Annotated in this window: 203 protein-coding genes, 3 tRNA genes, 1 pseudogene and 1 riboswitch (2 of these 208 only partly in view); of the genes and pseudogenes, 63 read left to right on the top strand and 144 right to left on the bottom strand. The window is 74.1% G+C overall.

What is annotated here, in order from left to right:
• Positions 1–454, top strand: partial view of a hypothetical protein gene (locus tag ACOACO_RS07375; RefSeq protein WP_420295590.1) — the 3' end only. 782 nt of this gene lie to the left of the window's left edge; only the last 454 of its 1236 coding nucleotides appear in the window; its start codon lies beyond the left edge, outside the window; it ends in the stop codon at positions 452–454.
• Positions 455–495: 41 nt separating this feature from the next.
• Here ACOACO_RS07375 and tsaD read toward each other — a convergent pair whose 3' ends face one another.
• The 8 genes and pseudogenes from tsaD to ACOACO_RS07335 form a co-directional block, all read right to left on the bottom strand.
• The gene (gene tsaD / locus ACOACO_RS07370; protein ID WP_420295589.1) at positions 496–1548 is read right to left on the bottom strand and encodes a tRNA (adenosine(37)-N6)-threonylcarbamoyltransferase complex transferase subunit TsaD; all 1053 of its coding nucleotides are present in this window, start codon (positions 1546–1548) and stop codon (positions 496–498) included.
• A 46-nt stretch (positions 1549–1594) separates the two neighbouring features.
• Complete coding sequence (locus ACOACO_RS07365) at positions 1595–2983, bottom strand: hypothetical protein (RefSeq protein ID WP_420295588.1); 1389 nt, start codon at positions 2981–2983, stop codon at positions 1595–1597.
• A gap of 84 nt (positions 2984–3067) precedes the next feature.
• Positions 3068–3583, bottom strand: a complete 516-nt coding sequence (locus tag ACOACO_RS07360; protein WP_420295587.1) for a GNAT family N-acetyltransferase — start codon at positions 3581–3583, stop codon at positions 3068–3070.
• A complete protein-coding gene (tsaB, locus tag ACOACO_RS07355) occupies positions 3580–4212 on the bottom strand; it encodes a tRNA (adenosine(37)-N6)-threonylcarbamoyltransferase complex dimerization subunit type 1 TsaB (RefSeq protein ID WP_420295586.1) in 633 nt (210 codons plus the stop codon). Before tsaB ends, ACOACO_RS07360 begins: the two co-directional genes overlap by 4 nt.
• A gap of 10 nt (positions 4213–4222) precedes the next feature.
• Positions 4223–5160 (bottom strand): annotated as a pseudogene (tsaE, locus tag ACOACO_RS07350) (tRNA (adenosine(37)-N6)-threonylcarbamoyltransferase complex ATPase subunit type 1 TsaE).
• A 37-nt stretch (positions 5161–5197) separates the two neighbouring features.
• A complete protein-coding gene (locus ACOACO_RS07345) occupies positions 5198–6325 on the bottom strand; it encodes an alpha/beta fold hydrolase (RefSeq protein ID WP_420295585.1) in 1128 nt (375 codons plus the stop codon).
• Positions 6318–7589: an alanine racemase gene (gene alr / locus ACOACO_RS07340; protein ID WP_420295584.1), complete on the bottom strand. Its 1272-nt coding sequence runs from the start codon at positions 7587–7589 to the stop codon at positions 6318–6320. The genes ACOACO_RS07345 and alr overlap by 8 nt, the downstream gene beginning before the upstream one ends.
• Before the next feature lie 8 nt (positions 7590–7597).
• The gene (locus ACOACO_RS07335) at positions 7598–9040 is read right to left on the bottom strand and encodes an NAD(P)H-hydrate dehydratase (RefSeq protein ID WP_420295583.1); all 1443 of its coding nucleotides are present in this window, start codon (positions 9038–9040) and stop codon (positions 7598–7600) included.
• Positions 9041–9106: 66 nt separating this feature from the next.
• Here ACOACO_RS07335 and ACOACO_RS07330 point away from each other — a divergent pair, with 66 nt between their 5' ends.
• Positions 9107–9946 carry an S-methyl-5'-thioadenosine phosphorylase gene (locus tag ACOACO_RS07330; protein ID WP_420295582.1) on the top strand — a complete coding sequence of 280 codons (840 nt, stop codon included), beginning with the start codon at positions 9107–9109 and terminating at the stop codon, positions 9944–9946.
• A complete protein-coding gene (locus ACOACO_RS07325; RefSeq protein WP_420295581.1) occupies positions 9946–10989 on the top strand; it encodes an NAD-dependent epimerase/dehydratase family protein in 1044 nt (347 codons plus the stop codon). The genes ACOACO_RS07330 and ACOACO_RS07325 overlap by 1 nt, the downstream gene beginning before the upstream one ends.
• 13 nt (positions 10990–11002) lie before the next feature.
• Here the strand turns inward: ACOACO_RS07325 and ACOACO_RS07320 are convergent, their stop codons facing one another.
• A complete protein-coding gene (locus tag ACOACO_RS07320; RefSeq protein ID WP_420295580.1) occupies positions 11003–12460 on the bottom strand; it encodes a hypothetical protein in 1458 nt (485 codons plus the stop codon).
• Between the two features lie 96 nt (positions 12461–12556).
• On the opposite strand from ACOACO_RS07320, the gene ACOACO_RS07315 reads away from it, so the two are divergent.
• From ACOACO_RS07315 to ACOACO_RS07295, 5 genes are read left to right on the top strand one after another with little or no spacing between them, the layout of a single operon-like run.
• A complete protein-coding gene (locus tag ACOACO_RS07315) occupies positions 12557–13246 on the top strand; it encodes a glycosyltransferase family 2 protein (RefSeq protein WP_420295579.1) in 690 nt (229 codons plus the stop codon).
• Positions 13243–13992, top strand: coding sequence for a TIGR04282 family arsenosugar biosynthesis glycosyltransferase (locus ACOACO_RS07310; RefSeq protein ID WP_420295578.1), 750 nt, complete (start codon positions 13243–13245; stop codon positions 13990–13992). Before ACOACO_RS07315 ends, ACOACO_RS07310 begins: the two co-directional genes overlap by 4 nt.
• Positions 13989–14663, top strand: coding sequence for a class I SAM-dependent methyltransferase (locus tag ACOACO_RS07305; RefSeq protein WP_420295577.1), 675 nt, complete (start codon positions 13989–13991; stop codon positions 14661–14663). The genes ACOACO_RS07310 and ACOACO_RS07305 overlap by 4 nt, the downstream gene beginning before the upstream one ends.
• Positions 14664–14674: 11 nt before the next feature.
• Positions 14675–15823, top strand: a complete 1149-nt coding sequence (locus ACOACO_RS07300; protein ID WP_420295576.1) for a molybdopterin-dependent oxidoreductase — start codon at positions 14675–14677, stop codon at positions 15821–15823.
• Positions 15820–16239 carry a hypothetical protein gene (locus ACOACO_RS07295; RefSeq protein ID WP_420295575.1) on the top strand — a complete coding sequence of 140 codons (420 nt, stop codon included), beginning with the start codon at positions 15820–15822 and terminating at the stop codon, positions 16237–16239. Before ACOACO_RS07300 ends, ACOACO_RS07295 begins: the two co-directional genes overlap by 4 nt.
• Here the strand turns inward: ACOACO_RS07295 and ACOACO_RS07290 are convergent.
• Positions 16236–16592, bottom strand: a complete 357-nt coding sequence (locus ACOACO_RS07290) for a holo-ACP synthase (protein ID WP_420295574.1) — start codon at positions 16590–16592, stop codon at positions 16236–16238. The two genes, ACOACO_RS07295 and ACOACO_RS07290, sit on opposite strands and share 4 nt — an antisense overlap.
• A gap of 11 nt (positions 16593–16603) precedes the next feature.
• Positions 16604–18448 (bottom strand): glutamine--fructose-6-phosphate transaminase (isomerizing), encoded by a 1845-nt coding sequence (glmS, locus tag ACOACO_RS07285; RefSeq protein ID WP_420295573.1) that lies wholly within the window; start codon positions 18446–18448, stop codon positions 16604–16606.
• A 99-nt stretch (positions 18449–18547) separates the two neighbouring features.
• Between glmS and coaA the strand changes: the two genes are divergently transcribed.
• Positions 18548–19531, top strand: coding sequence for a type I pantothenate kinase (coaA, locus tag ACOACO_RS07280; RefSeq protein WP_420295572.1), 984 nt, complete (start codon positions 18548–18550; stop codon positions 19529–19531).
• A 9-nt stretch (positions 19532–19540) separates the two neighbouring features.
• On the opposite strand, the gene ACOACO_RS07275 is transcribed toward coaA, so the two are convergent.
• The 6 genes from ACOACO_RS07275 to ACOACO_RS07250 all read right to left on the bottom strand — a co-directional run bounded on the left by ACOACO_RS07275 (position 19541) and on the right by ACOACO_RS07250 (position 23474).
• Complete coding sequence (locus ACOACO_RS07275) at positions 19541–19726, bottom strand: DUF5302 domain-containing protein (protein WP_420295571.1); 186 nt, start codon at positions 19724–19726, stop codon at positions 19541–19543.
• A gap of 241 nt (positions 19727–19967) precedes the next feature.
• A complete protein-coding gene (locus ACOACO_RS07270) occupies positions 19968–20096 on the bottom strand; it encodes a hypothetical protein (RefSeq protein WP_420295570.1) in 129 nt (42 codons plus the stop codon).
• A gap of 91 nt (positions 20097–20187) precedes the next feature.
• Positions 20188–20517 carry a recombinase family protein gene (locus ACOACO_RS07265; protein ID WP_420295569.1) on the bottom strand — a complete coding sequence of 110 codons (330 nt, stop codon included), beginning with the start codon at positions 20515–20517 and terminating at the stop codon, positions 20188–20190.
• A gap of 715 nt (positions 20518–21232) precedes the next feature.
• Positions 21233–21628: a nucleotidyl transferase AbiEii/AbiGii toxin family protein gene (locus tag ACOACO_RS07260; RefSeq protein WP_420295568.1), complete on the bottom strand. Its 396-nt coding sequence runs from the start codon at positions 21626–21628 to the stop codon at positions 21233–21235.
• A gap of 5 nt (positions 21629–21633) precedes the next feature.
• Positions 21634–21999 (bottom strand): transcriptional regulator, encoded by a 366-nt coding sequence (locus ACOACO_RS07255; RefSeq protein WP_420295567.1) that lies wholly within the window; start codon positions 21997–21999, stop codon positions 21634–21636.
• 254 nt (positions 22000–22253) lie between these two features.
• Positions 22254–23474 carry a hypothetical protein gene (locus ACOACO_RS07250; RefSeq protein WP_420295566.1) on the bottom strand — a complete coding sequence of 407 codons (1221 nt, stop codon included), beginning with the start codon at positions 23472–23474 and terminating at the stop codon, positions 22254–22256.
• 337 nt (positions 23475–23811) lie between these two features.
• On the opposite strand from ACOACO_RS07250, the gene ACOACO_RS07245 reads away from it, so the two are divergent.
• On the top strand, positions 23812–24423 hold the full coding sequence (locus ACOACO_RS07245; RefSeq protein WP_420295565.1) for a sigma-70 family RNA polymerase sigma factor: 612 nt from the start codon (positions 23812–23814) through the stop codon (positions 24421–24423).
• Between the two features lie 6 nt (positions 24424–24429).
• A complete protein-coding gene (locus ACOACO_RS07240) occupies positions 24430–25383 on the top strand; it encodes a hypothetical protein (protein WP_420295564.1) in 954 nt (317 codons plus the stop codon).
• A gap of 336 nt (positions 25384–25719) precedes the next feature.
• Here the strand turns inward: ACOACO_RS07240 and ACOACO_RS07235 are convergent, their stop codons facing one another.
• Both ACOACO_RS07235 and ACOACO_RS07230 read right to left on the bottom strand, forming a co-directional pair.
• The gene (locus ACOACO_RS07235) at positions 25720–26316 is read right to left on the bottom strand and encodes a M23 family metallopeptidase (protein ID WP_420295563.1); all 597 of its coding nucleotides are present in this window, start codon (positions 26314–26316) and stop codon (positions 25720–25722) included.
• 338 nt (positions 26317–26654) lie between these two features.
• The gene (locus ACOACO_RS07230) at positions 26655–27221 is read right to left on the bottom strand and encodes a TetR family transcriptional regulator (protein WP_420295562.1); all 567 of its coding nucleotides are present in this window, start codon (positions 27219–27221) and stop codon (positions 26655–26657) included.
• A 117-nt stretch (positions 27222–27338) separates the two neighbouring features.
• Here ACOACO_RS07230 and ACOACO_RS07225 point away from each other — a divergent pair, with 117 nt between their 5' ends.
• The 3 genes from ACOACO_RS07225 to ACOACO_RS07215 are packed head-to-tail and all read left to right on the top strand — an operon-like array spanning position 27339 to position 29287.
• Positions 27339–27980, top strand: a complete 642-nt coding sequence (locus ACOACO_RS07225; RefSeq protein ID WP_420295561.1) for a biotin transporter BioY — start codon at positions 27339–27341, stop codon at positions 27978–27980.
• A gap of 6 nt (positions 27981–27986) precedes the next feature.
• The gene (locus ACOACO_RS07220) at positions 27987–28676 is read left to right on the top strand and encodes an energy-coupling factor ABC transporter ATP-binding protein (protein ID WP_420295560.1); all 690 of its coding nucleotides are present in this window, start codon (positions 27987–27989) and stop codon (positions 28674–28676) included.
• Complete coding sequence (locus ACOACO_RS07215) at positions 28673–29287, top strand: energy-coupling factor transporter transmembrane component T family protein (protein ID WP_420295559.1); 615 nt, start codon at positions 28673–28675, stop codon at positions 29285–29287. The genes ACOACO_RS07220 and ACOACO_RS07215 overlap by 4 nt, the downstream gene beginning before the upstream one ends.
• Before the next feature lie 19 nt (positions 29288–29306).
• On the opposite strand, the gene ACOACO_RS07210 is transcribed toward ACOACO_RS07215, so the two are convergent.
• Positions 29307–29870, bottom strand: coding sequence for an NADPH-dependent FMN reductase (locus ACOACO_RS07210; protein ID WP_420295558.1), 564 nt, complete (start codon positions 29868–29870; stop codon positions 29307–29309).
• Between the two features lie 116 nt (positions 29871–29986).
• Between ACOACO_RS07210 and ACOACO_RS07205 the strand changes: the two genes are divergently transcribed.
• The gene (locus ACOACO_RS07205; RefSeq protein ID WP_420295557.1) at positions 29987–30619 is read left to right on the top strand and encodes a TetR/AcrR family transcriptional regulator; all 633 of its coding nucleotides are present in this window, start codon (positions 29987–29989) and stop codon (positions 30617–30619) included.
• Here ACOACO_RS07205 and ACOACO_RS07200 read toward each other — a convergent pair.
• From ACOACO_RS07200 to ACOACO_RS07185, 4 genes are all read right to left on the bottom strand, one after another.
• Complete coding sequence (locus ACOACO_RS07200; protein WP_420295556.1) at positions 30579–31169, bottom strand: NUDIX hydrolase family protein; 591 nt, start codon at positions 31167–31169, stop codon at positions 30579–30581. The two genes, ACOACO_RS07205 and ACOACO_RS07200, sit on opposite strands and share 41 nt — an antisense overlap.
• 55 nt (positions 31170–31224) lie before the next feature.
• Positions 31225–32856 carry a citramalate synthase gene (gene cimA, locus ACOACO_RS07195; protein WP_420295555.1) on the bottom strand — a complete coding sequence of 544 codons (1632 nt, stop codon included), beginning with the start codon at positions 32854–32856 and terminating at the stop codon, positions 31225–31227.
• 215 nt (positions 32857–33071) lie between these two features.
• On the bottom strand, positions 33072–34988 hold the full coding sequence (locus ACOACO_RS07190; protein WP_420295554.1) for a protein kinase domain-containing protein: 1917 nt from the start codon (positions 34986–34988) through the stop codon (positions 33072–33074).
• A gap of 10 nt (positions 34989–34998) precedes the next feature.
• Positions 34999–35490: an MmcQ/YjbR family DNA-binding protein gene (locus tag ACOACO_RS07185; protein WP_420295553.1), complete on the bottom strand. Its 492-nt coding sequence runs from the start codon at positions 35488–35490 to the stop codon at positions 34999–35001.
• Between the two features lie 103 nt (positions 35491–35593).
• On the opposite strand from ACOACO_RS07185, the gene ACOACO_RS07180 reads away from it, so the two are divergent.
• The 4 genes from ACOACO_RS07180 (at position 35594) to ACOACO_RS07165 (ending at position 38584) form a co-directional block, all read left to right on the top strand.
• On the top strand, positions 35594–36283 hold the full coding sequence (locus tag ACOACO_RS07180; protein WP_420295552.1) for an SRPBCC family protein: 690 nt from the start codon (positions 35594–35596) through the stop codon (positions 36281–36283).
• Positions 36284–36607, top strand: a complete 324-nt coding sequence (locus tag ACOACO_RS07175) for an ArsR/SmtB family transcription factor (protein WP_420295551.1) — start codon at positions 36284–36286, stop codon at positions 36605–36607.
• Positions 36608–36689: 82 nt separating this feature from the next.
• Entirely contained in the window at positions 36690–37721 is a 1032-nt protein-coding gene (locus tag ACOACO_RS07170) for an ATP-binding cassette domain-containing protein (protein ID WP_420295550.1), read from the top strand.
• Positions 37718–38584, top strand: a complete 867-nt coding sequence (locus tag ACOACO_RS07165) for an ABC transporter permease (protein ID WP_420295549.1) — start codon at positions 37718–37720, stop codon at positions 38582–38584. The genes ACOACO_RS07170 and ACOACO_RS07165 overlap by 4 nt, the downstream gene beginning before the upstream one ends.
• A 21-nt stretch (positions 38585–38605) precedes the next feature.
• Here ACOACO_RS07165 and ACOACO_RS07160 read toward each other — a convergent pair whose 3' ends face one another.
• The 3 genes from ACOACO_RS07160 to ACOACO_RS07150 all read right to left on the bottom strand — a co-directional run bounded on the left by ACOACO_RS07160 (position 38606) and on the right by ACOACO_RS07150 (position 41057).
• On the bottom strand, positions 38606–39691 hold the full coding sequence (locus tag ACOACO_RS07160; RefSeq protein ID WP_420295548.1) for a branched-chain amino acid aminotransferase: 1086 nt from the start codon (positions 39689–39691) through the stop codon (positions 38606–38608).
• A 146-nt stretch (positions 39692–39837) separates the two neighbouring features.
• Positions 39838–40920: a 3-isopropylmalate dehydrogenase gene (locus ACOACO_RS07155; protein WP_420295547.1), complete on the bottom strand. Its 1083-nt coding sequence runs from the start codon at positions 40918–40920 to the stop codon at positions 39838–39840.
• An 11-nt stretch (positions 40921–40931) separates the two neighbouring features.
• The gene (locus ACOACO_RS07150; RefSeq protein WP_277499241.1) at positions 40932–41057 is read right to left on the bottom strand and encodes a hypothetical protein; all 126 of its coding nucleotides are present in this window, start codon (positions 41055–41057) and stop codon (positions 40932–40934) included.
• A gap of 435 nt (positions 41058–41492) precedes the next feature.
• On the opposite strand from ACOACO_RS07150, the gene ACOACO_RS07145 reads away from it, so the two are divergent.
• The gene (locus tag ACOACO_RS07145; protein WP_420295546.1) at positions 41493–42059 is read left to right on the top strand and encodes an O-methyltransferase; all 567 of its coding nucleotides are present in this window, start codon (positions 41493–41495) and stop codon (positions 42057–42059) included.
• A 29-nt stretch (positions 42060–42088) separates the two neighbouring features.
• Here the strand turns inward: ACOACO_RS07145 and ACOACO_RS07140 are convergent, their stop codons facing one another.
• The 5 genes from ACOACO_RS07140 to ACOACO_RS07120 all read right to left on the bottom strand — a co-directional run bounded on the left by ACOACO_RS07140 (position 42089) and on the right by ACOACO_RS07120 (position 45535).
• Positions 42089–42799: a YczE/YyaS/YitT family protein gene (locus ACOACO_RS07140; RefSeq protein ID WP_420295545.1), complete on the bottom strand. Its 711-nt coding sequence runs from the start codon at positions 42797–42799 to the stop codon at positions 42089–42091.
• A gap of 71 nt (positions 42800–42870) precedes the next feature.
• Positions 42871–43737 carry a WXG100 family type VII secretion target gene (locus ACOACO_RS07135; RefSeq protein ID WP_420295544.1) on the bottom strand — a complete coding sequence of 289 codons (867 nt, stop codon included), beginning with the start codon at positions 43735–43737 and terminating at the stop codon, positions 42871–42873.
• The gene (locus tag ACOACO_RS07130; RefSeq protein ID WP_420295543.1) at positions 43734–44216 is read right to left on the bottom strand and encodes a type VII secretion target; all 483 of its coding nucleotides are present in this window, start codon (positions 44214–44216) and stop codon (positions 43734–43736) included. The genes ACOACO_RS07135 and ACOACO_RS07130 overlap by 4 nt, the downstream gene beginning before the upstream one ends.
• Complete coding sequence (locus ACOACO_RS07125; protein ID WP_420295542.1) at positions 44213–44647, bottom strand: hypothetical protein; 435 nt, start codon at positions 44645–44647, stop codon at positions 44213–44215. The genes ACOACO_RS07130 and ACOACO_RS07125 overlap by 4 nt, the downstream gene beginning before the upstream one ends.
• A gap of 171 nt (positions 44648–44818) precedes the next feature.
• Positions 44819–45535 carry a DsbA family oxidoreductase gene (locus ACOACO_RS07120; RefSeq protein ID WP_420295541.1) on the bottom strand — a complete coding sequence of 239 codons (717 nt, stop codon included), beginning with the start codon at positions 45533–45535 and terminating at the stop codon, positions 44819–44821.
• Between the two features lie 131 nt (positions 45536–45666).
• Between ACOACO_RS07120 and ACOACO_RS07115 the strand changes: the two genes are divergently transcribed.
• A complete protein-coding gene (locus tag ACOACO_RS07115; RefSeq protein WP_420295540.1) occupies positions 45667–46599 on the top strand; it encodes an ABC transporter ATP-binding protein in 933 nt (310 codons plus the stop codon).
• On the top strand, positions 46596–47465 hold the full coding sequence (locus ACOACO_RS07110; protein WP_420295539.1) for an ABC transporter permease: 870 nt from the start codon (positions 46596–46598) through the stop codon (positions 47463–47465). The genes ACOACO_RS07115 and ACOACO_RS07110 overlap by 4 nt, the downstream gene beginning before the upstream one ends.
• 102 nt (positions 47466–47567) lie before the next feature.
• Here ACOACO_RS07110 and ilvC read toward each other — a convergent pair whose 3' ends face one another.
• The 4 genes from ilvC to ACOACO_RS07090 all read right to left on the bottom strand — a co-directional run bounded on the left by ilvC (position 47568) and on the right by ACOACO_RS07090 (position 51993).
• Positions 47568–48593 carry a ketol-acid reductoisomerase gene (ilvC, locus tag ACOACO_RS07105; protein ID WP_420295538.1) on the bottom strand — a complete coding sequence of 342 codons (1026 nt, stop codon included), beginning with the start codon at positions 48591–48593 and terminating at the stop codon, positions 47568–47570.
• 48 nt (positions 48594–48641) lie between these two features.
• The gene (gene ilvN, locus ACOACO_RS07100) at positions 48642–49232 is read right to left on the bottom strand and encodes an acetolactate synthase small subunit (protein WP_420295537.1); all 591 of its coding nucleotides are present in this window, start codon (positions 49230–49232) and stop codon (positions 48642–48644) included.
• On the bottom strand, positions 49229–50998 hold the full coding sequence (locus ACOACO_RS07095) for an acetolactate synthase large subunit (protein ID WP_420295536.1): 1770 nt from the start codon (positions 50996–50998) through the stop codon (positions 49229–49231). The genes ilvN and ACOACO_RS07095 overlap by 4 nt, the downstream gene beginning before the upstream one ends.
• 329 nt (positions 50999–51327) lie before the next feature.
• The gene (locus ACOACO_RS07090) at positions 51328–51993 is read right to left on the bottom strand and encodes a VOC family protein (protein WP_420295535.1); all 666 of its coding nucleotides are present in this window, start codon (positions 51991–51993) and stop codon (positions 51328–51330) included.
• 249 nt (positions 51994–52242) lie between these two features.
• On the opposite strand from ACOACO_RS07090, the gene ACOACO_RS07085 reads away from it, so the two are divergent.
• Both ACOACO_RS07085 and ACOACO_RS07080 read left to right on the top strand, forming a co-directional pair.
• Entirely contained in the window at positions 52243–55431 is a 3189-nt protein-coding gene (locus tag ACOACO_RS07085) for a S8 family serine peptidase (protein ID WP_420295534.1), read from the top strand.
• Positions 55432–55620: 189 nt separating this feature from the next.
• Entirely contained in the window at positions 55621–57153 is a 1533-nt protein-coding gene (locus tag ACOACO_RS07080; RefSeq protein WP_420295533.1) for a DHA2 family efflux MFS transporter permease subunit, read from the top strand.
• Here ACOACO_RS07080 and ACOACO_RS07075 read toward each other — a convergent pair.
• Positions 57150–58241, bottom strand: a complete 1092-nt coding sequence (locus ACOACO_RS07075) for a kynureninase (RefSeq protein WP_420295532.1) — start codon at positions 58239–58241, stop codon at positions 57150–57152. The genes ACOACO_RS07080 and ACOACO_RS07075 overlap by 4 nt on opposite strands.
• 175 nt (positions 58242–58416) lie before the next feature.
• Positions 58417–60138 carry a dihydroxy-acid dehydratase gene (ilvD, locus tag ACOACO_RS07070; protein WP_420295531.1) on the bottom strand — a complete coding sequence of 574 codons (1722 nt, stop codon included), beginning with the start codon at positions 60136–60138 and terminating at the stop codon, positions 58417–58419.
• Between the two features lie 124 nt (positions 60139–60262).
• On the opposite strand from ilvD, the gene ACOACO_RS07065 reads away from it, so the two are divergent.
• From ACOACO_RS07065 to ACOACO_RS07055, 3 genes are read left to right on the top strand one after another with little or no spacing between them, the layout of a single operon-like run.
• Positions 60263–61018 carry a beta-phosphoglucomutase family hydrolase gene (locus tag ACOACO_RS07065; protein WP_420295530.1) on the top strand — a complete coding sequence of 252 codons (756 nt, stop codon included), beginning with the start codon at positions 60263–60265 and terminating at the stop codon, positions 61016–61018.
• An 8-nt stretch (positions 61019–61026) separates the two neighbouring features.
• Positions 61027–63525 (top strand): glycoside hydrolase family 65 protein, encoded by a 2499-nt coding sequence (locus tag ACOACO_RS07060; RefSeq protein WP_420295529.1) that lies wholly within the window; start codon positions 61027–61029, stop codon positions 63523–63525.
• Positions 63526–63578: 53 nt separating this feature from the next.
• Positions 63579–64391, top strand: a complete 813-nt coding sequence (locus tag ACOACO_RS07055; RefSeq protein ID WP_420295528.1) for an EamA family transporter — start codon at positions 63579–63581, stop codon at positions 64389–64391.
• Between the two features lie 47 nt (positions 64392–64438).
• On the opposite strand, the gene ACOACO_RS07050 is transcribed toward ACOACO_RS07055, so the two are convergent.
• On the bottom strand, positions 64439–66094 hold the full coding sequence (locus ACOACO_RS07050; protein ID WP_420295527.1) for an alkaline phosphatase D family protein: 1656 nt from the start codon (positions 66092–66094) through the stop codon (positions 64439–64441).
• A gap of 158 nt (positions 66095–66252) precedes the next feature.
• Here ACOACO_RS07050 and ACOACO_RS07045 point away from each other — a divergent pair, with 158 nt between their 5' ends.
• Together ACOACO_RS07045 and ACOACO_RS07040 are read left to right on the top strand one after the other, a co-directional pair.
• Entirely contained in the window at positions 66253–67233 is a 981-nt protein-coding gene (locus ACOACO_RS07045) for an alpha/beta fold hydrolase (protein WP_420295526.1), read from the top strand.
• Positions 67234–67256: 23 nt separating this feature from the next.
• Positions 67257–68414, top strand: a complete 1158-nt coding sequence (locus tag ACOACO_RS07040) for a PQQ-dependent sugar dehydrogenase (protein WP_420295525.1) — start codon at positions 67257–67259, stop codon at positions 68412–68414.
• Positions 68415–68491: 77 nt separating this feature from the next.
• Here the strand turns inward: ACOACO_RS07040 and ACOACO_RS07035 are convergent, their stop codons facing one another.
• The 9 genes from ACOACO_RS07035 to gatC form a co-directional block, all read right to left on the bottom strand.
• Complete coding sequence (locus tag ACOACO_RS07035; protein WP_420295524.1) at positions 68492–74686, bottom strand: DUF5979 domain-containing protein; 6195 nt, start codon at positions 74684–74686, stop codon at positions 68492–68494.
• 151 nt (positions 74687–74837) lie between these two features.
• Positions 74838–75722, bottom strand: coding sequence for an ECF transporter S component (locus ACOACO_RS07030; protein ID WP_420295523.1), 885 nt, complete (start codon positions 75720–75722; stop codon positions 74838–74840).
• The gene (locus ACOACO_RS07025; RefSeq protein ID WP_420295522.1) at positions 75719–77359 is read right to left on the bottom strand and encodes an ABC transporter ATP-binding protein; all 1641 of its coding nucleotides are present in this window, start codon (positions 77357–77359) and stop codon (positions 75719–75721) included. Before ACOACO_RS07025 ends, ACOACO_RS07030 begins: the two co-directional genes overlap by 4 nt.
• On the bottom strand, positions 77356–78510 hold the full coding sequence (locus tag ACOACO_RS07020; RefSeq protein WP_420295521.1) for a CbiQ family ECF transporter T component: 1155 nt from the start codon (positions 78508–78510) through the stop codon (positions 77356–77358). Before ACOACO_RS07020 ends, ACOACO_RS07025 begins: the two co-directional genes overlap by 4 nt.
• Positions 78507–79499, bottom strand: a complete 993-nt coding sequence (locus ACOACO_RS07015; RefSeq protein ID WP_420295520.1) for a hypothetical protein — start codon at positions 79497–79499, stop codon at positions 78507–78509. The genes ACOACO_RS07020 and ACOACO_RS07015 overlap by 4 nt, the downstream gene beginning before the upstream one ends.
• Positions 79496–81199 (bottom strand): hypothetical protein, encoded by a 1704-nt coding sequence (locus ACOACO_RS07010; protein WP_420295519.1) that lies wholly within the window; start codon positions 81197–81199, stop codon positions 79496–79498. The genes ACOACO_RS07015 and ACOACO_RS07010 overlap by 4 nt, the downstream gene beginning before the upstream one ends.
• Positions 81200–81284: 85 nt before the next feature.
• Positions 81285–81368, bottom strand: a riboswitch (cobalamin riboswitch).
• Positions 81369–81458: 90 nt separating this feature from the next.
• Positions 81459–82961, bottom strand: a complete 1503-nt coding sequence (gene gatB, locus ACOACO_RS07005; RefSeq protein WP_420295518.1) for an Asp-tRNA(Asn)/Glu-tRNA(Gln) amidotransferase subunit GatB — start codon at positions 82959–82961, stop codon at positions 81459–81461.
• Positions 82958–84505, bottom strand: a complete 1548-nt coding sequence (gene gatA / locus ACOACO_RS07000) for an Asp-tRNA(Asn)/Glu-tRNA(Gln) amidotransferase subunit GatA (protein WP_420295517.1) — start codon at positions 84503–84505, stop codon at positions 82958–82960. Before gatA ends, gatB begins: the two co-directional genes overlap by 4 nt.
• On the bottom strand, positions 84502–84813 hold the full coding sequence (gene gatC, locus ACOACO_RS06995) for an Asp-tRNA(Asn)/Glu-tRNA(Gln) amidotransferase subunit GatC (RefSeq protein WP_420295516.1): 312 nt from the start codon (positions 84811–84813) through the stop codon (positions 84502–84504). Before gatC ends, gatA begins: the two co-directional genes overlap by 4 nt.
• 179 nt (positions 84814–84992) lie before the next feature.
• Between gatC and ACOACO_RS06990 the strand changes: the two genes are divergently transcribed.
• Entirely contained in the window at positions 84993–85562 is a 570-nt protein-coding gene (locus tag ACOACO_RS06990) for a hypothetical protein (protein ID WP_420295515.1), read from the top strand.
• A gap of 270 nt (positions 85563–85832) precedes the next feature.
• On the opposite strand, the gene ligA is transcribed toward ACOACO_RS06990, so the two are convergent.
• Entirely contained in the window at positions 85833–88037 is a 2205-nt protein-coding gene (gene ligA, locus ACOACO_RS06985) for an NAD-dependent DNA ligase LigA (RefSeq protein WP_420295514.1), read from the bottom strand.
• Between the two features lie 155 nt (positions 88038–88192).
• On the opposite strand from ligA, the gene ACOACO_RS06980 reads away from it, so the two are divergent.
• Positions 88193–88801 carry a TetR/AcrR family transcriptional regulator gene (locus ACOACO_RS06980; RefSeq protein WP_420295513.1) on the top strand — a complete coding sequence of 203 codons (609 nt, stop codon included), beginning with the start codon at positions 88193–88195 and terminating at the stop codon, positions 88799–88801.
• A 103-nt stretch (positions 88802–88904) separates the two neighbouring features.
• Complete coding sequence (locus ACOACO_RS06975; RefSeq protein WP_420295512.1) at positions 88905–90545, top strand: MFS transporter; 1641 nt, start codon at positions 88905–88907, stop codon at positions 90543–90545.
• Between the two features lie 127 nt (positions 90546–90672).
• Here ACOACO_RS06975 and ACOACO_RS06970 read toward each other — a convergent pair whose 3' ends face one another.
• The 5 genes from ACOACO_RS06970 to ACOACO_RS06950 form a co-directional block, all read right to left on the bottom strand.
• Positions 90673–91242 carry a type 1 glutamine amidotransferase domain-containing protein gene (locus tag ACOACO_RS06970; RefSeq protein ID WP_420295511.1) on the bottom strand — a complete coding sequence of 190 codons (570 nt, stop codon included), beginning with the start codon at positions 91240–91242 and terminating at the stop codon, positions 90673–90675.
• 92 nt (positions 91243–91334) lie between these two features.
• A complete protein-coding gene (locus ACOACO_RS06965; RefSeq protein WP_420295510.1) occupies positions 91335–92330 on the bottom strand; it encodes a methionine synthase in 996 nt (331 codons plus the stop codon).
• Positions 92327–93466: a tRNA 2-thiouridine(34) synthase MnmA gene (mnmA, locus tag ACOACO_RS06960; protein WP_420296311.1), complete on the bottom strand. Its 1140-nt coding sequence runs from the start codon at positions 93464–93466 to the stop codon at positions 92327–92329. The genes ACOACO_RS06965 and mnmA overlap by 4 nt, the downstream gene beginning before the upstream one ends.
• 14 nt (positions 93467–93480) lie before the next feature.
• Entirely contained in the window at positions 93481–94680 is a 1200-nt protein-coding gene (locus ACOACO_RS06955; RefSeq protein WP_420295509.1) for a cysteine desulfurase family protein, read from the bottom strand.
• 31 nt (positions 94681–94711) lie between these two features.
• The gene (locus ACOACO_RS06950) at positions 94712–95923 is read right to left on the bottom strand and encodes a benzoate/H(+) symporter BenE family transporter (RefSeq protein WP_420295508.1); all 1212 of its coding nucleotides are present in this window, start codon (positions 95921–95923) and stop codon (positions 94712–94714) included.
• 100 nt (positions 95924–96023) lie between these two features.
• On the opposite strand from ACOACO_RS06950, the gene ACOACO_RS06945 reads away from it, so the two are divergent.
• Positions 96024–96761, top strand: a complete 738-nt coding sequence (locus ACOACO_RS06945) for a superoxide dismutase family protein (protein ID WP_420295507.1) — start codon at positions 96024–96026, stop codon at positions 96759–96761.
• Here the strand turns inward: ACOACO_RS06945 and proB are convergent.
• The 14 genes from proB to ACOACO_RS06875 all read right to left on the bottom strand — a co-directional run bounded on the left by proB (position 96758) and on the right by ACOACO_RS06875 (position 117337).
• Positions 96758–97909, bottom strand: a complete 1152-nt coding sequence (gene proB, locus ACOACO_RS06940) for a glutamate 5-kinase (RefSeq protein ID WP_420295506.1) — start codon at positions 97907–97909, stop codon at positions 96758–96760. The two genes, ACOACO_RS06945 and proB, sit on opposite strands and share 4 nt — an antisense overlap.
• Complete coding sequence (gene obgE, locus ACOACO_RS06935) at positions 97906–99474, bottom strand: GTPase ObgE (RefSeq protein WP_420295505.1); 1569 nt, start codon at positions 99472–99474, stop codon at positions 97906–97908. Before obgE ends, proB begins: the two co-directional genes overlap by 4 nt.
• Positions 99475–99603: 129 nt before the next feature.
• Positions 99604–99858 carry a 50S ribosomal protein L27 gene (gene rpmA / locus ACOACO_RS06930; RefSeq protein ID WP_420295504.1) on the bottom strand — a complete coding sequence of 85 codons (255 nt, stop codon included), beginning with the start codon at positions 99856–99858 and terminating at the stop codon, positions 99604–99606.
• A gap of 35 nt (positions 99859–99893) precedes the next feature.
• A complete protein-coding gene (gene rplU, locus ACOACO_RS06925; RefSeq protein ID WP_420296310.1) occupies positions 99894–100196 on the bottom strand; it encodes a 50S ribosomal protein L21 in 303 nt (100 codons plus the stop codon).
• A 568-nt stretch (positions 100197–100764) separates the two neighbouring features.
• A complete protein-coding gene (locus ACOACO_RS06920; protein WP_420295503.1) occupies positions 100765–102012 on the bottom strand; it encodes a DUF222 domain-containing protein in 1248 nt (415 codons plus the stop codon).
• 337 nt (positions 102013–102349) lie between these two features.
• A complete protein-coding gene (gene metX / locus ACOACO_RS06915) occupies positions 102350–103468 on the bottom strand; it encodes a homoserine O-acetyltransferase MetX (protein ID WP_420295502.1) in 1119 nt (372 codons plus the stop codon).
• A gap of 13 nt (positions 103469–103481) precedes the next feature.
• The gene (locus ACOACO_RS06910) at positions 103482–104768 is read right to left on the bottom strand and encodes an O-acetylhomoserine aminocarboxypropyltransferase/cysteine synthase family protein (RefSeq protein WP_420295501.1); all 1287 of its coding nucleotides are present in this window, start codon (positions 104766–104768) and stop codon (positions 103482–103484) included.
• 163 nt (positions 104769–104931) lie between these two features.
• Complete coding sequence (locus tag ACOACO_RS06905; RefSeq protein ID WP_420295500.1) at positions 104932–108612, bottom strand: Rne/Rng family ribonuclease; 3681 nt, start codon at positions 108610–108612, stop codon at positions 104932–104934.
• A 246-nt stretch (positions 108613–108858) separates the two neighbouring features.
• The gene (locus ACOACO_RS06900) at positions 108859–109617 is read right to left on the bottom strand and encodes a TIGR03936 family radical SAM-associated protein (RefSeq protein WP_420295499.1); all 759 of its coding nucleotides are present in this window, start codon (positions 109615–109617) and stop codon (positions 108859–108861) included.
• Positions 109610–110821 carry a winged helix DNA-binding domain-containing protein gene (locus tag ACOACO_RS06895; RefSeq protein ID WP_420295498.1) on the bottom strand — a complete coding sequence of 404 codons (1212 nt, stop codon included), beginning with the start codon at positions 110819–110821 and terminating at the stop codon, positions 109610–109612. The genes ACOACO_RS06900 and ACOACO_RS06895 overlap by 8 nt, the downstream gene beginning before the upstream one ends.
• Positions 110818–111873 carry a hypothetical protein gene (locus ACOACO_RS06890; RefSeq protein WP_420295497.1) on the bottom strand — a complete coding sequence of 352 codons (1056 nt, stop codon included), beginning with the start codon at positions 111871–111873 and terminating at the stop codon, positions 110818–110820. Before ACOACO_RS06890 ends, ACOACO_RS06895 begins: the two co-directional genes overlap by 4 nt.
• A gap of 5 nt (positions 111874–111878) precedes the next feature.
• The gene (locus ACOACO_RS06885; protein ID WP_420295496.1) at positions 111879–113105 is read right to left on the bottom strand and encodes a methyltransferase; all 1227 of its coding nucleotides are present in this window, start codon (positions 113103–113105) and stop codon (positions 111879–111881) included.
• Positions 113106–113238: 133 nt separating this feature from the next.
• The gene (locus ACOACO_RS06880) at positions 113239–114336 is read right to left on the bottom strand and encodes an NADH:flavin oxidoreductase/NADH oxidase (protein ID WP_420296309.1); all 1098 of its coding nucleotides are present in this window, start codon (positions 114334–114336) and stop codon (positions 113239–113241) included.
• Between the two features lie 121 nt (positions 114337–114457).
• A complete protein-coding gene (locus ACOACO_RS06875) occupies positions 114458–117337 on the bottom strand; it encodes an FAD-binding and (Fe-S)-binding domain-containing protein (RefSeq protein ID WP_420296308.1) in 2880 nt (959 codons plus the stop codon).
• 144 nt (positions 117338–117481) lie between these two features.
• Here ACOACO_RS06875 and ACOACO_RS06870 point away from each other — a divergent pair, with 144 nt between their 5' ends.
• A complete protein-coding gene (locus ACOACO_RS06870) occupies positions 117482–118180 on the top strand; it encodes a hypothetical protein (RefSeq protein ID WP_420295495.1) in 699 nt (232 codons plus the stop codon).
• Between the two features lie 146 nt (positions 118181–118326).
• Here ACOACO_RS06870 and ACOACO_RS06865 read toward each other — a convergent pair whose 3' ends face one another.
• Together ACOACO_RS06865 and ACOACO_RS06860 are read right to left on the bottom strand one after the other, a co-directional pair.
• On the bottom strand, positions 118327–119646 hold the full coding sequence (locus ACOACO_RS06865; protein WP_420295494.1) for a hydroxyacid-oxoacid transhydrogenase: 1320 nt from the start codon (positions 119644–119646) through the stop codon (positions 118327–118329).
• A 59-nt stretch (positions 119647–119705) separates the two neighbouring features.
• A complete protein-coding gene (locus ACOACO_RS06860) occupies positions 119706–120611 on the bottom strand; it encodes an NUDIX hydrolase (RefSeq protein ID WP_420295493.1) in 906 nt (301 codons plus the stop codon).
• A gap of 99 nt (positions 120612–120710) precedes the next feature.
• Between ACOACO_RS06860 and ACOACO_RS06855 the strand changes: the two genes are divergently transcribed.
• Positions 120711–121820, top strand: a complete 1110-nt coding sequence (locus ACOACO_RS06855) for an acyltransferase family protein (RefSeq protein WP_420295492.1) — start codon at positions 120711–120713, stop codon at positions 121818–121820.
• Here the strand turns inward: ACOACO_RS06855 and ACOACO_RS06850 are convergent.
• The 12 genes from ACOACO_RS06850 to ACOACO_RS06795 all read right to left on the bottom strand — a co-directional run bounded on the left by ACOACO_RS06850 (position 121735) and on the right by ACOACO_RS06795 (position 137011).
• Entirely contained in the window at positions 121735–122532 is a 798-nt protein-coding gene (locus tag ACOACO_RS06850; RefSeq protein WP_420295491.1) for a lysophospholipid acyltransferase family protein, read from the bottom strand. The two genes, ACOACO_RS06855 and ACOACO_RS06850, sit on opposite strands and share 86 nt — an antisense overlap.
• Positions 122533–122578: 46 nt before the next feature.
• A complete protein-coding gene (locus ACOACO_RS06845; RefSeq protein ID WP_420295490.1) occupies positions 122579–123853 on the bottom strand; it encodes a geranylgeranyl reductase family protein in 1275 nt (424 codons plus the stop codon).
• Positions 123854–123939: 86 nt separating this feature from the next.
• Positions 123940–127836: a DNA-directed RNA polymerase subunit beta' gene (locus ACOACO_RS06840; protein WP_420295489.1), complete on the bottom strand. Its 3897-nt coding sequence runs from the start codon at positions 127834–127836 to the stop codon at positions 123940–123942.
• 85 nt (positions 127837–127921) lie between these two features.
• Positions 127922–131437 (bottom strand): DNA-directed RNA polymerase subunit beta, encoded by a 3516-nt coding sequence (gene rpoB / locus ACOACO_RS06835; protein WP_420295488.1) that lies wholly within the window; start codon positions 131435–131437, stop codon positions 127922–127924.
• Between the two features lie 245 nt (positions 131438–131682).
• Positions 131683–132633, bottom strand: coding sequence for an ABC transporter ATP-binding protein (locus tag ACOACO_RS06830; RefSeq protein WP_420295487.1), 951 nt, complete (start codon positions 132631–132633; stop codon positions 131683–131685).
• Between the two features lie 226 nt (positions 132634–132859).
• Positions 132860–133246 carry a 50S ribosomal protein L7/L12 gene (rplL, locus tag ACOACO_RS06825; protein WP_420295486.1) on the bottom strand — a complete coding sequence of 129 codons (387 nt, stop codon included), beginning with the start codon at positions 133244–133246 and terminating at the stop codon, positions 132860–132862.
• A 77-nt stretch (positions 133247–133323) separates the two neighbouring features.
• Positions 133324–133950, bottom strand: a complete 627-nt coding sequence (gene rplJ, locus ACOACO_RS06820; RefSeq protein WP_420295485.1) for a 50S ribosomal protein L10 — start codon at positions 133948–133950, stop codon at positions 133324–133326.
• A gap of 369 nt (positions 133951–134319) precedes the next feature.
• Complete coding sequence (rplA, locus tag ACOACO_RS06815) at positions 134320–135033, bottom strand: 50S ribosomal protein L1 (RefSeq protein ID WP_420295484.1); 714 nt, start codon at positions 135031–135033, stop codon at positions 134320–134322.
• Positions 135034–135136: 103 nt separating this feature from the next.
• On the bottom strand, positions 135137–135565 hold the full coding sequence (rplK, locus tag ACOACO_RS06810) for a 50S ribosomal protein L11 (RefSeq protein WP_277497350.1): 429 nt from the start codon (positions 135563–135565) through the stop codon (positions 135137–135139).
• A gap of 109 nt (positions 135566–135674) precedes the next feature.
• On the bottom strand, positions 135675–136556 hold the full coding sequence (gene nusG, locus ACOACO_RS06805) for a transcription termination/antitermination protein NusG (protein ID WP_420295483.1): 882 nt from the start codon (positions 136554–136556) through the stop codon (positions 135675–135677).
• 55 nt (positions 136557–136611) lie between these two features.
• Positions 136612–136872, bottom strand: coding sequence for a preprotein translocase subunit SecE (gene secE, locus ACOACO_RS06800; RefSeq protein WP_346812509.1), 261 nt, complete (start codon positions 136870–136872; stop codon positions 136612–136614).
• Between the two features lie 66 nt (positions 136873–136938).
• Positions 136939–137011, bottom strand: a tRNA-Trp gene (locus ACOACO_RS06795).
• 184 nt (positions 137012–137195) lie between these two features.
• Between ACOACO_RS06795 and ACOACO_RS06790 the strand changes: the two genes are divergently transcribed.
• On the top strand, positions 137196–138224 hold the full coding sequence (locus ACOACO_RS06790) for an adenosine deaminase (RefSeq protein ID WP_420295482.1): 1029 nt from the start codon (positions 137196–137198) through the stop codon (positions 138222–138224).
• Here ACOACO_RS06790 and ACOACO_RS06785 read toward each other — a convergent pair.
• From ACOACO_RS06785 to ACOACO_RS06710, 16 genes are all read right to left on the bottom strand, one after another.
• Complete coding sequence (locus ACOACO_RS06785; protein WP_420295481.1) at positions 138221–139378, bottom strand: UDP-N-acetylmuramate dehydrogenase; 1158 nt, start codon at positions 139376–139378, stop codon at positions 138221–138223. The two genes, ACOACO_RS06790 and ACOACO_RS06785, sit on opposite strands and share 4 nt — an antisense overlap.
• Positions 139293–139697 (bottom strand): MaoC/PaaZ C-terminal domain-containing protein, encoded by a 405-nt coding sequence (locus tag ACOACO_RS06780; RefSeq protein WP_420295480.1) that lies wholly within the window; start codon positions 139695–139697, stop codon positions 139293–139295. The genes ACOACO_RS06785 and ACOACO_RS06780 overlap by 86 nt, the downstream gene beginning before the upstream one ends.
• The gene (locus ACOACO_RS06775) at positions 139694–140098 is read right to left on the bottom strand and encodes an FAS1-like dehydratase domain-containing protein (RefSeq protein WP_420295479.1); all 405 of its coding nucleotides are present in this window, start codon (positions 140096–140098) and stop codon (positions 139694–139696) included. Before ACOACO_RS06775 ends, ACOACO_RS06780 begins: the two co-directional genes overlap by 4 nt.
• A gap of 100 nt (positions 140099–140198) precedes the next feature.
• A complete protein-coding gene (rpmG, locus tag ACOACO_RS06770) occupies positions 140199–140369 on the bottom strand; it encodes a 50S ribosomal protein L33 (protein ID WP_277497354.1) in 171 nt (56 codons plus the stop codon).
• A gap of 51 nt (positions 140370–140420) precedes the next feature.
• Positions 140421–140494 (bottom strand) — tRNA-Met (locus ACOACO_RS06765).
• A gap of 59 nt (positions 140495–140553) precedes the next feature.
• A tRNA-Thr gene (locus ACOACO_RS06760) sits at positions 140554–140626 on the bottom strand.
• Between the two features lie 182 nt (positions 140627–140808).
• Entirely contained in the window at positions 140809–143121 is a 2313-nt protein-coding gene (locus ACOACO_RS06755) for a PQQ-dependent sugar dehydrogenase (protein WP_420295478.1), read from the bottom strand.
• Between the two features lie 154 nt (positions 143122–143275).
• A complete protein-coding gene (locus ACOACO_RS06750; protein ID WP_420295477.1) occupies positions 143276–143995 on the bottom strand; it encodes a hypothetical protein in 720 nt (239 codons plus the stop codon).
• Positions 143996–144048: 53 nt separating this feature from the next.
• Positions 144049–144957, bottom strand: coding sequence for a sugar phosphate isomerase/epimerase family protein (locus ACOACO_RS06745; RefSeq protein ID WP_420295476.1), 909 nt, complete (start codon positions 144955–144957; stop codon positions 144049–144051).
• The gene (locus ACOACO_RS06740) at positions 144954–146177 is read right to left on the bottom strand and encodes a dihydrodipicolinate synthase family protein (protein WP_420295475.1); all 1224 of its coding nucleotides are present in this window, start codon (positions 146175–146177) and stop codon (positions 144954–144956) included. Before ACOACO_RS06740 ends, ACOACO_RS06745 begins: the two co-directional genes overlap by 4 nt.
• A complete protein-coding gene (locus ACOACO_RS06735) occupies positions 146174–147322 on the bottom strand; it encodes a Gfo/Idh/MocA family protein (RefSeq protein ID WP_420295474.1) in 1149 nt (382 codons plus the stop codon). Before ACOACO_RS06735 ends, ACOACO_RS06740 begins: the two co-directional genes overlap by 4 nt.
• Before the next feature lie 31 nt (positions 147323–147353).
• A complete protein-coding gene (locus ACOACO_RS06730) occupies positions 147354–148157 on the bottom strand; it encodes an ABC transporter ATP-binding protein (protein ID WP_420295473.1) in 804 nt (267 codons plus the stop codon).
• Positions 148150–148929 carry an ABC transporter ATP-binding protein gene (locus ACOACO_RS06725; protein WP_420295472.1) on the bottom strand — a complete coding sequence of 260 codons (780 nt, stop codon included), beginning with the start codon at positions 148927–148929 and terminating at the stop codon, positions 148150–148152. The genes ACOACO_RS06730 and ACOACO_RS06725 overlap by 8 nt, the downstream gene beginning before the upstream one ends.
• Positions 148926–150143: a branched-chain amino acid ABC transporter permease gene (locus ACOACO_RS06720; protein ID WP_420295471.1), complete on the bottom strand. Its 1218-nt coding sequence runs from the start codon at positions 150141–150143 to the stop codon at positions 148926–148928. The genes ACOACO_RS06725 and ACOACO_RS06720 overlap by 4 nt, the downstream gene beginning before the upstream one ends.
• A complete protein-coding gene (locus ACOACO_RS06715) occupies positions 150127–151011 on the bottom strand; it encodes a branched-chain amino acid ABC transporter permease (RefSeq protein WP_420295470.1) in 885 nt (294 codons plus the stop codon). Before ACOACO_RS06715 ends, ACOACO_RS06720 begins: the two co-directional genes overlap by 17 nt.
• A gap of 7 nt (positions 151012–151018) precedes the next feature.
• A complete protein-coding gene (locus ACOACO_RS06710) occupies positions 151019–152212 on the bottom strand; it encodes an amino acid ABC transporter substrate-binding protein (RefSeq protein ID WP_420295469.1) in 1194 nt (397 codons plus the stop codon).
• A gap of 178 nt (positions 152213–152390) precedes the next feature.
• Here ACOACO_RS06710 and ACOACO_RS06705 point away from each other — a divergent pair, with 178 nt between their 5' ends.
• Together ACOACO_RS06705 and ACOACO_RS06700 are read left to right on the top strand one after the other, a co-directional pair.
• Positions 152391–153515 carry a LacI family DNA-binding transcriptional regulator gene (locus ACOACO_RS06705; RefSeq protein WP_420295468.1) on the top strand — a complete coding sequence of 375 codons (1125 nt, stop codon included), beginning with the start codon at positions 152391–152393 and terminating at the stop codon, positions 153513–153515.
• Positions 153512–154855 (top strand): glycerate kinase, encoded by a 1344-nt coding sequence (locus ACOACO_RS06700; protein ID WP_420295467.1) that lies wholly within the window; start codon positions 153512–153514, stop codon positions 154853–154855. The genes ACOACO_RS06705 and ACOACO_RS06700 overlap by 4 nt, the downstream gene beginning before the upstream one ends.
• A gap of 19 nt (positions 154856–154874) precedes the next feature.
• Here ACOACO_RS06700 and ACOACO_RS06695 read toward each other — a convergent pair whose 3' ends face one another.
• The 3 genes from ACOACO_RS06695 to ACOACO_RS06685 all read right to left on the bottom strand — a co-directional run bounded on the left by ACOACO_RS06695 (position 154875) and on the right by ACOACO_RS06685 (position 157526).
• Positions 154875–156278: an amidase gene (locus ACOACO_RS06695; protein WP_420295466.1), complete on the bottom strand. Its 1404-nt coding sequence runs from the start codon at positions 156276–156278 to the stop codon at positions 154875–154877.
• 70 nt (positions 156279–156348) lie between these two features.
• Positions 156349–157101: an LrgB family protein gene (locus ACOACO_RS06690; protein WP_420295465.1), complete on the bottom strand. Its 753-nt coding sequence runs from the start codon at positions 157099–157101 to the stop codon at positions 156349–156351.
• Positions 157098–157526 (bottom strand): CidA/LrgA family protein, encoded by a 429-nt coding sequence (locus ACOACO_RS06685; RefSeq protein ID WP_420295464.1) that lies wholly within the window; start codon positions 157524–157526, stop codon positions 157098–157100. Before ACOACO_RS06685 ends, ACOACO_RS06690 begins: the two co-directional genes overlap by 4 nt.
• 69 nt (positions 157527–157595) lie before the next feature.
• On the opposite strand from ACOACO_RS06685, the gene ACOACO_RS06680 reads away from it, so the two are divergent.
• Entirely contained in the window at positions 157596–157955 is a 360-nt protein-coding gene (locus tag ACOACO_RS06680; protein WP_420295463.1) for a hypothetical protein, read from the top strand.
• Positions 157956–157959: 4 nt separating this feature from the next.
• Here the strand turns inward: ACOACO_RS06680 and ACOACO_RS06675 are convergent, their stop codons facing one another.
• Both ACOACO_RS06675 and ACOACO_RS06670 read right to left on the bottom strand, forming a co-directional pair.
• Positions 157960–158598, bottom strand: coding sequence for a DNA-3-methyladenine glycosylase I (locus ACOACO_RS06675; protein ID WP_420295462.1), 639 nt, complete (start codon positions 158596–158598; stop codon positions 157960–157962).
• Positions 158595–159599 (bottom strand): pirin family protein, encoded by a 1005-nt coding sequence (locus ACOACO_RS06670; RefSeq protein WP_420295461.1) that lies wholly within the window; start codon positions 159597–159599, stop codon positions 158595–158597. Before ACOACO_RS06670 ends, ACOACO_RS06675 begins: the two co-directional genes overlap by 4 nt.
• 167 nt (positions 159600–159766) lie before the next feature.
• On the opposite strand from ACOACO_RS06670, the gene ACOACO_RS06665 reads away from it, so the two are divergent.
• Both ACOACO_RS06665 and ACOACO_RS06660 read left to right on the top strand, forming a co-directional pair.
• On the top strand, positions 159767–160891 hold the full coding sequence (locus tag ACOACO_RS06665) for a glycosyltransferase (protein ID WP_420295460.1): 1125 nt from the start codon (positions 159767–159769) through the stop codon (positions 160889–160891).
• 30 nt (positions 160892–160921) lie between these two features.
• Complete coding sequence (locus ACOACO_RS06660; RefSeq protein WP_420295459.1) at positions 160922–161617, top strand: hypothetical protein; 696 nt, start codon at positions 160922–160924, stop codon at positions 161615–161617.
• 30 nt (positions 161618–161647) lie between these two features.
• On the opposite strand, the gene ACOACO_RS06655 is transcribed toward ACOACO_RS06660, so the two are convergent.
• Both ACOACO_RS06655 and mptB read right to left on the bottom strand, forming a co-directional pair.
• Positions 161648–163285 carry a sensor histidine kinase gene (locus ACOACO_RS06655; protein ID WP_420295458.1) on the bottom strand — a complete coding sequence of 546 codons (1638 nt, stop codon included), beginning with the start codon at positions 163283–163285 and terminating at the stop codon, positions 161648–161650.
• 141 nt (positions 163286–163426) lie between these two features.
• Positions 163427–164872 carry a polyprenol phosphomannose-dependent alpha 1,6 mannosyltransferase MptB gene (gene mptB, locus ACOACO_RS06650; RefSeq protein ID WP_420295457.1) on the bottom strand — a complete coding sequence of 482 codons (1446 nt, stop codon included), beginning with the start codon at positions 164870–164872 and terminating at the stop codon, positions 163427–163429.
• Positions 164873–165026: 154 nt separating this feature from the next.
• On the opposite strand from mptB, the gene icmF reads away from it, so the two are divergent.
• The 5 genes from icmF (at position 165027) to ACOACO_RS06625 (ending at position 175048) form a co-directional block, all read left to right on the top strand.
• On the top strand, positions 165027–168302 hold the full coding sequence (icmF, locus tag ACOACO_RS06645; protein WP_420295456.1) for a fused isobutyryl-CoA mutase/GTPase IcmF: 3276 nt from the start codon (positions 165027–165029) through the stop codon (positions 168300–168302).
• 79 nt (positions 168303–168381) lie between these two features.
• On the top strand, positions 168382–168921 hold the full coding sequence (locus ACOACO_RS06640) for a hypothetical protein (RefSeq protein WP_420295455.1): 540 nt from the start codon (positions 168382–168384) through the stop codon (positions 168919–168921).
• Between the two features lie 29 nt (positions 168922–168950).
• Entirely contained in the window at positions 168951–169721 is a 771-nt protein-coding gene (locus ACOACO_RS06635; protein WP_420295454.1) for a helical backbone metal receptor, read from the top strand.
• 46 nt (positions 169722–169767) lie between these two features.
• Positions 169768–170955, top strand: coding sequence for a thiolase family protein (locus ACOACO_RS06630; RefSeq protein ID WP_420295453.1), 1188 nt, complete (start codon positions 169768–169770; stop codon positions 170953–170955).
• A 178-nt stretch (positions 170956–171133) separates the two neighbouring features.
• On the top strand, positions 171134–175048 hold the full coding sequence (locus ACOACO_RS06625) for a family 78 glycoside hydrolase catalytic domain (protein WP_420295452.1): 3915 nt from the start codon (positions 171134–171136) through the stop codon (positions 175046–175048).
• Positions 175049–175167: 119 nt separating this feature from the next.
• Here ACOACO_RS06625 and ACOACO_RS06620 read toward each other — a convergent pair whose 3' ends face one another.
• Together ACOACO_RS06620 and mftR are read right to left on the bottom strand one after the other, a co-directional pair.
• A complete protein-coding gene (locus ACOACO_RS06620; protein ID WP_420295451.1) occupies positions 175168–176562 on the bottom strand; it encodes a dihydrolipoyl dehydrogenase family protein in 1395 nt (464 codons plus the stop codon).
• Between the two features lie 222 nt (positions 176563–176784).
• Positions 176785–177381, bottom strand: a complete 597-nt coding sequence (gene mftR / locus ACOACO_RS06615) for a mycofactocin system transcriptional regulator (protein WP_420295450.1) — start codon at positions 177379–177381, stop codon at positions 176785–176787.
• A gap of 140 nt (positions 177382–177521) precedes the next feature.
• Between mftR and mftA the strand changes: the two genes are divergently transcribed.
• The 7 genes from mftA to mftF all read left to right on the top strand — a co-directional run bounded on the left by mftA (position 177522) and on the right by mftF (position 183868).
• Positions 177522–177620 (top strand): mycofactocin precursor MftA, encoded by a 99-nt coding sequence (mftA, locus tag ACOACO_RS06610; RefSeq protein WP_420295449.1) that lies wholly within the window; start codon positions 177522–177524, stop codon positions 177618–177620.
• Positions 177621–177640: 20 nt separating this feature from the next.
• A complete protein-coding gene (gene mftB / locus ACOACO_RS06605; RefSeq protein WP_420295448.1) occupies positions 177641–178000 on the top strand; it encodes a mycofactocin biosynthesis chaperone MftB in 360 nt (119 codons plus the stop codon).
• Complete coding sequence (gene mftC, locus ACOACO_RS06600; RefSeq protein ID WP_420295447.1) at positions 177997–179400, top strand: mycofactocin radical SAM maturase; 1404 nt, start codon at positions 177997–177999, stop codon at positions 179398–179400. The genes mftB and mftC overlap by 4 nt, the downstream gene beginning before the upstream one ends.
• Positions 179401–179472: 72 nt before the next feature.
• Positions 179473–180765, top strand: coding sequence for a pre-mycofactocin synthase MftD (gene mftD / locus ACOACO_RS06595; protein ID WP_420295446.1), 1293 nt, complete (start codon positions 179473–179475; stop codon positions 180763–180765).
• A gap of 105 nt (positions 180766–180870) precedes the next feature.
• Positions 180871–181632: a mycofactocin biosynthesis peptidyl-dipeptidase MftE gene (mftE, locus tag ACOACO_RS06590; RefSeq protein WP_420295445.1), complete on the top strand. Its 762-nt coding sequence runs from the start codon at positions 180871–180873 to the stop codon at positions 181630–181632.
• Entirely contained in the window at positions 181629–182381 is a 753-nt protein-coding gene (locus tag ACOACO_RS06585) for a mycofactocin-coupled SDR family oxidoreductase (protein WP_420295444.1), read from the top strand. The genes mftE and ACOACO_RS06585 overlap by 4 nt, the downstream gene beginning before the upstream one ends.
• Before the next feature lie 107 nt (positions 182382–182488).
• A complete protein-coding gene (mftF, locus tag ACOACO_RS06580; RefSeq protein WP_420295443.1) occupies positions 182489–183868 on the top strand; it encodes a mycofactocin biosynthesis glycosyltransferase MftF in 1380 nt (459 codons plus the stop codon).
• 28 nt (positions 183869–183896) lie between these two features.
• Here the strand turns inward: mftF and ACOACO_RS06575 are convergent, their stop codons facing one another.
• The 3 genes from ACOACO_RS06575 to ACOACO_RS06565 are packed head-to-tail and all read right to left on the bottom strand — an operon-like array spanning position 183897 to position 187265.
• A complete protein-coding gene (locus ACOACO_RS06575) occupies positions 183897–184667 on the bottom strand; it encodes a sulfite exporter TauE/SafE family protein (protein WP_420295442.1) in 771 nt (256 codons plus the stop codon).
• Positions 184664–185548: a Cof-type HAD-IIB family hydrolase gene (locus ACOACO_RS06570; RefSeq protein WP_420295441.1), complete on the bottom strand. Its 885-nt coding sequence runs from the start codon at positions 185546–185548 to the stop codon at positions 184664–184666. Before ACOACO_RS06570 ends, ACOACO_RS06575 begins: the two co-directional genes overlap by 4 nt.
• Before the next feature lie 58 nt (positions 185549–185606).
• Positions 185607–187265: an FAD-dependent oxidoreductase gene (locus ACOACO_RS06565; protein WP_420295440.1), complete on the bottom strand. Its 1659-nt coding sequence runs from the start codon at positions 187263–187265 to the stop codon at positions 185607–185609.
• A 162-nt stretch (positions 187266–187427) separates the two neighbouring features.
• On the opposite strand from ACOACO_RS06565, the gene ACOACO_RS06560 reads away from it, so the two are divergent.
• A complete protein-coding gene (locus tag ACOACO_RS06560; protein WP_420295439.1) occupies positions 187428–189437 on the top strand; it encodes an FAD-dependent oxidoreductase in 2010 nt (669 codons plus the stop codon).
• Positions 189438–189481: 44 nt separating this feature from the next.
• Positions 189482–190246 carry an SDR family NAD(P)-dependent oxidoreductase gene (locus ACOACO_RS06555; protein WP_420295438.1) on the top strand — a complete coding sequence of 255 codons (765 nt, stop codon included), beginning with the start codon at positions 189482–189484 and terminating at the stop codon, positions 190244–190246.
• A gap of 112 nt (positions 190247–190358) precedes the next feature.
• Here the strand turns inward: ACOACO_RS06555 and ACOACO_RS06550 are convergent, their stop codons facing one another.
• From ACOACO_RS06550 to ACOACO_RS06525, 6 genes are all read right to left on the bottom strand, one after another.
• Complete coding sequence (locus ACOACO_RS06550) at positions 190359–190922, bottom strand: carboxymuconolactone decarboxylase family protein (protein ID WP_420295437.1); 564 nt, start codon at positions 190920–190922, stop codon at positions 190359–190361.
• 75 nt (positions 190923–190997) lie between these two features.
• Positions 190998–192416, bottom strand: a complete 1419-nt coding sequence (locus ACOACO_RS06545) for an MFS transporter (RefSeq protein WP_420295436.1) — start codon at positions 192414–192416, stop codon at positions 190998–191000.
• Positions 192413–193561 (bottom strand): acetyl-CoA C-acyltransferase, encoded by a 1149-nt coding sequence (locus ACOACO_RS06540; protein WP_420295435.1) that lies wholly within the window; start codon positions 193559–193561, stop codon positions 192413–192415. Before ACOACO_RS06540 ends, ACOACO_RS06545 begins: the two co-directional genes overlap by 4 nt.
• 37 nt (positions 193562–193598) lie before the next feature.
• Positions 193599–194384: an amidohydrolase family protein gene (locus tag ACOACO_RS06535; protein ID WP_420295434.1), complete on the bottom strand. Its 786-nt coding sequence runs from the start codon at positions 194382–194384 to the stop codon at positions 193599–193601.
• Positions 194381–195559 carry an acyl-CoA dehydrogenase family protein gene (locus ACOACO_RS06530; RefSeq protein ID WP_420295433.1) on the bottom strand — a complete coding sequence of 393 codons (1179 nt, stop codon included), beginning with the start codon at positions 195557–195559 and terminating at the stop codon, positions 194381–194383. The genes ACOACO_RS06535 and ACOACO_RS06530 overlap by 4 nt, the downstream gene beginning before the upstream one ends.
• Positions 195556–196722, bottom strand: a complete 1167-nt coding sequence (locus ACOACO_RS06525) for an acyl-CoA dehydrogenase family protein (protein ID WP_420295432.1) — start codon at positions 196720–196722, stop codon at positions 195556–195558. The genes ACOACO_RS06530 and ACOACO_RS06525 overlap by 4 nt, the downstream gene beginning before the upstream one ends.
• A 140-nt stretch (positions 196723–196862) precedes the next feature.
• Here ACOACO_RS06525 and ACOACO_RS06520 point away from each other — a divergent pair, with 140 nt between their 5' ends.
• Genes ACOACO_RS06520 through ACOACO_RS06510 form a run of 3 tightly spaced genes read left to right on the top strand, consistent with a single transcriptional unit; the run spans position 196863 to position 198647 of the window.
• Entirely contained in the window at positions 196863–197642 is a 780-nt protein-coding gene (locus ACOACO_RS06520) for an SDR family NAD(P)-dependent oxidoreductase (RefSeq protein ID WP_420295431.1), read from the top strand.
• Positions 197643–197646: 4 nt separating this feature from the next.
• Positions 197647–198129, top strand: a complete 483-nt coding sequence (locus ACOACO_RS06515; protein WP_420295430.1) for a hypothetical protein — start codon at positions 197647–197649, stop codon at positions 198127–198129.
• Positions 198126–198647 carry a carboxymuconolactone decarboxylase family protein gene (locus ACOACO_RS06510; RefSeq protein WP_420295429.1) on the top strand — a complete coding sequence of 174 codons (522 nt, stop codon included), beginning with the start codon at positions 198126–198128 and terminating at the stop codon, positions 198645–198647. The genes ACOACO_RS06515 and ACOACO_RS06510 overlap by 4 nt, the downstream gene beginning before the upstream one ends.
• 79 nt (positions 198648–198726) lie before the next feature.
• Here the strand turns inward: ACOACO_RS06510 and ACOACO_RS06505 are convergent, their stop codons facing one another.
• From ACOACO_RS06505 to ACOACO_RS06430, 16 genes are all read right to left on the bottom strand, one after another.
• Positions 198727–199149, bottom strand: coding sequence for a nuclear transport factor 2 family protein (locus ACOACO_RS06505; protein WP_420295428.1), 423 nt, complete (start codon positions 199147–199149; stop codon positions 198727–198729).
• A complete protein-coding gene (locus ACOACO_RS06500; protein ID WP_420295427.1) occupies positions 199146–199589 on the bottom strand; it encodes a nuclear transport factor 2 family protein in 444 nt (147 codons plus the stop codon). Before ACOACO_RS06500 ends, ACOACO_RS06505 begins: the two co-directional genes overlap by 4 nt.
• Positions 199579–200706, bottom strand: coding sequence for an NDMA-dependent alcohol dehydrogenase (locus ACOACO_RS06495; protein ID WP_420295426.1), 1128 nt, complete (start codon positions 200704–200706; stop codon positions 199579–199581). Before ACOACO_RS06495 ends, ACOACO_RS06500 begins: the two co-directional genes overlap by 11 nt.
• Positions 200707–200954: 248 nt before the next feature.
• A complete protein-coding gene (locus ACOACO_RS06490; RefSeq protein WP_420295425.1) occupies positions 200955–202406 on the bottom strand; it encodes an aldehyde dehydrogenase in 1452 nt (483 codons plus the stop codon).
• Between the two features lie 86 nt (positions 202407–202492).
• Positions 202493–203701: a CaiB/BaiF CoA transferase family protein gene (locus tag ACOACO_RS06485; protein ID WP_420295424.1), complete on the bottom strand. Its 1209-nt coding sequence runs from the start codon at positions 203699–203701 to the stop codon at positions 202493–202495.
• 1 nt (position 203702) lies between these two features.
• Positions 203703–205184, bottom strand: a complete 1482-nt coding sequence (locus ACOACO_RS06480) for an aldehyde dehydrogenase family protein (protein WP_420295423.1) — start codon at positions 205182–205184, stop codon at positions 203703–203705.
• Positions 205181–205663, bottom strand: a complete 483-nt coding sequence (locus tag ACOACO_RS06475; RefSeq protein WP_420295422.1) for a MaoC family dehydratase — start codon at positions 205661–205663, stop codon at positions 205181–205183. Before ACOACO_RS06475 ends, ACOACO_RS06480 begins: the two co-directional genes overlap by 4 nt.
• On the bottom strand, positions 205660–206553 hold the full coding sequence (locus tag ACOACO_RS06470; protein WP_420295421.1) for an HpcH/HpaI aldolase/citrate lyase family protein: 894 nt from the start codon (positions 206551–206553) through the stop codon (positions 205660–205662). Before ACOACO_RS06470 ends, ACOACO_RS06475 begins: the two co-directional genes overlap by 4 nt.
• 11 nt (positions 206554–206564) lie before the next feature.
• The gene (locus ACOACO_RS06465; protein ID WP_420295420.1) at positions 206565–207731 is read right to left on the bottom strand and encodes an acyl-CoA dehydrogenase family protein; all 1167 of its coding nucleotides are present in this window, start codon (positions 207729–207731) and stop codon (positions 206565–206567) included.
• Positions 207732–207748: 17 nt separating this feature from the next.
• A complete protein-coding gene (locus ACOACO_RS06460; RefSeq protein WP_420295419.1) occupies positions 207749–209392 on the bottom strand; it encodes an AMP-binding protein in 1644 nt (547 codons plus the stop codon).
• A 13-nt stretch (positions 209393–209405) separates the two neighbouring features.
• A complete protein-coding gene (locus ACOACO_RS06455; RefSeq protein ID WP_420295418.1) occupies positions 209406–210461 on the bottom strand; it encodes an LLM class flavin-dependent oxidoreductase in 1056 nt (351 codons plus the stop codon).
• Positions 210462–210494: 33 nt separating this feature from the next.
• A complete protein-coding gene (locus tag ACOACO_RS06450; RefSeq protein WP_420295417.1) occupies positions 210495–211304 on the bottom strand; it encodes an SDR family NAD(P)-dependent oxidoreductase in 810 nt (269 codons plus the stop codon).
• Between the two features lie 136 nt (positions 211305–211440).
• A complete protein-coding gene (locus ACOACO_RS06445; protein ID WP_420295416.1) occupies positions 211441–211890 on the bottom strand; it encodes a nuclear transport factor 2 family protein in 450 nt (149 codons plus the stop codon).
• Positions 211877–212341, bottom strand: a complete 465-nt coding sequence (locus ACOACO_RS06440; protein ID WP_420295415.1) for a nuclear transport factor 2 family protein — start codon at positions 212339–212341, stop codon at positions 211877–211879. Before ACOACO_RS06440 ends, ACOACO_RS06445 begins: the two co-directional genes overlap by 14 nt.
• A complete protein-coding gene (locus ACOACO_RS06435; protein WP_420295414.1) occupies positions 212338–213123 on the bottom strand; it encodes an SDR family NAD(P)-dependent oxidoreductase in 786 nt (261 codons plus the stop codon). Before ACOACO_RS06435 ends, ACOACO_RS06440 begins: the two co-directional genes overlap by 4 nt.
• Positions 213120–213659: a pyridoxamine 5'-phosphate oxidase family protein gene (locus ACOACO_RS06430; RefSeq protein WP_420295413.1), complete on the bottom strand. Its 540-nt coding sequence runs from the start codon at positions 213657–213659 to the stop codon at positions 213120–213122. Before ACOACO_RS06430 ends, ACOACO_RS06435 begins: the two co-directional genes overlap by 4 nt.
• Positions 213660–213795: 136 nt before the next feature.
• Here ACOACO_RS06430 and ACOACO_RS06425 point away from each other — a divergent pair, with 136 nt between their 5' ends.
• The 3 genes from ACOACO_RS06425 to ACOACO_RS06415 are packed head-to-tail and all read left to right on the top strand — an operon-like array spanning position 213796 to position 216597.
• Positions 213796–214977 carry a thiolase family protein gene (locus ACOACO_RS06425; protein ID WP_420295412.1) on the top strand — a complete coding sequence of 394 codons (1182 nt, stop codon included), beginning with the start codon at positions 213796–213798 and terminating at the stop codon, positions 214975–214977.
• Positions 214978–215023: 46 nt separating this feature from the next.
• Entirely contained in the window at positions 215024–215788 is a 765-nt protein-coding gene (locus ACOACO_RS06420; protein WP_420295411.1) for an SDR family NAD(P)-dependent oxidoreductase, read from the top strand.
• Positions 215785–216597, top strand: coding sequence for a crotonase/enoyl-CoA hydratase family protein (locus tag ACOACO_RS06415; RefSeq protein ID WP_420295410.1), 813 nt, complete (start codon positions 215785–215787; stop codon positions 216595–216597). Before ACOACO_RS06420 ends, ACOACO_RS06415 begins: the two co-directional genes overlap by 4 nt.
• A gap of 67 nt (positions 216598–216664) precedes the next feature.
• Here ACOACO_RS06415 and ACOACO_RS06410 read toward each other — a convergent pair whose 3' ends face one another.
• A complete protein-coding gene (locus tag ACOACO_RS06410; protein WP_420295409.1) occupies positions 216665–217429 on the bottom strand; it encodes an enoyl-CoA hydratase/isomerase family protein in 765 nt (254 codons plus the stop codon).
• Between the two features lie 183 nt (positions 217430–217612).
• On the opposite strand from ACOACO_RS06410, the gene ACOACO_RS06405 reads away from it, so the two are divergent.
• The gene (locus tag ACOACO_RS06405; protein WP_420295408.1) at positions 217613–218368 is read left to right on the top strand and encodes a FadR/GntR family transcriptional regulator; all 756 of its coding nucleotides are present in this window, start codon (positions 217613–217615) and stop codon (positions 218366–218368) included.
• A gap of 122 nt (positions 218369–218490) precedes the next feature.
• Here ACOACO_RS06405 and ACOACO_RS06400 read toward each other — a convergent pair whose 3' ends face one another.
• From ACOACO_RS06400 to ACOACO_RS06375, 6 genes are all read right to left on the bottom strand, one after another.
• On the bottom strand, positions 218491–219216 hold the full coding sequence (locus tag ACOACO_RS06400) for an ABC transporter ATP-binding protein (RefSeq protein ID WP_420295407.1): 726 nt from the start codon (positions 219214–219216) through the stop codon (positions 218491–218493).
• Positions 219209–220015 carry an ABC transporter ATP-binding protein gene (locus ACOACO_RS06395; protein WP_420295406.1) on the bottom strand — a complete coding sequence of 269 codons (807 nt, stop codon included), beginning with the start codon at positions 220013–220015 and terminating at the stop codon, positions 219209–219211. Before ACOACO_RS06395 ends, ACOACO_RS06400 begins: the two co-directional genes overlap by 8 nt.
• Positions 220012–220977, bottom strand: a complete 966-nt coding sequence (locus ACOACO_RS06390; protein ID WP_420295405.1) for a branched-chain amino acid ABC transporter permease — start codon at positions 220975–220977, stop codon at positions 220012–220014. The genes ACOACO_RS06395 and ACOACO_RS06390 overlap by 4 nt, the downstream gene beginning before the upstream one ends.
• Positions 220974–221861: a branched-chain amino acid ABC transporter permease gene (locus ACOACO_RS06385; protein ID WP_420295404.1), complete on the bottom strand. Its 888-nt coding sequence runs from the start codon at positions 221859–221861 to the stop codon at positions 220974–220976. The genes ACOACO_RS06390 and ACOACO_RS06385 overlap by 4 nt, the downstream gene beginning before the upstream one ends.
• Positions 221862–221988: 127 nt before the next feature.
• Positions 221989–223188 (bottom strand): ABC transporter substrate-binding protein, encoded by a 1200-nt coding sequence (locus ACOACO_RS06380; protein WP_420295403.1) that lies wholly within the window; start codon positions 223186–223188, stop codon positions 221989–221991.
• A gap of 98 nt (positions 223189–223286) precedes the next feature.
• Positions 223287–224198: an alpha/beta hydrolase gene (locus ACOACO_RS06375; protein WP_420295402.1), complete on the bottom strand. Its 912-nt coding sequence runs from the start codon at positions 224196–224198 to the stop codon at positions 223287–223289.
• 195 nt (positions 224199–224393) lie between these two features.
• Here ACOACO_RS06375 and ACOACO_RS06370 point away from each other — a divergent pair, with 195 nt between their 5' ends.
• A complete protein-coding gene (locus tag ACOACO_RS06370) occupies positions 224394–225434 on the top strand; it encodes an LLM class flavin-dependent oxidoreductase (protein WP_420295401.1) in 1041 nt (346 codons plus the stop codon).
• Between the two features lie 45 nt (positions 225435–225479).
• Here the strand turns inward: ACOACO_RS06370 and ACOACO_RS06365 are convergent, their stop codons facing one another.
• The 5 genes in view from ACOACO_RS06365 to ACOACO_RS06345 are tightly spaced (at most 43 nt apart) and all read right to left on the bottom strand, a layout consistent with a single transcriptional unit that may run on beyond the window.
• Complete coding sequence (locus ACOACO_RS06365) at positions 225480–226685, bottom strand: CaiB/BaiF CoA transferase family protein (protein WP_420295400.1); 1206 nt, start codon at positions 226683–226685, stop codon at positions 225480–225482.
• Entirely contained in the window at positions 226678–228243 is a 1566-nt protein-coding gene (locus ACOACO_RS06360) for an AMP-binding protein (RefSeq protein WP_420295399.1), read from the bottom strand. The genes ACOACO_RS06365 and ACOACO_RS06360 overlap by 8 nt, the downstream gene beginning before the upstream one ends.
• Positions 228240–229733 (bottom strand): aldehyde dehydrogenase family protein, encoded by a 1494-nt coding sequence (locus ACOACO_RS06355; protein WP_420295398.1) that lies wholly within the window; start codon positions 229731–229733, stop codon positions 228240–228242. Before ACOACO_RS06355 ends, ACOACO_RS06360 begins: the two co-directional genes overlap by 4 nt.
• A 43-nt stretch (positions 229734–229776) precedes the next feature.
• Positions 229777–230088: an AtuA-related protein gene (locus ACOACO_RS06350; RefSeq protein WP_420295397.1), complete on the bottom strand. Its 312-nt coding sequence runs from the start codon at positions 230086–230088 to the stop codon at positions 229777–229779.
• A protein-coding gene (locus ACOACO_RS06345) for an acyclic terpene utilization AtuA family protein (RefSeq protein WP_420295396.1) crosses the window boundary here: on the bottom strand, positions 230085–230686 show its 3' end. It continues 742 nt past the right edge of the window; only the last 602 of its 1344 coding nucleotides appear in the window; its start codon lies beyond the right edge, outside the window; it ends in the stop codon at positions 230085–230087. The genes ACOACO_RS06350 and ACOACO_RS06345 overlap by 4 nt, the downstream gene beginning before the upstream one ends.

The raw sequence follows: 230686 nt of genomic DNA, 5'->3' as shown, positions 1-230686 counted from the left end.
GCAGGGCACGGCGGCCGCACCTGACGGGTCCGCCCTCGTCGTCCCGACCCCCGAGGGCTGCACGGCGGTCCTCTCCCCCGACGACGGCCGCGAGCTGTGGCGGACCTGCGAGCAGCGCGTCAGCGGGTTCAGCCCGGACGGCCGGCTCGCCGTGGTGGCGCCGGCGGACGCGATGGGCGGGGACCCCGTCGACGGCGTCGTCGACGCCCGCACGGGTGAGCCGGTCGTGACGTTGCGGGCCGGGACGGACGCCCACCAGGTCGCGCTCTCGGGCAGCGCGTGGGAGTCGCCCACCTCGCTGCTGGTGACCGTGCGGCAGAGCGACACGGAGGCGTCGGCCGCGGAGTACGCCGTCGTCCGCGTGGACCTGACCACCGGCCGGGCGGAGCTGGCCGTCCCGGCCGTGTCGTACGACGAGCGGTTCGACGTCGACCAGCGGTTCGTCCTGTACTGACGCGGCCCCGGGCCGGCAACCCCCGGGAGCAGCGGCCGCGCTCAGACCAGGACGCTGGTGACGGGCTGGGAGGAGTCGGCGGGGAGGTCGAGCGCGGAGGGCGTGCGGCCGCGGGCCACCATCTCCGAGCCGAGCGCCGCGACCATGGCGCCGTTGTCGGTGCACAGGCCCGGGCGCGGGATGCGCACGCGGACGCCGACGCGCTCGGCGCGCTCCACGACCATCGCGCGCAGGCGGGTGTTGGCGGCGACGCCGCCGCCGACGAGGAGGTCCTCGACGCCCTCCGAGGTGGCGGCGTCGAGCGCCTTGCGCACCAGCACGTCGCAGACGGCCTCCTGGAAGCTCGCGGCGACGTCGGCGACGGGCACGGTCTCCCCCGCCCGCTCGCGGGCCTCGACCCAGCGGGCCACGGCGGTCTTGAGGCCGGAGAACGAGAAGTCGAAGCGGTGCCGCTCGAGGTCGCGCCGGGCCGTGAGCCCGCGCGGGAAGTCGATGGTCACCTCGCCCGAGCCGGCCGCCCGGTCGATGTGCGGCCCACCGGGGAACGGGAGGCCGAGCAGGCGGGCGACCTTGTCGAACGCCTCCCCGGCCGCGTCGTCGATCGTGGCGCCCATCGGGTCGACACCGAGCGTCAGGTCGGTGACCCGCAGCAGGCTGGAGTGACCTCCGGAGACCAGCATCGCGATGCAGGGCTCGGGGAGCGGCCCGTGCTCGAGCTGGTCGACGGCGACGTGCGCGGCGAGGTGGTTCACGCCGTACAGGGGCTTGCCGAGGCCGAGCGCGAGGGCCTTGGCGCTGGCGACGCCGACGAGCAGCGCACCGGCGAGCCCGGGCCCGCTCGTCACGGCCACGGCGTCGAGGTCGCGCAGCCGCACGCCGGCCGTCTCGCAGGCCCGCTCGATCGTCGGCACCATCGCCTCGAGGTGCGCCCGGCTCGCGACCTCGGGCACCACGCCGCCGAAGCGGGCGTGCTCGTCCACGCTCGTGGCGACCGCGTCGGCGAGCAGGGTCGTGCCCCGCACGATGCCGACGCCGGTCTCGTCGCACGAGGTCTCGATGCCGAGGACGAGGGGTTCGTTGCTCACCGGAGCCATTGTTCCAGAGGTCGCCGGGTTCCAGAGGTCGCCGGCGGTCGCGCCGTCAGCGGAGGTCGGCCTCGACCGCGTGCGGCACCGCGATCATCAGGTGGGCCTCGGCCGAGGAGACGACGTGGGTGCCCGCGTGGTCCACGACGAAGCCGAGCCCGTGCGGGGTCGACCAGACGTAGCGCCCCAGTCCCGTCTGGCGGGAGCGGTAGCCGGCGTGCGTCTTCCACCGGTGGTGGCGGCGACCGAGGGGGCCGCTGTTGTGGGTGCCTGTCTGCTCCCGGCCCGGTGGGCCGGTGTCGTCGTACGGCGTCGGGTGGTCGAGGTCGACCGCCCGGCTGGTCGAGGTCGCGTAGGGCCAGTAGTCGCCGCCGGTGACGAGGTGGACGCGCTCCCGGAGCGACTCCGGGTGCTCGTAGGCGGTGGTGCGGATCCGGTCCGCCAGGTCGATGACGGGCCGCACGGTGACCTCCGCCCCGGCGAGCAGCCCGTGCAGGGCGGCGAGCGTGCGGGGGCCCAGCTGCTCGACCCGCGTCACGCCCGTCTCGCCGAGCAGCACGGCCTCGTGCAGGTGGACGTACAGCGTGGCCCGGGGGCGCAGGGCGCTCCAGTCCGTCGTGCGCAGCGCGTCGAGGAGGTCGGCGGGGAACGCGGTGGCGCGGGACGGCTCGCGACTGCCGGCCTGTGCCTCGGCCTGTTCTCCGGCCTCCGCCTCCGCCGCGACCAGCAGCTGCAGCAGCTCGGCGGGGCGGGCGAGGTAGCCGAGCGCGACGGCCCGCAGCTCGTCCGCGCCCGCCTCCGGGTGCTGCGGCGCGAGGACCTCCGCGGTCCGCGTGACGGTGGCGTCGACCCACGCGGCGTCGCCGGCGTCGATGCGCGCGACCAGCGTCCGCAGCCCGAGCTCGTCGCTGCGGCCCAGCCCCACGTACCGCCGCCGACGCTCCTCCTCCGCACGGGCCTCGTGGAGGTCGGGGTCGGCCTCGACGACCTTCGCCTCGGCCACCGCGATGACCCGGCCGCCGGCCTCGGTGGCGATCATGCGCGCCACCGCGGCGTCGACCACCCCGACGCGGGCGAGCGGCAGGTGGCGGGAGATCCGGGCGACCCGGCGAGCGACGTACACCTCCGCCGATCCCGAACGGAGCACCGCCCAGGTCCGCGGCAGCCGGTGCTGCAGGTCGAGCACGTCGGCCAGAGCGTTCACGGTGGCCGTCACCCCGGTGCCGCGGGCCAGGGCGATCTCGCCCAGCGCGTGGTCCTGCACCGGCGGCGTGCCCTCGCCGCCCACCGGCACGAGCGGGTTGCCGCGGCGCGGCGACGCCTCCGAGTGCACCGCCGCCCACGCGGCCAGCACCTCGAGGTCCCGCACCTCCGCGAGCCGACGATCCCGCACCGCAGCGGACGCCGCGCTGAGCAGCTCCGCGGGAGACAGGTCGTCGAACATGTGTTCGATTCTACGCCTCCGAACCGATCCCGGCAACGACTTCTCCCCAGCGTCCGAGGGGTCCGTCGCGGGCGTCCGCGCCGCCTACAGCCCCCGCTGCAGCACCAGCGCGTCGGAGCCGTCGCGGTAGTACCGCGGCCGGCGGTGGATCTCGACGAACCCGGCGCCCGCGTAGAACGCCACCGCGCCCGCGTTGCCGGCAGCGACCTCCAGCAGCAGGCGCTCGGCGCCCCGTTCGCGGGCGGCGTCCACCAGGTGGTCGAGGAGGGCGGTGGCCACGCCGGTACGGCGCGCCTCGGGCGCCACCCCGATGCGGAGCAGGTCGGCGACGTCGCCCGCGACGCCGAGGACGGCGTACCCGACGACCGCTCCCCCGCCATCCGCCCGGTCGTCCGCCCCGCAGTCCGCCCCCGGCGACTCCTCGGCCACCAGCACGGCGCGGCCCGAGGCGGGGGGCTCCGCGGCCGACACCTCCCCTGCCACGAGCTCGGCGCTCCACGCGTCGACGCCGAACAGCGCGGCCTCGAGCGCGGCGAGGCGGGCGACGTCCGAGGGGCGCGCGGCGCGCAGGACGGGCCGCGCGTGCGGGCCCGGGCTCACCGGTCGGCGGCGGCCACGGCGTCGGGGCGCCGCAGGTAGAGCGGCTCGGGGTCGAGCAGCTCGACCCGCTCGCCCGCGACGGCGCGCGCCAGCCAGCCCGCGTCGGGCTCGGTGGGCCCGACGGGCCGGGCGAACGCGTCGGGGTAGAGGCGGGCGCCCGCCCCGACGACCGGCGCGTCGGACGCGACATCGGCGGGCCGGGCCACGACCGGGCCCTCGCGGCGGGTGCCGTCGGCGTCGTACGACGCGAGGTAGACCTCCTTGCGCCGGGCGTCCGTCGCCACGAGGAACGGCTCGGTCACCGCGCCGGTGGCCACGGCCTCCAGCGCGAGCACGTCGAGGGTGCACACGCCGTACGTCGGGAGCTCCAGCACGTGCGCGAGGGTGCGGGCGGTCACCAGCCCGACCCGCAGGCCGGTGAACGGGCCGGGGCCCACGCCGACGACGATCGCGGTGAGGTCGAACCGGTCGACACCGGCCTGGGCCAGGCAGGACTCGACGAGCGGCGCCAGCTGCTCCCCGTGCTTCATGGGTCGCTCGGCGACGCCGGCGGCGAGCACGGTGTCGGTGTCCGCGTCGTAGACCGCCGCGCAGACCCGGGGCGTGGCGGTGTCGAAGGCGAGCAGCACGCGGGCGAGCCTAGACGAGCACGCCGGACCAGCGCGGGCCGACGCCGCGCACCCGCACGACACGGGGGTCGGCGGTCCCGTCCGAGGCCTCGTCGAGCGGATCCGCGGCCTCGTCGCCCTCGGCGCGCTCGATGACCACCTCGAGGCGGTCGTCGGCGAGCTGCTCGGCCAGGCCGGCGCCCCACTCCACGACCGTGACGGCCTCCTCCAGCGAGGCGTCGAGGTCGAGGTCGTCGAGCTCGGCCGCTCCCCCGAGGCGGTAGGCGTCGACGTGCACGAGGTCCGGCCCACCGACGGTCGAGGGGTGCACCCGGGCGATGACGAAGGTCGGCGACGTGACGTCGCCGCGCACGCCGAGGCCGGCGCCGAGGCCCTGGGTGAACGTCGTCTTCCCGGCTCCCAGCCCCCCGGTCAGCACGAGCAGGTCGCCCGCCCGCAGCACCGCCGCCACGCGGCGGCCGAGCGCCCGCATGGCGTCGGCGTCGGGCACGTGGTGCACGCCGCTCACGACGCACCCCCCGCGGGGCGGACGAGCTCGACGTACGGCGCCCGCCGGCCCGTCTCGACGAAGCCGTGCGCCTCCCAGAACGCCACCGACCGCGGCAGCTCGGGGCGGGCGAGGACGGCGAGAGCCCGGTCGCCCGCGTGGGCGACGACCGCCTCGACCATCCGGGAGCCGACGCCGTGCGCCTGCCAGCCGGGCAGCACGCCGAAGCGGCGCACCCACAGCAGGCCGCGCGCCGGGTCGGGGTCGAGGACCAGGGCACCGACCGCCTCGCCCGCGCCGGCCTCGGCCAGCATCCCGCCCGCGGGCCGCAGGGCCGCGGCGAGCGAGGCGGGGGTCTCGGCGAGCGCGTCCGCCGGCGGGTCGAGCGCCGGGCGGGCCGCGAACGCGGCGCGCACCACGGCGTGGACCTGCTCGGCCGCCTCGGGGCCGACGAGCCGCACGGTGAGGGTGCCCGCGACGGGGGCGACGGGGGCGACGTCAGCCACGGACCGCCGCCTCCACCAGGTCGTCGAGCGCCTCGTTCACCCGCTCGTGCCGCTCGAGGATGACCATGTGGCCCGCGTCGTCGAGCTCCAGCAGCCGCGACCCGTCGATGTGGGCGTGCAGCTTCCGGCTGTGGCCGATGGAGGTGATCTTGTCGGCGGTGCCGCAGATGATCGTCGTGGGCACGGCCTCGAGCGCGGTGACGACCGCGAACTTGTCGAGGGTGCCGAACGCCGGGAAGAACTCGGCGAGCACGTCGAAGGAGGTGCGGCTGAGCATCCGGTCCACGAAGCGCACGTAGCCCTCGGGCACCTCGCTGCCGAACGCGTAGCGCTCGGTGGCCACCAGGGCGACGGCGCGCCCGGCGCGGCGGAAGCCGTCGACGACCCGGTGGCCCCGCGCCAGCGCCGCGACGGCGCGCACGGCGACCTGGCCGCCGATGGTGCGGGGCAGCACCGGCAGCGGCAGCAGCACGCGGCTCGGGTCGAGGCCGCCCGCGGTGGTGGAGACGAGACCGACGGCCACGACGCGGTCGCCGAAGATCTCCGGGTGCTCCTCGGCCAGCGCGATGATCGTCATGCCGCCCATCGAGTGGCCGACGAGCACGACGGGGCCCTCGGGCACCACGTGGTCGAGCACCGTCCGCAGGTCGCGACCGAGCTGCTCGATCGTGGCGTTCTCCCGGCTCGACCGGCCCGAGCGCCCGTGGGAGCGCTGGTCGTAGAAGACGGTGCGCAGCTGGCCCCGGTAGGCGGCGCGCTGGAAGTGCCAGCAGTCGAGGTCGAGCGCGTAGCCGTGCACGAAGACCATCGTCGGCAGCGCCGCGTCGGCCTCCTCGGGCGAGCCGGCGTGGCGGCCCCCGGCCCCCGGTCCGCCCGGCACGGCGTCCGGCTCGTCGACCTCGACGTGGAGCGCCACCCCGTCGTCGGCCACGACCGTCACCGCCGGCGAGCGCAGCGACCCCAGGGCCACCTCGTCGCCGGCGCCGCGCCGCCCGATGACCTTGCGCCGGTGCGCCACCCCGGCCGCGGCCGCGCCGGCCAGCGCGGCACCCGTCGCGCCGGCCGCGAGCGCCCACAGGGCCCGCCGCCCGGCCCGGCCGTCGTGCGCGCCGTCAACCACGGCGCACCTCCCCGCCCGTCACGCCATCCGTCACGCCACCCGTCCCGTCACCCGTCACGCCCGGGTCAACGGCCGGGGCGCCCCGGAGGTCACCGTCGACCTCGCTGTCGACGTGCACCCGGCGCGCGCGACCACGCATCCGGGTGACGACCTCGTAGTCGATCGTGCCGCAGGCCAGCGCCCACTCCCGGGCGGTCGGCTCGCCGCCGGTGCCCGGGCCGAGCAGCACGACGGGGGTGCCGGGCGGCAGCAGCTCGCCGTCGAGGTCGACGACGAACTGGTCCATGCAGACGCGGCCGCGCACGGGCCGTCGGCGTCCCGCGACGAGGACCTCCGCGGCCTGCTCCGTGCCCACGCCGGCCGCGGCGTGGCGGGGGATGCCGTCGCCGTAGCCGAGCGGCACGAGCCCGACCGTGGTCGCGCGGTCGGCGACCCACGTGTGGCCGTAGGACACCCCGTCGCCGGGGCGCAGCGGCTTGCTGAGCACGAGGGGCGCGCGCACCGTCATCGCCGGCACCAGCGCCGGCCGCCCACCGGGCACGTCGGCCTCGGGCACGTCGGGGGCGGGGTCGATGCCGTACGACGCGATGCCGCAGCGCACGAGGTCGAACCGGGCCCCGGGGCGCAGCAGCGCCCCCGCGGAGTTGGCCAGGTGGCGCACCTCGGGCCGCAGGCCGGCGGCGTGCGCCACCTCCAGGGCGGCGCGGAAGACCTCCTCCTGCGCGGCGTTCGCCGGGTGGCCGGGCTCCTCGGAGGCGGCGAAGTGCGACCAGATCCCCGTGACGCGCAGGTCCCCGGCCTCCTCCGCCGCGCGGGCGGAGGCGACGAGCGCCCGCCAGGCGCCGGGCAGGGCGCCGCCGCGGTGCAGACCGGTGTCGACCTTGAGCTGGAGCCGGGCCGCCCGGCCGGTGGCCCGCGCGGCGCGCACGACGTCGTCGACCTCGGCGGGCGAGTACGCCGTCACGTCCACGCCGGCGGCGACCACCGGGGCCAGGTCCTCGCCCGGCATCGTCAGCCAGCACAGCAGCGGGCCCGCGTCGCCGGCCGCGCGCAGCGCCAGCGCCTCGGTCGGGGTCGCGACCCCGAGCCAGTCGGTGCCGGCCTCGCGCGCGGCGCGCGCGACCTCGACCATCCCGTGGCCGTAGCCGTCGGCCTTGACCACGGTCATCATCGCGGCGGGCGCGACCCGCTCGCGGAGCACGCGGACGTTGTGCCGCACGGCCGCGAGGTCGACGACGACCTCCGGGCGGTCCGCGGCAGACATGGGGGCGATCATCGCAGGCCGACGAGCAGGTCGCGCACCACCTCGGGGATGGCGTCGGCCACCTGCCCGGCCGTGATGGGGCCGCCCTGGCTCGCGTACGTCGCGGCCGCGCCGTGCAGCCACGCGCCGGCCGAAGCGGCGTCGTACGGCGTGAGCCCGGCCGCGAGCAACGCGCCCACCAGGCCGCCCAGCACGTCGCCGGCCCCCGCGGTCGCGAGCCACGGCGTGCCGCTCGTGACGACGCGCGCCCGGCCGTCGGGGCGGGCGACGACGGAGCGGCGGCCCTTGAGCAGCACGACGGCGTCGTAGCGCTCGGCCGCCCGGCGGGCGTGGGTGAGCTGGTCGGCCTCGACCTCGGCGCGCTCGACGCCGAGCATCGAGGCCAGCTCGCCCGCGTGCGGCGTCAGCACCGCGGGCACGGGCAGGCCCTGGTCGGGGTCGACGTGGCGCAGGGCCTCCGCGTCCACGACGACGGGCACCTCGTCGGCGAGCGCGGCGCGCAGGGCGGCGCCGGCGCGCTCGTCGCCGCCCGAGCCGACCGTCCAGGCCTGCACGCGACCGACCCCGACGACCTCGGGGTGCACGTGCCGCACGCGGTCGAGCACGGCCGGGTCCCCGACGTACCGCACCATGCCGACGAGGCCCGTCGCCGCGCCCGCGACGGCCAGGAGCCCGGCGCCCGGGTAGCGCCCGGAGCCCGCCCGCACGCCGACGACGCCGCGCACGTACTTGTGGGCGTCCGGCGCCGGCCGGGGCAGCAGCGCCGCGACGTCCGCGGCCTGCAGCGCCTCGACCTCGGCGAGCGGCAGGTGCGGGCCGAGCCCGATGTCGACGAGGTGCACCGCGCCCGCCGCGGCCGCGGCCGGGTCGACGAGGTGGGCGACCTTGTGGGTGCCGAAGGTGACCGTCAGGTCGGCCCGCACGTGGGCGGCCTCGGGCAGCCGGCCCGTGTCGACCTCGACGCCGCTCGGCACGTCGACGGCCACGACCTTCACGCCCGAGCCCTCGGGTGCCAGCAGGGCCAGGGCGCGCCGTGCCTCCGGGCGCAGGCCGGGACGCCCGCCGATGCCCACGATGCCGTCCACGACCACCTCGGGGAGCCGGAGCGGGCCGGCCGCGGCGTCTCCGGCCTCCGGGAGCCCCCGCCGTACCCGGCCGCCGGCCGCACGCAGCGCCGCGAGCCCCTCGGCGTGCACCTCGTCGGCGAGCAGCACGGCCTCGACCGCGACCCCGCGCCGGGCCAGCAGGGCTCCGGCCAGCAGCGCGTCGCCGCCGTTGTCCCCACCGCCCACCAGGAGCGCGACCCGCCGCCCGTAGGCGGAGCCCAGCAGGCCGACGACCGCGTGCGCCAGCCCCGTCGCCGCCCGCTGCATCAACGTGCCGGCGGGGAGACCCGCCGCGAGCGCCGCCTCGGCGGCCCGGACCTGCTGCTGGGTGTGCGCCGACCTCATGGGTCCCACGCTATCGACCCGGCGCGCTCGACCCCGCGCGCTGGCGGGGCCTGGCACGGTGGGGGGATGACGCAGCACCCCTCCTCCCCGACCGCCGACGTCGCGGTCATCGGCGGCACCGGCTTCTACTCGTTCCTCGACGACCCGCGCGAGGTCGCCGTCACCACGCCGTACGGCGAGCCCTCCGCCCCCGTGTCGGTCGGCACCGTGGCCGGCCGCTCGGTGGCGTTCGTGCCGCGCCACGGCCCGCACCACGAGTACCCGCCGCACCGCATCAACCACCGCGCCAACCTGTGGGCGCTGCGGTCGCTGGGCGTGCGGCAGGTGCTCGCGCCCTGCGCCGTCGGCGGGCTGCGGCCCGAGGTGGCGCCCGGCGACGTCGTCGTGCCCGACCAGCTCGTGGACCGCACGTCGGGGCGGGTGCAGAGCTACGTCGAGACCGGCGCCGTCCACCTGCCCTTCGCCGACCCGTACTGCGCGGGCGTGCGGGCCAGCGTGCTCGCCGCCGGCGAGGCGACCGGCGGCGGCGCCGAGCGCGGCATCGTCGACGGCGGCACGATGGTCGTCGTCGAGGGTCCGCGCTTCTCGACGCGCGCGGAGTCGCGCTGGTTCGCCGGCCAGGGCTGGACGCTGGTCAACATGACCGGGCACCCCGAGGCGGCGCTGGCCCGGGAGATGCGGCAGTGCTACGCCGCCATCGCCCTCGTCACCGACATGGACGCGGGCGCCGAGGGCGGCGAGGGCGTCGGCCAGGCCGAGGTGTTCGAGCGCTTCAAGGCCAACCTCGACCGGCTGCGTGGACTGCTCACCGCGACCATCGAGCGGCTCCCCGACCCCGACGGCTGCAGCTGCTCGTCGTGGGCCGACGACGTCGAGCTCACCTACGACGTGCCCGGGCCCGCCTGATGCGCGTGCTGCTCACCGGCGCCGCCGGGTTCATCGGCGGGGCGATCGCGGACGCGCTGGGCAAGGCGGGCCACGAGGTCGTCGGCGTCGACCTCATGCTGCCGCAGGCCCACGGCGCCGTCGAGGCGCCGCCGGGCGTCCACGTGCACGACGTGCGCCGGGCCGAGGGCTGGCCCGCGCTGCTCGAGGGCGTCGACGCCGTGTGCCACCAGGCGGCGGTCGTCGGGGCCGGCGTGCGGGTCGCCGACCTCCCCGACTACGCCTCCCACAACGACCTGGGCACCGCCGTGCTGCTCGCCGCGATGCACGAGGCCGGGCTCGACCGGCTCGTGCTCGCCTCGTCGATGGTCGTCTACGGCGAGGGTCGCTACACGTGCCCCGAGCACGGCGACGTGAGCCCTCCCCCGCGTCCGGTGCGGGCGCTCGAGGCCGGCGACTTCGAGGTGCCGTGCCCGGTCTGCGGCGGGCCGCTCGACTGGGCGCTCGTCGACGAGTCGGCGCCGCTGGCCCCGCGGGGGGCGTACGCCGCGAGCAAGGCCGCGCAGGAGCACTACGCCGCCTCGTGGGTGCGCCAGGCCGACGCCGCGGCGGTGGCGCTGCGCTACCACAACGTCTACGGACCGCGGATGCCGCGGGACACGCCGTACTCGGGGGTGGCGGCGATGTTCCGCTCCTCGCTGGAGCGGGACGAGGCGCCCCGCGTCTACGAGGACGGCGCGCAGGTGCGCGACTTCGTGCACGTCGCCGACGTGGCGCGGGCCAACGTCGCCGCGCTGGAGGCGGTCGCGGCCGCCGACCCCGGCCACTGGGCGGCGTACAACGTCGCCTCGGGGCACCCCGTCACGATCCGCGAGGTCGCCGAGCTCGTCGCGACCGGCACGAGCAGCGGCCGGCAGCCGGAGGTCACCGGGCAGTTCCGCCCCGGCGACGTGCGCCACGTCGTCGCCTCGCCCGAGCGGGCCGCGGCCGAGCTGGGCTTCCGGGCCCAGGTCCTGCCGGCCGACGGCCTACGCGAGTTCGCGACGGCGCCGCTGCGCACCTGAGCCGCGCCGGGCGTCACCAGCTGGTGTAGAGCAGGTGCTCCAGGACGAGCGCCAGGAGCACCTGCAGGCCCAGCGCGGGGGCGCGCCAACGCGCCGGCAGCAGGGCGAGCGACAAGGTGAGCCAGGGGATGAACGGCAGCCAGATGCGCTCGACCTCCGCCTTGCTCATGCCCGAGGCGTCGGCGGCGAGCACACACGCGAAGCCGCCGCCCGCCAGCCACAGCAGGGCCCGCAGGTCCCCACCGGGCAGGGCCTCGGCGTCGGGGGCGGCGTCGGTCGCGGCGCCGGCCGACGTGGCCCCGCCCCGCCGGGCCCGCACCGCCGCGACCACGTGGGCGCCCCAGGCGCCCGCACCGGCACCGACGGCGAGCCCCGCGCTGAGCAGGAGCGCCGCGAGGTTGCCCCACACCCAGTACGACGCGGGCCGCAGCGTCGCGATGCCCGCCCAGTAGCGCTCCACCAGCACCGGGTAGGCCTCCCACCAGGCGAACCCGGCCGCGGCGAAGACGAGCACCACGACGAGCGCCGTGGCGGCCGCGACGGGCAGCGGGCGCCACGAGCGCGCCACGACGAGCACCGCCAGGGCGACGAGCCCGATGAGCGGCATGCCGTACGACATGAGCACGCCCAGCCCCAGGAGCACGCCGGCCAGCCCCGACCAGGCCAGCCACGGCCCGGTCCGGCTCGCCCGCGCCCCCGCGGCGAGGCACGCCATGCCCCAGGCGGTGGTGACCGCGATGACGGCGTCGCCCGAGGTGGCCAGGAAGACCGCCGACGGGGTGAGCACGAGGAACGGCGCGGCCCGGCGGGCCGCCGCCCCGGCCCCGAGCACCCGCAGGGTGACGAGCACGGCGGGGGCGAGCGTGGCGGCGAGGAGCACGACCACGATCGCCGCGGCGAGGTCGCCGCCCAGGCCGAGGCGCACGAGCAGCACGAAGAAGAGCGTCATCCCGGGCGGGTGGCCCGCCACGTGGGTGGGCCACTGGCCCTCGGACTCGTCCGGAATGCGGTCGATGAAGCCGCTGAGGAAGGCCCCGACGTCGTCGACCTCCCGCGCGGTCGGGAGGTACTCGTCGTCCGCGCCCAGCTTGCGCGTCAGCCCGCTCTCGCCGTCGGTCAGCGCGAGCGCGAGCAGCCACGCCAGCCCCGCGCCGTACGCGACGAGCAGGAGGCTGCGCCAGCCCAGCCGGTCCGCGAGGCGCCCGCCCCAGGCGACGCCGGCGACGGCCAGCAGCACGGCCGGGACGGTGCCGATCCCGACGCCGGCCCGCCAGAACCCGTGCAGCGGCGGGAGGTCCCCCGAGGCCTGCGCCTTCGCCGAGCGCGCCCACACCTGCCAGTCGAACGCGGGCGGCACGACGAGGGCGGCGAGGACCAGCAGGACCGCCACCGCCAGGCCCACCCCCGCCGCCGTCGCGAGGGTCCGGGACCGGGGCACCGCGGAGGTCGGGGTCGCTCGGGGGTCCGCCATGTCGGCCACCCTAGGCAGCCACCGGTCGGGCGCGGGCCCGCGGCGCACGGTCGTGTCGGCCGGTCGTCACCCATAGGCCACCTACTGTTGGCTGGTGTGACACCCCCCACCCCTTCCGGGGGCCTCCCCGCCGGCACCTGCGACCTCGTGCTGCCCTGCCGCGACGAGGCCGCCGCGCTGCGGCACCTGCTGCCGCGCATCCCGGCCGCCTTCTCGGTCGTCGTCGTGGACAACGGCTCGCGTGACGGCACGGCCGACGTCGCCCGGTCGCTGGGGGCCCGCGTGGTCGCCGAGCCGACCCCGGGGTACGGCGCCGCGTGCCACGCCGGCCTGCTCGCCGCCACCGCCGACCTCGTGGCGTTCATGGACGGTGACGGCTCGTTCGACCCCGCCGCCCTGCTGCCGCTGGTCGAGGACGTCCGGTCCGGCCGTGCCGACATGGCGGTCGGGCGCCGCCGCCCGGTCGGCCGCGGCATCTGGCCCTGGCACGCCCGGGCCGGGAACGCGCTCGTCGTGGCCTGGCTGCGGCGCCGCATCGGCATGCAGATGCACGACATCGGGGCCGTGCGGGTGGTCGGCCGCACCGCGCTGCTCGACCTCGGCGTCGAGGACCGTCGCTTCGGCTACCCCGTCGAGCTGGTCGACCGGGCGGTCCGCGCCGGGTGGCGCATCGCCGAGCACGACGTCGCCTACCACCCGCGGGCCGAGGGCACGCGCTCCAAGGTGTCGGGCTCGGTGCGCGGCACCGCCCGCACCGCCCGCGACTTCTGGCGGGTGCTGTCGTGAGCGGCCCGCCACCCGCCCACGTGCTCGTCGTCGCCAAGGCACCCGTGCCCGGGCTGGCCAAGACGCGCCTGGGGGCCGAGGTGGGCATGGTCGAGGCCGCCACGCTGGCGACCGCGGCCCTCCTCGACACCCTCGACGCCGCGCAGCGGTACGCCGGCCCGCACCGCTGCCACGTCGCCCTCGCTGGCGACCTGGACGAGGCGGTGGACGGCGGTGGGACCCTGCGCGCGGCGCTGACCGGGTGGACGGTGCGCCCGCAGGTCGAGGGCGACTTCGACGAGCGGCTGGCCGCGGCGCACGCCGAGGTGCCCGGCCCCGTGGTGCAGGTCGGCATGGACACCCCCCAGGTCACCCCGGACCTGCTGGCCGAGGTCGTGGCCGGCCTCGCGGACCACGACGCCGTGCTCGCCCCGGCCGCCGACGGCGGCTGGTGGGCGCTGGCCCTGCGGGACCCCCGCGACGCCGTCGCCCTGCGGGGCGTGCCCATGTCGACGGCCGGCACCGGCGCCGCCACCCGGGCGGCGCTCGAGGCCGCCGGGCTGAGCGTCGGGTCGGCGCCCGAGCTGGTCGACGTCGACGAGGTCGACGACGCCCGCGCGGTGGCCGCCGCGGCGCCGTCGACCCGCTTCGCCCGCGGCTGGCGCGCGGCGATCGGGGAACCGGACCCATCCGATCGGGTCGTCGCACCGAACCACTCCTCATGGACACGACGACCCGACCAGCAGCCGGCCGGAGGTGGGCGATGAAGGAGGTCTCCTTCTCCGAGCTGTTCGCACGCGCGCTCAACGGTGTCCCCTGCACCGTGGTGGGTCTCGTCGACGACCCCGACGCTGTGCCGGAGGACCTGCCGGTGGGCGACTGGCGCCGCCCGGCGCAGAAGTCCGACCTCGCCGTGCTCGACCTGTGCGAGGGCGTGACGATGGACGTCGGCTGCGGACCGGGCCGGATGGCTGCGGCGCTCGTCGAGCGCGGCCACGACGTGCTCGCCATCGACGTGGTCGCCGAGTCCGTCCGGCTGGCGCGCGAGCGCGGCGTCGTCGCCCTGCAGCACGACGTGTTCGAGGCCCTGCCCCACGAGGGGCGGTGGACCACGGTGCTGCTGGCCGACGGCAACGTCGGCATCGGCGGCGACCCCGAGGCCCTGCTGCGCCGGGTGCGCGAGCTCGTCGAGCCGCGCGGGCGCGTGGTCGTCGACCTGGCCGGACCGGGCGTCGGCATCGCCTCGCGCTGGGCGCGGCTGCAGTGCGGCGACACCGTCAGCCGGCCGTTCCGCTGGTCGGTCGTCGGGGTCGACGCGATCGACGAGCTCGCGCGCAGCGCCGGGTTCGAGGTCCTCACCCTCCACGTCGTCGACGACCGCTGGACCGCGGTGCTCGGCGACGCCGCTCCCGCCTCCGGGGTCGGCGAGACCTCATGAGGAGGCCGGCCGTGCCCACGGAGGCCGCGTTCACCTCGCGGCTGCGGAGCGCGGCCGTCGCGGCGCGGGTCGGAGCCTGGCTCGGCGTCTGCTTCACCATCTGCTTCCTCACGGGGCTCATCAGCCACTGGGCCCAGCTGCCCCGCCCCGCGGTGCCGTTCCCGACGTCGCCGGCCTCGGGCTACCGGGTCACCCAGGGCCTCCACGTCATCACGGGCACGGCCTGCGTGCCGCTGCTGCTCGTGAAGCTGTGGACCGTGCAGCCCGGCCTGCTCCACCCCGTGCCCGCCGGCACGCGCAAGCGGCTCCTCGACGTCGCCGAGCGGGCCTCGATCGGTGTGCTGGTGGCCGCCGCGATCTTCCAGCTGGCGACCGGGCTGGCCAACGCGGCCCGCTGGTACCCCTGGCAGGACTTCTCCTTCCGCACCACCCACTTCGCGATCGGCTGGGTCGCCATCGGCGCGCTCGTGCTGCACGTCGCCGTCAAGCTGCCCGTCATCCGCACCGCGCTCGGGGCCGACGTCGAGGACACCGCGCTCGACCGCCCCACCGCCACGCGGCCGGGCGTCCTGTCGCGCCGCGGGCTGCTGCGCACCACGTGGGCGGCCACCGGCGTCGCCGTCCTGGCCACCGCGGGCAGCGCCGTGCCGTGGCTGCGGGACGTCTCGGTGCTGGGCGTCCGCTCCGGCGACGGCCCGCAGGGCGTGCCGATCAACACCTCGGCGGAGCGCGCGGGCGTGCGCGCGACGGCGAGCGACCCGGCGTACCGGCTCGAGGTGGTGCACGGCGAGCGCACCGTGCTGCTGACGCGCGCGGACCTCGTGGCCCTCCCCCAGCGCACCGAGACCCTCCCCATCGCCTGCGTGGAGGGCTGGAGCGCGTCGGGCACGTGGGGCGGGGTCCGGCTGCGCGACGTGCTCGACCTCGTCGACGCCCCGCGCAGCCCCCACGTCGTCGTGACCTCGCTGCAGGAGTCGGGGCCCTACCGGCGCACCGAGCTGCCCGGCAACTTCGCCGACGACGACCGCACGCTGCTGGCCCTCGAGCTGTCCGGCGAGCCGCTGACGCTCGACCACGGCGCCCCGACGCGCCTCATCGCGCCGAACCGGCCCGGCGTGCTGCAGACCAAGTGGGTCACGCGGCTGGAGGTCCAGGCGTGACCGCGGCCCGCGGGGCCCTGGGGGCGCTCGGCGTCGGGCTCGCGGCGTACGGCGCCTTCCTGCTGCTCACCCGCCAGGAGACGGCGCAGGTCGTCGACGTGGCGGTGTGGTTCCTCGTCGGAGTGCTGCTGCACGACTTCGTGCTGGCCCCCGTGGCGCTCGCGCTGGGGTGGGCCCTGCCGCGCGTCGTGCCGGCCGGCGCACGCGCCCCGGTCGCCGCGGCGGGGATCGTGCTGGTGGGGGTGACCCTGGCGACCGTGCCGGTGCTCGGCCGGTTCGGGGCCCTGCCGGACAACCCGACGCTGCTCGATCGCCCCTACGTCGCGGGCTGGTGCGCGCTGGCCGGTGTCGTGGTCGCCGCCGCCGTCGCGGGCGGGCTGCTGGCCCGCCGGCGCCGCGCGAGCCCCCAGCCCTAGCGCTCGAGCACGACGAACGCCGTCGCGACCCCGGCGTCGTGGCTCAGCGAGACGTGCGAGTCGCGCACGCCCAGCGCGGTGGCGCGGGCCAGCACGGTGCCCCGCAGGGCGAGGTACGGCGCCGCGCCCGCCTCGCGCAGCACCTCGGCGTCGTGCCACGCGAGGTCGCCGGGGGCGCCCAGCGCCTTGGCCAGCGCCTCCTTGGCCGCGAAGCGGGCGGCCAGCGACTCCAGCGAGCGGCCCTCGACCTCGGCGGGGGTGAAGAGCCGGGTGCGCAGGCTCGGCGTGCGCTCCAGGGAGGCGCCGAACCGGCCGACGTCGCAGACGTCGACCCCCACGGCCACGATCGGCACCGCTGCCGCGCCTACTCGACCGTGACGGACTTGGCGAGGTTGCGGGGCTGGTCGACGTCGTGGCCCTTGACGGTCGCCAGCTCGCAGGCGAAGAGCTGCAGCGGCACGGTGGCCACGAGCGGCTGGAGCAGCGTCGGCACCTTGGGCAGCCGGAACAGCACGTCGGCGTACGGCTCGATGTCCGTGTCGCCCTCCTCGGCGAAGCAGATGGTGCGGGCGCCGCGCGCCCGGACCTCCTGGATGCCGCTGATCATCTTGTCGTGCAGCTGGTCCCGGCCGCGCGACGGCACGATGCAGAGCACGGGCAGGCCCTCGTCGACCAGCGCGATGGGGCCGTGCTTGAGCTCGCCGGCGGCGAAGCCCTCCGCGTGCAGGTAGGCCAGCTCCTTGAGCTTGAGGGCCCCCTCGAGCGCGACCGGGTAGCCGGCGTGGCGGCCGAGGAAGAGCACGGAGGTGGCGTCGACGTACTCCCCCGCGAGGTCGTAGACCTCCTGGGCGCGGTCGAGCACGTCCTGGATCTGCGCGGGGATCGCCTCGAGCTGGCGCACCACCTGGTTGATCTCGTCGCCGTACCGGGTGCCCTTGACCTGGGCCAGGTAGAGGGCGAGCAGGTAGCAGGCCACGAGCTGCGTGAGGAAGCCCTTGGTGGAGGCGACGCCGATCTCGGGGCCGGCGTGGGTGTAGATGACGGCGTCGGACTCGCGCGGGATCGTCGAGCCGTTGGTGTTGCAGATCGCGAGCACCTTCGAGCGCTGCACGCGCGCGTGGCGGATCGCCTGCAGGGTGTCGGCGGTCTCGCCGGACTGGCTGATCGCGACGACGAGCGTGGAGTAGTTGAGGATCGGGTCGCGGTAGCGGAACTCGCTGGCCAGCTCGACCTCGACCGGGATGCGGCACCAGTGCTCGATGGCGTACTTCGCGACCATGCCCGCGTAGAACGACGTGCCGCACGCGATGATGATGATCTTGTCGATGTCGCGCAGCTCGTCGTCGGACAGGCGCACCTCGTCGAGCTGCAGCGTGCCCTCCGCGTTCGTGCGGCCCAGGAGCGAGTCGGCCACGGCGCGCGGCTGCTCGAAGATCTCCTTGCGCATGAACCAGTCGTGGCCGTCCTTCTCGGCGGCCGAGAGATCCCAGTCGACGTGGTACTGCCGGCCCTGCGCCGGGACCCCGTCGAAGCCGGTGACCTCCACGCCCTCCCGGGTGATGGTGACGACCTGGTCCTGGTCGAGCTCGAGCGCCTCACGGGTGTGCTCGATGAAGGCGGCGACGTCGGAGCCGAGGAAGTTCTCGCCCTCGCCGAGGCCGACGACCAGCGGCGAGTTGCGGCGCGCGGCCACGACCCGGTCGGGGTCCAGCGCGTCGACCGCGACCAGCGTGAAGGCGCCCTCGAGGCGCGAGCACACGCGCTGCATCGCGACCGTCAGGTCCTCCCCCGACGCCAGCTGCAGCTCGAGGAGGTGCGCGGCGATCTCGGTGTCGGTCTCGGAGACCAGCGAGATGCCCTCGTCCTCGAGCCGCTTCCGCAGCGCGGCGAAGTTCTCGATGATGCCGTTGTGCACCACCGCGAGCCGGCCCTCGCTGCCGAGGTGGGGGTGGGCGTTGACGTCGGTGGGGGCGCCGTGGGTGGCCCACCGGGTGTGACCGATGCCGGTCGTGGACGTCGGCAGCGGCGTCTCGTCGATGGCCTTCTCGAGGTTGGCGAGCTTGCCCGCCCGCTTGTCGACGGCCAGCGTGCCCTCGTGGACCAGCGCGATGCCCGCGGAGTCGTAGCCCCGGTACTCCATCCGCCGCAGACCCTCGATCACCACGTCCTGGGCCGAACGCTGACCGACGTACCCGACGATTCCACACATAGCGACTGAGTCTACGGCGCCTCCGGGCTTTTCCCGGGACCCGCGACTCCGGGCCCAGGTGCCGCCGCGGCGGAACGGGGTGCTGCAACAATGCCCCCCATGTCTGCCGCCGGCGACGTGGTGCACCTCGATCACCACGGACGCGAGCCCGCCTCCCCGTACGTCGAGCTCGACCGGTCCGCGTGGGCCGGCCTGGCCGACGCCACGGAGAGCCCGCTGACGTACGCCGAGATCCGCCGGCTGCGCGGCCTCGGGACCCACCTCGACCTCGACGAGGTGCAGCAGATCTACCTGCCGCTCTCGCGGCTCCTCAGCCTGTACGTCGAGTCCAACGGCCAGCTCCACCGGCGCACGGAGGACTTCCTCGGGCGCCCGCAGCCCCGCCGTACCCCGTTCGTCATCGGGGTCGCCGGGTCCGTCGCGGTCGGCAAGTCCACGACCGCCCGCGTGCTGCAGGAGCTGCTCGCCCGCTGGCCCGAGCACCCCAACGTCGCGCTCGTGACGACCGACGGGTTCCTGCACCCCAACGCCGAGCTGGAGCGGCGCGGCCTGCTCGGGCGCAAGGGCTTCCCCGAGTCCTACGACCGGCGCGCGCTGCTGCGCTTCGTGGTCGACATCAAGTCGGGGCGCGACGAGGTCGAGGCGCCGATCTACTCGCACCTGTCGTACGACGTGCGCCGCGACGAGAAGGTCGTGGTGCAGCACCCCGACATCGTCATCGTCGAGGGCCTCAACGTGCTGCAGCCCGCCGCCGTGCGCGACGACGGCCGCACGAGCCTCGCCGTCAGCGACTTCTTCGACTTCTCCGTCTACGTCGACGCGGCGACCAGCGACATCCAGCGCTGGTACGTCGAGCGGTTCCTGCGCCTGCGCGAGACCGCGTTCCAGGACCCGGCGTCGTACTTCCGCAAGTACGCCGAGCTGTCCGAGGACGAGGCCGTCGCGGAAGCGACCCGGATCTGGGACGCCATCAACGGCCCCAACCTCGTGCAGAACGTGCTGCCGACGCGGTCCCGCGCCACGCTCGTGCTCCGCAAGGACCGCGACCACTCGGTGCGGTACGTGCGGCTGCGCAAGCTCTGACCGCGGGGCTCAGGACCCGCCGCCACCCGCCTTGCGCCGGTGCATCTGCGGCGCCGCACCGCCCGCGACCTCGGGGCCGTGGGCCTTGCCGTCGTTGCCCACCGAGTCGTCGGGGTGGTCGTGCGCCTGCTTGCGCGCCAACGCCTCCCGCATCTTGGCCTTGACGTCGTCCGGGGCCTTGTTCGATCCGCTCACGGGTGCCTCCTCGGCTAGCGCGTCGGTCGGGCGGCCGCCCGACCTCCCCACCCTGTCACCCGTCCGGGCGTGCGGTCGAGGGATTTCCGGGCGCTGCTGTCGACACCTGGGCAGGTGAGCGCTGCGGGACGCGGCTGCGGCATTGTCCCTCCGGTTGAAGGACACGGCCACCGAGACCCAGCCGACGCACGCCAGCGACGACGCGGACGGCGCTGTCGCGTCGGTGGGTGATCCCACGGACTCACCCGCCGACCGCGCCGCGCAGGCCCGGCACGACCGTGACCGTGCACAGCGCCCTCGGCTCCTCGGGCGTGTGAAGATCGCGCGCGTTGACCAGGTGGGGCCGCGTGCCGACAGGGACGTCGGCCATCCAGGTCGAGGGCAATCGCGCGGGCCCTGTCGCTCCCGCTCGTGACAGGGTCTCGGCTCGTTCGAGCGCCCGGCAGGTGCCGCTCCTGGGGCTAGGACAACTTGGGGTGTCGCCCCTTCAGCCTGCCCTCCGCTCTGGCGACGGCCATGCCCTCGCGGGTGCCGGCTGCGATCAGGTCTGCTTCGAACTCGGCCACCATCACGAGCACGTTGAACAGCAGCCGGCCGATCGGGTCGGTGGGGTCGTGGACCGATCCGCCGATCGCCAACTGCACGCCGGCAACGATCAGTTCGCCGACGATGTCGCGGGCGTCCGGGATCGAGCGTGCGAGGCGGTAGGGATTGGCGACCAGCGGGGTGTGGCCTTCTCGGCAGGGTGCGAGCGCGGCGGTGAGCCCTCGACTGACATGCCGCCGGGACATTCCGCATACGGCCCCGCCACCGGGATTAGTTGCGGACGGGTTCGACGGGACGGCGCGACCCGCGCAGTGACGCCGAGCGCGCGCCGGTCGGCGGTGTCCCGTTGGAGGATCCTCATCGAAACGGCGCCGGCCGTGTCAACTGCAGGCGGTTCAGCGCAGATCCGGACCCGTGATCGTTACTTCCCCCCCGTGCGCAGTCCCCAGACGGCGAGAGCAAAGAAAGAAGCGGTGCCTGCTGCCAAGACATGCTCAGCTCCACATGCAGCCACAACTGCTGCGACGGCTTAGAGGGCCTGGGTCGAACTTCTGCCTCACTCGGTTCATCTCGCTCACCATGTTGCTCCCGCTGCGTCGCCGCCTGTCATCGGCGCCCACTTGGCACGTGGGGGCTCGATGAGGAGCCCATCCCTTGTGAGCAGAGTGCCTAGCCCCCAGGCCTGACCTATGCAGTTCCTGCTGTCCGATCAGTCGGCGTCGTTCTGGGTGTGCGTGCGCCCTTCTCGCTTCTCGATCCCGGTGCCACGCTGAACACCCGGGAAAGTGAAGTAGTTGATGAAGCCAATGCCCACGCCAGCTATAACGGGAAACTCAAGATTGGTCGATCGACTTCTGTCCGGGAAGAGCAGAGAATTTCCAAAGTAAAAGAAAACTGCCGCACCGAGGCCGAGAAAGACTGCATACAAAAGTCGGCGTCCTCGTTGTTTCTTCGACGGAGTCAACGATGTTGTCCCTTTCGCTCGTTCCGAAGTGGCGGCTCGTTGGCAGGCCGGGTGTTGGGGTCGAGGACCTCGAGACGGGCGAACCCGTCGAGACGGCGCAACGTGGTCACCTGGAACCCTTCGTCCCCCAGGCTGGCGATCACCTGGTCGACGGCAGCGCTGAACGTGGCTGGGTCGACCTGTGCGGTGAACAGGTCGACGTCCTCGGTCGGGCGGTCGGTCACCCCGTGGGCGCGGATCGCGCCAGCACCGGCCAGCGCGAAACCCGACCCGGCCGAACCGGCCGAGCCTCGCAGCGCTGCTGCGGTCACCCGCTGCTGCGTCAGCTCAAACGCAGCGCGGCCACCGCTAGGCGCTGCGGCGTCGTCGGTGGGCGGCTTGCGGGTGCTCACGGGCCCTACCGGCTCGCGGCGTGGACCGGCTCGTGGGCGTCGGTGACCGCCTGATCGCCGGCGAGCTCGGGGAAGCGGGCTTGCCACAGCTCGCGCGCACGGCGCGGGATCATCAGCCGCTCCCAGTCCTTGACGAGCAGGTCGCGGTTCAGCAGGGCCGCCTGCTCCTCGTGGCCGCCCTCGGCGATCACAGCGACGTAGACCAGACGCCGTACCGCCGGGTCGTCGAGGTCACGCCGCGGCCCACCGGGAGCCCAGAGCACCGCGTGCGGCACCTCGACCGTCCCGCCGACCGGGCCGGTCAGGTCCTCGAGGCGCGCGGGCACCTCGTAGGGACGGTGGTCGCGAAAGAACGTGCGCTGCTCCACCACGGCCACCTCCTCGTCGTCTTCTGCGAGCGCCTCATGGTGCCCGGCTCCAGTATCGATGATAGGTGGCCTCCGACCGCACGATCGCGGAGCGCCGCCCGCGACGCAGCTCTTCCCGGTGAGGGGGCGATTCCGCGGAACCGCCCCCGCACCCGCGTTGCTGCAGTCCCCGGGCGGGAGCCGTGTCAGGCGAGGATGGCGTTGTGGTCGTGGTGGAGGGCCTCCATCCGGAACACCTCGGATCGCCGGTCGGGGTGTCAGTTGGCGACCGACCACCCGCCTCCGTGACTTTCGTTTAGCTCTCCGAGTAGGGCGCCCACGGACGTGTAGTGCACGGCGGTATAGCAGGTGTCGGGACCGTAGACGGTGTCGCACGGCTCGGTATCCCCCCCGTACGCGTGAATGAGCCCGGCAGCGCGCAAAGGGTTCGAGGCCGCCGATTGGTAGAGCATGGCGCCACCGCTGTCACCGTCAGCCACCATCGGGCGGCCGTTGTTCTCGGCTACGACGACCTCACACGTGTTGGCCTCACCCGGCTCGTCAGCAGGGCACCAGGGCGTGGTCGTGCTGCCCTGGATGTATCCGAGGTGCTCTCCGGAGTTTGCTCCGTTGGATGCGACCGCAACCCCAGGAGTGCTGCCGTAGTACGGACCGCCGATCGGATCGGCGTAGGCGCTGTCTAAACCGGGAGCGCCCCGGTATTGGTAGTTCGAGAACGACAACGTCGTGTTCATGACGGCCATGTCGAAAGCTCGGACCATCGTCGTACCTCCAGCTGCGAGACCGGGGTAAAGGCCGACCAGGTCGTAGCGGCGGACGGGGCCTGTTGCGCCGAAGTCAGGGGCCGGGTAGTTGATCATTTGGTCGAAACAGTGTGCTGCCGTCAGCATCCGCAGCGCGGTGCCCGACGCCGAGTCGCGGCGGACGACGAAGCCGGACGAGCAGATGGAGTAGCCCCCTCCCCCGTCGACCTCGGTCTGAAGCAGAGCGCCGCCCTTCACAGGCGATGCGTCATAGTTTCGATTGGCTGCCGGAGAGACGCCTCCGGGGACGACCCAAACCGGAACGCCAAGGCGTTCTGCTGCCGCCACGGCGTCGATCCCGGCGTCGGGGGCGTGGGTCAGCACGACCCCGGCGCCGTCGTTGCGCGGACCAAGCGAGGTAATGCCCATGTTCTCGGCGTCAGCGAACTCAGCGATGCGCCGATTAAGAGCGTTGCGGTCATGGGTGGCTGAGTGGACCTGGACCTGCACCTCGCCCAGTAGGCTCTGGAGGGTGCGGGTCACGGTTGCGGGGACGGCGCCGTCGACCCAGAACAGGTGGATGGCCATGTCGGACTGGTTCGTCACCACTCCGGCAAACCCGGCCGGGTACGCCTCCTGTCCGTCCAAGCCGACGGCCGCCAGCGCCGTTGTCAGCAGATCGGTGCGCCGCAGGATTTCTTCGATTCCCAACCGCTGCTGCTGCTCCGTGGTCATCATGACCTCGTCGTTGCCGAACGCGGTCGAGTAGTCGTCGGCTCGGTGGACGAGGCCTTCGCTCGCCGCAGCGGTCGACTGCTCAGTCGGCTCCGGGGGTGCACCAGTGGCGCTGGCGTCGAACTCAGACCGGCGCCGATGAAAACCGTGGCCGAGACAGCGGCAAGAGCGATGCGCACCTTCATGTAGACCTCTCCGAGCGTTCGAGTAGCGCTGTAAACGTCTGACCTTCGAACTGTGTCCTGGGACGCACAACACGTCGATGTGGACTAGACGTCCGGCGCTCGTACAACCAGGGGGGTTGTCACCCGCGTCAGCGTGTCGAGAGGGGGCACCGATGAACGAAGAAGAGTTCGTTGCGTTCGTCAGGGCTAGCGGCGGGCGACTTGAGACGGTCGCGCGCGCCCTTAACGGTGGCGACGCCGCCGCGGCCGAGGACCTCGTGCAGGGGGTGCTCGAGCGGTCCTGGTTTGCCTGGCAGAAGACGGTGCCTGACCACCCGTACGCGTACGCCCGATCCGCGCTCGTTAAGGCGCACATCTCCGAGCGGCGCCGTGCGCGGTGGCGTTTGGAGGCTGTCGGGCTGGGCACGGAAGGTGCCGGCGACCCAGGGCCGCCTGGAGGTGACGAAGAGTTAAGAACTACAGATCGTCTCGTGCTCGAAGAAGCCCTTCGCCTCCTTCCCACGCGTCAGCGCCAAGCCGTGGTCCTGCGCTTCTTGGAAGACCTGCCCGTCGCTGAGGTCGCGAGCTTGCTGCGGTGCAGCACGGGTGCGGTGAAGCGCAACACCCACGAGGGTCTCGATAAGTTGAGCGACGCCTTGCGTGAGCAGTGGGGCGCCCCATCCCCATTGCCCCGGTCCAGCATCCAGTCCGAGGGCCAGCCCGGTATCCGGTCCGGCCAACAGGCCGGTATGGGGCAAACCCGACCGGAACGAGCATCGAAGTGAGGCACCGTGAACACTGACCTGGGCGACGAGCAGATTCTGAAGCGGGCGCGTGCCGCCTACGACGAGCCCCGATCGTGGAACGGGCCAATCCCCTTGCCCGCCTCCGCCCGCACCGCGGCCACAAGGCGCCGCATCCGCGCGCGGTCGTTCCGGTTCCCGGCGCCCCTAGGGGTCGCCGCGGCCTGCGCCGCGGTCGTTGCCATTGCGTTCGCTGGACCCACCCTCTTCGGTGATCGCGGCCCAGCACCCAGCGGCGCGCCCTCGAATGACGTGCCGGGCTCCACGGCGGGCGAAGTCAGCGACGAGGAGGCGGAGGTGCTCGCAGAGGTGTACGCCGCCGTCGACGCGGCGGGAGCCTCTCCCACCGACGCAGCTGTCAGCGTGGACCTTGAGTCATCCCGAATGCAGGTGTGGCTTCTAGCGGACACGCCGGTCGACCTCGAACCGGTCGTCGCCGGCAGCGCTATGCACCGCGGCCTGACGCTGGAGACCGCCGAGATGACGTTGCCCCAACGCCTCGGCGAAGGCGATGGCGAAACAGCACGCGCCGTCGAGCGGATGGAAACCTTGTACCGGGGCGCAGGAGAGCGAGCTGGGTACGTCAGCCTGCGCGCCTTCGACGGCCCCTCAATCATTACCGTCTGGCGCAGCACGCCCGATGCGGAGACCGACGCCGCCGCCGTCGCCATTGCAGACCAGGCTGGGCTCACCCTCCAGGTCCTAACGAGCCGCTGGACCGAGGACGCCCTCGCTGACTTGGGCGGCGACCTCATTGCCCAGAATGACACCTGGGAGCAGTCCGGGTTCACCGTCAGCGGCATCGAGACTCGGCCGTCGGGCGCGATCGTCCAGGTCACCGGCGACCTGGCGGCGGCGACCGATCGACTGACGGATATAGACGGCGTCATCCGGGTCGAGGAGGGCGCTATCCGGAGCGGCCCGCTCTTCATACAAGACTGAGGCGAGCACGCACATCCGACTGGGCGGGTCACTCATCGGCATCCCGGTCCACCCGCCCACGGGGCGCCATGAGCGACTACGCGCCTCCTTCCGGCTGCACGAACGAGGGGGACCCGTTCGAGCTCAAGCGTCGGGTCACTAATGGACGTCCGTCGCGTGACGGCGGTCGGAGCGCGCGAGACCTCGCGCTCGGACCGGCGTCTCATCGACGCGGTCCACCTCGACGCGTACGTGCCGCCTGCGGGCTGACGCCGCTCGCTGGCCCTCGCGGATAGGAACGACAGCACGGGGGCGCCAATGTGGCGCCCCCGTTTGGTCGTCCAAAGGGGCGAAAGGTCACGGCGTGAGGGTGCGGCCGGCGTTGTTGCGCAGCCAGGTCGAGGGGTTGATGTTGTCGGCGTAGATGGAGCCGTTGGTGGGGTGGACCTCGAAGTGCAGGTGGCAGCCGGTGCTGTTGCCGAGGGAGCCGACGTAGCCGACGATCTGCCCGGACTGGACCTGGTCGCCGTCGGCGACGTTGGCGGCGGCCATGTGGGAGTACCAGGTGGCGAGGGCGTCGGGTCCGGTCTCGATCTTGATGAAGTTCGGCCCGGCCCATCCGCTCTGTGAGGCGTCGGTGCGCACGACGCCGGCGTGGGCGGCGCAGACCGGCTCACCGCAGGGCAGGGAGAAGTCGGTGCCGGTGTGGGCGCGAGCCCAGTTGCCGCCGGAGTTGCCCCAGTTCTGCCGGTCGATCGAGACCCCGTTGGCGACCGGGTAGGTCACCTCACCGGGTGCGACGTTGAGCCCGGAGCAGGGCTGGCCGGCCTCGAGGACCTCGACGCCGGCGTCGGTCATCGGGGTGGTGAGGTCGACCGCGTCGTCCCACAGCGGGGCGTAGTGGAAGGGGTCGGCGTTGCGTTGGGTCTTGTGCGCGGCGAGCGTGGGTTCCATGGTCCCCAGGCCTCGACGCGCAGCAGGCCTCGTAGAAGTTGATCGACGACATGCGGGGTCCATCCGCTCCTCGTAGCTGCCCCCAGGCGCCGTTCGCGCGCTGCTGGAACAGCCCGCGGGAGTCCGGGCCGGCGTTGTCGCCGTAGTCGATGACCTTCAGGCTCGACTCGCCCATCGCGGTCATCACCGCGATGGCCTGGGCACGCGCCGGCACAGAGATGTCCTCACCGGCGGCGATGATCGCCGCGGCGTTGGCGAGCTGCTCGGGGTCCCATCGTCCGATCCCGCCGGCGGGGACGTTGCTGAACTCACCGCCGTGTCGCTGGCGCCTGCCCCTCCTACCGCGCGTCCACCCGCACGCGCAGGCCGTCGAGCACGATGCCGAGGCCCACGGCGAAGTCGCCGCCGGCGCGGGGGGCGTCGTCGATGGCGCCGGCGCTCGCGGCCTGGAGGTGGGTCTGCTCGTCGACGACGTGGCCAAGCACGAAGTGCAGCAGCGTGCGCGCCCCGATCTCGGCGAGCCCGTCGGCCCCGCCGGAGCGCAGCGCGGCGACGAGGGCCTCGTACGGGGCCATGGCGCCGGTGCCGAACGCGTAGGCGGTGGCCACGACCTCTCCCCCGTCGCGGTAGGCGAGCACCGCGTCGCGCACCCAGCCGCACACGGCGGCCACCTGCTCGTCCCAGGGCGCGGTGAGGTCCGGCTCGAACCGCGCCCGCAGGAGGATCTCGTCGGCCACGGCGGCGAGCAGCGCCTGCTTGCTCGGGAAGTGGTGGTAGAGCGCGCTCGGCCGCACCCCCAGCTCGGCCCCCAGGCGCCGCATCGACAGGTCGCCGAGGCCGTGGCGGTCGAGCACGTCGACGGCCCGCGCGACGACGTCGGGGCGGTGGTTCCGCACGAGCGCCACGTCTCCTCCTCGCCGGGCCCGGCAGGTGGGCCCCCGTTGACCGACCGGGACTCCGACCCTAACCTGAACGCCGTTCACCTGACCACCGGTCAGGTCAGGATCACCAGGAGCACAACCATGAGCACCTCCACCGCGAGGACCCGGTCGCGCCGCTCGACCGGCACCGACATCGCCCTCGTCGCCGGCTTCGCCGCCCTCATCGCGATCTGCGCCATCCTGCCGGCCGTCAAGCTGGCCGGCCCGGTCCCGATCACGCTGCAGACCTTCGGCGTGCTGCTCGCCGGCGCCGTCCTGGGCGCGCGCCGCGGCTTCCTGGCCGTCCTGCTGTACGTCGCGGCCGGCGCCGTCGGGCTGCCGGTCTACTCCGGCGGCGCCTCCGGCCTCGGCGTCGTCGTGGGCCCCTCGGGCGGTTACCTCCTCGGGTTCGCCCTGGCGGCCGGCCTCTGCGGGTTCATCGTCGAGCGCCTGCCCCGCCGCGCCGTCGCCGCGCCCGGCTACTTCGCCGCCGGCCTGCTCAGCAGCGCCGTGTTCATCCACACGCTCGGCATGGCCGGGCTGGTCGTCAACGCCGACCTCACCTGGGCCGCGGCCTTCGACGTCGACAAGGTCTTCTGGATCGGCGACGTGCTGAAGAACATCGCGATGGCGGTCGTCGCGTTCTCCGTGCACCGGGCCTTCCCCGACCTCCTGCCGCGGCGCCGGGACCGCGCGTCCGCCGGGCGGGACGCGTCCACGCCCGCCGCCACCCCGGCGGGCTGACACCCCTTGTGGCGCATCCAGCTCGAGGACGTCGTCGTCCGGGCCGACACCGCCGACGGCGACGTGCTGGTGCTCGACCGCACGTCGCTCGACCTCACCGAGCAGCGCATCGCGCTGGTCGGGCCCAACGGCTCGGGCAAGTCCACCCTGGCGCGGCTCCTCAACGGCCTCGTCGAGCCGTCCACCGGCCGGGTCGTGGTCGACGGGGTCGACGTCGCCGAGGACGGCGCCGCGGTACGGCGGCGCGTGGGCTTCGTCTTCACCGACCCCGCCGCGCAGCTCGTCATGCCGACGGCGATCGAGGACGTGGCGCTGTCGCTGCGGCGCACCCACCGCGACAAGGCGCGGCGGCGGGCCGCGGCCCAGGCGGTGCTGGAGCGGTTCGGGCTCGGCGACCTCGCCGACCGCAGCGTGCACGCCCTGTCGGGCGGGCAGCGCCAGCTGCTGGCCCTGGCCGGCGTGCTGGCCACCGACCCCGCCGTCCTCGTGGCCGACGAGCCGACCACCCTGCTCGACCTTCGCAACGCGCGACGGGTCGGCGACCTGCTGCTCGGGCTGACCCAGCAGCTGGTGCTGGTGACGCACGACCTCGACCTGGCGGCGCGCTGCGAGCGGGCGCTGCTCGTCGACGGCGGCCGGGTCGTCGCGGACGGTCCGGCCGCCGAGGTCGTCGGCCACTACCGGGCCACGGCGTGACCAGCCTCCCGCTGGGCGCCTACCGCCCGGGGCGCACGTGGCTGCACCGGCTGCCGGCCGGCGCCAAGCTGCTCGCCCTGCTCGTCACCGCGGTGGTCGTCACCGTGGTCCGCGGGCCGGCGAGCGCCGTCGCCTTCGTGGCCCTGGCGGTGGCGCTCGTCGCCTGGTCGGGCGCGCCCCTGCGCCGCACCCTGCGCTCGCTGCGCGGCTTCGCGCTCGTCGCAGCGGCACTGACGGCGTACCAGGTGTGGACCCGCGGGTGGGCGCCCGCCGTCGAGACGGTCGGCGACCTGCTGGGGATGATCCTGCTGGCCGGCGTGCTGACGACGACGACCGCGGTCGACGACCTCATCGACGTCGTCACCCGGGTGCTCGGGCCGCTGCGCCCCCTCGGTGTGGACCCCGCGCGGGTCGGGCTGGCCTTCTCGCTGATGATCCGGGCCCTGCCGACGACCCTCGAGATCGCCCTGCAGACCCGGGACGCGGCGAGGGCCCGGGGACTCGAGCGGAGTCCCCGGGCCCTGCTGGTCCCGATGGTCGTGCGGGTCGTCGCCGGCGCCCGGGCGACGGGCGACGCGCTGCACGCGCGCGGCCTGGGCGACGACGAGTAGCCGTCCGCCCGCTGCCGGCTCAGGCCGCGACGGTCTCGCCCTCGTGGGCCACGAGCTCGGTCAGCACGGCGAGCGCGTCGCTCACGAGCTGCTCGTCGCCGCTGAGGTCCGGCGAGGTCGGCGTGGCGGACAGCCCCTTCTCGAGGGCGACGCCGCCGGCGATGCCGACGGACTTGCGGGCCTCGTCGTGGGCCCACACACCGCCGAAGCGGCCGAAGGAGGCGCCGACGACGGCGACGGGCTTGCCCTTGAGCGCGCCGGCCGCGTAGGGGCGCGAGCCCCAGTCGATGACGTTGGCGAGCACGGCCGGCATGCGGCCGTTGTACTCGGGGGTGACGAACAGGACGCGGTCGGCGGCGGCGATCGCCTCGCGCACGCGCTCGACGGCGGCGGGGGCGCCGGCGGCGTCGACGTCGTCGTCGTAGAACGGCAGGTCGCCCAGGCCCTCGACGATCTGGACCTCGACGCCCTCGGGGGCGCGGTCGCGGAGCAGCTCGGCCAGGCGGCGGTTGACGGAGCCGGCGCGGACGCTGCCGACGAGGGCGGCGACGCGGATCGGGGTGGCGGGGGCGGTGCTGGTCATGGGTTCTCCTCCGAGAAGGTCGGGGTGGTCGTCAGTCACGACACGAAACGGACCTCGGTCCGATTCCATTCCCGGACCATAGTCCGTTTCTGGCGTGATCGTCTACCCTCGTCCCCGTGACGCCGACCTCGTCCCCCGTCCCGCTGCCCATGGCGGATGCCCCGCGCGTGCGCGCCGACGCGGCCCGCAACCGCGACGCCGTGCTGTGCGCGGCCGCGCGGCTGGTGGGCGACCTGGGCGCCGACGCGGTGACGATGGACCGGGTCGCCGCCGAGGCGTGCGTGGGCAAGGGCACGATCTTCCGGCGCTTCGGCAGCCGGGCCGGCCTCATGGCGGCCGTCCTCGACGGGGCCGAGACCGACTTCCAGGAGCGCGTCATCAGCGGCCCGCCGCCGCTCGGCCCGGGGGCGGAGCCGCTGGAGCGCCTGCTGGCCTTCGGCCCCGAGCGGCTGCGGCAGAACCTGCTGCACGGCGCCCTGCTCGAGGCGGCCGCGGCTCCCCACGGCCGCTCGCTCGCGGCGTACTCGTTCGGGGTGCTGCACGTGCGCTACCTGCTGGCCGAGATCGGCGTCACGGGCGACCTGCCGCTCCTCGCGTCGGCGCTCCTGGCGCCGCTCGAGGTCCCGGTGCTGCGCGCGCAGGTCGAGGTGCAGGGCCTCCCCGTGGAGCGCCTGGCCGCCGCGTGGACCGACCTGGCCCGCCGCGTGGTCAGGCCGGGAGCGCCCCGAGGTGGGCCAGCGCCTGCTTGACGAGCAGCCCCCGGCCGCCCTCCATGTCGGCGAGCACCTCCGGCTCGAGCGCCTCGGCCGGCGTGAGCCACGTGAGCTCGAGGGCGTCCTGGCGCGGCTGGCAGTCACCCGTCACGGGCACGACGTACACCAGCGCGACCGCGTGCTGGCGCGGGTCGTGCAGCGGGGTGACGCCGGGCAGCGGCAGGTACTCCGCCACCGTGAACGGCACCGGGTTCGCCGGCAGCTGCGGGAAGGCGGCGGGGCCGAGGTCCTTCTCCAGGTTGCGCAGCAGCGCGCGGCGCACCGACTCCCCCAGCAGCACGCGGCCCGAGACGAGGCTGCGGGTCATGCGGCCGTCGACCGAGCCGCGCAGCAGCACGCCGAGGCGCTCGACCTGCCCGAGGTGGTCGACCCGCACCGGGACGGCCTCGACGTAGAGGATCGGCACGCGCCCGCGCGACTCCGCCAGCGCCTCCTGCGACAACCACCCCGGCGCCGCCTGCGCGTCGACGCCGAAGACGCCGGACGAGGGCTCGCGCTCGGGTTCGTGGGCACCGAAGAGGGTCATGCGCTCATCCTGCCAGTCGGCCCCGGACGCCCCGCGCAGCGGCCCGCCGGCCCGCTCACGCGCCGCGCCGGTGCAGCCCGAAGGTGACGCCGTCCAGCAGCGCGCCCCACGACGCCTCGACCACGTTGGCCCCCACCCCGACCGTGACCCACGACGACTCGCCGTCGCTGGTCTCGATGAGCACGCGGGTGATCGCGTCGGTGCCGTGGCCCTGATCGAGGATGCGGACCTTGTAGTCGATGAGCTGGAACTTCGCGACCTCCGGGTAGACCTGCCCGATGGCGGCGCGCAGCGCCTGGTCGAGCGCGTTGACCGGGCCGTTGCCCTCCCCCGTCACGACGATCCGGGTGCCGCCGGCGTGCAGCTTCACGGTGGCCTCCGACAGCGCCTCGCCCCCCGAGCGGCTCTCGGTGATGACGCGCCACGACTCGACGTCGACGTACGCCGGGCGGGTGCCCGTCACCTCCTCCACGAGCATCAGCTCGAAGGAGGCGTCGGCGGCCTCGAAGGTGTGCCCGCGGGCCTCCAGCACCTTCACCCGCTCGGTGATCCGCGTGACCAGCTCCTTGCCCTCCGGGCTGTCGACCGACAGGTCGTAGCCCAGCTCGCGGCCCTTGAGCTCGACGGTGGCGCGGCCCGCCATGTCGGAGACGAGCAGGCGCATGTCGTTGCCGACGCCCGCCGGGTCCATGTGCTGGTAGAGGTCGGGGTCGACCTTGATCGCGCTGGCGTGCAGGCCGGCCTTGTGCGCGAAGGCCGACGTGCCGACGTACGGCTGCCGCGACGCGGGCGGGAAGTTGGTGACCTCCGCGACGGCGTGGGCGATGCGGGTGGCCTCGGCGAGCGAGCCCGGCGGCAGCACCGGCCGGCCGAGCTTCAGCTCCAGCGCCGCGACCACGGCGACGAGGTCGGCGTTGCCGGTGCGCTCGCCGTACCCGTTGAGGCAGCCCTGCACGTGGGTCGCCCCCGCCTCGACGGCCGCCACCGAGTTGGCGACGGCACAGCCGGTGTCGTTGTGGGCGTGGATGCCGACCCGCCCGCCCGTCGTGGCGACGACGTCGGCGACCACCTCGCCGACCCAGCGGGGCAGCATGCCGCCGTTGGTGTCGCACAGGGCGACCAGCTCGGCGCCGGCCTCGTACGCCGCGCCCAGCACGTCGAGCGCGTAGGACCGGTTGGCGCGGAACCCGTCGAAGAAGTGCTCGGCGTCGACGAAGACCTCCAGGCCCTCCCCGCGCAGGTGGGAGACGGTGTCGCGCACCATCGCCAGGTTCTCGGCCAGCGTCGTGCGCAGCGCGAGCTCGACGTGGCGGTCGTGGGACTTCGCGACGAGGCACGCGGTGCGGGCGCCGGAGTCGCGCAGCGCGGCGACCAGCGGGTCGTCGGCGGCCGCCGTGCCCGGGCGCCGGGTGGAGCCGAACGCCGCCAGCCGCGCACGGGTCAGGTCCAGCTCGGTGCGGGCCCGGCGGAAGAACTCGGTGTCCTTCGGGTTCGCGCCCGGCCACCCGCCCTCGACGTACCCCACCCCCAGCTCGTCGAGCAGCCGCGCGATCGCGAGCTTGTCCGCGACGGAGAGGTTGAGCCCCTCCTGCTGCGCGCCGTCGCGCAGGGTCGTGTCGTAGACGTGGAAGGCGCCCTGGAGGTCGAGCGGGGAGGCGCTGGGGGCGGTGCTGGGGGCGGTGGTCATGGTGCGTCCTTCGGGGGTACGGCGGGAGTGCGGCGGACCGGGGCGCGCGACACGGACGACCGGGCTGAGGGCACAAAAAAACCTCTCGGGTCAGGAGAGGTCGGCGCGCCCGGTGGTCCGGGGCGCGCTAGGTAATGACGATCGTCGGCGTGGCCACCCCGGGAGTGTGGCACGGATCGCCGGACCCGGCGAGAGCCTCCCGCCAGGTGGTCGGGTCAGCGCCCCGGCAGCACGGCGTCGAGCAGGTCGGACCACACGGCCGACGGCGAGTCCGCCGCCCACCGGGCGCCCTCCTGCTGCACGAGGGTGCCGAGGCCCGCGACCAGCGCGCCCAGCAGCAGCGCGGTGACCACCCAGGCCAGCACGACGTCGGCGACCGGACGCGCGGCGGCGGCCACCGGCCCCCGCACCCGCGAGCCGCCCGGCCCCGTCCACACCCCCACGGCGAGCACGCCGCCGGCGACGGCCAGGCCGACCGGCTGCGACGTGCCCACCGCCCACGCGACGAGGCCCGCGCAGGCGGCCAGCAGGAGCGCCCACAGCAGCAGCAGCGACGAGCCGAGCAGCGAGACCAGGGCGTGCCACGGGAACGCGACGACCGCGCGCGGGCCGTCGCTCCACCGGGCTCCCCGGCGGGCACGCCGGTCGCGGCCCGCGCTGGCCGACAGCGAGCCCGCGCGCAGCAGCCACGTGCCGACGGCCACGCCGCCGAGCGTGGGCCAGGGCGCCAGGCCCGCGCACGCCGCGACGACGCAGCCCAGCAGCACCAGCAGGACGGCGGAGCGCAGGCGCGCCCCCGCCGAGCGGCGGGGCCGGACCTCGGGCTCGACCAGCTGCTGCGGGGGGTACGGCGGACGCTGCTGGCCGGGGTGCTGGCCGGGGTGCTGGCCGGGGTGCTGGCCGGGGTGCTGGCGCGGGCCGGGGTGCAGGCCCGGGTGCGGACGCATCGGCTGCGCGAACGGCGGCCGGGAGCCGGGCGGCGGGGGCGGCGGCTGCTGGTACGGCGCGCGCTCCGCCGGCATCAGGCTCGCCGGGTCGGCGCGGGCGGGGTCGAGCGGTTCGGCCGCGGTGAGCCCGACGGTCGCGGCGTGCGGGTCGACGGCACCCCCGGGCGGCTCGTCGGGCAGCACCTTCGTGCGGGCCTCGACGGGCGGGAGCGGGCGGCCTGCGGGCGCCGACGGCGGCGCCGTCGACCCGGGCGGGGCGCTGGTCACGGGCATCGTCGACGCGGGCGCGACCGCGGTCGGGGCGGCGGGACCCACGACGGCGGGCATGCGGGAGCGCGTGGCGGACTCGAGGGCCGCGGGGTCGATCCAGGCGCGCAGCTCGGCCAGCGAGGGGCGGCGCTCCGGGTCGGGCTCGAGCGCGCGCTCGAGGGCGGCGCGGATGCCGGTCGGGAGGCCCTCGAGGTCGTGCTCGCCGCGGCGCACCCGGTCCATGACCGCCATCGCCGGGCCCCGGCCGAACGGGGCCCGGCCGAGGCCGCCGAACGCGATGGTGGCGGCGAGGGAGTGCACGTCCGCGGCGGGCGTCGCGTCCTCCCCCACGAGGATCTCGGGCGCGAGGTAGCCGGGCGTGCCGAGCAGCCAGCCGGTGTGGGTCAGCCGCGGGTCGTCGGCGACGCGGGCGAGGCCGAAGTCGATGAGGATCGGGTTGCGCCCCTCCATCAGCACGTTGGACGGCTTCACGTCGCGGTGCAGCACGCCCACCCGGTGCACGGCGTCGAGGGCGGCGCACAGCTCGCTCGCGAAGTGCGCCAGGTCGGCGGCGGGGACCGGGCCCTCCTCGCGGACGTGGTCGTGCAGGCTCAGGCCCGGCACGTAGCGGGTCGCGACGTACGGGATCTCCGCCCACGGGTCGGCGTCGAGGATCTCGGCGACGCGGCTCGAGCGGATGCGGCTCAGGGAGTTGACCTCGCGGGCCAGGCGGGCGCGGGCCTCGTCGTCCCCGACGACGTGGGGGCGCAGCACCTTCAGCGCGACGCGCTCGCCGCCGGGCTTGCGGGCAAGGTGCACGACACCCATGCCGCCCTCCCCGATGCGGGCGAGCAGGCGGTAGTCCCCCACGCGGAGACCGGGCGGGGGACGGTGGTGCTCCGGGGCGGACGGCCCCGGCCGGGGGGCCGTCGACACGGCTGCGAGGCTACCCCGCCGAGCCGGGCCGACACCTCGTCGCGGCGCGCGCCGCACCCCGGTCGGTCCCCGAGACCGGACCCCGAACCGTCCCCGAGACCGGCCCCCGCTCGTCGAGCGCCGCCAGGGCGCGGCGGGGCGCGACGAGCCGGTAGGAGGCGTCCACGAGCTCGGCCACCTCGGCCCCGTCCACGTCGGCCGCGTCGAGGTCGAGGCCCCGCCAGCCGAAGGAGGCCCAGTAGCGGGGCAGGAAGAAGCGGGGGTCCTCGTCGAGGGCGGGCAGCTCGGCGGGGTCGACCTTCACCACGACGGCGGCCGGGCGGGGCTCGCGGGTGCCGTCGGGCAGCTTCGCCTCCGACCCGAAGAGGCAGAAGATCTTGCCCACCCGGAAGGTCGGGCGCCCGTGGGAGACCACCTCCTCGGCCTGCGGGTAGGCCAGGGCGAGCGCCCGCAGCCGCGCGAGCCAGGGGTCGTCGTCGTCGAACTGGATCGGGTGGGGCACGGCGTCACCCTCCCGAGGGGGCCCGGGGCCCGTCAACGGGTGTCATCTATCAATCACTGCTGATACGTTGTGGCCGTCCCGATCCCGACCCCCGGAGGCTCCCGTGGCCCTCACCCCTGCCGACCACCTCGGCGCCGTCAGCCGCGCCGTCGCCGACGGCGAGCGCGACGGCGTCCCCGTGCGCGTCCTCACCGTCGAGCGCACCTACGACGCCGACCCCGCCGAGGTCTGGGACTGCCTGACCTCCGCCGAGCGCCTCCCGCGGTGGTTCATGCCGGTCTCCGGCGACCTGCGCCTCGGCGGCCGCTACCAGCTCGAGGGCAACGCCGGCGGCGAGGTCCTGACCTGCGACGAGCCCCGCCACCTGGCCGTGACCTGGGAGTTCGGCGGGGGCATCGGCTGGGTGGACGTCGTCCTCACCCCGACCGCGGGCGGCACCGCGCTGCGCCTCGACCACAGCGCGCCGGTCGAGAAGGAGTTCTGGGACCGGTTCGGCCCGGGCGCCACCGGTGTCGGCTGGGAGCTCGGCCTCATGGGCCTCGCCCTGCACCTGCTCCCCGGCGCCCCCGAGCGGCCCCCCGAGGCCGACCCCGCCTGGGGCGCGTCGCCCGAGGGCCGCGCCATGATGGGCGGCTCCGCGACGGCGTGGGGCGAGGCCGCGGTCGCGTACGGCGAGGAGCCCGGCCAGGCGCGTGCCGCCGCCGCGCGGACCGCCGCGTTCTACACGGGCGAGGAGCCCGCCGGCGCCGACGGCACGGACGGCACGGACGGCACGGACGGCACCGGGGACTGAGTGCACGCCTTCGACGTCCTCGGCGATCCCGTCCGACGCCGCATCCTCGAGCTGCTCCGGGAGGGCGAGCTCGCCGCCGGCGACCTCGCCCGGGTGGTCGGCGACGAGTTCGGCATCGGCCAACCGGCGGTGTCGATGCAGCTGCGCGTGCTGCGCGACGCGGGGTTCGCCGAGGTGCGCCCGGAGGGCCGGCGGCGGCTGTACGCCCTGCGCCCCGACCGGCTGCGCGAGGTCGACGCCTGGCTCGAGCAGTTCCGCGGCACGTGGGAGCAGCGCCTCGACGCCCTGGGGACCGAGCTGCGGCGGGGGCGCCGCGACCGATGAGCCCGACGCGACCGATGAGTTCGGGGCACGGCGGGGGTCGACACCGCCGTACCCCTTCGTGGACCGACCGGAAGGACCCGTCGTGACCTCCTCCACCCCGCCGGCGATCGAGGCCCGTGGCCTCGTGAAGACGTTCGGCAGCAACCGTGCGGTCGACGGCGTCGACCTGAGCGTCGCGCCCGGCACCGTCTACGGCCTGCTCGGCCCGAACGGCGCCGGCAAGACGACGACCGTCAAGCTGCTGGCCACCCTGCTGCGCCCCGACGGTGGCGAGGCCCGCGTGTTCGGCCACGACGTCGCCGCCGAGCCCGACGCGGTGCGCGGGCTCATCAGCCTCACGGGGCAGTACGCCTCGGTCGACGAGGACCTGACGGGCACCGAGAACCTGGTGCTGCTGGGCCGGCTGCTCGGCCACCCGAAGGCCCGGGCCCGCTCGCGCGCCGCGGACCTGCTCGACGCCTTCGGCCTCGCGGAGGCCGCGGGCCGGCAGGCGAAGGGCTACTCCGGCGGGATGCGGCGCCGCCTCGACATCGCCGCCAGCCTGCTGTCGACGCCGCGGCTGCTGTTCCTCGACGAGCCCACCACCGGCCTCGACCCGCGCAGCCGCAACCAGGTGTGGGACATCGTGCGGGCCGTCGTCGCGCAGGGCACCACTGTCCTGCTCACCACGCAGTACCTCGACGAGGCCGACCAGCTCGCCTCCCGCATCGCCGTCATCGACCGGGGGCGCGTCGTCGCGGAGGGCACGAAGGGCGACCTCAAGGCGTCCGTCGGGCTGGGCTCCGTGCACGTCCGGCTGCGCGACGCCGACCGGCGCGAGGAGGCCGCCACGCTGCTGGCCCCGATCCTCGGCTCCGATCCGCACCGGGAGAACGACCCCGTCGCGCTGTCGGTGCGCATCGAGCCCGGTGACGCCACCGGGGCCGCCGGCGCGGCCACCGCGGTCGCCGCCGACCGGTCCGCCGCCGCGCTGCGGGCCCTGGCGGACGCCGGGATCGTCGTCGACACCTTCTCGCTCGGCCAGCCCAGCCTCGACGAGGTCTTCCTCGCGCTCACCGACCGCCCCGCCACCACCGCCACCACCGGCACCGACTCCGAGGAGAGCGCGGCATGAGCACCGTCGACGCGACGTCCCCCACCGCTCCCGCGGGCCCGCCGGCCGGCGACGCGCCCGCCACGGCCGACATCGCGCGCATCCTGCTCGCCGAGCCGCCGCCGTCGCGGCCGACCGCCTGGTCGGCGTCGGTGACCTTCGGGTGGCGCGCGGTGCTGAAGATCAAGCACGTGCCGGAGCAGCTCTTCGACGTGACGCTGTTCCCGATCATGATGACCCTGATGTTCACGTACCTCTTCGGGGGCGCCCTGGCGGGCTCCACGACGGCGTACCTGCAGTTCTTCCTGCCCGGCATCCTCGTCTCGAGCATCGCGATGATCACGATGTACACCGGCGTCTCGCTCAACACCGACATCGGGAAGGGCGTGTTCGACCGCTTCCGCACGCTGCCCATCTGGCGGCCGGCGCCGATGGTCGGCTACCTGCTGGGCGACCTGTTCCGCTACCTGATCGCGGCCGTCGTCATCGTGACGATGGGCCTCGTGCTCGGCTTCCGGCCCGCGGGCGGGCTCCCCGGGGTCGCGGCCGGCGTCGCCGTGCTGCTGGTCTTCTGCTTCGCGTTCTCGTGGGTGTGGACGATGTTCGGCCTGCTGCTGCGCTCGGAGAAGTCGGTGATGGGCGTCAGCATGATGGTGCTGATGCCGCTGACGTTCCTGTCGAGCACGTACGTCGACCCCTCGACCATGCCGGGCTGGCTCGAGGCGTTCGTCGAGGTCAACCCGATCACCCTGGTCGTCGACTGCGTCCGCTCGCTGTGCGCGGGCACGCCCGACGCCGGTGAGCTGCTCGCCGTCGCCGCGGTGAGCGCGGGGTTCGTCGCCGTGTTCGGCCCGGTCACGATGCGGCTCTACAACCGCAAGTGACCGGGCCGGGACGCGGTCGCCTCAGAGCACCCGGTGCATCCAGCCGAACGTGTCGTCGGCGCGGCCGTACTGGATGTCGACCAGGGCCTGGCGGATCGTGGTCGTGACGGGGCCACCTTCGTCGTCACCGGTCGGCGAGGGCACCTGGCCGCCCGCCCACTTCAGCGCGCCGACGGGGGTGACGACGGCGGCCGTGCCGCAGGCGAAGACCTCGACGATGTCGCCGCTGGTGACGCCGTCGCGCCACTCGTCGATGGTGAACTTCCGCTCGTCGACCTCGTGGCCCAGCTTGCCGGCGAGCTCGATGATCGAGGAGCGCGTGATGCCCTCGAGGATCGTGCCGGTCTCCGGCGTCGAGATGCGGCCGTCGGCGTGCACGAAGTACATGTTCATGCCGCCGAGCTCCTCGACGTAGCGCCCCTCCTGGGCGTCGAGGAAGACGACCTGGTCGCAGCCGTGGGCCGAGGCCTCCTGCTGGGCGACGAGCGAGCTGGCGTAGTTGCCGCCCGTCTTCGCCGCGCCCATGCCGCCGCGCCCGGCGCGCGTGTACTCCTCCGTCAGCCACAGGCTCACGGGGCGCACACCGCCCTTGAAGTAGGCGCCGGCGGGCGAGGCGATGACCATGTAGGTCACGTGCTGCGCCGGCCGGACCCCGAGGAACTTCTCCGAGGCGAACATGAAGGGGCGCAGGTAGAGGCTCTTCTCCCCCTCCCCGTCCGGCACCCAGCGGGCGTCGGTGCGCACGAGCTCGTCGACGGTCTCGACGAAGTCCGCCGGCGGGAGCACGGGCAGCGCCAGGCGGCGCGCCGAGCGCTCCATGCGCTCCGCGTTGGCCTCGGGCCGGAACGTCCACACCGAGCCGTCGGCGTGGCGGTAGGCCTTCATGCCCTCGAAGATCTCCTGCGCGTAGTGCAGGACCGCGGTCGCCGGGTCGAGCACGAGCGGCCCGTACGGCGTCACGCGCGCGTCGTGCCACCCCTCCTCCGGCGTCCACTCGACCGTCAGCATGTGGTCGGTGAAGTGGGTGCCGAAGCCCGGCGCGGCCAGGATCTCGGCGAGCCGCGCGTCGTCGACGGGGCTCGGGTTCGGGGTGGTGCTGATCTGCATGGAGGGCACGTTAGTCGACCTGTCGGGGTGGGGGCGGGCGGGTGGCGGGGTCGGGCGGCCGGCGTCGGCCCACCGTCCCGGGAAATACGACGACGCCGGGCACGTGGCGTGCCCGGCGTCGCGACGAGGTGGTCAGGGAGCGGGGCTCACCCGGCTACGCGGGCGGCGATGGCGTCGCCCACCTCGGGGGTACGGCGGGCCTCCCCGCCAGCGCGGCCGGCGAGGTCGGCGATGACCGCGTCCTCGATGGTCCGCGCGGCGTCCGCGTGCCCGAGGTGGTCGAGCAGCAGCGCCGCGGAGAGGATCGCGGCGGTCGGGTCGGCCTTCTGCTGGCCCGCGATGTCGGGCGCGGAGCCGTGCACGGGCTCGAACATGGACGGCGTGGTGCGGTCCGGGTTCACGTTGCCGGACGCGGCCAGGCCGATGCCGCCGGTGATGGCGGCGGCGAGGTCCGTGATGATGTCGCCGAAGAGGTTGTCGGTGACGATCACGTCGAAGCGCGACGGGTCGGTCGTCATGAAGATGGTGGCGGCGTCGATGTGCAGGTAGTCGACGGTGACCTCGGGGAACTCCGCGCCGACCTCCTTCACCAGGCGGCTCCACACGGCTCCGCCGTACGTGAGGACGTTCGTCTTGTGGATGAGCGTCAGCTCCTTGCGGGGCCGGCGCTGGGCGCGGGAGAAGGCGTCGCGGACGACGCGCTCCACGCCGAAGGCCGTGGTGATCGAGACCTCGGTGGCCAGCTCGGCCGGCGTGCCGACGCGCAGCGCACCGCCGTTGCCCGTGTAGGGGCCCTCGGTGCCCTCGCGCACGACGACGAAGTCGACGTCGCCCGGGTCGGCCAGCGGCGAGGTGACGCCGGGGAAGATCCGGGACGGGCGCAGGTTCACGTAGTGGTCGAGCTCGAAGCGCAGGCGCAGCAGGAGGCCGCGCTCGAGGATGCCGGGCGGCAGGTTCGGGTCGCCGGGCTTGCCGCCGACCGCACCGAGCAGGATCGCGTCGTGGGAGCGGACCTCCTCCAGCACCGAGTCCGGGAGCACCTCACCGGTCGCGAGGTAGCGCTCCGCACCCAGGTCGTAGCGGGTGGGCTCGAACTTCACACCCGCGGGGGCGGCGACCTCGAGCACCTTGAGCGCCTCGGCCGTCACCTCCTGCCCGATGCCGTCGCCGGGGATGACGGCGAGCCGCAGCGAGCCCGAGGTCGGGCTGGTCGTGGAGGAGTCGGTCATGACCGGCGAGCCTAGTTGTCGTCGGGGCGCTCGCCGCGGGTGTCTCGGGAGTCGAGCGCGACCTGGACGGCCTCGTGGCTGTGGGGGTTGCGGGGGTCGTGGCTGGCGGGTCCCCACTCGGGATACATGTCGTACATCGCTGGCTCCTGGGGTGTCGTGTGACGAGTCGTGACAGGGGGTGACGGGCTTGCGGCGTGCCGGTCGTGCCGGCGCGACGCCCCGTGACGGGACTGTCGACCCTGGGGATGACCAGGAGTGGACCAGGCGGGGCTGCGGATCACGCGGGAGTCACCTGCGGGCCGCCACGGGGCGTCGTACCCGCACCGGTCCGGCGCTCAGGGGTGGGAGCGAGGGGCGGATGCGGGGATCCGGTGGGGCCAGGCGACGTACCAACGCCGAACACCGCGGCGAGGTGGCCTCACCTTCAGTGGGCCTCGCCGCGGCACTCGATAAGTACGATCACGCTCCGCATGGTGAACGGGACGCTACTCCCGCTCCCCGCTCCGCGCAGCAGGTCCGGTGAACTGGCTCACGATCCGAGACACCCGTCCGCAGATGGCAGACTCGGGGGCGTGAGCGCGCCCCCCGACCTGCCCGAGATCGTCTCCCGCGCGTTCGACGTCTCCCGCCGCGCCGGCTACGTGTCCTTCTGCCGCAACGAGACCGGACGGCTGCTGGCGGCGCTGGCCGCCACCCGCGGGGGCGTGATGGCGGAGTTCGGCACCGGGTGCGGCGTCGGTACGGCGTGGCTGCGCAGCGGGCTGCGCGGCGACGCGCACATCCTGACCGCCGAGCTCGACGAGCGCCTGGCCGGCGCCGCGGCGGAGATCTTCGTCGACGACCCGCAGGTGGAGGTGCTCGCCGCCGACTGGTCGACGCTCGGGGACAAGGGCCCCTTCTCGCTGCTCTTCCTCGACTCCGGCGACCCGACCTCGGTCGCCGTCGACAAGATCGCCGACCTCGTCGAGCCGGGCGGCGTCGTCGTGCTCGACGACTTCGTGCCCTGCGAGCAGTGGCCGCCGATCACCTACGGCCGCGTCGACACCCTGCGGGAGCAGTGGCTGACCGACGAGCGCTTCACGGCGGTCGAGGTCATGGTCGCGCCCGACGCCTCCGCGGTCATCGCCACCCGGCGCTGACCCACCGGCGCCGAGCCACCGACGCCGAGCTACCCGGCGCCGGCGCCCGCCTCCACGGCCGGCGGGTCCACCGGCGCGCCCGGCAGCCGGACCGTCCACCGCGGCAGCATCGCCTGCGTCAGGGGCCCGATGGCCAGGGCGTAGACGACCGTGCCGACGCCCGCGGCACCTCCGAGGGCCAGGCCGGCGAGCACCACGGTGACCTCGATGCCGGTCCGCACCGCCCGCAGCGACCAGCCCGTGCGCCGCGACAGGCCCGTCATCAGCCCGTCGCGCGGGCCGCGGCCGAGCTGCGCCCCGATGTAGAGCGCGGACGCGAAGCCGCAGAGCACGACGCCGCCGACCATCAGCCCGGCGCGGACCGCCCACCCGAGCGCACCGTCCCCGGCAGCCGCGTCCACGTCGATGACGCCGACCAGGAGCCAGATGGTCGCGTCGGCGCTGAGGCCGATGATCACGGGGTTGGCCAGCGTCGCGACGCCGGGCACCTCCCGCAGCGGCCAGAACGCCATCAGCACCACGATGCTGGCGAGCATCAGCACCTGCCCGAGCGTGAGCGGCACGTGCGTGGCGATGCCCGTGTGGAGCACGTCCCACGGCGCCGTGCCGAGCGCCCCCGCCACGAGCATGCCGAGGGAGACGCCGTAGAACGTCAGGCCCACCGTCATCTGGGCGAGGCGACGGGGCAGCCGCCCGGCGCGCAGCTGCGCGACGGGGCCGAGGTCGACGAGCGTGGTCACCGTCCCAGGGTGCGCCCTCGCGGCCCCGGGCGGCACATCCACCGGCGGGCGGGTGGACCGCACCGGCGGGCTCACACGTCGTCGTACGTCGCGCTGTGGCGCACTCCCCCCGCCAGCACCGTCTGCCTGGCGCCCGCGGGCGCGGTCACCATCCCGGGGACGGCGGCGGCCGTGCGGGCCGTCGCCCGCAGGAACGTCACGGTGCGCTCGACGTCGTCGGTGCACTGCGCGAGGCGTGCGGACAGGTCCTCGACCGAGCTGACCACGCGCCGCACGGTCGCGCCCAGCTCGTGCGCCTCGGCGCGGACGCGGAAGGCGAGCCGCGAGAGGATCGGCCCGGTGCCGATGCCCGACACCAGCACGGCCGACCACTGCATGAGCCAGGCCACGACCCCCGCGATGGTCTCGCGCACCAGCTGGCGGACCCCGGCGACGAGGGACGAGGCGAGGCGCACGGCACCGGAGACGCCCGTCGCCGCGGCGGCGCACGCGTCCACCGCCAGGCTCCGGGTCGTCGCCCAGGCGAGGTAGGCGTCCGAGCTGGCGCCCTCCCAGGCGGCCGTGGTGACCGCGACCTCCGCCCGGTACTCGTCCGCCGTCTCCGCGAGACCGGCTGCGACCGCGGACCACGTCTCGGCGAACGAGAGCACCTCGTCGGGGTTGCCGGCGACGGCGTCGAGCAGCTCGTGGAGCGGGCGGAACTTCTCCATCACCCAGCCGATGCCCGCCGCCAGGAGGCTCTGGAACGGGTTCGTCAGCAGCTCGTCGACCTCCGCGACGCCGCACAGCGTCAGCAGGCCGCCCTCGAGCCAGTCGCCGCGGCCGAGCGCCTCGCCGGCCGAGGTGAGCGTGTCGGCCACGGCGCCGCCCGTGTGCCACGTGCTGCTGTCGCCCTCGGCGACCAGGTACGGCGACCCCTCGGCCCCCTCCCCGCTCACCGCAGCGCTCCCGCCCACGCGGGCGTGCCCGCGCTCGGCAGCAGCCCCCGCCCGTCGAGGCGCGCCACCCAGTCACCGACCGCGTCCGTCGCGAGCTCGCCCAGGAGCCCCGACGCCACGTCGACGACCGCCCCGGGCGCCCACCGCGCGACGGTGGTCACCGCATCCACCCGCTCCGCCACCGCGTCCGCGGCGGCGGAGGCGACCACGTCGGTGGCCACCAGCTCGTCGGCGCAGGTCCGCACGTCGGCCGCCGCGCCCTCGAGCGCCTCGCCGGCGGCGCGGCAGGCCCGCACGCCCGCGGCCTGGAACGGGGTGAGGGCAGCCCCGACGAACCCGCACAGCGCACCGAACGCGTCGCTCGGCGCCGAGACGCTCCGCGCCGCCGCCTCGGCGGAACGCGGCCGGGCGACGAGCGCGTCGACCCGACCCGCGTGCTGGCGCAGGTCGTCGACGTCCGCGCTCAGCCGGGCGCTCACCGGAGCACCCCGTCCGCAGCACCCGCGGCCGCCGCGAACCGCGGCGCGCGCCGAGCTCCGAACACCTGCTCGGCGTGCTCGCGCACGTGCGCCGTCGTGGCGGCGTCCGGGCCGAACGCCTCCGCCGCGATCGCGGTCAGCCGCTCGGGCAGCCGGCCCCGCGCGTCGGCGACGGCGGCGAGCACGGCGCGCCGTACCGGCTCCGCGCCCGCACGGGCCACGTGCTCCTCCACGACGACGTCCACCAGGCCGCCCCCGTGGTCGAGCTCCACCACCGCACCGCTGCGGTCACGCCCGCGCACCCGCAGGCCCTCGACGGCCGCGACGTACGACTCCGCCCGGCGCACCTGCTCGTCCGCGTCGGCCAGCACGGCGGCGATCGCCGCCCGGGCCTCCTCCGCCCCCGTGGGGACGCTCTCTCCCGCGCTCATGGTTCCCCCTTCGCCTCCCGGCTCCCGCCGGTGCCGGACCCCCGTCCGGCCACCACCAGGTTCACCGAGGAGAGGGGCCGGCGGAAGCGCGCGCGACGGCGCCTGTGGACAGCCACCGGGCCGTCCACAGGACGCGGTCGACGCGCTGGCGTCAGGCCGTGGGGAGGGGGATCATGCGCCGGGGACGGCGCACCCGTCGGGCCCGCAGGCCTCGGCGTCGCCGCCCACCTGCACGAGCGTGGGGTGCGACTCGGCCCACGCCTGGCGCAGCAGCTGGTCGAAGACCTCGGTGGGCTGGGCGCCCGAGACGCCGTACCTGGCGTCGACCACGAAGAAGGGCACCCCGGTCGCGCCGTACGCCCGCGCCTGGGCGACGTCGGCGGCGACCGCCTCGGCGTACGCGTCACCGGCGAGCACCTCGTCGACGCGCGCGGCGTCGAGCCCGGCACCCACGGCGGCGGTGCGCAGGACCTCGTGGTCGCCGACGTCCTCGGCCCGCAGGAAGTACGCCGCGAGCAGCGCCTCCTTGAGCTCGCGCTGCAGCGCCGGGCCGCCGGTCTCGAGCGCGAGGTGGAGGAGGCGGTGGGCGTCGACGGTGCGGGTGTGCACGTTCTCGAACAGCCGCATCTCGAGGCCCTCCTGGGCCGCGACCTCGACGAGCTGCTCCTGCATCTGGCGCATCTCGGCCTCGCCGCGCCCGTACTTGCGGGCCAGCACCGCGGTCGTCAGCTCGTGCCCGTGCTGCGGGGCGGAGGGGTCGAGCTCGAAGGAGCGGTAGACCACCTCGACCTCGTCGGCGTGCTCGAAGCCCGCCAGGGCCTTCTCCAGCCGGCGCTTGCCGACGAAGCACCAGGGACAGACGACGTCGGACCAGATCTCGATGCGCACGCCCCCACCAACCCCGGGAGCCCCCGGCCCATTCCCCCACCCGGTCCCCCACCCACCCCGGGGTCGGGCCGGGGTCGGGCCAGGACTTCCCCCGATGTCGCCGGGGCCGCCGCACCGCGAGGCTCGGGACCATGATCGAAGTGACCGGACTGACCAAGACGTACGGCGCCCACCGCGCCGTCGACGACGTGACCTTCACGGCCCGCCCCGGGCGGGTCACCGGCTTCCTGGGGCCCAACGGCGCCGGCAAGTCCACGACCATGCGGATGATGGTCGGCCTCACGCCGCCGTCGGCCGGGAGCGCCACCGTCTGCGGGGCGCGGTTCACGGACCTGCCCAACCCGCCCCGCGAGGTCGGCGTGCTCCTCGACGCCTCCGCCCAGCACGCGGGCCGCACCGGCCGGGAGATCCTGGCGATCGCCGCGCAGACCGCCGGGCTCCCCCGCACCCGGGTCGACGAGATGCTCGACCTCGTCTCCCTCACCCCCACCGAGGCGGAGCGCCGGGTGCGCAACTACTCGCTCGGCATGCGCCAGCGCCTCGGCATCGCGGTCGCCCTCGTCGGGGACCCCGACGTGCTGGTGCTCGACGAGCCCGCCAACGGCCTCGACCCGGCCGGCATCCGCTGGATGCGCGACCTGCTGCGCGGCTTCGCCCAGCGCGGCGGGACCGTGCTGCTCTCCTCCCACCTGCTCGGCGAGATCGAGGTCGTCGCCGACGACCTGGTCGTCATCGGCCGCGGTCGCATCGTCGCGCAGGGCACGAAGGCCGAGCTGCTGGCCTCCGCCGGCACGGTCGTCGTGCCCGCGGAGCCCACCGACGGCGCCGCCCTGGTGCGCGCCCTCGGCGCCGCCGGGATCACCGTGACCCGCACGCACGACGGCGCGCTCTCCGTCGAGGCCCAGCCCCGGGAGGTGGGCCGGGTGGCGCACGCCGCCGGCGTACCGCTCGCGGGCCTGCGTGCCGCCGACGGCGCCGGTCTCGAGGAGATGTTCCTCGAGCTGACCGCCGACACCCAGCGCGAGACCCCCGCCCCGCTGCGGACGGCAGGGGCAGCGGCATGAGCGCGCTCGTCACTCCGCCGGCGGGCACGGCGGGCACGGCCGGCCCGGCCGGCCCGGTCGCCCCGGGGAGCAGCCCCGTCGCCGGTACGGCGGTCCGCACCCCCCGCCCCGACCTGCGACGCCCGTCGTTCGCCCGGCTCGTCGGTGTGGAAGCCCGCAAGACGTTCGACACCCGGGCCGGCCTCTGGCTGTGCGTCAGCGTCCTCGTGCTGGCCGTCGTGGCCAGCGTCGCCGTGGTGCTGTTCGCCCCGGACGAGGCGCTCACCTACGAGACGTTCGCGAGCGCCATCGGCATGCCGATGGCCATCGTGCTGCCCGTGCTCGCGATCCTCTCGGTGACCAGCGAGTGGAGCCAGCGCAGCGGCCTGGGCACCTTCACCATGGTGCCGGCGCGGGGCCGGGTGATCGCCGCGAAGGCGGCCGTCGCCGCGGTCGTCGGCGTGGTCTCGATGCTCGTGGCGATGGTCGTCGGGGCGCTGGGCACCGTGGTCGGCTCGGCGCTCGCCGGCACCGACCCGGTGTGGGACTCCTCGGTGAGCACCCTGGTCGGCATCGTGATCGCCAACCTGCTCGGCATGGCGATCGGGTTCATGCTGGGCGTGCTGCTGCGCAGCTCGCCGGCGGCGATCGTGGGCTACTTCGTCTACTCGTTCGTCGTGCCCACGCTGTCGATGACGCTCGCCGCGTTCCAGGACTGGTGGGCCGACCTGCAGCCCTGGCTCGACTTCAACTTCGCGCAGAGCAGCCTCTTCGAGGGCTGGCCCGGGGGCGAGGAGTGGGCCCAGATCGGGGTCTCGTCGCTGCCGTGGCTGGTGCTGCCGCTCCTCGTCGGGCTCTGGATGCTGCGCCGCTCCGAGGTGAAGTGAGCCCGACCGGGCCGCGGCAGCCGACCGGCCCCTGACGGCGAACGCCTCCGCCCCCCGCGAGGGGGACGGAGGCGTTCGTCGTGGTGCGGCCGGGGCCGGGGGTCAGCGCGCGGCCGAGCCCTCGGTGTAGTCGGCGTCGGTCTGCTGCCACGAGAAGTGCGAGCGCAACTCCTTGCCGGTCGCCTCGATCGGGTGGCCGGCCTCCTTCGCGCGCAGCTCGGTGAACTCCACGCCGCCCTTGTCCTGGTCGTCGATGAAGCGCTTGGCGAAGGTGCCGTCCTGGATGTCGGCCAGCACCGCCTGCATCCGCTCCTTCACGCTCGCGTCGACGACGCGCGGGCCCGAGACGTAGTCGCCGTACTCGGCCGTGTCGGAGACGCTCCAGCGCTGCTTGGCGATGCCGCCCTCGAACATGAGGTCGACGATCAGCTTGAGCTCGTGGAGCACCTCGAAGTAGGCGATCTCGGGCTGGTAGCCCGCCTCGGTCAGCGTCTCGAAGCCGGCCTGCACGAGGTGGGACACGCCGCCGCAGAGCACGGCCTGCTCACCGAACAGGTCGGTCTCGGTCTCCTCGGTGAAGGTCGTCTTGATGACGCCCGCGCGGGTGCCGCCGATGGCCTTGGCGTAGGACTTCGCGAGGTCCCACGCGGTGCCGCTGGCGTCCTGCTCGACCGCGATGATGTCGGGGATGCCGCGGCCCGCGACGTACTCGCGGCGCACCGTGTGGCCCGGGGCCTTCGGGGCCACGAGGACCACGTCGACGCCGGCCGGCGGGGTGATGTAGCCGAAGCGGATGTTGAAGCCGTGGCCGAAGACGAGGGTGTCGCCCTCCGCGATGTGCGGCTCGATCGACTCCGTGTAGAGGTGGCGCTGCACCTGGTCGGGCGCGAGGACGACGATGACGTCGGCCTCCTCCACGGCCTCGGCCGGGGTGAGGACGCGCAGGCCCTCCTCCTCCGCCTTCGCCCGGCTCTTCGAGCCCTCGGGCAGGCCGACGCGGACGTCGACACCCGAGTCGCGCAGGTTCAGCGCGTGGGCGTGGCCCTGGCTGCCGTAACCGATGACCGCCACGTTCTTGCCCTGGATCAGGGACAGGTCGGCGTCGTCGTCGTAGTACATCTCAGCCACGTCGGGCTTCTCCTTCGTCGTTGTCTTCTAGAGGGGGTACGGCGGTGCTCAGCCCGCGACGGCGGGTGCCGTCGGTGCGGGTGCCGTCGGTGCGGGGGGCGCGGTGGGCACGGGGACCGGCACCGGTCGCACGGTGCGCTCCGTGATGGAGCGCGACCCGCGGCCGATGGCGACCATGCCCGACTGCACGAGCTCGCGGATGCCGAAGGGCTCGAGCACCCGCAGGAAGTCCGCGATCTTGCCGGCGTTGCCGGCGATCTGGATGGTCACGGCGTCGGGGGCGACGTCGATGACCTTGGCCCGGAAGAGCTGGACGGTGTCGAGCACCTGCCCGCGCGTCTCGGAGTCGGCGCGCACCTTGACCATGACGAGCTCGCGCGCGACCGAGGCGGTCGGGTCGAGCTCGACGATCTTGATGACCTCGACCAGCTTGTTGAGCTGCTTGACGACCTGCTCCATCGGCGAGGACTCCACGTCCACGACGATCGTCATGCGCGAGACGTCCGGGTGCTCGGTCGGGCCGACCGCGAGGCTGTCGATGTTGAAGCCGCGGCGGCTGAACAGGCCCGCGATGCGGGCCAGGACGCCGGGCTTGTCCTCGACCAGCACCGACAGGGTGTGCTTGGTGCTCGTGCTCATACCAGTTCGTCCTCGTCGAAGGTGGGCGCGAGGTCGCGCGCGTACTTGATCTCGTCGTTGCTCGTGCCGGCGGCAACCATCGGCCACACCATCGCGTCGCGGTGCACCCGGAAGTCCACCACGACGGGCACGTCGTCGATCGACATGGCCTTCTCGATGACCGAGTCGACGTCGCCGGGGGTCTCGCAGGACAGGCCGACGCAGCCGTACGCCTCCGCCAGCCGCACGAAGTCGGGGATGCGCTTGGAGTGCAGGTCGGTGTTGGAGTAGCGCTCGTTGTAGAAGAGCGTCTGCCACTGCCGCACCATGCCGAGCGACTCGTTGTTGATGAGCGCCACCTTGATCGGGATGCCCTCGATCGCGCAGGTCGCCAGCTCCTGGTTGGTCATCTGGAAGCAGCCGTCGCCGTCGATCGACCACACCGTGGTGTCGGGGCGCCCGACCTTGGCCCCCATGGCGGAGGGCACCGAGAAGCCCATCGTGCCGAGGCCGCCGGAGTTGATCCACGTGCGCGGGTTCTCGTACTTCACGAAGTGCGCGGCCCACATCTGGTGCTGGCCGACGCCCGAGCAGTAGATGGCCTCCGGACCGGCGATCGCGCTCAGCCGCTCGATCACGTGCTGCGGGGCGAGCGAGCCGTCGGCGGGCGCGTCGTACCCCAGCGGGTAGCGCTTCTTCACGCCGGCGAGGAACTCGACCCAGCCCTCGTAGTCGCCCGTGTGGCCGGCGTCGGCCTGGGAGACGAGCAGCGCCGTCAGCTCGCTGATGACCTCGCGGGCGTCGCCCACGATCGGCACGTCGGCGTGGCGGTTCTTGCCGATCTCGGCCGGGTCGATGTCGGCGTGCACCACGAGCGCGTTCGGGGCGAACGAGTCGAGGTTGCCGGTGACGCGGTCGTCGAAGCGGGCGCCCAGGCTGATGATGAGGTCGCTCTTCTGCAGGCCCGCGACGGCCGCGACCGTGCCGTGCATGCCGGGCATGCCCAGGTGCTGCGGGTGGCTGTCGGGGAACGCGCCCAGCGCCATCAGGGTCGTGACGACCGGCATGCCGGTGAACTCGGCCAGGCGCAGCAGCTCGCGCGACGCGCCGGAGCGGATGACGCCGCCGCCGACGTAGAGCACCGGGCGGCGGGCCTCGAGGATGAGCTTGACGGCCTCGCGGATCTGCTTGGTGTGCGGGCGCGTGACGGGGCGGTAGCCCGGCAGGTTGATGTCGGTGGGCCAGTCGAAGGTCGTGGCGGCCTGCAGCGCCGACTTCGCGATGTCCACCAGCACGGGACCGGGGCGACCCGTCGAGGCGATGTGGAACGCCTCGGCGATCTTCACCGGGATCTCGGCGGGGTCGGTGACGAGGAAGTTGTGCTTCGTCACCGGCATCGTGATGCCGCGGATGTCCGCCTCCTGGAAGGCGTCCGTGCCGATCATCGCCGCGCCGACCTGGCCGGTCACCGCCACCATCGGCACCGAGTCCATGTGGGCGTCGGCCAGCGGCGTGACGAGGTTCGTCGCGCCCGGGCCGGAGGTGGCCATGCAGACGCCCACCCTGCCGGTCGCGGCGGCGTACCCCTGCGCGGCGTGGCCGCCCGCCTGCTCGTGGCGCACGAGGATGTGGCGGATGCGGGTGGAGTCCATCAGCGGGTCGTACGCCGGGAGGATGGCGCCGCCCGGGATGCCGAAGATCGTGTCGACCCCGGCGTTCTCCAGGGACTTCACCAGGCTCTGTGCCCCGGTCACGGACGGGCCGGTCGCCTCGGGGTGCTCAGTCATCAGCCTCGAACTTCCTCGTCAGCCCCCGCGTCGTCGCGGGAGCACTGGTGTGCTGTCGTGCGGGTCCTGCTCGCCGGCCCGGACCGGTGACCGTCCAAGTCTCCGGCACCGGTGTCGGGCCAACAAAAAACCCCTCGGCCTGACGGCAACGAGGGGATGACGCGGGAACGTGGGGCTCGGGGCCTCAGCTCACGCGTCGCGTGCGTACGAGAAGGACAGTGCGCATGCGCCCTACGGTCGCCGCCGGGGACCGACGACGTCAACCCAGTCTGCCACGCGTTCCACATGCTGGTACGTCGGTCCCACATGTCGACACGCAGCGGGCTACCTCAGCGGTCCTGCCACGTGCACACGCAGGCCTTGTTGCCCTCCGCGTCGGCGAGGACCCAGAAGGCGCGGGCCGCGGCGTCGCTGACGAGGGTGCCGCCCGCGGCCAGGGCTGCCGCGACGCGCTGCTCGGCCACGTCGTGGGGCACCGTGATGTCGAGGTGGAACCGCATCCGGCCCTCCGCCTCCCCCGGCGCGGGCGGGTCGCACTCCTGGAACCACAGGGCCGGCAGGACGTTGACCTCGTCGCGCACCTCGTCGGGCGAGCCCGGCCGGTCGGCCAGTCCCAGCACCGCCCGCCAGAACGGCTTGACGCGGGAGAGGTCGGGGGTGTCGAGGGCGATCTCCAGCTGCTGCACCGTCGTCGGCTCCGGGCGCGCGCCGAGCTCGGCCGCCAGCTCGCTGACGCGGCGGGCCAGGGCGACGTCGCGCTCGGTGACCCCGTCGGCGTCGTGGCTGCTCGTGACCACCCGCAGCGCGCCGTGCCGCAGGTCGAGGTCGGGGTGGTGGTCCACCTCGGCGGCGTGGGCGCCGACGGCCGCGACCAGGGCCAGGCCCACCGCGTAGTCGTCGAAGGTGAAGCGGGCGTGCAGGCGGCCCAGCAGGAACCGCCAGTCGGCGAGGTCGGCGGCGAGAACCTGCTCGGGCGTGAGCGTCGTCGGGGTCATGGCCCCATCCCAGCACCGGGCGCCGACGCTGACGAGCCCCCGGCCACCGTCCGGTCACGGTTCGGAGAAATCCTCTCCGGGACGCTGGGCGCCGTCGGTGCTTCGGCATACAGTGCGCGGACGCCGGAGTTCTTCCGGCCGCGGGAATTTCGGGAACGCGGCCGCCGGCGACAATCGAAAGCGAGATCTCGGGTGTTCACTACTCCTCGACGGTGGGCCGGCCTGGCCGCACTCACCCTCGGCGCGACGATGCTCTCCGTCGCGCCCAGCTCCGCCGCTCCGGGCGACCCGGGCGCCGAGCCCCTGCCGATCCCCCAGACGACCCCGCCGTCCGTCGCCCGGGCTCCCATCGCCCCCGGTGTCGACCTCGACACCGAGGCCCGGCAGAGCGTCTTCGTCCAGGTCAGCGGTGCAGGTGCCGCCGACGCCGCCGCCCAGGGGTCGGCCTCGACGGCCAGGCGCCGGGCCACCGACCGCCGCGCCCAGGTGCAGGGCACCGCCGACCGCATCGTCGCGGCGGCCCGTGCGAAGGACTCGGGCGCCGCCGAGCTCTACACGGTGGCCAACGCGGTCCCGGGTGTCGCGATCAGCGCCAACACCGCCGCGATCCGTGCCCTCGCCACCCAGCCGGGCGTCGTCAAGGTCTCGCGCATCACCGAGCGGACCCTCGACAACTCGAGCGCCGCGGGCCTCGTGCGCGCCAACCAAGTCTGGTCCTACAACGGCAACACCGGCGACGGCGTGCGCATCGGCGTCATCGACACCGGTGTCGACTACACCCACGCCACCTTCGGCGGTCCCGGCACGGTCGAGGCCTTCGAGGCCGCGCAGGCGACCTCGACGGAGGACGGCTGGCTCCAGGCGCTGCCGGCCGCCGGCCGCGCCAAGGTCGTCGGCGGCTACGACTTCGTCGGCGACGACTACAACGCCGACGACACCGCCGAGTCGTACAACCCGGTGCCCTCCCCCGACCCGAACCCGCTCGACTGCCAGGGCCACGGCTCCCACGTGGCCGGCAGCGCGGCGGGCTACGGCGTGATGCCCGACGGCTCGACGTTCGCGGGCGACTACGCCACGGTCGGCCCCAACACCCTGCGCGGTCTCAAGATCGGTCCGGGCATGGCGCCCCAGGCCGAGATCTTCGCCCTGCGCGTCTTCGGCTGCGAGGGCAGCACGGACCAGGTCATCGCGGCCCTCGACTGGTCGCTCGACCCCAACGGCGACGGTGACTTCTCCGACCGCCTCGACGTGGTCAACATGTCGCTGGGCTCCGCCTACGTGCCCTCCGACGACCCGCAGAACGAGGTCGTCGACGCCCTGACGCGCCACGGCGTGCTCACCGTCGCCTCCAACGGCAACGAGGGTGACATCACGGACGCCGGCGGCTCCCCCGGCAGCGCGACCAGCTCGCTCGCGGTCGCCAGCAGCGTGGACGCCATGCAGCGGCGCGACGCCATCCGCGTGACGGCGCCGAGCGAGGTCGCGGGCACCGCCGCCGGCCAGTTCTCGACCGCCTACCCCTTCGCCACCAGCGACCCCGTGGCCGGCACGGTCGCGACCGTGCCCGGCGCCAACGCCGACGGCTGCCAGCCGTTCAGCGCCACCGACGCCGCCCGCGTGGCCGGCAAGGTCGCGTGGCTCGAGTGGGACGACAACGACGCCACGCGTCGCTGCGGGTCCGGCGTCCGGTCAGCCAACGCCCGCGAGGCGGGCGCGATCGGGGCGATCTTCACCAGCGAGCTCGACGTCTTCGGCGCGGGCATCCTCGGCGACGCCCAGATCCCCGTCATCCAGCTGACGGGCAACGACACCGACCGGCTCCGCCCGGCCGCCGAGGCCGGCACGCTCGCGGTGCAGTTCGACGGCTCCCTGGCGCAGAGCGTGGCGACGTACGACGAGGCCATCGTCGACACGGTCTCCGGGTTCACCTCGCGCGGCGGCCACGGCACCTACAGCGGCGTGAAGCCCGACGTCGCCGCCCCCGGCGACACGATCAGCTCGGCGGCGGTCGGCAGCGGCAACGGCATCGCCACCATGTCGGGCACCTCGATGGCCGCCCCGGTCACCGCGGGCGTCGCGGCGCTCGTGCTGGCCCAGCACCCGTCGTACTCCCCGCTCGAGGTGAAGGCCGCCGTGATGAACACGGCGACCAACGACCTGTTCGAGGGTGCCAGCCGCTCGGGCGACCGCTACGGCCCGGCCCGGGTCGGCGCCGGTCGCATCGACGCGCGGTACGCGGCGGGCACCTCGACGCTGGCGTGGACCAACGGCAACGACAACCCGGTCTCGGCCACCTTCGGCATCGTCAACGCGCCGATCACCACCGAGAAGCTCACGCGCCAGAAGACGATCACCGTCCGCAACGACGCGAGCCGCGCGGTCACCTACCAGCTCGGCTACCAGGCGGCCACGACCCAGCCGGGCGTCGGCTACTCCCTGTCGGCCAGCAGCCTGACGGTGCCGGCCCGCTCGCAGCGCTCGGTGACGCTGACGATGACCGTCTACCCGCGCCGCCTGGCGCGCGTCATCGACCCGACCATGGCCACCGAGCAGCTGGGCGTGCCCCGCCAGTTCGTCACCGCCGCCTCGGGTCGCGTGACGATCAAGTCGGGCAACAACCCGGCGCTGCGGGTGCCGGTCCACGGTGTCGCCCGTCCGAACTCGACGACCACCTCCACCGTCACGAACGACCAGCTCGTGCTCGACGGCGCGGGCGTGGCCCAGGGCGGCAACGGCGTCAGCGGCCACCGCTCGATGGTGTCGGTCCTCGAGCTCGGCGCGCGCAGCGGCCAGATGCCGCTGTGCACGGGCACGCAGGTCGTCGGCTGCGTCGACCAGGGCTCCGACCGCGGCATGGACCTCCAGGCCGTGGGCGCCGGTGCCACCGACGACTACCTCTGGTTCGGCATCGACACCTGGGGTGACTGGGCGACGGTCGGGCGGGCCAACATCCCGTTCGTCGACTACGACATCGACGGTGACGGCTCGGCCGACGTGGAGACGTACCTGCAGTTCTTCACCGACACCGACGTCCTCTACTCCGTCACGGTCGACCTGCGGACGGGCGCCACGCTGGACCAGCGCCCGGTGAACTTCTACGAGGCCGACCGCGACACCAACGTGTTCGACACCGACGTGGCGCTGCTGCCGGTCTCGAAGGCCGCCCTCGGGCTGCCGACCGACGGCTCGAGCGCGCCGATCACCTACGTGGCCGGCGTGTTCGACGCCGCGACCGGCGGGCTCGCCGACACGACCCGCCCCGTGGCGTTCGACGCGGGCACCCCGGCGGTCGCCACCGCCGGTCCCGTGTTCGCCGACACCGACGGCGCGACGATCGACCTGCTCGGCGCGGGCGGCAAGGAGGCGCTCGTCCTGCACCTCCTCGGCGCCCCCGGCCAGCGCTCGGAGATCGTCCCGGTCCCGGCCTCGGCGGGCTGAGCCACCGCACGACGGCTCCACCGGCACCACCAGCACGACACCGACGGCCGTCGGTCCCCCCCGGGGGGGCCGGCGGCCGTCGCCGTGCGACCGCCCGCCAACTCGCTCGACCCCGGCGGCCCCGCGGCGTACCGTCCCGCCCGGCGCCGACCGGCCGTCCCACCCCCACACCACCGACGGAGACCTCGCATGCCCGACCCGACCACCCCGCACGCCGCAGCCGGGGCCCCCGGGGCCCCCGACGCGGCCGGGACCGACGCACCCGAGGTCAGCCCCTGGCCCGCGCTGTGGGCGATGGTCATCGGGTTCTTCATGATCCTCGTGGACACCACGATCGTCTCCGTCGCGACGCCGGCGATCATGACGGGGCTGGGCACGGACGTGAACAACGTGATCTGGGTGACGAGCGCCTACCTACTGGCGTACGCCGTGCCCCTGCTCGTCACGGGCCGGCTCGGCGACCGCCTGGGGCCCAAGCGCGTCTACCTCGTGGGGCTCACGGTCTTCACCCTCGCGTCGCTGTGGTGCGGCCTGACCTCCAGCGTCGAGGGCCTGATCCTCGCCCGGGTCCTCCAGGGCTTCGGCGCCTCGATGATGACGCCGCAGACGATGGCCGTCATCACCCGCACCTTCCCGGCGGCGAACCGCGGCGGCGCGATGGCGCTGTGGGGCGCGACCGCGGGCGTGGCGACCCTCGTCGGTCCGATCCTCGGCGGCGTGCTCGTCGACGGGCCGGGCTGGGAGTGGATCTTCTTCATCAACGTCCCCGTCGGTGTCGTCGCGTTCGCGCTCGCCTGGCGGCTCGTGCCGGACCTGCCGACCCACACCCACTCGTTCGACTGGGTGGGCGTCGCGCTCAGCGCGGTCGGCATGTTCCTGCTGGTCTTCGGCATCCAGGAGGGCGAGAAGTACGACTGGGGCACCATCACCGGCGTCCTGTCGGTGCCGTTGCTCATCGTCGCCGGCCTCGTCGTGCTCGTGGCGTTCGTGGCCTGGCAGGCGCGGATCCGCACCGAGCCCCTCGTGCCGCTCGGGCTGTTCCGCGACCGCAACTTCTCCCTCGCCAACGGCGGCATCACGCTCGTCTCCTTCGCCGTCACCGCGTTCGGCTTCCCCGTGACGCTGTGGGCGCAGGCCGTGCGCGGCTGGAGCCCCACCGAGACCGGGCTCCTGCTGGTGCCCATGGCGCTGGCCACGGGCTTCCTGGCCCCGGTGGTCGGGCGGCTCGTCGACCGGGCGCACCCGCGGAGCATCACGATCGTCGGCTTCCTCGCCTCCGCGCTGGCGCTGCTGTGGCTCAGCCGGCTCATGACGACCGACAGCCCGGTGTGGCAGGTGCTGCTGCCGCTGGCGCTCTTCGGCGTCGGCAGCGCGTTCCTGTGGGCGCCGCTCAGCGCGACGGCCACCCGCAACCTGCCGCTGTCGTCGGCCGGGGCGGGCTCGGGCGTCTACAACACGACGCGGCAGGTCGGGGCCGTCCTCGGCAGCGCCGCGGTCGCCGCGCTCATCCAGGCGCGGCTGGCGGCCAACCTGCCGGGCGCCTCGGGCTCGGTCGAGGAGGTGCGCACCGGGGGCGGGGCGATGCCCGCGGAGGTCGCCGACCGGTTCTCCGACGCGATGGCCCAGGCCGTGCTGCTGCCGGCCGGCGCCCTGTGCGTCGGCGTGCTCGTCGTGCTGTTCTTCGCCGCCCCCCGCCACGCGGGCCACGGGCAGCGCCGCTAGCCGGCCCCGGCCGCCAGCAGGGCGGAGCGGACGGCGAGCACGCCCGCGTGCGCCTCGGCGTACGACGTCGAGAGCGGCGACAGCCCCACCCGCAGGCCGTGGGGGTCGCGGTAGTCCGGCAGCACGTCCTCGCGCCACAGCCGGGCCACCACCTCGCGCATGGCGGGGTGGGTGAGCGTCACGTGGCCGCCGCGGGCGGCGGGGTCGCGGGGGCTGGCGAGCCGCACCCCGAGCGGGGCGAGGTGGGTGTCGGCGAGGTCGACGACGTACGACGTGAGGCCCGCCGCCTTGGCGCGGACCGCCGGGACGCCGGCCTCGTCGAGCAGCGCCACCGCGTCGCGCAGCGGCTGCATCGCGAGCACCGGCGGGGTGCCCGACAGGAAGCGCCGCATGCCGGGGGCCGGCTCGTGGCCCGGGCCCATCGCGAACGGGTCGGCGTGGCCCATCCAGCCGGTGATGGGCTGGCGCAGCTCGTCCTGCAGCCGGGCCGCGACGTACGCGAAGGCGGGCGCGCCGGGCCCGCCGCCGAGGTACTTGTAGGTGCACCCCACCGCCACGTCCACGTCGGCGGCGTCGAGCCCGACCTCGACGGCGCCGGCCGAGTGGCACAGGTCCGCGAGCACGAACGCGCCCGCGGCGTGGGCGGCGGCGGTGACGCCGGCGAGGTCGGCCAGGTGGCCCGACCGGTAGGCGACGTGGCTGAGCACGACCACGCCCGTGCGCGGGCCCAGCAGCGGCTCGAGCGCGGCGACCTCGACCCCGCCGTCGGTCGGCACCTCGAGCCAGCGCACCGTCAGGCCGCGCTCGGCGGCGACCCCCTCCACCACGTAGCGGTCGGTGGGGAAGTTGTCGGTGTCGACCACGACCTCGGTACGGCGCGGGTCCCGCGCCACCGCCGCGTCCACGAGGGCGCGCAGCAGCTTGTAGAGCAGCACCGTGGTCGCGTCGCCGACGACCGTCTGGCCCGGCGCCGCGCCCAGCGCGACCCGCCCGAGGTCGTCACCGAGCGTGAGCGGCAGGTCGAACCAGCCCTCGTCCCAGCCCCGGATGAGCCGCCCGCCCCACTCGGTCTCGACGAAGGACGCCATCCGCTCCACCGTCGTGCGCAGCGGACGGCCCAGCGAGTTGCCGTCGAGGTAGACCAGCGACGTGCCCGCCCCGACGAACCGCTCGCGGTACGCCGCCAGCGGGTCGGCGCGGTCCAGGTCGGCCGGGTCGAGCCCGGCCGGGTCGGGGTGCTCCGGGGCGGTCAGCGGACCCGCCTCAGAAGGTGACGGCGCCGTGCGCGGCCGACTGCACGGTGCGGGCGTACTTGCCGAGGACGCCGCGGGTGTACTTCGGGGGCAGCGGCTCCCAGCCCTCCTTGCGGCGCTCGAGCTCGTCGGCGTCGATGTCGACGTCGAGGCGGCGGTTGGCCACGTCGAGCGTGATCCGGTCCCCGTCGCGCACGAACGCGATGGGGCCGGCGTCGACCGCCTCGGGGGCGACGTGGCCGACGCACAGCCCCGTCGTACCGCCGGAGAAGCGGCCGTCGGTGAGGAGCAGCACGTCCTTGCCGAGGCCGGCGCCCTTGATGGCGCCGGTGATGGCGAGCATCTCGCGCATGCCCGGGCCGCCCTTGGGGCCCTCGTAGCGGATGACGACCACGTCGCGGGGCTTGAGCTCGCCGGCGGCGAGCGCGTCCATGGCCGCCCGCTCGCCGTCGAAGACCCGCGCGGTGCCCTCGAACACGGACTCGTCGAAGCCGGCCGACTTCACGACCGCGCCCTCGGGGGCGAGCGTGCCGTGGAGGATCGTCAGGCCGCCCGTGGCGTGGATGGGGCGGTCGAGCGTGCGGATCACGTCGTCGTCGACGGCCGGCGGGGCGATGTCGGCCAGGTTCTCCGCCATCGTGCGGCCGGTGACGGTCAGGCAGTCGCCGTGCATGAGGCCCGCGTCGAGCAGGGCCTTCATCACCATCGGGATGCCGCCCTTCTGGTCGACGTCGTACATCACGTACTTGCCGAACGGCTTGAGGTCGCCGAGGTGCGGCACCTTGTCGCCGATGCGGTTGAAGTCCTCGAGCGTCAGGTCGACCTCGGCCTCGCGGGCGATGGCCAGCAGGTGCAGCACGGCGTTGGTGGAGCCGCCGAGCGCCATGACGACGGTGATGGCGTTCTCGAACGCCTCCTTCGTCATGATCTGGCGCGCGGTGATGCCGCGGCGCAGCAGCTCGACGACGGCCTCGCCCGACTTGTGGGCGTAGCCGTCGCGGCGGCGGTCGACCGCCGGCGGGGCGGCGGAGCCGGGCAGCGACATGCCGAGGGCCTCGGCGACGGCGGCCATCGTGTTGGCGGTGTACATGCCACCGCAGGCGCCCTCACCGGGACAGATGGCGCGCTCGACCTTGTCGACCTCCTCGCGGGAGATCTTGCCGGCCAGGCAGGCGCCGACGGCCTCGAAGGCGTCGATGATCGTCACGTCGCGGCCGTCGACCTTGCCGGGCATGATCGAGCCAGCGTACAGGAAGACGCTCGAGAGGTCGAGGCGGGCCGCGGCCATGAGCATGCCGGGCAGCGACTTGTCGCAGCCCGCCAGCAGCACGGAGCCGTCGAGGCGCTCGGCCATCATCACGGTCTCGACCGAGTCGGCGATGACCTCGCGGGAGACCAGCGAGAAGTGCATGCCCTCGTGGCCCATCGAGATGCCGTCGGAGACGGAGATGGTGCCGAACTCCATCGGGAACCCGCCCGCGGCGTGCACACCGTTCTTCACGGCCTTCGCCAGGCGGTCGAGCGACAGGTTGCAGGGGGTGATCTCGTTCCACGAGGAGGCGACGCCGACCTGCGGCTTCTCCCAGTCGTCGTCACCCATGCCGACGGCGCGCAGCATGCCGCGCGCGGCGGCCCGCTCGAGGCCGTCCGTGACGTCGCGCGAGCGCGGCTTGATGTCGGGCTTGGTGTCGGGCTGGGTCTCGGACTGCGGGTCGGGGGCGCCACCGGTCATGGCCCCAGGGTAGACCCGCGACGCCCCCCGCCCACCGGCGCGCCGGGATGCGGGCGGTGACCGGTAACCCCCCGTTAACGACGTCCTCCTCACGGCCCGCACGGCGGGGCCCTAGCCTGTCCCGGTGACAACTGCGATCGACTGGTCCGAGCACCGTGCTGCCCTCTTCGACCTCGACGGCGTGATCACGCCGACGGCGGAGGTCCACATGCGCGCGTGGGAGGTCATGTTCAACGACTTCCTGGCCGGTTGGGACGGCCCGGGCGACACCTCGCCCTACACGGATCGCGACTACTTCGACCACGTCGACGGCAAGCCCCGGTACGACGGGGTGCGCGACTTCCTCGCCTCCCGCGGCATCGACCTGCCCGAGGGCAGCGAGAGCGACAGCCCGGAGGCCGAGACCGTCCACGGCCTGGGCGACCGCAAGAACGAGTCGTTCAACGAGGTGCTGGAGCGGGAGGGCGTGCGTCCCTACCCGGGCTCCGTCGCCCTGCTCGACCACCTGGCCACGCTCGACATCCGCCTCGCCGTGGTGTCGTCGTCCGCGAACGCCCCCGCCGTGCTGCGCACCGCGGGCCTGCTCGACCGCTTCGAGACCGTCGTGTCCGGCACCGTCGCCAAGGAGCTGGGCCTGCCGGGCAAGCCCGCGCCCGACACGTTCCTCCACGCGGCCGCCACGCTGGGCGCCGACGCCGCCAGCTCCGTCGTGCTCGAGGACGCCGTGTCCGGCGTGCGGGCCGGCGCGGCCGGCGCCTTCGCCGCCGTCGTCGGCGTGGACCGCGGCGCGGGCGCCGCCGTGCTGACCGAGGCCGGCGCGACCGTCGTCGTCACCGACCTGGCCGAGCTCGTGCCCGGTGTCCCCGGGGTCGACGCCTGATGGCCGCCATGCGCAAGGACGTCCCCGACGACCCGATGGACCGGGGTCGCTTCCCCGTCGACCCGTGGCGCCTCGTCGAGACCGACCACTTCCCCGGCGACCTCGGGCTGACCGAGACGCTCTTCACCGTCGCCAACGGCTACCTGGGCATGCGGGGCAACCCTGCCGAGGGCCGTGACGCCCACGCCCACGGCACCTTCATCAACGGCTTCCACGAGACGTGGCCCATCAAGCACGCCGAGGGCGCGTTCGGCTTCGCGCGCACGGGCCAGACGATCGTCAACGTGCCCGACGTGAAGGTGCTCAAGCTCTACGTCGACGACGAGCCGCTGAACCTGGGCACGGCGGACCTCGAGCAGTACGAGCGCTCGCTGGACTTCCGGGCCGGCGAGCTCACGCGGACCCTGGTGTGGCGCACCCCGTCGGGCAAGCGCGTGCGGGTGGTCTCGCGACGCATGGTCTCGATGCCCGAGCGGCACCTGTCGCTGCTGAGCCTCGAGGTGACGATGCTCGACGGCGACGCGCCCATCGTCATCTCCTCGCAGATCCTCAACCGCCAGGACGGCAAGGACGAGTACCACGTGCCGGGCGCCTCGCTCGGCGAGGGCCTCGATCCCCGCAAGTCGTCGGGGTTCGAGCACCGCGTGCTGCTGCCCCGCGCCCACTACGCCAACGAGCAGCGGATGCTCCTGGGCTACCAGTGCGCCCGGTCGAAGATGACGGTCGCCGTCGCCGCCGACCACCTCCTCACCTGCGAGGGCACCCACGAGGTGATCCGGAACGCCGAGGAGGACATGGCGAAGTACGTCGTGCGCGCCGACGCCGCCGAGGGCAGCACGATCCGGGTCGACAAGCTGGTCGCCTACCACTCGTCGAAGGGCGTGCCCGTCCGGGAGCTCTCCGACCGGTGCGACCGCACCCTGGACCGGGCGCGGCGCCTGGGCGTGGACCACTACCGCGACGAGCAGCGCGCCTGGTTCGACCGCTTCTGGGCCGGCGCCGACGTCGTCGTCGAGGGCCAGCCGGAGCTGCAGCAGGCCATCCGCTTCAACCTCTTCCAGCTCGCCCAGGCCAGCGCCCGCGCCGACCACCAGGGCGTGCCCGCCAAGGGCGTCAGCGGGTCGGGCTACGAGGGGCACTACTTCTGGGACACCGAGGTCTACGTCCTGCCGTTCCTCACCTACACCTCGCCCGACACGGCCCGCAACGCGCTGCACTTCCGCTGCCGCATGCTGCCCGCCGCGCGCGAGCGGGCCCGCGAGATGGCCCAGGCCGGCGCCCTCTTCCCGTGGCGCACCATCAACGGCGAGGAGGCGTCGGCGTACTACGCCGCCGGCACCGCCCAGGTGCACATCGACGCCGACATCTCCTACGCGCTCGCGAAGTACGTCGACGCGACCGGCGACACGGGCTTCCTCGTGCGCGACGGCATCGACATCCTCGTCGAGACCGCGCGGATGTGGGCCGACATCGGGTTCTGGCGCACCAACGGCGCCGACTCGTTCCACATCCACGGCGTGACGGGCCCGGACGAGTACACGACGGTCGTCAACAACAACCTCTTCACCAACGTCATGGCCCGCTACAACCTCGAGCGCGCCGTGCAGGCGGTGCGGGACCTCGCCCAGAGCGACCCCGCGGCGTACACGCAGGTCGTGCACCGCACGGGGCTGCGCGCCACGGAGGTCGACGAGTGGGCGCGGTGCGCGGCCGGGATGACGATCCCGTTCGACGAGACGCTCGGCATCCACCCGCAGGACGAGCACTTCCTGGACCGCGAGGTGTGGGACCTGTCCCGCACCCCGATGGAGCTGCGGCCGCTGCTGCTGCACTACCACCCGCTCGTCATCTACCGGTTCCAGGTGCTCAAGCAGGCCGACGTGGTGCTGGCGCTCTTCCTGCAGGGCGACCGCTTCACCGCGGAGGAGAAGAAGGCCGACTTCGAGTACTACGACCCCATCACCACGGGCGACTCGACGCTGTCGGCGGTCGTGCAGTCGGTGATGGCGGCCGAGGTCGGCTACCACGAGGTGGCGCTGCGCTACTTCCGCTCCGCCCTCTACGTCGACCTCGTCAACCTGCACGGCAACACCGTCGACGGCCTGCACGTCGCCTCGATGGGCGGCGTCTGGTCGGCGCTCGTGAGCGGCTTCGCCGGCATGCGCGACCACGGGCAGCGGCTGTCGTTCGACCCGCGCCTGCCGGTCGACTGGCCGTCGCTGTCGTTCCCGCTGCAGTGGCACGGCACGACCGTGCAGGTGACCGTCACGCAGGAGGACATCACCGTCGCGGTCGTCGTCGGCGACGGGGACGTGCCGTTCCGGGTGCGGGGCGAGGACCACGTCGCCCGCCCCGGCGCGCAGGTCACCGTGGCGCTGACGCACCAGGGCCCCCGCAAGGACGGCGTGCTGGGCGACCGGCCGCTCGTCGGCGGCCACCGCGCGGACGGCACCGTCATCACCGCCGGCGTGCCGACCCCGGTCGTCGGACCCGACGAGGAGTCCTGAGCACCCCGCCCCTGGGCCGTGCCGTCGGCCTCGTCCTCGTCGGCATCGCCTCGGTGCAGCTCGGGGCGGCGGTCGCGAAGGGCCTCTTCGGGGAGGTCAGCCCGACCACGATCGTGTGGCTGCGCCTGGTGACCAGCACGCTCGTGCTGCTCGCCTGGGCGCGACCGCAGGTGCGGGGCCGCTCGCGCAGCGACTGGCTCGTGGTGCTCGGGTTCGGGCTGAGCCTGGGCACGATGAACTGGGCGATCTACCAGTCGTTCGCCCGCATCCCGCTGGGAATCGCGGTGACGATCGAGTTCGTCGGGCCGCTGGCCCTCGCCCTCGTCGGCAGCCGGCGCCCGCGCGACCTCGTGTGGGTCGGCCTGGCCGCCGCCGGGGTCGTGCTGCTCGGCGCCGAGCCGGCCGACCTCGACCCGGTGGGCGTCGCCTTCGCCCTCGTCGCCGGCGTCGCGTGGGCGGCGTACATCCTGCTCAGCGCCCGCACCGGGGCGCAGTGGCCCGGTCTGCAGGGACTGGCGGTGGCGAGCCTGGTCGCGACGGTGCCGCTCACGCCGTACGTGCTGACGGCGCACGGCGGGCACCTGCTCGACACGCGGATCCTGCTCGTCGGGCTCGCCGTCGGGCTGCTGAGCTCGGTCGTGCCCTACTCGTGCGAGCTCGTGGCGCTGCGCACGCTGCCGCCCTCGGTGTTCGGGATCCTCATGAGCCTCGAGCCCGCCGCCGCCGCCGTGGCGGCCCTGGTGGTGCTCGGCGAGCTGCTCACCGCGCTGCAGGTCGCGGCGCTCGCCTGCGTCGTCGCCGCCGTCGCGGGCGCCACGGCGACCTCGCGCGGCGCGCCGCCGCACGCCGAGCCGGCCCCCGACTGAGGACCGGCCCGGCGGGCGGCGACCAGGCCACGACGGTCAGTAGCCGGTCAGTAGCCGGTCTCCTCCCGGATCGTGTCCGCCACGACCTGCTCGTCGCTCGGCAGCGCCCGGCGGGCCCGGAGGCCGGCCGCGGCCGCGAGCGGGGCGTCGGCGACCTGCTGCATGCCGCGCACCCGGTCCTCCACGACGTACGAGCGGCGGGTGAAGGCCTGCGCGTCGGGCGTGGTGACCACGGGGACGCAGCGGTGGTCGACCCGCATCGCGCCCGGCTCGATCGTGGTCGAGACGTAGCCGCGCAGGTTCGTCCAGAACCGGATGTTGGGGTTGTCCGGCATCCACGGGTGGGTGCCGGTGGGGTCGTCGTACCCGTCCCCGCCCGAGGTGATCGACGTCGTCACGAACTCCGAGCCGATCGGCGTCGTGGGCTCGTCGTAGTCGAGGTACAGGTCGCTGGCCCAGTGGGCGTGCACGTCGCCGGTGAGGACGACGGGGTTGCGCACCCGGGCGTCGACGAAGCCCTGGCTGATCCGCTGCCGCGACGCCGGGTAGCCGTCCCACGAGTCCATCGAGACGGTCGTGGCCGCCCCCGTCGCGTTGCGCCGCCCGCCGAAGAAGACCTGCTGGCCGAGCACGTCCCAGCGCGCGCCGGAGGCCCGCAGCCCGTCGAGCAGCCACCGCTCCTGCGCGAGGCCGGGCAGCGAGCGGGCGGGGTCGTCGTACCCGCCGCCGGGGGTCTTCCAGCCGTCGCCCTGCGCCTGGTCGGAGCGGTACTGGCGCGTGTCGAGCATGTGGAACGTCGCCAGGCGGCCCCACGAGACGCGGCGGAACAGCTGCATGCCCGGGCCGCGGGGCACCGACGTGCGCCGCAGCGGCATGTTCTCGTAGTAGGCGCGGTACGCCGCCGCGCGCCGCTCGGCGAACACCGCCTGCTCCGCCGGCCTCTCCGAGACCAGCGCCGCGTAGTTGTTGTCGACCTCGTGGTCGTCCCAGACCACCAGCCACGGGGCGGCGGCGTGGGCGGCCTGCAGGTCGGGGTCGGTGCGGTACTGCGCCAGGCGCTGGCGGTAGCCCGCCAGCGTGGTGGTCTCCGGGCCCGCGTGCGGGCGCAGGTGGGCGGGGTTGGCCGCGCCCTCGTACTGGTAGTCGCCCAGGTGGAGGATCAGGTCGGGCTGCTCCTCGGCGAGGTGGCGGTAGGCGGTGAACCAGCCCACCGGGAAGTTCGAGCACGACGCGAACGCCATGCGCAGCTGCCGCGGCAGCGCCCACGGCGCGGGGGCGGTGACGGCGCGGCCGACGCCGGAGACGTGGGCGGCGCCGCGCGAGCCGGTGCGGAAGCGGTACCAGTACTCCCGGCCCGGGACGAGGCCGCGCACCTCGACGTGCACGGCGTGGGCCGACTCCGGGCCGGCGCTGACCTGCCCGCGGCGCACGACGCGGCGGAACGAGGGGTCGGCCGCGACCTCCCACGCCACCTGGTAGCGGCGCGAGGGCATGCCGCCCGCGCCGTCGGCGGCGAGCGGCTCGGGCGCGAGGCGCGTCCACAGGACGAAGCCGTCGGGGGCGGGGTCGCCCGAGGCGACACCGAGGGTGAAGGGGTCGGCGCCCAGCGTGGGGGCGGCCGCCGTACGACGGGTGTCGGTCGCCGCCGCGGCGGGCGCGAGCAGCGCCGGGGCGACGGACGGGGCGAGGAGGGCGGGCGCCACGACGGCGCCGGCACCCAGAAGTGTTCTCCGAGATGAGTGCATGGCACCCGAGCCCACGCCGCCCGGGCGTCGCCCGAGGCACGACGGGGTGAACGCTGGATGAGACTCGCGCCACGGTGCGGCCACCGCGGCCGGGTCCCGTCGGGCATGATGCGGCGGTGCCTCCCACCCTCCCGGTCGACGGCCCTCCCCCGCCCGCCGACGACGCCCCCGCCGACGACAGCCCCGTCCGGCTCGCGTTCCACGACGTGACGAGCGCCGACGGCACCCGCCTGCGCGCCTGGACCAACGACCCCGACCACGTGCTGCCCGGACCGACCGTCCTGCTGTGCAACGGCCTCGGCACGAACCCCCACGCCTGGCCGGCCCTGCTCGACCCGGCCTGCCGCGTGCGCGTCGTCTCCTGGGCGCACCGGGGCGTCGGCGGCTCCGACCGTCCCGCGGACGGGTGCAGCATCGGCATCGACGCGTTCGTGGAGGACGCCCTCGCCGTCATGGACGACGCCGGGGTGGACTCGGCGCCGACCATCGGCTGGTCGATGGGCGTCAACACGCAGTTCGAGCTGGCGATCCGCCACCCCGAGCGGGTCGACGGGCTCTTCGCCGTCGCGGGCGTCCCGGGCGCAACCTTCTCGACGATGCTCGAGCTCACCCGCCTGCCCGCCCCCGTGCGCGAGCAGCTGACGGTGGGGGTGACCCGCGCCGGCCGCCTGGCCGGCCCCCTGCTCACCCGCGTCGCCCGGGCGCTGCCCATCGGCCCGACCACCATCCGGCTGCTGGGCGCCGTGGGCTTCATGGGCGACGTCGAGGACGAGGACGCCGCGGCCGTCGCGGTCCGCGAGTTCCTGACGACGCCGCTCGACTGGTACTTCCACATGGCGCTGCACACGGCCCGCCACCAGCGGGTGTCGCTGTCGCGCATCGAGGCGCCGGCGGTCTTCGTCGCCGGCTCGCACGACATCCTGGCGGGGCCGCGGGCCATGCGCTCGGCGGCCGCGCGGATGCCCGACGCGCGCTACGTCGAGCTGCCCGGGACCCACTTCGTCGGCATGGAGCACCCCGGCGAGGTCCACGACCTCCTCGTCGACTTCCTCGCCCGGCTCGGGGAGCGGCCGGGTCCGGCGCGGGCCGACGCCTGAGGGCCCGACCTACGCTGGGGGGCATGCGTCCCTCCAGCCGTGCGGCTGCGCTCGCCGTCGCCACCGCCCTGGTCACGCTCACCTCGTGCTCCGGCGAGCAGTCGGCGCAGGAGGCGGACTCCCCCGTCATCACCCCGTCCGACGGGTCGTCCGAGAGCTCGGCGCCGCCGAGCCCCAGCGGTCCCGCGACCGCAGCGGCGCCGCCCCCCGTGCCGGAGCCGACGGGTGACGTGACGACGGGCCTCGAGACGCCGTGGGACGTCGCGTTCCTGCCCGACGGCCGGGCGGTCGTGCCGGAGCGGGACACCGGGCGCGTGCTGCTGGTGGCCGCCGACGGCACCACGACCGACGCCGGCGAGTTCCCCGAGGCCGAGAGCGAGGACGAGGCCGGCCTGCTCGGCGTCGCGGTCTCGCCCGACTTCGCCCGGGACCGGTCGCTGTTCTTCTACCTGACGACCGACGCCGACAACCGCGTCGTACGACGCGTGCTCGGCCCCGATGACACGCTGGGCGCGCAGACGCCCGTGCTCACCGGGATCCCCAGCGCCAACCGCCACGACGGTGGCCGGGTGACCTTCGGCCCGGACGGGATGCTCTACGTCTCCACGGGCGACGCCGGCGAGGAGGGCCTCGCCCAGGACCCCGGCTCGCTGGCCGGGAAGATCCTCCGCGTGACCCCCGACGGCACCCCGGCGCCCGACAACCCGGACCCCGGCTCCCCCGTGCTGTCGCTGGGCCACCGCAACGTCCAGGGCCTCGCCTTCGACGACGACGGCCGGCTCTGGGCGACCGAGTTCGGCGCCGACGAGGCCGACGAGCTCAACCTCGTCGAGCCCGGCGGCAACTACGGCTGGCCCGAGGTCGAGGGCACCGGCGGCACCGACCGGGGATTCATCGACCCGCAGCTGACGTGGCCCACCGACGAGGCCTCCCCCTCCGGGCTCGCCCACACCGACGGCACGTTGTGGATGGCCGCGCTGCGGGGCCAGCGGCTGTGGCGGGTCAGCGTGGCCGACGGGCGCGCGAGCGACCCCACGGCGTACCTGACCGACGACTTCGGCCGGCTGCGGCAGGTGCGTCCCGCACCCGACGGCACGCTGTGGCTGCTCACCAACAACACCGACGGGCGCGTCACGCCCCGCGCGGGTGACGACCGCATCGTCCGTCTCGCCCTGCGCTGAGCAGGGCCGGGGAACGCAGCCGGCCCCGGCCGTCACGAGGACGACCGGGGCCGGACAGCGGTTGACCAGGCGGTCGATCAGGCGTCGGCGCCCTCGCGGCGACGCGCGAGCAGCACGCCCGCACCCGCCAGGAGCAGCGCCCCGCCCAGGAGCAGCAGCCCGCCCTGCGGACCACCGGTGTCGGGCAGCGCACCCGCAGCGCCGTCGCCGGCACCCTCCCCACCGGCACCGAGGTCGGCCGGGAAGGTGTTGACGACCGTGACGTCGGCCGCCGGCGACGCGACGACCACGCCGTCGTGGACCCCGTCGGAGTCCTCGAACGAGACCGTCGCCGTCTCCGGGGCGTCGACCTCGGTCACCGTGCACTCGGCACCGAGCGGCACGACCACCTCCCGCTCCTCCCCGTGGGCCAGGCGCAGCGTGGCGTCGGACGGGGCGAGGACCACCTCGCCGCGCGCGGTGGTGCACGCCACGGCGAAGGTGTAGGGACCCGCCGGGCCGCCGACGACCCGCTTCGCAACCGTGAGCGTGCCGGCCGCGAAGTCGTTCACGACCTCGACGTCCGCACCGTCCGGCCCGAGCACGGCGGCGTCGGCGGGACCGCCGGCGTCCACCGTCGAGGAGGTCGCGCCCCCGTCGTCGGTCTCGGCCACCCAGCACTCGGCACCGACGGGCAGGTCCTCGACCACCAGCGGCTCACCGGCCCGGACCGTGAACGGCTCCTGCGTCAGCAGCGGCGTCGCGACACCGTCCTGCGGCAGCACGCAGGTGACCTCCACGCCGAAGGCGTAGCCGTCGGCGTAGTGCGCGGCCTCACCCGTCACGACCTTGTCGACCCGCAGGTCGGCGAGGTCGAACGTGTTCGTCACCTCGAGGTCGAGCACCTGGAGGTCGTCGGGCGAGCCCGCGACCACCTCGACGCCCTCGGCGAACGAGCCGGCGCTCACCTCGTGGGCGCTCGCACCGCCCGTCTCGGTCTCCTCGGCCCAGCACCGCGTGCCCAGCGGCAGCAGCACCGGCGCGCCGGCCGCGTCCGCCAGCTCGACCCGCTCGCCGCCGCGCAGCCGCACCCGCTCCGAGTGCACGACCTGGTCGGCCTGGCCGATCGCGCAGGTGACCTCGACCTCGAAGTCCACCTCCGTCGCGTAGGCCTCCTCGGCGCCGGCGCCCGCGAGCACCTTGGCGACCGCGACGGTGCCCGCCGAGAACTCGTTGACGAACGTCGCCGTCACCGTGTTCTGCTCGGCGTTCTCGCTGATGACGACCGTCACCGGGTCCGGCGTCGTGTCCGCGCCGCCCGAGTCGGACTCGGTCACCGTGCAGGAGGCGCCCACCGGGAGGATCCCCGGCACCTCGCCCCGCAGCTCGGTGGCCGCACCGTCGCGCTCGAGCACGACGCTCACCGGGGTGATGGGGCGACCGTCGAACGTGCAGGCCACGTCGAAGACGAACGGGCCCTCGGGCAGCGAGGCGCCGGCACCGTCGAGGTGCTTGACGATGGCCAGACGACCCGCCTCGAAGGTGTTCGTCACGACGAGCTCCGGGGAGGCGGCGACGCCCGGGACGACGAGGACGCCGTCGGCCGGCGCCACCGTCGTGCTGGTCGCGCCCCCGTCGGAGCCCTCGACCGCGGTGCACGTCGAGCCGACCGGGGCCGGCACCGTCGTGCGGGAGGCCCCGACGAGCGTCACGGTGCGCGGGAAGCCCGTCGCCGTCACGCCGTCGAGCACGCACGTCACCTCGATCTCGTAGGTGCCGTCGGCGCCGAACCCGGCCGCGTCACCGGCGAGCTCCTTCACCACCGCGATCTCGCGCAGCGGGAAGCTGTTCGTCACGGTCACCGCCGTCGCGGGCGCCGGCGTGCTGCCGAGCTGCGGGACGATGTCGACGACGACCGGGTCGCCCTCCGGGTTGCTGCTGACGCCGCCCTGCGCGTCGGTCTCCCACACCTCGCAGCGCGCGCCGCCCGGGATGCCCGGCACCGAGGCCGACCCACCCGCGCGGACCGAGAGCGTGCCCTCGGCGACCGTCAGCAGCGAGCCGCCCACCGGGGTGGTGGTGCACTCGTAGGCGAAGCCGAAGGTGCGCTCGCCGACCGGCAGACCACCGGGGTTCTCGCCCAGCTCCTTGCGGACCTCGAGGGTGCCGTACGCGGTCGCCACGCCCACCTGGATGGGCTCGGTGGGCGGGAGCACGCGGCGCTGGCCGTTGGAGCGCAGCGTCGTCTCGGCGTGGCCGAACGAGTTCCAGGCGATCGTCGGGTCGGCGACCTGCGGGACGTCGATCGGGGTGGTCATCGAGAAGGCGATCATCACGCCCTCGCCCGGCTGCAGCGGGTCGTCCCAGTGCACGCGCATCTGCGCGGCCACGGCGTCGGGACCGAACGGGTCGGACCAGGTGCCCGCGGCGCAGTCACCCGTGCCCATCAGGAGGTCGTCGGTGCACACGCCCGCCTCGCTGTGCGCGTAGGTGGTCGCGAGCACGCCCTCGCCGACGAGGCGGGGGGCGGTGGCCAGCGTCGGCCGGTTCTCCCACTGGGTGCCGCGGTCGGTGCCCGAGAGCACGACGCCCTTGTCGCCCTCGACCGGGAACCGGTCGATGACGCGCATGTCGGTCGCCGCCTCGGTGCCGGCGTTGACCATCGTCATCAGGTAGTCGTAGCGGTCGCCCGGGTTCACCAGGGCCACGCACGGGTACGCCGTGTAGGTGCGGCCCTCGACGGTGCGCGACGGGCAGGACGCGGCGCCGAACGGCACCGGCTCGCCCGCGCGGTTGTCGTACCAGCCGAGCGCGTCGGTGCCCGCGACCCACTTGCGGGCCTGGAACGCCGCGCCGGCCTTGGTCGTGACGGCCGCCGTGTCGGTGCACCACGTGCCCGAGCCGAGCTCGCCCGAGGTGTCGGTGCCGGTGCCGGGCGCGCAGGCCAGGCCGGGCACGGGAGCGGACGCGCCCAGGGTGTTGGTGTGCACCTGCCCGGCGCTCACGCCGGGCGCCAGGGCGACCTGGATCTCCAGCGTGAAGCGGCTGCCCGGGCGCATGACCCAGTCACCGAAGGTCCACCGGAGACCGGAGACCCGGTCACCGTCGCGCGCGAGGGTGAAGGTGGGGGCCGGGACCGGCGCGGTGCCCGCGGGGACCGCGGTGTCGACCAGGCGGAACGGCTGGCCGCCGTCGCCGGCGAAGGACTCGTCGAACGCGAGGCCGGCCGGCATCAGGTCCTGGACCACGAGGCCCGGGAGGTCGCTGGTGCCGCTGTTGGTGACCGTGAGCCGGAACGGGGCCGGCTCGCCGGGCGCGATCGCGCTGTCCGGCGTCTTGTCGACGTCGAGCTGCGGGGAGCCCTCGGTGAACACCAGCGTGGCCTCGACGGGGTCGAGCGGGGCCAGGGTGCCGGGGGCCTGCAGCGCGGTCTCGTAGCCGGCGGTCGCCGTGTTGACGAGGGTGTCCGGGACCGGGGTGCCGGCGTCCGAGCGCAGGGTCTGGCGCGCCTGCACCTCGATGACGACGGCGCCGGTGCACGAGCCCGGGGTCGGCGTGCCCTCGCACGGCGTCAGCCGGGCCTCGCCGCTGGAGTGGCTGAACGTGGCCCGCAGGCCGACGACCTCGTCGGCCTCGATACCCGACGGCAGCGGGAACGGCCCGTTGCCACCGGTCGGCGTGCCCTCGACCCAGCCGTCGGCGGTGAGCGCGTCGATCCGCACGCGGTCGGCGCCCGCCGGGCGGGTCACGCTCTCCACGCGCACCACGTCGACGGCGTCGAAGAAGTCGGCGTCGGCGTCGGTCACCTGCAGGCGGCTGGCGCTGAGGTTGCCGGTGTTGGCCACCGTCAGGCGCAGGTCGGCGGTCTGGGCCGGCACGCCCGGGATGGGCGCGACGAGCGAGCTCGGCGCGATGCTCTTGTTGAGCGAGGCCGCGGCGTTCGCGGGAGCGGTCTCCAAGCCCGCGGAGCAGGCCGGGTCACCCTGCCAGGTCGCCGTGCCAGCGCGGAAGCAGTTGCGCAGGGCCACCCCGTCGGGCACGCCGTCGCGACGCTGCGTCACGAGCCGGACGTCCACCCGCTTCGTGGGCTGCAGCTCCCCGAGCACGCGCACCCGCACGCCCGTGGCACGGGCGAGGGTCGCGCCGTCGGCACCGGCCGCCGCGACCCAGGCGTCGTCCTGCGGGTCGAAGAGGTCGACCGCGGTGCCGAGCCCGGTCTGCGTGGTGCTCGCCGAGACCGAGGTCAGGCGCAGGACGGTGAACGGCGACTCGCCGGCCCGCGGGCGGCCGTCGGCGTCGAGCGGCGGGTCCGCCAGGACGGGCTGCACGAGCGGGACGTTGCCGTTGTTGGTCAGCCCGAAGGAGAACGGGATGGGCTGGCCCGGCGGGACCTGCGTCTGGCCGGCGCTCTTCACGCCGCTCCCCGACTCGCGGCGGGCCTCGACGGGCAGCGCCGCGCAGGCGGTGCCCGCAGCGGTGCCCGTGCCGTTGCGCGTGCCGGCCGCGGCCTCGTAGGAGGCGCAGTTGCTCACGCCCGGGGAGGTGCCGTTCGGCAGGTCCGCGGCGCTCACCTGGTCGTTGAGGCGACCGTGCAGGTCGAGGTAGGCCGTCGCGTCGATGGCGATGGACGGCTGGCCGTCGGTGCCCTCACCCGTGTAGACGACCTCGATGCCCGTCACGCGGGTCCCGGCACGCTCCACGTCGACCGCGCCGCCGGTGGTGCGGACCTCGTCGCTGACGTGGCCGTCGGCGTAGGTGACGACGAGCCGCGCGGAGGTGGCCCCGGTCGGGAAGCGCAGGCGGACGTCGGTGACGTCCAGCTTGTCGAGCTCGCTGGCCGGCGACGCCGCGGGCTCCGTGATGCGGATCTCGCGCAGCGGGAACGCCGACTTGTTCTGGACCCGGACGGTCGCCGAGACCGGCGAGCGCTCGCCGACGACGGCGTACTCCCCGTTCTGGCGCGCGAAGTCGCCGTCGGTGTCGGCGACGTAGGTCTTCGAGGCGGACAGGACGACGGTGTCGGGCAGGACGTCGTAGCCGGCGCACACGCGGGCGCCGGGCGTCAGGACGCCGGCGTCGTCGCGAGCGGCGGGCACGGCGCAGTTCTCGACCCGCAGGCGCTCCGTGGGGCGCAGCTGCGCGCCGGTGGAGCGGAGGGTGTCGCGCAGGACGACGTCGGCCTCGACGCGGCCACCGGTCGCGTCGTACGGCAGCGTGGCGCCCGCGGCGTCGGTGAAGACGACCGCGAAGCCCGTGACGTCGGCGGCGGCGACGCCGGCCGGCAGGGCCAGCGGGCCCGTCCCGGTCGTGGCGGGGCCGGCGACGAAGCCGCCCGAGGCGGCGGGGTCCTCCGGGTCGCAGGTGGAGCTCGTGCAGACGAGCAGGCGCGCGGTGTCGGCGCCGGCCGGGAAGGCGGTCACCTCCACCGTGCGCAGGTCGAAGTGCTCGAAGGTCCCCGCGGTGACGTCGGAGACGGTCAGCTCCCGCACGTCGGCCGAGCTCGAGGAGGCGTTGCGCACGCCCAGCACGATCGTCGACTCCTCACCGGTGCCGGCGACGGCCGAGCCGTCCTGCCAGCCCTTGGTGGCGACGGGACGCACCTCGCGGGGCACGGAGACGACGACCTCGGTCGAGGCGCCCACCTCCGGCGCGTTCGCGGCGACCGTGGTCGCCTCGTTGACGATCGTGGTGCCGTCGGCCAGCGACGTGCCGGCGGGCAGCCGCATGCCGATGTCGAAGGAGCGGGTCGCGCCGTCGTTGAGGCCGTGCGACCCGACGGGCTCCTGGAGCGGCTCGGTGAAGCGCACCGTGAGGCGACGCGTCGCCTCGTCGTAGGTGACCTCCCGCGCGTCCGTCGTCTGCGGCAGCGACGTGACGTCGAGGCCCTCGGGCAGCACGTCCGTCACGGTCTGGTCCACGCAGCCCGACGTCAGGCCCGAGCACCGGACCGTCAGCGTGTAGAGGAACTGCCCGCCGGGCGTGAGCGCCGCGCCGTCGAGGTTGTTCTCCTTGGAGATGCCCACCACGGCCTGCGCCGCGGCCGCCGCGGCCCGCGGCTGGGCCGGGGCCGGGTCCTGGGCCGGGTCCTCCGCCGGGTCCTCGGCCTCCCCCGCGGCCGGGTCCTGAGCCGGCTCCTGGGCCGGCTCCTGGTCGCCGCCGGGCTCGGACCCGGCCTCTCCGGTCGCGGTCGCGACCGGCTCGTCGTCCGCCTGCAGCCAGGCTGCCCCCGCGCTGCCCGTCGGTGCCACCAGCAGCACCATCGTCAGCAGCGCCAGCACGCTGCGCACTGTCATCTTCACTTCGATCCCCACTTCGGTCTCTCCGTGCCCCGCTGCAGCGGGGCACGCCTCAGGGAGGACGCGCGCGGGCCGTGGTCCTTACGCGGTTCGGCGCGACCAGTTCGAGACGCGGGTCACGTGCGGGCGGGGGTGGCCGACCGACGGGTCAGCCGGCCGGCGTGCGCACGACCTGCGCGCGGCGGGCGGCGCGCCGCAGGGTGGTCAGCACCGCCGGGCCGAGCAGCACGAGCGCGAGCGCCGTGGTGAGGGCCCGCCCGGTGTCCCAGCTCGTCGTCGAGGTGACCAGCGTGTAGACGCCGAACCGCTGCAGGTTCTCCAGCAGCGGGTCGCCGGGCACGAACGTCAGGCCCTGGCCGTCGACGCCGGGCACGCCGACGCCGAGCAGGTAGGGCCAGCCCTGGAGGTTGAGCAGCAGGCCGTAGGCGTAGGCGGCGAGCACGCCGTACACGACGAGGGCCGCGAGCTCCGCCCGACCGGTCAGCCGGCGCGGCAGGAGCCCGGCGCCGAGGCCGACCCAGCCGGCGACGAGCATCTGGTAGGGCAGCCACGGCCCCACGCCCGCGGTCAGCAGGGCCCCCGCGAACAGCGACAGCGTGCCGAGCACGAACCCGAACCCGGGCCCGAACACCCGCCCGGCCAGCACGAGCAGGAAGAACACGAGCTCGATGCCCGCCGTGCCGGCGCCGAGGCCGCGCATCACCGCGTTCACCGCCGTCAGCACCCCGAGCACCGCCAGCGCCCGGGAGTCGATGCCGCCCTCGCTGAGCTCGGCCAGCACCACGACGAGCACCACCGGCACGAGCACGAGGAAGACGAACGGCGGCTGCACCCGCGCGCCGGGATCGGCCTGCACGAGCAGCGGCCAGACGAGCATCATCAGCCCGGCCACCGACGCCACCGCCAGGACGAGCGCGGACCGGAGGCCGACGGGCACCGCCCCCACCCCGGTACGGCGGGGCCCGCCGCCGGCCTCCCCGCCCACCCGGCCGCCCACCCGGCCGCCCCCCCGGCCGCCCACCCGGCCGCTCACGGCGTCCCCCGCCCGGCGGCCGCGACGACCTCGTCGACGGTCAGCCACCGGGGCCCGGCGATCTTCGCGACCTGGGGGGCGAAGGACGGGGACTCCGCGAGGACGTCGCGGACGGGCCCGGCCGAGACGACCTCGCCCTCGGCGAGCACCACGACCCGGTCGGCGACGCGCGCGACGAACTCGACGTCGTGGGACGCGACGAGCACCGCGTGGCCCCGCCCGGCGAGGTCGCCCAGCACCGCGGCGAGCGCCTCCTTCGCCGGGTAGTCCAGGCCCCGGGTCGGCTCGTCGAGCAGCACCAGCGGCGGCTCCGCGACGAGCACGACGGCGAGCACGAGCGCGAGACGCTGGCCCTCGGAGAGGTCGCGCGGGTGCTGGGCCGGGTCGATGCCCGGCGCCAGGTCGGCGAGCAGGCGGGCGCTCGACCCCTCGGACCGCCCCGCCCCGGTGTCGGCCGCGGCGCACTCGTCGGCGACGGTCTCCAGGTAGAGCAGGTCGGCGGCGGTCTGCGGGACCAGGCCGACGCGGCGGACCCGCTCGCCCGGGGCCAGCCGGGCCGGGTCGACGGGGGCCTCGGCCCCCGTGCCGCCGACGGCGAGCGTGCCGGCGTACCGCGCCCGGCTGCCCTGCAGGGCCCACAGCAGCGTCGACTTCCCCGAGCCGTTGCGGCCCATCAGCGCGGTCACGGTGCCCACGGGCAGGGTGAGGTCCACCTCCCGCACCGCGACGTGGCGCCCGTGGGCGACGACGAGGCCGCGGGCCTCCAGGGCGGGCGCCGGCGCGGTGCCCCCCGAGGACCGGGCGGGCGGGGTGGCGGGCGGCTCGGGCAGCACCAGCGAGCGCGCGCGGCGGCGCGCCTCGCGCACGGTCAGCGGCAGCGGGTGCCAGTCGAGACGTCGGCCGAGCTCGACGATCGGGGGCGCGACGGGTGCGGTGCGCAGCACGTCCGCGGGCTCGCCGACCACCACTCCCCCGTCGCCGGTGAGCAGGCAGAGGGTGTCGGCGAAGGGCACGACGCGCTCGAGGCGGTGCTCGGCGAGCAGCACCGAGAGGCCCACGTCGTGCACCAGCCGGGTGAGGCTCGCGAGCACCTCCTCGGCCGCGGTCGGGTCGAGCGCCGAGGTCGGCTCGTCGAGCACGAGCAGGCGCGGGTGGACGGCGAGCACCGAGCCGATCGCCACCCGCTGCTGCTGACCGCCCGAGAGCGAGCGCAGGTCGCGGGCGCGCAGGTCGGCGATGCCCAGCAGGTCGAGCGTCTCCTCGACGCGGCGCCGCATGGTGGCGGGCGGCAGGCCGAGCTGCTCCATGCCGTAGGCCAGCTCCTCCTCCACCGTGTCGGTGACGAAGCCGGCGACGGGGTCCTGCCCGACGTACCCCACCAGGTGCGCGCGCTCGCGCGGGGGCAGGTGCATCACGCTCTCGCCGTCGACGAGCACGTCGCCGCGCAGCACGCCGCCGGTGAACCGCGGCACGAGGCCCGGCAGCACGCCCAGCAGCGTCGACTTGCCGACGCCCGTGCGCCCGGCGACCACCACGAGCTCGCCCTCGTCGACGCTGAGGTCGACGCCGTCGAGCACGGTGACGGGCTCCCCGTCCGGCCCCTCGTGCACCAGGTGCACGCCGCGCAGCTCGATCACGCGCCCACCTCCGCGCGGCGGACGCCCGCTCCCGCGGGGGTACGACGCGCGCCCGGCACGACCGGAGCCGGGGGCGCGGGGGCGACGAGCGCGCCGAGCCCGAGCAGCACGGAGGCGAGGGCGAGGGCGCTCAGCGCGGGGGCGGCCAGGAGGGAGGGGGTGAGCACGAGCGGCTCGGTGCGGGCCACGACGCGGATCCCGACGAGGACGGCGACCCCGGAGGCGAGCACGACGCTCTCGGGCCAGCGCCAGGGGGCGGCCCGGTACCGGGTGCGGGTGACGCGGCGCCCGGCCGCGACGGTGCCGGCGGCGCAGAGGACCACGCCGACGGCCAGCACGGGCAGCGCGAGCCACCGGGGTGCGGTGAGGTCGAGCACGCCGTAGACGCCGACGGCGACGGCGACGAGGCCGCCGAGCAGGAGGCCACCGGAGAGGAGCCGCTGGCGCGGGGTGGCGCCGCCCGCGCGGCCGTAGCCGCGCGCGTCCATCCCGGCGGCCAGGGCGAGCGAGCGGCTCAGCGCGTCCTCCAGCACCGGCACCAGCACACGGCGCACGCGGGCGTGGCGGCGGCCGCGGCCGACCGGTGCGGGGCGCAGCCGCTGCGCGGCGTGCACGCGCCGGGTGGACTCGACGAGCTGGGGCATCACGGTCGCCGCGACGACGAGCGCGGTGCCGACCTCGTAGAGCGCTGCGGGCAGCGTGGCGAGCAGCCGCTTGGGGTTCGCCAGGGCGTTGGCGGCGCCGACGCACACGACGATCGCGGCGAGGCGGGTGCCGTCGTACAGGCCGCCCAGCAGCGCCTCCTGGGTGACCGGGCCCAGCAGCTGGATGCCGGCGACCCGGTCGGGCAGCGGGATCTCCGGCAGGTCGAGCACGACGCGGGTGCCGTAGGCCCCGCCCACGAGCACGCGGAACAGCACGCGCACGACGACGATGACGACGGCCAGCAGGAGGTAGAGCCGGAAGACCCGCGCCCACGGGTGGTGCCCGCGCCGCACGGCGACCACGAGGCAGGCGACGGCGACGACCAGCCCGTGCAGCAACGGGTTCGCCGTCGACGAGGCCGCCGCGGCGAGCCCGAGCGCCCACCCCCACCACGCGAGCGGGTGCAGCTCGCGCGGGAGGCGTGCGGCGCCGGACCCGCCCCTCACAGCAACGGTTCCTGCGGTCCCCGTCGGCGGCGGAGCACGACGGCCGCGCCACCGGCGGCGGCCAGGAGCGCGAGCACCAGGACGGCGACCCACCAGGGCAGGCCGCCGGACCCGTCCACGGCGGGGTCGCTCGTGTCCGCGGTGGTGTCGGCGGTGGTGTCGGCGGTGGTGTCGGACGTGCTGCCGGTCGCGCCGTCCGCCCCGTCGGTGCCGGTGGTCTCCCCCGGCGTCGTGGCCGGGGTGGTCGCGGCCGGGGTGGTGGGCGCGGTCGTCGGGGCCGTGGTGGGGGCACCCGGCTGCTGCGGGGTCGCCGACGTGCCGGGGGCGGTGGGTACGGCGCCCGGTGCCGCCGGAGCGCCCCCTCCGGTCGAACCGCCCGAGCCGGACCCCGAGCCGCTGCCGCTGCCGCCGCCGGAGCCGCCACCCGACCCGCCGCCCGACCCGGAGGACGAGCCCCCGGAGCCGGACCCGCCCGGGTCGGCCGACCCGCTGCCCGCGGCCGTGCGCGGGGTGGCCGCGAGGCCGGGCCGGGACTGGCCACCGGTCTGCCAGACCCACGCGACGTACCCGCCGTCGGGGACCTGCAGCGAGCTCACGCCCTGGGTGGAGTACACCCACGAGCCGGAATCGCCGTCGGACCACCACAGGCTCCAGTAGTGCTCCCGGCTCCGGTCGGAGGCGCACGTCCGGGCCGCGGGGGCGCCGTTCACGTAGCAGACGAGACCGTCGTTGGCGGCCTCCTGGCGGACGCCCGCGGAGCGGAAGAGCGCGGAGGCGCGGCCGCCGCCGTCGACGCACGAGGCGGTGACGCCCCCGCCCTCGGGAAGCCGGGTGCCGTCGACGACGACGGTTACGCCGCCCGCCGACGAGCAGCCCGCGGCCGCGGCCGGTGCGCCGGGGACGCCGAGGCCGGCGAGCGAGCCGGCCGACGCGGACGCCGTCGCCACCGCGAGGGCGGTGGCGACGACGACGCGGCGGAGCAGGCTCACGGCACGACGACGAAGGAGGACGTCGCCGTGCGGTTCGCGAACTGGCCGGTGACGCCGAGGCCGAACGTGCCCGTCGTCAGCGAGCCGACGAACGAGAGCGTGGCGCGGCCCGCGGCGTCCGCGGTGCCGGCCCGGCGCGCCTGGCCCCGGTAGGTGACGGTGAACGGCTCGCCCGGCGCGAGGCCGGCGAGCTTGAGCTGCACCTCGCCGCCGCGGCGGACCGTGCGGGTGTTGGCGATCGCGAAGGTGGCGGCGTCCAGCGCCCAGACCTGGATGCGGCGCGACTCGTCGAGGGTGCCGACGTAGATGTTGCGCAGCGCGGTGCCGCGGGGCACGCGGATGGTGGCGCTGGTGCCCGTGGCGCGGACGGGGGCCTGGCCCCCGACGACGCACGCCGACTCGCCCGGCGCGAGACCGCCGACGGTCAGCCGGAGGGCCGAGCCGGCCTGCACGCGCCCGGCGGGCGAGCGGAGGCCGAGACCGGCCGTGGCGGCCGGCGCGCTGGCCAGGGCCGGCGCGGCCTGGGCGGTCGCGAGGCGGAACTGGTACTCCGAGCCCGTGGGCGTGATGCCCTCGGCGCGGCCCGCGGCGAGGGTGGCGTCGTCGTACCCGATCGCGCCGTTGTCGTCGCGCAGCGCCGAGACGCAGGTCGCGACCTCGGCAACCTGGTGCTCGCGCAGCCACTTCGCGGCGCGCTCCGGGGCGCCGCCGATGCCGAACGGGTTGCCCTCGAGGTTGCGCAGCGCCTGCAGGGCACGGCCGGCGAGGCCCGTGCTGTTCGCGTTGGCACCGATGTCCTCACCGTCGTCGAACGCGCCGTTCGCCAGCTGCGTCTCCAGCAGCCACGTGGCGGCACCGTCGACGGCGGCGTCGACGTCCTCGTCCGAGCCGTCGGTGGCCAGCAGCGCGAGCACCGAGAGGGCCGTGGCGTCGGTGCTGCCCACGTCCCCGGCACCGTCGCACGTCTGGTCGGGCTCGGCGGCGTCGGAGAAGTAGAGGCGGAAGGAGCCGTCGCCGCACTGCTGGTCCAGCAGGAACGACGTCGCCTCGTCGGCCAGCGGGCTGCCGGCGCCGACGAGCGCGTCGACGGCGTACGCCTGGCCGAACGTGTTGACGTAGTCGCCGCCGTACTCGTCGCTGGGGTCGAAGTCGTCGCTGACCCGGCCCGCGGTGGCGCCCTCGGTGGCGACGCGGCCCTCGAGCTGGGCGACGAGGTCGGTCTCGCCGTACGTCGTGGGGTCGACCCCCGCGTCGAGCAGGAAGCTCACGAGCTTGGCGGTCGAGCCGCCGCTGACGAACCCGTCGTACGCCGTGTACTCCGCCACGTGGGGCTCGAGGGCGGCGACGACCTGCGCGACGGTCTCGTCGTCGCCGGCGGCCTGGAGCGCGGAGGCGACGTCGACGGTCAGGCCGTGGTCGTCGAAGCTGAAGGTCTCGCCGGTGGAGTAGTCCTCGTAGCTGGACACGACGATGCCGTCGGTCAGCTGGTCGGCCAGCCAGGCGGCGGCCGCGGCCTGGGGCGCGGCGTCGAAGCGTGCGGTGGCCGCGGCGGCGGCCGCGGACGCGGCGGCGCTGGTGGCGGGAGCACCGGCCGGCACGGCGGTGGCCGCCGGCAGGGCGGTCGCGGTGACGCCGGCGGCGGTGACCGCGGCGAGCGCCAGGGCGCCGGCGCGACGGCCGGACGGGAGACGGAGTGACATGGGGAGTCCTTCCCGCTGCGACAGCGGCGACCCCGGGGCGTCACCGCTGCGTTCCTCGACAGCGTTGATCAGGACGCGTCGCGACGGGTGCTCCGGCTCGCCGCGCCCCTCGGGTGGAGGGGCGCGGCCCACGGTTGCGGGTCAGCGCCGGAGTTCGACCGGCTTCCCCCGAGTGCGGGCGTGGATCTGTGCCCGCCGGACGGCGAGCCCCGACACCATAACCGAGATCGGACGCACCTCCCCCGTCGCCGGCGCGGGGTCAGGACAGGCGCTCGAGCACCAGCTCGCGCACGCGCCCGGCGTCGGCCTGGCCCCGCATCTCCTTCATGACCGCGCCGATGAGCGCGCCGGCCGCGGCGACCTTGCCGTCGCGGATCTTCTGGGCCACGTCGGGGTTGGCCTCGATGGCCTTGTCCACCGCGGCGCCCAGCGCCCCGTCGTCGGAGACGATCGCCAGGCCGCGCGCGGCCACGATCTCCTCGGGGGTGCCCTCCCCGGCCACGAGGCCGTCGAAGACCTGGCGCGCGAGCTTGTCGTTGATCGTGCCGCCCTCGACGAGGGCCTGCACGGCCGCGACCTGCGCCGGGGTCACGCCCACGGCCGCGAGCTCGACGCCCGTGTCGTTGGCGCGGCGCGCCAGCTCGGCCACCCACCACTTGCGCGCGGCCTGGGGCGACGCGCCGGCGGCGATGGTCTCCTCCACCAGGCCGAACGCGCCCGCGCCGACCGTGTCGCGCATCTCGAGATCGGTGTAGCCCCACTCGGCCTGCAGCCGGGCGCGCTTGGCCGTCGGGTTCTCCGGCAGCGTGGCCCGCAGCTCCTCGACCCACTCCCGGCTGGGGGCGACGGGCACCAGGTCGGGCTCGGGGAAGTAGCGGTAGTCCTCCGCGTCCGACTTCTCGCGGCCCGACGTCGTGATGCCGGTGTCCTCGTGGAAGTGGCGCGTCTCCTGGACGACCTTGCCGCCCGCGTCGAGCACGCCCGCGTGGCGAGCGACCTCGAAGCGCACGGCGCGCTCCACCGAGCGGAACGAGTTGACGTTCTTCGTCTCGCTGCGGGTGCCGAGCACGCCGCTGCCCTTCGGCGCCAGCGAGAGGTTGACGTCGGCGCGCAGGTTGCCCTGGTCCATCCGGGCCTCGGAGACGCCGAGGGCGAGGATCAGGTCGCGCAGCTGCGCGACGTACGCGCGGGCCACCTCGGGCGCGCGGGCGCCGGCCCCGACGATCGGGCGGGTGACGATCTCGATGAGGGGGATGCCGGCGCGGTTGTAGTCGACGAGCGAGTGGTCCGCGCCGTGGATCCGGCCGGTCGCGCCACCGACGTGGGTGGACTTGCCGGTGTCCTCCTCCATGTGGGCGCGCTCGATCTCGACGCGGAACGTCGTGCCGTCGACCTCGACGTCCATGAAGCCGTCGAAGGCGATCGGCTCGTCGTACTGCGACGTCTGGAAGTTCTTCGGCATGTCCGGGTAGAAGTAGTTCTTCCGCGCGAAGCGGCACCACTCGGCGATCTCGCAGTTGAGCGCCAGCCCGATGCGGATCGCGGCCTCGACGGCCTTGCCGTTGACCGCCGGCATCGCGCCCGGCAGGCCCAGGCAGGTCGGGCAGACCTGCGTGTTGGGCTCCCCGCCGAACGTGGCCGGACAGCCGCAGAACATCTTCGTGGCGGTGTTCAGCTCGACGTGGACCTCGAGCCCCAGTGCGGGGTCGTAGCGCTCCAGCGCCTCGTCGAAGTCCACCAGCACCTCGGTGCTCGCACTCATCGGCCGACCTCCTCCAGCTCGGGCGCCTGCTCCAGCAGGGCGCCACCCCACTTCTCGCCCAGCAGCGCCTCGACCGCGGCGCCCACCCGGTAGACCCGGTCGTCGGCCAGCGCCGGCGCCAGCACCTGGAAGCCGACGGGCAGCCCGTCCTCGTCCGCCAGGCCGGCGGGCACCGAGATGCCCGGCACGCCGGCGAGGTTGGCCGGGATGGTCGCGAGGTCCCCGCGGTACATCGCCAGCGGGTCGTCGAGCTTCTCGCCCAGCGGGAACGCCGTGGTCGGCGCCGTCGGGCTGACGAGCACGTCGACCTGCTCGAAGGCCGCCGCGAAGTCGCGGCTGATGAGCGTGCGGATCTTCTGCGCCTGGCCGTAGTAGGCCTCGTAGTAGCCCGACGACAGCGCGTAGGTGCCCAGGATGATCCGGCGCTTCACCTCGTCGCCGAAGCCGGCGTCGCGAGTGGCCCGCATGACCTCCTCCGCGCTCGGCGCGGCGACGCCCGCGGGCAGCACCCGCAGGCCGTAGCGCATCGCGTCGAACTTCGCGAGGTTCGAGGAGCACTCGGCCGGGAGGATCAGGTAGTACGCCGCCATGGCGTGCACGAAGCTCGGGCAGGAGACCTCGACGACCTCGGCGCCCGCGGCGACCAGCGCCTCGACCGCCTCGTCGAAGCGGGCCATCACGCCCGGCTGCCAGCCCTCGCCGCCCAGCTCGCGCACGACGCCGACCTTGAGCCCGGCGACGTCGCCCGCCGCACCCTGCCGCGCCGCCGCGACGAGGCCGGGGACGGGCTGCGGGATGCTGGTGGAGTCGCGCGGGTCGTGGCCGCCGACGAGCTCGTGGAGCAGCGCCGAGTCGAGGACCGTGCGGGTCACCGGCCCGACCTGGTCGAGCGAGTTGGCCAGCGCCACGAGGCCGTAGCGGGAGACCCCGCCGTACGTCGGCTTCACGCCGACCGTGCCCGTGACGGCGCCCGGCTGGCGGATCGAGCCGCCCGTGTCGGTGCCGAGCGCGAGCGGCGCCTGGTAGGACGCGACCGCGGCCGCGGACCCGCCGCCCGAGCCACCGGGGATGCGCGTGAGGTCCCACGGGTTGCGCGTCGGGCCGTAGGCCGAGTGCTCCGTGGAGGAGCCCATCGCGAACTCGTCCATGTTGGTCTTGCCGAGGATCGGCAGGCCCGCCGCCTTGAGGCGCGTGACGACCGTCGCGTCGTACGGCGGCACCCACCCGTCGAGGATCTTCGAGCCGCACGTCGTGGGCAGGCCCGTCGTGGTCAAGATGTCCTTCACCGCGATCGGCACGCCGTCGAGCAGGTGCGCCGGCGTGCCGGCGGCCCGTCGCTCGTCGGAGGCGCGCGCCTGCTCCAGCGCGCCCTCGGGGTCGACGTGGAGGAAGGCGTGCACGCCCGCCTCGGCGGAGCCGTCGACGGCCGCGATGCGGTCGAGGTGGGCCTGGGTCAGCTCGACCGAGGTCGTCTCGCCCGCGGCCAGCGCGTCGGCCAGCTCCGCAGCGGTACGCCGGGTCAGGTCGCCGTTCGTGGTGCTCACTGCTCGTCCCCCAGGATGCGCGGCACGCTGAAGCGCTGCTGCTCGACGGCCGGCGCGCCGGCAAGGGCCTCGGCGGCGCTCAGGCCGGGCGTCACCACGTCCTCGCGGAACACGTTGGTCAGCGGCAGCGGGTGGGACGTCGGCGGGACGTCGTCGCCGGCCACGCCCTGGATCGAGGCCACCGATTCCAGGATCACCGACAGCTGCGGGGCCAGGTGGTCGAGCTCGGCGTCGGACAGGTCGATGCGGGCGAGGTCGGCGAGGTGCGCCACGTCCTCGCGCGTCAGCGCCGGGGGGGTGTCGGGCATGGACGCCATCCTAGGCAGCGCCGCCGACGCCGCGGCCTCAGGCCTCCGGCCCCGCCTCCGCCCCGCCCGCCCCGCCCGGCCCCGCCCGGCCCCGCCCGGCCGCGCCCGGCCGCGCCGTGCCGCGCGTGGCGACCCGCCGCGGGTTTGGCCCCACGGCCCGGGGCACATGATCGACGCCCATGAACCCCCGGACGTCAGGCCTGGCTCACCTCGCGATCGCCGCCACCCTCAGCGTCGCGCTCGCCGGGTGCGGCGAGGGGCCTGGTGGCGGCGGCACGACGGCTGAGGAGTCCACGACTACTGCCGACACCGTCGGCACCGCCGAGGACGCCTACGCCGCGTGGCGCACCTCGATCCTCGACGACGACCTCGACGCGTTCGAGCAGGCCTCCACCGACGCGGCCTGGTCCGACCTCGTCGAGGCTCCCGACAACGAGACGCACCACGCGGCGCTCGTCGACGCCGCCGGGACGGGCGACCTCGAGCTGCCCGAGGACCCCGAGGCGCAGGTCGGCCGCAAGGAGGTCCTGGGCTCCGGCGACACGGAGGGCGAGGAGCCGGCCGACACCGACTGGGACGAGTTCGCCGCCTCGATCGAGGAGGAGCTCGACGTCACCGTCGACGACATCGCCGTGTTCGTGGTGCCGTTCACCGAGGCGTACGACGGGGATGCCGCCGCTCTCTTCGTCCGGTCGACCGACGAGGGCTGGCTGTTCTTCGGGATGGAACCCGCCGAGCCCCGGTCCTAGACAGACAGCCCGACGGCCGGGACCACGAGGGACGTCACGACGGCCATCGACGCGCTCAGCACCCTGCGGGCGGACGGCCCCACGGCGGGTCGGGACGTCGCGGTCGTGGGCTTCGACGACGTCTCCCTCGCCGCCGAGGTGCCGCTTCCGCTCAGCTCGGTCCGTTCCCCCTGCACGAGATGGGCGTCAGGCGATGGCCCTGCTCCGTTCGGCCCGCGAGAGCTCGGTCGGCGCGGCGCGGTCCGCCTGGCTCCACCGACGCCGGGCCCCTCAGGCCTCCGGCCCCGCCTCCGCCTGCGCGGGCTCGTCGTCGCCGACCCCGGCGCGCCCGGCCTCCAGCAGCGCCTTGAACCCGTCCTCGTCGAGGATGCGCACGCCGAACTGCTCCGCCTTCTCGGCCTTCGTGCCGGCGTTCTCGCCGACGACGACGTAGTCGGTCTTCTTCGACACCGACCCCGCGGCCTTCCCGCCGCGCGACAGGATCGCCTCCTTGGCGGAGTCACGGCTGAAGTCCACGAGCGAGCCGGTGACGACGACGGTGAGGCCCTCCAGCGTGCGCGGCGTCGACTCGTCGCGCTCGTCGGCCGTGCGGACGCCCGCGACGGCCCACGTGTCCACGATGCGGCAGTGCCAGTCGACCGCGAACCACTCGACGACGGCCTCGGCGATGGTCGGGCCGACACCGGCCGCGGCCGCGAGCTCGGCCTCGGAGGCGGAGCGGATGGCCTCGAGCGAGCCCAGCTCGGTCGCCAGCGCGCGGGCCGCGGTGGGCCCGACGTGGCGGATCGAGAGGGCGACGAGCACGCGCCAGAGCGGCACGTCCTTGGCCTTGTCGAGGTTGTCGAGCAGGCGCCGCCCGTTGGCGTTGAGCACGCGCGGCCCGGCGCCCGCGTCGCGCTCGGCCTTCTTGGCGGCCCGGGTGAACAGCTCGGTGCGCAGCAGCTTGGCCTCGTCGAGGTCGAACACGTCGCCCTCGTTGGCGATGACGCCGGCCTGCAGCAGGGCAACCGCGGCCTCGTAGCCGAGGCCCTCGATGTCGAACGCGCCCCGGCCGGCCACGTGGAACACGCGCTCGCGCACCTGCGCGGGGCACTGCTCGTGGTTGGGGCAGCGCAGGTCCTTGTCGCCCTCCTTCTGCTGCGCCAGCGGCGTGCCGCAGGCCGGGCACTCGGTGGGCATCACCCAGGGCTCGAGACCCTCGGGGCGCAGGTCGAGCACCGGGCCGACGATCTCGGGGATCACGTCGCCCGCCTTGCGCAGGATGACGGTGTCGCCCGGGCGCACGTCCTTGCGCTGCACCTCGTGGGCGTTGTGCAGCGTCGCCAGCTCGACGGTCGACCCGGCGACGCGCGTGGGCTCCATCCGCCCGAACGGCGTGACGCGCCCGGTGCGGCCCGTGTTGACCATGATCTCGAGGAGCTTCGCGTTGACCTCCTCGGGCGGGTACTTGAACGCGATCGCCCAGCGCGGGGCCCGGCTGGTGGAGCCCAGGCGCCGCTGGAGCGCGACGTCGTCCACCTTCACGACGACGCCGTCGATCTCGTGCTCCACGGAGTGGCGGCGCTCGCCGTACCGCTCGACGTACGCCTGCACGCCCGTCAGGTCCGGCACGACCTCGGCCCGGTCGGACGTCGGGAGCCCCCACGCGCGCAGCGCCTCGTAGGCCTGCGACTGGGTGGTGGGCTCGAAGCCGCGGCGCGCGCCGATGCCGTGGCAGACCATGCCGAGCGCGCGGGTGGCGGTGACCCGGGGGTCCTTCTGGCGCAACGACCCGGCGGCGGCGTTGCGCGGGTTGGCGAAGACCTGCTTGCCGGCCTCCGTCATGGCGACGTTGAGCCGCTCGAAGGCCTCGACGGGCAGGAACACCTCGCCGCGCACCTCGAGCAGCGCCGGCACCGGGTGCTCGTCCGTGCCGGTGAGGCGGTGGGGCACGGAGTCGATGGTCTTCACGTTGGGCGTGACGTCCTCCCCCGTGCGGCCGTCGCCCCGGGTGAGCGCGCGCACGAGGCGGCCCTCCTCGTAGAGCAGGTTGATGGCGAGGCCGTCGACCTTCAGCTCGCACAGCAGGGCCGGGGCACCGACGCCGTCGCGGCCGAGCCGGGCGTACCAGGCCGCGAGCTCGTCGTGGGTGAACGCGTTGTCGAGGCTCATCATCGGCTCGAGGTGGTCGACGGCCGTGAACTCCGTCGACACCGCCCCGCCGACCCGCTGCGTCGGCGAGTCGGGCGTCCGCAGCTCGGGGTGGGCCTCCTCCAGCGCCTCCAGCTCGCGCATCCGCGCGTCGAAGTCGGCGTCCGAGAGCGTCGGGGAGTCGAGCACGTAGTAGCGCCAGCGGGCGTCGTCGACCTGCTCCGCCAGCTCGCGGTGGCGCTCGCGCGCCTCCTCCGGGGCCGGGCTCACCGCGGGCTCGGCACCGAGCCGCTCCTCGACCTCGCCGCCGACCCCGCCGTCGACCCCGGTGCTCGCATCGCTCATGGGGACATCTTGCCGGGCGGCGCCGACGGCCGCCGGAGCGAGCCGTGACGGGCGTCTCGGTGAACAGTGATGGAACGAGGTTGTTCCATCCGTCGCGGCGGGTGTACGTTCTCGACGGAACGAAACCGTTCCGTTCCATCCACCCGAAGGACCCGATGAACCTCCCCCGTCCGATGTGCCGCCCCCGCGTCGAGGGCGACCGCGAGCAGCAGATCCGTGACGCCACGGCCGCGGTGCTCGCGGAGGTGGGCTACGACCGCCTGACGATGGACGCGGTGGCGAGCCGGGCCAAGGCGTCGAAGGCGACCCTCTACCGCCGCTGGTCCACCAAGGCGCAGCTGGTCATCGACGCCCTCTGCAGCCTGAAGGCCGGGCCCGTCGCCCCGGTCGACACGGGCTCCCTGCGCGGTGACCTCGTCGCCGCGTTCGCGACCGAGGACGGCTTCGTCAACGACGAGGCCATCAGCGTGTTCGTCAGCGTCATCACCGCCCTCACGACCGACCCCGAGCTCGCGGAGGGCTTCCGCGAGCGCGTGATCGGCCCCAAGGCCGCCGTCACCCGCGAGATCTACGCCCGGGCCCAGCGCCGCGGCGAGATCCGCGCCGACCTCGACCTGGACCTGCTCGAGCCCGCCCTGCCGGGCATCGTCATCCACCGCACCGTGGTGCTGGGCGACCCGCCCACGCCCGCGGCCATCACCCGCATCATCGACGAGATCATCCTGCCGGCGGCGACGAGGCCGTCCGCAGCGACCCCGTCCTGACGCCCGGGCGTCACGCACGCCCGCTGCCCGACCGGCCCGCGCACCGCCGTACGCCGGTCACCTCTCTCCTGCCCGTCTGCGCCGCCCCACCCGAAGGAACCCCATGACCGACCTGTCCTCGGCCAGCCCTGCCCCCGCGCAGGGCGACGCCGCCCCGCCGGCCCCGGCCCGTCACCCGGGATGGGCCCTCGTGCTCATCTCGGTGGCGCAGCTGATGGTGGTGCTCGACGCCACGATCGCCAACATCGCCCTGCCCTACATCGGCGACGACCTCTCCATCGAATCGGCGAACCTGTCGTGGATCGTCACGGGCTACGCCCTGGCCTTCGGCGGCCTGCTCCTGCTCGGCGGGCGCCTCGGCGACCTGCTCGGGCGCCGGCGCGTCTTCATCATGGGCCTCGTGGTCTTCGCGGTCGCCTCGCTGCTCGGCGGCCTCGCCACGAACGAGGGCCTGCTGCTCGGCGCCCGTGGCCTGCAGGGCCTCGGCGCGGCGCTCGCCTCGCCCGCCGCCCTCGCGCTCATCACGACGGCGTTCCCGGCCGGCCCGGCGCGCAACCGGGCGTTCGCGGTGTACGCCGCGATGTCCGGCATCGGCGCCGCCTTCGGCCTGGTGCTCGGCGGCTGGCTGACCGGTCTCGACTCGATCGTCGGCCTCGACGTCCAGGGCTGGCGCCTGACGTTCCTCATCAACGTGCCGATCGGCATCGTCGCCGCGCTGCTCGCGCCCCGCTTCCTGCCCGAGTCGGCCCGCGGCGTGGGTCGTCTCGACGTGCCCGGCGCCATCACCGGCACCCTCGGCCTGCTCGGCGTGGTCTACGGCCTCACCCGGGCCGGCGAGGAGGCGCACGGCTGGGGCGACACCTGGACCATCGCCGCGCTCGCAGCCGGCGTCGCGCTCCTCGTCGCGTTCGTCGTCATCGAGGTCCGCGTGCCCGACCCGCTCATGCCGATCCGCATCTTCGCCAACCGCACCCGTGCGGCGAGCTTCGTGGCGATGATGATGGTGCCCGCGGCCATGTTCGCGATGTTCTTCTTCCTCAGCCTCTACGTGCAGAACATCGGCGGCTGGGAGCCCCTGCAGACCGGCTTCGCGTTCCTGCCGTTCTCGTTCGGCATCGTCGCCGGCGCCACCCTGTCGTCCAACCTGGTCAACCGCATCGACCCGCGCTACGTCGCCGGCGTCGGCACCATCCTGGCCGCGATCGCGCTGTTCGGCTTCTCGCGCCTGCCCTCCGACCTGGCCGCCGGCGACGTCGTCGGCGCCCTCGCCGCGGGCGATCCGGCCGTCGACATCAACTACTGGGGCACGGTCTTCCCGTTCCTCGTGCTGATGTCCTTCGGCATGGGCATGACGTTCGTGCCGCTGACGCTCACCGCGGTGCACCACGTGCGCTCCGAGGACTCGGGCATCGGCTCCGGCGTGCTCAACACCATGCAGCAGGTCGGTGGCGCGCTCGGTCTCGCGGCGCTGAGCACCGTGGCGAGCCACGTGGCGTCGAACCGCGCCGAGGTCCTCGGCCCGCAGGCCGGCCAGGCCGCCTCCGGCGCCGGGGTCCCGCCCGAGCAGGCCGGCGGCCTCGTCGAGGGCGCGACGTACCTCGGCTCCTTCGCCGACGGCGCCACCACCGCCTTCCTCGTGGGCGCGGGCGTCATCCTGCTCGGCTCGCTCGTCGTCTGGCTGTTCCTCGACGTCAAGCACACCGAGCTGGCGACCGACGGCCCGGAGGGCGTCCACGTCGGCTGAACCCCGCCGTACCCGAACGCCGACGGGGCCCGCGCCACCTTCCGTGACGCGGGCCCCGTCGGGCACTACGTGTTCCGCCGCGCGGGGGCCTGGAACGACCCGGCCGTCGAGGCCTGCGCGGCGCTGCTCAGCCGTGCTTCGCGCTGAGGGCCGACGAGATCGCGCCGACGAACGCGGGCAGGTCGCCCGGGTTCCGGCTCGTGATGAGGTCGCCGTCGACGACGACCTCCTCGTCCACCCAGTCGCCGCCGGCGTTGCGGACGTCGTCGGCGAGGCTGGGGTAGCTCGTGAGGCGGCGGCCCTCGACGAGGCCCGCCGAGACGAGCAGCCACGGACCGTGGCAGATGACCGCGGTCGGCTTGCCGGCCTCCAGGGCGGAGGTGACAAGCTGCTGCGCGGTCTCGTCGGTGCGGATCGTGTCGGCGTTGACCGTGCCGCCCGGCACGACCAGCGCGTCGATCGCGGCCACGTCGACGTCGCCGAACGCGCCGTCGACGGCGATCTTGCGGGTCTTCTCGGTGTCGCCCTCGACGGCCTGGATCTCGTGGCCGCTCTGCGAGTAGACGAGCACGGTGGCGCCCTGCGCGGAGAGCTCGTCGCGGGGCGTGACGAGCTCCGCCTCCTCGAAGTGGTCGCTCGCGATGATCGCGACGGTGCGGCCCTGCAGGCCGGTGGCGTCGGTGCCGGACTCGGTCATGGTTGCCTCCTGCTGCGCATCGGGTCCCCGGGATCGCCGGGGCTGCTCCTGTCGACCGTAGGCACGCGCGGCAAGGGCGTCGCCGTACCGCCTCAGGCGCGGTCGTCGAGCCGCCGGGCGGCGTCGACCAGGGCGCGCAGCACGCGCGGCACGTCGGCGGCCGCCGCGCCCGCGAGGCCGCAGCCCGGGGCGAGGCCGAGCCGCTCGCCCGGCGCGAGCCCCACGACGTCGAGCCAGCGCTCGGCGCGCACGGCGAGGTCCTGGTAGCCGACGACCGGGCCGGTCGGGTCGGCGACGCCGAGCACGAGCGCGGCGCCCGCCTCGTGCGCGAGCGCCAGCTGCTCGAGGTCGTCCGCCACCAGCACGTCGAGGTCGACCACGAGACCCTCCGCGCCCGCGCCGTGCACGAGCGACCACGGCGTGCCGGCGGCGCAGGCGTGCACCCACGGCTCGGCGCCCGCCTCGCGCACCGCGCCGAGCACCCAGCCCAGCACGTCGGAGGCCTCCGGGCGGTCGACGGCGCGGTGGCGCCCCCAGCCCGAGGCGGTCGGCACCCGGGCGTCGAGCACGGCGGCGAGGGCGGGCTCGTCGACCTGCACGACGAGGCGGTCGCAGCCGGGCACGCGGCGGCGCACCTCGGCGACGTGCTCGCCGACGGCCTCCGCGACCGACTGGGCGAGGTCGCGCCGGGCGCCGTGGTCGGCCAGGACCTTGTCGCCGCGCGGCCGCTCGGTGGTGGTGGCCAGAGTCCACGGCCCCGTGACCTGCACCTTGAACGCGCCGGTGCGGTCCTGCACGCGCTCCTCGAGCGCGTCGAGGTCCTGGCCCAGCAGGCTGCGGGCGCGCCGCTGGTCGCGACCCGGGGCACCCGACGTACCGGTCAGCCGCCAGCCCGCCGGCTGCAGGTCGACGTCGAGGCCGGTCTGCAGGCCCAGCGTGCGCCCGGTCATCGCCGCGCCGACGCCGCGCCCCGGCACCTCGGGGAGGTAGGGCAGGTCGGGCAGCAGGTCGAGCACCATGCGCACGGCCTCGTCGAAGTCGTGCTGCGTCTCGCCGGGGTGGGACCCGACGCCGGTCGCGAGGCTCACGCGGGCACCGCCCGCCGGGTCGTCGCGATGGTGGCCGACCCGACCACGCGGGTGCCGTCGTAGACCACGACCGCCTGGCCGGGCGCGATGCCCTCGGCCGCGTCGAGCAGCTCCACGTCGAGACCCTCCCCCTCGTCGCTGCCGTCGGTCCGGTCGGGCTCGGTCACGGTCGCGACCGCTCGGTGCTCGGCACCGTGGGCGCGCAGCTGCACGGTGCACTCGAGCGGTACGCCGGCCCGCGGCGCCGCGCCGCACCAGCGGGGCCGCACGCCGCGCAGGCCGGTGACGCGCAGCCGCTCGCGGGGACCGACGCGGACCGTGCCGGAGACCGGCTCGATGTCGAGCACGAAGCGCGGACGGCCGTCGGGGGCCGGGCGCCCCAGGCGCAGGCCGCGACGCTGGCCGATCGTGTAGCCGTAGGTGCCCCCGTGGGTGCCCAGCACCTCGCCGGTGGCGTCGTCGACGATGTCGCCGCCGTGGTTGGGCGCCCGGTCGCCGAGCTTCTCCCCGAGCCAGCCGGCGGTGTCGCCGTCGGCGACGAAGCAGATGTCGTGGCTGTCGGGCTTGTCGGCGACGAGCAGCCCGCGGGCGGCCGCCTCCCGCCGTACGTCGGGCTTGGCGGAGCCCGCGAGCGGGAACAGCGAGTGCCGCAGCTGGGACTGGTCGAGCACGCCGAGCACGTAGGACTGGTCCTTCGCCGCGTCGGCCGCCCGGTGCAGCTCGACGAGGCCGTCGGCCCCGGCGCGCAGCTCGGCGTAGTGGCCGGTCGCGACCGCGTCGAAGCCCAGGGCGAGCGCGCGGTCGAGCACCGCGGCGAACTTGATCCGCTCGTTGCAGCGCAGGCACGGGTTGGGGGTGCGGCCGGCGGCGTACTCGTCCATGAAGTCGGTGACGACGTCGGCGTGGAACTCCTCGCTCATGTCCCACACGTAGAACGGGATGCCGAGCACGTCGGCCGCCCGCCGCGCGTCGTTGCTGTCCTCGATCGTGCAGCAGCCGCGGGCCCCCGAGCGGTACGACGCGGGGTTGCGCGAGAGCGCGAGGTGCACGCCCGTCACGTCGTGGCCGGCCTCGACGGCGCGGGCGGCGGCCACGGCCGAGTCGACGCCGCCGGACATGGCGGCCACGACCCGCAGCGGCGCCGTGCCGGTCACCGGCGCACCCGGCGCGCGGCGCCGGCCCGCTCGGCGACGGGGCCGATGGCGGCGAGCACGGCGGCGACGTCGGCCTCGGTGCTGGTGTGGCCCAGGGAGAAGCGCAGGGTGCTGCGGGCGGCGAGCTCGTCCTGGCCCGCGGCCAGCAGCACGTGGCTGGGCTGGGGCACGCCCGCCGAGCAGGCCGAGCCCGTGGAGACCTCGACGCCACGGGCGTCGAGCAGCATGAGCAGGGAGTCGCCCTCGCAGCCGGGGAACCCGATGCTCGCGATGCCCGGCAGGCGGGCCGCGACGGCGCCGTTGAGCACGGCACCCGGGACGAGCTCGCGGACGCCGGCCACCAGGCCGTCGCGCAGGTGGGCGAGGCGCGTGGCGGACTCGGGCTGCTCCTTGACCGCGATCTCGAAGGCGGCGGCGAGACCGGCGACCGAGGGGACGCCCACGGTGCCGCTGCGCAGGTCGCGCTCCTGGCCGCCGCCGTGGAGCAGGGCCGTGGGGACGACGCCACGGCGGGCGACGAGCACGCCGGCGCCGTGGGGGCCGCCGACCTTGTGGCCGGTGGCGGTCAGCAGGTCGACGTCGGCCGCGGTCACGTCGACGGGCACGGCGCCGACGGCCTGCACCGCGTCGGTGTGGAACGGCACGCCGGCCTCGTGGCACAGGCGTGCGACCTCCTCGACGGGCTGGAGCACGCCGGTCTCGTTGTTGGCCCACATCACCGAGACCAGGGCGACGGACTCGGGGGTGGCGAGCGCCTCGGCCAGCGCGGCGACCTCGACGCGGCCCGCGTGGTCGACGGGCAGCAGCTCGACCTCGGCGCCCGCGTGCTGGCCCAGCCAGAGCGCGGCGTGGAGCACGGCGTGGTGCTCGACCGCGGAGACGAGCACGCGGCGGCGACGGTCGTCGGCGGCGTGCCGCGTCCAGAACATGCCCTTGACCGCCAGGTTGTCGGACTCGGTGCCGCCGGAGGTGAAGAAGACCTCGCTCGGCCGGCAGCCCAGGCTCTCGGCGACGCTCTCGCGCGACTCCTCCAGCACCCGCCGCGCGGCCCGGCCGGCGCCGTGCAGCGACGCCGGGTTGCCCGGTGCGCCGAGGTGCGCCAGCAGGGCGTCGCGGGCCTCCGGCCGCAGCGGCGTGGTGGCCGCGTGGTCGAGGTAGGTGCGCGCGTCGCTCGCGGTGAGGTCGGGTTCGGGCATGGCGCCGACCAGGGTACGCCGCACCCCGCCGCTACGCCGTGTCGCCGACCGCGCGGGGACGCTCGAGGACGGCCCGCACGACCAGGCCCGCCACCAGCGCCCAGAAGGCGCCGCCGATCCCGGCGACGCTCACCCCGCCCGCGGCGACCAGGAAGGTGACGACCGCGCTCGTGCGGCTGGCGGGGTCGGCCATCGCGGTGGCGGCGGCCGCGCCGAACGCCCCGAGCAGGGCGAGACCCGCGACCGTCTCGACCAGGCCCGACGGGGCGGCGGCGGTCAGCGTGGTCAACGCGCCGGACACGAGCGCCAGCAGGAGGTAGGCCGCCCCCGCGCTCAGCGCCGCGACCCAGCGGCGGTCCCGGTCCGGACCCGCCTCCTCCCCCGCCGCGAGCGCGGCCGACAGCGCCGCCAGGTTGATCGCGTGGCCGCCGAACGGTGCGGCCGCGACGGTGCCGACGCCGGTCACGGCCATCGACGAGCGCCAGGGCACGCCGTACCCGAAGGAGCGGAGCACCGCCGCCCCCGGCACGTTCTGGGAGGCCATCGTCACGACGTACAGCGGGAGGGCGATGCCCACGACGGCGGCCGGGGTGAGCGTCGGCGTCGTCCAGGTGAGCACCGGCAGCAGCGGGCCGTCGACGCTCGTGCCGGAGCGCGTCAGCTCGACCGCGATCACGGCGAGGCACGCCACCAGCGCCGCCGGCACCGCCCAGCGGGACGCCCACCGGGTCACGACGAGCCAGGTCGCCACCACGGGCAGCGCGAGCGCGGGGCTGGCCCCGACCGTCTCGACGGGAGCGAGCACCAGCGGCAGCAACACCCCCGCGAGCATGGCCTGCGCGACCGAGGGCGGGATCCGCTCGACAAGGCGCCCGAGCCACGGCACGAGACCGGTGAGCACGACGAGCACGCCGACGAGGGCGAAGGCGCCGACCGCGGCCGGCCAGCCGCCGTCGACCTGCCCGGTGCTGACGAGCAGCGCGGCGCCCGGGGTCGACCAGGCGAGCGTGACGGGCACCCGGTGCCACAGGGCCAGCCCGACGATCCCCAGGCCGAAGGCCACCGTCAGCGCCAGCAGGCCCGAGGCCGCGTCCTCCGGCGACCCGCCGGCCGCCCGCAGGCCGGCCAGCACGACCGCGAACGACGACGTGAAGCCCACCAGGGCCGTCACCACGCCCGCGAGCACGGGGGCCACGAGCGAGCCGTCCTGGGGACCGGGCCCGGGGGTGGGAGTACGGCGCACGCGCGCACCCTACGGGCGCGGGCGGGCGGCCCCGCACGGTGGCGCCGCGGAGGGGTACCGGAGCCGCGGCCCGACGCAGGACCCGCGACGAGGAGGAACCGTGAACCGAACGACCCCGCCCATCCCCGCCCGACCCCGGCAGCGCCGCTCCCCCCGCACCCGCGCCCTCGGCCTGTCGGCCGCCGCGGTCCTCGCCCTCGGCGCCCTCGCCGCGTGCGGCGACGAGTCCGACGACGACAACGACGACGGCACCGGCGGCACCATCCCGTCCGACACCGGCTCCACCGAGCCCGCGCAGGTGGACGGGTCCTCGGGCTCCGAGGTCTCGGAAGGGTCGGAGGGCGGCGAGCTCGTCGTGTCCCTGCAGGACCTCGAGGGCACCGAGGTGGGCACGGTGACCCTGACCGAGGAGGAGGACGGCACGCGCGTGGAGGTGGAGGTCGAGGGCCTGACGCCCGGCTTCCACGGCTTCCACGTGCACACCGTCGGCCTGTGCGAGCCCGAGAGCGCCGCGCCCGACGACCCGGCCACCCTGGGCGCGTTCCTCTCCGCCGGCGGTCACCTCGGCGTCGGCGAGAGCGACCACGGCGACCACGAGGGCGACCTGTCGTCGCTGCAGGCCCGCGAGGACGGCACGGCGACGCTCACCACCACGACCGACCGCTTCACGGTGGAGGACCTGCAGGACGAGGACGGCAGCGCCTTCATGGTGCACGCGGGCGCGGACAACTTCGCCAACGTGCCGGAGCGCTACGCGCCGGAGGGCCCGGACCAGGACACCCGCGACACCGGTGACGCCGGCGACCGCATCGCCTGCGGGGCCGTCGAGGCGGGCTAGAGCAGCACGAGGTCGTCGCGGTGGACGACCTCCCGCTCGTACTCGGCGCCCAGCTCGGCGGCCAGGTCGCCCGACGAGCGGCCCGCGAGGCGCGGGATCTCCTCCGCGTCGAAGTTCACGAGGCCGCGGGCCACGGCGGCACCGTCGGGCCCGACGAGGTCGACGGGATCGCCGGCGTGGAACGCCCCGCTCGCGCCGGTGACCCCCGCGGCCAGCAGGGAGGCGCGGCGGCCGAGCACCGCGCGTACCGCCCCGGCGTCGAGGTGCAGCGACCCCTTGGCCTCGGTGGCGTGCCGCAGCCACAGCAGCCGGGTGGGACGGCGGCGGCCGGTGGCGTGGAACAGGGTGCCGACCTCCTCGCCGGTCAGGGCCGCGGCGGCGTTCGGGGCCGAGGTGAGGACGACGGGGATGCCGGCGCCGGTCGCGATGCGGGCCGCCTCGACCTTCGTGACCATGCCGCCGGTGCCGACGCCCGCCGACCCGGTCGAGCCGATCTCGATGCCGGCGAGGTCGCCGTCGGTGCGGACGTCCGTGACGAGCGAGGTGCCCGGCAGCGCCGGGTTGCCGTCGTACAGGCCGTCGACGTCGGAGAGCAGCACCAGCAGGTCGGCGTGCACGAGGTGGGCGACGAGCGCGGCGAGGCGGTCGTTGTCGCCGAAGCGGATCTCCTGGGTGGCGACCGTGTCGTTCTCGTTGACGATCGGCAGCACGCCGAGCTCGAGCAGCTTCGCGAACGTCTGGTGGGCGTTGCGGTAGTGCGAGCGGCGGGTGACGTCGTCGACGGTGAGGAGCACCTGGCCGGTGGTGATCCCGTGCGCGGCGAGCGCGGCGGTGTACTGCGCGACGAGCAGGCCCTGGCCGACCGACGCCGCGGCCTGCTGGGCCGCGAGGCCCTTCGGCCGGCGCTTGAGGCCGAGCGGCGCGAGGCCCGCGGCGATCGCGCCGGACGAGACGAGCACGACCTCGGTGCCGGCGCGGTGCACGGCGGCGACGGCGCCGACGAGGCGGTGGAGGCGCTCGGGGTCGATGCCGCCGGCCGCGGTCGTCAGCGACGACGAGCCGACCTTCACGACGACGCGTCGGGCGCCGGTGACCTCGGTGCGGGCTCCCCCGGTACGGCGGACCTCGCCCGCTGCCCGTCCGCTCACTGCTCGTCCCGCGTGGGGTCGTCCTCGCTCCAGCCCAGGTCCTCGGGCAGGTCGGCGGGGGCCTCGACCCGGTCGGGGTCGTCCTCGCCGCCGATCTCGTAGGAGGTCGGGCCGGCGACGCGGCGGGCGACGTCGGCACGCGCCTCGCCCTCGCCCCGCTCGGGGAAGGCCTCGTCGATGGCGCGGCGGCGCGAGGCCGCGGGGCGCTCCTCGGTGAAGCGCTGGTCCTCGCCGCGGCGACCGAGCATCTCGGCGCCCGCGTCGATGCCGGGGCGGAAGTCGAAGACGACGGCGTTGTCGGGGTGGCCGATGAGGACGGTGTCGCCCTCGACGGCGCCCATCTTGACGAGCCGCTCCTCGACGCCGAGGCGGTCGAGGCGGTCGGCGAGGAAGCCGACGGCCTCGTCGTTGCTGAAGTCGGTCTGGCGCACCCAGCGTTCCGGCTTGGTGCCGCGCACCCGCCAGCCCTCGCCGGTCTGCTTGACGGTGAACTCCTCGGCGCCGTCGGCGCCCGTGGGGCGGAGCACGATGCGGGTCGCCTCGACGACGGGCTTGGCGGCGCGGGCCTCCATGACGATCCGGGCCATCGCGAAGGTCAGCTCGCGCACGCCGGCGCCGGAGGCCGCGGAGACCTGGAAGACCTGCAGGCCGCGGGCGGCGAGGTCGTCGAGCACCATGTCGGCGATGTCGGCGCCGTCGGGCACGTCGACCTTGTTGAGGGCGACGAGGCGCGGGCGGTCCTCGAGCCCGCCGTACCGGGCCAGCTCGTTCTCGATGACGTCGAGGTCGTCGACGGGGTTGCGGCCCGGCTCGATGCTGGCGGTGTCGATGACGTGCACGAGCGCGGCGCAGCGCTCGACGTGGCGCAGGAAGTCGTGGCCGAGGCCGCGACCCTCGCTGGCGCCCTCGATGAGGCCCGGCACGTCGGCGACCGTGAAGACGGTGTCGCCGGCGGTGACGACGCCGAGGTTGGGCACGAGGGTGGTGAACGGGTAGTCGGCGATCTTCGGCCGGGCCCGCGACATGGCGGCGATGAGCGAGGACTTGCCCGCGCTGGGGAACCCGACGAGGCCGACGTCGGCGACGACCTTGAGCTCGAGGGTGATGGTGAGCTCGTCGCCGGGCTCGCCGAGGAGGGCGAAGCCGGGGGCCTTGCGCTTGGCGGAGGCCAGCGCGGCGTTGCCGAGGCCGCCGCGACCGCCCTCGGCGATGACCATCTCGGTGCCGGCGCCGACGAGGTCGGCGAGCGCCTCGCCGTCCTCGCCGCGCACCACGGTGCCGTCGGGCACGGGCAGGACGAGGTCGGCTCCGTGGGAGCCGTTGCGGTGCGCACCCGCGCCGTGGCCGCCGTGCTCGGCGCGGCGGCGGGGGCTGTGGTGGTAGTCGAGCAGCGTCGTCACCGACGGGTCGACCCGCAGGATCACCGAGCCGCCCGGGCCGCCGTTGCCGCCGTCGGGGCCACCGAGCGGCTTGAACTTCTCACGGTGCACGGAGGCGACGCCGTTGCCCCCGCGGCCGGCGCTGACGAGCAGCGTGACGCGGTCGACGAACGTGGGGACGGCCATGGGGTGCTCCTGGGGTGTGGCTGCGGGTGCTGCAGGACGGCTCCTGGGGGAGCCGGGGTGGAACGCGCGAAGGGCGCCCCGAGATCGGGACGCCCTTCACGTGGTGCTGGGGGTACGACGAGCGTCAGCTCACTCGCCCGGCAGGATGTTCACGACGCGGCGACCGCGGCGCGTGCCGAACTCGACCGCACCGGGGACCAGCGCGAACAGCGTGTCGTCGCCGCCACGGCCGACGCCGTTGCCCGGGTGGAAGTGCGTGCCGCGCTGGCGGACGATGATCTCGCCGGCGTTGACGGTCTGGCCGCCGTAGCGCTTGACGCCCAGACGCTGCGAGTTGGAGTCGCGACCGTTCTTGGTGGACGCGGCGCCCTTCTTGTGAGCCATGTGTCAGTCCTTAGGTGGGTGCGAGACCGGGGGCCTCAGAGCGAGATGTCGGTGACCTTGACCTGGGTGTACTTCTGGCGGTGACCCTGGCGCTTCTTGTAGCCGGTCTTGTTCTTGTACTTCTGGATCACGATCTTCGGACCCTTCGAGGCACCGAGGACCTCGGCCGTGACCGACGCCTTGTCGAGCTTGGTGGCGGTCACCTTGTCGCCGTCGACGACGAGGACCACGGGGAGGGTGAGGGACTCGCCCACCGCGACCGTGCTCTTGTCGATCTCGATGACGTCGCCCACGGCAACCTTCTGCTGCTTGGCGCCTGCGCGCACGATCGCGTACACCGCGGTCTCCTTCATCACTTTGCTGCTGCTCCGGGCCTGGTCACACCGCACAGCGCGACCTCCGGGATGCCGGACGTCGTACGCCAGGGGCGGCGCCACGCAGAGATGGTGCACTCCGAGCACACCGAGGACCAATACTAGGGATGAGGGCGGAGGTCCGCAAAACGAGCCGCACCGGCACGCCGCTGCCCGCCCCCGTGAGGACGAGGGTACGACGCGGCCCGGCGTAGGTGACGAAGCCCGGCACCAGGTGGGCGAGGCAGAGAGCGCGATGGTTTCGAGGGGTTGCCAGGGCAACCCACCTCAACCACCGGGGGGTGGCCGCGCTCGTGTCCGGTGGTTGAGGTGGCCGCGCTGGCCCGGTGGTTGAGGTGGCCGCGCTCGTGTCCGGTGGTTGAGGTGGCCGCGCCAGCGGCCCTCGAAACCACGGCGATGGCCGGGTGTGGTTTCGAGGGGTTGCCAGAGCAACCCACCTCAACCACCGAGGGGTGGGATAGCCGCGCTGGCCCGGTGGTTGAGGTGGCCGCGCCAGCGGCCCTCGAAACCACGGTTCGGGGTTGCGGATTCATCAGTTCCGCCGGGTGAACCTGACCTTCCCCGTGCCGAGCGTCTCGGTGAGGTACGTCGGGTCGTGCGCGACGCGGTGGTGGTGCCAGCACAACAACCGGCCCCGTTCGACGGAGGTCTCTCCGCCGCGTGACCAGGGGTCGTCGTGGTGGGCCTCGCAGCGCTGGGGCGGGGCGTCACATCCTTCGGCGGTGCAGCCCTGGTCGCGCAGAATCAGTGCGATGCGCTGGGGCTTGGTGTGGAACCGGGCGGAACGGCCGAGGTCGAGCACCTCGCTCTTGGTGCCCAGCACAGCCGGCACGAGGTCTGCGCAGCAGGCGAGGCGCCGGGCCTCACCCGGGGAGATGCGGTGACCGGTGTCCAGCGAAGCCGCGGCCAGGCCGCCGGTGAGGGTGTCGAGCTGCATCGTGACGACGACGGTCGCTCCTGCGCCGGCGGCGTCGGGGAGGTCGGCGTCGCGCATCCGCTCGATCAGCTCGACGAACGCCAGGCCGCGCCGCTCCCACGATGGCCGAGCGTCGGCAGGGTCGTCGTGGAGATGGCTACGGCGGGGCGAGGCAATGGCGTCGACCATCTTGGCGAACATCGCGCCGTGCATCTCCGGCACCGTGAACCGGCCGTGCACACAGCCCTGCCCGTCCTCGCGCATCGTCAGCCGGACCTTCGCGGCCGCCTCGCGCTCCTCCTTCGCCAGCAGCTCGGCCTCCCGGGCCTCACCGATCGCGGGCGCGACGATGTCGAGGATCCGACGCCCCAGCACCCGCAGGTCCTTCGCATCGTGGTCGGCGGCGAACCCGACCAGGGCTCGTTCCGCGTCGGCGAGCACCCCGGGGTCGACCGACTCCGTCGGCCCGTCATCGAGATCGTCGAGCGCACGGACGATCACCTCGGCCTGGCCGGGTGAGACCGCGCCGGAGGAGCAGGCAGCGGTGAGGGCGTCGTACCGCTCGTGGGTGGCGACCGCGACACGGACCCTCCGGTGGGCCTCCGCGCGCGTCACCTTCGCGTTCGCGAACCACACCGCGGTCGACGGGGCGCCGGTCGCGTCCTCGGCCCGAACCGACGCGGCGTGGGCGAGCAGCCGCGACTGCAGGGCGGCGAGGCGGTTCGCCGCCCGCTCCACCTCCACCAGCGCCGCACGAGTCTCGGCCGGGCCGAGCGTCAGGAGACCGAAGTCGTAACCCTCATCGAGGTCGTCGTGCAGGCGAGCCACTACCCCGGTGATGGGGTGCAGCGCCGTCTCGGTCATGGATCCATCACACCACCGGCCACCGACACTTTCGCCCGCGAACGGGGGTTCTCCACAGAACGAGTTTGCGCAGGTCAGGCGGGTTGGCGCGCCCGGACGCCGGGGTATCCGGACGTAGTTTCGAGGGCCGCTGACGCGGCCACCTCAACCACCGGATGGCACGGCCACCTCAACCACCGGAACGAGCGCGGCCACCTCAACCACCGGATGGCACGGCCACCTCAACCACCGGATCAAGCACGGGCACGGCCACCTCAACCACCGGATGGCACGGCCACCTCGACCACCGAAACGACCGCGGACCACCTCGACCACCGGAACAAGCGTGACCCGGCCCTCACGCCTCGAGGAACTCCGCCACGAGCTCGTGGTAGCCGGGCGGGCGGAGCAGGAACGAGTCGTGGCCCCAGGGCGAGGCGATCTCCACGTGGCGCACGCGCGCGCCGGCGGCGGAGAGGTGCTCGACGATCAGCTCGGAGTGCGCGGTGCCGAAGCGCCAGTCGGAGTCGAAGCTGAGTGCCAGCACGTCCGGGTCGCCGGACGCGACGGCGGGAGCGAAGCCGGGGTCGGCGAACGGGTCGAAGCGGTCGAGCAGTCGGGTGAGCACGAGGTAGGAGCCGGCGTCGAAGCGGCGCACGAACGACTCGCCCTGGTGCTGGAGGTAGCCCTCGATGCCGTCGCGGCCGTACTTCTCCTCCAGGCCCTGCGCCGACACGTAGGTGATGTGGGCCATCATCCGCGCGACCTTCAGCCCCCGCGCCGGGACGACGCCGTGCTCGGCGTACCGGCCCTCGTGGAAGTCGGGGTCGGAGGTGATGGCCTCGCGGGCCACGGCGGAGAACCCGATGTTCTCGGCGGTCAGGCGGGCGGTGGCCGCGACGAGGACGGCGCGGCGTACCCGCCCCGGCTCGTCGCCCAGCCACTGCAGCACCTGCATGCCACCCAGCGACCCACCGATCCCGGCGTGCACGGTGCCGATGCCGAGCCCGTCGAGGAGGCGACGGTGCACGGCGACGAGGTCCTGCACCGTCAGCTCGGGGAAGTCGGGTCCGTACGGGCGGCCCGTGGCGGGGTCGGGCGACGACGGCCCGGTGGTGCCCCGGCAGCCACCGAGCAGGTTGGGGCACACGACGAAGAACCGGTCGGTGTCGACCGCCCGGCCGGGCCCGATCAGGTCGTCCCACCACCCCCGCCGCGACGGGTCGCCGTGGTGGCCCGCCGCGTGGGCGTCCCCGGTGAGGGCGTGGGCGACGAGCACGACGTTGTCGCGGGCCGGGGACAGCTCGCCGTACGTCTCGTAGGCCACCTCGACGTGCTCGAGCACCCCTCCCCCGGCGAGCACCAGGGGGTCGTCGGGGGTCGCCACGACGGCGCTGCGCGTGGTCACGCGACCGACCCCGTCGCCCCGCACGAGCGTGCGGGGCGCGGGGTCGGTGGACAGGACGGGCTCGCTCACCGGGGCGCGGGGCTCACTTGGCCTGGGCGAGCGCCTGCTCGAGGTCGGCGATGAGGTCCTCGACGTTCTCGATGCCGATGGAGAGCCGCACGAGGTCCTCCGGCACGCCGGCCGCCTCGAGCTCCTCGGTGGTGAGCTGGCTGTGGGTGGTCGTGGCGTTGTGGATCGCCAGCGACTTGGCGTCGCCGATGTTCGCCAGGTGGCTGAACAGGTCGAGCGCCTCGACGAACCGACGACCGCCGTCGCGGCCCGAGCGCAGGCCGAAGCTGACGAGCCCGCCGTACCCCTTGCCCGTGAGGATCCGGTCGGCGACCTCCTTGTTGGGGTCGCCCTCGAGGCCGGGGTAGCTGACCCACGCGACGGCCTCGTGGTCGGCCAGCCACTGCGCCACCTTCAGCGCGTTCTCGCTGTGCCGCTCGAGGCGCAGGTGCAGCGTCTCGAGGCCCTGCAGGAACAGCCACGAGTTCAGCGGCGCGACCGCGGCACCCGTGTTGCGCAGCAGCACCGTGCGGGCCCGCACGATGTAGGCCAGGTTGCCGACCGCCTCGGTCCACACCACGCCGTGGTAGGCCCCGTCGGGCTGCGTCAGGCCGGGGAACCGCTCGGCGTGCGCCGCCCAGTCGAAGTTGCCGGAGTCCACGATGATGCCGCCGACCGACGTGCCGTGGCCGCCGATGTATTTCGTCGCCGAGTGCACCGACACGTCCGCGCCGTGGTCGAAGACCCGCGCGAGGTACGGCGTCGGCGTGGTGTTGTCGACGATCAGGGGCAGCCCGTGCGCGTGCGCCGCGTCGGCCCACGCCCGGATGTCGACCACGTTGAGGCGCGGGTTGCCGATCGTCTCCGCGAAGACCAGCTTCGTGCGCTCGTCGACGGCCGCGTCGAGCGCCTGCGGGTCGCCCGGGTCCACGAACCGCACCTCGATGCCGAACTGCGGCAGCGTGTGCGCGAAGAGGGCGTAGGTGCCGCCGTACAGCGTCGACAGCGCCACGATGTTGTCGCCCGCGTACGTCAGGTTGAGCACCGAGTAGGTGATCGCCGCCGAGCCCGAGGCCGTCGCCAGCGCGCCGACGCCGCCCTCGAGCTGCGTCATCCGGTCCTCGAACACCGACTGGGTCGGGTTCATGATCCGCGTGTAGATGTTGCCCGGCTCCGCGAGCGAGAACAGGTTGGCGGCGTGCTCGGTGTCGTCGAAGACGTAGGACGTCGTCTGGTAGATCGGCACCGCGCGGGCGTTGGTGGCCGGATCGGCCTCCTCCTGCCCGGCGTGCACGGCGAGGGTCTCGGGACGGTAGGACATGGGGCGCACCTCTCGGTCGACGGCTCGAGCAATGTCCAGCAAGTTACTGCGCATTAGCCGCGTCGCCCAGGGCTTCCCGAGGTGTGGACCTGCTTGACGCCGACGGCCCCCGGGGTCTCCCCCGGGGGCCGTCGGTCGGTGCTACGTGGTGCCCTGCAGGGCGTCAGTCGGTCGTCGGTACGCCGCGCTGCCGCGTCCGCGTCACGACGGTCACGCTCGGCGCCGGCGAGACGACCGGCGTGGCCGGCTCGGCCGCCGGGTCGACCGTCAGCACGACGGCCTCCTTGGTGGCGACGACCTTCGCCGTGCGGGCCGTGCGGCGCACCGAGCGCGTCACCGGACCGGTGGACGCCGGGGCGGGCTCGGAGGCCGGCTCGGGCTCGGGCGTGGGCTCGGACGTGGGCTCGGGCGTGGGCTCGACGACGACGTCGTCGGGCTCCGCCGACTCGGCGGCGGCCACGACCTCGACGGCGCTCTCCGCGTCGTCGCGCGCCGCGGTCTCGGCCACCTGGGCGACCTCGGTGGCGTCGGCTGCAGCGTCCTCGACCGGCACGTCGTCCACCGGCGCGTCCTCGGCCGCGGGCGTGGGCCGGGCCATCGCGGCGATCTCGGCCGGCGTCGGGACCTTGGCGGGCGTCGGGCGGGACTCCCCCTGCTCGCCACCCTTGCCGCGGCCCCGACCGCGGCGACCGCCGGAGCGACGGTCGTCGTCGCCCCCGCCGTTGCCGTTGCCGCCACCGTTGCTGCCGCCGCCGTTGCCACCGTTGCCCTTGTTGGGGTCGACGGGGCGGTCGTGGATGACGACGCCGCGGCCCTGGCAGTGGGTGCAGTTCTCGCTGAACGACTCGAGCAGGCCCGTGCCGATGCGCTTGCGCGTCATCTGCACGAGACCGAGCGAGGTGACCTCGGCGACCTGGTGGCGGGTGCGGTCGCGGCTCAGGCACTCCACCATCCGGCGGAGCACGAGGTCGCGGTTGCTCTCGAGCACCATGTCGATGAAGTCGACGACGATGATGCCGCCGATGTCGCGCAGCCGGAGCTGACGCACGATCTCCTCGGCCGCCTCCAGGTTGTTCTTGGTGACGGTCTCCTCGAGGTTGCCCCCGGAGCCGGTGAACTTGCCGGTGTTGACGTCGACGACCGTCATGGCCTCGGTGCGGTCGATGACCAGCGAGCCGCCGGAGGGCAGCCACACCTTGCGGTCCAGGCCCTTGGCGATCTGCTCGTCGACGCGGAACTTCTCGAAGACGTCCTTGCTGATGTTCGCCGAGCGGTCGGGCTCGTAGCGCTCGAGGCGGTCGGCGAGGTCGGGGGCGACGTCCGCGACGTACTGCGAGACCATGGCCCAGGCGTCGTCGCCCTCGATGACGAGGCGCGAGAAGTCCTCGGTGAAGAGGTCGCGGACCACCTTGAGCGTGAGGTCGGGCTCGCCGTACAGCAGCTGCGGCGCGCCGCCCTTGCTGGAGCGGGCCTCGATGTCCTCCCAGCGGGCCTTGAGGCGCTCGACGTCGGCCGTCAGCTCCTCCTCGCTGGCGCCCTCGGCGGCGGTGCGCACGATGACGCCCGCCGTGTCGGGGACGATCTCCTTGAGCAGCGTCTTGAGGCGCGTGCGCTCGGTGTCGGGCAGCTTGCGCGAGATGCCGCTCGTGGTGCCGTCGGGCACGTAGACGAGGAAGCGGCCGGCCAGGCTGACCTGGCTGGTCAGGCGGGCGCCCTTGTGGCCGATCGGGTCCTTGGTGACCTGCACCAGCACCGTCTGGCCCGACGACAGCACCGACTCGATCTTCCGCGGCTGCCCGTCCTTGTGGCCGAGCGCCGACCAGTTCACCTCGCCGGCGTAGAGCACCGCGTTGCGGCCCTTGCCGATGTCGATGAACGCCGCCTCCATGGAGGGCAGCACGTTCTGCACGCGGCCGACGTACACGTTGCCGATGATCGAGGTCTGCGACTCGCGGGCCACGTAGTGCTCGACGAGCACCTTGTCCTCGAGCACGGCGATCTGCGTCAGGTCGCCCTTCTGGCGCACCACCATGACGCGGTCGACGGCCTCGCGGCGCGCCAGGAACTCCGCCTCGCTGACGATGGGCGCGCGGCGGCGGCCGGCCTCGCGGCCGTCGCGTCGGCGCTGCTTCTTCGCCTCGAGGCGGGTCGAGCCGGAGATCGACGTGATCTCGTCCTCGACGGACCGCGCGGAGCGCACCTTCGTGACGGTGTTCTCCGGGTCGTCGTTGCCCCCGCCCGAGGAGTCGCCGGAGCGGCGACGACGGCGGCGGCGGCGCGACGAGCCGCTGCCCGAGCCGTCGCCGTTCTCGTCGTTGCCGGCGTCGTCGCCCTCGCCCTCGGAGCCGTCGGCGTCGTCCGTGTCGTCGGTCGGGGCGTCGGTGCGCTCCTCGGTGGCACGGCCGCCGCGGCCGCGGCCACCGCGCCCGCCACGACCGCCCTGACGCTGCCCGCCCTGGGCGGGCTGGTCGCCCTCGGCCTGGTCGGACTCGGACTCCGCCTCGCCCGTCGCGGTGTCGGTCTCGGTGTCGTCGCTCGGGCCGTCGCTCGGGCCGTCGCTCGCGCCGTCGCCCTGGCCGTCGGTCTGGTCGCCGTTGCCGCCCGACTTGCGCCGGCGGCGTCCACCGCGGCGGCGGCGACGGCGGGCGCCGCCCCCCTCGCCCTGGTCGTCGGAGCCGTCGTCGGAGCGGTCCTCGGACTCGTCGTCGGAGTCCGTGTCGGTGTCCGTGTCGGAGTCCTCGTCGGAGTCCCCGGCGGAGTCCTCGGCGCCGGTCTCGCCGGCGGCGGACCCGAGGGCCTCGACGACCCCCGCGATCTCGTTCGCCTCGCTGCTCTCGGTGGCCTCGGCCTCGGCGGCCGCCTCGGCGTCCTCGAGCTCCTCGTCCTCCACCTCCACGGGCGGCTCGACGGGCGCGGGCGCCTCGGCCTTCTTGCGGGTACGGCGACGCGGGGTCGCCGTGGCGTCCGGCACCTGGAAGAGCGGCACGCCCGCGGCGCCCGGCGTACCGGCACCCTCGGTCTCCTGGGTGCCCTCGGGAGCGGCCTCCGGGGCGACCTCGGGGGTGGTCTCGGCGGCGGACCCGGCCACGCCGTCCTCAGCGGGAGCGGCGGCACGGCTGCGCGAGGCGGCCTTCTTGGCGGTGGTCTTCTTCGCCGCGGTCTTGCGGGCGGCGGTCTTGCGGGCGGCGGCCTTCTTCGCCGGCGCGGCGTCGGCCGGTGCAGCCTCGGCCGACGCGTCGACGACGAGCACCTCGGTGCCGGGGGTCGCGACGGGGACGGCCACGGGGGCGTCGACGGCGACCTCGGCCGGGGCCTGCGCCGACGCGTCGCCGGTGGCCTCGACGGCCTGCTCGGCCGGGGCGGCGGCGCGCTTGCGCGGGGTGGACTTCTTCGCGGTGCTCTTCCGCGCGGCCTTCTTTGCCGGCGCGGGCGCCTCGGTGGCCTCGGTCGCCGGGGCGGCCTCGGGCGCGACCTCGGGAGTCAGCTCGGCCTCGGCGGCGGGCGTCGGGGCGGTGACGTCGGGGGCGGGGGCCTCGGGGGCCGCGGGGGCCGCGGCCGCCTTCTTGCGGGGCGCGCGCGTGGTCTTGCGGGCGGCGGCCTTCTTCGCGGGGGCCGCCGGGGCGTCGCCGTCAGCCGGCTCGGGCGGCGCGGCGGACGCGGCCTCGGTCGCCGCGACCTCCGGGGCGTCGGCGGGCGCAGCGGGCGCAGCCTTGGCACGGGAGGTGGTCTTGCGGGGGGCACGCTTCCGAGGGGGCGCCGCCTCGGGGGCGGGGGGCGCGTCCTGCGCCGTGCCGTCGGTGGTGCTGGTCTCGTCGTTGGTCGGGTCGACCTGGTTCTCGAGCACTGTGCTCCTGTCGACCCCGGACGCCGGGCGCCCGGGGTGGTCGGGTCGCTCGCGCAACGGTGGCCCGGTGCGCGGGCGCTAAGCCTGTCGTGGGCCGCGCCGCCAGGTGGCGGTGCCGCCAGCGCGGTGTCGCGGTGCTGCCGCGGTCGCGGGCTCGTGGGCCGCTGTCACCGGCTCCGTGCCTCACGTCGCGGCGGGCTGTCCGAACACCCACGCCTCGGCGAGTATCGCACACCACCGACGTCGTCAGGCCCTGCCCACGGCGAGCGGGTCGCCCACCTCCTGAGAGGTCTCGTCGAACGGGCCCTGGGCCAGGCGGGTCAGGCGCGGCGCCTCCCCGACCTCCAGCCCGGTCAGGTTGCGCAGCCCGGTCAGCACGTCGTCGGGGCGCACCGACGGCACGCCGTGGCGCAGCAGGAGGTCGAGCTCGGCGGTGTCGCCGGCCCCGGGGGCGGTCGTGGCTCCGGCGTCGGGGGCGGCCGGCTCGACGACCGCCAGCCGCACCACCGCGGACCGGCAGTCGAACTCGCGCAGCCCCTTCTTCATCATCCGCTCGACCAGCACCTCGTCGGCGGCGAGGAACGCCTCGACCGCGGCGCGGGCGACGGCGAGGGGCGCCGTCGTACCGACCCGCCAGTGGCTGGCCTGCAGCAGGTCGGCCAGCGACCCGCCGGGCGACTCGACGACCTCGAGCACGTCGAGGCCGACGGGCAGGGCCTCGACCAGCTCGGCGTGGACGGCGGCGGGGTCGAGGCGCTCGGCGAGGGCGATCTCGAGGTACTCCGCCTCGCTGGCCGACCCCGTCGGCGCGGCGTTGGCGTAGGAGATGCGCGGGTGCGGGTTGAAGCCCGACGAGTAGGCCATCGGGATCCGCGCCCGGAACACCGCCCGCTCGAAGGCCCGGCTGAAGTCGCGGTGGCTGGTGAACCGCAGGCGGCCCCGCTTGGCGTAGCGGATCCTCAGGCGCTGGACGGGCGGGGCTTGCTGCTCGGGCTGCTCACGCACGGAGCACAGGGTACGGACAGTCGGCCTCGTCGGCGCGCATGGCCGGTGAGGGGTAGACGGTGCCGACGCGCTGACCCGCCAGCCAGGTGGTCAGCCGGGCGGCCTCGACCCGCAGCGCGGCGGCCGCCTCCGGCGGCAGGGGTACGACGGGACGCACCGCCACGGCGCCGTCCGGGTCCTGCGTCCAGCAGCCCACGACGCGACCGTCCCACCAGGCCGTGGTGCCGGCGTTGCCGTTGCGGTCGAAGAGCACCGGCTGGTGCGCGCCGAGGTGGAAGTCGCGCTCGCGCCACCCCATGACGGTCGGGTCGAGGACCGGCAGGAGCGCCGCCCAGGGCGCCACCTCGGTCCGCTCCCCCGCCAGCACCGGGTCGTCCGCCGCGACCCAGCCGGTGGCCCCGCCCTCGAGAGCGACCGGCGCCGCGGCCACGTCGGCGAGCGCGCGTCGTACCGCGCCCTTGGTGGCGCCCAGCCACCAGACGAGGTCGGCCTCGGTGCCGGGGCCGAAGGTGCGCAGCCAGCGGTCGACGAGGACGGCGTACCCCGCGGCCTCGTCGGTCGGGGCCGGCACCTCGCCCAGCCAGCGGTCCATGAGCGTCCAGCGGGGGCGGGAGAGCCGCCAGTGCTGCGTGTTGACGCCCCGCACCAGGTGGGCGGAGAGGCCGAGGTTGGTGAGGACCCGCGACGCCAGCTGACCGGCGCCCGCCTCGAGCACCTCCGGGGTGGCGAGCTCGGGCACCAGCGGGCGGAGCTCGACGGCGGTGAGGCCCTCGGGGGCCTCGGCGAGGAGGTCGAGCACGCGGGCGCGGACCCGGTCGAGCCAGGCGTGCCCGTCCGCCGCGATCCCGAGGGCGACGACCTCCTTGGCGATGCGGTTGCGCTCGGCCGCCAGCACGCGGGCGCTGGCCGACCCCCACGCCGCCGGCAGCAGGTCGCGGGGGAACACGAAGAGCGTCCGGCGCATCGCCAGCTGCTTCACCAGCGCGCGGGTGGTCTCCAGCTCGTGGTCGACGTCGGCGTTCGTGAGCCCGTCGACCCGCGCGTGCAGCGACAGGTGGACGGTGGCGGGCTCGGTGGCGTGCAGCACCGTCATGGCCCGCACGGCGGCGACGGCGTCGGGCAGGCGGTGGGCGGGCGCGATCCCGTGGCGCCGACCGGTGCGGGCCCGGCGCTCGGCGTCGTCGACGAGGGGTACGGCGCTCACCCGCGCCGCCGGGAGCGCGCCGCGGCGAGCGCCAGCCGGGCGAGCAGCACGACCACGGCGACCGCCAGCACCACGACGGCCACGCCGCCCACGAGCCAGCCCCACTGCGGGCCGTCGGCCGGTGTCGCGGACCCCGCGGAACCGGTGGGCTCCTCGCTCCCGTCGGCCCCGTCCGTCGACCCGGGAGGGGGCTCGGGGGCCGGCTCCGGGCTCGGCGCCACCGCCTCGAGCACCTCGGGCGGCAGCGCGACCCGCAGCACCGGCTGCCCGACGCCCTCGCTGGTCAGCAGGACCGCCCCGGGGTCGGCGGGGTCCACCGCGACCGCCTCGCCCTGCGGCTGGTCCGGCAGCGCGAAGCGCCCCACCGAGACCAGCCCGGGCCACGTGTAGACGACGGCGTCGCCGTAGGTGCGGACGACGAGGTGGCGCCCGTCGGGCCAGAGGGCGGCGTCGGTGGCGATGCCCACCGCGGGGCCGAGGGGCTCCATCACGTTGGGCCCGTCGGGGTCCAGCGGGGTCGGCACGCGGTAGAACGACCCGCCGAGCACCCCCTTGCTGACGACGACGAGGTCGCCGGTGGCCGGGTCGACCAGCAGCGACTCCGCGTCGCGCGGGCCGTCGGCGTAGGTGAGCGTCCAGGTCTCGGGCTCGACCTCGCGGTCACCGGTGCCGACCGGCACGCGCAGCAGCTCGACCGAGTCGCGGACGGCCATGTTGTCGCCGATGTCGGCGACCCAGACCTCCCCGGTCGGCTCGCCGTCGTCGTACGCCGGCGCGAGGGCCTCGACGTCACGGGGCTCGTCGGCCCAGGAGGTGACGCCGACCGTGTCGCCGGTGGCGGGGTCGACGACGAAGACGCGGCCGGAGTCGCCCGAGTCGTTGACCGTGACGAGCAGCCCGTCGACGACGGCCAGGCCGCTGGACTCGTTGATCCGGGTGTCGGTGAAGCGGGTGACCTCGGTGCCCTCCTCCGCCACCGGGGCGGGCGCGGTCGCGGCGCCCACCGCGAACGGCAGCGCCAGCAGCCCGACGGCCGCCGTCCGCAGGAGCACCGCCCTCACCGCCGGCCGGAGGCCTCGAGCAGCTCGGCCAGGCGCGGCCGGATGCTCCAGGTGGCGACGAGCTCGTCGTACTCCTTGCGGGCGCCGCCGCCCTTGACCGGCGAGCCGGTGCGCACGGCGCGGAGCAGGGTGTTGCGCGGCGTGTGCTGGCTCTCGACGAACTGCACGACCTCGACGCGGTAGCCCGACAGCCGCAGCAGCGAGGCCCGCAGCCCGTCGGTGAGGGTGTCGGCGAACCGCTCGCGCAGGATGCCGTGGCGGGTGAGGGCCTGGTACGGCGCGGGGGTCGGCGCCTTGCGCAGCTGTGCGGCCACGTCGTGGTGGCAGCAGGGGGCGGCGAGCACGAGGGAGGCGTCCCACTCGACCGCGCGCGCCAGGGCCTCGTCCGTGGCGGTGTCGCAGGCGTGGAGCGCCAGCACCACCTCGGGCCGCTCGGGGGGCTGGGCGGCGGCGATGGTGCCGACGACGAACTCGACCTCGTCGGCGACGCCGAGCGTGGTGGCCACACCCGAGTTGTGCTCGCGCGACTGCTCCTTGACGTCCACGCCGACGAGGTGGACGGGCAGCCCGCGCACGTGGGTGAGGAAGCGGTGGGCGGCGAAGGTCAGGTAGGCGTTGCCGCAGCCCAGGTCGACGATACGCAGCGGCTCGTCCGTGGTGGGCCGGCGCAGGTGGCCCTTCTCCAGGGCGTCGGTGACGGCCGCGTCGAGCAGGCGGCAGAACTCCTCGACCTGGCGGTACTTCGCCTGGCGGCTCGGCTTCACCCGGCCCTGCGCGTCGGCGATGCCCAGCGCACGCAGCACCGGGTCGTCGGGCGCGAGGAGGCGGTCCTTGTCGCGGTCGTGCCCGCGCTCCGCCTCGACCTCGGCCTCCCGGTCGGTCGTGTGCACGACGGCCTCGAGGCGCTTGGTGACCCGCACCTGGTGCTGCTGGGTGGTGGTGTCGACGTGCCAGTTGGCGAACGGCTCGTCCAGCAGCGCGTCGACGGCCTCCCGGGCGGCGTCCGAGCCGGCCGGGTGGTTGCTCGTGTGGGCCTGCGTCGCGTCGTACGCCGTCACCTGCAGGTGGCGCCCGGCCTTGAGGTCGACGTACCGCAGCTCGACGCGGCGCCAGCGGGGCTCGGTGCCCTTCTGGCGGCCCGACGCCACGGCGCGCACCAGCACGTCGGGGTCGAGCACGTAGGAGCGCATGCGGGCGAGGACGCGGAGCAGTGGTTCGGTCACGGCGTCACACGATCGCGGCGACGACGACCACGACGAGCAGTGCCACCAGGGCCAGGGGGATGACGAGGCGGCGGTGGCGGGGGTTCACGGGGCGAGTCTAGGTCGGACCCCGGGTCGACCCCCGATCGCCGCCTCAGCGCCAGGCGCCGCGGGTGTACTGGTCGGGGTACGGCGCGTCCCGCCACGTCAGGCCGAGCTCGTGCGCGGCGCGCTGGGGCCAGGCGGGCTCGCGCAGGGCGGCCCGGGCCAGGAGCACGACGTCGGCGTGGCCCGCGGCGAGCACCTGCTCGGCCTGGTCGGGCTCCGTGATGAGGCCGACGGCGCCGACGGGCAGGCCGCCCGCGCGCACCGCGGCGGCCAGGGGCACCTGGTAGCCGGGGCCCACCTCGATCTGCTGGCGGGCGTCGAGGCCGCCGGAGGAGACGTCGACCAGGTCCACGCCGTGCTCGGCGAGGAGGCCGGCGAGGCGCGTCGACTCCTCGGTGGTCCAGCCGCCCTCCACCCAGTCGGTGGCGGAGATGCGCACGAGCAGCGGCTTGTGGTCGGGCCAGACCGCCCGCACGGCGGCGGCGGCCTCGACCACGATGCGGGTGCGGTTCTCGAACGAGCCGCCGTAGGCGTCCTCGCGGTGGTTCGACAGCGGGCTGAGGAACTGGTGGAGCAGGTAGCCGTGGGCCGCGTGCAGCTCCACGACGTCGAAGCCGGCCTCGTCGGCGCGACGGGCGCCGTCGGCGAACGCGCGGACGACCCCGGCGACCTCGTCGGTGGTGAGGGCCGCGGGCTCCGCGAAGCCCTCGAAGGCGTCGGCGCTCGGCGCCTGCGTGACCCAGCCGCCCTGGTCGAGCGGGACGGAGCCGCGGCCCTGGCCCGACCCGTCCTGCCCGCCGCGCCACGGCGCCCAGGTCGAGGCCTTGCGGCCCGCGTGGGCGAGCTGGATGCCGATCGGGGTCGAGCCGAACGGCGACCACGTGTGGGCGAAGTCGGTGATGCGGCGCCACGCGGCGACCTGCTCGTCGTTCCAGATGCCGGCGTCCTCGGGGCTGATCCGGCCCTCGGGCACGACCGCCGCCGCCTCGGTGAGGACGAGGCCGAAGCCGCCCGTGACGCGTGCACCGAGGTGCGCCAGGTGCCAGTCGTTCGGCACGCCGTCGGTCGCCGAGTACTGGCACATCGGCGCCAGCCACACCCGGTTCGGGAACGTCACGCCGCGCAGCGTCGTCGGCGTGAACAGCAGCGGGGTGGTGTCGGTGGGCTCGGTGGGCTCGGTGGGCTCGGTGGGCTCGGTCGCGTTCGCTCGTCCGGTCACGGTGGGTGCGAACGCCGCGCGCCCGGCGGGCATTCCGCCGGGCCCCTCAGACGCGGCTGGCCAGCAGCTCGGCGAGGTGCAGCGCGGGGACGTCGGCGAGGTCGTCGAGCTGGATCTTGCAGCTCATGCCGTCGGCGAGCACGACGGTGGCGGGGTCCTTCTCCCGCGCGGCGCGCACGGCGGGCAGCAGCTGGGTCTCGGCCACGGCGACCGACACCTCGTAGTGCCCCTGCTCGACGCCGAAGTTGCCCGCGAGCCCGCAGCAGCCGCCGACGCGCGTGACGGCGGCGCCCATCGCCTTGAGCAGCCGCTCGTCGGCGTCCCAGCCGGTGATCGACGCCTGGTGGCAGTGCGGCTGCGCGACGACCGTCGTCCCGGTCAGGTCGGGCAGCGTGACGCGCCCCTCCTCGACGAGCCGCGCCAGCAGCTCGCCGAAGGTCAGCACCCCGTGGGCCACCGCGGCGGCCTCGGGCGCGTCGCTCAGCTCCTCCAGGTCGGAGCGCAGCGTCGCGGTGCACGAGGGCTCGATGCCCACGACCGGCACGCCGGAGGCGACGTACGGCGCGAGCGTGGCGGCCGTGCGCCCCGCGATCCTGCGCGCGGTGTCGAGCTGGCCGGTCGTGACCCAGGTGAGGCCGCAGCAGGCGCGCTCGTCGATGACCCGCACCCGCAGGCCGGACGCCTCGAGGAAGCGCACCGCCGCGAGCCCGCTGGCGGGCAGGAAGTGGTTGGTGAACGAGTCGGCCCAGATCCACACGTCCGGCTGGTCGTCCGCGCCCAGCCGCGCGGCGTTGCCCTGCGAGCGGGCCGAGCGCCGCAGCGTGCGGGAGGCGAACGACGGCAGGCTGCGCCGCTGGTCGACGCCGGCCACCGACCGTGCCAGGTGCGCGACGGGGCCCGCCTTGAGCGAGGTGTTGGCCAGGCCCGCGACGGGTGCGGTCAGCCGGGCCCACATCGGCAGCCGGCCGAGCACGTAGTGGCTGCGCGGGCGGCGCTTCCCGGCGTACGTCTGGTGCAGGACCTCGGACTTGTAGGTCGCCATGTCGATGCCGGTCGGGCAGTCGTTGGCGCAGCCCTTGCACGCCAGGCACAGGTCGAGCGCCTCGTGGACCGCCGGGTCCTCGACCCCGTCGACGAAGCCGCCGGACAGGGCCTCCTGGAGCACGCGGGCGCGTCCGCGGGTGGAGTCCTTCTCCTCGCGGGTGGCCGCGTACGACGGGCACATCACCCCGGTCGAGGGGCCGGTGCCCCCGACGACGCACTTGCCGACGCCGGTGCAGCGGTGCACGGCGTCGCCCATCGACCCCTCGTCGTGGGTGAAGCGCAGGAGCGGCAGCGGCTCCCGGTGGCGCGGACGGGACAGGCGCAGGTCGGCGTCCAGCGGTGCGGGGTCGGTGATGTTGCCGGGGTTGAGCACGCCCAGCGGGTCGCAGATCGCCTTGACCCGGCCGAAGAGCGCGAGGGCCTCGGCGTCGTACATCGTCGCCAGCAGCTCCGAGCGGTGCCGGCCGTCGCCGTGCTCGCCCGACAGCGACCCGCCGTACTTCGCGAGGGCGCCGGCCGCGGCCTCCATGAAGCCGCGGAACACCGCCCGGCCCTCGTCGGGCGAGCCGGCGCCGCGCACCAGCGGGAAGTCGATGCGCACGTGCACGCAGCCGTCGCCGAAGTGGCCGTAGGGCACGCCGTCGAGGTCGAACTCGCGCAGGAGCGCGTCGAAGTCGCGGAGCCAGGCGCCGAGGTGCTGCGGCGGCACGGCGGCGTCCTCCCACCCCGAGTACGCCGGCCGGCTCAGCGAGCGGCTCGCCAGCCCGGCCCCGTCCTCCCGGATGCGCCAGAGCGCGGCCGACTCGGCGGGGTCGAGCACGACGCGGCTGTCGAGGGCGCCGGAGGCGGCGACCACCTCGGCGAGCACCGCCTGCGTCTGGGCGACGGTCTCGCCGGTGACCTCGGCGAACAGCCAGCCCGCGCCGCGCGGCAGGTCGGGCACCGACTTCCCGGCCGCGCGGACCAGGTCGACGATGCGCGCGTCGAGGCCCTCGCAGGCCACGAGCGGGTGGGCGAGCAGCGCGGGCACGGCGTCGGCGGCCTCGATCATCGAGGGGTAGCCGAGCACGGCCATGGTGCGGGCGGGCGCGTCGCGCACGAGGCGCACGGTGGCCTGGGTGACGACGCCGAGCGTGCCCTCGGAGCCGGTGAGGAAGCGGTCGACGCGGCGGCCGTTCTCCGGCAGCAGGTGCTCGAGCGAGTAGCCCGACACCTGGCGGGTGAAGCGGCCGAACTGGGTGCGGATGGGGCCGAGGTGGTCGGCCGCCAGCCGGTCGAGGGCGGCGACGGAGCCTCCGGCGTCGCGGTCCGCCGTACCGGCGTCGAGGCGCAGCTCCTCCCCCGTGCCCAGCACGACGGAGAGGCCCTCGACGTTGTCGACCATGCGGCCGTAGCCCAGCGCGCGGGAGCCGCACGCGTTGTTGCCGATCATCCCGCCGATGGTGCAGCGGGTGTGGGTCGAGGGGTCCGGCCCGAAGCGCCAGCCGAGCGGGGTCGCGGCGCGCTGCAGCACGGCGTGCACCGTGCCGGGCTCGACGACCGCCGTGCCGGCCTCGTCGTCCACCGACAGCACCTTGTTGAGGTGCTTGAGGGTGTCGACCACGAGGCCGGGGCCGACGGCGTTGCCGGCGATCGACGTGCCGGCGCCGCGCATCGTCACCGGGACGCGCAGCTCGCGGGCGACGTCGACGACCGCCGCCAGCTCGTCGGCGTGCCGGGGCCGCACCACGGCCTGGGGGACGACGCGGTAGAGGGAGGCGTCGGAGGAGAACGCCGCGCGCGTCACCGTCGAGACGTCGACGTCGTCCACGCCCCGGCGCGCCAGCGCCGCCACCACGTCGGCGGTCGCGGGGACCGCCCGATCCTCGACCCGCACGTCCACCGTCACTCCCCCATTGTGCGTGTCCGGGCAGGATCACAGGCATGGGGTCCCGGCCCTCGGGCACCGGGAGCGGAGCCCCGCCCGGGCTCCTCCCCGGCGGCCCCCGCCGAGCCCGGGCACCACCCACCCCTCCCAGGAGGCACCGTGATCGACCCCGCCAAGCGCACCGCCCGCACCCTCGCCAGCGTCGCCGGAGGCGCACTGGCCGGCGCGACCCGCACCATCGCCGCCGTGCGTCCCGCCGGGAAGCCGCTGCACCCCGCCGGCACCGTCGTCGAGGGGGTGCTCACGCGGCACGGCGCCGAGGACGGCGCGGAGACGGGCGTGGACCTGCTCGACCGGTCCGGCCAGACCGCCGTCACCGCCCGCATCTCCCGCGGCGTCGGCCTGCCCAAGCCGGTCCCGGACGTCTGGGGCCTGGCGCTGCGCCTGACCCAGGAGGGCGAGACCGGCGACCTGCTCTTCGCCAGCACCGGCTGGAACGGCCCGCTGCGCCACCTGCTCGTCCCGCGCTGGGAGGGCGGCGAGCGCCCGCTGACGACGCTGCTGCCCTACCGCACCCCGACCGGTCCGGTCGTCCTCGGCGCCTGGCCGGTGCCGCCGGCCGAGGAGGACGGCGGGTCCGCGTGGACGCTGTCGTGGGCGCGCGGCATGGGCGCCTGGCACGAGTTCGGCCGCCTCGAGCTCGAGCGGGCCGTCGACGACGACATGTCGGGCAGCGACGAGCGGGTGTCCTTCGACCCCGTGGAGAACCTGGTGCCCGGGCTCGAGCAGTACCCGGTCGTCGCCCGCCTGCGCCGCCCGTCGTACCGCATCGCCCGCGCCTCGCGCGGCCAGGACTGATCCCACCAGCCCCAGGTTTCCCCGCCTAGGCGGGGAAACCTGTGCTCTACGGCCAATGCCTGGGTCGTAAAGCACATGATTCCCCGCCTAGGCGGGGAATCACTACCGGCCGCCTGAGCCCCCCGCGCTCAGGCGGCCGGTGCGCCTCACCAGTGCTCGAGCGACGCGCCGATCACGCCCGCCAGGTCCTCCGGCGTGACGTCGCGGGGGGCGGTGGCGAGCAGGCGCTGCTGGGCCCAGGCGCCCTCGACGAGCCCGTCGACGTCGCCCGCGCCGAACCCGACCGCGCCGAGCCCGTTGGGGATGCCGATGTCGCGCATGAGGGTCGCGACGACCGCGGGCAGCAGGTCGGGGCCCTCGGTCGCGGCGACGGCGCCCTGCGGGTCCAGCAGCCGGGCGGCCTTGAGGTGGCGGGTCGGGCTGGCCTCGAAGGTGAACCGGAACGCCTCGGGCGCGGTCAGCGACACCGCCATCCCGTGCGGCACGATCGGCGCCTCGTCGCCGTCGAGCACCGCGTAGCCCTCGGGCCGGTAGTCGCGGACGCGGCCCGCCACCGGGTAGGCGCAGGCGTGCGGGATGTGGACGCCCGCGTTGCCGAACCCGAGCCCGGCGAAGGTCGCGGCCATCGCCATCTGCTCGCGCACCGTGCGCGCCTCGGCGGGGTCGTCGCCCGCCCGGGCCGCGTTGACGGCGCCGCGGAACGACCCGGCGAGCATCGACAGGGCCTTCTCGCTCCAGGCGTCCGAGATCGGGTTCGACCCGCAGTAGGGCACCCGCTGCTCGGCCTGCTTGGCCGGGTAGTCGGCGTACCAGCGGGCCGTGTAGCTCTCCAGCGCGTGGCAGAGGATGTCCATGCCCGCGCTCGCCGTGACCATCGCCGGCTGCGTGAGGGTGAGGTCGGGGTCGACGACGGCCATCGTGGGCCGCAGCCGCGCGTGGCTGATGCCCGTCTTCACCTCGAGCGCCAGCACGTCGAGCACGCAGATGGTCGTGGACTCCGCGCCCGTGCCGGTCGTGGTGGGCACCGCGACGAGCGGCAGCAGCGGGTGCTCCGGGGCCTGGCCGCGCCCCACCGGCGCGTTGACGTAGTCCATGAGGTCGCCCGGGTTCGTCACCAGCAGGTTGACCGCCTTGGCGGTGTCGATCGACGAGCCGCCACCGACGGCGACGACGGCGTCGAACGGGCCCTCCGAGCGGCCGAACTCCACCGCCTCGATCATCGAGGCGTCGGTCGGCTCGACCCGGGCGCGCGCGAACACGACCACCTCGGCGCCCGTGGCGGAGGTGATCTGCTCCGCGATCCGGGCGGGGTGCCCGGTGGCCTCGACCCCGGGGTCGGTGACGAGCAGGACCCGGCGCACGCCGTACGCGCGCAGGTCGTGCCCGATCTCGGCGGACGCGCCGGACCCGAACTTGAGGCTCGGGGCGGCGTAGGTGAAGACGGTCTCGCGGGAGCTCTCGGCCATGCGCCCAACGTAGCGGGCGTCACACCCCCGGGGCGCGCGAGCGTCGTGGGCGATCCGCCCTACAGCCCCAGTGCGTAGCGCACGGTGTCGCGCACGTCGACCGCGCCCCCCAGCACGTCCTCCACCGCGTGCCAGGCCGCGGCGTCGGTGGTGCCGCCCTCGTCGAGCACCCGCGGCTCGACGGAGTCGTCGACCGCGCGGGCGGCGTAGAGCAGGTGCACGCCGTGGAAGTCCTCGGTCGCCCCGTTCGGCGCCGTGCCGACGAAGTGGGTGTCGTGCACGCCGAGCACGTTGCCGACCTCGACCTCGACGCCGGTCTCCTCCCGCACCTCGCGGGCGACCGTCACCATCGGCGGCTCGCCGTGCTCGACCCCCCCGCCCGGCAGCGCCCACTGCCCCGGGTGGGGGCCGCGGACGGAGTTGCGGGTCAGCAGCACCTCGTCAGGCGCGAGGCCCGACGGGTCCTGCGGCCCGCCGCGCCGCACCACGGCGTACGCGCCCACCCGCTGGCGTCGCTGCGGCAGCAGGTCCGCCAGCGCCTCCGACACCATCGGCACCACGGGCACCTCGCCCGCCCGCACCGCGGCCAGGGGGACCCACGCCGCCTCGACCGTCGACCCGTCGACCTCGACGACCCGCGGCTCGGGCGAGTCCGGTGGCACGCGGCCCGCGTAGACGATCCGCAGCGCGTGCGCGTCGACGCGTCGGCCCTCGCGCCAGGCGCCCGGCAGGTGGGCGGAGTAGACCCGGGCGACGTCACCGACCTCGGCCCGCAGCCCCGTCTCCTCGTGCACCTCGCGGACCACCGCGTCCCGCGGGTCCTCGCCGTGGTCGAGGCCGCCGCCGGGCAGCGTCCACAGCTCGTCCTTCGTCACGCGCGGCGCCAGGCGGCTCAGCAGCACGTGCCCGTCCCGCACGATCACCGCGTAGGCGGCGACGCGCTGGCGACGGGGAAGGGAGCTCACCACCCCAACCTAACGGGGCGCCCGACGCGACCCGGAGCACCCCCACGAGCCCTCCCACGGCGGGCGGGGCGGGTGGAACGCCCCCGTTATGTTCGAAGGATGTCCGCTCCCCGGGACCCCTGGCTCGACAACGTCAAGATGCTGCTCGTCACCTCCGTGGTGGTCGGGCACGTCCTCGCCGTCCTGACGGTGCCGGACCCGTTCCGCGACCACCTCTACGACGCCCTCTACGTCGTGCACATGCCCGCCTTCCTGCTCGTCACGGGCTACCTCTCGCGCCGCGCCGGGTGGTCGCGCCGCCACCTCGGCGCCCTCCTGCGGACCATGGTGGTGCCGTACGTCGTGTTCTCGCTGCTGCTGTGGGGGCTGCGCCACGCCCACACCGGGGAGGGCACCGAGGAACGCCTCCTGCTCGAGCCGTTCTGGGCGATGTGGTTCCTCGCGGCCCTCGTCGTGTGGCGCCTGGCGACCCCGGTGCTGCGCGCCCACCCGCTCGTCGTCCCGGCCTCGGTGGTCGTCGCCCTGACCGCGCCCGCGTGGAGCCTCGACGTGCTCGCGCTGGAGCGCGTCCTGCAGTTCCTGCCGTTCTTCGTCGTCGGCCTCCACGCCCGCCGCGAGTGGCTGGAGCGCCTCCACCAGCCGTTGGCCCGGGTGCTCGGCGTGCTCGCGCTGCTCGGCGTGTGGGCGGCGACCGCCCACCTCGACCGGTGGGCCGGCACCGACTGGCTCTTCAACGACCACGCCTACGCCGAGCTCGGCGTCGACTTCTCCGCCGGCGTCGCCACCCGCGCGGCGCTCCTGGCGCTGTCGGCCGCCGGCGCCCTCGCCGTGCTGGCGCTGGTGCCGACCGGCGAGCGGTGGTTCACGGCCCTCGGCGCCCGGTCGATGACCGTCTACCTCGGCCACACCCTCGTGGTGCAGGCGGTGCAGTACGACGGGCTCCTCGCCGACCTCGACGCCGCTCCGGCGCTCCTCGCCGGCGTCGTCCTGGGCACGGCGGTCGCGGTCGGTCTCGCCACTCCCCCGGCGGTCCGCGCGCTGCGCTGGCTCGTCGACCCCGTCGCGGCGGTGCGCGAGCTGCGTGCCCGGCCGCAGGTGCTGCCCGCCGTACCCGCTAAGGGCGTCAGCCCGACCGGCCCCACGGGCCCCACACCGGCCGCACCGCGCTCCGCGGCAGGAGATCGAGCTCCCGAGCCTGCTCGGGCGTGAGCGCGTGCCCGCCCAGGTGCGCGGGGTACCAGGGCGCGTGCTCGCCCGGCCGCGGCCGGTGGTGGGGCCGGGTCTGCAGCTCCTCGAGGACCGCGGTGAGCCGGTGCCCGAGGTCGACCGTCGCCGCGGTGAGGTCCGCGCCGGGAGCGACCCGCACCGTGGAGTCGAGCCGGATGTCGACCCGGCGGCCGCGCCGGCTGAAGTCCGGCGGCGGCTCGGAGCCCCACGGCGTGCGGCCCACCGTCCAGATCCGCTGCGCGCCCCACAGCCCGCCCACGACGATCGGGGCGCCCGTCTCGCGGGCCAGCGCCGCGGCGCCGCGCATGAGCCCGCGCACCGTGTAGGAGTACGAGATCCCCGCCTCCGGGAACAGGCCCACCACCTCGCCGCCGCGCAGCAGGTCGCGGGCGCGCAGGTACGCCGCCGCCGGGGCGTCCCGGTCGACCGGCACGTGCCCCATCCGGTCCAGCGGCCACGCCGCCGGCGTGTGCCACATGATCTCGCGGCACAGGAACCGGGGGCGGCGGCCCCGCTCGTGCGCCGGCGCCCCGAGGAACAGGAAGTCCAGGTACGACGCGTGGTTCGCCACGAGGATCGCCGGGCCCTCGCGGGGCACCAGCTCGACGCCCTCGAGGTGCACGTCGAGACGCAGCGCGCGGAACGCGGCGCGGGCGGCGACGGTCGTCGCGCGGTAGGTCAGCTCGGCGGGCACGGTCGTGGTTCGGCGGGAGGGCCGGCGCGGATCGGTCGGGCCCGCGTCAGGCGAACGGGGCCCGGGCGTCCCGGGCCATCGACAGCCGGCCCGCCCCGCGCCACAGGCGCGCGGCGAGGTCCCGGTCCTCGTCGTCGACGAGGTTGCCCATCCAGCGCAGGGCCAGCGTCATGCCCAGGCGCGAGCGCATGCCGACCGGACCGAGGCGCGCGAGCAGCCCCGGCACGGTGACGAGCCCGGCGAGCCGGCGGGCCACGGAGAACGACTCCCCGTAGTGCGCGACCAGCTGCTCGCGCCACACGTCGGTCAGGTCCCGGTGCGTGCCCTGGGCCAGCAGGTCCGCGACCATGCGGCCCGTCTCGAGCCCGTAGTCGATGCCCTCGCCGTTGAGGGGGTTCACGCACGCCGCGGCGTCGCCGATGAGCGCCCAGTTGGGCCCGGACACGCCACTGACGGCGCCGCCCATCGGCAGCAGGGCCGAGGCCGGCATGCGCAGCTCGTCGCCCAGACCGAACGCCTCGCGCTGCTGGTCGGCGTACAGGCCCATGAGGGGGCGGATGGCCACGTCGGCCGGCCGCTTCGCCGTCGCCAGCGTGCCGGCGCCGAGGTTCACCTCGCCGTCGCCGAGCGGGAAGATCCAGCCGTAGCCCGACAGCACCTCGCCGTCGGCGCCGCGCAGCTCGAGGTGCGAGCTGATCCACGGGTCGTCGGCGTGGGTGGCCGACGAGACGTACGAGCGGCCCGCGACGCCGTAGACCGTGTCGCGGTGCCACTCCCGACCGAGCTGCTTGCCCAGGGGCGAGCGCACGCCGTCGGCGACGACGAGCCGCCGGCAGCGGATCTCGCCCCGCTGGGGGGTGCCGTCCTCGCCCGCCTGCTCCACCACGACGGCGGTGACGGCGCCGCGGTCGCCCGCGGCCCGCCGTACCCCCACCGCACGGGCACCGTCGACGGCCACCGCCCCCGCCGACACGGCGAGGGTGCGCAGCCGGTCGTCGAGCTCGGTGCGGGCGACCGCGGACCCCCAGTTGGGCAGCGAGCCGCCGGGCCAGGGCAGCAGCAGCGTCTGCCCGAAGCCGTGGGCCCGCAGGCCGAGGTTGACGGGGTGCGTGCGCAGCCAGTCCTCCAGGCCGAGGCGCACCAGCTCCCCCACCGCGCGCGGCGTCAGGCCGTCGCCGCAGGTCTTGTCGCGGGGGAAGGTGGCGGCGTCGAGGAGCACGACGTCGAGCCCGTGGCGCGCGGCCCACGTCGCGGCCGCCGAACCGGCGGGGCCCGCGCCGACGACGAGCACGTCGGTCTGCTCCGGGAGGGTCTGCGTCACCGGCCCATCCTCCCACGCAGCCCCCGGACGCGGACCGGCCCGCCCCCGCGTGCAGCGGGGACGGGCCGGTCGTGGTGACGCGTCGATCAGGCCTGGTAGGACCCGAAGTCGAAGTCGTCCAGAGCGACGGCCTGGCCGCCACCCGTGTTGCCGAACTCGTAGTCGTAGGAGTCGTAGCCCTGGACCGAGTACGCCGCCGCGCGGGCCTCCTCCGTGGGCTCCACCCGCACGTTGCGGTACCGCTCGAGACCGGTGCCCGCCGGGATCAGCTTTCCGATGATCACGTTCTCCTTCAGGCCGCGCAGGCTGTCGGAGCGACCGTTGATCGCCGCGTCCGTCAGCACCCGGGTGGTCTCCTGGAAGGAGGCCGCCGAGAGCCACGACTCGGTGGCGAGCGAGGCCTTCGTGATGCCCATCAGCACCGGACGACCCGAGGCCGGCTTGCCGCCCTCGGACACCACGCGCCGGTTCTCCGTCTCGAACCGCACGCGGTCCACGAGGTCGGAGGGCAGCAGGTTGGTGTCGCCCGACTCGATGACCGTCACGCGACGCAGCATCTGCCGCACGATGATCTCGATGTGCTTGTCGTGGATCGCCACGCCCTGGCTGCGGTACACGCGCTGGACCTCGTCCACCAGGTGCTTCTGCGCGGCACGCACGCCGAGGATGCGCAGGACGTCCTGCGGGTCCTCCGTGCCGAGCGTCAGCTTCTGGCCGACCTCCACGTGGTCGCCGTCGGCGACCAGGAGGCGCAGACGCTTCGAGACCGGGTACTCCTGCTCCTCGGAGCCGTCGTCCGGCGTGATGACCACGGTCCGCGCCTTGTCCGTGTCGTCGATACGCACGCGGCCGGCGGCCTCGGCGATCGGCGAACGACCCTTGGGCGAGCGCGCCTCGAACAGCTCGACCACGCGGGGCAGACCCTGCGTGATGTCGTCGGCCGAGGCCACACCACCCGTGTGGAAGGTACGCATCGTCAGCTGCGTGCCGGGCTCGCCGATCGACTGCGCGGCGATGATGCCGACCGCCTCACCGATGTCCACGAGCTTGCCGGTCGCCAGCGAGCGGCCGTAGCACTTCGCGCAGGTGCCGGTGGCCGCCTCGCAGGTGAGCACCGAGCGGACCCGGACCTCCTCGATGCCGGCCTCGACGAGCTGCGCGATCTTGACGTCACCGAGGTCACCGCCCGCCTCGACCAGGACCTCGCCGGTCTCGGGGTGGGTGATCTCCGTGGACGCCGACCGGGCGTACGCCGCGGTCTCGACGTTCTCGGCCTTGCGGACGACACCGTCCTCGCCGCGCTCGCCGATCTGCTTGGGCAGACCGCGCTCGGTGCCGCAGTCGTCCTCACGGATGATGACGTCCTGCGACACGTCGACGAGACGACGCGTCAGGTAGCCCGAGTCGGCCGTCCGCAGCGCGGTGTCGGCCAGACCCTTGCGGGCACCGTGGGTGGCGATGAAGTACTCCAGGACGGTCAGGCCCTCGCGGAAGTTGGACTTGATCGGCCGCGGGATGATCTCGCCCTTCGGGTTGGCCACGAGACCTCGCATGGCCGCCACCTGACGGATCTGGTTCATGTTTCCGGAGGCGCCCGAGTCGACCATCATGTAGATGGGGTTGGCCCGGTCGAAGTTGGCCTCCATGGCCGAACCGACCTTGTCCGCCGCCTGCGTCCAGATCTCGATGAGCTCCTGGCGACGCTCGTCGTCGGTGATCAGACCGCGCTCGTACTGCTTCTGGATCTTCTCCGCCAGCGCCTCGGAACCCTTGAGGATCTCGGCCTTCTCGGCGTCCGGGGTCGTGACGTCGTCGATCGAGACGGTCACGCCCGAGCGGGTCGCCCAGTGGAAGCCGGTGTCCTTCAGGGCGTCCAGGGACGCCGCGACCTCGACCTTGCTGTACCGCTCGGCCAGGTCGTTGACGATCGCGCCGAGCTGCTTCTTGCCCACCTCGTAGTTCACGAAGGGGTAGTCGCCCGGGAGCGTGTCGTTGAAGATCGAGCGGCCCAGGGTCGTCGTCAGCGCGACGGTCTGGCCCGGCTCGAAGCCCTCGATCTCCTCGCCCAGCGGCGGCACGATGTCGTCGAAACGGATCGTGACCTTGCTCTGCAGGGTGATCTCGCCGCGGTCGAACGCCATGATCGCCTCGGCCGGCGTGCGGAACGCACGACCCTCGCCGGGCTCGCCCTCGCGGTCGGTCGTCAGCCAGAAGAGGCCGATGATCATGTCCTGCGACGGCATCGTCACGGGACGGCCGTCCGACGGCTTGAGGATGTTGTTCGTCGACAGCATGAGGATGCGGGCCTCGGCCTGCGCCTCCGCGGACAGCGGCAGGTGCACGGCCATCTGGTCACCGTCGAAGTCGGCGTTGAACGCGCCGCACACGAGCGGGTGGATCTGGATGGCCTTGCCCTCGATCAGCTGCGGCTCGAACGCCTGGATGCCGAGACGGTGCAGCGTGGGTGCGCGGTTCAGCAGCACCGGGTGCTCGGTGATGACCTCCTCCAGCACGTCCCAGACCACGGCGTAGCGGGCGCCCGACGTGGCGCGCTCCACCATCCGCTTGGCCGACTTGATGTTCTGCGCGTGGGACAGGTCCACGAGGCGCTTCATCACGAACGGCTTGAAGAGCTCCAGCGCCATCTGCTTGGGCAGACCGCACTGGTGCAGCTTCAGCTGCGGGCCGGAGACGATGACCGAACGACCCGAGTAGTCGACGCGCTTGCCGAGCAGGTTCTGGCGGAAGCGACCCTGCTTGCCCTTGAGCATGTCGGAGATCGACTTCAGGGGCCGGTTGCCCGGGCCCGTCACCGGGCGACCGCGGCGGCCGTTGTCGAACAGCGAGTCGACGGCCTCCTGCAGCATCCGCTTCTCGTTGTTGACGATGATCTCCGGCGCGCCGAGGTCGAGCAGGCGCTTGAGCCGGTTGTTGCGGTTGATGACGCGGCGGTACAGGTCGTTCAGGTCGGACGTCGCGAAGCGACCACCGTCGAGCTGCACCATCGGGCGCAGCTCCGGCGGGATCACCGGGACGGCGTCGAGCACCATGCCGACGGGCTGGTTGCCCGTCTTGCGGAACGCGTCGACGACCTTGAGGCGCTTGAGGGCACGGACCTTCTTGGCGCCCTTGCCGTTGGCGATCGTGTCGCGCAGCGACTCGACCTCGGCCTCGATGTCGAAGTCCGCGAGGCGGCGCTGGATGGCAGCGGCGCCCATGAAGCCCTCGAAGTACTTGCCGAACCACGACTTCATCTCGCGGTAGAGCATCTCGTCGCCCATGAGGTCCTGGACCTTGAGGCTCTTGAAGGTGTCCCAGACCTCGTTGAGGCGGTCGATCTCGCGCTGCGCACGGTCGCGCAGCTGCTTCATCTCCCGCTCGGCGCCGTCGCGCACCTTGCGCTTGGCGTCGGCCTTGGCACCCTCGGCCTCGAGCGCCGCCAGGTCCTCCTCGAGCTTGCGCGCGCGGTCCTCGACCGAGGTGTCGCGGCGCTTCTCGAGCAGCTCGCGCTGCTGGGAGACCTTGCCCTCGAGCGAGGACAGGTCGCGGTGACGCGCCTCCTCGTCGACGGAGGTGATCATGTAGGCCGCGAAGTAGATGACCTTCTCGAGGTCCTTCGGGGCGAGGTCGAGCAGGTAGCCGAGCCGGCTGGGAACACCCTTGAAGTACCAGATGTGGGTCACCGGGGCGGCGAGCTCGATGTGGCCCATCCGCTCGCGGCGGACCTTCGAGCGGGTCACCTCGACGCCGCAGCGCTCGCAGATGATGCCCTTGAAGCGGACGCGCTTGTACTTGCCGCAGTAGCACTCCCAGTCCCGGGTGGGACCGAAGATCTTCTCGCAGAAGAGACCGTCACGCTCCGGCTTGAGCGTGCGGTAGTTGATGGTCTCGGGCTTCTTGACCTCACCGTGGCTCCAGGCACGGATGTCGTCCGGGCTGGCGAGCCCGATGCGGAGCTGGTCGAAGAAGTTCACGTCGAGCACGTTGGGTTGTCCTTCGTTAGTTCTGTGCGATCACGACTTGACCGAGGGGGCCGGGGCGCGCCGTGCGGCGCGCCCCGGCGGCACCTCAGACTTCCTCGACCGAGCTGGGCTCGCGCCGCGACAGGTCGATACCGAGCTCCTCGGCGGCGCGGAAGACGTCCTCCTCCGCGTCGCGGAGCTCGATCATCGAGCCGTCCTGGCTGAGCACCTCGACGTTGAGGCAGAGGGACTGCATCTCCTTGACGAGCACCTTGAACGACTCCGGGATGCCCGAGTCGGGGATGTTCTCGCCCTTGACGATCGCCTCGTACACCTTCACGCGGCCCGGCACGTCGTCGGACTTGATGGTGAGCAGCTCCTGGAGGGCGTAGGCCGCGCCGTACGCCTCCATGGCCCACACCTCCATCTCGCCGAAGCGCTGGCCACCGAACTGGGCCTTACCGCCCAGCGGCTGCTGCGTGATCATCGAGTACGGACCCGTGCTGCGCGCGTGGATCTTGTCGTCGACCAGGTGGTGGAGCTTGAGGATGTACATGTAGCCCACCGACACGGGCGCCGGGAACGGCTCACCGGAACGGCCGTCGAACAGGTTGGCCTTGCCGGTGGAGTCGATCATGCGGACGCCGTCGCGGTTCGGGATCGTCGCGCCCAGCAGGCCCGTGATCTCGTCCTCGCGCGCACCGTCGAAGACCGGCGTCGCGACCTTCGAGTTCGGGTTCGCCTGGTCGGCGCCGATGGAGATCAGGCGCTGCTTCCAGTCGGCGGAGTCCGGGTCGCCCGAGAGGTTCAGGTCCCAGCCCTGCTTGGCGAGCCAGCCCAGGTGCAGCTCGAGGATCTGGCCGATGTTCATGCGTCGCGGCACACCCAGCGGGTTGAGCACGACGTCGACCGGCGTGCCGTCCTCCATGAACGGCATGTCCTCGATCGGCAGGATCTTCGCGATGACGCCCTTGTTGCCGTGACGGCCGGCGAGCTTGTCACCCACGGAGATCTTGCGCTTCTGCGCCACGTAGACGCGCACCAGCTGGTTCACGCCCGGGGGCAGCTCGTCGCCCTCCTCGCGGTCGAAGACGCGGACGCCGATGACCGTGCCGGACTCGCCGTGCGGCACCTTCATCGAGGTGTCGCGCACCTCGCGCGCCTTCTCGCCGAAGATCGCGCGGAGCAGGCGCTCCTCGGGGGTCAGCTCGGTCTCGCCCTTGGGCGTCACCTTGCCGACGAGGATGTCACCGGTCGTGACCTCGGCGCCGATGCGGATGATGCCGCGCTCGTCGAGGTCGGCCAGCATCTCCTCGGACACGTTCGGGATGTCCCGCGTGATGTCCTCGGGGCCGAGCTTGGTGTCGCGCGCGTCGACCTCGTGCTCCTCGATGTGGATCGAGGTGAGCATGTCCTCCTGCACGAGGCGCTGGCTGAGGATGATCGCGTCCTCGTAGTTGTGGCCCTGCCACGGCATGAACGCCACGAGGAGGTTCGCACCCAGCGCCATCTCGGCGTCGTCGGTGCAGGGACCGTCCGCGATCGGCGTGCCGACCTCGACGCGGTCACCCTCGTTGACCAGCGGGCGCTGGTTGATGCAGGTGCCCTGGTTCGAGCGCTTGAACTTCGCGAGGCGGTACGTCGAGTACGTGCCGTCGTCGTTCATGGTCTCCACGGAGTCCGCGGAGACGTCCTTGACGACACCCGCGTTCTCCGCGACGACGACGTCACCGGCGTCGACCGCGGCACGCAGCTCCATGCCCGTGCCGACGAACGGCGAGTCGCTGCGGATGAGCGGCACGGCCTGGCGCTGCATGTTGGCGCCCATGAGCGCGCGGTTGGCGTCGTCGTGCTCGAGGAACGGGATGAGCGCCGTCGCGACCGACACCATCTGGCGCGGCGAGACGTCCATGTAGTCCACCTCGTCGGCGAGGATCGCGTCGACCTCACCGTTCTTCTGGCGGACCAGGACGCGCTCCTCGACGAAGCGCATGTCGTCGTCGAGCGGGGCGTTCGCCTGCGCGATGACGTAGCGGTCCTCGTCGTCGGCCGTCAGGTAGTCGATCTGGTCGGTGACCCGGCCCTCGACGACCTTGCGGTACGGCGTCTCCACGAACCCGAACGGGTTGATCCGACCGAAGGACGCGAGCGAGCCGATGAGGCCGATGTTCGGGCCTTCCGGGGTCTCGATCGGGCACATGCGGCCGTAGTGGCTGTGGTGGACGTCGCGGACCTCCATGCCCGCGCGGTCACGGGACAGACCACCGGGGCCGAGCGCGGAGAGTCGACGCTTGTGCGTCAGGCCCGCGATCGGGTTGGTCTGGTCCATGAACTGGCTGAGCTGCGAGGTGCCGAAGAACTCCTTCAGCGCCGCGACGACCGGCCGGATGTTGATGAGCGACTGCGGCGTGATGGCCTCGACGTCCTGCGTCGTCATGCGCTCGCGCACGACGCGCTCCATGCGGGCCAGACCGGTGCGGAGCTGGTTCTGGATCAGCTCGCCCACGGCGCGCATGCGGCGGTTGCCGAAGTGGTCGATGTCGTCGGCGGAGACCTTGACCGGCTTCTCGTCCGGACCGACGACGACCTGCCCGGTGGCGTCGGTGAAGTCGGGGGCCTCCTGCGGCACGCCGGCCTCGTGCAGCTGCACGAGGTAGCGGACCGTGGCGACGATGTCGTCGATGGTCAGCGTCTGCTGGTCGAAGGCCTGGCCGACGCCCAGCTTCTTGTTGATCTTGTAGCGGCCGACCTTCGCCAGGTCGTAGCGCTTCGGGTTGAAGTAGTAGTTGTTCAGCAGCGTCTGCGCGGCCTCGCGCGTCGGCGGCTCGCCCGGGCGCAGCTTGCGGTAGATGTCGAGGAGCGCGTCGTCCTGGTTGGTGGTGTTGTCCTTCTCCAGGGTCAGCATCATCGACTCGTACTGGCCGAACTCCTCGCGGATCTGCTCGTTCGTCCAGCCGAGCGCCTTGAGGAGGACCGTGACGTTCTGCTTGCGCTTGCGGTCGAGGCGGACGCCGACCATGTCGCGCTTGTCGATCTCGAACTCGAGCCAGGCACCGCGCGAGGGGATGACCTTGGACGTGTAGATGTCCTTGTCCGAGGTCTTGTCGGCGGTGCGCTCGAAGTACACGCCCGGGGAGCGGACGAGCTGCGAGACCACGACACGCTCGGTGCCGTTGATGATGAAGGTGCCCTTGCGGGTCATCATGGGGAAGTCGCCCATGAAGACCGTCTGGCCCTTGATCTCACCGGTCTCGTTGTTGGTGAACTCGGCCGAGACGTAGAGCGGCCGGGAGTAGGTGAAGTCCTTCTCCTTGCACTCGTCCTCGGTGTACTTCGGGTCGACGAACACCGGGTTCTCGAACGAGAGCGACATCGTCTCGGAGAAGTCCTCGATGGGGGAGATCTCCTCGAAGATCTCCTCGAGACCCGACTTGGGGGACACGTCCTCGCCGGCGTCGAGCCGGGCCTGGACCTGCTCCTCCCAGCCCTCGTCACCGATCAGCCACTGGAAGCTCTTGATCTGCAGGTCGAGCAGCTGGGGGACTTCCAGCGGCTCGCTGATCTTCGCGAAAGAGATGCGACGGGGGTTGTTACCAGCGTTGTTGCTCGCGGCCAAGACCATTCCTTCGGGGTAATCACGGAAGGTTGGCGCCGGCCGACCACTCGATCAGCCACCGGGCAGGCGATCGGCATATGAGGGCAGGCGCAAAGCGCAAACTTACCCTGTTCGTCAAGGGCGCGCAAGACACGGCGCAGCGAGGCGCCGCCGGCAGCCCGACGTCGCCGCCGATCATGTCCCCCGCGCCGCGGAGGCGTCAAGCGCACCCGCCGTACGACGGGCTCCCCGCCCCGAGGAGCGGCGCCGGCTCAGCGGGCGAAAGCCGCCGACTGGCTCTCGAACGAGCCCGGCGGCGCGGTCAGGCCGTGCTCGCGCAGCCACGACCCCGGCTCGCGCTGGCTGCGGCGCGGGATGCCGTTCGACGGCTCGAGCTGCAGCGGGATCGGCGGCAGCGGCGGCAGCTCCTGGCCGGCCTCGGCGGCGAGCTCCCCCGCGTCCTTCTCCTCCGACATGCCGATGGGCCCGACGCGCTGGGCGTTGAGGAACTGGCGCACGACCGGCTCCTCCGAGCTCAGCAGCATCTCGCGCGGCCCGAACATCGCCAGGTGCTTGTGGTAGAGCAGGCCGATGTTGTCCGGCACGGTCCGGGCGGTGTTGATGTCGTGGGTGACGATGAGGAAGGTCGCGTCGATCTGCGCGTTGAGGTCCACGATCAGCTGGTTGAGGAACGCGGTGCGCACCGGGTCGAGGCCCGAGTCGGGCTCGTCGAACAGCACGATCTCCGGGTCGAGCACGAGGGCGCGGGCGAGGCCGGCGCGCTTGCGCATCCCGCCGGAGATCTCGCCGGGGAGCTTGTCCTCCGCACCGACGAGGCCCACCAGGTCCATCTTCTCCATGACGATGTCGCGGATGTCGGACTCCGACTTGCGGGTGTGCTCGCGCAGGGGGAAGGCGACGTTGTCGTAGAGGTTCATGGAGCCGAACATCGCGCCGTCCTGGAACAGCACGCCGAAGAGCTTGCGGATCTCGTAGAGGTCCTTCTCCGAGCACGTGGCGATGTCGGTGCCCTCGATGACGATCGAGCCCGTGTCGGGCTTGAGCAGCCCGATGAGGGCCTTGAGGAAGACGGACTTGCCGGTTCCGGAGGGGCCGAGCATCACGCAGATCTCGCCGGCGGGGACGGTCAGGCTCACGTCGCGCCAGATGACCTGCTTGCCGAAGGACTTCGTCAGTCCGTCGACCTTGATCTCCACACCCATGCGTGACACTCCTCGGCGTTCGGGTCCTCGGCACGTTGGTCGCGGTCGCGACCGGTCCACCCGGATGGACAACTGCCGATGTCACCCGATGTTACGCGCATCACTCAGGACGGGTCGAGGCCGCCCGGGGACGCGACGAGGGCGGCCACCCCTGGGGGTGGCCGCCCTCGCGACAGGTGCCGGGACGAGGTCCCGGCGGGCCCGGGTCAACCGACCCGGGCAGGAGTCACTTGAGCGTGACCGTGGCGCCGGCGCCCTCGAGGGCCTCCTTGGCCTTCTCGGCCGTCTCCTTGTTGGCGCCCTCGAGGACGGCCTTGGGGGCCGACTCCACGAGCTCCTTGGCCTCCTTCAGGCCGAGGGAGGTCAGGGCGCGCACCTCCTTGATGACGTTGATCTTCTTGTCACCGGCGGACTCGAGGACGACGTCGAACTCGTCCTTCTCGGCCTCCGCCTCGGCGGCGGGGGCACCCGGGCCGGCGGCGGCCGCGACGGCGACCGGAGCGGCGGCGGTGACGCCGAACGTCTCCTCGAACTGCTTCACGAACTCGGAGAGCTCGATGAGGGTGAGCTCCTTGAAAGCCTCGAGGAGCTCGTCGGTGGTGAGCTTCGCCATGGTGGCGTTCCTTCCTTCTCAGGCCCGTGGTCGACGACCGACGGACCGGGTTATCTCAGGTGGTGGGTGCCTCGGCCTCAGGCCTCGGCGGGGGTGTCCTCGGTGGCGTCCGCCGTGGCGGGCTCCTCCGGGGACTCCTCGGCAGCGGCTGCGGCCGGCTCACCGGCACCACCTGCGAGGACTGTGGGGTCGTTCTCGGCCTTCTCCTGCAGGGCCGCGGCGAGCCGGGCGGTCTGCGAGGGGAGGGCGTTGAACGCGTAGAGCGCCTGGGACAGCGTCGCGGTCAGCGCGCCGGCAACCTTCGCCAGCAGCACCTCACGGGACTCGAGGTCGGCCAGCTTGGCGATCTCGGCAGCGTCGAGCTGCTTGCCGTCCAGGACGCCGCCCTTGATGACGAGGGCGGGGTTCGCCTTGGCAAAGTCACGCAGACCCTTGGCCGCCTCGACGACGTCGCCCTTGATGAAGGCGATCGCGGTCGGGCCGGTCAGCAGGTCGTCGAAGCCGTCGATGCCCACCTCGTTGGCGGCGATCTTGGCCAGCGTGTTCTTGACCACGGCGTAGTTGGCGTTCTCGCCGAGGGAGCGCCGCAGGGTCTGCAGCTCCTTCACGGTGAGACCGCGGTACTCGGTCAGCACAGCGCCGGCGGCATCGTTGAACGACTCAACGATCTCCGCGACGGCGGCAGTCTTCTCTGGCCGCGCCATGGGTCTCCTTCCGAACTACGGTCGTCGAGACCGTCGCCCGGCCCGCGGAACGACGAACGCCCCGAGCGCAGGCTCGGGGCGTGGGCAGCGGCGCTCGCGCGCCGGTTCTCACTCTCCGCACCTACGCTGGTCGTCCGCTGCTGCGGCACCTTCGGTCGCTCCGGGCCCGGGGGCACGACGCGACGACCGGCGGTCTCTGGTTGCGAGACGAGACTGTACGGCGCGGGGGGCGCCGTACCAAATCGGGACCGCGCACCGCCCCACCACCCGGGGGGAGGACGCAGGCCGGCGACGACGCAGGCCCGCCCCGGCGAACCGGGACGGGCCTGCGTGCGGGTACTGCTGCGGTGCCAGGTGAGCGCTGGGCGCTCAGATCTCCTCGTCGGTCGCGACCGACTTGATGCGGTTGGGGTCGACCTGGATGCCGGGGCCCATCGTCGTGGAGACGGTGACCTTCTTGATGTAGCGACCCTTGGAGGCCGACGGCTTGAGCCGCAGCACCTCCTCGAGGGCGGCGGCGTAGTTCTCCGCGAGCTGCGACTCGGAGAAGGAGGCCTTGCCGATGATGAAGTGGAGGTTCGCGTGGCGGTCGACGCGGAACTCGATCTTGCCGCCCTTGATCTCCGTGACGGCCTTCGCGACGTCGGGCGTCACCGTGCCGGTCTTCGGGTTCGGCATGAGGCCGCGGGGGCCGAGCACGCGACCGAGGCGACCGACCTTGCCCATCATGTCGGGCGTGGCGACGACGGCGTCGAAGTCCGTCCAGCCGCCGCTGACCTTCTCGATGAGCTCGTCGCCACCGACGAAGTCGGCGCCGGCCTCACGGGCGGCGTCGGCCTTGTCCGCGTTCGCGAACACGAGGACGCGGGCGGTCTTGCCGGTGCCGTGGGGCAGGTTGACGGTGCCGCGCACCATCTGGTCCGCCTTGCGGGGGTCGACGCCGAGACGCATGACGACGTCCAGGGTCTCGTCGAACTTCTTCTTGCTCACCGACTTCGCGAGGGTGATGGCCTGCAGCGGGCTGTGGAGCTCGTCCTTGTCGAACGCCTCGGCCGCTGCGCGGTAGGTCTTGCTGCGCTGCATGTCTGGGTCTCTTTCCTGCCAGGTGTGGTCGTCGAGCCAGCGCGGCTCTGCCACAGGTGCGATGGGGGGCTCGTGGCCGGCCGGGACCGGCCGACGGGCGAGGTCAGTCGGTGGTGATGCCCATGGAGCGGGCGGTTCCCTCGACGATCTTGATCGCGGCGTCGATGTCGTTCGCGTTCAGGTCGGGGAGCTTCGTCGTGGCGATCTCCCGGACCTGGTCCTTCGTCAGGTTCGCGACCTTGTCCTTGTGCGGGACGCTCGAGCCCTTCTTCAGGCCGGCGGCCTTCTTGATGAGCTCCGCGGCCGGAGGGGTCTTGGTGACGAAGGTGAACGAGCGGTCCTCGTAGATCGTGATCTCGACCGGGACCACGTTGCCGCGCATGGACTCCGTCTGGGCGTTGTACGCCTTGCAGAACTCCATGATGTTGACGCCGTGCGGACCGAGCGCGGTACCGACCGGCGGGGCGGGCGTCGCGGCGCCGGCCTGCAGCTGCACCTTGACGAGTGCAGCGATCTTCTTCTTCGGAGGCATGTCCTGGGTCCTCTTCCTGTTCTCGTGGTCTTGACGAGTCGGGCGCGTGCGCCGTCCTCTGCCACCTGGTGTCGCGGCTCCGACCGGAGCCAGCGGGTCCGACCTGCGGTCAGACCTTCTGGATCTGGTTGAAGCTCAGCTCGACCGGGGTCTCCCGGCCGAAGATCTCGACGAGGGCCTTGACCCTCTGCGACTCGGCGTTGATCTCCGTGATCGTCGCGTGGAGCGTGGCGAACGGGCCGTCCACCACCATCACCGAGTCCGACACGTCGAAGTCGGCGACCTCGACGGGGCGCTTGACCTGCGGGGCGCCGGCGGCGGCGGGGATGCCCGCGGCCTGCGCGTCGGCCGCGGCCTTCGCCTCGACCGCCGGGGCGAGCATGCTCTCGACCTCCGAGAGGCTCAGCGGCACCGGCTGGTTGCTGTGACCGACGAAGCCGGTCACGGACGGCGTGTGGCGCACGGCGGCCCACGACTCGTCCGTCAGGTCCATGCGGACGAGGACGTAGCCGGGGAGCACGGTGCGGCGGACCAGCTTGCGCTGGCCGTTCTTGATCTCCGCGACCTCCTCGGTGGGGACCACGATCTCGTGGATGTAGTCCTCCATGTTGAGGGAGATGATGCGGTTCTCGAGGTTCGCCTTCACCCGGTTCTCCATGCCGGAGTAGGTGTGCACGACGAACCAGTCGCCCGGCTTCGCCCACAGCTCGCGACGGAACTGCTCGAGGGGGTCCTCCTCCTCGGCGTCGGCGTCGGCGTCGGCGTCGTCGTCGTCGGCAACGGCGTCCTCGGCGGTCGGCTCGTCGGCCGCGTCCTCACCGAGGGCGTCACCGAGGTCGTCGGCAGCGTCGTCGTCGGCGTCGGGCGCCTCGACGTCGTCGGCCTCCTCGTCGAGGACGGGGGTCGCGTCCTCCGCCTCCGGCGTGGTCTCGACCGTCGTCTCCTCGTCACCGAGGGCGTCGTGCTGCTCCGACACGTTCTGCTCCGTCATCTGTCCTTCTACTGCTGGGGATGTCGCGGGCTGCGACGGGGGTCGGTGGACCCGGTCACTCGCTCGTCGTGAAGATCTCGAAGCTCAGCCTTCCGAAGCCGAGGTCGAGGAGCGAGACGAGGACCATCATGACGAGCACGAACACCATCACCACGATGAAGTAGGTGACGAGCTGCGGCTGCGTCGGCCAGACCACCTTGCGCAGCTCGGCGACGACCTGCTTGTAGTAGGTCAGCGGACCGGTCCGGGGCTTGCGCTCCTCCGGACCACGAGCGTCGTCGTCCCTCGAGCTGCGCACCGCGCTCTCGTCCGACACGCTGTCCACCCTTCGTCGCCTTCTGTGCGTCCGCGCTCCCGGGGACCGGGACCACGGTGTTCCTCGCAGGGCACGAGGGACTTGAACCCCCAACCTTCGGTTTTGGAGACCGATGCTCTGCCAGTTGAGCTAGTGCCCTACGGCGGTCCCCGAGCATCCGGCGCCCCCGGTCTCCCGGGCGCAGCGGATCCTGTGGCAGGACCACCAGCAGCCGAGTGTAGGGGTTCGGGTCGCACCGCGTCCAAATGCGTCGCGGGCGCGACCCCGGCGCCACCTCTCGGGCCACCCGCCGAGCCACGGGGGCCCCGCCTAGGGTGAGGCCCATGGACGCCCCGGCCCGCTCGATCACCACCCTGCCGAAGGCCCACCTGCACCTGCACTTCACGGGCTCCATGCGGCACGCGACGCTCCTGGAGCTGGCCGAGCGCGACGGGGTCGCCCTGCCCGACGCCCTGGTGCGCGACTGGCCGCCGCGGCTCTCGGCGGGCGACGAGAAGGGCTGGTTCCGCTTCCAGCGCCTCTACGACGTGGCCCGCTCGGTGCTGCGCACGCCCGACGACGTCCGCCGGCTCGTGCGGGAGGCCGCCGAGGACGACGTGCGCGACGGCGGGCGCTGGCTGGAGATCCAGGTCGACCCGAGCGGGTACGGCGCGCGCTTCGGCGGCATGACCGCGTTCACCGACCTCGTGCTCGACGCCGTGCGGGAGGCCTCGGCCGCGACCGGGCTCGGCATGGCCCTCGTGGTCGCGGCGAACCGCACGCGGCACCCGCTGGACGCCCGGGCGCTGGCCCGCCTGGCGGCGCAGTACGCCGGACGCGGCGTCGTCGGGTTCGGGCTGTCCAACGACGAGCGACGCGGCACGACGGCGGACTTCGCCCGCGCCTTCGCGATCGCCCGGCGCGCGGGCCTCGCGCTCGTGCCCCACGGCGGCGAGCTGCTCGGCCCCGCCTCGGTGACGGCGGTGCTCGACCACCTCGGCGCGGACCGCATCGGCCACGGCGTGCGGGCCGCCGACGACCCCCGGGTGCTGGACCGCGTGGTGGCTGCCGGGGTGGCCCTCGAGGTGTGCCCGACCTCGAACGTGTCCCTCGGGGTGTTCTCCGACCTCACCTCGGTGCCGCTGCCCGAGCTGCTCGCGGCCGGCGCCACGGTGGCGCTGGGCGCCGACGACCCGCTGCTGTTCGGCTCCCGGCTGGCCGGCCAGTACGCCACGATGCGCGCGGCGCACGACCTGGGCGACGACGTGCTGGCCGAGCTGGCCCGCATGTCGTTCCGGGCGGCCCGCATGCCCGAGGACCTCCGCGCCGCCTGCCTGGCCGACGTCGACGCCTGGCTGGCCGCCCCCGCCTAGAGGGCGCAGCCGACCGTCACGGGCTCGTTGACGAGGCGCACGCCGTACGCCCGCTCCACCCCGTCGCGCACGGTGCGGGCGAGCTCGAGCAGCTCGGCCGTCGTCGCGCCACCGCGGTTGGTCAGCGCCAGGGCGTGCTTCGTGGAGAGGCTCGCGCGGGCGTCGGGCCGCACGGCGTACCCCTTGCCGAACCCCGCGTGGTCGATGAGCCAGGCGGCGCTCGTCTTGACGCGCCCGTCGGGCTGCGGGAAGGCCGGCGCCTCCGCCGGGAGGGCGGCCGCCTGCTCGGCGTCGAGGATCGGGTTGGTGAAGAACGACCCCGCGCTCCAGGTGTCGGGGTCGGCGTCGTCCAGCACCATGCCCTTGCCCGAGCGCAGCGCGAGGACGGCGCGGCGGACGTCGGCCAGCGGCGCCCGCTCCCGCGGCTCGACCCCGAGGGTGCGCGCGAGCTCGGCGTAGCGCACGGGCCCGCCCAGGCGGCCCACGCGCAGCTGGAAGGTCACCTCGAGCACCAGGTAGCGGTCGGGCTCGGCCTTGAACCGGCTGTGGCGGTAGCCGAACCCGCAGTCGGCGGCGAGGAACGTGCGCTGGCGGTCCTCGGCGCGGTCCCAGGTGCGCACCGACGCGATCGTGTCGGCCACCTCCTGGCCGTAGGCCCCGACGTTCTGCACGGGCGTGGACCCGACGGCACCCGGGATGCCCGAGAGCGCCTCGAGGCCCACCCAGCCCGCGGTGACGGCGCGGGCGACGAACGGGTCCCACGGCTCCCCCGCCGCGACGGTGACGGTGACCCCGCTGCAGCTGGCCGCGTCGCCGCCCTCGGCGTCGTGGTCGGCCACGACGCCGCGCGTCGCGACCTTCACGACGGTGCCGTCGAAGCCCGCGTCGGCCACCACGAGGTTGGAGCCGCCGGCCACGAGCAGCACCGGCTCGCCCGCCGCGTCGGCCGCGCGCACGACGGCGACGAGCTCGTCGGTCGTCGTGGCCTCGACGAAGCGGCGCGCCGGGCCCCCGAGGCGCAGCGTCGTGTGGTCGGCCAGCAGCACCGGGGCCGGGCCGGGACCGGCCTCAGGCACGGACGACCGCCCGGGGGTTGCCGAGCACCTTCGTGCCCCCGCACGTGACCTCGAGGGCGAGGTGCGCCAGGCCGTCATCGACGGAGCGCACGGTGCCGGCGACGACCACCTCCACGCCCGCGTCGTCGTCGGGCACGACGACCGGGTTCGTGAACTTCGCGCCCAGCTCGACGACCTCGGCGCCGTCGGTCCACTCCGCGACGGCGCGGGCCGCGAGGGCCTGGGTGAACATGCCGTGGGCGATGACGCCCGGCAGGCCGACCGCGGTCGCCACCCGGTCGGACCAGTGGATCGGGTTGCGGTCGCCGCTCGCCCCGGCGTACCGGACGAGGTCGGCGCGGGTGACGGCGTACGTGCGGGGCTCGAGCACCTGCCCGGCCTCCAGCGCGGCGCTCACGCGGCACCGCCCCGGTGCACGAGCACGGCGCTGGTGGTGCACACCGCGACGCCGTCGGCGTCGGTGACGTCGCTGCGGATGCCGATGATGTCGTTGCCGCCGATCTGACGGAGGGACGCGACCGTCAGGCCCGTGCTCAGCTCGTCGCCGACCGCCAGCGGGCGCGCGTAGGCGAACTTCTGCTCCCCGTGGACGATGCGGGACAGGTCGACGCCCACCTCGTCGAGGAAGTCGCTCATGGCGGCGAACGCCAGCACGATCGGGAAGGTCGCGGGCACGGGGCCCCCGGGGGTGTACGGCGTGCCGCTCGCCGCGGCGAACTCCGCCACCCGCTCCTCGCTGACGCGGTACGGGCTGGTCGCGGGGAACGTGCGCCCCACCAGCGTGCTGTCCAGGCTCATGCGTCTCACGCTAGCGGTTACCACCCGGTCTCCTGCGAACGGCGAGACGGCCGCCCCCCGGTGCGGGGAGCGGCCGTCTCGACACGAGCGGGAGGGACCGTCAGCGGGTCTCGCGGTGACCCGTGTGCGTCCGGCAGCGCGGGCAGAACTTCTTCAGCTCCATGCGGTCGGGGTCGTTGCGACGGTTCTTCTTGGTGATGTAGTTGCGCTCCTTGCAGTCCACGCACGCAAGCGTGATCTTGGGGCGAACGTCGGAGCTCTTGGAGGCCACGGGAGAAGTCCTTCTGGTCGTTGCTGCGTCGTGTTGCTGCGTCAGGTCTTGTAGCGGGAGCGGGACTTGAACCCGCGACACCACGATTATGAGTCGTGTGCTCTAACCACCTGAGCTACCCCGCCATTCCGGGCGGAGGGCTCCCGGGTCCGGTCGCGTGACCGGACCCGGGAATCCAACCCAGAGCCCCTTTACGGAATCGAACCGTAGACCTTCTCCTTACCATGGAGACGCTCTGCCGACTGAGCTAAAGGGGCAAGCGACGAGGAAGCATACACACGCGGGTCGGGAACGAGAAATCGACTCCGCATGCCCTCGCGACAGCGTCATACGACGCCCTCACCAGGCACTTTCCTACCACGCGCACGTCCGTCCCGCGCAGTCGGCCACGGGGTCTCCGGGCCTCCTGCACGGGACGGACGCTCAGGTGCTCAGCGCGTCACCGCGAGACGCGGTAGCGCGCGTACTGCGCCGCGACCTCCCCCGGGCGGATGGCCCGGTCGAGGAACACGAGCTCGTCCATGCGGCAGTTGCACGGGTTCTGCTCGCGCGTGTTCTGCGGGTAGGAGCCGCCGATCTTGATGCCGCGCGGCAGCGTCGGGCTGGTGCCCGTGCCGTCCACCTGCCAGGGGTCGCCCGTGGTGGTGTACGACGCCCGCAGCGGCAGCCCGTTGCGGTAGAGCCGCATCTCGCCCGTCGTGTAGTCGAACGTCGCCGCCAGGTGCACCCAGGTGTCCGCCGGCAGGATCGTGCGCCAGTCGGCGTGGGCCGCCAGCGTCTTCGAGGCGCCGTCGTCGAGGCGACGACCGAGGGCGACCAGCTTGAGCTGACCGTCCACGTTGATGAGCTCCAGCAGCGCCCGGACGCCGTGGCCGTCCGAGTTGCCGCTCAGCACCCCGGCGAGGCCGACCGCGTTGTAGCGGTCGTCCGGCGCGGGCGTGTTCGAGTTCAGCAGCGGGTACTGGTCGCCGCTCATCTTGAACCAGCCCATGACGGTGATCTGCTCGGCACCGGCGAACCGGTCGAGGCTCGCGACGCCGTTCGGGTCGTAGACGCCGGCCCGCCAGTCGTCGTTGCCCGCCTGGCCGGGGTTCACCTGCTGCGTCTGCAGCGACGAGATGCTGCCACCGAAGGCGGGGTCGAGCACCCGCTGGCGCTTGCCCCCGTTGACCAGGTTGAGCAGCGTGCCCGACGCGCCCGCGTCCTCCTCGCGGGTGCCGTCGACCGCGAGCGGGTGCTCGAAGTCGTAGCGCGCCACGACGTCGTCGGCGACCGACGGCGAGACCGGGTCGGTGCGCGGCGCGATCTTCGTGCCGACGACCTTCCAGACCTTGCCGTTCGCCTTCGCCAGCAGGTAGAGCTCACCGGCGGAGTCGGTGCCGAAGCGCAGGTCGACGCGGGTGTCGCCCGCGAGGTCGGTCATGCGCACGCGGCGGCCCGACGTGTCGAACAGCTGCATCTCGTTGAGGTCGGCCTCACGGTCGCGCTCCTGGCGCATCTGGTTGGCCTGGGCCCAGTAGACGCGCCCGTCGACGATGTCACCGAAGACGTACTTGCCGCGCAGGTGGGGCAGACGACCGCGGTAGACGTAGCCGCCCCCGATCGCGTGACCGGAGTCGGCCGCGCACGGCCAGCCGGCCGGCGGGTCGTGGTCGTAGGCGATGACCGGGTAGGTGTAGCCGTACTGCTCGTCGTCCTCCGGCAGCGGGTACAGGGCGCACTCGTCGTCCGGGTCGAACGTGAACCGGCCCTCGCGCTCGCTCCAGCCGAAGTTGTCGCCGGCGCGGACCTCGTAGACGGCCTCGATGGCCCGCTGGCCGATGTGGCCGAGGTACATCCGGTGCGGCCGGGCCGAGTCCCACGAGAAGCGGTGCGGGTCGCGCATGCCCAGGGCGTAGATCTCGCCGATCCAGCCCTCCTGGCCGACGAACGGGTTGTCGGCGGGCACGCCGTACTGGCCGTTGGGGCCGTTCGTGCCCGTCGGGTCGATCCGCAGGATCTTGCCGTACGGCGTCGCGGGGTCCTGGGGCACGTCGGTGCCCAGCGCGGCGCCGCCGTCGCCCACCGCGAGGTAGAGCAGGCCGTAGTCGGCGCTGCCCGGCTGCGCGGTCGGGTTGAAGTCGATCTGCTGGATCGCGTGGATCTGCGAGAAGAACCCCAGGCGCATGACCTCGCGCCGGGTGCCGCTGAAGGTGTCGGCCGACGGGTCCTCGGCGGTCCACTCCGTGACCACCGAGTGGGAGAACTCACGGCTCTGGCCCGGGTAGGTCAGCGGCTTGGTGCCGATGGCGCCGAACTGCTCGCTGTGGACCGTGTAGAAGACGCCGTTGGTCTCGAACTCCGGGTGGAAGGTCGCGAAGCCGAAGCCCGTGCCCATGCCGCGGCCGGAGAAGAAGTCCGGGAACTGGGCCCGCACGTCGAGGTAGACCTGCTCCTCGCCGTCCTCGAGGAAGTAGAGCGGTCCGTTGAGGTCGGGCACGAACTGGCGGCCGGACCCGTCGGGCACGTCGCCGATGTGGTTGATGCGGGCGTGGCGCTGGAGGCGGTAGTCGGTCGCCGGCGGCACCGTCTCGGTCCTGGGGAACTGGTGGTACTCCTCCAGCACGAGGCCCAGGGAGGCCTGCGCGGGGTCGTTCGGCACGGGGTCGGCGATCCGGTCGTCGGTCCCGGCCCCGGCGCTGGTGGCGGGGCCGATCAGCCCCACGACCAGCGCGGTGGCCGCGGCTGCGGCCCACCTTCGGGTGCTTCTCATCAGACGTGCTCCTCGTCTCCCCCGCGTTACCGTGGGGGTGGTTGATGAAACCGCTGCCGGTGGCCGCCGGCAGCCGCGCCGCCCTCGACCCCTCGGGCCGGGGGCGGCGTGCTCGGTGGGCGCCGCGCGGGGGTCCCCGGCGCGGCGCGGGCGCTCAGACCGCGACGGTCCCGAGCGCGACGAGACCGCGGACGCGGCCGTGGTTGTCGAACGACCCGAAGCCGATCCGGCCCCCCGTGAAGGTGCGGTCGGTGGCGGTCATCAGCGGCTCGCGCGCGCCGTCGAGGCGCACGGCGATGCGACCGGTGCGGACGTCGACGTCCAGGTGCACGCGGTGCCAGTCGGTGTCGTCGATCGCCGGGGGTGCACCCACGGTGCCGTCCCACTGGTCGTCGATGCGCAGGCGGTCGGCGTCCTCGACGCGGAACAGCCCGTTGTGGGGGTAGATCGTGTTGTCCTGCGACAGGTGCGCGTAGTGGAAGCGCGTCGGGGACGTGTAGTTCCACACGAGCACGACGTCGCGGTCGTTGCGGGTGACCGGCTCGTCGATGCGCACCTCCGCCGTCAGCCGGAACGACGACAGTGCGGGGCCGCGGGTCACCACGGCGTACTCGAAGGGGCGACGGGGGCCCGTCGGTGCCGTGCCGCGCTCGACGAGCACGACGTCGCGGCCGGTGAAGGCCCACTTGGCGGGGGTGAGGGGCGCCCAGTCGGACGCGCGGGCCCGGGGCCTGACGACGGCGGTGCGACGGTGCCCGCCGCCCGCGGCGGCGGGGCCCGCGAGCGGTCCCGCCACCGCCCCGGCCGCGAGGGCGACCGGGGCGAGGAGGGCGGTGCGACGGCGTACGACGGTGGACGCGCTGCGACCGTTCATGGTGTTCCTTCCCGAGAGGAACCCGCCGGACCCGACCGGCGGGGGTGGAGCAGTCAGGCCAGGTGGGGCTCCACGAGCTCCACGTAACGGCGCGCGAGGGTGGCCACGACCTCGTCACCGGGGGCGGCCCACAGGTCCGCGTTGAAGATCTCCACCTCGACGTCGCCGGCGTAGCCGGTGGCGGCCACCGCGGCGGTGAAGGAGGCGAAGTCCACGTGACCGTCGCCGACCATGCCCCGCGAGAGCAGGGCGTCGGGCGGCAGCGGCGTGATCCAGTCCGCGAGCTGGTACGACGCCACGCGGTCCCCCGCGCGCGCCACCTGCTCGAGCACGTCGGGCTCCCACCACAGGTGGAAGGTGTCGACGACGACGCCGACCGCGTCCACCGGGTGCTGCTCGGCGAGGTCGAGGGCCTGGGCGAGCGTCGAGACGACGCCGCGGTCGGCCGCGTAGATGGGGTGCATGGGCTCGATGCCGAGCCGCACCCCCCGCGCCTGCGCCTCCGGCACCAGGGCCGCGACCGCCTCGGCGGCCCGGCCCCGGGCGCCCGCGATGTCGCGGTCGCCCTCCGGCAGCCCGCCGGGCACCAGGACGAGCACCGGCGCGCCGAGCGCGGCGGTCTCGTCGAGGGCGCGGAGGTTCTCGTCGTGCGCCGCCCGAGCCGTGGCCGCGGGGCCCGTGAAGAAGCCCCCGCGGCAGATGGAGGAGACCCGCAGGCCGGCGTCGGAGATCATCCGCACCGCCTTGTCGAGCCCGACCTCGGCGACCGGCTCGCGCCACACGCCGATCGACGGCAGCCCGGCCGCGACGCAGCCCTCGACCGCCTCCGCCAGCGACCACGACGCCGTGGTGCGCTGGTTGAGCGAGAGCCGCGCCAGGCGCGGGTCCCCCGGCTCCGGCGTGGGCACGCGGGCGGGGGCGCCCTGCGGCTGGTCGACGGGCTGGTCGACGGGTGCGCTCATCCCTCGACCCCCAGCACCCCGGCGAGCTCGGTCCAGCGCGCCGCGGCGAGCTCCGGGTCGCGGAGCAGGCCGGCGGCGTCCGCCAGCTCGACGACGCGGCCCAGGTGCACCGCGTCGCGTCCCGCCTGGAGACCGGCGAGCATCGTGAAGCCCCGCTGGTGGCCGTTGAGCCACGCGAGGAACGCGATGCCGGTCTTGTAGTGGAACGTCGGGGCCTCGAACAGGTGGCGCGAGAGCGGCAGTGTCGGCGCCATCGCCGCGTCGTACGTCGCGAGGTCCCCCGCGTCGAGCGCGGTCAGCGCCGCCGACGCGGCCGGGGCCACGGCGGCGAACGCGCCGAGCAGCGCGTCCGAGTGGTGCGTGCCGTCACCGCGGATCAGCTCGGGGTAGTTGAAGTCGTCGCCCGTGTAGAGGCGCACGCCCTCGGGCAGCGCGGCCCGCAGGCCCCGCTCGTGCTCCGCGGAGAGCAGCGAGACCTTCACCCCGTCGATCTTGGCCGCGTGCTCGCGCACCACGGCCAGGAACGTGGCGGTGGCCTCGTCGACGTCGCCGCTGCCCCAGTAGCCGGCCAGGAGCGGGTCGAAGGCCTCCCCCAGCCAGTGCAGCACCACCGGCTCGGACACCTGCTCGAGGATCCGGCCGTAGACGTGGGCGTAGTCGGCGGCGTCGCGGGCGACCGCGGCCATCTGGCGCGAGGCCATCACGATGACCTGCGAGCCGCAGTCCTCGACGTGCGCGACCTGCTCGAGGTAGGCCTCGAGCACCTCGTCGGGCGTGGTCAGCACGCCCCGGTGGTCGGTGCCGGCGCCCGAGGCGATGCGGGCGCCGACGGAGCGCGCCTGCGCCGCGGACCGGCGTACCAGCTCCTGGGTGCCGGCCCAGTCCAGGCCCATGTTGCGCTGGGCGGTGTCCATCGCCTCGGCCACGCCGAAGCCGTAGCGGAACAGCTCGTGGCGGAAGGCCAGGGTCGCGTCCCAGTCGATGGCCGCGGGCGCGCCCGGGGTGTTGTCGCCGAAGGGGTCCGCGACCACGTGCGCGGCCGCGAACACCTCCCGGCTGGCGTAGCGGCCCGGGTGGTCGACCCAGGCCCCCGGGGCGCCCAGGCGCAGCGCGTGGAGCGAGCCGTCGCGGCGCGGCAGCCGCACGAGGGGACCGTCCGTCCTCTCCCCCGCGGAGAGCGCGCCGTCCGGCTCGGCGAGCGTCGTGGTGCTGGAGGTCACGACGTCCTCGTCTCCATCACCACGCGGCGACCCTCGCGCGAGGAGGTGAGGCCGGCGTCGACGAGCTCGAGGCCACGGACCGCCGACATGAAGTCGTACGGGTGCGGACGGCCCAGGTGCACGTCGACGAGGTACTCCTCCCACTGCGCGCGGAAGCCGTTGGAGAAGACCTGGTTGTCGGGCACCTCGTCCCACTGCGCGCGGAAGTCGATGTCGGTGGGCAGGTCGGGGTTCCACACCGGCTTCGGCGTGCGCTCCCGCGGCTGGATGCGGCAGCCGAAGAGACCGGCGACCGCCGAGCCGTGGGTGCCGTCGACGTGGAACTCGACGAGCTCCTTGCGCTCCACGCGGGTGGCCCACGACGAGTTCATCGACACGATGGTGTCGCCGATCTCGAAGATGCCGTACGCCGCGTCGTCGGCCGTCGCGTCGTAGCGGTTGCCCTGCTCGTCCCAGCGCTCCGGGACGTGCGTGACCGCCTTCGCCATGACGGCGTCGACGCGGCCGAAGAGGTGCTCGAAGACGTAGTTCCAGTGGCAGAACATGTCGAGGACCATGCCCCCGCCGTCCTGGGCCCGGTAGTTCCAGCTCGGACGCTGCGCCGGCTGCCAGTCGCCCTCGAAGACCCAGTAGCCGAACTCGCCGCGCACCGACAGCACGCGACCGAAGAAGCCGCCGTCGATCAGGCGCTTCAGCTTCACCAGGCCCGGCAGGTAGATCTTGTCGTGCACGACGCCGTTGATGGTGCCGGCCGCAGCGCCCGCCTCCGCGATCTCGAGGCCCTCCTCCACGCTCTCGGCCAGCGGCTTCTCGGTGTAGATGTGCTTGCCGGCGGCCAGCGCCTTGAGGATCGCCTTCTTGCGCTCGGAGGTGACCTGCGCGTCGAAGTAGACGGCCGCCGTGTCGTCGGCGATGGCCTCGTCGAGGTCGGTGGTCCAGTCGGCCACGTCGTGCTGGGCGGCCAGCGAACGCAGCTTCTCGGCGTTGCGGCCGACGAGGATCGGCTCCACCTGGATGCGGTCGCCGTCGGGCAGCTCGATGCCACCCTCGTCCCGGATCGCGAGGACGGAGCGCAGCAGGTGCTGGCGGTAGCCCATGCGGCCGGTGACGCCGTTCATGATGATGCGCTGGGTGTGGACGGTCATTCGTCTCTACTTCCTGCTGGGTTCGGGGAGGTCAGGCGCCGGCGGACACCGCGGGCCGGCCGCCGAGGTACAGCTCGGCGAGGCGCGGGTCGGCCAGGAGCTCCGGCGCGGGACCGGTGATGTGGACGCGGCCCAGGTCGAGGACGCAGCCGATGTCGGCGGTCTCGAGGGCCCGGCGGGCGTTCTGCTCCACCAGGAGCACCGCGATGCCCGCGTCGCGCATGCGCACGATCTGCTCGAACATCGCCGTGGTCCGCTTCGGGTCGAGACCCATGCTGGGCTCGTCCAGCAGGACGACCTTGGGGCTCACCATCAGCGAGCGGGCGAACTCGACCTGCTTCTGCTGGCCGCCCGAGAGCGACCCGGCGAGGTCGCCCCAGCGCTCGGCCACGATCGGGAAGAGCGTCTTCACGAAGTCGGTGCGCTCGGCGATGACCGCCTTGTCGCGCACCGTGTAGGCGCCGAGGCCGACGTTCTCCGCGACGGTCATCTCCTTGAAGACCGAGTGGCCCTGGAGGACGTGCGACAGGCCGGACTTGATCATGTCCTGGGCGCCGTTGCGGGTGACGTCCTTGCCGTCGACCAGGATCTTGCCGGAGCGCGGGGTGAGCATGCCGCTGGCGACCTTGAGCACCGTGGACTTGCCGGCGCCGTTGGGGCCGACGAGGCACACGATCGTGGCCGCCGGCACCCGCACGGTGAGCCCGCGCAGCACCAGGGCGGCCCGGCCGTAGCCGGCCTCGACGTCGACGAGCTCGAGCAGCGGCCGCTCGGCCGGGGTCCCGCCGGCCGGGGACCGGTCGGCAGGGGCGGCGTGGCGGGGGGCGTCAGACACCAAGGTAGGCCTCCAGGACTCGTGGGTCGTTCTGGACGACGGAGGGCGGGCCCTCCGCGATGGGGCGGCCACGGTCGAAGACGACGACGTGGTCGGACAGGCTCATCACCATGTCCATGTTGTGCTCGACGATGACGAACGTGCGGCCCTCGGCGTTGAGCTCGCGCACGAGCGTGCCGATGCGGCCGATGAGCGCCGGGTTCACGCCGCCGGCCGGCTCGTCGAGCATGATCGTGTCGGGGTCGACCATCAGCACGCCGGCCAGCTCGAGGAGCTTCTGCTGGCCGTAGGAGATGTCCCGGGCCTCGGAGGACTCGAGGTGGTCGATGCCGACCCGGCGCAGCAGCTCGCGCGCCTTCGCGATGTCGTCGCCGTTGCGGGCCCCGCCCATGCGGTGCAGCACCGACGGCGAGCGGACGCCGACGAGCATGTTCTCCAGCACCGTGAGGCGCGGGAAGATCCGGCACAGCTGGAAGCTGCGGCCGATGCCGGCCGCGGCGATGCGGTGCGGCGGCTTGCCCGTGATGTCGTTGCCGCCCAGCGTGACCTTCCCGCTGTCGGGCTTGATCATCCCGGTGACGCAGTTGAAGAACGTCGTCTTGCCGGAGCCGTTCGGCCCGATCAGGGCGTTGATCTTGCCGCGGTGGAACGTGACGTCGGCGCCGTCGACGGCACGGACGCCGCCGAAGCTCTTCGTCAGGCCGCGCGTCTCGAGCGACGGCTCGGTCGTGGCGGCGGCGGTGGCGCCGCCGACGGGGACGGTGCTGGTCATCGCTGCTCCTCTCGGGGCGGGACGGTCGCGAGGTCGCGCTCGGCGTCGGTGGCACCGGGGCCGGAGCCGGCCGGCGAGGCCGTGCCCTCCGGCGTACCGGTCCCGCCGTCGAGGCGGCGGTTGTGCTCGAGCAGCTCCTCGGCGGTCATCTCGCGGATGGACGTGCGCTTCTCGGGCCGGAACCGGTCGACCAGCGCGCCGACCGCCGGCAGGACGCCGTCGGGCATGAAGAGCACGACGAGGGCGAGCAGCAGGCCGAGGGCGACGAGGTGGAACTGCGAGTCGCCGTAGTGGACCTTGAAGAACTCCAGCGAGTAACCCACGATCACCGCGCCGAGCACGGGGCCCATGAGGCTGCGCAGGCCGCCCAGCAGGCTCATCAGCACCATGTAGGAGCCGATGAGGATCGAGAACTGGAAGATCGGGTCGAGGTAGCCGAACCACAGGGCGTACAGGCCGCCGGCGACCGCCGTGAAGAAGGCGGAGATCACGAAGACCGTGAGCTTGTAGCCACCGGTGGGCACACCGAGCGCCTGGGCCTTGTCCTCGTCCTCGCGGATGGCCTTGAGGCCCATGCCGAAGCGCGAGCGGTCGATGGCCCACCACAGCGCGAGGGCGACGACGATGAACGCGACGTGGATGTAGAAGAACCGCTCGTGCTGCTCGGGCCGCAGCACGTCCTCGCCGAAGGGCCGCGGGACCCGCAGGCCCTGGGCGCCGCCCGTCAGCGACGCCCACGACTGGGCGACGAGCAGCAGGATGAGCACCAGCGCGATCGAGACGATCACGAACGAGGCGCCGCGCACCCGCAGCGACGCGATGCCGATCGGCACCGCGAGCACGGCGACGAGCAGGCCGCCGACGATCAGCGCGACCCAGGGGTTCAGGTCGGCGCGGGTGATGAAGAGCGCCGTCGCGTAGCCGCCGAGGCCCGAGTACGCCGCGTGGCCGAGCGAGATGTAGCCGGTGAAGCCACCGACGAAGTTCCACGACACGGCGAGCGCCGCGTAGCTGGCGATGACGACGCCCACCGAGAGGATGAACGGGTCCGCGGCCATCTGCGGGAAGACGAGCACGAGGGCGCCGATGACGACCAGGAGCGCGATCTTGCCGCCGAGGAGCGTGGTGTCGAAGCGGGAGCGGCGCTCCTTGGCGCCGCCGGGGGCGGCGCCGGCCGGCGCGGCACCCGTGGTGGTGTCAGAAGCGCTGGGCAAGACGACCTCCGAAGAATCCCTGGGGACGGACGAGGAGCGTGGCGAAGAGCGCGATGTAGAAGACCGTCTGCGCCCACGTGGTCCCCATGGGGATCTGCAGCAGGCTCTGGCCCACGCCGAGCAGCAGGGCCGCGATCGCCGCGCCCGGGATGCTGCCCAGGCCGCCGACGACGATGATCGCCATCAGCGGGCCGATCCAGTGCCAGTGCAGCGAGGGGTAGATGGTCGAGTCCAGCGCGAGCGCCGTGCCGCCGATCGCGGCGGTGGCGAGGCCCAGGCCGAAGCCGAAGCCCGCGATGCGGTCGGTGTTGACGCCGAGCAGCCGGGCCGCCTCGGGGTGCTGGATCGTGGCGCGCAGGGCCTGGCCGAAGCGGGTGAGCTTCAGCAGGGCGAAGAGCGCGACGAGCGCGGCGGCCGCCAGGGCGAACGCGATGAGCTTGACCACCGCGATGTGGGCGCCGAAGACCTCGACGCTCGACCCGGAGTAGCCGAGGTTGATGCGGCGCTGCGTCCCCGTGAAGAAGAAGCCGAGCAGGCCCTCGATCGTCAGGGCGATCGCGAAGGTCAGCAGCACCGACATCATCGTCAGCGTCGCCGGGCGCAGGCGGGAGATGAGCCCCCGCTGCATGAGGTAGCCGATCACGAAGAACAGCGGAACGGTCACCACCAGCGACAGGAGCGGGTCGAGCCCGGTCTCGCGGTGGAAGAACCACGCGAGGTAGGCCGCGAGGATGAGGAACGCCGAGTGGGCGATCATCACGACCCGCATGACACCGAAGTAGAGGGTCAGGCCGGCGGCGAGCAGGGCGTAGAGACCGCCGAGCAGGACGCCGAGGATGAGGGTCTGGAAGAGCAGGGATCCGGACACCGTCGCCTCACCACGCCGGCTTCGGGAAGACGAACTCGGCCTCGGCGAGGTCGGTCGGCATCACGATGCGGATCTCCCCGTCGACGTACTGCTGGATGAGGTGCGCGCTCTCCGGGCGGCCCTGCGCGTCCCAGGTGAGCGGGCCGACGACCGTGTCGACCTCGTTGTCGCGCAGCCAGTCGATGAGGCTCTGCTGGCACTCCTGCGACGGGTCGGCGCAGTCGGCGCCCTCCACCGCGGCCGCGACGACCTCGCCCGTGGTCCAGGCGTTCGCCTCGTCCTCGCTCGGCGCGTGGCCGTGCTTCTCGGTGAAGAACTCGACGAACTCCTGGTTCTCGGGGAACGTCGCCTCGGGCGTGTAGCCGGTCGGGGAGACGATGCCGTCGACCCGCTCGCCGATCGCGGCCGGGAACTCCGGGTTCGTGGGCGCCGTGGAGAAGGCGGCCAGGTCCGGCTGGTAGCCCAGCTGCTGCAGCGACACGATGAGGTTGACCGCGTCCTGGTACTGCGTGCCGCCGACGACCATGTCGGCGTCGGAGTCGGCGATCTGCGCCGCGATGTTGGAGAAGTCGGTCGTGTTCGGCGGGTAGACCTCGTCGACCACGGTCTCGACGCCGGCCGCGGCCAGCTTGTCGCGCAGGCCGTAGGCGGTGCCCTGGGCGAACGGGTCGTCCATGGTCGCGTACGCCGCGGTCTTGGGCCGCTGGTCCTCCGGCATCGCCAGGATGTGCTCGGCGAGCAGGTTGTAGTGGTCGTCCGCGACCGCGGGGGCCGCGTAGAACAGGTTGTCGAAGCCCTGCTCGAAGACCTCGTCCGCGGCGCCGGCCGGCTCCACGAAGAGGAAGCCGTAGTCCTGCGCCACCTGCGCGGCGGGCACGACGAGACGGGTGGAGAAGGGGCCGAAGATCAGGTCGGCGCCCTCCTGGTTGATCAGCCGCTCGTAGTCGGACGCCACGCGGTCGGCGTTCGACTGGTCGTCCAGGATGACCAGTCGCACCTGCTTCCCGAGCAGGCCGCCGTTCTCGTTCGTGTAGTCCGCCCACGCCTCGTAGCCGCGCTGGACGCCCTTGCCGGGCTCGCTGAAGTCGCCGGTGAGCGGGAGGGAGATGCCGATGACGATCTCGTCGTCGCCACCCTCGCTGCCGGCGCCCCCGCCGAGCCCGCAGCCCGCGACGGCACTCGCGAGTGCGATGCAGGCCATGGCGGCGACGCCAGTGCGTCGCCGGGTCGGTCGCCTCGTCGGTCCAAGCCTCATGGTCGTGCTGCCCTTCGTCGATGAAAGCGCTTACGTAAGCGCTTACGGTAAGGTAGGCGAGCAGGCTGCTTGTGGCAAGGGTCACAATCGACCAATTCTCAGGAACGGTCCCGGAGGTGGACGCATGGCGGGCAAGGAGGGCGGGCCCCGGCTCATCGACGTCGCTCGGGCGGCGGGCGTCTCCATCGCCACGGCGTCCCGGGCGCTGGCCGGCACGCCCGGCGTCCGTCCCGCCGTCGCCGAGGCGGTGCGCCGCCACGCCGACGAGCTGGGCTACGTCGCCAACGTGCACGCCCGCACGCTGGCGGGCGGCCACAACCGCACCGTGGGCCTGGTCGTGCACGAGATCGGCGACCCCTACTTCTCCGAGATCGCGAGCGGTCTCCTCCGCCTCGCCGACACGGAGGGGCTCTCGCTGCAGGTCTGCCACACCGGGCGCGACCCCGAGGCGGAGCTGCGGCACGTCCGCACCCTGGCGGCCCACCGGGTCGCCGCGATCGTCGTCTCCGGCTCCGGCTTCGTCGACCCCGAGGTGGAGCTGCCCATCCGCCGCGAGCTCGAGCGGTACGCCGAGAAGGGCGGCCGCGTGGCCGTCATCGGCCGCCACCACCTCGGCTCCGACGCCGTCATCCCGCCCAACGACACCGGCGGCCGCGCCGTCGCCGACCACCTGCTCGGTCTGGGGCACCGCCGGCTCGCGATCGTGACCGGCTCCCCCGCGCTGACGACCATCGCCGACCGCATGGCCGGCGTCCACGCCGCGCTCGGCGACGCCGGCGTCGACCCGGCCTCCGTCCCCGTCATCGAGGCGGCGTTCACCCGGGACGGCGGCCGCGAGTGCGCCCGCCGCGTGCTCGCCGAGCACCCGGACACGACCGCGGTGCTGGCCCTCAACGACGACATGGCGATCGGCTGCCTGTCCGTGCTCCGCGAGGCGGGCGTCTCCGTGCCCGGCCGGATGTCGGTCACGGGCTTCGACGACGTCGCCGTGGCGATGGACCTGAGCCCCGCGCTCACGACGTACAAGCTGCCCATGGCCCAGATGGGGGAGGACGCGCTGATGCTCGCGCTCAAGGAACCGACCACCCGGCCCCGCCGGCACCCCGTCGCGGGCCGGCTCGTCGTGCGCGGCTCGACCGCCGCGGCCCCCGCCCCTGCCGTCGCCCCCAGCACGGCGAGCGGGACGTCCGCCCGGGGCCGCACACGTGCGTCCGCCGGCCGCGCCGCGGGCGCGGCGGTCGCCCGGTGAGCCCGGTGAGCGGCTCGGCGACCGGCGTGGGCGCCCCCCGCGTCGTGCTGGCCAGCGACAAGTTCAAGGGGTCGCTGACGGCGGCCGGGGTGGCCGACGCGCTCGAGACCGGGCTGCGGCGGCGCTGGGCCGAGCTCGCCGCCGCCGGCGAGGTGCCCGCGGGCGTCGAGCCCGAGGTGAGCCGGGTGCCCGTCGCCGACGGCGGCGACGGCACGCTCGACGCGGTGCTGAGCGCCGGGTTCCAGCGCGTGCCGGTGACGGTGACCGGCCCGCTCGGCGACCCCGTCGAGACCGCGTGGGCGCGGCGCGGCGACCACGCGGTCGTCGAGCTCGCGGACTGCTCGGGCCTGCTGCGGCTGCCCGGGGGACCCACGAGCGCGACCGCGCTGGCCGCGGCGACCACCGGCACGGGCGAGGCCGTCGCCGCCGCGCTGGCCGCCGGGTGCCGCGAGGTGCTCCTCGGCCTCGGCGGCAGCAGCTCGACCGACGGCGGGGCGGGGCTGCTGCTCGGTCTCGGCGCCGGGCTCGGGACGGCGCTCGGCACCGTGCTGCGCACGGGGCCCGACGCCCCGGCCGACCTGCTCGGCGCCGGCCTCGGGACCGAGGAGCTGCTCGGCGCGAGCGCCGCGGTGGACGGCGTGGCGCTGCGCGCGGCCACTCACGTCGACCTCGTGCCCGTCCGCGCCCTGCTCGACGGACGCCGGCTCGTGCTCGCGACCGACGTCGACAACCCGCTGCTCGGCCCCGACGGCGCGGCGGCGACCTACGGTCCGCAGAAGGGCGCGACCCCCGACGACGTCGACCGTCTCGAGCGCGAGCTGATCCGCTGGGCCCACGTGCTCGACGTGGCGGCCGGGGTGGGCGGTTCGGCCCTGGTCCCCGGCGCCGGTGCGGCGGGCGGCACGGGGTACGGCGCGATCGCCGGCGCGGGCGCGACCGTGGCCTCCGGCGTGGAGGCGGTGCTCGACCTCGTCGGGTTCGACGACGTCGTCGCCGGGGCCGACCTGGTCGTCACCGGCGAGGGCTCGCTCGACGAGCAGTCGCTGCACGGCAAGGCGCCCGTCGGCGTGCTCGCGGCGGCGACGCGGGCCGGCGTACCCACCCTCGCGGTCTGCGGTCGCACCACCCTGTCCCCCGACGCGCTCGCCGCGGCCGGCTTCACCGCGGTCCACGCCGTCACCGACCTGCAGCCCGACCCGGCCCGCGCGATGGGCGAGGCCGCGGCGTACGTCGAGGTGCTCGGCGCCCGGGTGGCGGACGCCCTGGCGGGCCGGCTCCTGGCCCGTGCGGCCGGGCGCCTGGCGGACGCCGCGGACGCGGTCGACCCCGCCACCCCCTGAGCGGGGCCCGCCCGGGCGCTCAGACCTCGTGCAGGTGGCGCCAGGGACGGGCGGCCTCGAGCTCGAGGGCCAGGCCGAGCAGCAGCGCCTCCCGGCCGCGGGCGGCGCTGAACATCATCCCCTGGGGCAGGCCCTCCGCGGAGGTGGCCAGCGGCAGGGAGATCGCGGGGTCCCCGGTCGCGTTCTGCAGCGGCGTGAACGCCACCCACTCCATGAGCCGCTCGATGACCGTCTCGAACGGCTGCGTCGGGTCGAGGTGGCCCACGAGCGGGGTCGGCCCCGTGACGGTCGGGGTGAGGACCACGTCGTGCTCGGCGAACAGCCGCGCCGTGATGCGGTGCGAGGCCGACAGGCGCGCGACCGCCCGCGGCAGCCGGTGGATGCGCCGGGCCGAGTAGCGGGCGAGCCCGAGCGTCAGGTTGTCGAGCCGGGAGGGGTCCCACCGCTGCCGCGTGAACCGGCCGGAGCGCACCAGGTAGGTCGACAGGAACCCCCAGTAGAGGAGGAAGTCGTCCTTGAACCAGGCCGGCACGGGCGGGGCGTCCAGCTCGGTGACGTGGTGACCCAGCTCCTCCAGCAGCCGGGCGACCTCGAGGGTCTGCTCCCGCACCTCGGGCGTGGCGGCGGTGCCGACGGAGGTCGTCACGACCGCGACCCGCAGCCGCGCCGGGCCGGGCCGGGTGACGTCCCCGACGGGGGGCAGGCGCAGGTTGCGGTAGACCTTCTCGGCCTCCCGCAGGTACGCCGCGGTGTCGCGCACGCTGCGGGTGACGACCCCGTCGGCGACGATGCGCACGGGCATGCCGCGGTGCACCTCGTCCTGGGCGAGCCGGTCGCGGGTCGGCTTGAGCCCGACGAGGCCGCAGACCGCGGCCGGGATGCGGATCGACCCGCCGCCGTCGTTCGCGTGGGCGATCGGCACGACGCCCGCCGCCACGAAGGCGGCCGAGCCGGCCGAGGACGCGCCCGCCGTGTGGTCGGTGCTCCACGGGTTGCGGACCGCACCGAGGCGGGGGTGCTCCGCAGCGGCCGAGAACCCGAACTCCGACAGCTGGGTCTTGCCGAGGGGCAGCAGGCCGGTCGCGCCGTACATGCGGAAGAAGTCGCCGTCCGCCGCCTTGGGCGGCGAGACGTAGGCGTCGCACCCGTCCTGGGTGGGCAGGCCGCGCACGTCCACGTTGTCCTTCACGAACGTCGGCACGCCGGAGAAGTAGCCCGCCCGCGGGGCGCGCGCCTCGGCCCGGGCCCGCTCGAAGGCCTCCTGCGCCAGCCCGTTCAGGGCGCCGTCCACCCGCTCGCAGCGATCGAGGGCCGCGTCGACCACCTCGGGGACGGAGACGTGGCCGGCGGCCAGCTGCTCGACGAGCCCGACGGCGTCCAGGGTGCCGAGGGCGTCGTCGCCGAAGGCGTGCACACGTGTCATGCGGCGTGAGGCTACTGGCGGGTCACCCGCGGCGGAATCCCCCTGCCTGCCCCCCGTGTGCTCGTCCGCCTCACAGCACCCGCAGCAGCAGCGGGAGCGCGACCGCGGTGGTGAAGGCGGTCAGCCCCATCGCCAGGCCGGCGAACGCGCCCTCCTCCGGGTCGTCGGCCAGCGAGCGGGACGTGCCGATGCCGTGGGAGACGGTGCCCATCGCGACGCCCCGGGCGTGGGGGTGGCGCACCCGGGCCAGGGTGAGCAGCCACGGACCCAGGACGGCGGAGACGATGCCGACGGCGATGGTGAGCACGGCGGTGAGCGCCACGATCCCGCCCGCGTCGGCCGAGAGCACGATCGAGACCGGTGTCGTCGCGGCCTTGGGCGCCATCGTCGTGGCCAGCTCGTCGTCGCCGCCGAGCAGGCGCACCACGCCGTACCCCAGGACGATCGAGAGCACCACGCCGAGCGGGATGGCGACGAGCAGCGGCAGCAGGAGCCGCCGCAGGTGGTGGGCCTGGCGGTGCAGCGGGACCGCGAGGGCCACCGTCGCCGGGCCGAGCAGGAACGCGACCAGGTCGCCGCCGCGGGAGTAGTCGGCGTACGACGTGCCCGTCGCCAGCAGCACGGCGCCGACGAGCACGACCGCGACGAGCACCGGCTGCGTCGCCGGGTGGCGCCCGCAGCGGGCGTGCACCGCCCGGCCGACGCGGTAGCCGGCCAGGGTCAGCAGCACCCCGAGCAGCGGCGAGGTGCGCAGCCAGTCCGCGGTCTCCCCCGGCTGCCAGGCCAGGAGCGGGGTCACGAGCGGGGCCACGAGCGGGGTCACGGGGCGCCGCTCCCCCGGTCGTGCTGCCGGCGCGGGAGCAGCAGCGCCACCGCCCAGCCGACGACCACGAGCCCGACCGCCCACGAGACCAGCAGGCCGCCGACGAGCGGGAGCGCCTCGTCGCGCACCACGGCCAGCACCGCGACGATGCCGACCCCCGCGGGGATGAACAGCAGCTGCAGGTGGGCCAGCAGCCCGTCGGCCGCGTGCAGCACCGCGCTGGAGGGCCCCGGCCGGCGCACCTGCAGCACGACGAGCAGGCCCAGCATCCCGACGACCGCGCCCGGCACCGGCAGCCCCAGCGTGCGCACGACGACCTCGCCCGCGAGCCACGCGCCGACGAGCTGCAGCAGGCCGTCGAGGAACGCGACCGACGGGGGGCGCGACGGGGACGGCGACGGGGGCCGGGAGGAGGGCCGGGACATGGCGGGCATTGAAGCACCGCCGCCCGACCGCGCCGCCGGTGGCCGTGCGGGCGGCGCTACGGTGGCGGTGTGTCCTCGCAGCCGCCGGTGCCCCGCGCCCCCAGGAAGGCCAAGCACCTCATCGACTTCACCAACCCGCCGGCGCCCCGCGCCGCGCAGGAGGCGGAGGCGCGCCTGAGCCGCGTGCAGCAGTGGGTCATGTCCGTGCTCACGGTGACCACGACCTCCCACCTCGCGGGCGGCCTCGTCGTCGCGGCGGCGGCCATCGACGGCCATCTCGACGCCCGCGTCGGTCTTGTCGTCATCGCGGCCGCGGTCGGCGTCCTCGGCATGGTGGCGGGCCTGGCGATCCACCGGCGCTCGCCGTTCCACCCGCTCGTGCTGCTCGGCCTGCTGCCCGCGCTGATCGGCTGCTACTGGGTCTTCTGACCCCTCACCGGTCCCCGGCGACCCGCACGCCCCGGCGGTGGCACCCCAGCAGGTGGGTGTCGACCAGGCCGGTGGCCTCCATGAGCGCGTGCATCGTCGTCGGCCCCACGAACGTGAAGCCGCGCCGCTTCAGCGCCCGGCTCAGCGCCACCGAGCCCGGCGAGGTCGTCGGCACCTCGGCCGGCACCCGCGGCTCGGGCTGCTCCGCCGGCGCGTGCGACTCCAGCAGCGCCGCCAACGCGTCGGGCCCCTCCGCGCGCAGCGCGACCACCGCCGCCGCGTTGCGGACGGTCGCGTCGACCTTCGCCCGGTTGCGCACGATGCGGGCGTCGGCGAGCAGCGCCGCGCGCTCGGTCTCGCCGTACCCGGCCACGACGTCGGCGTCGAAGCCCGCGAACACCTCCCGGAAGGCGTCGCGCTTGGCGAGGATCGTGGCCCAGGACAGCCCGGACTGGAACGCCTCGAGGGTGAGCCGCTCGAAGTACGCCGTCTCGCGCGCCCGCCCCGTGCCGGTGACGGCGAGGCCCCACTCGGTGTCGTGGTAGTCGCGCATCGGTCCGGGGCCGCCGGCCCACGGGCAGCGCCGCACCCCGTCCTCGCCGAGGACCGTGCCGTCGGGCGGGACCACGCCGGCCTGGGTCACCGGCGCTCGCGCAGGCGCGCGTTGGGCAGCGGCGGGGCCGGGATGGGCGGCATGTGGTCGCCGGGGACGACGCCGAAGCGGCCGTCGGCCACGTCCTGGGAGTCGGTCACGACGGCCGGGCCGCCGGCGGTCACCTGGGCCTGCCACGCCTCCCGGTAGGCCACGACCTCCTCGTGGGTGCGGCCCACGAAGTTCCACCACATGACGATCGCCTCGCCGAACGGCGGGCCGCCGAGCACCAGCAGCCGGGCGCCCTCGGCGCCGGCGACGAGCCGCAGGTGCTCGCGGCCGGGCGCGACGTACGCGAGGTCGGCGGGCGCGGCGGCGAGGCCCTCGACCTCGACCGACCCGCGGTCGACGAGCACGCCGTGCTCGAACGCCGGGTCCACGTCGAGCGGCAGGGCCGTGCCGGGCTCGAGCACCAGCTCGGCGCCCAGCAGGGGCGTGAAGGTGGCCACCGGCGAGGTCGAGCCCAGCAGCGAGCCGAGGAAGACGCGGGCCTCGACGCCGGGCGCCGTGACCGGCGGGGGCGCGTGGTGCTGGAACGCGGGCGCGGTGTCGCGGTGGGCGTCGGGCAGCGCCACCCAGAGCTGGGCGCCGTGCAGCGTCGTCGTGCCCGGCGTCGAGACCTCGGAGTGGCTGATGCCGCGACCGGCGGTCATGAGGTTGACCTCGCCCGGGCGCACCATCGCGTGCGAGCCGACCGAGTCGCGGTGCTCGATCTCGCCGGTGAACAGCCACGAGACGGTCTGCAGCCCCGTGTGCGGGTGGGGCGCGACCGCCATGCCGCCCGACTCGGCCACGAGGTCGGGGCCGTAGTGGTCGAGGAAGCACCACGCGCCGATGAGGGAGCGCTGCCGCTGCGGGAGGGTGCGCCGCACCAGCATCGCGCGCGGACCGCCGAGCGGCACGTCGCGCGGCGTCAGCAGCTCCACGCCCTCCGGCGCCGCGCCGCCCGCGCGGCACTCCACCTCGTCGGGGCGGGTGTCCAGGTTGCTCATGGGCCCATCCTCGCGCACGCGGGCGCCCCGTGGGGAGGGCGACGAGCGGGAGGGCGGGCGGGACGGCGGCCGGGAGGGCGGGCGGCCCGCCACCGGTCCCGAGCCGCCACCTGGCGGCCACCGTGACCTCGCCGGTCGTTCACGCCGCCACGGCAGCGTCGTGCCGCGTGCGCATCGCTCAGCTCGCCAACTTCATCGGACCGGCCTCCGGCGGCATGAAGACGGCCGTCCAGGCCCTCGCCGAGGGGTACGTCGCGGCCGGCGCCCAGCGCCTCCTCGTCGTGCCCGGCCCCACCGACGCCCGCACCGAGACGCCCCTGGGCCCGGTGGTGCAGCTGCGGGCGCCCCGGGTGGGCTCGGCCTACCGGCTCATCGTCGAGCCCTGGCGGGTCACCGAGGTGCTGGAGGAGTTCGCGCCCACGACCATCGAGGTCAACGACAAGTCGACGCTGCTGCCGGTCACCCGGTGGGCCCGGCGCAACGGCGTCGGCTCGGTGCTCTTCTCCCACGAGCGCCTCGACCACATGCTCTCGATGCGCACCGGTCTCGACACGAGCGTCCGCGTGCCCATCGGCATCTACAACCGCGTCCTGGTGCGCCAGTTCGACACGGTCGTGGTCACCTCCGGCTTCGCCCGCGCCGAGTTCCGGCTGGCCGCCGCCGGCGCCGGGTGCCCGCTCGTGCGGGTGCCGCTCGGGGTCGACCTGACCACGTTCCGCCCGCGCACGACGCCACGCGCCGACGGCGGGCCGCTGCGGCTCGTGCACGTGGGCCGCCTCTCCCGGGAGAAGTCCCCGCACCTCGCGGTCGCGACCGCGGTCGAGCTGCACCGCCGCGGCGTGGACGTGCGGCTCGACGTGTACGGCGACGGCCCCCACGAGGACGAGCTGCGGGCCATCGCGGGCCGGGCGCCCGTCACCTTCCACGGCCACGTCGCCGACCGGGCGCGGCTCGCCGCGCACGTCGCGGAGGCCGACGTCGCGCTCTCGGTCTGCCCCGGCGAGACCTTCGGGCTGGCCGTGCTCGAGGCCCTGGCGTGCGGCACCCCCGTCGTCACCGCCTCCGCGGGCGGGGCCCGCGAGCTGGTCGACGCCGACTCGGGTGCCTGGGCGCCGCCGCGGCCCTCCGCGCTGGCGGAGGCCGTGCTCGCCGTCGCCGCCCGCCCCGAGGCCGAGCGCCGGGCCGGCGCGCGACGCCGGGCCGAGCAGTTCCCGTGGTCGGCGACCGTCGAGCGCATGCTCGAGGTGCACGGCCGGCTCGACCCCGTCGGCCAGCGCCGCCTCGTCGCCTGAGGGGTCCCGCCCCGTCGTAGCCTCGGTCGCGTGGACGACCTCTCCCCCGCCCTGGCCGGCATCGTCACCGCGCTCGTCGAGAACCTCACGCCCGAGGCGCTCGCGGCTCTCGCCGACGACCCCCTGGTCGGCGCCGTGGCCGTCGACGACCGGGCGCTGCCCGGGCTGCGCGGCTCGACGCTGCCCCTCACCCTCGTCGCCACCGGCGGTGCGGCCCAGGTCGACGGTCCGCTGCGGCTGGCCGCGCGGCTGGACCTCCGGGTGGCCGGGGTGCGCACGACCGTGCGGGACCCCGGGGACCCCGCGGGCGCCGTACGACGGGTGCTCACCGCCCTCGACCAGGCGCGGGCCGAGGGGCTCCTGGACGACGAGGTGCCGGTGACCCTCGTGCTGCCCGCCGGCATCGGCGACCACGGGGCGGGAGCGGCGCTCGACGAGGTCGCGGCCGCGGAGCTGCGCGCGGGCCTGGCCGCCGACGACCCCGCCGCGTGGGTCCGTCTCGTCGACGCGGCGCTGGACCGCGAGGTGCCGGTCGAGACGGTCGGCGCGGGCGCGCCCCCGCCGCTCGTGGTGCTCGCGGCGACGCGCGCCTGCCTCGACGGGGAGCCCGAGGCGGCCGAGCGGCTCCTGCGGGCGGCGGACGCCGGCGCGGCGGGTGCGGCGTACGACGTCGCGACGCTGGAGCGCACGCGGCGCTGGTGCCCGCGCGTGGACGCCCGCCGCTGAGCCCGCCACGAGCCCCGTCGGTCCCGCGGCTCAGGCGCGCGGCAGCTCGACGGTGAACTGCGAGCCGACGCCGAGCTCGGACGTGACCGCGACCCGGCCGCCCGCGCGCTCGGCGACGCTGCGCACGATGGCCAGGCCCAGCCCCGACCCGGGATGGACGGCCGCGTCGGGGTCCGCCGAGCGGAAGAACTCGGCGAACACGTGCGGCAGCTCGTGCTCGGCGATGCCGATGCCCGAGTCCTCCACCACCAGCCGGGCCACGTCGTCGGTGGTCACGACCCGCACCTCGACCCAGCCCCCGGCGGGGGTGTACTTCACCGCGTTCGACACCAGGTTGGAGACGAGCAGCGCGAGCTCCCCGGGGTCGGCCGGCACCCGCGCCGTCCCCCCGAGCCCGGCGCTCCCGAGCCCCACCCGCACACCCTTCGCCGCCGCGGTCACCCGCACGTCGTCGACCGCCGCCCGGACGACCGGCACGAGGTCGGTCGGCACCTGGGGCGCGACGAGCGGGCCCTCGGCCCGGGCCACCACGAGGAGGCCGTCGACGAGGGTGCGGATCGACCCGGCCGCACGGCCGATGTAGGCCGCGGCGTCGAGCTCGTCCTCGTCGCGCGGGGGGCCCATCAGCTCCAGGGCGGCCGTGATGGTCGCCAGCGGGGTGCGCAGCTCGTGCGCCAGCGTGGCGACCAGGCGGTTGCGGTAGCGGTCGACCTCGCGCAGCTCGGCCAGCGCCCGTCGCTCCGCCTCGCGGGCGCGGACGGTCACCACGGCGCGGCCCAGGTCGTGGCCGATGTCCAGCGCGGCCGAGCGCTCGGCCGCGGACCAGGCCGGGTCGTCGGCCGTCCGGAAGAGGCCGACCAGGCCGACGCAGGTGGCCCCGGCGCCCATCGGCACCAGCAGCACGTCCTCCAGCCCCCGCGCCGCGAGCCGGCCCACCCACGCGGCCAGCAGGTCGTCGTGGCCCGGCACCAGCGGCCCCGCGACCCCGGCGCGGACGTCGGCGGACCGCACGTTCCAGGTCTCCTGCCGGTCCCAGCAGTCCTCGAGGACGCCGCGCACCGCGTCGGCGAGCGGGTCGGGCATGCCGGGCAGCTCGTCCGGCAGAGCGTGGAAGGACCCGATGCCCTCGCTCGATCCGTAGATGCGCGTCTTGACGGCCCGCGCGCCGAGCCCGGCCAGGATGTCGGCCTCCGAGGCCGCCACGAACGCGGCGGGCGCGTCCGAGGCGACCGCCGCCCGCACGACGTCACGGGCCGCGCCGGCCAGGTGGGCGCGGGCGGTGACGGAGCGGGCCTCGGCCTCCACCTCGAGCGCCCGTCCGGCGAGGGCGGCGCACCGGTCCAGCAGGGGCGGCTCCGCGGGCGCGCCGTCGAGCCACAGCCAGCAGCGGGGGGCGCTGGTCTCGAGCACGTGCACGAGCCCGTCGCCCGGGCCCCTCCCGGGGGGCGGGGCCCCGGTGCGCACGGCGGCGAGGAGCGCCGCCTCCTCGGCCGGTCGGGCCAGACCGTCGCGACCCAGCACCCGGGCTCCGTGGCCGTCGAGCACGACGAGGACCGTCGCGCGGGCACCGGTCACGAGCCCGACGGCCGCCGCGGCCATCGCCCCGACCTGGTCGGTGACGTGGCGCCGCGTGGCCGCGAGGCCGGTCGCTGCCAGGTCGATGCCCACGCGCTCCCCTCCCGCCCGTGGGCCGCCGTCCGATCGTGTGCCCCGGCATCGTGGCACCCGCCGCGGGCCGCGGCCAGGGGTTCGACCGAACGGCCGGGACGACCGGGACCAACGTCCGGCCCGCCCCCGGACGAAGGGGGGTCAGCGCGGGGTGGGGATCCAGTCGGGGGCCACGATCCGCTCGACCCGGTCGCGGGCCCGCGAGGTGAGGAAGAGGACCCCGACGATGGCCGTGGCGATCATCGAGCCCATGACGATGGCGAGGTAGGCGCCGTGCAGGGAGGAGTCCAGCGGTGCGACGACGCCCCCGATGACGCTGACCGCCACCAGGCCAACGGCGCCGAGGCGGTGCAGGCGCAGCGCGGCGAGGAAGGGCACGACCCACAGGAAGTACCACAGGTGCACGACGGGGCTCAGCAGCACGAGGACGCCCATGACGGCCGCCGTCGCGGCGACGGCCCGGGCGCGGTCGCCGGTCGGCCAGCGCAGCGCGACCCACCCGGCGTACCCCACGGCGGCCACGTTGGCGGCGAGGCGGGTGAGCTCGAGGAAGGTCGCGGGGTCCGTGCCCAGCCCGGCGAGGCCGGCGAGGTCGTCGAGGACGCCCCCGACCACCGTGGGCAGGGAGAGCGGCGTGTTGACGCTGCCCGGCACGGTGAGGGCCTCGACCCAGCCGAGGCCGACGCCCCACACCAGCCCGAGCGACACGAGGGTGCCGAGCGAGACCACGCCGACGGCCGCGAGCCGACGAACCCGGCGGGCCAGCGACGCGGCGGCGGGCAGGGCGACGAGCGCCACCGCGATGCACACGAGGCCGCCGGGCACCTTGACGGCTGCGGCGAGACCCCCGAGCACGGCCCCCAGCACCCAGGACCGCTCGGCCGCGACGACGAGCGCCGCCGCCATGAGCCCCACCATGAGGAGGTCGTTGTGGAGGCCGCCCGCGCCGTTGGCCATCATCAGCGGCGAGGCGATGACGACCGCGGTCGCCAGGGCGGGGTTGACGCCCGTCCAGCGCGCCATGCGCGGCACGGCCCACGCCAGCATCGCCAGGCCCGCGAGCGCGGCGACCCGGTGCACCACGACGAGCATCCACGGGTTGCCGGTGACGCCCGCGGCGAGGTCGCCGATGGCGAGCGGCAGGGGCCCGTACGGCGTCACCGTGCCCATCCAGCGGGGGTCGACCGCCTCCACGACGGAGCCGGCCAGCACCGCCGGGCCGTGGGAGTACGGCGACGCGTCGACGTGGGTGAGCATCCCCTGGGCCGCGTAGGACCAGCCGTCGCGGCTGAAGAGCGGGGGCGCCAGCAGGAGCGGCGCGCACCACAGGAACGTGCACCAACGGACGTGGCCGAGCGCCTCGGTGCTCGCGTCGTGCACCACCGAGCGGCACAGCGAGAGCCAGGCGGCGCCGAGCAGGCCCAGCCCGGCCATCACGACGGCGAGGCCGACCATCCGGCCGGTCATCGTGCTGCGGAGGTCGGCGAGCAGGTCCAGCTCCATCACGGGCGAGGAGCCGGGGAGCGTGGAGATGACGAAGCCGCCCAGCAGGACGAGCACCGAGCCCACCACTCCCCGTGACACCACAGGCGGAACCTAGGCCGGGCGGGTCACGCCGGGCCGACCGCGCACCGACCCGGTGGCGACGCCCCGGTGAACGCGGGGCGACCCGTGGCGCGAACTGCTAGGACGTCCTACTATCGAGGTAGTAGGACGTCCGACTATCTCCCGAGGTGCACCCGTGGCCGACCCCGTTCCGACCCCCGCCCCCGCGCTCCACGTGCCCCGCAACCCGGTGCGCCTGGTGACGGCGAGCAGCCTCTTCGACGGCCACGACGCCTCGATCAACATCATGCGGCGCATCTTCCAGAGCCAGGGCTGCGAGGTGGTCCACCTCGGGCACAACCGCTCCGTCGCCGAGATCGTCGAGACGGCGATCGAGGAGGACGTGCAGGGCGTGGCGGTGTCGTCGTACCAGGGCGGGCACGTCGAGTACTTCGAGTACCTCGTGCAGCTGCTCGCCGAGCGCGGCGCGGGCCACGTGCAGGTCGTCGGCGGGGGCGGCGGTGTCATCGTGGCCGAGGAGATCGCCCGGCTGCGCCGCAGCGGCGTCACCATCTTCTCCCCCGAGGACGGCCAGCGCCTCGGCCTCGCCGGGATGATCAACACCGTGGTCGCCACCCTCGACCGCGACCTGTGGGAGGTCGGGGCCGCCGACGTCGACGCCGTGCTCTCCGGGGACCGCGGCGCCCTCGCGCGGGCCATCACCGGCGCCGAGACCGGTCGCCTCGGCGAGGCGGCGCTCACCCGGCTGCGGGAGGCGGCGGCGGGGCGCGCCGTACCCGTCCTGGGCATCACGGGCACCGGCGGCTCGGGCAAGTCGAGCCTCACCGACGAGCTGCTGCGGCGCCTGCGCGTGGACCAGCAGGACAAGCTGCGCGTCGCGGTGATCGCCGTCGACCCGACCCGGCGCAAGGGCGGCGGCGCGCTGCTCGGCGACCGCATCCGGATGAACAGCCTGGACCTCGCCGGCCCGGGCCTCGACCGCGACCGCGTCTTCTTCCGCAGCCTCGCGACCCGCGGCGCCCACGAGCTGCCCGACCACCTCGCCGACGTCATCGCGTGCGTGCGGGCGGCGGGCTTCGACCTCGTCGTGGTGGAGACCCCCGGCATCGGCCAGGGCGACGCCGCCGTCGTGCCGTTCGTCGACGCCTCGCTCTACGTCATGACGCCGGAGTTCGGCGCCGCCAGCCAGCTCGAGAAGATCGACATGCTCGACTTCGCCGACGCCGTGGCCATCAACAAGTTTGAGCGCCGGGGCGCGGAGGACGCGCTGCGCGACGTCGGGCGCCAGCTCGTGCGCAACCGCGAGGCCTTCGGCTCGCAGCCGGGCGACATGCCGGTCTTCGGCACCTCGGCGGCCACGTTCGACGACGACGGCGTCACCGCGCTCTACCAGCACCTGCGGGACCTGCTCGTCGGCCACGGCCTGCCCGCCGGCGAGGGGGTGCTCGCACCGGTCGCCACCAAGCGCTCCACCCGCATCCGCCAGGTGCTGCCCGCCGACCGCACCCGCTACCTCGCCGAGATCTCCGCGACGGTCCGCGACTACCACGCCCGCACCGACGAGCTGGTGGCCGCGGCGCGCCGTGTCGACCGCCTCGAGCAGGTGCGCGCGGAGCTCGCCGCGGCGGACCGCTCCACCGACGACGTCGCCGCCCTGCTCGACGACGCCCGCACCGAGCTGCCCCGCGAGGTCGCCGAGCAGGTCGAGGCGTGGCCGGCGGTCGTCGCGTCGTACTCGGGCGACGAGCAGGTCGTGCGCGTGCGGGACAAGGAGATCGTCACGCAGCTGACCCGCGAGTCGCTGTCGGGCAACAAGATCCCCCGCGTCGCGCTGCCGAGCACCGACGAGGTCGGCGAGCTCGTGCGCTTCTGGCGTCGCGAGAACCTGCCGGGTCGGTTCCCCTTCACCGCCGGTGTCTTCCCGTTCAAGCGCGACGGCGAGGACCCGGCGCGGATGTTCGCCGGCGAGGGCGACCCCGCGCGCACCAACCGCCGCTTCCGTCTGCTCAGCGAGGGCCAGCCCGCCACGCGGCTCTCGACCGCGTTCGACTCGGTCACGCTCTACGGCCGCGACCCCGACGAGCGCCCCGACATCTACGGCAAGGTCGGCACCTCCGGCGTCAGCGTCGCGACCCTCGACGACATGCGGGTGCTCTACGACGGCTTCGACCTCACCGACCCGACCACCAGCGTCTCGATGACGATCAACGGGCCCGCCCCGACGGTGCTGGCCTTCTTCCTCAACACGGTCATCGACCAGCAGGTCGACGCCTTCCGCGAGCGGGAGGGCCGTGAGCCGGGCGCCGACGAGCGGGCGCTGCTGGCGGCGCACGCCGTGTCCAGCGTGCGCGGCACCGTGCAGGCCGACATCCTCAAGGAGGACCAGGGGCAGAACACCTGCCTGTTCTCCACGGAGTTCAGCCTGCGGATGATGGGCGACATCCAGGAGTGGTTCATCGAGAACGAGGTGCGCAACTTCTACTCGGTCTCGATCTCCGGCTACCACATCGCCGAGGCCGGGGCGAACCCCATCAGCCAGCTCGCCTTCACCCTCGCGAACGGGTTCACGTACGTCGAGAGCTACCTCGCGCGCGGCATGGACGTCGACGCCTTCGCGCCCAACCTGTCGTTCTTCTTCTCCAACGGCATGGACCCCGAGTACTCGGTGATCGGCCGCGTCGCCCGCCGGATCTGGGCGGTGGCGATGAAGGAGCGGTACGGCGCGGGCGAGCGCAGCCAGAAGCTGAAGTACCACGTGCAGACCTCCGGCCGCTCCCTGCACGCGCAGGAGATGGACTTCAACGACATCCGCACGACGCTCCAGGCGCTCATCGCCATCTACGACAACGCCAACTCGCTGCACACGAACGCGTACGACGAGGCCGTCACGACGCCCAGCACGGAGTCGGTGCGCCGGGCGCTCGCGATCCAGCTCGTCATCAACCGCGAGTGGGGCCTGGCGATGAACGAGAACCCGTTGCAGGGCTCCTACATCATCGACCAGCTCACCGACCTCGTCGAAGAGGCGGTGCTCGCGGAGTTCGACCGCATCTCCGAGCGCGGCGGCGTGCTGGGGGCGATGGAGACCGGCTACCAGCGCGGGCGCATCCAGGACGAGTCGATGCTCTACGAGCACCGCAAGCACGACGGTTCCCTGCCCATCATCGGCGTCAACACCTTCCGCCGCCCCGACGCCGACGGCGGCACCCCGCAGACGGTCGAGCTCGCCCGGGCCACGGAGGAGGAGAAGCAGTCGCAGCTGCAGCGCCTGCGCGCCTTCAAGGAGGCCCACCGCGACGAGGCCGAGGACGCACTGGCCCGGCTCAAGGCCGCGGCGACCTCCGGGGAGAACGTCTTCGCGGTGCTCATGGACGCCGCCCGGGTCTGCACGCTGCAGCAGGTGACCGAGGCGTTCTTCGAGGTGGGAGGGGCCTACCGCCGGAACGTCTGAACGGCCGCGCACGCCTCGTGAGAGGGTCGTCCCCGACGTGGCCGGGCGCCGGGCCGGCCCGCGACGCGGAGGAGTGACGATGCGCCGAGGGCGGGTGGGCCTGCTGGTCGGGCTGACGGCGGGCGCCGTCGCGCTGGGCGGCTGCTCCGAGGCGCTGCCCGACTTCGACGCCGGCCAGGTGGGCGCCGCCGTGGCCGCCGAGCTCGAGCGCACCGGCGGCTCGGCCCCCGACGACATCTCCTGCGGCCCGCTGCCGGCCGCGGCCGAGGAGATGACGACCTGCACCTACGTGCTGGGCGACCGCACGCAGGAGGCCGAGGTCGTGGTCACCGACGTGGTCGACACGGACGTGGAGTTCACCGTCGAGCCGACCCGGACGTTCCTCACCGCCGAGCAGCTCACCCCGCTCGTCGCGCAGGAGATGACCGCCGAGGGCAGCCCCGGCGAGGTCACGTGCCTCGACGAGCTCGACCTCGACGAGGGCGCCCGCGTCTACTGCGCGCAGACCGACGGGGCGCTGGTGACGGACCTGGCGGTCACCGCGCAGAGCGGGCCCGCCGACCCCGTGACGCTCGAGATCGAGATCGACGACCGGGACGCGAGCGAGAGCGGGCAGTAGCGAGCTGGACGGGAGAGGGGCGGGTGCGCATGGACGACGACCTGGGCCAGCCGGTCACGCTGCCGGCGCGCGTCGAGCGGGTCGTCTCGCTCGTGCCCTCGCTCACCGAGGCCCTGGCCAGCGCGCGACGCGACGCCCTCGTCGGGGTCACCGACTGGTGCACCCACCCGGCGGACCTCGCCGACGATCCCCGCGTCACGCGGGTGCGGGGCACCAAGAACCCGGACGTGCGACGCGTCGTCGACCTCGCGCCCGACGTCGTCGTGGCGAACAAGGAGGAGAACCGGGAGCTCGACGTGCGCCGCCTCCGCGAGGCGGGCGTCCCGGTCTGGGTCACCGACGTCGTCGACGTGCCCGGGGCCGTCGGGTCGATGGAGCGGCTCCTCGACGCCCTGGGCTGGCCCCGCCCGCCGTGGCTGGAGCGCGCACGTGCCGACTGGTGCGGACCGGTGCCCGCCGTGCGGGGGCGGGTCGTCGTACCCGTCTGGCGCGACCCGTGGATGGTCGTCGGACCCGACACCTTCACGGCCGACCTGCTGCGCCGGCTCGGGCTCGAGGTGGCGGGCGGCGACCCCGCGTCGGGCCGCTACCCGCGCGCCGAGGTGGGCGAGCTGGACGCCGCGGGGGCGGACCTCGTGCTGCTGCCCGACGAGCCCTACGTCTTCACCGCCTCCGACGGCCCCGAGGCGTTCGCGCTGACGCCGACGCGTCTCGTCAGCGGGCGCCTGCTCACCTGGTACGGCCCCTCGCTCGGCGACGCCCGCGCGCACGTCGCCGAGGCGACCCGCGACCTCGAGTAGCGGGACTCCGTCCCCACGAAGCGGGACCGCGGCCTATCCTCTATCCATGAGCAGCGATTCCTCCCCGAAGATCGTCCTCGTCGACGGCGCACGCACCCCCGTCGGCAGCTTCGGCGGCGTCCTCAAGGACGTCCCCGGCCACGAGCTCGGCGCCACGGCGACGACGGCCGCCCTCGAGCGCGCGGGAGTGGCGGGCGACGACGTGCAGGAGGTCGTCATGGGCTGCATCGGCCAGGTCGGCCCCGACGCCTACAACGCCCGCCGCGTGGCCATCACCGCCGGCCTGCCGAAGAACGTGCCGGCGTACACCGTCAACCGGCTCTGCGGCTCGGGCCTGCAGGCCATCTGGTCGGCCGCGATGGAGATGCGCTGGAACGACCTCGACATCACCGTCGCCGGCGGCGACGAGTCGATGACCCGCATGCCGTTCTACGACTTCGGTGCGCGCAACGGCTACAAGCTGGGCAACCGGGAGCTGGTCGACGGCACGGTGATGATGCTGACCGACCCGTTCCACGGCATCCACATGGGCGTCACGGCCGAGAACGTCGCCGACAAGTACGGCGTCTCGCGCGCCGAGCAGGACGAGTTCGCGCTCGAGTCCCAGCGCCGCGCGGCGTCCCCCGAGGCCCGCGCGGCGTTCGCCGAGGAGATCGTCGCCGTCGAGGTGGGGGGCCGCAAGCCGTTCACCGTCGAGGTCGACCAGCACCCGAAGCCCGAGACCACCCTCGAGGTCCTGTCGAACCTGCGCCCCGCGTTCGCCAAGGGGGGCACGGTCACCGCCGGCAACGCCTCGGGCATCAACGACGGCGCCGCCGCCGTCGTGCTCGCCTCGGAGCACGCCGTCGCCGAGCGCGGCCTCACCGGCCTGGTCACCCTGGAGGCCGTCACCACCGGCGCCATGGAGCCCGAGCTCATGGGCTACGCCCCCGTGCTCGCCCTGCAGGCCCTCTTCGAGAAGACCGGCACGAAGCCGTCCGACATCGACGTCGTCGAGCTCAACGAGGCCTTCGCCTCCCAGGCCGTCGCCGTCATCCGCGACGCCGGCCTCGACCCCGCCAAGGTCAACCCGTACGGCGGCGCGATCGCCCTGGGCCACCCCGTCGGCGCCACCGGCGCGATCCTCTCCCTGCGCGTGGCCAAGGAGCTGCACCGCAGCGACAAGGAGCTCGGCGTCGTCACCATGTGCATCGGCGGCGGCCAGGCCCTCGCCGCGCTCTTCCGCCGGGTCTGAGCCTGCACCGCCCGTTCGTGGTGCCAGCGCCGGGGATACCGCGGCGCCGGCACCACGGACCGGGCATGCCCCGGCCGGGAGCGTGTCCCGGGTCACCTCGTGCCTTGACCCCCACGTGACGCGGGTCATACGGTGGAGTTCACCCGGATGTTAAATCGTTTTAACCGGAAGGACCCCCGTGCTCCCACGTCCGTCCCGCCGCGGCCCGAGCCGTGACGGCTCCCGCCCCGCCCGCTCCCGGGCACGAGGAGGCCGCGCGCTCGCCGTCGCCCTCGTCCTCGGCGCCGGCAGCGCCGCCGCGCTCAGCCCGCTCGCACCCGGCGCCGTCGCCGCGCCGGGTGCCACCGCCCCGGCGGCGGCCGTCGCGCCCGCCGCCTCGACCGCGCCGACGTCGCTGAGCGTCAACGGCATCGCGGCCCCCGTCGACCTCGACACGACGCCCACCTTCGGCTGGCACGTCACGACGGCCCGCCAGAGCGGCTACGAGCTCGTCGTCGCCTCCTCCGCCGGCGCCGCCGCACGCGGCGAGGGTGACGTGTGGTCGAGCGGGCGGGTGGCCTCGGCCGAGCAGACCGGCATCGCCTACGAGGGCCCCGCCCTCGACCCGTCGCAGCGCTACTGGTGGGCGGTCCGCACGGTCGACGGCGCCGGCGTCGTCTCCGACTGGTCCGACGCCGGCACGTTCGGCACCGGCCCGGGCACCGCCTGGTCGGCGTCCGTGCCCGTGTGGGCGCCGTCGCCCGTCGAGTCGTGGCGCGACTACACGGTCACCACCCGCGTGCGCATCGACCAGGTCGCCACCGGCATCACCTTCCGGGCGACGGACTCCGCGAACGGCCTCATGTGGCAGTTTCGCGCCGACAACCGGCTCGTGCCGCACACGCAGGTGCGCGGCACCTACACCGCCCTGCCCGCCGTCGCCCTCCCTGCCGGCACCCTCGCCGCCGGCCGTCCGGCTGACGTGACGATCCAGGTCGCGGGCCCGACGGTCCGCACGACGATCGACGGCGTGCTCGTCGACGAGCGCACCATCACCGTCTCCCCGCAGGACACCCGCGGCGGCATCGGCGTGCGCCACGGGCGCACCGAGTCCGCGACGTACGAGTCGCTGACCGTGACCGCGGCCGACGGCTCGACGCTGCTCGACACCACGTTCGCCGACGGCGACCGCACCTTCGCCTGCGGCACCGTCGCGGGCGGCAACCTCACGCTGCCGAACGGGGCCGTCTGCCTGCAGACCGGCCTCACCGCCGACTGGGCGCTGATCCGCGGCGCCGTCGACGTGCCCGCCAAGGAGGTCGCCTGGGCCACCCTGACCGCGACCGCCGGCGACGCGCGCCCGGCGAAGCAGTACGTGCACAAGCTCTACCTCAACGGCACCTTCGTCGGCCTCGGCCCGACGCAGCCGATGGGCGCCGAGGCCCGCTACGACGGCTACGACGTCACCGAGCTCGTCCGCAGCGGCGAGAACGTCGTCGGCGCGGTGGCCCACGCGACGACCGGCCAGCAGTTCCAGGCCGAGCTCGTCGTCGCCTTCACCGACGGCACCCGCACCGTCCTCGGCACCGACCCGGGCACCTGGCGGGCGCGCGCGGCCGGCGACGTGTGGCCGGCCGCCGGCAGTATCGGCACGAGCTACTTCGTCGCGCCCAAGGAGAACCTCGACCTGCGGGCCTACCCCGAGGGCTGGGACCGGCCCGGGTACGACGCGTCCGCCTGGCCGGCGGCCGCCGCCCGCCCGTCGCTCGGCGAGCTGCGGGCCGCCCCGATGGACAAGGTGGAGGAGCAGCTGAAGGACCCGGTGCGGGTCGTCGAGAAGGGCCCGGGCCACTACTTCGTGGACTTCGGCCGGTCCTGGATCGGCGGCGTGCGCCTCGACGTGGCCGCCGGCACCGCCGGGCAGAGCGTCGACATCCGCTTCGGCGAGGTCACCTCCGCGCCCGACACCGTGCGCCACCAGCTCAACACCGGCAACACCTACCAGGACGTCGTGACGCTGCGCGACGGCGAGCAGACCGTCGAGACCTGGGGCGCCCGCGTCTTCCGGTACGTCGAGATCATCGGCGCCCCCGAGGAGGTGACGGCCGAGAACCTGCAGGCCCTCGCGCTCGTCTACCCCTTCGACGCGGAGGCCTCGGAGTTCGCCGCGTCCGACGAGAACCTCGAGCAGGTCTACGCCCTGTCGAAGAACACGATCGAGGCGACCAACCTCAACTTCTACACGGACTCGTGGACGCGTGAGCGCACCAACTACGAGGCCGACGCGTACCTGCAGCTCATGTCGACCCTCTACCTGATGGACGACCTGTCGCTGGGCCGCTACTCGATGGACTACTTCCGCGACAACCGGACGTGGCCGACCGAGTGGCCGCTCTACGTGGTGCTCGCCGTGCACGACGCGTGGCGCCAGACGGGCGACCTCGCCCAGCCCGCGGCGTACTTCGACAACCTGGCCCAGAAGCTGCCGGACGAGTGGATCGACCCGGCCACCGGCCTGGTCGGCAAGGACTTCCGCGCCAACGGCTGCAACAGCCAGACCGACTGCGACATCGTCGACTGGCCGACGAGCGAGCGGGACGGCTACCAGTTCCGCAAGTTCAACACCGTCGTCAACGCCCTGTCCTACCGCGCCTACCGCGACATGGCCGCGATGGCCACGGCGCTGGGCCGCGACGCCGAGGCTGCGACGTACACCGCCACGGCCGACCGGCTCCGGGCCGCGATGAACGAGCGGATGTACGACGCGACGACCGGCCGCTACGACGACGGCCTCGACGCCGCCTACACCCCCACGGGCCACTACGCGCTCCACGCGAGCGCGTTCTCGCTGGCCTTCGGCGTGCCGACCGACGCCGAGCGCGGCCGCGTCGCGGCGGCGGTCGCCGAGCGGGGCGTCGCGTGCAGCGTCTACTGCGCGGGCTTCCTCGTGCCGGGCCTGTACGACGGCGGCCAGGGCCAGGCGGCCCTCGACGTGCTGACCTCGACCGGCACGCGCAGCTGGATGAACATGATCGCGCTGGGCGCCGGGGCCACGGCCGAGGCCTGGGACCCGTCGCTCAAGCCGAACCTCACCTACTCGCACCCGTGGGCCGCCTCGCCGGCCTTCAGCGTGCCGGCCGGCCTGTTCGGCATCGAGCCCCTGACGCCCGGCTACGCCACCTTCGCGGTGCGCCCGCAGCCCGGCGACCTCGAGTGGGGCACGATCGCGACGCCGACCGTGCGCGGCAGCGTGGGGGTCGGGTTCGACCGCGCCACCTCGGACGGCTCGCTACGCCTGGCCGTCTCGGTGCCGGGCAACACGAGCGCCGACGTCAGCCTGCCGACCGAGGCGACCGGGCCCGTGACGGTGTGGGTGGACGGCACGCCCCGCAGCGTGACGCCCGTCGACGGCGCGCTCACGGTGCCCGGCGTCGGCGCCGGCTGCCACGTGGTCGGCACGACGCCCGGCCGGCTCACCGGTCGCGAGGAGGACGAGCGGCTCACCGACGTGTGCACCGCCGAGCCCGTGCTCGCCAAGGCCCCGTCGACCCTGACGGTCGGCGGCGAGAACACCGGCGCGGCCACCGGCTCCTACGGCCAGTCGGCTCGAGTGCCGGTGACGATCACCACCGACGGCACCGGGACCGGCGTCGTCGAGGCCCTCTGGGGCAGCGGCGTCGTCGCCCGGGCCGAGGTCGTGGACGGCCGCGCGGTGCTCGACCTGCCGCGCACCTGGATGCCGGGCACCTACCGGGTCGGGCTGCGCTACTCCGGCGACGAGGCCAGCGGGCCCGCGTCGGGCGGCGTCGTCGTCACGGTCACCAAGGCCCGGGCGGTCGTGCTCGTCTCGGCGTGGCCGCAGCCGGTCCCGACCGGACGCACCGCCACGATGGGCATCCAGGTGGGCAACTCCAGCGGGGCTCCCTACAACGGCTGGGCCTACGTCGCGTACGGCAACGGTCCGGCCAACCGGGTCTGGGTCCGCAACGGGTTCGCCCGCTCGGTCCTGCCGGCCATGCCGACCGGGTGGCACCGCCTGCGGGTCTGGAACGACCCGGCGCACCCGACGGTGATGCCGACCGGCGCCGCGGTCTCGGTGGCCGTGCGCCGCTGAGCCCCGGCTCCGCCCGGCACCACGCGCGAGGCCCCCGCCACCGACCGGTGGCGGGGGCCTCGTCGTCCCCGGGGTCCCCCGGCGCCTCGTGGGGCCCGCGGGCAGGTGGGTCCGGGCCGTCAGGACAGGTCGGCCAGCGCGCTGTCGATCGCGCGGTGGAAGGTCGGGTAGGCCCAGATCATCTCGCGCAACGAGGCCACCGGCACCGCGGCGTGGATCGCCAGGGTGAGCACCGCCTGGATCTCGCCCGCGGCCGGCCCCACCACGGTGGCCCCCACGAGCACGCCCCGGTCGGCGTCCTCGACGACCTTGACGATCCCGGTCGCTCCGGGTCCGTGGGTGAAGCCGCGGGACGAGTCCTCCAGGCGGGTCGAGCCCACCCGCACGCGCAGCCCCGCGTCGCGCGCGGCGGCCTCGGTCAGGCCGGCGCCCGCGACCTCGGGGTCGGTGAACGTCGTGTGCGGCAGCGCGTCGTACCGCGCGGGAGCCCCCTCCTCCCCCAGCAGGTCGCGCAGGGCGATGGCCGACTGGTACATCGACACGTGGGTGTAGGCGCCCTCGCCCACGACGTCGCCGATGGCCCACAGCCACGGCAGCGGCCCGTCGTCGCCCACCACGTGGAGCCGGTCGTCGACCTCGAGGGCGCGGGCGGCGGCGTCGAGGCCGATGCTGTCGAGGCCCACGAGGTCGAGGTTGGGGGTGCGGCCGGCGGCGACGAGCAGCTGGTCGGCGCGCAGCTCCTGCCCGTCGTCGAGGGCGAGGGTGAACGCCCCGTCGGCGTGGTCCACGCCGGTCGCCGCGACACCGGTCAGCACGCGCACCCCGTCCGCCACCAGGGCGTCGGTGAGCACCGCGGCAGCCTCCGGCTCGTCGCGCGGCAGCAGCCGCTCGCCGTGCTGCACCACGGTGACCCGCACCCCGAACCGCGCGAACGTCTGGGCGAGCTCGCACCCGATCGGGCCGCCGCCCAGCACCGCGAGGGTGCCGGGCAGCCCGGTGGCGCGCACGGCGTCGCGGTTGGTCCAGTACGGCGTGCCCTCCAGCCCGGGCAGGGGCGGCGCCGCGGGGCGGGTGCCCGGGTTGAGCACGACCCCGCGACGCGCGACGTACGTCGTCTCCGTGCCGTCCGCGGCGGTGACGACGACGCGGCGCTCGCCGACGAGCCGGCCGGTGCCGCGGGCCAGGCGCCCGCCGGCGTCCTCGAGGCGCTGCACGGCGGCGGTGTCGTCCCACCCGGCGGTGGCCTCGGCCGAGACGCGCTCCGCGACGGGGCGCCACGACGGCACGACCTCGACGTCGCCGGCCAGCAGGCCGGCGCGGCGGGCCTCGGCGAGGGTGTCGGCGGCGCGCAGCATCATCTTCGACGGGATGCAGCCGTAGTAGGGGCACTCGCCGCCGACGAGGTGCTGCTCGACGGCGACCACCTCCAGGCCGGCCCGCGCGGCGCCGCCCGCCAGCGCCTCACCGCCCGGACCCGTCCCGATCACGACCAGGTCGACCTCGCGCTCGCTCATGGGCCCCAGCATCGCGCGCCGGTGGTCGCGGGCGCCACGACGCCGCGTCGTCACACCTGCTCGTATCGAGCCGGCCAGCAGCGCGCTCGTCCTGGCGGCGGTCCCCCGCAGTCTTCCGGCCGGCCGACCGGGACGTCCGGCGCGTGCGCGGACGGAATCCGATGACACCGGCGACATCTCCGTTCCGCGGGCCCGGCCACCGCGCGCAGCCCCCGAGGGACGTCACGCCCCGAGGTGCTCCCGCAGAGCGGCGAGGGCTTCGTCCAGCAGCTCTCCGAGGTCGGCGTCGTCGTGCGACAACCAGGCGTCGTACGCGGCCAGCGAGACCGCGAGCGCGGCGTGCCCGACGACGACGGCGCGGACGTCGCCGGGGTCCGTGCCGGTCCGGGCGGCCACGAACCGGGCGACGACACCGCGCCACTCGGCGTACATCAGCGCGCTGTGCGCCTGCAGCGCCGGCGTGCGCAGCAGCAGCCGCATGCGGCGCCGGTGCTGGGCCACCGCGTCCTCCGCGAGGGCGTTGAAGTCCAGGATCGCTTCGTGCAGCGCCATCCAGAGCGGCACGTCGGTCGGCGCGGCCTCGAGGCGACGCTCCAGCTCCTCGAGACCGTCGGCGAAGTTCCCCCAGGGGATGTCGTTCTTCGACGCGAAGTAGCGGAACAGGGTGCGTCGGCTGATCCCGGCGGCCTCCGCGATGTCGTCGACGGTCGTCTGCTCGAATCCCTGCTCCTCGAACAGCCGGAGCGCGGCGGCCTCGATCGAGCCGTGGGTGGTCGAGCGGGGCCGCCCGAACATCGAGCCGCCGGGGCGGTTCCTCATCCCTGTCCCACCTCTCCGTGGACCTCATTCTGACATCAGGTGCCGAAAGCCGTTCCATCTGACACCAAGTGCCGTTAATGTGGCGCACGGCACAGCGGGAGCGCCACTCCGACCAAGCTCCCCAACGATAGGAGAGCGTCATGTCCAATCCCGACGAGCGCGTCGAGACTGCCACCGACCTGACCGTGGACATGCTGGTCGAGGAGATCTCGATCGACGGCATGTGCGGCGTCTACTGAGCCGCACGGGTAGTCACGACATGAGCGACGCCCCGAACGCCTCGAACCCGACGCAGGATCCCGACGAGGCCGGCGGCCGCACAGGGCCGACGGTCGAGCTCGACCAGCCGTGGGTCGTCTCGCCCTCGGTGGCGCTGCGCCCCGAGCCGTTCGGGGCGCTCGCCTACCACTTCGGCAACCGGAGGCTCACCTTCCTCAAGCGACCCGACCTGGTGGCCGTCGTCCGCGCGCTGGACGCCCACCCCGACGTCGCGGCCACGCTGGCCGCGGTCGGCGTGCCGCCCGAGCAGTGGGCGGCCTACGCCGGCGCACTCACCGGGCTCGCCCGCACCGACATGATCCGCCCCCGCACGGGCGACGGCGAAGGAGCAGCAGCATGACCTTGGCACCCGAGAGGGCCCCGGACCCAGGCGTCGGGGCGCCCGCCACCACCATCGGTCGCCTGCTCCCGAGCTCGGGCGACCGCACGCCGCGGGGCGACCGGTTGGTCGACCAGTTCGAGCTGGGCCTGGACGCCCCCATCTGCCTGACGTGGGAGCTGACGTACGCCTGCAACCTCGAGTGCGCCCACTGCCTGTCGAGCTCCGGTCGCCGCGACCCGCGCGAGCTCTCCACCGAGCAGGCGAAGGCCGTCATCGACGAGCTCCAGCGCATGCAGGTCTTCTACATCAACATCGGTGGTGGCGAGCCCACCATCCGTCCGGACTTCTGGGAGCTGCTCGAGTACTCGATCGCGCACGACGTCGGGGTGAAGTTCTCCACGAACGGCGTGCGGCTGGACGCGGAGCGGGCCGCCTTCCTCGCCTCGCCCGCGATGAACGGCTACGTCGACGTCCAGATCTCGCTGGACGGCGCGACCGCCGAGGTGAACGACTACGTCCGCGGCCCCGGTTCCTTCGACACCGCGATCCGAGCCCTGGAGAACCTGCAGGAGGCCGGGTTCTCTGACGCCAAGATCTCGGTGGTCTGCACCCGGCAGAACATCGGTCAGCTCGACGAGTTCAAGGCCATCGCAGACCGCTACGACGCCACGCTGCGCCTGACCCGGCTGCGTCCGAGCGGGCGGGGCGCCGACGTGTGGGACGAGCTGCACCCGCTGCCGGCACAGCAGCGCGAGCTCTACGACTGGCTCGTCGCACGCGGCGAGAACGTCCTGACGGGCGACTCGTTCTTCCACCTCGCCGCGTTCGGCGCCGAGGACGGCAGCGGCGCACTGCCGGGCCTCAACCTCTGTGGCGCCGGTCGGGTGGTGTGCCTGATCGACCCGATCGGGGACGTGTACGCCTGCCCCTTCGCCATCCACGACGACTTCCACGCCGGCAACCTCCTGACAGACGGGGGCTTCCAGCAGGTGTGGCAGACCTCGCCGCTGTTCCGCGACCTGCGGTCCCCGCAGACGGGCGGAGCCTGCGCGAAGTGCGCGTTCTTCGACGCGTGCCGCGGCGGCTGCATGGCGGCCAAGTTCTTCACCGGTCTGCCCCTCGACGGCCCGGACCCCGAGTGCGTGCAGGGCTACGGGGAGTCGGCCCTCACCGCCATGAACGAAGCCGGCGGACGGGTGATCCCGGCCGCCAGCCAGGACCACTCGAAGAGGAACCCCACCCGCAACCAGCCGGTGATGCTGCAGCTGTCGCGTCGCCCCGACGACCTCGGCGCGGCGGTCCACCCCCGATCGCGTCCCGTCTCTGCCTGCGCCGAGAGCCCGCTGGCGGGCTTCGATCCGGCGACGGATGCCCTGGGAGCCGCGAGCGGCTGCGCGTCCGGCGCCTGCGGCTGCTGATCGGCGCCCCGCACCAACATCCGTCCCATCCGCCGTCCGTTCCCCACGGCGCTCCACCCGCAGGAGAGACCCATGGCCAAGCCCGAGTGGCTGCAGAACCCCTGGAAGCAGAACCCCTGGTTCGAGTCCGTCGCCGTCGCGCAGGAACGCGCCCGCAAGCGGCTGCCGCAGCCCGTCTACGGAGCGCTCGTCGCCGGCTCCGAGCGCGGCCAGTCCGCGAACGACAACCAGACCGCCTTCACCGAGATCGGTCTGCAGCCCGTCGTCGCCGGCCAGCAGGCGGAGCGCGAGCAGGCCACCACCCTATGGGGCCAGGAGATCTCGCAACCGGTCGTCATCTCGCCGACCGGCGTGCAGGCCGTGCACCCGGACGGTGAGGTCGCCGTGGCCCGCGCCGCGCACAGCCGCGGCACCCTGATGGGCCTGTCGAACTTCGCGTCGAAGTCCGTCGAGGAGGTCACCGCGACGGGGGCACGCACGTTCTTCCAGATGTACTGGACCGGCGAGCGCGACATCATGCTCCACCGGATGCAGCGCGCGCAGGACGCCGGCGCGCTCGGGCTGATCGCGACCACCGACTGGTCGTTCTCGATCGGCCGCGACTGGGGCTCGCCGGAGATCCCGGAGAAGGTGGACCTGAGGACGATGGTGCGCTTCGCACCGAAGGTCGCCGGCAAGCCGCGCTGGTTGTGGACCTTCGGCAGGACCGGCACGATCCCGGACCTCACCGCGCCCAACCTGGCACCCCCCGGCGGGATCGTGGGTCCGACGTTCTTCGGCGCCTACTACGAGTGGATGACCACGGCGCCGCCCTCGTGGGAGGACATCGCCTGGATGGGCGAGCAGTGGAAGCAGATCTCGGGCGGCAAGCCGTTCATCCTCAAGGGCGTCAGCCGCGTCGACGACGCCGTCCGGGCCGTCGACGCCGGCGTGGACTCGATCTCGGTGTCGAACCACGGCGGCAACAACCTCGACGGCACGCCCGCGACGATCCGGATGCTCAAGCCGATCGCGGACCGGGTCGGCGACCAGATCGAGGTCGTCATCGACGGCGGCGTCCGCCGCGGCTCGGACGTCGTGAAGGCGGTAGCCCTGGGCGCGCGCGCGGTGCTGATCGGCCGGGCGTACCTCTGGGGACTCGCCGCCAACGGCGAGGCGGGCGTCGGCAACGTGCTCGACATCCTCCGCACAGGCGTCGACTCCAACCTGCGCGGCATGGGGGTCTCGTCGATCCACGAGCTGCGGCCGGAGCACCTGGTCGTGCCCGAGGGCTTCCACCGCACGCTGGGCCAGGAACTGCAGGTGCCGCCGAGGGCGCCCGCGTCGTCCGGCGAGGGCGGGCACGTCGCGCCCGTAGGGGCCTGAGGCGCCGTTCCGGTGCTCCAGGTGCCTCCCGTGCTTCCGGTGCCCGGCCCTCCCCCGGAGGGTCCGCGGCCGGCCGACCGACGACCATCCAGCGAGAGGAGCACCGTGACCGCTCTGTCCGCCCACAGCTGGCCGGAGGTGCCGTCCGGGGCGCTCCTCCTCGTCCCGGTCGGCTCGCTGGAGCAGCACGGGCCCCACCTCCCCCTCGACACCGACGCCGTGATCGCGGTGGAGGTCACCGGACGCGTGGCCGCCCACCTGCTCGAGGACGGACCGGTCACCGTCGCCCCGCCGATCCTGCTGGGTGCCAGCGGCGAGCACCACGGGTTCGCCGGCACGCTGTCGATCGGCACCGACGCGCTGGCCGCCCTGCTCGTCGAGCTCGTCCGCTCCGCCGAGCTGTGGACGCCCCGGGTCGTGTTCGTCAACGCCCACGGCGGCAACGTCTTCGCCCTCGAGAGGGCCGTCGTGCAGCTGCGCGCGGAGGGTCACGGCACCTCCTGGGTCGCCTGCGCGACCGAGGAGCTCGACCTCCACGCGGGACGCGGCGAGACCTCCATCATGCTGCACCTGCGCCCGGGGATGGTGACGATGCGACACGCGGCGGCCGGCAACACCGCCCCCCTGGCCGAGCTGTTGCCGACCATGGTGACGGGTGGGGTGCGGGCCGTCTCGTCCAACGGCGTGCTGGGCGACCCGACAGGTGCGAGCGCCGAGGAGGGCCGGATGTTGACGGCGGAGATCACCCGCGACGTGCTGCGGCGCGTGCGGCACGGCGTACCGGACCACCGCGGCATGCTGACCGAACCCGCCGGTGCACGTGCCGACGCCCCGGCGTCCCGGCCGCGTGGGCGGGTCGGGGCGTGAGCGCCGCACCCGTCGAGGTCGACCCGTCGGCTACCCCGGTCGCGCTGGTGACGGGCGCGGCGGGCGGTCTGGGTACGGCGCTCCTCGCCGCCCTGCGCCGCGACGGGTTCGCGGTGGTCGGCGTGGACGTCGCCCCTGTCGTCGGTCCGTGCGCGGAGTCGCACGTGCTCGACGTCCGCGACGCTGCCGGTCTGCGTGCGCTGGCGGCCGACGTGGTGGAGCGCCGGGGCCGGCTGGACGCGGTCGTCGCCGCTGCCGCGGTGATGGGCGGCGGGACACCGCTGTGGGAGACCCCGGACACGGTGCTCGACGAGCTGTGGGACGTGGACGCGCGTGGCGTGTGGAACACCGCGGTCGCGTGCGTCCCGCACCTGCTCGTCTCGCCCGAGCCGCACCGGGCCCGCTTCGTCGCGGTCGCCTCCGCCGCGGGCGAGCGTGGCATGTTCGGCCTGGCGGCCTACACCGCCGCCAAGCATGCCGTCGTCGGCATCGTCCGCGGCCTCGCTGCCGACCTGGTGGGCACCGGCGCCGCGGCGGTGGCGGTCTCGCCGGGAGCGATGCGCACGCCGATGCTCACCGCGACCGCCGGTCTGTACGGCGTCGCGGAGGCTGAGCTCGCCGCCCACCAGGGACTGCGTCGCGCGCTCGAGCCGGCCGAGGTGGCCGAGGTCGTGGCGCTGTGCTGCTCGCCCGCGGGCGCGGCGTTGAACGGGTCGGTCGTCAACGCAGACGGCGGGTTCGGGCTCTGATGGCGTCCCGTCGCACGCGGCGTGCCGCACCGGGACGGGACGACCGGGTCCGGCCGACGCGCCCACGGCTCGGCACCCCTCTCGACGACGACGCCGTCGAGCTGCCCGTGGGTACGCGCGTCGAGCTCTCGCCCGGTGTGCGCCGCTACGGTGCGCTGCTCGTCGGCGGAGCGCCTGCCCGTGCCGTCCGCCTCGGTGCCGGCGGGGTCGCGCTGCTGGCCGACGGAGGGTTCGCCCTGGACGGGTCGACGGCGCGGGCGACGTTCGCCGAGCAGCTGGTCGACGCGGGCCTGGCGACGTACCTGCCCACCGGTGACCCGCTGCCCGACCGCGGCGGCCTGGTGGTCGTCGTGCCGGCGTTCGGGCGCGCCGAGGGCGTCGACCGGCTGCTACGGGCGCTCGGCGGACTCCACCCCGTCGTCCTGGTGGACGACCACTCCCCCGACCCGGTTGCACTGCGGGACGTGGCGGCCCTGCACGACGCGGAGCTGCTCCGGCTGCCAGCCAACCTGGGTCCTGCCGGGGCACGCAACGCCGGGCTCCTCCGGGCCCGAGAGCGGGGTGCCGCGTTCGTCCTGTTCGCGGACTCGGACGTGGTCGTCGCTCCCGCCGACGTCGAGCGGTTGCGAGGCGCCTTCGCCGACCCCCGGGTCGCGGCGGCGGCACCGCGGGTCGCCGCGCTGGTGGAGGACGGGTCGGTGCTTGCGCGCTACGAGGCCGCCGCCTCCTCGCTCGACCGGGGACCCGTCTCGGCGTGGGTGGCCCCCGGCGGGCCGGTCGCGTACGTCCCCTCAGCCGTCGTCCTCGCCCGGGTCGACGCCCTGGGCGACGGGTTCGACGCCACTCTGGAGGTGGGCGAGGACGTCGACCTCGTCTGGCGACTGCACCGGGGCGGGTGGCGGGTGCGGTACGACGCAGGCGCCCGGGCCTACCACGACCACCGCACGGCACCGGTGGCGTGGGCACGGCGCAAGTCGGACTACGGCGAGAGCACGGCTGCCCTGGCGCGCCGGCACGGCGACCTGGCCGCTCCGGCCGTGCTCGCGCCGTTGGGCGTCGCGCAGCTGGCGGCCGCGGTGTGGCAACGCCCGCTCGGCGGTGCCGTCGCGGCGGGGATTGCAGCTGTGGTCGGCCACCGGCTGGCGGGGCGGCTCGGTGGCGGCGGCGAGGCCCGCCGCGCGGCCGCCGCCCTGGTCGGGCGCGGCACGCGGATGAACTGCGAGCAGCTCACCTGGTCACTGCTGCGCCACCACTGGCCGCTCGCCGTCGCCGGTGCCCTCGCCTCGCGCCGGGTACGGCGCCTGGTCGTCGTCGCGGTGCTCGTCGACACCGCGACCGGGTGGGTGCGGCAACGTCCCGACCTCGACCCGGTCACCTATGCCGTACTGCGGCGTGCGGACGACCTGGCCTACGGGTACGGCTTGTGGCGCGGCGCCATCCGAGCTCGATCGGGGCGCGCACTGCTCCCGGCTTGGAGATGGGCGTAGGCGACGGTCGACGCCGGCAGCGCGCTGCTCAGGAGACGGCGAGGTGCACGGCGAGCGCGAGGCCGGCCAGGCCGACGGCCCAGCGCAGCGGCGTCTCGGGCAGGACGCGCACGGCGTGCGGGCCCAGGAGGCCCCCGACGAGCGCCCCGAGCCCGAGGCTGGCGGCGGCGGCCCAGTCGACCGGGGCGAGCACGACGTACACGACGGAGGCGACCGCGTTGGCGGCGCACAGCACGAGGTTCTTGACGGCGTTGGTGATCGCGTACGCCTCGGTGGTCTGCACCGACAGGACCGCGAGCAGGATGATGCCGGCGGCGGCGCCGAAGTACCCGCCGTACACCCCGACGAGGGCGATGAGCAGGCCGCCCGCCCACGCCCGCCGCACCGGCGGGCCGTCGCCCGCGGCGAGACGGCGCTCGCGGCGGCGCGCGACGGACGCGCGGATCCGGTCGCGGGCCAGCAGCAGCACCGCGCCCAGCGCCACCAGGCCCGGCACGACGACCTCGAAGGTGTCCTCGCCCCCGGCCAGCAGCAGGGCGGCCCCCACCGTGCCACCGAGCGCCGACCACGCGCACAGGCGCAGCACGCGCCCGCCCTGGCCCGCCAGCTCGCGGCGCGAGGCCAGCCCCGCGCCGGCACCGTTGGCCAGCAGCCCCACCGTGTTGCTGACGTTGGCGGCCAGCGGCGGCAGCCCGGCGGCGAGGAGCGCCGGGTAGGACACCAAGGACGCGAGGCCCGCGACCGAGCCGCAGAGGCCGGCCCCGACCCCGGCGAGGACGAGGAGGAGGACGTCGCTCACGCGGCCCCCGGCGCCCCGGCCGGCCCGGCCGGCCCGGCGGCGTCCGCCCGGTCGAGCAGCGCGCCGACGACGGTCAGCACCCCGGCCTCGGTGTGGGCGGGGGCACGGTGCCTCGCCCGGCGCAGCACCTCGGGGTGCGCGTTCGCCATCGCGAAGGAGCCCTCGGCCGCGTCGAGCATCTCGAGGTCGTTGAGGTAGTCGCCGAACGCGACCGTGTGCTCCGGCCCGATGCCGAGCTCGTCCTGCAGGCGCCGCACCGCGTCGCCCTTGGTGACCCCGGCGGGCATGACGTCCACCCAGTGCGCGCCCGAGACGACGACCTGGTGGGAGGCGCGGAACCCCGCGAGCGCCTCGCCCACCGGCTCGGCGGCCTCGGCGTCGTGGACGGCCACCTTCACGAAGGCGTCGTCGACGGCGTCGAGGTCGTCGACCACCTCGAGGGCCGCGTAGTAGCGACGCACCTCGGCGAGGAAGGCCTCGTCGGTGCGCTCGACGTACGCCGTCCGCTTGCCGCACACGACCGTGCCGGCGTCGCGCCCCTCGGCGACCACGCGTCGTACGGCGGCCACCACCCCCGTGACGGCCTCGCGCTCCAGCGTCGTGGAGCTCAGCTCGACGCCGTCGCGCACCACCATCGTGCCGTTCTCCGCGATGAAGACCATGCCGTCGAGCGCCGGGGCGAAGGTGCGCTCGAGGGTCGCGTACTGCCGGCCGCTCGCCGGGGCGAACGCGACCCCCGCCGCGCGCAGCCGCTCCAGGAGCGGCCACAGGCCGTCCGGCACCTCGCCGCGGCCGTCGAGCAGCGTGCCGTCCATGTCGACGACGACGAGGCGGAGGCCGGCGGGCAGGTCGGGAAGGTCGAGCGGCTGTGCGGTGGTCACCCGGCCAGGCTCGCACGCGGTACGGCGGGCCGCAGCGCCGGTGGGTGCGTCGCGCTGCTCACCCGGAGCGGGCCACCTCGAGCATGCGGTCGACGGCGACCACCTTGACGCGGGGGCGGTCGGCAGCCCGGCCGGCCGTGCGCTCGTGGGCGTCGAGGGCCTTCCAGCCCGCGAGGTCGACGTGACCGGGCAGCAGGTCGGCCAGGTCCGCGAGCCCGGGATCGGCGGCCGGGGCGGGCAGGAGCCCGTCGCGGAGGTCGTCGAGGAGCAGGCCGACGGTCTGCTGGGCGCAGGCCTTGTTGGTGCCCACCACGCCCGAGGGGCCGCGCTTGATCCAGCCCGTGACGTAGAGCCCCGGCTGCTCCCGGTCGTCGACGAGCACGCGGCCCTGCGCGTTGGGCACCACGCCGCGCAGCTCGTCGAACGGGAGGTCGGCCACGGGACGCCCGCGGTAGCCGACCGCCTTCAGCACGAGCCCGCACTCCAGGTCCTCGGTCTCCCCGGTGCCCTGCGCCGCGGTGCGGCCCGCGGTCTCCACGAGCTGGTTCCGCTCGAGGCGGACGCCGGTGACCCGGTCGTCGCCGAGCAGCGCCCGCGGGGAGGAGAGGAAGCGGAGGCGGACGACGCGCCCGCCGCCCGCCTCGTCGGCCCCGCCCGCTGCCGCGAGCTCGCCGAGCAGCTCGACCTTGGCCTGCAGGGACACGTCGTCGGTGCCCGCCCCGGCGACCTGGTCGGGGTCCACCGCCACCGTGAGGCCCGGGGCACCCCGCAGCCCGATGAGCTCTGGGGTCGTGAACGCCGCCTCGACCGGACCGCGGCGCCCGACCACCACGACCTCGCGGACCCGCGAGGACCGCAGGGCCTCGAGGGCGTGGTCGGCGACGTCGGTGCGGGCCAGGGCCTCGGGGTCCTGGGCCAGCACGCGGGCCACGTCGAGGGCGACGTTGCCGTTGCCCAGCACGACGACCCGCTCGCAGGAGAGGTCGAAGGAGAGGTGGGCGTAGTCGGGGTGACCGTTGTACCAGGCCACGAAGTCGGTGGCGGAGTGCACGCCGGGGAGGTCCTCCCCCTCCACGTCGAGGGGGCGCTCCTGCATGGCGCCGACGGCGTAGATCACCGCGTGGTAGCGCTCCGCGAGCTGGGCGTGGGTGACGTCGCGCCCCACCTCGACGTTCGAGAGCAGCCGGACGCCCTTCTTGCGGAGCACGGTCGCGAACACGTCGCCGACGGCCTTGGTGTCCTGGTGGTCGGGCGCGATCCCGTAGCGGACCAGGCCGAACGGCGTCGGAAGGCGCTCGATCACGTCCACCTGCACGTCCAGCCCGCGCTGGGCCAGCAGCTCCTCGGTCGCGTAGCAGGCGGCCGGCCCCGAGCCGACGACGGCGACGCGCAGCGGGTGGGTCACCGCGCTCCAGTCGCGGCGGGGCGGCACGGGCGCGGTGTCGGGGTAGTCGGCGTGCGCCGGGTCGGTGAACCAGCGCGCGTTGATCTCCTCGAACTGCGCGGCGTCACCCTCGAGGTCGTAGTCGGCCTGGATCGCGCGCACGGGGCAGGCGTCGACGCAGGCGCCGCAGTCGATGCACTCCGCCGGGTCGATGTAGAGCATCTCCGCCGTCCCGTAGTCGGGCTCGTCCGGCGTCGGGTGGATGCAGTTCACGGGGCAGACCGGCACGCACGAGGCGTCGTTGCAGCAGCTCCGCGTGATGACGTGGGTCATGGCGCTCCTCGTCGTGGTCCGGTCGTGTCCGTCCTGGCCCGTCACCGTCCGTCCCCGGCCCGGCGACGTTGCGCGCCGAGGGGTTCCGTCCTAACGTGACCTGGACCATAATAATCATGAACATCAACCCGCGCGAGTCACCGCGGCGGACGAGGAGGACGCATGAGCGACGAGCCGGGCGCGAGCACCGACCACCCCCACGTGTTCTCGCCGGTCACCGTCGGCACGATGCACCTGCGCAACCGTGTCATGCTCCCGCCGCACGCGTCGGCGATCGGCAACATCTACGGCACCGACACCGAGGCGGAGCGCAACATCGCCTACTTCGTCGAGCGCTGCCGCGACGACGGGCCGGCATGGGTCGCGAGCCTGTCGACGCACGTGCGCAACCACCTCGTCCCGGGCTTCGAGCCCACCGGCGTCGGCGCGGCCACGCTGGGCTTCTTCCGTCTCCCCTTCTTCGTCGAGCGCGTCCAGGCCTACAGCGACGCCCTCCACGCGCTCGACACCCGGGTGACGGTCCAGATGGTGCACCAGGGCGGCATGCCGCACGGTGCGTCCGCCGTGCCGAGCAACCCGGTCCTCAACCTCGTGCCCCACGTGATGGACACCGACGACATCGACGCGTTCGTCGCCGAGTACGCCTACTCGGCCCGCCTCGCGCAGGAGGGCCGGGCCGACGGGGTCGAGCTGCACCTCAACCACGACGACCTGCACGAGTGGTTCCTCTCCCCCCTCACCAACCGCCGCGAGGACGCGTACGGCGGGTCGCTCGAGAACCGCGCGCGCTTCGCGACCGAGTGCCTGCGGGCGATCCGCGACGCCGTCGGCTCGACGATGACGGTCGGCGTCCGGCTCAACATCCGCGAGGAGGTGCCGGGCGGCTACGACGTCGCCGGCGGCGTCGAGCTCGCGGCGTACCTCGAGTCCACCGGCCTCATCGACTACGTCCACGGCGTCGTCGGCAGCCCCTGGGGCAACCCCAGCTACATCCAGCCCACCTACAACGACCCCGCGGAGTTCGCGGCGCTCGCCGGCGAGCTGCGCCGTGCGGTCGCGCTGCCGGTCGTCCACACGGGCCGCATCAACCACCCGGACGTGGCCGAGCGGGTCCTCGCCGCCGGCCACGCCGACGTCGTCGGGATGGCCCGCGCCCACATCGCCGACGGGGACCTGCTCGCCAAGGCGCGCGCTGGCCGCGCCGACGAGATCCGCCCCTGCGTCGGCGGCAACGAGTGCATCTCGCGTCGCTACGTCGAGAACCTGCCGTTCGGGTGCGCGGTGAACCCGCGCACCAGCCACGAGGACGAGGCGCCGTGGCACAACCCGGCCCCCGGGCGCCGCCTGCTCGTCGTCGGCGGCGGGCCCGCCGGCATGGAGCTGGCCGCCCTCGCCGCCGAGGGCGGGATGGAGGTGGAGCTGCGCGAGGCCGAGCCCGAGCTGGGCGGCCAGCTGCGCTACGTGGTGCGCGCCCCCCGCCACGAGGGCTATGCGCGCTACCTCGACTGGCAGGTACGCCGCCTCTCCCGCCTCGGCGTGACCCTGCGCCTCGGCGAGCGGGTCACGGCCGACGACGTCCGCGCCGCGGGCGCCGACGTGGTCGCGGTCGCCACCGGCGCCGGCCCGCGCCGCCCCGACATCCGCGGCGCGGACGCCCCCCACGTGCTCGACGTCCGCGACGTGCTCGCCGGCACGGCCGCGCCCGGCCGCCGCGTGCTCGTCGTCGCGCAGGACGACCACGTGGCCCCGCTGTCGGTCGCCGACCACCTCGCCGGCGCCGGGCACGACGTCCACGTCGTGTACGCCACCCACCAACCGGCCCCGCTGCTGGGGCGTTACATCATCGGCGGCATCCTCGGTCGTCTCGACGCCCAGGACGTGCGCATGACCTTCATGGAGGAGGTCGTCGACATCGGCCGCCACGGCGTGACGACACGCAACGTCTACTCGTGGCGCGAGCGACCGCTCGACGCCGAGTTCGACTCCGTCGTGCTGGCCTGCGGCAGCGTCCCCGACCCCCGGCTGTACGACGAGCTCAAGGACGAGCTGCCGGAGGTGCACGTGCTCGGCGACGCCTACGCGCCCCGCCGCCTCGTCTTCGCGACCCGCCAGGCCTGGGCGCTGGCCCAGCAGCTCGTGACCAGCCCCGCGCGCCACGCCGTCCGCGCGTGACGCCGTACCCCCACCGGACCCCGAGAAGGAACCAGGAGAAACAGATGCTGCTCAAGGACAAGGTCGCGCTCGTCACCGCAGGGGCGTCCGGCATGGGACGCGCGGGCGCCGAGGCGTTCGCCCGCGAGGGCGCCCACGTGGTCGTGGTCGACCTGGACGAGCAGGCCGCGAAGGACACCGTCGCCGGCATCGAGGCCGCGGGCGGCAGCGCGGCGTACGCCGCCGTCGACGTGCGCGACCTCGGCGCCCTGAAGGAGATGGCGGACGGCGTCGCCCGGGAGCACGGTCGGCTGCACGTGCTGTACAACAACGTCGGCGTCCCCGGCGCCGCCGGTCTCGACCTCAGCGAGGAGGAGTGGGACCTCGGCCTCGAGATCAACGGCCGCGCCAGCTTCTTCCTGTCCGGCTACCTGATGGACGCGCTGAAGGCGGCCCACGGCGCCTCGGTCATCTTCACCAGCTCGACCTCGGGCCTGGTCGGCTCGCCGTTCAGCCCCATGTACTCGTTCACGAAGGGCGGCGTCATCGCGCTGGTGCGCTCGATGGCGCTCGCGCACGCCGCCGACGGGATCCGGGTCAACGCGATCGCCCCGGGCTCCGTGGAGACCCCCGGTCTGCCGGGGTTCTTCCGCATCGACGACCCGGAGGAGATCGAGCGCCGCAAGGCCGCCTTCTTCGCGACCATCCCGCTCGGCCGCGCGTCGCAGCCCGAGGAGATCGCCCAGGTGGCGCTGTTCCTCGCCAGCGACATGTCGAGCTACGTCACCGGCGTGACCATCCCGGTGGACGGTGGCCTCACGGCCAAGTGACGCGGTCCCGCCGCACCCCGGCCCCGCCGACGACCAGCTGTCCGTCGGTGGGGCCGGTCGCGTTCCGCCCGGGGCCCGGGTCGGCCGGGGCGGGGCCGGGGGCCCCGCGGGCTCAGACCACCTCGGACGGCGCCTGCCGCCAGGGGGCGAGCTCGGCGTCGGGGTCGGCGTACTCCTCGGGCAGGTCGTCGGTCATCGCGAGGACCGCGCCCATGCGGCCGTAGCCCACGAACGACGCGACGTGGAAGCAGAGCTCCATCAGCTCCCGGTCGGTGAAGTGCGTTCGCAGCCGCCCGAAGTGCTCCTCGCGGATCGAGAGGTGGTCGGTCGCGAAGCGGTCGGCGAAGTCGATCGCGAGGCGCTCCGCCTCGGTCAGCCCCGGCGCCTCCAGCGGCTTCTCCAGCGAGCAGACGAGGTCCTCGTCGACCCCGTCGTCGGCCCCGCTGCGGTAGCGGATGGCCATGCAGCTGCGGCACTGGTTGTGGAACGCCACCCGCAGCCGCAGCAGCTCGACGAGGCGGGCGGACAGCTCGGCACGGCCCCGCAGCGCGGTCGTCCAGTCCAGGTAGGCGCCGGCGAGGTGGGGGGCGCGGGCGTACACCTGCTGGCGCAGCGGGGCGTCGGCGCCGAACAGCGGCGCGTAGACGGCGGGATCGGCGGGCGGGATGCGGGACATCGGTTCCTCCGGCGGGGTCGGCGGGGTCGGTGGGGTCGGGTGGGGGGATCGGTCGGGGGACGGGGCGGGCCGCGCTCAGCCGCGCGGTCGGGGCGGCAGCAGCACCCACGCGAGGAGACCGGCCAGGGCAGCACCCGCGCAGGAGACGAGCGCCGCGGCGACGTAGCCGGCCTCGTCGGGGTGGAAGGCGCCCGGCGGGGTGTGGGCGGACAGCACCGCCGCCGCGGCGGCGGCCCCGACAGCACCGCCCAGCAGGCGGAGCACCTGGTTGATGCCGGTCGCGCTGGCCGTGCGGTACGCCGGCGTGCGGGCGACGATGATCGCGGGCATGACCGAGTAGGCCACGCCGATGCCGATGCCCATCAGCAGCATCATCAGCGCCACGTGCCACCACGCCTCGTGCAGGACCGCGAAGAGGCCGAACGACGAGGCGACGACGAAGGAGCCCACCGAGAGCACCGCCCGTGACCCGATCGCCGCCTCCGCGGCCCGGGCGAACGGTGGTGAGAAGAGGCTCGCGAGCGCCATCGGCAGCATCAGCAGACCGGTCACCAGCACCGTGTGGCCGAGGCCGAGGCCCGTCTCGGGCGGGCGCTGCACGACGAGGATGACGACCGTGACCCCGCCGAACACACCGATGCCCAGCAGGAAGGCCGCCACGTTCACGCCCAGCACGCCCCGTGCGCAGGTCAGGCGGAGGTCGACCAGGGGGGCCGCGACCCGCAGCTCGAGGACGACCCACGCGAGCAGCAGCAGCGCCCCGCCCGACCCCAGCCCGAGCACCTGCGGCGACGACCATCCCCAGAGGTCCCCGCGCGCGACCGCGAGGAGCGTCGCCGACAGCCCGGCGCCGAGCAGCAGCGCACCCGGGACGTCGATGCGCACCTCGCCGACGTCGTGGGTCGAGACGGGCACGCGCCGCCACACCCAGTAGGCGGCCGACCCGGCGACGACCATGGCGAGCCCGAACGCGGCGGGGTAGCCGCCCACCAGGACGCACAGCCCGATGGCGGGGTTGCCCAGGCCGACGCCCACCGCGACGCTGGTCGACAGCACGCCGAGGGTGCGCGCCAGCACGACGCCCTGCAGCTGCTCCCGCGCGATGCTGACGGTGAGGGGCACCATGGCGTAGCCGAACCCCTGGAACGACCGGGCGGCCAGGAGGCTGGGGAAGGTGGGCACGAGGGCGAGCGCGCTCCCGGCCGCGACGACGAGCAGCGCCCCGACCAGCAGCTGTCGGCGACGCCGGCCGTCGGCCAGGCGCGAGAGCACCGGCGTGCCCACGACCCCGACGACGAGCGTGACGATCAGCGTCCACTGGGCGTCCGGGATCGCGACGTCGCGCTCCTTGGAGACCTCGAAGACGATCGGGCTGCCGAGTCCCGCGACGATCGCGCCGGTCAGGGCGGCGAAGGACAGGCACACCACGAGCCCGGTGTCGCCGCCGCGCGCCGACCCCGGACGCGTGCGCGCGGTCGCCGGCGCGGTGCTCACGCCAGCTCGAGGAGCGTCGCGTTCGCCATGCCGCCGCCCTCGCACATGACCTGCAGGCCGTAACGCTGGTCCGCGCGGCGCATGCGGTGCACGAGCGTGGTGAGGAGGCGCGCCCCGGTGCCGCCGAGCGGGTGCCCCAGGGCGATGGCTCCGCCCTGGGGGTTGGTCAGCGCCGGGTCGGCGCCCGTCTCCGCGAGCCAGGCCAGCGGGACGCTGGCGAACGCCTCGTTGACCTCGAACGAGCCGATCGCGTCGAGCCCCACCCCGGAGCGCTCCAGCAGCAGGCGGGTGGCCGGGATCGGTCCCGTCAGCATGTGCACCGGGTCCGAGCCGACGACGACCGCCGTGTGCACGCGCGCGAGCGGAGTCAGCCCGTGCTGCGCGACGGCGCGCTCGGAGGCGACGAGGACGGCGGCCGCGCCGTCGGAGATCTGGCTGGCCAGCGCGGCGGTGAGGCGCCCGCCCTCGCGCAGCGCCGCCAGGCCGGCCAGCTTCTCCGGCGTCGCGTCCGCACGGGGGCCCTCGTCGACGGCGAGATCCAGCAGCGGGGCGACCTCCGCGTCGTACTCCCCCGCGGCCCAGGAGGCGAGCGCACGGCGGTGGCTCTCGACCGCGAAGGCCTCCATCGCCTCACGGGTGAGACCCCAGCGCTCGGCGATGAGCTCCGCGCCACGGAACTGGGAGATCTCCTGCGTCCCGTAGCGCGAGGCCCAGCCGGCGCCGCCGCGTGGGTGCGCCATGCCGGCCTCGACGCCGACGATGGTCGGGGAACCGATCGGCACCTGGCTCATCACCTCGACGCCCCCGGCGACCACCAGGTCCTGCATGCCGGAGCGCACGGCCTGGGCCGCGAAGTGCAGCGCCTGCTGCGAGGAGCCGCACTGCCGGTCGATCGTCGTGGCGGGCACCGCCTCCGGCCAGCCCGCCGACAGGACGGTGGTGCGTCCGACGTTGGACGCCTGCGGACCCACCTGTCCGACGCAGCCCCACAGGACGTCGTCGACGGCGCCGGGGTCCACGCCGCTGCGCTCGGCGAGCGCCCGGAGCACGTGGGCACCGAGGTCGGCGGGGTGGACCGCGGCGAGCGAGCCGCCGCGCCGGCCCACCGGGGTGCGGACGGCGGCGACGAGGAAGGCCTCGGGCATGGTCACTCCTGGGGTACGCCGGTGTCCCCGGCCGCGTTCAGAGCCCGAGGATCCGGGCGAGGTTGCCGCCGAGGATCGCGGCCTCCTCCTCGGGGGTGAGCCCGAGGTTCCGGATGGCCGCGATCTCGGCCGCCGGGTCCGCCATCGGCCAGTCGGAGCCGTAGACGACCCGATCGGCGCCGTGGCGACGGATGAGGGCGAGCACCTTCTCGGGCTCGAGCTCGGCCATCGTCGGCGGCCAGGACGTCTCGAGGGTGACGCTCGAGCCGACCACGTGCTGCTCCGCCTCGTCGAGGCGGTGGTAGCCGCCGTAGTGGCAGGCGATGAGCTGCAGGTCGGGCAGGGAGTCGGCCAGCGCGCGCAGCAGGTGCGGGGCGCCGCGCTCGTTGGCCTCGGGATCGGCCCCGGCACCCACGTGCGTGACGACCGGCATGCCCTCCTGCGCCAGCGCGGCCAGGATGTCGTGGACGCGCGGGTCGGCGAGCGACACCGTCTGGAACAGCGGGTGCAGCTTGACGCCGACGATCCCGTTGTCCTTGAGGGAGCGGATGTTCTGCTCGACGGGGAGGTCGGGGTGGACCGTGCCGAAGGGCACGAGCCGGTCGCGCGGGACGGTGCCGATGAACTCGTTCGTGCGCTCGACCACCGAGGCCTTGATGCCGACGCCGAGCGCCAGGCCCTTGTCGATCCCGGACTCGTCCATCGTGGCGAGCAGTCCCGCCAGCGTCCCGTCGAAGCGCAGCGGCATGCCGGCGGGGCGCTGCGACTGCATCGCCTTCGCGATGTGGTCCGGCCAGACGTGGAGGTGGCAGTCGATGATCACCGGGCACCGCCGGCGAAGTCCTTGACCAGCTTCTTGGCCAGCGAGTCGAGGATGACCTCGGTGGAGCCCTCGTAGACCCGCATCGGCCGCGCCTCGCGGTAGAAGCGCTCCATCTTGCCTCCGCGCAGCAGGCCGAAGCGCCCCATCACCTGCACGCAGCGGTCGACGACGCGACCGGCCGCCTCCGTGGCCCCGACCTTCGCCATCGACGAGAGGTGCAGGCCGGCGAGGGGGTCCTGTGCCGCTGCGGCGGCCGCGCGGTAGGTCAGCGAGCGCGCCATCTCGATCTCGATCCAGCAGGTGGCCAGCGAGGCCGGCACGCCTCCGAGCCGGGCCAGCGTCGTGCCGAACTGCTCGCGGGTGGTGGCGTGCGCCAGCGCCTCCTCGAGCGACGCCTGGGCGAGGCCGACCGACGCCCCCGCCACGGACACCCGGAAGGTGGCCAGGGTGGACAGCATCAGCTTGAAGCCGGCCCCCCGCTCGCCCAGCCGGTGGTCGAGCGGGACCCGCACGTCCTGAAGCACCACGTCCCCCAGCACGTGCGGTGCGACGATCTGGTGGGGCGAGGTGACCGTGACGCCCGGCGTCGCGGCGGGCACGAGGACGAGCGAGAAGTCGTCGCCCTCCCTCGCCAGGATGCCGAAGAAGTCGGCGTCGGGGGCGTTGGTGATGAACGACTTGTGCCCGTTCAGGACGAGCTCGTCGCCGTCCTGCTCCACGGTCGTGGTGATGGCCCGCAGGTCGGAGCCGACGTCCGGCTCGGTCAGGCCGATCGCCGCCACCGCGTCGAGCGTGGCGACGCGCGGCAGCCACTCCCGCCGTACCCGCTCGGAGCCGGCGACCGACACCGCGTAGGAGCCGATGCCCTGCATCGCGAACATGGAGTCGAGGTGGGCGCTGACGCCCGCGAGGGCCTCGCGCACCACCGTGACCGCGAGGGAGTCGACCCGCTCGAAGCGGCCGCCGTGCTCGGCCGCGACGACCACGCGCGTCAGGCCGGAGGCGGCCAGCCGCTCACGGACGTCCGGGTCGAAGCGGTCGGCCTCGTCGGCGCGGGCGGCGACGTCCTCGCAGGAGGCGGCGAGCTTCCGCGCCTCCTCCTGCAGGTCCACGTAGACGGCGGGGAGGGAGAAGAGCGCCCCCGCGTCGGCGGCAGGGGCTCCAGGCGCGTTCACTGACCGATCGCCTCCGGGGGTCGCTGGTTGAAGTTCCGGCCGAACAGCTCGGAGGCGATCCTCACACGCTGGATGGCCGGCGTGCCGCCCGCGATCGCCCAGCCGTGGGAGTCGCGGTGGAGGCGCTCGATGCCGTACTCCTCGGAGTAGCCGTTGCCGCCGTGCATCTGCATGGCGAGGTCGGAGACCTGCTTGCCCATCTCGTTGGCGAAGCACTTGGCGACCGAGACCTCGAACGGCACCGGGAGGCCCGTGCCGCCGTTGACGGCGGCCCGGTAGATGAGCAGCCGCGCCGCCTCCACCTGCGTCGCCATGCTGGCCACGGTCATCTGCACGTTCTGGAACTCCACCAGCGGACGCCCGAACTGACGGCGCTGCTCGACGTACGCGATCGTGCGGTCGAGCGAGGCCTGGCCGATGGCCAGCGACATCGTCGCGTTGCCGAGCCGCTCGATCGAGAAGACACCGAAGAGCTTGTGGAACCCCCCGGCATCGACGACCACGTTGGCCGCCGGGACGCGGACCTCGTCGAGGTAGATGTCGGCGCTGGGGATCCCGCGGAAGCCCATGAGCTTCTCGGGGGCCCCGAACGAGACGCCCGGGGTGTCCGCGGGCACGATGACGGCACCGATGCCCTTGGCGCCCGGGTCGTCGTTGAGCCGGCAGTAGACGAGGTAGTGGTCCGCGTGGCCGCCGTTGGAGATCCACCGCTTGTTGCCGGTGATGACGATCTCGTCGCCCTCGCGGCGTCCGCGGGTCTTCATGTCGGTGGCCGCGGAGCCCGCGTCGGGCTCGGAGATGCCGATCGCCATCGTGATCTCGCCCGTGGCGACGCGCGGCAGCACGTGCCGCTTCTGCTCCTCGGTGCCGAAGAACTCGATGACGCGGCACGGGCCGACGTTGGCCTCGAAGATCTGGAAGGCCGCGGGGCGGCACTGCTTGGCGAGCTCTTCCTGGACGATGAGCGCATCGAGCAGAGTGCCCCCGTGACCGCCGTACTCCTCCGGGATCGCGATCCCCAGGAACCCGAGGTCGGCGAGACGCCTCACCTCGGCCGCGGGCAGCGCCGTGCGTTCACGGTCCCACTGCTCCGCGAGCGGCGCGTACACCTCTCGCGCGACCTCGGCCGCCAGCTCTCGCAGCTGCAGCTGTTCCGGGGTCAACTGAAAACCCAGCACATGGGCCCCCTGGGACCTTGGGGTGTCCGTACACCGGCACCCGAGTGGATGATAACTATGATCACCATACTGATAGATTGCTCGTCGTCAACCCGATCGCTGCCATTCTTCGACCAGGAGCACTCGTGACCGACGCCCCTCCTCCCACGCCCCCCGCCCCCCACTTCGACCTGGCCGGTCGCGTCGCGCTGGTGACCGGCGGGAGCCGCGGCCTCGGACGCGCGATGGCGATCGGCCTCGCCCAGGCGGGAGCCGACGTGGTCGTCGCCAGCCGCAACGGTGACGCGTGCGTCGAGTTCGCGGCCGAGCTCGCCGAGACCACGGGGCGGCGCACGCTCGGCCTGGGCGCGCACGTGGGCCGTTGGGACGCGCTCGACGGCCTGGTCGACGAGGTGTACGCCGCGTTCGGCCGCGTCGACGTGCTCGTCAACAACGCCGGGATGAGTCCGGTCTACGACAAGGTCACCGATGTGTCGGAGGAGCTGTTCGACAAGGTCCTGGGCGTCAACCTCAAGGGTCCGTTCCGCCTGACCGCCCTCGTCGGCACGCGGATGGCCGAGGGCGAGGGCGGCTCGATCATCAACATCTCGAGCGCGGGGGCGGTCCACCCCAAGCCGCACATCCTCCCGTACGCCGCCGCGAAGGCAGGGCTCAACGCCCTCACCGTGGGCTTCGCGCACACCTTCGGGCCCTCGGTCCGCGTGAACGCGATCATGGCCGGCACCTTCCTGACCGACATCAGCAAGGCGTGGGACGCCGAGGCGTTCGCCCGGCGCGCCCAGGGCTTCGCCGCCCGTCGCGGCGGGGAGCCCGAGGAGATCGTCGGTGCCGCGCTCTACCTGGCGAGCGACCTCTCGTCGTACACGACCGGGTCGATCCTCACCGTCGACGGCGGACAGCCGTGAGCCGGTGACGGACGCGGTGCACGACCACGACGCCCCCGTCCCGGCGCACGACCCGCCCGCGGACGACCCCGCCGCGCGTGGGCGTGCAGCCCTGGCGGCGCTCGCCCCGGAGACGGTGCGCGCGCTGGCGGAGGTGGAGCGGGTGGTGGCCAGGACCGTCGACGCTGCCACGCTCGCGCTGGTGCGCCAGCGCGTCCACGACATGCTCGGACTGCCCGTCACGCCTCAGCACGAAGGGGCGCTTCCCATCGGGAAGAGCGAGGCGCTCGACGCGTGGGAGTCCTCCGACGCGTTCACCGAGCGCGAGCGGGCGCTCCTGGCCTTCGTCGACCAGTTCGTCTTCGCGGTCTCGGACATGGCCGACGCCGAGGTCGAGGCGCTGCTCGCCCACACGGGTCCGCTGCACCTGCACGAGCTGGCCAACGTCGTGTGGGCGGTCGACCTCACCGCCCGTGCGGACCACGTCGCAGCGGCGGTGCTCGCGTGAGCGGCGCCCCGCGGATCCCGCTCCCCAGCGACCCGCGCGTGCCGAAGTACGGCACCCCCGTCGACCACGCCGTCGCCGCCTTCGCGGGCACCGCCATGCGCCAGCGGGCGCTCGACCCGGTCCTCACCGAGCTCGTCCGCCTGCGCTGCGCCCGGGTCCACGACTGCCGGCTGTGCCGCTCGGTGCGCGACGTCGCCGCCGCGGACGAGCTGGACGAGGCGACCGCGGCGAAGGTCGACCACCACGCGGCGAGCGACCTGCCGCCCCGGGCCAAGGCCGCCCTGATGCTCGCCGACGCAGTCATCCTCGACCCGGCCTCGGCGGGCCCGGAGCTGCGGGCAGCGGTGCGACGCCATCTCAGCGAGGCCGAGATCGCCGAGGTGCTGCTCGACGTCGTCAAGTGGAGCCAGCAGAAGGCGTCGGTGGCCCTGCGCATCGAGGTGCCACCGCGCGAGGGCCTCAGCGAGCTGCGGTTCGACGAGGCCGGCGACGCCGCGGTCGGCGGCGCCCTCACGTAGCCCGGCTGCGCCCACGCCGTCGGGGCGTCGGCCCGGGTTCCCCGTGCCGACGCCCCGACGCCCTGCTCGTCCTCCGCGACTACGCCGGCATCTCGACGGTCCCGCCGAGCGCGCGGACGAGCTCGACGGGGTCGAAGTACTCCGCCAGTCGGGTGATCTCCCCGTCGCGGACGGATACCCGCGTGATGTACGTGTTCGCGTACGGCGCGCCGGTGGCCTTCATCGACGAGCTCGAGACGTACTCCGCGACGTACTCCCCCGGCTGGTCGAGGGCCCAGATGCGGTAGTCGGCGAAGTTCATCTCCGCCACCATCTGCGGCAGCGCCCGGTAGTAGGCGTCGATGCCCTCGCGACCCTCGATGGCGCGAGGCACGCCGTCGGGCGCGTACGGGAGGTCGACCCGACCGTCCTGGGCGAACAGGGGCGCGATCGCCTCGACGTCGAGCGCGCCGACCGCATCGAGGTACGCCACGATCAGCCGCTTGCCCTCGTCCTCGCTCATGCCTCGAACTCCCCCATCTCGGGCGGCGTGAGCGGCGAGATCACGCGCGAGCTGATCTTCCACCCCTCGCCGGTGCGCCGGTACGCGTCCTCGTTGAGCGCCGCGGCCTTGAACGGCGCACCACTGGCCAGGTGCCCCTCGGAGAAGACGTAGTTCGTGCCGACCGCCGTCCCGTCCCCCGTCACCTCCACCCGGTGGTTGGTGATGACGTGGAACTGGTCGCGCACCTGGGAGGCGTCCTTCTCGAAGAAGCCACGGATCTCGTCAGCACCCTCGTACCGGGCGAGCCCGACCGCGGTCGCGTCCCAGACGGCATCCTCGGTGAATGCGCTCAGCGCGAGCGCCGGGTCGAAGCGATCGAGGCCGAGGGCGTAGGTGTGCGTCGCGTGGACGATGGCGACCCAGTCGGCCGTCGCCGCCTCTCGGGGCTCAGTCGTCATACACGATCACCCCACGGATGTTCTTGCCGTCGCGCATGTCCTGCACGGCCTCGTTGATCTGCTCGAGCTTGTAGGTCTTGGTGATCAGCTCGTCGAGCTTGAACTCGCCGCGCTTGTAGAGGTCGGCGATCAGCGGGATGTCGCGCCGCGCGATGGTGGTGCCGTAGAGGCTGCCCTGCATCCGCTTGCCCGACATGGCGAAGGTGAAGAGGTCGAAGGGCACGTCGCGCTGCATCACGGGCGCGGCCGCGGTGACGACCAAGGTGCCCCCGCGCCGCGTCATCTCCTGCGCCGGGTTGAGGATCTCCCCGCGGAGCACGTCGACGGTGATGATGACGACGTCGGCCCCCTGACCGTTCGTCAGCTGGGCGACGACCTCGGCGGCCTCCTCGTAGTCGGCGCACGCGTGCGTGGCGCCGAACACCTTGGCCTGATCGCGCTTGTAGCCGTTGGGGTCGATCGTGACGATGTTCTTCGCCCGACGGTGGCGGGCCCCCTGCACGGCGTTCATGCCGACCCCGCCGGTGCCGACGACGACCACCGTGTCCTCCATGGTGATGTCGGCCGCGTACATGGCCGACCCCCAGCCGGTCGGCACGCCGCACCCGATGAGCGCCGCCTTGTCGAGCGGCAGGTCCTTCGGGACCTTCACGCACGAGTCGATGCTCACCACGACGTACGGCGAGAACGTGCCCAGGTAGGAGAACGGGCCGACGCCCTGGCCGCGAGCGTGCACGCGGTGGGTGCCGTCGGGCGCGTACCCGCCGAGCACGCCCGCGCCCATCTCGCACATGTTCGAGCGTCCCAGGGTGCACATGCGGCACTTGCCGCACGAGGGCAGGAACGACAGCACCACGTGGTCCCCCAGCTCGAAGCCACTGCCCTCGACGTCCGGGCCGACCTCCTGGATGACGCCGGCGCCCTCGTGACCGCCGATGATCGGACCCCAGTCGAGCGGGATGTCCCCCGTGTCGACGTGGTCGTCGCTGTGACAGATGCCGGATGCCGCGAGCTTGATGAGCACCTCGCGGCTCTTCGGCGGGTCGATCTCGATGTCCTCGACGCTCCAACCCGATCGCGTGCCGGGTTCCCAGATGAGCGCTCCGATGGTCTTCATGCCGATCCTCTCCAGACAGACGTGGGACGACCACGGCGGGAAATGACTCCCTGGTAATGATATGCAGGGTTTGTGTGGTCCAGGCCACAGTAAGAACTGGTGGCACTCGGTGTCAACGGGTACGACGGAGCTCCCGCCAACCCGTTCCTCCGCACCCGTTCCTCCCGCCCGCACGCGCCGAGGGCGGCGGCCCCACCGCGCCTTCGCACGGGGAGCCACCGCCCTCGGGGGTGTCGTGGGTCGCCGGTTCAGGCGTACTGGATCAGCTTCGTCTCCAGGTAGGGAGCGATGCCCTCGACGTTGCCCTCGCGACCGAGACCGGACTGCTTGAAGCCGCCGAAGGGCTGGGTGACGCACATCCCCCACGAGTTGACCGAGATCTGGCCCGTGCGCACCCGACGGGCGACGGAGCGCGCGAGCTCCTCGTCCCGGGCGTAGACCGCGCCCGAGAGGCCGTACGGCGAGTCGTTGGCGATCTCGACCGCCTCGTCGACGGAGTCGAACGGGATGACGACGACCACCGGCCCGAAGATCTCCTCCTGCGCGATCCGCATCCGGTTGTCGACGTCGGCGAAGATCGTCGGCTCGACGTACCAGCCCTTGTCGAGCCCCTGCGGGCGGCCGCCGCCGGTGACGAGGCGGGCGCCCTCCTCCTTGCCGATGCGGATGTACTCCTCGACGCGCTCGCGCTGACGCTCGGCCGCCAGCGGCCCGAGCACCGTGTCGTCCTCGGACGGGTCGCCGACCTTGATGCCCTCGAACATCGGCACCATCGCGTCGAGCAGCTCCTGCTGGCGCTCCCGTGGCACCAGGATGCGCGTGATGGCGGCGCAGACCTGGCCCGAGCTGATGATCCCCGCGAACCCGAGGCTCGGCAGGAAGTCCTCCACCGGGATGTCGTCGGCGACGATGCCGGCCGACTTGCCGCCCAGCTCGAGCGTCACCCGCGCGATGCGCTCGCCGCAGATGCTCATGATCCGCTTGCCCGCGGCGGTGCTGCCGGTGAAGGCGACCTTGTCGACGTCGGGATGGGACACGAGGTGCTCACCGGTCTCACGCCCCGCGGGCAGCACCGAGATGACGCCCTCGGGCAGCCCGGCCGCCTCGAGCGCCTCGGCCAGCATGAGCGTGCTCATCGGGCCCTCGGGGGCCGGCTTGAGCACCACCGTGCACCCGGCGGCCAGCGCGGGCGCGATCTTGAGCGAGGCGGTGGCGACCGGCCCGTTCCACGGGATGATCGTGGCGACCACACCCACGGGCTCGCGCACGACGACTCCATGGCCACCGTCCTCCCACGTGCGCTCCTCCTCGAAGAGGACGCGCTCGTGGAGGGTCGACGCGTCGTCCCACATCTTCTTGGCGTTGTCGTGGAACGCCCGACTGACCGCGAGCGGCGCACCGATCTCGGCACTGAACGACGCGACCATCTCGTCGTACCGCTTCTCGACCTCCTCACCCACGCGCACGAGCACCGCGGCGCGCTCGGCGGGGCTCATCCGGGGCCAGGGCCCCTGGTCGAACGCCTTGCGCGCCGCGGCGACTGCGCGGTCGACGTCGGCCGGTTGCGCCTCGGGCACCGACCCGAGACTCTCCTCGGTGCTCGGCGACGGGATGTCGATGCGGACATCGCTGCTGGGCTCGACCCAGGTGCCGCCGATGAACAGCTTGCTCTTCCAGACCTTCTCGCTCGTCTCGCTCATGGTCCCTGTCACTTCCTCGTGTGGTGGGGCGCTGCGGGTGTCTGCTGTCGGTACGTCGGGGGCCGGCCGCGGCTGTGGGACCGGGCTCAGCCCTGCCGGGCCACGCCGTCGGTCACGAGTCGCTCGACCTCGGTGGCGCCGAGGCCGAGCACGTCGCCGAGCACCTCGCCGGTGTGCTCGCCGATGCGGGGCACCCCGTCGTACACCGGCCCGTCGTAGGACGCGAGGTGCAGCACCGGGCCGGGGGTGAGCACGCGACCGAGGGCCGAGGAGCCGGTGAGCTCCACGAGCGTGCGGTCGAGGAAGTGCGGGTCCTCGACGATGTCGCTGGCGTCGTTGACCTGCGAGCAGACGACCTCGAACTTGTCGAGCACCTCGAGGATGTCGGCCCGCGGGCGGGCGCCGACCCAGGCCTTGACGATCTCCTGGAGCTCGTCGTTGTTGGCCATGCGCACCTCGTTGGTGGCGTAGCGCGGGTCGTCGATCAGCTCCGGCCGGTCCATGGCCGCGAACAGGCGCTTGGCGATGCCCTGGTTCGACGCAGCGATCGACAGCCACTTGCCGTCGGCCGCCTCGTAGACCCCCCGCGGCGACGCCGAGCCGGTGCCGTTGCCCACCCGGCCCTGGACGAAGCCGGTGCCGGTGTAGTTGATGATCATGTCGCCGATGATGAACATCAGCGGCTCGTAGAGCGCGATGTCGACGTGGTCGCCCTGACCGGTCCGCTCGCGGCGGTAGAGGGACATCGACGTGCCCATCGCGGCGGCGATGCCGGCGATGGAGTCCGCGAAGCCGAACGGCGGGGAGGTCGGCGGGGTCTCCGGCCAGCCGTTGATGTAGGCGAACCCGCTGCCCGTCTCCGCCACGGTGCCGAACCCCGGCTTCTCCCGGTAGGGCCCCGTCTGGCCGAACCCGCTGACGCTCGTCAGCACCAGGCCGGGGTTCTCCGCGGCGAGCACGTCGTACCCGATGCCCCACTCGGCCATCCGGCCCGGGCGGAACGACTCGATGACCACGTCGAAGCGCCCGGCGAGCCGGCGCACCAGGTCCCTGCCCTCGGTCGAGCGCATGTCGAGCGCTATCGAGCGCTTGCCCGCGTTGATGCGCGCGAAGCCCATCGACTGGCCGTCCTTCATGGGGGTCCACTGGCGGGCGTAGTCACCCGACGTCGGGTCCTCCACCTTCACGACCTCGGCGCCGAAGTCGCGGAGCATGCGCCCGCACGTCGGCGCGGCGTACATGGAGCCCAGCTCCAGCACCCGCACCCCGGCGAGCGGTCCCGGCGTGCCGCTCACGTCAGACCCTCCACTGGATGTGCTTGACCTCGAGGTACTCCTTCATGCCCCACTCACCGAGCTCGCGGCCGACACCCGAGCGGCCGTAGCCGCCGAAGGGGGCGTCGGGACGCATGGCGCCGCCGCCGTTGATCCAGACCGTGCCGGCCCGCACCTGCTCCGCGATGCGGCGGGCCTCGGTCGGGTCGTCGCACCACACGTTGGCCGCGAGACCGTACGCCGTGTCGTTGGCGAGGCGGATGGCCTCCTCGGTGTCCTTGAAGGGCACGATCACCGCGACCGGGCCGAAGATCTCCTCCTGCACGGCGCGGGCCGAGTGGGGCAGGCCGCCGAGGAGCACCGGGTTCACGAACCAGCCCTTCTCGGGCAGCGGCTTCGTGACCTCGAGCAGCTTCTTCCCGCCCTCCGCGACCGAGCCGTCGATGAAGCCCTGCACCCGGGCCTGGTGGTCGGGCCGGATCATCGGGCCGATGTTGGTCGCCCGGTCCCACGGGTCGCCGACGACCATCTGGTCGAAGGCGGCCGCGCCGGCCTCGAGGAACTCGTCGTACTGCTTCTCGTGCACGAGCAGCCGCGCCAGCGCGGCGCAGCCCTGACCACCGTTGCGGGCCCAGCGCAGGTGCATCTCGACGGCGATCTTCTTCACGTCGACGTCGTCGGTGACGATGCTGGGCGACTTCCCGCCCAGCTCCAGCGTCACGCCCGCCAGGTTCTCGGCCGCCTGCGCCATGATCTTCGACCCGACGCCGTCCGACCCCGTGAACGAGACGCGGTCGACGCCACGGTGCGAGGAGAGCTGCACGCCGACCTCGGTGCCACCGACGACGACGTTCATGACACCGGCGGGCAGGCCCGCCTCCTGGATGAGCTCGCCGAGGAACAGGGTCGTCAGCGGGGTGCGTGGGGAGGGGAAGAGCACCACGGTGCAGCCAGCCGCGAGGGCCGCGCCGAACTTGAAGATGGCGAGGTTGAGCGGGTAGTTGTAGCCGGTGATCGCGGCGACGACGCCCACCGGCTGGTGGACCACGTCGCTCTGCGTGGGATGGGGCTTGTCGTAGCCCCCCAGGTGCACCGTGCGGTCGACCTTCGCGGCCTCCGCGGCCCAGCGCAGGTGCTCGTCGACGGCCATCTTGACCTGGAGGTACTCGGCCAGGGCGACCGGCGTGCCCACCTCGTTGACGATGGAGGGCAGGAGGCGGTCGGCCGCCTTCTCGAGCACGTCGGCGAAGCGGTGGATGTGGCGGGAGCGCTCCTCGCCCGACAGCGCGGCCCACGCCGGGAAGGCGTCGCGTGCGGCGGCGACGGCCGCGTCGACCTGGTCGGCGCTGGCCCCGCCGACGGTGGCGATGACCTCCTCGGTCGCCGGGTTGAACACGTCCCAGCGCTCGCCGCGGGGCTCGACCATCTCCCCGCCGATGAGCAGGGTGCGGGTGTCCGGCACCCAGTCCTGGGCGAGGCCGGTCTGGTCTGCGGTGGTGGTCATCGGGTGGCTCCCTCGTTCGGCTCGGCCGGGCGCTTGGCCATGAGGCCCACCCGGGTCATCTCGACGACGACCTCGTCGCGCTGGTTGAGCCCGAGGTGCTCGAACCACACGATCCCGGAGTCGTCGCGGGTCTTGGACTCGCGCTTGTCGACGATGGTCGTCTCCGCGCGCAGGGTGTCCCCGTGGAAGACGGGGTGGGGGAACTTGATCTTGTCGTAGCCCAGGTTCCCCAGGGTCGTGCCCATCGTCAGCTCGGGCACGTGGAAGGCCCCGATGAGCGCGACGGTGAAGAGCGAGTTGAGGACCCGCTGGCCGTGGATGGTGGTCTTGCAGTACTCCTCGTCGAGGTGGAGCGGCGCCATGTTCATCGTCAGCGACGTGAACATGACGTTGTCCATCTCCGTGATCGTGCGGCGCAGGGCGTGCACGTAGTGCGCCCCGACCTCGAACTCCTCGAACCACAGTCCTCGCATGGTCATGCCTGCTCTCCTGCCTGCCGGAAACCGGCCGCGCGGTCGAGCCACTCGACCGCCTTGTCGTAGTGGGCCTTGTCGATGTGCAGGCCGCGGTAGCGCAACGCGCCGGTGCCCTCCGCGGCCGCCGCCTCGTAGGCCTCGACCATCCCCTCGTAGAAGGCGACGTCCTCGGCCGAGGGGGTGAAGACGTCGTTGACGGTCTCCACGTGCTTCGGGTGGATCGCGATCATGCCGCGGAAGCCGAGCCGGCGACCCCGCAGCGCGAACTCGCGCAGGCCGTCGAGGTTCTCGAGGTCCTCCCACAGCCCGGTGAGGGCGTGGATGCCGGCCTCGCGGCAGGCGAGCAGCACCCGGCTGCGCAGGTAGAGGGTCTCGAGACCCTCGGGCGTCCACTCGTAGCCGACGGCGCGGGCGATGTCCGCGTGCTCGGCGCTCGGTCCGATCATCGCGCCGATCCGCGGGGAGGCCAGCGCCACCTCGCGGCAGTTCTGGATCGCCTGCACGGTCTCGACCGGGACGATGTACTCCAGCCCCGTCACGCCGTTGCGCGCCTCGAAGTGGTCGAGCAGCGTGTCGTAGCGCAGCACGTCCGTGGCCTGCTCGATCTTGGGCGCGAACACCCCGTCCAGACCGGGTACGACGACCGCCTCCAGGTCGGCGCCCGTCAGCCGGGTCGCCAGCGGGTTGACGCGCACCAGGAGGCCGACGTCGGGGTGCGTCGCCCGGATCCGGCCGATGGTCTCCGCCACGGTGGCCCGTGCGGCGACCTTCTGCTCGGCGGGGACGGAGTCCTCGAGGTCGAGCACGACGCAGTCGGCGCCGGAGGCGACCGCCTTCTCCGCCCACGCCGGACGGTGCCCGGGGACGAACAGGATGGAGCGGTAGGGCTTCACGGCCGTCCCTCTCAGTAGCTGCGGGGCAGGCCGAGCACGTGCTCGGCGACGTAGTTGAGCACCATCTCCTGGCTGATCGGCGCGATCCGCATGAGGCGCGCCTCCCGGAAGTAGCGCTCGACGTGGTACTCCTTGCTGTAGCCCATGCCGCCGTGCACCTGCAGCGCGACGTCGGCGGCGTAGAAGCCCGCCTCCGCGCACAGCCACTTCGCGTAGTTGGCCTCGGCCCCGCACGGCAGCTTCTGGTCCACCATCCAGGTGGCCTTCTGCAGCACCGCGTCGGCGGCCTCGAGACGGATCTTGGCCTCGGCGAGCTGGAACGACAGACCCTGGTTCTGCCCGATCGGGCGGCCGAAGACGACCCGCTCCTTGGCGTAGCGGGTGCCGCGACGCAAGGCGGCCTCGCCGATGCCCAGCATCGCGTTGGCAGCGACGACGCGCTCTGCGTTGAGCCCGGTGAGGATCACCTTGAACCCCTTGCCGACCTCGCCCACCACGTCCTCGTCGGCCACGAAGAGCTCGTCGATGAACAGCTCGTTGCTGTCGACGGAGTTGCGCCCCATCTTGGGGATCTTGCGGATCGTGATCCGCGAGCGGTCCATCTCCGCGAAGAAGACGGTGAGACCGTCGGTCTTCTTCGCGCACTCCTCCTTGGGGGTGGTGCGCGCGAGCAGGATCATCCGCTCCGCCTGGTGGGCGTTGGAGATCCACACCTTCTTCCCCGAGATGGACCAGCCGCCCTCCACCTTCCGCGCGAAGGTAGAGATGGCCGTGGTGTCGGTGCCCGCGTCGGGCTCGGTGACCGCGAAGGAGATCTGCATCTCGCCCGTCGCCACCCGCGGCAGGTACTTCCGCTTCAGCTCCTCGCTGGCGTGGTGCACGATCGGCTCGAAGCCGAAGATGCCGATGTGGACGGCCGAGCAACCACCCATGCCGGCGCCCGACGCGGCGATCTCGCGCTCGACGATCGAGGCCTCCATCACCCCGAGCCCGCCCCCGCCGTACTCCTCGGGGATGGTGAGGCCGAGCCAGCCGCCGTCGACGACCGCGTTGTAGAAGTCCCACGGGAACTCGTGCTTGTCGTCCCGCTCCGCCCAGTACTCGTCGGGGAAGCGCTCGCAGAGCGTGCGCATCCCCTTGCGGATGTCCTCGTGGACGGGGTCGGTGGTGTAGTCCATGGAAGCGTCCCTCCCGCTCAGCCGGCGGTGCTGTCGTAGGTGTCGGGCGTGATGCCGTCCTGGCGGAGCGCCGCCTTGCGGACCTTCTCCGACGGGGTCTTGGGCAGCGTCTCCACCACGCGCACGTAGCGCGGGATGGCGAAGGCGGGGATGCGGCCCCGGCACCACTCGAGGACCTCGGCGGCCTCGACAGGCTCGGAGGCGACGACCACGGCGAGCACCTCGTCCTCGCCGGCCTCCTGGTCGGCAGGGACGCCGATGACGGCGCACTCGACCACCGCGGGGTGGCCCAGCACGGCCTGCTCGACCTCGTAGGAGCTGATGTTCTCGCCGCGGCGCCGGAGGGCGTCCTTGTAGCGGTCGATGAAGTAGAACCAGCCGTCCTCGTCCTTGCGCAGCGCGTCACCGGTGTGGAACCACAGGTTGCGCCACGCCTCGAGGGTCTTCTCGGGCATGTTGTAGTAGCCGTTGCTGCACGTCCACGGCTGCACCGGGCGCACGACCAGCTCGCCCACCTCCCCCACCGCGACCTCGCGGTCCGTCTCGGGGTCGACGAGGCGGATGTCGAACCACTCCTTGTTCTGCAGCCCCGCGGCACCTGCGGGCCGCTCCACGCCGTACGGCGACATGATCGGCGCGCAGGTCTCGGTGAGCCCGAACGCGTCGACGAACGCCTCGATGCCGTAGCGCTCCTTGAACGCGTCGGCGATCGTGGTGGCGGTCGGCGCCGCGTAGACGCAGCGCAGCCGGTTGTCGCGGTCGTCCCCGCGCGGCGGCTGCTTCCACGCGAAGTCCATCATCACGCCGACGAAGTTCGTCACCGTGACACCGGAGTCGCGCACGTGGTCGATCCAGCGGCTGGCGCTGAACTTCGACCGCACCACGGCGCGACCACCCGCCACGATGACCGGGTAGACGGCCATGAACGTCGCGTTGCCGTGGAAGAGCGGGGTCGTCGTCAGGTAGGCGTCCTCCGCCGTGAGGCGCGTCAGGCTGACGACGATCTGCGCGAAGAAGTAGAGCTGGCTGTGCGGCATCGCGACGCCCTTGGAGGGGCCCGTGGTGCCGGAGGTGTAGAAGATCGCGCCGAGGTCCTGGGCACGCGCCCGCGGCAGCACGGTCTTCTCCGCAGCCTCCAGCTCCTCCCACGCGGCGGCCTGCCACCCGTTCTCGCGCAGCAGGTCGAGCGCCTTGTCGCGGATGCCCGCACCGGTGTCGATCACCCAGAACTTCTCGATCCCGCGGGCGTGCTCGGCGACGCCGACCCAACGCTCGACCAGCTGGTCGTCGACCACGGCGAACCGGGCCTGGGCGACCTCGAGCTGGTGCCGGAGGAACTCGCCCTCGTAGTTGGTGTTGATCGGCACCTCGACGAGGGCACCGAGCGCGGTGCCCCACCAGGTGCGGACGAAGCGGGAGGAGTTCGCCGCCATGAGCACGACGCGGTCACCCTGCTGCGCCCCGGCGGCGTGGAAGCCGCTGGCCACCCGTTCGCAGGCGTCGACCGCCTCCGCGTAGGTCCAGGTCGCCCCTTCCTCGGGGACGTCCAGGCACACGGCGTCGGGGCGCTCGGCCGCGTGGTGGCGCAGGACGTGGTCGAGGGTCCAGGTCTCGGGGTCGGAGAAGGCCGGGACGAGACCCTCGTAGTACTGCATCGCCATCGCGCGCGTCGCCTCAGTCCTGGCCGGGGACGGCGAACGCCGCCTCGTCGATCGTGGTCCGGGCCTCGAGCGCGTGCATCGCCGGCACGATGTCCTTGCCCAGCCGGTTGATGGCCGCGATCGTCTCGTCGCCGTCCATCGTGGGCCACTGCGGGCGCAGGAGCAGCGGGTCGACCGGCAGCTTCTCGACGTAGTCGGTCAGCTGCGCCACGACGTCGTCGGGGGTGCCGATGACCGCGTGGCCGGAGACGGCCTTCGCGAACTCGTTCTCGAGGTCCTTGTCCTTCATGACGTCGAGGCCCTTGTTGGCGTACGTCAGGTAGCGCCCCTGGGCCACGCGGGCGAACTCCACGATCGCCTCCTCGCGGCTGTCCGCCACCAGGCAGTTGCGGCGGAGCGGCTGCGGGGCGAACTCCTTGCCGCGGGCGGCGAAGCCGTCGCGCACGATCGCGTGCCGCTCGGCGATCTCGTGCATCGGCGTCTCGGGCGGGCAGGCGTAGGCGTCGCCGTACTTCGCGCAGCGCTCGACACCGGGGATGGCGTGGGCGCCGATCCAGATCGGCGGGTGCGGGTCCTGCACAGGGAAGAGGTGCGGGTGGACGTCCTCGAGGTCGAAGTACTTCCCGTGGTGGGTCACCGACTCCTCGGTCCACAGCCGCTTCATCAGCTGCAGCGACTCGTCGAAGCGGCCGGCGCGCTGCTTGTAGGGGATGCCGAGGTAGTCGAACTCCTCCGGCCGGTAGCCCAGCCCCGCGCCGAACACGAGCCGACCCTCGGTGACGACGTCGAGCGTCGCGATCTCCTCGGCCAGCATCACCGGGTGGTACAGCGGCGCGATCATGATCTGCGTGACGAGCTTGACGTGGGGGTCCACCTCCGCGGCCAGGCGGGCCAGGAGCGGCACCGGCTGGAGCCAGCGCAGCTCGCCGTACAGGAAGTGCTGGCCGATCGCGATGTAGGTGAAGCCGTTCTCCTGCGCCGCCTCGACGATGCGGAGCACGTCCTTGAACTGCTGGGCGGGCGTCACCGACTTGGGCACGTCGCTGAGCAGCAGACCGACCTGGACCATGGGTGCTTCCTCTTTCTGGAGCGGTGGAGGGGATCAGGAAGGGGCGGTGGCGGGGAGCCCGCCGCCGGCCCAGCCGCCGTCGACCGGCAGCACGACGCCCGAGATGTAGCTCGCACGGGCGGAGACGAGGAACGCGACGGCCTCGCCGATCTCGGAGGGCTGCCCGACGCGGGCGAGCGGGACGCGCTCGAGGTAGCCCGCCGTCGAGGCGCGGCCGCTCGCCAGCATCGCCTGCTGCATCTCCGTCTCGATGGTCCCCGGGGCGACCGCGTTGACGCGGACCCCGTCGGCGCCCCACTCCTGGGCCAGCGAGCGGACGAGACCGTCGACCCCGGCCTTCGAGGCGCAGTACGACGCGCGGGCCGCGAAGCCCTGGGAGGCGCAGATGGAGCTCAGCATGACCATGCTGCCGCCGGCGACCAGGTGGGGGCGGGCGGCCTGCGCCCCGACGAAGACTCCGCGCAGGTTGACCCCGAGGACGCGGTCCCAGTCGGCGAGGTCGTAGCCGAGGGTGTCGCCCGGCGCCGTCACACCGGCGTTGAAGACCGCCGCCCCGAGCCCGCCACCCAGGTCGGCGGCGAGCCGGCAGGCCCGGTCGAGGACGTCGGCCTCGCACACGTCACCGACGACCGACCCGTGCCCCTCGCCGAGCTCGACCTGCAGCTCGTCGACCGACGCGGACAGATCGACACCGACGACGTTCCAGCCGCGGCTCGCGAGGACGCGGGCGATGCCCCGGCCCAGTCCACGGGCGGCGCCGGTGACCACGACGCCGGACCCGGAGGACGGCTGCTCGGGGACGTCGGGGGCGCTCCAAGCACTCGGCTCGACCAGCGTCGTCATTCGCGCACCTCCGCCATCCCCGGGGCCCGTGGCCCTCGCTCTCGACTTGTGACGACGCTAACATCGTGGACGCTTTCCTGACAATCATGCGCCTAGATCTGGTCAAACAATTCCCGCAGCTCGCCGCGGGCGCGCGTCAGTAGGGCAGGTCGAGCGCGATGTGCCGCCGAGCGAGGAGCCAGCGACCGTCCACACGCCGCAGCCGGTCGGAGTACCGCGCGGTGGAGACGACCGAAAGGGCGCCGTCGACGATGGTGACGAGCGTCAGGTAGGACCGTGCCTCCGCGGCCGTCCCGTCGCAGGCGTCCAACGCCAGCGTCGAGGCGACGTGGCGACGCTGGTCGTCCTGGCCAGCGAGCGCGCCGGTCATCATCGCGATGATGGCCTCGCGCCCGACGAACGGCCCCACGAGGTCGCCGCCCGCGATGGTGAGCGACAGCTCGCCGTCCTCGGCGAAGGTGGCGCCGACACCGGCCGCGTCGCGGTCGTCGTAGGCGTGCGCGTAGCGGTTCAGCAGGTCGTCGATCTCCGCGCGGTGCTCGTAGGCGACCGCCGCTCCCCCGGCCACCGGGTCAGCGCCCGGCATGGGTGAACGAACCGGTGGCGGCGGGCAGCTCCTGCGTGCGCTGCACCCGGATGCGCTTGTGGGCCAGGACGAGCTCGTCGCCCACCTCGCGGAACGAGTCCGCATAGGTGCCCGTCATCACGCGGGTGCGCTCCTCCTCGAAGTAGGTGGCCTGGAAGTAGGCGTGCGTCCGCACCTCGTCTCCGTCGCGCTCGGCGAGGACGTTGGTGATGACGTGGCGGCACAGCGGCACGGCCTGGGCGACGTGGGCGCGGTAGACGTCGAGGAACGCCTCGACGCCCTGCTCCGTCGGGTGGTCGCCGCGCGTGACCCGGACGTCGTCGGCGGCGAGGTCGCGGAGCGCCTCGAGGTCTCCCTCGTCGACGGCGCGCGCGTAGGCGTAGTAGGCGCGGGCGGCACGGGCGCCGAGCCCGGCACCGTCCCCCGTGGCTGCGGTGGATGTGGTCGTCATCTGGCTGTCTGTCCTCCGTCGACGGGAATGGTCACGCCGGTCACGAAGCCGGCGTCGTCACTGGCGAGGAACGCGACGACGCCGGCGATCTCCTCCGGCGTCGCGGCCCTCTGCAGGGGGATGAGGTCGATGAAGCCGCTCATCAGGTCGGCCGTGTCGGCGCCGGGGTCGCGCCCGAAGAACGTCGGGAGCATGGGGGTGTCGACCGGCCCGGGGCAGATGCAGTTGACCCGCACGCCCTCCGGGCCGCCGACGAGCGCGAGTGCCCGCGTGAAGGCGGTCAGCGCTCCCTTGGTCAGCGAGTACAGCGGACTGAAGGGCGACCCGACGAGCGCTGCCGTCGAGGCCGTCATCGTGATGGAGCCGCGTCCCCCGGACCGCCTGACGAGCTCGTAGCCGAGCGTGGCCACGTAGAACGCCGACTTCACGTTGACGTCGACCGCACGGTCGAAGTCGGCCTCGCTCACGTCGAGGCCTCCGGCGCCGGGCATGCCCACCTGGTTGTGGAGCACGTGCAGCTGGCCGTGCTCTGCCTCCACCCGGGCGTAGAAGTCACGCAGCGCGGCGACGTCGGTGGCGTCGAGCTCGACGGCCGTGCCGGCTCCGCCCTCCCGCTCGACCTCCGCGAGCACCGTGGTGGCCGCATCGGCGGAGAGGTCGACGACGTGGACGTGGGCTCCCTCGGCGGCGAGCCGCAGCGAGACGGCCCGGCCCATCCCGGACCCTCCGCCCATCACCGCCGCCACCCGCCCCTCGAGGCGCCGGGTGCCGGCGGCGCTCACTCCCCGCTCCGCCCGGGGACGGGCCGCCCGGTGTCGGCGCCCGCCGCCATGCCGCGACCGTTGCCGGGGATCTTGCGCTGGTCGTGGCTCGTGGGCCGACCCTCGGGCACGACCTCGAAGACGACGCGGTTCGGCGAGTCGAGCAGCGCCCGCCACGAGTGGGGGTCGGCCGGCTGCAGACGATGGGTGAACTCGTGGAGGAACCAGTCTTTCACCTCGGGGTCGCGGTGGACCTTCACGCGTCCCTTGATGGCGATCATCCGGCGACCCGGCAGTCCGCTGCCCGCACTCGAGACGATGACGCTCACGCGCTCGTCCCGCTCGGCGCCCTTGACGTGGGCCCGCCCCTCGACCGCGGTCAGCCACACGCTGCCCTTGTCGTAGATGAAGCTCATGATGACGCCGCGCGGCCAGCCGTCGGCGTCCGAGAAGATGAAGCTGCACTCCGTCTGCGCCGTGAGGAGCTCGAGCTGGTCCTCCTTCTCGAGGTGGGTGCCCTTGAGCTTCTCCAGGTTCTTGGTGCCGAGCTCGCTCATGCCGTGCATCTCCCCTCCGGCCACCGCAATGTGACCTAGACCATGATATTCGTATTCATGATTGCACGGCCCGGACCCCTTCTCGCAAGAGGTCGGCGGCAGTTAGGCTAAACATGATCAACAATCTGGAGGTGTCATGTCCGAGGCCGTCATCGTCGACGTCGTCCGCTCCCCGATGGGCAAGGGGAAGCCGGGCGGAGCGTTGTCCGGGATCCACGCCGTCGACCTGCTCGCCGGAGTGCTGCACGGCCTCGTCGAGCGCACCGGGATCGACCCCGGGATCGTCGAGGACGTCATGATCGGTTGCGTCGGCCAGGCCGGGGAGCAGTCGGGGACGCCCGGGCGCCAGGCCTGGCTGTCGGCCGGGTACCCCGTCCACGTCCCCTCGGTCACCATCGAGCGCAAGTGCGGTTCGGGTCAGCAGGCGGTGGAGTTCGCGGTGCAGGGCGTGCTGGCCGGCATGTACGACGTGGTCGTCGCCGGTGGCGTCGAGTCCATGAGCCGCGTGCCGATGGGCTCCGCGCGCATGGGCGCCGATCCCCACGGGCCGGGCGTCCGCGCCCGCTTCGACGACCTGGTCCCGCAGGGCGTCTCGGCCGAGCTGGTCGCCGACAAGTGGGGCCTGTCGCGGCACGCCCTCGACGAGTACGCCGCGCGCTCCCACCAGCTCGCGGCGACAGCCGCGGCCGCGGGCGGCTTCGACGACGAGATCGTGCCGCTGACCACGCCCGAGGGCGTCGTCGTGGGGACGGACGAGTCGATCCGTCCGGGCACCACGGTCGAGAAGCTGGCGGAGCTGCGCGCGGTCTTCGGCACCGACGCCAACCGGGAGCGTCTTCCCCACGTCGACTGGAAGGTGACGGCCGGGAACGCCTCGCAGATCACCGACGGGGCCGGTGCCGTGCTGGTGACCAGCGCGGCGAGGGCGGCCGAGCTGGGCCTGCGCCCCCGCGCCCGGATCGTCGCCTCGGCCGTCGTCGGGGACGACCCGACGCTCATGCTCACCGGCCCGATCCCCGCGACCACCAAGGTGCTCGCCAAGGCCGGCATGCGCATCGAGGACATCGACGCCGTCGAGGTGAACGAGGCCTTCGCCTCGGTGCCGCTCGCCTGGGCGGCGGAGTTCCCCGGGGTCGCCGACCGCCTGAACCCCCGCGGCGGCGCCATCGCCCTGGGCCACCCCCTCGGGGCCTCCGGCGTCCGCATCCTCGCCACCCTCGTCAACCACCTCGAGCAGACCGGCGGCCGCTACGGCCTGCAGACCATGTGCGAGGCCGGCGGCATGGCCAACGCCACGATCATCGAGGTGCTGCGCTGAGCCCCGGCTCGGCCCGGCACCCGCGTCCCCTGGAAAGGCACTCCCCATGGATCTGAAGAACGCCTCAGCGCTCGTCACCGGCGGCGCGTCCGGCCTCGGGCTCGCGACCGCCACCCAGCTGGTCGAGCGCGGCGTGGCGACCACGATCGTCGACCTGCCCTCGTCCGCCGGCGCAGAGGTCGCGGACCGGCTCGGGGAGCTCGCCACGTTCAGTCCCGCCGACGTGCGGGACGCCGACGCCGTCGACCGGGCACTGGACGTCGCCACGGGCCGCGCCCCCCTGCGCGCCCTGGTGCACTGCGCCGGCCGGGGCGGGACGGTGCGCCTCGTCGGCAAGGACGGCAGCCCCGGCGACTACGACCTCTACCGCGAGCTGGTGGACATCAACCTCGTCGGCACCTTCAACGTGCTGCGCCTGTCCGCCGCCCGCATGGCCGGGAACGAGCCCGTCGACGGCGAGCGCGGCGTCTGCGTCCTCACCGCCTCCGTGGCGGCCTGGGAGGGACAGATCGGCCAGATCCCCTACGCCTCGGCCAAGGCCGGCGTCGTGGGCATGACGCTCGTCGCCGCGCGCGACCTCTCCCGCTCGCTGGTGAGGGTCTGCTCGATCGCCCCCGGCATCTTCGACACCCCCATCCTGGCGCGGTTCTCGGACGAGATCCGGGCCGGGCTGGCGGGCCAGGTCCCCCACCCCGCCCGCCTCGGGCGGCCCGAGGAGTTCGCGTCGACCGCGCTGCACGTCATCGACAACTCGATGCTCAACGGCGAGACCATCCGTCTCGACGGCGCGATCCGGATGGCGCCGCGGTGACCGCGACCGGGACGCCCGCAACGACCGGCGCGGCGGGCACGGCTGGCACCGGCCCCGTCCGCACCGAGGTCGTCGACGGCGTCCTCGTCGTCACCATCGACCGGCCCGAGGCCCGCAACGCGATCGACACCGTGACGGCCGAGGCGATCGGGGCGGCGATGGACCGCCTCGACGACGACCCGGCCCTCACGGCGGGCATCGTCACGGGCGCCGGCGGCACCTTCTGCGCCGGGATGGACCTCAAGGCGTTCCTCGCCGGCGAGAAGCCCTCGATCCCCGGCCGCGGCTTCGCGGGCATCATCGAGCAGCCCTCGCACAAGCCGCTCATCGCCGCCGTCGAGGGCTACGCCCTGGCGGGCGGCTTCGAGATCGCCCTTGCCTGCGACATGATCGTCGCCGCCGACGACGCGCGGTTCGGTCTCCCGGAGGTGAAGCGGGGGCTGGTCGCCGCGGGCGGCGGGCTCATGCGCCTGCCCCAGCGGGTGCCGTACCACCTGGCGATGGAGTGGGCGCTGACCGGGGCCATGATCAGCGCGCAGCAGGCCCACGCCGTGGCGCTCGTCAACCGGCTGACCCCTCCCGGCGGGGCGCTCGACGCAGCGTTGGAGCTGGGCCGCGCGATCGCCGCGAACGGGCCGCTCGCCGTGCGGGCGACCAAGCAGGTGATCGTCTCCGCACCCGAGTGGAGCCGCGCCGAGATGTTCGAGCGCCAGCGCGACATCACGGTGCCCGTGCGCGAGTCGGCGGACGCCCGGGAGGGCGCCACCGCCTTCAAGGAGAAGCGCGCCCCTCGCTGGCAGGGCCGGTAGCGCTCCCGGCCCACGACGAAGCCCGGCCGGTCCCTGACCGGCCGGGCTTCGCGTCGTACCGGCCAGGTCACTCCGGGGCGGGGAACCGTGGCTTGCGCTTCTCCATGAACGCCGCAGCGCCCTCCCGCATGTCGGGTGCGGCGATGGCCTGGACCAGCATGCCGAGGCCGTTGGTGAACGAGTCGCGGGCCGCGTTCCACCAGACGTTCGAGCTGACCTTGGTGATCTCGAGGTAGCGCGGGCTCAGCTGGGCCAGCTCGGCGCACCATGCCTCCACCGTCTCCTCCAGCAGCTCGTCGTCGACGACCTCGTTGACCAGGCCGAGGTCGAGGGCCCGCTCGGCCGGGTAGCGGCGGCACAGCATCGAGAGCTCCTTGGCGCGCTTCTCTCCGATCTGGATGCCCATCACGTTCGTCGCGCCCGTGACGGGCGCGCTGCCCACCTTCGGGCCGGTCTGGCCGAACGTGGCCGACCGGGCGGCGATGGCCAGGTCGCAGGCCACGACCAGCTCGTTGCCGCCGCCCGCGGCGGCCCCGTTCACCGCGGCGATGACCGGGCGGGGGCACGTGCGGATCGCGTCGAACAGGCGCAGCGAGCCCTGGTAGAGGCCCCGCATCGAGGCGACGTCGGGGTTGCTGAGGTCGGTGAGCGCACCCCCGGCGCAGAAGGAGCCGCCGGACCCGGTGATCACCACCGAGTGGTACGGCGATGCTCCCTCGAGCGCCTCGGTGATCGCTGCGGCCATGGAGGCGTCGTACGCGTTGCGGCGCTCCGGACGGTTGAGCTGGATCCACAGCGCGGTGCCGCGCTCGGTGACGACGACGTCGGTCACGGGTGCTCTCCTTCATCGGTGGTGGTGTCGGTCGGGGTGGCCGGTCGGGGGTTCGTCCGGGACACGGGGCGCGGTGCGGGTCCCCGGTCCGCGGGGCGCACCGCGTAGCGTGCTACGTGAGCCTTATCCAGGCATATCGGTGTTAATGTTCAGCACCTTTTCAGAGCTCTCGGAGGAACGTCGATGGTGCCACGTGACGGAGCCAGCCAGCGCCCGCCCAAGGCGGCGATGCTGGTGGCCCAGCGCATCGTGCAGGACGCCTTGCGGGCGGGCCTCGGGCCCGGGGAGCTGCTCGAGCCCGAGCGCACGATGCTGGAGAAGTACCAGACCGGCCGCGGCACCCTCCGCGAGGCGCTGCGACTCCTGGAGTTCCAGGGCGTCATCTCGCTCAAGCCCGGTCCCCGCGGCGGACCCGTGCTGCAGAACCCCGACGCGGCCCACCTCGGCAGCACGCTCGTGCTGCTCATGCAGCTGCAGTCGGCGCCCTTCCGCAACATCGTGGAGGTGCGCTCGGCCGTCGAGCCGATGATCAGCCACATGGCGGCCACGCGCATGAGCGAGGACGAGCTCGGCGCCCTCAAGGGGACCGTCGACCAGATGCGCGAGGAGATCGACGACCAGTACTCGTTCCTCGACGCCAACAAGCGCTTCCACGACATCATCGCGTGGTCCTCGCGCAACGCCCTGTTCGGCTACGTCATCGAGTCGTTGCTGGGGATCATGGACGGAACCGTGATCGGGATCGACTACCCCGGGTACCGCCGCACGGCCATCCTCAAGGCGCACGAGGAGATCTACGCCGCGCTGGCCGCCCGCGACCCCGAGGCCTCCCAGGCGCGGATGCGCGAGCACATCGAGGCCTACGAGCGGTACGCCGAGCGCAAGTTCCCCCAGCTCATGAACGAGACCATCCCCTGGGACCAGCGCTACTTCGGCTGAGACCGCCGACGTCGCCCCCGAGCGGCGGCGCCACGCCGAGAGGTCCCCGTGCCCTGCGGCACGGGGACCTCTGCACGTACGGCGCACCTCGCGGCGCGCGCTCGTCACGGCCACGACGGACGTCAGTCGCCCGGTCCCGTCAACGCCGCCTCGCCCAGGAAGGCGCGCAGCACCGACGCGTTGTCCCGCGCCTCGGCGGCCGGCCCGGAGTAGACGACCTCACCGCGGGCGACGGCGACGACGTCGTCGGCCACGTCGAGACCCGCCTCGGCGTTCTGCTCGACCATGAGGATGCCGATGCCGGAGTCGGCCATGTCCCGCACCTTCGCCAGGATCGAGTCGACGATCGCGGGCGCCAGGCCCATGGACGGCTCGTCCAGGAGCATGACGGTGGGCTGGGACATGAGTGCCCGCCCGAAGGCGAGCATCTGCTGCTCGCCACCGCTGAGCAGCCCGGCCGCCGAACCGGCGCGCTCGGAGAGGATGGGGAACATCTCGTGCACCCGCTCCAGCATCTCCGCCGACTTGGTCCGGTCCGCGACGTACGCGCCCATGCGGAGGTTCTCGCCCACGCTGAGCGGGGAGAAGACGCGGCGACCCTCCGGCACGAGGGCCACCCCGCTGCGCACGATCTTGTGCGGGGCGAGCCCGGTGATGTCCTTGCCGTCGAGCACCACGCGGCCCGCGTGGGGCTTCTCGAGCCCCGCGATGGCCTTGAGGGTCGTGGTCTTCCCCGCCCCGTTGGCGCCGAGCACCAGCGTCACCTTGCCGGGACTGGTCGTCATGCCGATGCCGCGGACGGCCTCGACGTTGCCGTAGCTGACGTGCAGGTCGCTGACCTCAAGCATGGTCTCGCCACTTCCTTCCGAGGTAGGCCTCCTGCACCTGCGGGCTGCGCACGACCTCGCGCGGGTCGCCCTCGGCGATCAGCCGGCCGAAGTTCATCGCGTACACGTGGTCGCACGTGTCGATCATCATCTGCACGTCGTGCTCGACCAGGAGCTGGCAGAGCCCGTCGCTGCGCAGGGTGCGCATGAGGGCCGAGATCTCGGCCCGCTCCTGCTGGTTCATGCCGGCCGTCGGCTCGTCGAGCAGCAGCAGGCGCGGGCCCGTCGCGATCGCGCGGGCGATCTCGACGCGCCGCTGGGTCCCGTAGGAGAGCTCGGAGGGGTAGAAGTCCTCGAACCCCCCGAGCTCCGTGCGTTCGATTGCCTCGGCCACGGCCGGGGAGACCCGCTTGCCGATGAGGCGGGAGATCGGGCTGCCGGTCGTGTCGTCGCTGCGCGCGTCGGCCCCCAGCTGGATGTTCTCCCGCACGGTGAGGTCCGGCAGCAGCCGAACCGTCTGGAACGTGCGCGAGACCCGTTTGCGCGCGACGACGGAGGCCGGCGCGGTCTGGTACTCCTCGCCGTCGAAGAGGAGCCGGCCGCTGGTGAGCCGGGTCAGCCGCGTGATCGCACCGATCAAGGTGCTCTTGCCGGATCCGTTCGGGCCGATGATGCCGTGGATCATCCCGGGCAGGAGCTGCATCGTGATGCCGTCGACGGCCTTGACGCCACCGAAGTGCACCTTGACGTCGTCGACCTCGAGGACGGGACGCACCCCTCCCCGGGGCGCGCCCTGCGGGGTCACGTCGGTCGCGCTCATGCCTGGGTCTCCATCTCCGGCGCGAGCCGGTCCGTGCGGGCGCCGGCGCCGCTGCCGGCGGTCGGGGCGCCGGAGGAGGTGGCACCCGCGCCACCTGCGCCGGCGCGCGCCTCGCGGCGGCGACGCTGGACCCCGCGCTTCGTGTCCACGTAGATCCCGTAGAGGCCGCGCGGCAGCAGGACGGCGGCGAGGGCCACGATGACGCCGTAGATGAGCTCCTGCCACTGGCCGACGACCTGCAGCAGGTCGGGCAGCCAGGTGAAGATGAGGGCTCCGATGACGGCGCCCTTCCAGGAGAGCGATCCGCCCACGATGATCATCGTCAGCGCGAGCACCACCAGCGGGAACCCGATGTCGAGGGGGCTGACGGCGCTGCGCACCAGGATGTTCATGGCGCCGGCGGTGCCGCCGAGGACGCCGCTGACGAAGAAGGCCGTGAGCCGGTGGCGACGCACGTTGATGCCCATCGACGCCGCGAGCTCCGGGTCCTCCCGCACCGCGTCGACCCGCCGGCCGAGACGACCTCGCTCGGAGAGCGCGACGAGCACCAGGGCGATGCCGCTGATGGCGAACATCGCGCCCATCGTGAAGTCGGAGATCACGCCGTACCGGCCCGTGGAGCCGCCGGTCGCCGTGCCGCCGTTGATGGCGACGACGCTGATGATCAGGCAGAAGGCCACCGTCGCCATCGCGAGGTAGAGGCCGTTCAGCTTCTGGATCAGCAGGCCGAGCAGCAGGACGATCACGCCGCAGCCGAGGGCGGTGAGCAGGATCGTCGGCAGCGACCCCATCTGGTGGTCGAGCACGAGGATCGCGCCCGAGTAGCAACCGATGCCGTAGGCCCCGGCGCCGGCGAACGAGAAGACGCCCATCCGCAGCGGCACCTGCACGCTGAGCGCGAGCAGCAGACCGGTGAGGGTCGCCTGGACCAGGACCAGGTTGGAGAGGTAGAAGCCGCTCATGTGCGTCGGACCTCCTTGCGGCCGAAGACGCCGGCCGGCCGGACGAGCAGGACGAGGAAGATGAGGCCGAAGGACACGGCCTCCACCCAGGAGCCGCTGGTCTGCGTCAGCACCCAGACCTCGCACGCGGCGAGGAAGTAGGCGCCGAACGCGACACCGGCCATGCTGCCGACGCCGCCCAGGATGATGATGGCGAACGCCTTCACCAGCAGCGTGTCCCCGCTCTCCGGGGTGATCGCGCCGAGCGAGAAGGTGAACAGGACGCCGGCGAGGCCGGCCAGGCCGCCGGCGACCGCCATCGTCGCGAGCGCGAGCCGGCGGCGGTCCACGCCCATGAGGGCGGCGACCTCGGCGTCGACGCCGATCGCCCGCAGCGCGAGCCCGTGGCGGGAGCGGCGCAGCCACACGGAGAGCGCCGCCCACAGGGCCACGGCCACGACGATGGTCATGAGCGCGATGTTGGTGATCCGCAGGTCGCCCACCATCCAGGTGTCGACCGTGAAGGAGGACTCACGCAGGCCGAACGGGTTGCTCTTCGTGTGGTGCTGGGCGATCGCGAGCGGGATGATCGCGATGCCGATGCCTCCGATGAGGATCTGCATCTCCGCGTTCTTCTTCGTGCGGGCCCGTTTGATGATCTGCTCGAACGCGAGCACCTGGATCGCGACCGACATCGCGGCGCCCACGACGATCGCGATGGCCACGACCGCGACGAGGGGGAGCGTCGTCGACCCGAGCACCAGGTACGCGGTGAAGGTCGAGAACATGAAGATCGACCCGTGGGCGAAGTTCAAGATGTCGATCGTGCCCCACGTCAAGCTCATGCCCAGGGCGAAGAGCAGGTAGATCGAGCCGAGGCTGATCACGCTGAGTACGTCCTGCATGGCACCTCCCAATTCGTGTGTCGTGGCGTCGCACGGGGTCGCCGACGCCGGGGCGTGGGGGGCACGACACACCGTCGCGACCCCCACCCGGCAGAGGTGGGTGCGCCGGGGCGCACCCACCTCGTCGTCACTCGGTCGCCGGCGCCTCGCCCTCGTAGAGGAGCTCCTCACCGGCGGTGGTGTAGCGCACGACGACACCCGGGACCTGGAGGTCCTGGTCGACCCAGGTGAGGCCCTCGCCGAGCGCCCCGTCGAAGGGCTCCTCCGCGATCGTGTGCATGGCGTCCTTCACCGACTCGCGGTCGGCGGACTGCGCCTCCTTGAACGACTTCGCCAGGAACCACGCGGCGTCGTAGGCCTCCGCCGCGTAGTTCAGCGGCTCCTCACCGAACTCCGCGCGGTAGGCCTCGACGAACTCCTGGCTGGAGGGCGCTGCCATCTGGTAGTTGAAGTCGGCGGGCCAGACCATGCCCTCACCGGCCTCGCCGGCCGGGTCCAGGTTGCCCGCCGAGGCGCCGGAGTTGCCGAGCACCGGGCCGTCGTAGCCCGCCTGTCGCAGCTGCGTCATCGCGGTCGGGTTCGCGGCGCCCACCAGGAGCACGGCCACGAGGTCGGGCTCGCTGCCCAGCACCTGGGAGATAGGGGCCGAGAAGTCCTGGGTGGTGGCCTGCGTGCCGACCGACGCGGTGATCTCGATGCCCATGTCCTCGGCCAGGCCCGGCAGCGTGTTCGTGCCGATGTCCTGCAGCGTGGGGGTCGCCTCGGTGTAGATGATGCCGATCGACTCGGCACCGGTCTCCTCGATGTACTGCTCCATCAGCGGGTAGTACTCGCGCATGAGCGGGGTGGCTCGCCACGTGTAGTCGCCCGTCACGACGCCGTCACTACCGGCCTGCGTGTAGATGATGGGCATCTTGGCCTGCTCGGCGAGCGGCGACATGGCGACCGCCTCGTTGCTGGAAACCGAGCCGAACACCGCCGAGATGTCGCCGCCCGCGGTGACCTGCGTGAACTCCTGCGCGGCGGTCTGCGGCTCCGACTTCGTGTCGACGTACTCGATCTCGATGCTGCTCCCCTCGAGGAAGTCCTGCTCGTTGATCTGGTCGATGGCGAGCTGGTAGCCCTTGTTCGCCGACTCCCCCGCGAACGCGACGACCCCCGTCGTGGGGTTGATGGAGACGACCTTGATCGTCTCCGGAAGCTCGTCCGTGGCCGACGGGCCACCGCCGCCGCTCACGCTTCCGCACGCCGCAACCGAGAGCATCGACGTCGCCGCGACGACCGCGAAGGCCGCCCGACGCTGGGACCTGCCCATGAACCCGCTCATCCGAACTCCTCGTACGTTGAATATCATGCGCATGATTCGCATGTGATTCACACCATAGGACCCCGGTCACACCCTGTAAACCCATCCGGGGAACTGGTTCAGACCGCGAGCAACCGCTCGAAGGCCGCCGCACGGTCGTCCGCGAACCGCCGGGACACCGCAGCGTCCGGCGCGAGCAGGTCGAAACCGTGGACGGCGCCGGGGTAGACGTGCAGCTCGGTGGACACACCCGAGCGCAGGAGGCGCGCGGCGTAGTCGACGTCCTCGTCGACGAACGCGTCCAGCTCCCCGGTCGCCATCCAGGTCGGCGGGAGGCCGGCGAGGTCCTCGGCGCGGGAGGGGGCAGCGTAGGGCGACACCCCTGCGCCGCCCGGCTCCCCGCCCAGGTAGGCCGCCCAGGCGCGCTCGTTCAGACCTCGGTGCCACACGCGTGGATCGGTGACGGCGCGGCTCGACGGCGTGAGGTGACGGTCGTCGAGCATGGGATAGACGAGGAGCTGGGCATCGACGCGCACCTCGGCACGGTCGCGAGCCAGGAGCACGAGACCCGCGGCCAGGCCGCCACCCGAGCTGGCGCCCGCCACGACGAGAGGCCCGCCACCTTGGCCGGCGAGCCACACGAGGCCCGCCCAGCAGTCGTCGAGGGCTGCGGGGAAGGGGTGCTCCGGCGCGCGACGCCAGTCGACCGCGACCGCCGTGCACCCCGTGCGCACCACGACGTCGGCCAGCAGCCAGTCGTCCTGCGCCGCCTCGCCCAGCACGTGTCCGCCGCCGTGCACCCACAGGAGTCGTCCGCCGGCCGCACCACCCGACGGTCGGTGGATCCGCACGACGACGTCGTCACCCCCGGCCGGGCCACCGGGCCGCGGGAGCGTCCGCTCCTCGACGAGGACGCCCGGCGCCGCCACCGCCCGCGAGCGCGTCGCTTCCGCGAGCGCCCGTCGGCGCTCCCGGGCCGCCGGGATGTCGCCCAGGTCGTAGACGGGCGCACCGGACAGTGCGGCCGCCACCTGTGGATCCAGTCGCTCGGCGTACCGGAATCCACCTCCGGGTGCTGCCCCGCCCGGTGCCGCGACCTCGGTCCCGCTCTCCAGCCCTGCTTCCATGCCCGACCTCCCTGACGCGTCGCTGTGACGCAAACCATGCATATGATAGGTACGCATGGTGGGCCGGCGGCGGGCCACGACGGCGACGGGAGGCACCAGGTGCAGATCGGCGTGATCCTCGGTGACGTGCAGGGCAGCGTCTCCCCCCACGACCACCTCGACGGGCTGCTGCGGCAGGTCGAGGCCGCCCAGCGCAACGGGATCTCCCACATCACCATGGGCCAGCACTTCCTGTACGGCGACCTCCGCTGGCTCCAGCCGATCCCGACCCTGGCGCGTGTCGCCGCGGAGCTCGACGAGCACGTCACCCTCGCGACGACCGTGGTCCAGGTGCCGCTGTACCACCCGGTGATGCTCGCTGAGGACCTCGCGACGCTCGACATCCTCACCCGGGGACGTCTCGTCGTGGGTGCGGGTGCGGGCTACCGCGAGGACGAGTTCACCGCCCTGGGCGTGGACTTCCGGCAGCGCTTCGCGATGTTCGAGGAGTCGCTGGAGATCATGCGGAAGATGTGGACCCAGGACGTCGTGACCCACGAGGGCCGGTTCTGGTCCCTGACGGACGGGCGGACCCACATCCGGCCCTACCAGACGCCGCACCCGCCCATCTGGATCGGGGCGATGAAGGACCACGGGGTGCGGCGCTCGGCCAGGCTGGGCGACGGCTGGCCGATCACGCCGGAGACGAGGGGCCCGGAGATGGTGCGCCTGCTCTCCCTCTACGAGGACGAGCGCGAGCTCGTGGGGCGGCCGCAGGTCCGCCACCCGCTGCGGCGCGAGATCATCCCGGCCGCTACGACGGAGGCGGCGTACGAGCGGTTCGAGACCATGGCCAAGCAGCGGCTGCTCGCCTATGCGAACCGCCAGCTGGCCACGCGCAGCGCGGACGAGCTCTCGCGCGAGTTCCGGGAGGTCGCCCGCAAGGAGACCTTCATCGGCACCCCCGACGAGTGCGTCGAGCAGATCGCCGCCATGGCCGCCGTGGTGCCGATCGACCCGATCCTCGTGCGCGCCCAGTGGCCGGACATGAGCAGCGACGAGGTGGTGGCCTACCTCGACGACCTCGGCCGGGACATCGTGCCCGCGGTCGCGGACCTCACCTCCGTCGAGCGGGTGGTGCGGGACCCCGTCGAGGCCTGACCCGCTGCGGGGCGAGCGGGCCGCCGCGCCCCCCGGACGCGGTGCTCACGTGGTGCCCCCGCCGGGCCGGCCGGGCGGCGACCCCACGGCGCCGGACGCGAACAGCGCAGCGACGCGCCCGTCGTCGTACCCCAGACCGGCCAGCACCGCCGCACCGTGCTCGCCCGGCGCAGGGGCGGCGGGCGGCAGCGGGGTCGCGCTCCGGCTGAACCGCGGGGTCGGAACCGGCTGTGGCAGGTCGGTGCCCGGTACCGGGGCGTACGCCGCGCGGGCCGCGGCGTGCGGGTGGCGGGCGGCCTCGTCGAGGTCCAGCACCGGGGTCAGGCACGTCTCCCGGCCCGCGGCCGCCGCCGTCCACTCGTCCCGGGTGCGGCGCGCGAAGGCCGCGGTGAGGGCCGCGCGCAGCGCGGGCCAGCGAGCGCGGTCCTTGTGCGCGGCCACGAGCGCGGGATCGTCCACACCGAGCACCTCCAGCGCGGTGCGGAAGAACCGCTCCTCGATGGCGCCGAAGGCCATCCACCGACCGTCGGCACAGGTGTAGACGTCGTAGTACGGGCAGCCGGTGTCGAGCAGGTTGGTGCCACGTTCGGTCGACCACCGCCCCTGGGCGCGCAGGCCGTGCACCAGGCCGAGCAGGGTGGCCGTCGACTCCAGCACGTTGGCGTCCACGACCTGACCGCGGCCCGACGTGCGGGCCTCGAGGAGGGCGCAGACCACCCCGAAGGCCAGCGAGGCCGCCCCGCCCCCGAAGTCGCCGACGAGGTTCAGCGGGGGCACGGGGCGCTCCCCGGCGCGACCGATGCTGTGGAGGGCGCCCGTCATGCCGATGTAGTTGACGTCGTGGCCGACGACGTCGGCGAGCGGACCGTCCTGGCCCCAGGCCGAGAGCCGACCGTAGACGAGCCGCCGGTTCGCGGCCAGGCACACGTCGGGACCGAACCCGAGCCGCTCCGCGACCCCGGGCCGGTAGCTCTCGACGAGGACGTCGGCGCCGCGCACCAGGTCGAGCAGGACGGCGAGCCCCTCGGCCCGCTTGAGGTCGAGCGCGATCGAGCGCCGGCCCCGTTCGATCACCGGGTTCGGGGTGTAGTCGGCCCCCGGACCGCCGACACGGTCGACCCGGACCACGTCCGCGCCCATGTCGGCCAGCAGCATGACGCTGAAGGGGCCGGGGCCGATGCCGGCGAGCTCGACCACCCGCACGCCGGCGAGCGGCCCGCTCCCGGTGGCCTCCGCCGCGTCCTCACGCACCGGCGACCTCCTCCGCGTCGGTCTCCGCGCGGAGCCGCTCGCGCAGCACCGCCTTCGCCACCTTGTCGAGCGTGGAGCGCGGCAGCTCGTCCACCACCCTGATCTCACGTGGGCGCTTGAAGTCGGTGAGCAGCTCCCCGCAGCGGGCGTGGGCCCCCTCGAGGTCGAGGTGCTCCCCGGGACGGGCGGTCACGAAGGCGACCGGCACCTCCCCGAGCATCCGGTCGGGCCGGCCGACCACGGCGACCTCGTGCACACCGGGCACGGCGCGCAGCACGCGCTCGACCTCGGGAGCCCCGATGTTCTCCCCGCCGACCTTCAGCACGTCCTTGTCGCGCTCGACGAACCACCAGTCGCCGCGCTCGTCGAGCCGGACCCGGTCGCCCGTGCGGAACCAGCCGTCGGGGGTGAACGCGGCCGCGGTCGCCCGCGGGTCGCCGAGGTACTCGGCGAACAACGAGACGCCCCGCACGCCCCGTATCTCGAGCTCGCCCGCCCCGCCCGCGGCGACCTGTCGCCCGTCGGGATCGACGAGACGTACGCCGTAACCGGCGGCCGGGCGACCCATGGAGCCCGGGGGACCCGGGAGGTGGAGGTCGCTCACGAGCGGGTGCGACACCGTCTCGGTCATGCCGAACCAGCCGATCGCGCCCACGCCCCCGGTGGCCGGGCCCGGCTCCACGACAGCACTGCTCCCCCACCCCCGGAACCGGTGGTGATCGGGCACCTCGTGCGTCTGGAGGGCCCGCAGGCAGAAGGAGACCACCGACGACCACGTCGCGCCGTGGCGCACGGCGGTGGGCCAGAAGCGGCTCGCGGAGAACCGCGGCTGCAGCACCAGCTCGCCGCCGGAGGCGAGGGAGGACAAGAAGGAGTAGGAGAGCGCGTTGGTGTGGAACAGGGGCAGGTGCACGAGGTTCACGTCCCCCGGCCCCAGGCCCTGGTGGGCGGCGCCGACCTGTCCGGCCCACAGGCAGCTCGCCTGGGTCCACACGACGGCCTTCGGGCGGGCTGTCGTTCCGGAGGTGTACTGGATGCTCGCGGGGGCCGCGGCGTCGGCGCCGCGGGGGTACGCCGGGGCGTCGTCGCGGAGCAGCGCCTCGAACGTCTCGGCCCCCGGGCCGCAGCGCGCACCGTCGACCACGAGCCGGGCGGAGGGCGCGGCCGTCGCGACGTCCTCCGCTCGGTCGGGCGTCGTGAGCACCCCGACCGCCTCGCAGTGCCCGAGGGCGTAGGCCAGCTCGTCGGTGCTCAGCCGGGGGTTGAGGCAGACCGCGACCGCGCCGAGCGAGACGAGCGCGGTCCAGGCCACGAGGAACGTCGGGGCGTTCGGGAGCACCAGGGCGAAGTGGTCGCCGGGACGCACGCCGCGGGCGGCGAGCGAACGGGCCACCCGGTCGACGTCGGTCGCGAACTCGCGGCGCGTCCAGGTGCGGGGGTCGCCCTCGAACGGCGCCCACCGGAGGAAGACCCGGTCGGGCGTGCGGTGCGCCCAGGCGCTGACGAGCCAGCCGACGTCACGGCCCAGCGCGGCCGGGACCGGTGCGGCGCCGCTCACGGCGCCGGCCACTGCAGGTGCTTGACGGTGAAGAACTCGGCGAATCCGTCCTCCCCCATCTCGGAGCCGATGCCCGACTGCTTCGCACCGACCCAGGGCACGTCGGGCCGGGCACCGCCACCGCCGTTGACCGCGACGGTGCCCGTCTCGAGCCGGGCCGCCACGGCGAGGGCCTCCTCGTGCTCGCCCCAGACGAGCGCGTTGAGGCCGTAGCGGCTGTTGTTCGCGATCGCGACCGCCTCGTCGACGGTGTCGTAGGCGAGCAGGACGGCGACCGGGGCGAAGAGCTCCTCCTGGCAGATCTCGTCGTCCGCGTCGACCCCGGTCACGAGCGTGGGGAGCAGGAACCACCCGTCGAGGCCAGCGGGGCGCCCGCCACCGGTGAGGACGCGGGCGCCGCGTGCGACGGCCCGCTCGAGGTGGCCCTCGACCCGGTCGCGGTGCTCGGCGGAGATCAGGGGGCCGACCTCGGTCGCCACGTCGTGCGGGTCCCCCACCGGCACCTGCCCCTCGAGGAAGGCGACCGCCGCCGCGGTGAAGGCCTCGACGTCGTCGCGGTGCACGAGGATGCGCGTGGTGGCCCCGCAGCCCTGCCCGGCGTTCCGGCAGAAGCGCAGCATCGACGGCCCGACCGCGCGCGCGAGGTCGGCTCCGGGCAGCACCACCGTCGGCGACTTCCCGCCCAGCTCGAGCACGACCTTGGTGCTCGTCGCCGCCGCCGCCCGCATCACCTCGGCGCCCACCGCGTTCGAGCCGGTGAACGTCACCAGGTCGACGTCGGTGTGGGCGCTCAGGACCGCGCCGACCTCGCCGCCGCCCGTCACCAGGTTGAGCACGCCGGGCGGGACCCCGGCCTCCTCGGCGAGCCGCACCAGGGCGACGGTGCACAGCGTGCCGCGCGGGGAGGGCAGCAGCACCACGGAGCAGCCGGCGGCCAGTGCCGGCCCGACCTTCCAGGCCACCATGTTGATCGGGTAGTTGTACGGCGTGATCGCGGCGACGACCCCGATCGGCTCGCGCAGCAGGACGCTCTCGGCCCGCACGGGGTGCTCCAGGGGCGGCAGCTCCTCGCGGTAGCCCCCGCGCGGGCCCGCCTCGGCCCGGTCGGCGGCCCAGGCGAGGTTCACGGCGGGGGTCGCGGTCTGCAGGCTGCGGGCGAGCGTCACCGGCGACCCCACCTCTGCGACGACCAGCCGCGCCAGCTCCTCGCGGTGCTCCTCCACCAGGCCGGCGAGCCGGCGCAGCACGGCAGCCCGCTCGACGGGCGGCCGGGCGCGCCACGTGCCGGCGTCGAACGTGCGCCGAGCCGCGGCGACCGCCGCCTCCGTCTGCGTCGCGTCCGAGCCGGTCCAGCGGGCCAGCTCGGTGGCGGTGGCGGGGTCGGTGCTGGTGAAGGAGGCCCCCCGTCCCTCGTGCCAGGACCCGTCGACGTACGTCGTGCGGGTGACGTCGGGCAGCACCACGGCGGGCGGCGCGGCGTGAGCGGTCATGGGTCTCTCCTCGGGGTGCCGGTCGGCGGCTGTCGCCCGCCGCTCAGGCGGGATCGGGCAGGTCGATGTCGAGCACGAGGGACTGGAACGCCTTGCCGTGCGGGTCGGCCCGCAGCGTCATCGACACCCCCCCGCCGAGCGCGCGGTCGAGGACGAAGTTGAGGCCGTGGACGAGCGGCAGCTCGTAGCGGGTGACCTCGCCCCCGACGAGCGCACCGAAGTGCGCACGCACCCGCTCGGCCGTCAGGTGCTCGACGAGGAGCGGGTAGTGCGCGGCGTCGTAGACGAAGACGCACACGTTGCTGACGTCGCCCTTGTCCCCCGACCGACTGGCGGCGATCTCGCGGAGCTTCACGCGACCCCCACCTCCGTCGTGACGGGCACCAGCTCGCGGGGCACGTACGCCGGGGTGACACCGAGGGCGGGCACGACCGAGCTGGTGTTGCCCCCGCCCCCGGCGGGCCCGAAGTAGAGCAGCTCCGTCTCGTGCGCCGCCACGCGTGCGACGTCGTACGAGGTCGTGCGCACGGCGAGACGCAGGCGCACCTCTGTCGGGTAGCCGCCGGGCATCCGGTCACCGAACAGGGAGTCGACGCCCTGGAGGTCGACGCGCAGGGCGTCGATCTCACCGGCGTACGGCTCGAGCCGACGTCGGAGCACCTCCTCGGCGCGACGCGCACGCTCGACACAGCCGGGCCCGCCGTACGACATCTCACCCGTGGCCCGCCAGCCCTGGTCGACGCCGACCAGGACCTTCAGCGTGGCCGGCCGCTCGTGGCCGCGGGCACCGGTGACCCGCACCCGGTCGTCGCCGAGGTCGGTGACCTCGAGCCCCGTGAAGTCGGCGGTCACGTCCGGGGTCAGGTAGGCCGCCGGGTCGTGGATCTCGTAGTAGAGCTGGGTCTTCGTGGTCATGGCGTCGACCAGCCCGCCCGTGCCGGGCAGCTTCGTGA

It is taken from the genome of Nocardioides sp. CPCC 205120 (assembly GCF_048654585.1).
GTDB lineage: Bacteria > Actinomycetota > Actinomycetes > Propionibacteriales > Nocardioidaceae > Nocardioides.
Note: the sequence above shows the minus strand (reverse complement) of the source record. Positions and strands in the feature narration are given on the sequence as shown.

Bases quoted from the DNA above. Each gene is read 5' to 3' on its own strand.
- tsaD (WP_420295589.1), bottom strand. From the start codon at position 1,548: ATGGCTCCGGTGAGCAACGAACCCCTCGTCCTCGGCATCGAGACCTCG.
- ACOACO_RS07365 (WP_420295588.1), bottom strand. From the start codon at position 2,983: ATGTTCGACGACCTGTCTCCCGCGGAGCTGCTCAGCGCGGCGTCCGCT.
- alr (WP_420295584.1), bottom strand. From the start codon at position 7,589: ATGTCTGCCGCGGACCGCCCGGAGGTCGTCGTCGACCTCGCGGCCGTG.
- ACOACO_RS07335 (WP_420295583.1), bottom strand. From the start codon at position 9,040: ATGAGGTCGGCGCACACCCAGCAGCAGGTCCGGGCCGCCGAGGCGGCG.
- ACOACO_RS07330 (WP_420295582.1), top strand. From the start codon at position 9,107: ATGACGCAGCACCCCTCCTCCCCGACCGCCGACGTCGCGGTCATCGGC.
- ACOACO_RS07325 (WP_420295581.1), top strand. From the start codon at position 9,946: ATGCGCGTGCTGCTCACCGGCGCCGCCGGGTTCATCGGCGGGGCGATC.
- ACOACO_RS07320 (WP_420295580.1), bottom strand. From the start codon at position 12,460: ATGGCGGACCCCCGAGCGACCCCGACCTCCGCGGTGCCCCGGTCCCGG.
- ACOACO_RS07305 (WP_420295577.1), top strand. From the start codon at position 13,989: ATGAAGGAGGTCTCCTTCTCCGAGCTGTTCGCACGCGCGCTCAACGGT.
- glmS (WP_420295573.1), bottom strand. From the start codon at position 18,448: ATGTGTGGAATCGTCGGGTACGTCGGTCAGCGTTCGGCCCAGGACGTG.
- coaA (WP_420295572.1), top strand. From the start codon at position 18,548: ATGTCTGCCGCCGGCGACGTGGTGCACCTCGATCACCACGGACGCGAG.
- ACOACO_RS07270 (WP_420295570.1), bottom strand. From the start codon at position 20,096: ATGGCCGACGTCCCTGTCGGCACGCGGCCCCACCTGGTCAACGCGCGC.
- ACOACO_RS07265 (WP_420295569.1), bottom strand. From the start codon at position 20,517: ATGTCCCGGCGGCATGTCAGTCGAGGGCTCACCGCCGCGCTCGCACCC.
- ACOACO_RS07250 (WP_420295566.1), bottom strand. From the start codon at position 23,474: ATGACCACGGAGCAGCAGCAGCGGTTGGGAATCGAAGAAATCCTGCGG.
- ACOACO_RS07245 (WP_420295565.1), top strand. From the start codon at position 23,812: ATGAACGAAGAAGAGTTCGTTGCGTTCGTCAGGGCTAGCGGCGGGCGA.
- ACOACO_RS07235 (WP_420295563.1), bottom strand. From the start codon at position 26,316: ATGGAACCCACGCTCGCCGCGCACAAGACCCAACGCAACGCCGACCCC.
- ACOACO_RS07225 (WP_420295561.1), top strand. From the start codon at position 27,339: ATGAGCACCTCCACCGCGAGGACCCGGTCGCGCCGCTCGACCGGCACC.
- ACOACO_RS07210 (WP_420295558.1), bottom strand. From the start codon at position 29,870: ATGACCAGCACCGCCCCCGCCACCCCGATCCGCGTCGCCGCCCTCGTC.
- ACOACO_RS07200 (WP_420295556.1), bottom strand. From the start codon at position 31,169: ATGACCCTCTTCGGTGCCCACGAACCCGAGCGCGAGCCCTCGTCCGGC.
- cimA (WP_420295555.1), bottom strand. From the start codon at position 32,856: ATGACCACCGCCCCCAGCACCGCCCCCAGCGCCTCCCCGCTCGACCTC.
- ACOACO_RS07165 (WP_420295549.1), top strand. From the start codon at position 37,718: ATGAGCACCGTCGACGCGACGTCCCCCACCGCTCCCGCGGGCCCGCCG.
- ACOACO_RS07160 (WP_420295548.1), bottom strand. From the start codon at position 39,691: ATGCAGATCAGCACCACCCCGAACCCGAGCCCCGTCGACGACGCGCGG.
- ACOACO_RS07155 (WP_420295547.1), bottom strand. From the start codon at position 40,920: ATGACCGACTCCTCCACGACCAGCCCGACCTCGGGCTCGCTGCGGCTC.
- ACOACO_RS07150 (WP_277499241.1), bottom strand. From the start codon at position 41,057: ATGTACGACATGTATCCCGAGTGGGGACCCGCCAGCCACGACCCCCGC.
- ACOACO_RS07125 (WP_420295542.1), bottom strand. From the start codon at position 44,647: ATGAGCGCGGGAGAGAGCGTCCCCACGGGGGCGGAGGAGGCCCGGGCG.
- ACOACO_RS07115 (WP_420295540.1), top strand. From the start codon at position 45,667: ATGATCGAAGTGACCGGACTGACCAAGACGTACGGCGCCCACCGCGCC.
- ACOACO_RS07110 (WP_420295539.1), top strand. From the start codon at position 46,596: ATGAGCGCGCTCGTCACTCCGCCGGCGGGCACGGCGGGCACGGCCGGC.
- ilvN (WP_420295537.1), bottom strand. From the start codon at position 49,232: ATGAGCACGAGCACCAAGCACACCCTGTCGGTGCTGGTCGAGGACAAG.
- ACOACO_RS07095 (WP_420295536.1), bottom strand. From the start codon at position 50,998: ATGACTGAGCACCCCGAGGCGACCGGCCCGTCCGTGACCGGGGCACAG.
- ACOACO_RS07090 (WP_420295535.1), bottom strand. From the start codon at position 51,993: ATGACCCCGACGACGCTCACGCCCGAGCAGGTTCTCGCCGCCGACCTC.
- ACOACO_RS07085 (WP_420295534.1), top strand. From the start codon at position 52,243: ATGCTCTCCGTCGCGCCCAGCTCCGCCGCTCCGGGCGACCCGGGCGCC.
- ACOACO_RS07080 (WP_420295533.1), top strand. From the start codon at position 55,621: ATGCCCGACCCGACCACCCCGCACGCCGCAGCCGGGGCCCCCGGGGCC.
- ACOACO_RS07075 (WP_420295532.1), bottom strand. From the start codon at position 58,241: ATGGCGTCCTTCGTCGAGACCGAGTGGGGCGGGCGGCTCATCCGGGGC.
- ilvD (WP_420295531.1), bottom strand. From the start codon at position 60,138: ATGACCGGTGGCGCCCCCGACCCGCAGTCCGAGACCCAGCCCGACACC.
- ACOACO_RS07060 (WP_420295529.1), top strand. From the start codon at position 61,027: ATGCGCAAGGACGTCCCCGACGACCCGATGGACCGGGGTCGCTTCCCC.
- ACOACO_RS07040 (WP_420295525.1), top strand. From the start codon at position 67,257: ATGCGTCCCTCCAGCCGTGCGGCTGCGCTCGCCGTCGCCACCGCCCTG.
- ACOACO_RS07035 (WP_420295524.1), bottom strand. From the start codon at position 74,686: ATGACAGTGCGCAGCGTGCTGGCGCTGCTGACGATGGTGCTGCTGGTG.
- ACOACO_RS07010 (WP_420295519.1), bottom strand. From the start codon at position 81,199: ATGTCACTCCGTCTCCCGTCCGGCCGTCGCGCCGGCGCCCTGGCGCTC.
- gatB (WP_420295518.1), bottom strand. From the start codon at position 82,961: ATGAGTGCGAGCACCGAGGTGCTGGTGGACTTCGACGAGGCGCTGGAG.
- gatC (WP_420295516.1), bottom strand. From the start codon at position 84,813: ATGCCCGACACCCCCCCGGCGCTGACGCGCGAGGACGTGGCGCACCTC.
- ACOACO_RS06990 (WP_420295515.1), top strand. From the start codon at position 84,993: ATGAACCCCCGGACGTCAGGCCTGGCTCACCTCGCGATCGCCGCCACC.
- ligA (WP_420295514.1), bottom strand. From the start codon at position 88,037: ATGAGCGATGCGAGCACCGGGGTCGACGGCGGGGTCGGCGGCGAGGTC.
- ACOACO_RS06980 (WP_420295513.1), top strand. From the start codon at position 88,193: ATGAACCTCCCCCGTCCGATGTGCCGCCCCCGCGTCGAGGGCGACCGC.
- ACOACO_RS06975 (WP_420295512.1), top strand. From the start codon at position 88,905: ATGACCGACCTGTCCTCGGCCAGCCCTGCCCCCGCGCAGGGCGACGCC.
- ACOACO_RS06970 (WP_420295511.1), bottom strand. From the start codon at position 91,242: ATGACCGAGTCCGGCACCGACGCCACCGGCCTGCAGGGCCGCACCGTC.
- ACOACO_RS06955 (WP_420295509.1), bottom strand. From the start codon at position 94,680: ATGCCCGAACCCGACCTCACCGCGAGCGACGCGCGCACCTACCTCGAC.
- obgE (WP_420295505.1), bottom strand. From the start codon at position 99,474: ATGGCCGTCCCCACGTTCGTCGACCGCGTCACGCTGCTCGTCAGCGCC.
- rpmA (WP_420295504.1), bottom strand. From the start codon at position 99,858: ATGGCTCACAAGAAGGGCGCCGCGTCCACCAAGAACGGTCGCGACTCC.
- ACOACO_RS06920 (WP_420295503.1), bottom strand. From the start codon at position 102,012: ATGACCGAGACGGCGCTGCACCCCATCACCGGGGTAGTGGCTCGCCTG.
- ACOACO_RS06910 (WP_420295501.1), bottom strand. From the start codon at position 104,768: ATGTCCTACCGTCCCGAGACCCTCGCCGTGCACGCCGGGCAGGAGGAG.
- ACOACO_RS06865 (WP_420295494.1), bottom strand. From the start codon at position 119,646: ATGGCCGAGAGCTCCCGCGAGACCGTCTTCACCTACGCCGCCCCGAGC.
- ACOACO_RS06855 (WP_420295492.1), top strand. From the start codon at position 120,711: ATGTCCGCTCCCCGGGACCCCTGGCTCGACAACGTCAAGATGCTGCTC.
- rpoB (WP_420295488.1), bottom strand. From the start codon at position 131,437: ATGGTCTTGGCCGCGAGCAACAACGCTGGTAACAACCCCCGTCGCATC.
- ACOACO_RS06830 (WP_420295487.1), bottom strand. From the start codon at position 132,633: ATGGGTGTGGAGATCAAGGTCGACGGACTGACGAAGTCCTTCGGCAAG.
- rplL (WP_420295486.1), bottom strand. From the start codon at position 133,246: ATGGCGAAGCTCACCACCGACGAGCTCCTCGAGGCTTTCAAGGAGCTC.
- rplJ (WP_420295485.1), bottom strand. From the start codon at position 133,950: ATGGCGCGGCCAGAGAAGACTGCCGCCGTCGCGGAGATCGTTGAGTCG.
- rplA (WP_420295484.1), bottom strand. From the start codon at position 135,033: ATGCAGCGCAGCAAGACCTACCGCGCAGCGGCCGAGGCGTTCGACAAG.
- rplK (WP_277497350.1), bottom strand. From the start codon at position 135,565: ATGCCTCCGAAGAAGAAGATCGCTGCACTCGTCAAGGTGCAGCTGCAG.
- nusG (WP_420295483.1), bottom strand. From the start codon at position 136,556: ATGACGGAGCAGAACGTGTCGGAGCAGCACGACGCCCTCGGTGACGAG.
- ACOACO_RS06790 (WP_420295482.1), top strand. From the start codon at position 137,196: ATGGACGCCCCGGCCCGCTCGATCACCACCCTGCCGAAGGCCCACCTG.
- ACOACO_RS06785 (WP_420295481.1), bottom strand. From the start codon at position 139,378: ATGACGGCCTGGCGCACCTCGCCCTCGAGGTCACGTGCGGGGGCACGA.
- ACOACO_RS06775 (WP_420295479.1), bottom strand. From the start codon at position 140,098: ATGAGCCTGGACAGCACGCTGGTGGGGCGCACGTTCCCCGCGACCAGC.
- ACOACO_RS06755 (WP_420295478.1), bottom strand. From the start codon at position 143,121: ATGAGAAGCACCCGAAGGTGGGCCGCAGCCGCGGCCACCGCGCTGGTC.
- ACOACO_RS06750 (WP_420295477.1), bottom strand. From the start codon at position 143,995: ATGAACGGTCGCAGCGCGTCCACCGTCGTACGCCGTCGCACCGCCCTC.
- ACOACO_RS06745 (WP_420295476.1), bottom strand. From the start codon at position 144,957: ATGAGCGCACCCGTCGACCAGCCCGTCGACCAGCCGCAGGGCGCCCCC.
- ACOACO_RS06735 (WP_420295474.1), bottom strand. From the start codon at position 147,322: ATGACCGTCCACACCCAGCGCATCATCATGAACGGCGTCACCGGCCGC.
- ACOACO_RS06725 (WP_420295472.1), bottom strand. From the start codon at position 148,929: ATGACCAGCACCGTCCCCGTCGGCGGCGCCACCGCCGCCGCCACGACC.
- ACOACO_RS06710 (WP_420295469.1), bottom strand. From the start codon at position 152,212: ATGGCCTGCATCGCACTCGCGAGTGCCGTCGCGGGCTGCGGGCTCGGC.
- ACOACO_RS06705 (WP_420295468.1), top strand. From the start codon at position 152,391: ATGGCGGGCAAGGAGGGCGGGCCCCGGCTCATCGACGTCGCTCGGGCG.
- ACOACO_RS06695 (WP_420295466.1), bottom strand. From the start codon at position 156,278: ATGACACGTGTGCACGCCTTCGGCGACGACGCCCTCGGCACCCTGGAC.
- ACOACO_RS06685 (WP_420295464.1), bottom strand. From the start codon at position 157,526: ATGTCCCGGCCCTCCTCCCGGCCCCCGTCGCCGTCCCCGTCGCGCCCC.
- ACOACO_RS06670 (WP_420295461.1), bottom strand. From the start codon at position 159,599: ATGAGCAACCTGGACACCCGCCCCGACGAGGTGGAGTGCCGCGCGGGC.
- ACOACO_RS06640 (WP_420295455.1), top strand. From the start codon at position 168,382: ATGCGCCGAGGGCGGGTGGGCCTGCTGGTCGGGCTGACGGCGGGCGCC.
- ACOACO_RS06635 (WP_420295454.1), top strand. From the start codon at position 168,951: ATGGACGACGACCTGGGCCAGCCGGTCACGCTGCCGGCGCGCGTCGAG.
- ACOACO_RS06630 (WP_420295453.1), top strand. From the start codon at position 169,768: ATGAGCAGCGATTCCTCCCCGAAGATCGTCCTCGTCGACGGCGCACGC.
- ACOACO_RS06620 (WP_420295451.1), bottom strand. From the start codon at position 176,562: ATGAGCGAGCGCGAGGTCGACCTGGTCGTGATCGGGACGGGTCCGGGC.
- mftR (WP_420295450.1), bottom strand. From the start codon at position 177,381: ATGAGGAACCGCCCCGGCGGCTCGATGTTCGGGCGGCCCCGCTCGACC.
- mftA (WP_420295449.1), top strand. From the start codon at position 177,522: ATGTCCAATCCCGACGAGCGCGTCGAGACTGCCACCGACCTGACCGTG.
- mftB (WP_420295448.1), top strand. From the start codon at position 177,641: ATGAGCGACGCCCCGAACGCCTCGAACCCGACGCAGGATCCCGACGAG.
- mftC (WP_420295447.1), top strand. From the start codon at position 177,997: ATGACCTTGGCACCCGAGAGGGCCCCGGACCCAGGCGTCGGGGCGCCC.
- mftD (WP_420295446.1), top strand. From the start codon at position 179,473: ATGGCCAAGCCCGAGTGGCTGCAGAACCCCTGGAAGCAGAACCCCTGG.
- ACOACO_RS06565 (WP_420295440.1), bottom strand. From the start codon at position 187,265: ATGACCCACGTCATCACGCGGAGCTGCTGCAACGACGCCTCGTGCGTG.
- ACOACO_RS06560 (WP_420295439.1), top strand. From the start codon at position 187,428: ATGAGCGACGAGCCGGGCGCGAGCACCGACCACCCCCACGTGTTCTCG.
- ACOACO_RS06555 (WP_420295438.1), top strand. From the start codon at position 189,482: ATGCTGCTCAAGGACAAGGTCGCGCTCGTCACCGCAGGGGCGTCCGGC.
- ACOACO_RS06550 (WP_420295437.1), bottom strand. From the start codon at position 190,922: ATGTCCCGCATCCCGCCCGCCGATCCCGCCGTCTACGCGCCGCTGTTC.
- ACOACO_RS06540 (WP_420295435.1), bottom strand. From the start codon at position 193,561: ATGCCCGAGGCCTTCCTCGTCGCCGCCGTCCGCACCCCGGTGGGCCGG.
- ACOACO_RS06505 (WP_420295428.1), bottom strand. From the start codon at position 199,149: ATGAGCGAGGACGAGGGCAAGCGGCTGATCGTGGCGTACCTCGATGCG.
- ACOACO_RS06500 (WP_420295427.1), bottom strand. From the start codon at position 199,589: ATGACGACTGAGCCCCGAGAGGCGGCGACGGCCGACTGGGTCGCCATC.
- ACOACO_RS06495 (WP_420295426.1), bottom strand. From the start codon at position 200,706: ATGAAGACCATCGGAGCGCTCATCTGGGAACCCGGCACGCGATCGGGT.
- ACOACO_RS06490 (WP_420295425.1), bottom strand. From the start codon at position 202,406: ATGAGCGAGACGAGCGAGAAGGTCTGGAAGAGCAAGCTGTTCATCGGC.
- ACOACO_RS06480 (WP_420295423.1), bottom strand. From the start codon at position 205,184: ATGACCACCACCGCAGACCAGACCGGCCTCGCCCAGGACTGGGTGCCG.
- ACOACO_RS06475 (WP_420295422.1), bottom strand. From the start codon at position 205,663: ATGACCATGCGAGGACTGTGGTTCGAGGAGTTCGAGGTCGGGGCGCAC.
- ACOACO_RS06465 (WP_420295420.1), bottom strand. From the start codon at position 207,731: ATGGACTACACCACCGACCCCGTCCACGAGGACATCCGCAAGGGGATG.
- ACOACO_RS06460 (WP_420295419.1), bottom strand. From the start codon at position 209,392: ATGGCGATGCAGTACTACGAGGGTCTCGTCCCGGCCTTCTCCGACCCC.
- ACOACO_RS06455 (WP_420295418.1), bottom strand. From the start codon at position 210,461: ATGGTCCAGGTCGGTCTGCTGCTCAGCGACGTGCCCAAGTCGGTGACG.
- ACOACO_RS06450 (WP_420295417.1), bottom strand. From the start codon at position 211,304: ATGACGACGCTGGTCGAGCCGAGTGCTTGGAGCGCCCCCGACGTCCCC.
- ACOACO_RS06445 (WP_420295416.1), bottom strand. From the start codon at position 211,890: ATGCCGGGCGCTGACCCGGTGGCCGGGGGAGCGGCGGTCGCCTACGAG.
- ACOACO_RS06440 (WP_420295415.1), bottom strand. From the start codon at position 212,341: ATGACGACCACATCCACCGCAGCCACGGGGGACGGTGCCGGGCTCGGC.
- ACOACO_RS06430 (WP_420295413.1), bottom strand. From the start codon at position 213,659: ATGAGCGAGCTCGGCACCAAGAACCTGGAGAAGCTCAAGGGCACCCAC.
- ACOACO_RS06425 (WP_420295412.1), top strand. From the start codon at position 213,796: ATGTCCGAGGCCGTCATCGTCGACGTCGTCCGCTCCCCGATGGGCAAG.
- ACOACO_RS06420 (WP_420295411.1), top strand. From the start codon at position 215,024: ATGGATCTGAAGAACGCCTCAGCGCTCGTCACCGGCGGCGCGTCCGGC.
- ACOACO_RS06405 (WP_420295408.1), top strand. From the start codon at position 217,613: ATGGTGCCACGTGACGGAGCCAGCCAGCGCCCGCCCAAGGCGGCGATG.
- ACOACO_RS06400 (WP_420295407.1), bottom strand. From the start codon at position 219,216: ATGCTTGAGGTCAGCGACCTGCACGTCAGCTACGGCAACGTCGAGGCC.
- ACOACO_RS06395 (WP_420295406.1), bottom strand. From the start codon at position 220,015: ATGAGCGCGACCGACGTGACCCCGCAGGGCGCGCCCCGGGGAGGGGTG.
- ACOACO_RS06390 (WP_420295405.1), bottom strand. From the start codon at position 220,977: ATGAGCGGCTTCTACCTCTCCAACCTGGTCCTGGTCCAGGCGACCCTC.
- ACOACO_RS06385 (WP_420295404.1), bottom strand. From the start codon at position 221,861: ATGCAGGACGTACTCAGCGTGATCAGCCTCGGCTCGATCTACCTGCTC.
- ACOACO_RS06380 (WP_420295403.1), bottom strand. From the start codon at position 223,188: ATGAGCGGGTTCATGGGCAGGTCCCAGCGTCGGGCGGCCTTCGCGGTC.
- ACOACO_RS06355 (WP_420295398.1), bottom strand. From the start codon at position 229,733: ATGACCGCTCACGCCGCGCCGCCCGCCGTGGTGCTGCCCGACGTCACC.